We start from the raw sequence: 230,686 nt of genomic DNA, 5'->3' as shown, positions 1-230,686 counted from the left end.
CTTCACCACCACTCTCTGGAGAAATAAAGCCGAAACCTTTAGTTTCGTTGAACCATTTTACTGAACCAGTTGATTTATTAGACATAGATACCTCTATATAAGATAATTTTAATATTAAATTCTTAGCTAATAAGCGCTATTATATGATTTAGAGATATATATTTTGTCGCAGGAACGTAAACGAGGGAATCGATAAAGAACTGAGAGAAATTTGATCTTAAAATAATTAAATAGCTCTTTTCTTAAGAGCTGATGTGCAGTATACCGATAAAATTACTAAAGGCTAGCTTTTTATTTTTATTTTCACCTTAAACTTTAACAGTAGCTCTCTCCCATCGAACGTGTTATGCAAAAGAAAACTCTAACTAGGCATTACTTTCTGGTACTAGTTACTAAAGAGCTATCACACGTTGTAATCTACAAAACCACAACAAAAATCAAAGGCAACCAGCTGATTAAGTTGAATTTATATTTCTCATCGAGTTTTATAAAGGCAAGCATTTATAAAAATGTTGCATCTACTCAAATGAGGAAAAAACGGGGAAATACCTATCTATTTACTTCAATGAGTGTATAGTGAAGTTAGCTCCAAAACGTGAGCTATTGATGAAACATACAGTTCGAGTATCTTCTTAGTTTTCTTTCGAGTCATATCGTTATACAACTCCCTTAGCAGCTTATTCTTTATCTTCCATTAAATAGCCCCAGTTTGGTTTTTAACTATAAAAATAGCTTCATAGATTGCAGCCCTATTTAAAAAGGTCCAACTTAAAATTTTGAACTAAACATGAAGTAAAAGTTCTTTTAGTTGTGATTTCTGACCATTTAGATACGTTATCCTTTGGAGCTATTCTTTATCATTGTTAATGAGCAATTATAGTCGTATGTTGAAACAGGCTTACTTCAGCCACTTTAGGCTATCTTTCATGTAAAAAATATAGCCTGTATATTCAATGTACTTTTGATGAATATGTTCAAACAGGAACAAGAATGAGAAAAAAACGAGATAAATCTCCAAGAAAATACAAAAAAAGCGGCTACGAGGTTAAGTTTGAGCAGATGGTTAAAGAATACCATGATGCCAAAGAGACGCTAGAATCAATGAAACAAGGTTCTGAGGAGTATAATAAGCAGAAAAATCTCTGCGAATCTCTATTTGCTAGTGCTGAACGCTTCTTTAAAAAAAATCAGTGATACTATAAAGAATTAGGCCTAATTCTTTAGTGATAGTGGTGTGCAGTGTCAACCGCTTCGCATCGCTATCATTCTCCCCATAGGTTCGTTTCGTTTTCCGGTACCTTGCAGTTGTCAAAAATTTAATGCGACCTTCATCCAGAAATAGCTTGGGTATTGATTAGTAAAATTAAGCCCCTCAAACTGAGAGGCACTCTACTTGACAAGAATACAGCAACGCTATTTATCACACTCTAGCCTAAATCCCATTTGTTCACGCTGAATCAGCATTCCACAAATCATTGATTCCATTAAAAGTAACAGTGAGCGAACCTTGCCTTCCGTGCATTGTTTTTTGTCTTCTCTTGTTGCCCTTCTCGCAATCTCACTTTTGTTAAGTCCATAGACATAGTGAAGAACAAAAAATGTCATTGGCCTTGGGTTTTCCTGATCCATCATACAAGCAACCAACTTATCAATGACTAGAGCATCATCATCACATAGCTTATATCTTAAGTCTGGAGCCACAGGCAGGACATTCGATAACCCACACATCTGTGTATACCAATGACAACCAGTATTATTGTGTGACCAGTTTCCCCACCCTCTTAACAGTACTCGTGTACGTTCTAAATCTTGATCTTTCATATTGATACCATTACTTCAATTGCATGTTGGTGTGAACTAAGCTGACTCGTAGAAATACTCAAAGTTAGTACTCATCACGTCAGCTTTGGCCTTGTAGACTTTCTCAATGTCGTATAAGTCATACACTGTCCAGTTCTGCGGAGAGTGATAACTTTCTAACGTTTCTAAGCGAGATAGTCCGATACGTTCGATAAGTCCCCGTCGGTACTCTTTCACATTCCCCGATTTGTTCCCGTTGCATTCGTAGCACTGGCCATGGGCATTGTCTTCATTGAATCTAAGTTCAGGGGCTGCGCCTACAGAACGAAAGTGGCCGCAACACAGAGGCAAGTAGCGTCCACAGCTAGCACACGGTTTGCCGCTATCGCGTAACACGATAAAACGGTTAAATTGTTCTTGAGCTTTTTGAACTCGATACCCGTATTTCTTAATTTTCATTTGTCAGCCACAGCCCCATAAATCCAGTAAAAAGAGCCGTTAGGTAGATGAGAAACAAAATATCAAAATGGAAGCCACGCCCAGCGAAGAGAAAGCAGAATTGCAAGAATGCTGACGATACCACTGCTATCGCACTAACCACCGTAAATAAGGCAAATAACAGACGTATCATGCGAACTCCATAAAGCGATATACGGCGTTTTGCATCTCTTGCTCGTCGTTAAATACTTGAAAAAGTGATTGGTTCCATATGACGTTAAAACAACCTTTGTACATTTTTTCGAATTGTTCTTGGTCTGCGTTCTCAAAAGCGATAGACCAAGGCCGCTTTACTGTTCCTCCATTGGGGAGCATTTCTAAATCAAAATAACCAGCTTCGATCATCACTTGGTATCGGTAGTTCTCAATACACTTGTAAGCCTCTGGGTCGCAGTGACTTTCTCGCTGTTTTTTTATTTTCGATAAGACGATGTTGGCAATCTCAATACCATGCGTTTCATACATGTCTTCTCGTCCAGCCAACTGACAGAATTGCTTCGCAGTTTCATGTGCTATGTAATACTCTGGTTCACTGATTAGGCTTACGTCGGGAGACCAATACTCGAATCCTAGGTGTATCAACGCAAAAAATTTACGGTGGTGCTCCAAAACACGGGCTTTCGCTTTAGACTTAGGCTTAATAGCCACAACGCGTCCACGCATCGTAGCAGCCTTTTCGCGCATTTCAGGTGTTGCGTACTGAATATAACCACCAGTACCAATTGCACCGATGATCTCTGTCGTTTCTTTTTTCGCCTTCACAGTTGAACAATTACGCACGTTTCAACTCCTTAAAGTGAATTCTTGGTTTCGCCAACTTTTGAGCCTTTTTGGCTTTCTCTATCATCAAGTCGACACGAAATTGAGTGTTCTCAGAGTCATCATCGTTAGCCGCGATCATCTGCTCATAATCTTTGAGAGTAATGCCATAATCATTCGCTATGTCGTTTAACATCTGATTCGCTAACTCACGCGCTTTGCGCCACTCTCCACAATTGTGAAAGTGCTTGTAGATATCCTCATATTGTTCACTAGCAACTTTTTGATTTGCCATATTCAGGCGTTGCAACTTACCCTCGATAAACGGCAGATCAGATGGAATGCCCCACTTTTTAGAACCGGCATACCAAAACTTCGGTAGGTAGTAGATCATCTCTCCCCCTGCAATCGCTCTCGGATTTGTCGTTGTTGCTGGATGAATCTCTTTAGCTTTTCAATATCCGCTTGGAAACTGACAATAGCTTTCTCACCACCAGGAATGTTCCATTGCTGATGCTGCATAATGTTCTGCTGCAAACCTGCTACTTTAGATTCAGCTAGATGTATTTCGTTCTCAATTTGGGCTGTACAGTCAAGCTGGACTGGTGACTCTAGGTTTTTATTGCATCGTCCCTTGTTCTGCTCTTTGGCTAACCAAGAATTGATAAATCTAGGGATTCCACTTTTGGTCTTGCGTCTGGTGGGATTAGATTTCAACCAACCAAGCATGTTTCGAAATTCCTGATAAACATCTACAGACGGATACAGCTTTCTGAACTCGAATATGTCCTCCATGTACACGGAATAAATCTCACCACGACGATTCGTTGGAAATTCAAATTCAGATTCAGGTTTTCTGGTTTCAAGCAATTCATCATTGCTTGGAATAAGATCTTTTAAAGGATCAATGGTTGGTTCTATGACTGGTTCTGTTACCCAATTTTGGGTACCTTTCAAATCCGTTTTTGGGTACCTTTCAAGTCCAATTTTGGGTACCTTCGGAAGGTGTCCATTTTCGGGTACCTTCTCTTCAGGGCTCGTGGTTCTTGATGATTTAGGGACTTGATGCTTCACATCGTCTTCTATGCCTAACAATTCCCATACAACAACCTGATTCGTTGACCCCTTTCTTTTCCCAGAATCTCGAATGATCCCAAGCTCTTGCATTGCCTTTAAGTTCGAACGAATTGTTTTGATGTTTAAGCGAGTATCGAGCTCTATACGCTCCGCACTCGGATATGCTCTGTGATACTCATCAGCTCGATCGGCAAGAGATAGAAGAATTAACTTCATCGTGGCCTTGATATCTTGTCGCCACGCCCAATCTGTAGCTCGTCTACTCATATTCTTGACTTCCAGCGCAACGCTGCGCTTTTCTTATACGTCTAGAGGTAAAACCAACAACCCTCTCACCAATCGTTAAGCGTTTGACTTTTATGGCGATCAAACTCGCGCTGCTTTTCCAGCAATATATTCGTAAGCCCCTGATAACAATCAACGGTCTTTCCTGCCACGACTAACTCTTTAACCGTAAACTCTCCATCTCTGATGACGACTTGAACTGGAGCAGTGATTGTTACGATTTCAGAAACGGGAATTAATGATTTATCAATTACGCCTTTTTTCATTTGTCCATCCCATAAACTCGAATTGCAGCTAACTTGCTCGCGATAACTCGTGCAGCTGCTTCAATAGCAGCTGATTTAATAGCTTTCGCTTCTTTGTTGTCGATCATTTGGTCATCTGCGAGTGCTCGGCAAATCTCGACATTCGCTTCACCAAGTGCAGCCATCTCTTTGATCTGGATTTCGCTAAGCTCTTCCGCGTCAAGTTCGAGTTCCGCCATAGGAACAAACAAACCACCGCGTTGGCCTGCGCGATATTGAGCCAGAAAGTAGGTACCAGCGTGGATTTCCATTGCTTCTAGATCTTCATCATCGAAAAAACGGCAACCGTTTCGTTCATAGAGCTTGTTGTTGAAGGTGGTTTCAGACATACCAATTGCGCCAGCTAAAGCACCTCGACCTCCCTTGGTCTTCTTGATGATTTCTTTGACCACTTCTTTTTTCGAGTCAAATTTCACTAACATAATTAGATTTTCCTTGTAGTTATGCGGCTCTATTGATTGCTGTACTATTGAGCTGCTCTTTAGTAAGAGAGATAAGCAACTCGGTGGAAAATTTTGACTCTGATAGAGCCTCAATCTTTTCCGCGTAATCAGATTCACCAGTAATTACCGTCCTAGGCAAACAGTTCTTAGCTTTCCACTTAGATACTGCTTTTGGCGTTACAGAGCATGCTTTCGCAATATTGCTACCACCAAGTTCGTCAATGATTTTTTCAATTGATAATTGTTTCATTAATCACCCTCTAAATATGTACTTTTGGTACATCATAACTATGAACTGATAGTGCCGTCAAATCAATATAAAATTGTACCTATGGTTCATGATGAAAAATTGCGTGAAGATTTCTCGGTTAGGCTTGCGCAGGCCTGCTCTGACGCTGGGATTGAAGAACATGGTCGAGGGGTAATTCTCGCCAAACGACTTGGTGTTACTCCAAAAGCAGTAAGTAAGTGGCTGAATTCAGAATCAATGCCAAGACAAGGAAAGATGAAAGAGCTGGCCAAGGTGCTAAATGTTAGTGCATCTTGGCTTCAATATGGTGAACCAGATAATGGTGTAGAAAACGTCACCCATCTAGATATACAACCATCGCACAAGGGTGATTTTCCTGTGTTAGGAAAAGTATCAGCCGGTAAATTTAAAGAAGCAGTTCAACACTTTGACCTCGAATACCTCTCAACAACAGTAAAATGTCATCCAGACTCATACTGGTTAATTGTTGATGGCCACTCAATGACAGCACCACAAGGTTCAGGAGTATCCTTCCTAGAAGGCATGCTGATATTGGTTGACCCAGAACGCGAATATTGCAACGGTAACTTTGTAGTGGCTTACTGTGAAAACAAACATATGGCTACATTCAAGAAAATAAGCATCGAGCCTGAAGGCACATTCTTAGTGCCTTTAAACCCAGACCCTACTTACAAGCGCATCAATATTGCAGAAGAATTTTGTGAGATTGCTGGTGTAGTTGTTGATGCTAGGTGGAAGCTGTTTTAGTCACAGAAACCAACTATGCTTGAAGAGTTCAGTGAGAGTTAGACATCGATAAAAGACACACCATGCAGACGCATTAAGTTAACTTGATACTCAACCAATGAAGATACCGCCTTTATGGCGGTTTTTTGTACCTAAAATTCATTATTTTTCAATATTTAACAAATACCCTCACATTAAAATGTACTTTTGGTACTTTACAATAAGTGAACTTATGGTACATTTCATTCATCTACACGGAAAATTGCTCTTTAACAAATTAAGCCATGAACGACTAACCATGTTTGCGATAGCTGCATGTTAGGTCACTCCGAGCATCCAGTGACGGAGGACAGAAATTCACTGAAATAAAGCTTGTGTACCTCTACGGATACCGGGTGCAGCTTCTTATCGATGATGGAACCGCATTTGCTGGAAAGGCTTAACTGTGTGAACGACACGATAAGTATACAAGTCCCGCTCGTCTCAGCGGATCGGTAGAGACAAATTTGGCTTTCTTATGAGAGCCATTTTGAAATGCTCTTAACGGTCGGTCGATTTTGATAGTGACAACCGACTGAGCCTTGATAAATCGCGTTAGGGGCATTTCAAAATTGCGGTATCGGACCGGTCTTTAAGATCTGTGTATTAATTTTTATCCGGTACCGCAATTTACCTTAGTACACACACGTCCCAACAAGCATAAGACTTTCTTTAGAGGTATTAAAGAGCGCACCCATTGCAACCTCTCTCCCACCTAGCCAGCTCTGGCTTATGCGTGCTCTGTTTAATGTCTCTACTGAGGAATTGACTGTGGACAGACCTTCCCAAGAATCCGTTGAGCAGTTCTGGCTCTCGGTAAAAAAACTACCGCACGATCGAAAAATTATGACCGATTACTGCCGGAAGCATGGTTTCCGTAGTCCTGACTCGGTTGAAGAAAATTTTGAAACTGCATCTTCCCTCAAAATTCAAGGCAGCTTAGCTGTATAAGGACACCTTAAAATGGCTGATAAGTATTTCAAATTAACCTGTAACAAAAAGGTATCGCACAAAGCGGTAAAAGAATCTGGCGATTTAGAACCTGTAATTCACTACATTAAAGCCGCAACCCAAGAACTAGCCAAATCGGAAGCTGTTTGCAAGGTTGAAGCAACTCACCCACTATGCACCGAAAATGAAAATTCCGAATACAGTGATTTCTTCAAAGGCGTTAAGGCCGAAAAAATATCAGAAGAAGATTACAACTCAGCAATTATAGAATTAGAAGCCAAGGGGTTTGACGAAGACGAGTTCATTCACTCAGATGAACAACAAATAAATGTTCCGGATACCCCGTACCCTACCCTAGGCCAAGATGGATACTACGACACAAAAGCTCCTCAAGTTGAAGATTCCTCTTTCATTTACAGTAGCGAAACCGACAGTATGAAAGCTGCTAAGGTCTTCATTCTGAGAGTTGGCCATAGCCAATATGCTTATGGATTCCGATTTAAGTTTGGTGACTTCGATAAGCACGAAAAAATGAACTTAGACCGAACCGAAGAAAAACGTGACGACGCGATTGACAAAGCGGTGGAACGCCTTGAAAAATTCCTAGATTACCAAGATGAGTTTGGCCCAGAAGACCAAAAAACCTTTGTCTCCGCAACGATGAAACATGATTTTTATCATGCATTTCAAGAACCCAGTGAACTGTTTATAACAGCACTATCACAGCACCCAGACGCAAAGAACGCATTAGAAGCCCACAGCGATTATTTAGAAGTTGTTGAAGGTCATTTTGCGGATATCTGGCCTTTAGATAAATCCCCAAATCAAGCAATTGAGCATGTGAACTCAATGGTAACGATTGGTGTTCTATACGATTTAGAAGCTTTCACCGAGAGCTTGAAACCTTACCTTCCTGCCGTACTAACCGAGAAAACGAAAGAGTCGACGAAACATATTGAAGATGTTATCGACAAGCCAGCAGCCAATGAATCCATCATTGAACCTAAATGCTGGAAAGCCGCTCTCCCTGTAACCGATGAATTACACGTCGTTATTGCAATCCGAGATTGTGGTGACGAGGGATGGCAATATGCTGTCGAAGGCAATCAGAAAGCAGAACGCGCATTCGGTGACGCTAACGACTTTGGCTGTGAGTTTGCTACCACCCGAAAAGAAGCGATCAAGATGGCTGGTCAGGCAATTATTGACGCTCTGTACAAGTACGATAGCTCATTGAGTCTAGCTAAGATTTTTATGAAATCTCCATACATTCAGGAGTTCGAAGAAAATTGCATTGAGGTGATGGGTGGCGAAGACTTACCGCCTAACGAATGTTCACCAATAGAAAATGCAGTACGTGGACGCCTAGCTCTTCGCCCTACAGCAAGAATGACAGAGGGCGAAGTAAAACTCGCTATGGATGCACTACAACCTCACATCACAGCTCAAACCGACATCGAAAAACTAGTGGAGACAATTAACGGATTGGAAAGATGTGGGGTTTTATTTAATGAAAGTGAGGCTGAGTATCTAGTGGCCAGATGTACGGTTACTAAAAATAACATTCAACACAAACCAGCACATAATTTAGAAAATGAGTATGAATGCTTTATTGCTGAAATATTTTCTCGCATTAGTGATGGTAGTCCATATCTAACAACAGAGCAGTATGAAGAGGCAGGAGAGAAGCTTGCTACTGTAGTAGATGAACTCATTAATTGGCACAACGGAGAACGGGAACATAACGGAAAATACTTAACGTTCGTTAAAGACAAAACACTAGAAAACATACGCAACATTGATTTTGATGATGCAAACGAGGTATCAAAATCATTTCTAAACATCCGAACTCTTCGCGCTGTCTTTCGAGAAAATATCGAACTTATTGAAAGTATGGAGCCAGCATCCAACACTCTGATATCAGAAGTAGAGTATCCATCTCTCTTGCTCGCCATAGCTGAACGCTTGGCACATGAAAGTCACGCAGTAACACCTGAACGTGCCTATACCCACTTATTAAAAATCATTACCAAAGACACCGACATTAACGCTTTAGCTGATTACATCAAACAGCTTAAAAATCCAGTGATCATTTGGCATTCAACTGAGTCGGTTAACCTAGTAATGAAGTTTACCAGCCAACCCAAAGCCGTTGGTAATAATGAGCTTTCAAGTGGCAATAATGAACAAAAAGAAGCCCAAAAGTTACTAGAACAAGGCAAAAAAGAACCAACCGATGGTAATGGAAAGCCTAAGGTTACCAAAAACGCACCTTTACCCGAATCTGCTAATGATGAGCATCTTGCAGATTCTGATAGCAACATTAGTGGCACTGACGTTCCTCAAAATATTGTAGAGCAAGAGCCAGCTAACGATCCTGAAATTCCAGATGTCGATTTAGACGAAAGTAATTCAAATATGGGTATTTGGAATCAATCATTTAAAACCGATTTGAATTTCACCAAGCAAGACCCATCGACAGGTCGATTATCCATCAATGCTCAATACCGCCAAATGAAAGCAACCGAAATATTTGGTCCTCGTGGTAAAGGCTGGGGTGTCGATGTTAAGCGGGAGTGGACTGAGGACGGTTTGCCAATTTTCGCTAACGGTACGTATACCGGAGTGAATGAGTCTGTCCACAACATGGAAGTCGAGCTTTGGTACATCCACCCCAACAGTGGCGATCGATGCACATTAACAGCTTTTGGTGAGACTGAGCGTTTCTATTGGTCACACAATTACAGTCGCATGATCAAAAACGGAGAGTGCCGTAAAAAATCACTTACCGACGCGACAGGTAAAGCGCTTTCAATGTTAGGCATTTGTGGTGACGTATACATGGGTGAATACGACGATGAAAACATCATCAACCGTTCGCAAATGACGAAGACAACCGACAATGCGCTTAAACAGCTTGAGTTTGATGCGAAAGCAACACAACAGGCGCTAGATAAGGCTAAGTCATACACTGACAAGTTCTCTACTGCTCCTTCTCTGGCAGAAATCAAGCGACTTCAAAAGCTAGCTGAAACAGCTCTGGATGCAATCCCTACCCACGACAAGGCAAGCAAAGCCAAGAAAGACAAAGCGCTATCTCGAATCGCGGAGCAAGCAGAATCGGCAATAAAAGACTTCAACGCTGACATTAAAGATAAGGATCAGGCAAATGGCTGATAAGACAGAAAGCATGAACAATATTAACCAGCAGATCTTTGACCTGTTGGAGCTGGCCAAACAAGAAGAATGGGACGAGCAGACCATTGCGGATAACTTGGCAGGTATCGAGTGTTCTATTGATGACAAGCTCATGGCCTACCGCCGATACATGGATAAGTTAGAAACAGCAGCGAAGCTGGCAGATGCGGAGAAAAAAGTATATGCCGAGCAAGCAAAACCATACGGTGACCGCGCCAAGTCTTTAAAAGACGAACGCAGTCGAATGACCTACCCGCTTCTGAATTTATTCCAAATGTTAAATATCGAAAAAATGAAAGGTGCATACGGTACTTTTTACATCAAAAACAATCCAGCCAAACTTCGATATGAGGAAGCCCACCTTCCTGAGAAATATCTAATACGCGAAGTTCGTTTTGTCCCTGATGAGGACGCAATAAGAAAAGCGCTAGATGATGGTGAAGAGCTAGATTTTGCTTGGTATGAATCTCAGCCTCAGCAAGTCGTACTGAGAAAGTAAAAATGAGCATATTCACCCTACAAATTGAGCCTCACTTAGCTGAGGCATTTTTTCACTACTTAAAACAACGGGGCTATTCAATCTACCCACCAGTGAGCCCTTCTTCACCACAAGTAGCGAGGCGTGGTTCGAGCCGACACACGATATCTACTAAGCCTACGGGTACACTCGTTGTCTCTATAGGGCTGCATCTTGAAGCAATGAAATTTCTCACTACTATAAAATAAGAAACCTATTGCATTGCATTGCATGAGCTAAATATAAACAACCAGTCTCATCGAGACGCTATTACCGTCGCTCGTCAATCTGCAAAAAACAGAGGTAATGCTATGAGTAACTCATACAAAGAAGAACTACATGTACGTTTGATAAATGTCGTGAACACTAAATGCAACATTTTAGGGTGTGATAACTGTGACCTAAAATGGGATGGTGGTTGTAGCGCTACAGACTTGGAAGCAAAAATCATCGAAATTGAGATCAAAGAAATGAACTCTGACACAAGTTCAAATGATTAGGTAATCGGAGACTTCTAAAATGCGTGAAATGACCATTCCCCAATACAAACGCAATTATTATCCTGCTCTTTGCAGCCAAACTATTCGAAATTGGATCAGACAAGGAATCCTTCAGGCTCGTAAAACACCTACCGGCCGCTGGCTCATTTGCATACCTGACACAGCGAATGACTCAGAGTTAACTACTACACCCAAAGCAGCACAGCTTCTAAAGTTGATGAACGGAGGCAGTTAACCTATGAATGCTCGCAAGCGAACGACTGGTCGTGAGCGCCTTCCCAAACACTTGTATGTAGAAAAACGAAAAGGCCAAACAAGGTATCGCTTTACTCTTATCGATGGTACCAAAATGCTAATGCCGGCTGAGTTTTCTTTAGATGATATTATTGCAGCAGCTAACGCATACAATGACGAGCATAGACCAGCACAACACTTCCAAATTTCTCCTAGATCTAGAAAAGACAAATTCAACCGCCCGATGAATGAGTGGCTTGAGCATGTAATGGTTAGAATTAAAAACGAAGAAGAACTGTCAGCAGAAATCCTTAGACAAGTATCGAGTGATATAGCTCGACTTAATGAGTTTTTAGGAGACAAGTTTTCCAAGTCAATTAACTTAGAAACCATGAACGACTTTCTAAATACATACTATGGTGATAAATCCAAAGAGGTTTATAACAAGAAACTTTCTCGATTAAAGAAGATCTTTAGCTATCTAGCAGATGAATCCGCAATTGGTGAAAACTTCATGTTGAACAAAAAACCGAAACGGCTAAATGGTTCGGATAATAAGAAAGAACGCTTGGATTTAGATATAGAGGCATTCAAAGCAATTGAAAAAGAGGCCCCTCTATTTTTAAAAGTAGCGATGGGGTTATCGATTCAATCGACTCACGCAGTAGCTGAACTACATAGAATAAAATACCGTATACCAAAGCCAAAACCGGATACATGTGGAATTGTCTGGTTTGATACTCCAAAACCAGAGAACGGAGAAATTGTATTTGGTACCTTGTACATACATCGAGCAAAGGTTAAGAATGCTAAAACGTCTTATGTTGCTATTCCGGTGACAAGCGCTATCAAAGAAGTTGTAGAGCTATCTAAAACAGATAAGCTACATTGCCCTTACGTAGTGCATCGTAGACCTGCAAGAAACAATAATATCGCTAAGCAGTGTGACCACCGTTACCAAGTGACCAGTCGCATGATCAGCGAAACATTTTCCAAAGTACGCGACGAACTCGGTTTGTACTCTAACGTAGAAAAAGCTAAGCGCCCTACTTTCCATGAAATCCGAAGGCTATCGGCAAAACTCATCGATGAAATGGGTGTAAACCCTCGCCAACGCATGGCACATGCCAGTGATAGAACCACTCAGATTTACACTGATAGTCACGACGTAGAATGGCATGAAGTACCAGCCATAAGCGTCGCAATATAGCCCATTTCAAGCGCTGTACAAACTACTGTATTTTACCACCTTTTTACCACCCTTTTACCACCCCCTCGAACTTTACTCAGTACTAACGCAGAGTAATAACAAGGGGACAAAAAAGGAAAAAAGAAGGAATTCCACTTGAATATCAATAAGTTATAGACACAAAAAAGCCCACCAAAAGGTGGGCTTTTTCTAAAATTTGGTGGGTCCGGGCGAACTCGAATCGCCGACCCCTACCATGTCAAGGTAGTACTCTAACCAACTGAGCTACGGACCCAAATTTTGTGTTCCTAACCATTCAATTCAGAATGGTGCGTCCGAGTGGACTCGAACCACCGACCCCCGCCATGTCAAGGCGATACTCTAACCAGCTGAGCTACGGACGCATTTCTCTGGAACGACGAGGATATTAGCTATAAGCGAACGACGGTGCAAGCACAAATTTGCCAACTTTGAACCGTTTGGCGAAAATGTAAACTCAACACGCGTTTTCAGATGATTTTATCGACAAGAACTGGGCCTGTAGGGTTTAAAAGTGTGATCTATATAACTTTTATCATCTCACTTAATTGTCGTAAGGCACTTCACTGAGCATCCAAATCTGTAAGGTTTGCGATACCTTAGGGCAAGTACCAAACAAAATCTGATATTTAGGTTTAAATGGTTCGCCGATATAGGTTGTACGGATCAACTCTCCTGTTTTAACATCCACTTGAGTGCTCACCCTGCCTTTGAAGTTTTGAAATATGACAAACTGCTCACTGTGGTAAACCATTTGCTCTCGGTAAAACAAGAAATGATCTTGGGGTGTCTCTGTCAATTCACACTCTAGTGGTTTCAAATTAGGTATCGCACTAACATTAGATGCGATGAACAATGCTGACAAAATCCATCCGTATCGCATATGGCTGCCCTATTCTGCACTCTTTTTCAAAGTATAGGTCTTGCCTTGAGGACAGATACAAAAAAGGCTTTGATCATCTCTAATCAAAGCCCCTTATTTCTGCAGGTTAATTGTCGTGTTTAGTCGTCCGCCTCAAACACAACGTTATAATTTTCGGTGTATGTACAATTCGGCTGACGGCTACAAGTAAAGAAACGTCTCCCTTTGAACTCACCTTGGCTTGCGGTTTTAATGATCATCGGACTGCCGCATTTTTTGCAAAAGCGCACTTCTTTATCGGGCTCAATCAAATCAATGTGTGCCGCAAGCAAACGACGTAATCGCCCAACTTGATAACTGTGCTTTATCGAAGCGCCGATTAAAGGCAGGTTGGCCGTCTTACAAACATGAATCAATAACTTTTGTCTTTCTATCTTACCCTTGTTTAGCTCCTGCCCATTATCCAATTCAACGATAACGCGCGGCTCTAGTGTCCTTGGGTCACAAATAACGTAATCAAAATAGCTTCGAGATATACGATTGTTCGCGACAAAAAACTGCTTCTTATTTTTGATTTCTTTTGGCGTAACCAAACTGGACATGTTTACTTTCGCGAATACTACGGCATGCTCCCCGACCGCCGCTCTTAACGCATTATAGAACGCACCCTCTTGACCTCTGAGCAGAGGGCCTTTCGAGCGATAAGGATAATCACGCGTGTCATCGTGCTTAATCACGTACTTTTGAATAACAAAGAAGAATAAAACCAGAAGAACAACAATGATAAAAATGTTGGTCATAAATAAAGTGCATCCAAAACAACTCGTTGCTCAAAGCGTAAATGGAAATGTTATGCAGAGCAACAAAACCTCGCAATTTTGAGGCGCCACGACGATAGCGAGAAACAGAAAATTTTGCTCACCAATAAAAACGAGCCAATCACACACTTGGATTGGCTCGTTTAAATTTTGTTAATACATTATGTATGCTAAGAATCAACTATTAGCGTCTGGCTGATTCTCTGGCATCGCATCAATAAAAGCTGGCAGTTGATTGCATGACTGCACAACAGCGTTAATGGTTGGATAAAGAGAGGTATCTACACCAAAGCGTTGTGCGTTATAAAATTGTGGTACCAGACAAATATCGACAATAGATGGCGAGCTTGTCAGGCTAAACTTGCAATCACCATTTAGTTTACGATGCTTCTGAAGTTTCTCTTCTAATGCTGTAAAACCTTTGTGGATCCAGTGATGAATCCAAGCGACTTTGCGCTCTGGCTCGCAAGCTAACTCCCCCTCTAAATACTGTAGAACTCTTAAGTTATTCAGGGGATGAATCTCCATTGCAATATCCTGAGCCAAAGCTAGCGCTTGGTATCGAAGCGGCGTTTGCTCGGGGATCACAGTGACATCCGGGTAGTGTTCTTCTAAGTATTGAATGATCGCCAGTGACTGGGTTAACTGAACCTCCCCATCCACCAGCAAAGGAACCAGTTCAGAAGCGTTTAACTCATGGTACTCGTCACTGTGTTGTTCGCCACCATTGCGCACCAAGTGTACCGATTTTGAATCATACGATAACTCTTTAAGATTCAAGCAAATACGCACACGATACGCCGCCGATGATCGCCAGTATCCGTATAAAATCATGCTATCGCTCATATCGTCTCCCAACCAGCACTATTAGTGCTTGAGATATTGGCTAACTTGTTGGTCAATCGAACCGAATATGTTGTTGCCATCCGCATCGAACATTTCCAATCTGATTGAATCTCCAAACGACATAAAGTTAGTCGACGGCTTACCATCACGAATGGTTTCAATCATGCGAACTTCCGCGATACATGAATAACCAACACCACCCTCCTCAATCGAAGTGCCATGTTCGGTGCCTTGCTTATTAGATACCGTGCCAGAACCTATAATTGCCCCAGCAGATAGCGGGCGCGTTTTAGTCGCATGAACAATTAAGTCTGCGAAATCAAACGTCATATCGATACCCGCATTTGGGCGACCAAACGGCTTGTGGTTGTAGGTCGAGAGCAATGGTAAATGCACTTTGTTTTCGTACCACGCATCGCCTAGTTCGTCTGGTGTTACTGCCACAGGAGAAAACGCAGAAGAAGGTTTAGATTGGAAAAAACCAAACCCTTTAGCTAATTCTGCGGGAATTAGCCCACGCAGTGAGACATCATTCACCAGCATGATCAAACGAATCGACTCCTGAGCCTCTGCAACACTCGCGCCCATTGGTACGTCACCTGTTACCACAGCCACTTCACCTTCGAAATCAATACCCCATTCATCACTCGCAAACTCGATGTTGTCACAAGGACCAATAAAGGCATCAGAGCCTCCTTGGTACATCAACGGATCCGTCCAAAAACTCTCTGGCATTTCAGCGCCGCGAGCTTTTCGAACCAACTCAACGTGGTTTACGTAAGCACTGCCATCAGCCCACTGATAAGCGCGAGGAAGCGGCGACTCGCAGTAGTGCGCTTCAAACTCTTCATACCCTGCAACCGTGCCATTGTTCAGTGCAACGTATAGCTCTTCCAGTTGCGGTGCTAGCGTATCCCAGTTATCAAGTGCCACCTGCATCGTCGGTGCTAAGTTCATGGGGTGGAAAATTTCTGTCGCTGGTACGCAGCGCGTTAAGTCTTTGCTCACGACCATCAACAAACCGTCACGAGTGCCATTTTTCTTGGTTGCTAATTTCATCCTTGCCTCTTACTTCTCTTGCCAGCTATAGACGTATTCTTTGTTTTCTACTTTTTCCAGCTCATCCGAAAACTGAAGTGCGTGACGCGTATCAATCATGACCGCAACTTCGTCGGTGAAAGTCTTCTTATGCTCTCGCCCTGCTTTGAATGCTTTCGGGTGAGGACCATGCGTAAATCCTGCTGGATGGAATGTCACCATGCCTGCTTCAATGTTGTCACGGCTGAAAAAATCACCTGCATGGTAGAACAAGACTTCGTCATAATCGTCATTGTTGTGGTAGAACGGTACTTTGAGCGCTCCAGGATCACTTTCAATTGGACGAGGAACGAAGGTACACACCACAAATCCTGCTCCTACAAATGTAGTATGTGCAGAAGGCGGTAAATGGTAACGATGTGACATAAGTGGACGAATATCACGCCAGTTCACTTTTACTACCGCCAAATCACCATGCCACCCAATCGCATCCAGCGGGTTGAATGGGTAAGTGATAACACTGACTTTATCGTAGCGTTTCACCTGAACCTGTGTTTGATTCTCAGAATATTGAGCACGGAACTGATCGTTGATCGACGGCGTTTCTAAAACCGCCGGATCAAACACCGCGTGGTTTCCAACCATGCCTTTTTCGGGCAATGTATAAGCCGCATCGGTGTTTTCAATCATCAGAATGAACATCGGCTCGCTTGGTTCTAAACGCCAGCTCGTTGAGCGCGGGATCATGACATAATCCCCTTCGCTCACTTTCAAATGACCATAATCACAGTAGAGATCTGCCGTACCTTGGTGGATGAATAGCAGTTCGTCGCCATCTGCATTTCTCACCAAGAAGTCCATTTTTTCATCCATACGCCAAACACGAACTTTACAATTCGCGTTGTGTAATAGATGCGGAACTGCCCAAGGGGTAATATGGCTGGCTTTTTCGACTAGATTAAAATCAAACGCTCGTGGACGTAGCTCGCCCTCCCACTCAGACCACCCCGTTGGGGCATGTTGATGATGAAAATGTGTTGCGGGGCCGAAGAAGCCACTTCGACCTGCCTCACGTTCATAAATTGCCTCTTCCGGGAAGTCAGCATGTGCTTGTTTAGAGCACACTCCCTCCCGATGAGGGAATGTGATCCATTTATGCATCGCTCAATACTCCTCGGCGAATTTGGTCTTCTTCTATCGATTCAAACAACGCTTTGAAGTTACCCTCGCCAAAGCCTTCATTGCCTTTACGTTGGATGATTTCGAAGAACACAGGGCCGATAACGGTTTGAGTAAAGATTTGTAGCAAGATGCCATCTTTCGTTGGCGCACCATCAATAAGAATCTGCAAATCACGAAGCTTGCTTACATCTTCGCCGTGGCCTTCAACACGCTGATCGACTTTCTCGTAATAAGTATCTGGTGTTGGCATAAAGTCCATGCCTCGCTCACGCAAGGTTTTGACCGTTTCGTAGATGTCGTCAGTGGTCAATGCGATGTGTTGAATACCTTCGCCATTGTATTCACGGATAAACTCTTCAATCTGTGATTTATCATCTGACGACTCATTGATAGGAATTCGGATTTTGCCGCAAGGTGCGGTCATCGCACGGCTGACAAGACCAGTCAGCTTACCTTCGATATCGAAATAACGAATTTCGCGGAAGTTACCAATGCGCTCATAGAAACCTGACCAGACATCCATGTTGCCTTGCTTAACGTTGTGCGTTAAGTGGTCGATTTCGTAAAGACCAACATTCGCTTTTGATAAACGCTCATCAGCATCATCATAAAAACGAAAATCGACATCATAAATGCTCTGCTTTCCATAACGATCGACAAAATAAAGCAAGCTTTCACCGATGCCATAAATAGCAGGAATGCTAAGCTCCATCGGCCCAATTTCCGTTTTATATTCTTTACCGCCATTCTCTAACGCATGCGCCAGAGCAACGGTGGCGTCTTTCACACGAAATGCCATGCCACAAACCGACGGACCGTGAACTTTGGCGAATCCCTCAGCTTGGCTATGCGGCTGCGCATTCACAATAAAGCTAATGTCACCTTGTCGATATAACCACGCTTCTTTTGAGCGATGCTTTGCAATCTCCGCAAAACCTAACGATATAAACAGATCTTTAAGCTGTTGAATGCCTTTGTTGTCAGCAGCGGTATATTCAACAAACTCAAATCCGTCTGTTCCTAGTGGGTTATATGCATCAACCATGACTTTCTCCTTGTCTCAGTAGCTTTTGTTTGGACTTATTTTTCTAACTTGGCGCAGGTCTTGAGAAATTGGAATACGTGGGGAGAAATCTTTATCTTGGCGATTTTTACGCATAATTGTAAAATATATGTTACACACAGAGAGCACGTCGAACCCACTTTCGTAAACATCAAACAAACTGCTTATTTTCAATATATTAGATTGATATTTTCGGCTTTACGCCACCACATAAAATGTAAACAAGTTGTTACTTTGGCATTTTATCTTGGCAACGTAGCTCAAAAAGCAAAAGGGGATGGAAAGTCTATTGCACCCTATCTCTATCCGATTTATTCATTTGATCCTGCAAAACATCAAAAGTAATATTTCGTGACGCTTCATACAGTTCGAAAGGCTCATCGGTCAGAATCGTGTCATGGATACCCCTTTATTGATTCACCTCAGTTTTATTCAAAAGTAACTGTGCCATAAGTGGTGCTCTGTTCCCTATCGAGCCGAGCCACAAGGCTTCACGCTCGATCAGAAAAAGAGACATCTAATGACACACATCAATCAAGAACGCTTAGTTGAACACTTTTGCCAACTAGTACGTATCGACAGCGAATCAAAAAACGAAAAACAAATTGCAGAAACACTGGCAGAACAGCTAGGCGAGCTAGGCTTTACCGTACGCAAACTTCCAGTACCTGAGCACATTTCTAACGGTTTTAACGTGTACGCCCGTTTAGACGGCAAAAAAGACGGCTCTATTCTAATGAGCTGTCATATGGATACGGTCACTCCAGGTATTGGCATTGAGCCACTCATCGAAGACGGCGTTATCCGTTCAAAAGGCAATACGATTCTTGGTGGCGATGATAAATCTGGTATTGCTGCCATCATGGAAGCCGTTCGTTGTATTCAAGCGGAAAACCGTGAGCACAAAACGTTAGAACTTGCTTTCACCGTGTATGAAGAAGGCGGTTTATTCGGTTCACAATACTTCGATATGTCACACGTCACTTCAACGGAAGCAATCGTGTTAGATACGGGTGGCCCTATTGGCACCATTGTGACCGCAGCCCCAGGCCAGCAAAAGATCATGGCAAAAATCAAAGGTCGACCAGCACACGCAGGGCTTGCGCCAGAAGAAGGCATCAGTGCGATCATGGTGGCGGCAGATGCCATCAACCAAATGAAGCTGCTTCGAATCGACGAAGAAACGACAGCCAACATCGGTATGGTTAACGGCGGTCAGGCCACAAACATTGTTATGCCCGAATTAAAAATCGTGGCAGAAGCACGCTCCCTGAATGGCGATAAACTAGATGCTCAGGTCAATCATATGATCTCAACATTAGAGTCTGTCTGTAAAAAACACGGTGCAGAAGTCGAAATTGAATCTAGCCGAGCCTACGACGCTTTTGTTATTGAAGAAAACCACCCACACGTAAACGCTATAAAAGCAGCGTTTTCAGAGTTGGGCATTGACGCCTTCACAAAAGGCACTGGCGGCGGTAGCGATGCCAACAACTTTAACAAGAAAGGTCTCACAACGGTCAACCTTTCAACTGGCATGGCAAAAGTACACACGACAGAAGAGTTTATCGCGGTAAGTGATATGGTCAAAATCACTGAGTTCGTGAAACATTTCCTAGTCAGTTAACGTCGTGCCTTTTGAAGAGCAGACTGACTATCTTCCCCTTCTAGCCTGTGCTTGAAGGGGATTTTAATTTGTATCGAAGCAAAATTACTTCCCGTCATGCCGACTTGATATCAGATCTTCAAAGAAATTCCCCTAGCTCACTTTTTGAGACCAGACAGCTCAACACCCGACACCCTGTTACAGTAATGTTAAAACTCGATTGTGTAGACAATTTATACAATATACATTTTTGGCATCTTTCAGGATGAAAAGAGTGAGACAAGGATGAAATTACCTAAGTTGCTTTTATTAACGTCGATGATGAGTCCAATACTGGCAACATCAAGCTATGCCGCGCCGTATCCCGCAGGTGTGACCCTCGATGAGACACAAGAAATTACGCTAAACAATGGGGCTGAAGTTACTTCTATTGACCCAGCCAAGCAAGCCGCAGAGCCCGCTTTTAATCTTGGTCGAGACCTGTTTGAAGGTCTGGTCATTCAAGATAAGCAAGGTAAAACCATTCCTGGTGTTGCTGAGTCTTGGTCAGTCAATGACAACAATACGGTTTATACCTTCCACTTACGTGATGCAAAATGGTCAAATGGCGAAACGGTCACTGCACAAGATTTTGTCTACAGCTGGCAACGCTTACTGAATCCAAGCACTGCTTCACCGTACGCTTGGTTTGCGGCCATTCCAAATATCGAAAACTCGCAAGCCATTATGAAAGGCGACGCCGCACCCGAGTCTTTGGGCGTGAAGGCGCTGGATGAAAAAACGTTCCAGGTAACACTCGAAGAGCCTATTCCCTTCTTTACGAAACTATTAAGTCATCCAGTGCTTGCCCCCGTTCATAAAGCGACCATTGAAAAACATGGCAACCGTTGGACCCAGCCAGAACATATCGTTACAAATGGTGCGTTTACTGTCTCTGAATGGAAAGTTAACGAAAAACTGGTGATGGTTAAAAATCCACATTATTGGGACGCAAGCAATGTAGTGCTGGAAAAAGTCACCTGGCTACCAATTGGTGATGCAAACGTAGTGCTAAACCGCTACCTAGCTGGTGAGATAGACCAAGCGGTTTCCATTCCTGCCGCTCAGAAGAAAAAGTTAATTCAACAACGCCCGCAAGAAGTGGCAAGCACCAGTGCGTCTCTTGGCTCCACATTCTATTACCTCAACACTCAACAAGGGCCAACAAAAGACGTGCGAGTTCGTAAAGCCCTCTCATATGCCATTGACCGTCAACTGTTAACGAGTGCTATTTTGAGAAACGGTGGGGTTCCAATGTATACCCTTGTGCCACCTCAAACAGATGGTTTTAAATCTCACACTCCTGAGTTCGCAACTTGGAACCGCCATAAACGTATCGAAAAAGCGCGGCAATTACTGTCAGAAGCTGGATACGATAAAAGCAATCCGCTTAAGTTAACGTTTACCGTACCAACTTTCTCGATGGACGTAAAAATGGCAACCACCATGGCAGGCATGTGGAAAAGCCGATTGGGTGCGCAAGTCACGATAAAACAGCTAGAACCGAAAGTGTTCTACGCACTTAAAGAGCCGACCGACGTTACTCGCGGCGGCTGGACGGCCGACTACAATGAAGCCTCTACATGGTTGGATATCTTCGTTTCTAGTGGCGAGTACAACGATTCTCGATATAACAACCCGCAATACGACGAGTTAATGGCTCGCTCAAAGACCATGAGCAACCCATCAGAACTGTATCTACAAGCAGAAAGCATGCTGATTGAAGACATGGCCCTTATTCCTATTTATCGTCCGGGTAACGATCAATACCTCATCAAGCCTTACGTGGGCGGCTACGAACTGACAAACCCTGAGTCGTCGTACTACCGCAAGAATGTCTATGTAAAAGCCCACTAAAAGCATGTTTTCGGTCTGAGTCGGCAAGTTCAATGTTTACTTGCCGTTCCTCATATCTCTCGGTGGAGAAGGCAACCTGAGCTCAGACCATTTTTTATTCATAACCGTTCGAAGTGATTTCGGATGACCAAAGGATGATGGATCATGATTTGGTACATTGTTAAGCGATTAGCTATCGCTATCCCCACGCTTCTATTCATCGCACTCGTATCATTTTGGCTGATGCACATTGCACCAGGGGGGCCATTTGATATGGAACGGCCTATGCCAGAGGTGGTACGTGCGAATATCGAAGCAAAATTCCATTTGGACCAGCCCTTCCTTACTCAGTTTTGGATTTACATTGGTAATTTCATACAAGGAGATCTCGGTCCGAGCTTCGTTTATCAAGACTTCAGTGTTACACAGCTCGTCGCACAATCATGGCCAGTTTCAGCAGTATTAGGCGTACTCTCCTTTTGTATTTCCGTTCCACTTGGCATGTTGCTTGGCACCATTGCGGCATTGAACCGAAATAGCCGCCTAGATTACGGCCTGATGACACTTTCGATGACTGGAGTTGTGGTTCCGGCTTTCGTGCTTGCTCCAGTTTTAGTCATGATCTTCGCTATTCAGCTCGGCTGGTTCCCTGCTGGTGGTTGGGAAGGAGGAAAGCTGGCTTTTCTTGTTCTTCCCGTGCTCAGCCTAGCGATTGGCTCCATTGCGAGTATTGCACGCGTCATGCGTGGCGCAATGATTGAAACGCTCAACCAACCATACATTCGAACGGCAAAAGCCAAAGGTTTGTCCACAACCTACATTTTATTCCATCACGCTTTGCGACCATCCCTGATTCCCGTCGTTGCGATGCTCGGCCCTGCGTTTGTGTCTGTCGTGACAGGCTCGGTAATTATCGACATTTTCTTTGGTACAGGTGGCATGGGACAACACTTTGTGTCTGGTGCTCTCAACCGCGACTACGGCCTAGTAATGGGCATTACTCTGATTGTCGCTTCACTCACTATCTTCTTTAACCTTGTGGTCGACTTGCTATATACGATTATCGACCCTCGTATACGCGTTTAGGAGTCCGGCATGTTAACGATCAAAAAACTGGATACACAAGCTCTTCAAGATCAAGTCGTCGACAATATTGAAGCCGTCGAAGGTCGCAGTCTTTGGCAGGATGCATGGACTCGATTTCGTAAAAACAGAGCCGCGATGACATCAGTGTATGTTTTGGCGTTCATTACCTTATGCATCACTTTCGGCCCCTCTCTTGCCGCTTTTGGCCATGATGAAATTGACTGGGAAGTACTCATCGATCCATACGAGCTAGGGAAACCTTCACTGAGCAGTGGCCATTACTTTGGTACCGATGATCTCGGGCAAGATGTTTTCGCTCGCACGATGCAAGGTGGCAGGCTCTCTATTTTGGTAGGTTTTGTTGGCGCCTTAGTCGCCGTTGTTATTGGTACGATTTGGGGAAGTATTTCCGGCTATCTTGGCGGCGTTGTCGATAGCGTAATGATGCGCATTATTGAGGTGCTCGATTCGGTGCCATTTATGTTTATGGTTATCCTGTTTGTTACCCTTTTTGGCAACAACATCTACCTGATTTTTATCGTGATCGGAATGGTATCTTGGCTGGGCATTGCCCGTGTTGTACGTGGTGTCACCTTCGGTCTAAAAAAGAGAGAGTTCATCGAAGCCGCACACTCTATTGGGGTTTCTAAATTGACAATTGTCCGACGCCATGTTCTGCCTAATGTGCTTGGAATCGTGATGGTTTATTCCTCCTTAATGGTACCAGGATTCATTATGTTCGAATCGTTTTTGAGCTTCTTAGGGCTTGGTGTTCAACCACCAGACACGAGCTGGGGAATCCTAATTTCCGAAGGCGCAAAAACGATTGACGTTGCATTATGGATGCTGCTTTTTCCATCTCTGTTTTTAGTTGCCACCCTCTTTTGTTTTAACTTCATCGGCGATGGCTTACGTGATGCTCTTGACCCGAAAGACCGATAAGGACAAACCCATGCTATCTATTGAAAACATGAACGTGCGCTTCGATACGCCAGATGGGCAAGTGCAAGCGGTCAGTAATCTCTCCTACTCGATTAAAGCGGGCGAAACTCTTGGGATTGTTGGGGAATCAGGTTCGGGAAAAAGCCAATCTGTTTTCTCATTAATGGGGTTAACCGCGGACAACGGCGCCGTGTCTGGAAGCGCAATGTTCCACGGTGATGATTTACTCGCGATGTCGAAAAAGCAGCTCAACCGCATCCGTGCAGAGAAAATCGGAATGATCTTTCAAGATCCGATGACGTCACTTAATCCATTCATGAAAATTGGCAAGCAGCTTTGTGAAGTTCTCATGATTCATAAAGGAATGAGCCGAAAACAAGCAAAAATGGAATCGATTCACATGTTGGATGCGGTGCGTATTCCCTCTCCCGAAACTCGGATGAATCAATACCCTCACGAATTATCTGGCGGAATGCGTCAGCGAATCATGATAGCGATGGCGTTGTTGTGTAAGCCCGAGTTGTTAATTGCAGACGAACCAACCACCGCATTAGATGTAACCGTTCAAGCTCAAATTTTGACGCTATTACGAGACTTACAACAAGAGTTCAACACCGCAATTTTACTGATCACTCACGATATGGGCGTCGTCGCCGAGATGTGTGATCGCGTATTGGTCATGTATGGTGGTCAAAAAATGGAGCAATCAGATACCGAGACATTGTTCGCTCAACCTGCGCACCCCTACACTCAAGGCCTGCTAAAGGCTATTCCTTCTATCACTGAAGATATGCCACGTTTACCAACCATCCCAGGTAACCCACCAAGTGCGTTGATTAACCATCAAGGGTGTCCGTTTAGAGAGCGGTGCGAGCATCGAGAGACGCGTTGCCAATACGAAACCCCACGGTTTTCTCCATTAAACACGAGCCAGTCCATTGCCTGTCACGTTAACGCACCCAGTGTTATCACTCCTATTCAAATAAAAGCTTAAGGAGGCGTTATGAATAAAAAAGAAGTCCTCATGTCTGCTCGTGATTTAAACGTCCACTTTCCTGTGTCGCGTCACCTTATTCCAAGTCGACGTAAAATCGTGAAAGCGGTCAATGGTATCGACTTAGATGTTTACCGAGGTGAGACACTTGGCATTGTGGGGGAATCAGGCTGCGGAAAATCAACACTTGCACGCGCCTTACTTCGCTTAATTGAACCTACACATGGCGAGTTGACTTGGAAAGGTCAAGACATGCTCGGGTTTAGTAAGAAAGAGCTTTCCTCTCGACGTAGAGAATTTCAGATGGTGTTTCAAGACCCATCCGCTTGTTTGAATCCGAGGTTAACCATCTCAGAATGCATCGCCGAACCACTGCTCACCCATGAGCCGCAACTTAAACGGGCTGAGGTAGAAAAGCGTGTCATCGCTATGATGGATAAAGTGGGTCTCTTGGCGAGCCAGCGAAACCGCTATCCACATGAATTTTCCGGAGGTCAATGCCAGCGTGTGGGCATTGCTAGAGCGTTAATTCTCAATCCAGATTTGGTCGTGTGTGATGAACCCGTTAGTGCACTAGATGTCTCCATACAAGCTCAGGTCATCAATCTTCTAGATGATCTTAAACAAGAAATGGGGTTAACACTGGTGATGATTGCGCATGACTTAAGCGTGGTGCGCCATATCAGCGACCGCGTTATGGTGATGTATCTTGGTAAACCTATGGAAGTAGGACGTTACGATCAAGTATTTGATGATGCACAACACCCCTACACCAAAGCACTGTTATCTGCTGTCCCGATAGCTAATCCGCAATTAGCACGTGACCGTGAAATACAACTATTGCCCGGCGACCTTCCTTCTCCACTTAATCCACCGAGCGGTTGCGTTTTTCGTACTCGATGCCCAGAAGCAACAGAAGTATGCGGGCAACAGAACCCAATAAAAACAGGCTCGGAGCAGCATCATATCTATTGCTCAAATATGACTTTAGGAACCATTTAATGAACAATACTAACTCAGTAAACCAACGCCTTACGTTATTGCGTGAGGCAATGTCCTTTCACAACGTGTCTGCATATATCGTGACCAACAATGACCCACATAACAGTGAATACTCAGCGGATCATTGGTTAGCGCGAAGCTGGATTTCAGGTTTTACCGGTTCTGCAGGCGATGTCGTCATTACCCAACAAGGTGGTGGCCTGTGGACTGATGGTCGTTACTATATTCAAGCTGAAGAACAGTTACACGGCACAGGACTTGAACTGTTTAAAGCCAAACAACCAGAAACACCGACAATTGCCAAATGGCTGGCTACCACGCTACCAGAAAACAGTATTGTCGCGGTTGACGGGCGCGCCATCAGTTACGCTTTTTATCAAGGCCTCAAACAAGCCTTTGAAGCGAAAAACATTAAGATCATTCTCGACCTGGATTTACTCACACCAATTTGGCTTGAAAGACCACCTCGCCCAAGTGCACCCGTATTCGAGCACCCCACCGCTTTTGCTGGCGTTGACACTGAAAATAAGTTAGCGAGAATCCGTTCTTGGTTAACCGAGAACCAAGTAGATAGCTTATTAGTGTCAACGCTAGATGATGTCATGTGGACAATGAATATTCGAGGTGGTGATACGAATTACTGCCCAGTTTCTGAAGCCTATCTAGTCGTAGAGCAATCACTTGCGACACTGTTTATTGATAAAGCCAAACTGCCTCAAGACGTTGAAAGAGCGCTGACCGAGCAGAGTGTACACATTCGCCATTACAACTACGTAAGTCAGTATTTGAATCAGCAATGTGAGGGATTATCGCTCGCTTTTAACCCGACCCACACAGACAGCTTATTGGTGAGTTCGATTGAAGGGAATGTGAATCTAAAGCCAATGGCTTGCCCTGTAACGGCAATGAAGGCCATAAAAAATGCGACCGAGCTAACTAGCCTAGAACAGGCATTAACAGATGATGGTGTGGCAATCGTAAGGTTTATGAACTGGCTCGAAGAGCAAGTTCCAAGCGGACTCGTTACAGAATTGTCTGCTGAGGCACAACTGAATCACTATCGCCGTCAAACCCGACATTATGTGAGTGACAGTTTCCGCACTATCGCAGGCTTCGCAGCTCACGGGGCAAAAATGCATTATGCCGCCGATGAAGAAAGCAATGCGGCAGTCAATGAAAGCAACTTCTTTCTCGTCGATTCTGGTGGCCAATACCTTGGCGGGACAACAGACATCACCCGTACTTTCCACTTCGGGTCACCGACCATTAAGCAGCGCAAAGATTATACCTTGGTGCTCAAAGCGGTCATCCGACTGACTCAGACTCGATTCATGAAAGGCTCTACGGGTGCCAATCTTGATATCATGGCGCGTGGCGTCTTATGGCAACATGGTATTGATTACAAGTGCGGCACTGGACACGGCGTAGGCATTTGCTTGAATGTTCACGAAGGCCCACAAAATTTCTCGCAAAGCCACCATGAGGTTGAGCTAAAACCGGGTATGGTCATTACTAATGAACCAGGCGTTTATCGCGAAGGTGAGTACGGGGTAAGAATAGAGAACATTCTTAAAGTTGTAGAAGTAGAACAAAATGAGTTCGGCACGTTCTACGGTTTTGATACCATCACTCTTGCTCCAATTGCGACCAACGCCCTTGATTTATCAATGCTAGATCAAGCAGAGCTAGACTGGCTCAATCATTACCATTCACGAGTCTATCAAGCGCTTAGCCCTTTTCTTGATTCGCAAGATAAAAACTGGCTTCAACGCACAACCCAACTTATTGAGAAATAGGATATCAGCAAGTTTTATAACGTTTTCATTTTCATCTCAAACTCCTTGTTTGCCAGCCTTCGGGCTGTTTTTTTTATAGAGATAACGGCGTGAAAAACAAAAACGCCCCGCAATGTTAGCGAGGCGATCAATTAAATTAAAATGATGCAGTTAAAATGCCCTACTGACGACACTTCTGAGCATCAAAATCAACGACGATGGCGGCATTCTCAAAGTCACCAGAGACTTTAACGTAGCCCCAGTAGTTACTCTGATTTGACAACGGAATACACTCTCCATTACCAATATTATCTGACCACCCGTGAAGATTAGTATCATCCGGCCAACCAGAGTTACTGTATTCAAGCTTTAGGTTGCCCGTACCATTCCCCGTCGTTATCGCCAGATTTGAGCTCTCATTCACCGCTGGCACGCTTAGCCAAATGGTTTGTTGATTTGCCAAGCAAACGGGCTCTCCTGTTGTTAGGCGCCCACCGCTTACTTTACTTTGCACCGCGCAGTCTTGTGGCAATGTGTCATTACCGCCCAACGTTGAGATAACAACACTATGAGTGGCGGTTGCCGTCAAGCCTTCACTGTCTGTCACACTTAGACTGACCGAATACTCCCCTTCACTCCCATATTGGTGCGTCGGCTTGGTTTGTGTACTTGTCGAGCCATCACCGAAGTCCCATAAGACGCTGACGATCTTCCCGTTTGGGTCTGTACTGTTTTCACTGCTAAATGTAATGCTTTCACCGACTTTCCCCTTGTTGTTTGCGGTTATGACTGCATTAGGTGCACCATTTGAGACAAGGGCTTGCTGCCACTGCTCAAACTCACTTTGATATAAATTCGCCCATTGGGTGATCGTGGCCTTGTAATTGCTCCAATTCCCTTGGCGTGTTTCCACCAGCATTTGGTTTACGTCATCTTTATGATTTTCAAACATAAAACGTACAGCTAAGTACCCCCAACGATAAATTCGATCGACATCAAACCCATCATAAGTAGTCTCGAAAATCTCACTTAAGGTATATGTCGAACCGTCTAGAATCGTCTCAAGTGCTGCTTGGTTGTCATTTTCTTGAGCGACATACTCTGCAATGCCTTCACTCCACCACACTATTTTTTCAGTTGGATGACTAAACCCTCCATAGAGATCAAATCGACCATCTAAGTAATGCACGTATTCGTGCTCTAGGTTCCAGACAAAGTGATCCGCGTTCGCATAAGAGGCTTCATAAGCAATAAAGTTGGGAATATTCCCCGGCTGGGAAGGGTCGCCCTCCAAGTACATACCGCCATTGTCAGTACTAATATCGAAAATTGGCCCTGCGTACTTACCATAATCAGTGCTTGAATCGAAGATATTGACTTGGAGCTGAGTGTTGTGGTCATCTTTTACTGGCTGTTCACCCGTTTCTAAAGACTGATGAAAGTAACCCTCTTCGTAACCCATTTTAGAACATGCGGCCGCGTGTTGCTCTTGCATCATATTCTGGGACAATATTCGAATTGTCGGACTACAGGTATAAGTTTGCGATAGCACCAAGCCTTTTAGCTCAGTTTCGAAATTACAAATTCCGAACTCACTACAATCTGCGTAATATGAGGCGGTGTCCGCCGCCGCAAGCCAAACCGCGTCACCCCGACCATACATTTCATACTGTTCAAAGATTCGACTCAGCTGACTCTTCACAATAGAACTCGCGTTACCCGTATATTTGGTCAGACGCCCGAGCTCTCGCCCCGCATTCGCGGCCATAAACTCATCTTCAGCACCGATTGATGACGCCCTCAGAGCAAAATCGCCTAAAGCTTTGGCAAGGTCTGTTTGGTTACCAACTACTTGCACAAATTGCTCGTTCCACTGCCCACCAAACAAAATAGTGAAAACACCATTAACCGCATTGCGCATATACCAGTGCTGGGCGTATTGATCATTCCAACGTGTAAGCCACTGAGTCACTTGCGGTAAGTACGCGTGCTGCAAGCCCGCACTATCCATAGTGATGATGACTTCACTAAGCACTTTGCCGTGACGGTCGCTGTTCTCGTAGAAATTTGCGTTGTTAACAAACGCATCCACTGATTCTTTCACCGCTGGTGTGACCCATTCAATAAATGAGATGTTGTCATTGTAAAACTCGGCGTAATAACCTGCGCGTAAGTATAAGAACAACGTTTCTAGTTCATCGCTCCCGCCACCTATATACCCCTTCGCCAATGTCGTAGTACGCTTCGCAATGTTGTACATATGATCGGAGCTAAATACCGACTCTTGAATCCGACTTTCAGCAGAGAATAGCTGGTTCACACACGTCGCGCCCTGACTTAAAATTTCGCCGATCAATTGGTTACTGCTTTCGGTAACCAATGCTTCCAAATCACAAGCAGTGCTCGACTCATCAAGGCTTTCAAGTGACTGTACTCGAGTTGCCTTGGAGGGCTGAATAGGGAGAGTTGCGGTTGGTTGGTATTCAACTCGATTGGATTCAACACCGTGTGTATGAGCCGAATGTGCATGTTGCTCTGTAACTTGAGAAACTGGCTCGCTTAACGCAAATACGCCAGTGCTGGTTAATGTTGTCGCAATCGCGACACTCAAAGTCTTCAGTTCCATCTAATTTCTTCTATATTGAGTTTTCCTTAGATGCATTACGTCTTTTGCATCGCCACTGCCCTTATTACTGCAAGAGCATCTCCATATAATCTACTCGCAAGACAAGAAGAAACATTTTGTTAACAACTAGATGTGGCGGTATCAGTTTTTGGTACTCGAGTTGCCGTTGCACGGGCTTGCCAGAAATCGATTTGCTTTAGTAATATTGATCAACTAGTTGTTTATCTTTCCATTCAAATATCTTTTATTGCTCCTCACAAAAGCTATAAAATGGTTTCTTTTCTTTTTGCTAAACAACTCCTATGACCGACGCTGATATTGAGCTACAACACCTTTGGTTAGAAGTCCAAGCCGAACGCTGGCAAAACCTGCCACGCTTTTTATTCAGTTACTACTGCTACAAGCACAACCTTATCAGTAAAACCAACAAAGTTTGCTGGGAGACGGCACGTGCAAACCTGCCCGCTTCAACGTCAATAAAAGAGCGAAAAAACGCGGTGGTTGAACCGTTAGTTTCTGAGGAAACCGTCGCTGGGTTATTGAAAGCCATCAGCAAAGATGGGGAAATGACATTCGACGTGATGGGAACCACACTTGATACGTTTTTGCATTATGTTGTGATTAGCAAGGAAGAAAAAGCGCGACTTAAATCAAACATGCCAGCTAGTTGGTATCAGCGATCAAACAAGTCGCCTTTGGCACGTTTCGAGCAAGCTGGCATTAAGCTACCAGAGTGATATGTCAGTCATCGCTGATGATAAACACAAAAGACAAGCGCCTACAATGAGGCGCAGTTGGTCAAAAATTGAGGTGCCCCTAAACAAAAGTGCATAGTGAGCAACAAAGAAAAAGTTTGGCTATTCTTGAATGCCTCGAATGCGTACATTACGCCTACGTAGAACTTCTAAAGTCACGAGCAAACACACCGACATAAAAATCAGCAACGTAGCGACCGCCAATATAGTCGGACTGATTTGCTCTCGAATTCCTGACCACATCTGCCTAGGAACGGTTTTTTGTTCTGCCCCAGTCAGGAATAACGCCACCACAACCTCGTCGAACGAAGTGCCAAAAGCAAACAAGCCGCCAGAAATCATCCCCGGACGAATCAGAGGAAAGGTAATGTGTCTGAAAGTATAAACAGGGTTTGCTCCTAAGCTAGCCGCCGCTTTTACCAAGCTATGGTCAAAGCCGCTTAACGTCGCAGTAACGGTAATGACGACAAAAGGCGTACCTAAAGCAGCGTGTGCCAAAATGACGCCTAGATAAGTTTGTGACAAGCCAAGGCGCGTGTAGAAAAAGTACATCGCAGCAGCAGAGATAATGACTGGTACGATCATGGGTGAGATCAACAGCGCCATAATCGTATTGCGAAAAGGCAAGTTACTACTTGCTAAACCCAACGCCGCCAGAGTTCCTAGCCCTGTTGCAACGAGTGTCGCCATAAAAGCAATAAACGTGCTGTTTTTCAGCGCCAACAGCCACTGATCACTAGTAAACATTTCTTGATACCAGCGAGTAGAATACGCTGCCGAGTCAAGGTTTAACATCCCCTCGGTAAAAGTAAAGTAAGGCGTTGCATTAAACGATAACGGGATGATGGTCAGAATTGGAGCGATTAAAAAGCACAGCACCAACCCACAAAAAACTAAGTAGCCTGCGTAAGCGACTCGCTCTACTTTTGATGCATAGTTTGGTAATGCCATGGTTATCCTCCTACCTTAAGGTTATTCATGCCAACCACACGGTTGAATATATAAAACAGAACCAGTACAACGAACAAAAGCAGTCCACCCAATGCGCCAGCCATCCCCCAGTTCAGTGATGTCTGCATATGATAGGCAATCATATTGGATATCATCTGTCCGCTTCTTCCACCAACCAAAGCGGGCGTAATGTAGAAGCCAATAGAAAGAATGAAAGTAAGCAAGGCCCCCGCACCTATCCCCGGTAACGTAAGCGGCATATAAACTTTGATGAACGCAATGAAAGGCGTCGCGCCTAGAGAACGAGCGGCACGGAAATAAGTTGGGCTAATTCCTTTCATTACGCTATACAGAGGCAGGATCATAAAAGGCAACAGAATGTGCACCATAGACACCACCGTTCCGAAGGTATTGTGAATCATCTGAATTCGCTCAGAAGTAAAACCCGACCAAATAAGGAGATCATTAATGACCCCTTGGTTTTGCAGCAGAACAATCCAAGACGTGGTTCTGACTAACAATGATGTCCAAAATGGCAGCAGCACAATAATTAAAAGTAAGTTCGCGCGCTTATCAGGTAAATTGGCAAGCAGGTAAGCAACGGGGTACGCCATCACCAAACAAATTAAGGTGATTGAAATAGACATCCAAAAAGTTTTAAAGAAAAGGTCGACGTATATTTGGCGTTTTTCTGGTTGGGGCTCAATGTCTCCAAACTCATTCACTTGCAAGTCTAGCACAGCAAGATAATGACTGAATGTTAATGCGCCACTAAGATTCTTAAACGCCGCCCAATATTTAGGATTAGCCCAACGCTTATCCAGCTTAGCCAACTGTGTCACCGAGATCGGCAGCGACGTCAACCGAGACAACTTTCTGCCGGTTTTCATGAGTAAACTGCGCATACCAGACTCTTCAATATTCATCCGGTTGGCTATTTTCGGTAGCTCTTTGCTTTGATAAAGCGCAAGTACCTCAACAGAGAATGCCTCAATGACTTCTTGATGAGGCTGACCTTGATAATCCCAACTTTCTAAAGCTTGAATAGTTTGTGGGAGTGACAGGGATATTTCTCGGTTATCCACGCTTCGATAAAGCATGTCGAGGATAGGAAAAGCAAACGTAAGCAGAATAAAACACACCAATGGCGTTGTGAGCATAATGGAGCGAAGCTTTTTTCGGCGCTCGGCCTTTTGCAACTGCGCTTTCAAATTGGTTTCTTGCTCATGAACTTGGCGTTCGATTTCCAATACAGAATCTAATGCGGTTAGCTCTCGACTCATGCTGCTACCTCGCTACTTTGAGTTTGTGTCCCATCAAGAGCATGGCAATCGTCACTTTGCCAACCAATACGACAAATTGAGCCAGGCGTTAACTGCAAGTGTTTACGATTATCGTTAGGTACTTTAACGATGAAGTGACCAACGCTCTCTACTTCGACGACCAGACGATAATGATCACCGTGATAAATCAATTCTCGTAGGACGCCCGAGACTTGGTTCTCACAAGACGCTTTCTCTGGTTGAATAACAATCTTTTCTGGTCGAATGGAAAGTGTTGTTCTCTGCCCTTGCTCAGAGACTCTGACAGGTTTCGCAGTAAATAACTCTTTCCCAACGAGCACTTGGCAATACTTTCCGTCCCACTCTTTGACTAAACCTGAGAGTTGGTTGTTTTCTCCGATAAACTGCGCAACAAACGTATTACTCGGAGATTCATAAAGCTCGGTTGGTGTCGCGAGTTGTTGCACTTCGCCGTGATTAAAAACCGCAATACGGTCGGACATAGTGAGAGCTTCGTCTTGATCGTGCGTCACATACAAAATGGTAATGCCAAGCTTTTCATGCAAATGTTTAATTTCCATCTGCATTTGCTCACGCAGCTGCTTATCTAACGCGCCTAGTGGTTCATCCATCAAAACGAGTTTAGGCTCAAACACTAATGCTCGCGCTAACGCAACACGCTGTTGTTGACCACCTGATAACTGCTTCGGGTATCGAGTCGCAACATGCTCAAGCTCGACCATTTCTAATACACTCTGAACTTTGCTTTGAATCGTGTCACTGTCGAGTTTTCGCACCTTTAAAGGAAACGCAAGATTCTCAGCAATGGTCATATGTGGAAACAACGCATAGTTTTGAAACACCATACCAATATCGCGCTTGTGCGGCGCGAGATGATTGACAGGAACGCCATCGATATAAATGTCTCCACCGGTCGCAGTTTCAAAGCCTGCTAGCATCATCAAGCAAGTGGTCTTGCCCGATCCTGACGGCCCCAACATAGTAACGAACTCTCCAGGAGCAATATCTAAGTTGAAGTCTTTCACCACCAAATTCGTGCCATCGTAGGTTTTCTTAACGTGTTGAAAGCTGACATAGTCCTTGTTTTCCGTGCTCATGACTTCCCTCTTCTCATTTTTTGAATATTACGAATGAGTAGAGCGTCAGTTAACGCTCTACTAAACAGCACAATTACAGATTGTATTTGGATAGGTCTAAGCGGGTTTCTAACGCATGTTCAACCATTTGAATGACTTGTTGACGCTCTTCACCTTGTAAGAGTTGGCGTGGCGCACGAACTTGTTCAGAGCCACGTCCGCAGACTTGCTCGGCCAATTTTATGCACTGAACCAGCGTAGGAATGGTGTCTAAACGCAATAGGGGTAAGAACCAACGGTAGATCTCTAACGCTTCAGCATAACGACCTTGGCTTGCCAGTTTATAAATCGCAACGGACTCTTCTGGGAATGCGTTGGTTAAACCAGAAATCCAGCCGGTCGCACCTAGCATCAATGATTCAAGAGCGATGTCATCAACACCACTGAACACGGTAAAGCGGTCATCAAATTTATTGTAAAGCTCGGTGATACGACGAGTATCAGTGGTCGACTCTTTGATAGCTACAATACTTTCAAACTCAGCCAGTTTCGCCATGATGTCGAGGTTTACATCGACACCATAAGCAACCGGGTTGTTGTAAATCATGATTGGCATTTCTGGCGTTGCTTCCGCTAGCGTGCGGTAATATTCGAACGTTTCGCTCTCAGACGTGCGGTAAACCATGGCAGGCATCACCATACAACCATCGATACCAATTTTGTACGCATCCTGCATGTAATCAACAGCTGCTGTGGTAATAGACTCTGCTGTACCAGCAATCAAAGGCACACGGCCATTTACGACTTCTTTTGCCGCTTGCAAGACCTGGCGTTTCTCCTCCGGGTACAACGCACAGTTCTCACCGACAGTACCCAAGCAGATAATGCCATTCACACCATCTTTAATTTGGTTATCTATAACAGTTTGCGTTGCGTCTAAGTCGATTGACTGATCTTGACGAAATTGCGTACTGACCGCCGGATAAACACCTTTCCAATCAATTTTCATGAACTACTTTCCTTATATGTATATTGTATGCAATTTAAATGAACGAGCAAAAATGCTCAGGCATGGCTATCTATGCCATTTTCTAACAACACCGCCTTTACAGCGGCCAAATCAGCCAAAGCACTGCCAACTGATTTGTATAAAGTAATGACCTCATCGTTTTGACGTCCTGAGATTTGTTGGGCGCAAAGCTGCGGTAATTCCCCTCTAATATCGTCTGACGTGAACACGCCCTCTTGAATTGGAATGAGAAGATCGCCCGCTTCGGCTAATACATTAATACGGCTATCAACATACACCTGTGCTCGTTGCACTGCTTCGGAGTCGCATTCACGCTTATCCAAGTCATGATTACCGACCAAATCAATATGGGTGCCCGGCTGCACGTCTGCGCCATTAAACAAAGGCTCTGCTGATGCAGTAATACAGCTGATGATGTCAACGTGTTTGATAACGTGGTCCACTTTTTCTACGACTGAAACGCGAAACCGACGCTCATCAGGAAGCGACTGATACTCTGAAGATGACACAATGGCATCTACCGTCGCCTCGGCTTTATCTGAGTTACGCCCCCAAATATAAACCTGCTTAAGTGGGCGAACCGCAGCGTATGCCCACGCAAAATAAGGCGCAAGATTGCCCGTTCCGCAGATCAACAGACGATCAGCATCGGGACGCGCCAAATAGTCCGCTGCCAACGCAGAAGCTGCGGCGGTGCGCCAAAACGTTAAAACTTTACCGTCCACGAGTGCGAGCGGCTCACCATCGTTTCGTCTAAAAACAAGCAGCTTAGATGCAAGCGTATCTTTGCCTTGCTCAGGGTTATGCGGGAAATACGTAAAGGCTTTCACCGCAATTAACTCCTGGTTCCAAGCTGGAAGTAGCGCAAACGCCTCGTATTCTCCCTCTTCTAAGGGCATGACTCGGCGTTGAGGTATTGTTGCTGGCCGCGAGTACATTTCACGCATCGTTTCAATAAGAGACTTCATTGTTAAACATTGCGCGACTTGCTGTGCTTCGATGACTTTCATCATTTCTCCGAAAACATAAATACAGTTGAGGAAAAGTACGGAACCTCGCTTATGGATGAAAACTCGGTCCCATACAAAAATTAACGCCTAGTTAAGCAGCCAGGTGTTGAACTCTTCATTGAGTTCATCAGCGTAGTCTGACCACCATTCATCGTTAATCAGGAAGGCGGTTTGGAAGTTTTGAGGTGCGGTAGGAAGGTTCGCTAAAATGTCTGGGTTCACCTCCGCCGAAGACGACTTACGCGTAGGCCCATAGGCAACGTACTTAGCTTGATCAGCTAATGGTTTTGTTCCTGAAGAAAAAGCAATGAAGTCCAATGCAAGCTTTGTGTTCTCACTCCCTTTAGGTATCGCCCATCCATTCATGTAACCCATTTGACGGTCCCATATAATCCGAAATGGTTGACCCTCATCTTTACGGGCATTGTGAATTCGGCCGTTAAACGCCGAGGCGATCACCACTTCTTTGTCAGCAAGCATTTGAGGTGGCTGGGCACCTGTTGTCCACCACAGCACTTCTGATTTGATCGTATCCAACTTAGCAAAAGCACGCTCACGCCCCGCTTCGGTTTCGAGCAGGCTGTAGACCTCTTTTGGCTTTACACCATCAGCCAATAGTGCCCACTCAAGATTACCCTGAGGCTGTTTTTGCAATGCACGTCGACCTGGAAAAGTTTTTAGGTCAAAGAGATCGGTCAACTTGCTAGGCAAAGCCTTACCTTTAAACGCGTCTTCGTTCACCGCTAATACAGTGGACACTACGATGGTATTGATTGCGCACTCGTGAATCGCACCATCAATAAAATCCTCTTGTGCTGGTGTTCCATCTGCGCCCGGAGGCAAAATACTTGGGTTCACTGGTTCTAGTAACCCTTCGGCGCAACCACGAACAATGTCTGGCTTGTCGAGAGAAACCAAATCCCAGCGCACGTTGTTCGCTTCCACCTGTGCTTTAATTTCGGCTAATCCGCCGCTGAAATCCTCGGATACGATCTCGACACCTGTTTTTTTAATGAAAGGCTTGTGATATGCCTCCACTTGGCTCTTGGTGAATGCACCACCCCAAGACACGACCGTCAATTTGTCTTCAGCATAAGCAGAGGTCCCCAACAGCATTCCTGAAATCAACAGCGCCAATGGTGCTTTGGTCATTCGTGACATGTTTTACTCCTTTTGGTTGTTTTTCTGGAGGCATCCGAGTACGGCTGTTGGACACCATTTTTGTTAAAATTAAGTTAACATTAGCATTTAATATATTTTATACAATATTTAATGTTAAGTTTTTTCAGGCGAATCGTTGTAATGAAAAAGGTGAAAGATCAATCGATGTCGGCTTTCCTTCGATAAGCTCTAAAAGGAGATCTGCCGTAATCGCCGCTTGAGTTAATCCAAGGTGTTGGTGGCCAAATGCCAGTAATACATTTCCATCCCAAATGCTATCAATAACCGGTAACGAGTCGACTGTTGAAGGCCGATTCCCCATCCACTTTTCTCCTTGCTTGAGTGGATGTAACCTCGATTCAAACATCTCATCACCTAACTGAAAAAGCATTTCTGAACGTTTCATATTGGGTGGTGACTCTACATCGGCATACTCAACAGTGCCTGCCAAGCGTAGCCCGCCAGACATCGGAGTCATGATGAATTTTCTATCGGCAGAGCTAATAGGAAATGGCAATACATCACGCTTGTCATCCACCATTAGGTGATAACCACGCTCGGCTTGAATAGGCACTTTGACTCCGGTTAGCTGCCGTATCAAAGGCTTAGAATGTACACCAGCGGCAACAATGATTCGGTCAAATGAATACGTTTGAGACTCAACCAGCACCTCGCCATTTTTCGCCAACGCAGATACACCTTTTTGTAAAACCATACCGCCAAGAACTTCAAAAGCTTCACTTAGCTCAACACAGAGCTGATAAGGGTCTAGCGTATGACCTGTATCGGGAAAAAAGACGCCGACAAAAACCTTATGGCTGAGATCAGGTATCCTCTCTCGAATCGCCTCTTGTGTCCAAACTTGATACGCCACACCGTTTTTAGCCAGTGAGTTAAGCGTACTTTGGTAGTCTTTAAACAGTTTCTCGTTTTCAAAAGTGAGCAATGAACCATTCATTTTTATTAGATGCGCTTTTCCGATTGAATCAAGCATGCCACGCCAACTTGCCACTGACCGCTCGTTAAGAGTTTTAATCGCGTTTTTTGCCTGCTCCGCGGCTGATGGCTTTGTTTGTAATAGAAAACGAATCATCCACCCGATAGTGCTTGGAATATCTTGCCAACGGATCGAAACCGGACTTTTGGGATCTAGCAGCATTTTAGGTAATTGTGAAAGCAGCGCTGGCGTTGCAAGAGGGAAGATTTGCTCAGTCGCGATATGGCCTGCATTTCCCTTAGAGCATCCATTCCCCACGCCATTGGGATCAAAAATCGTGACTTGATAACCTTGCTGCTGCAACTTCAATCCAATTGATAAGCCGATAATTCCCGCACCTATCACGGCGATCCTTTCCTTTTTGGTTTCATCCTTGACCAACATAAATATGCTCCGAGTCACACTTGAAAACGTAGATTGTATACAATATATTTTACATTACGTTAACATCGTTATTGTTTAATTCAACCATTTTTTCAGCAAGGAGCGAAAAATGAGACAAGGAACTTTTTTCTGTATTGATGCCCACACCTGCGGCAACCCAGTTAGGCTGGTCGCAGGCGGTGTGCCTCCACTCGAAGGCAATACCATGAGCGAAAAGCGCCAATACTTTCTTGAGCATTATGATTGGATTCGTCAGGCACTCATGTTTGAGCCTCGCGGACACTCAATGATGTCGGGGTCAGTTGTCTTGCCTCCTTGCAGCGATAACGCAGACGCTTCAATTCTGTTTATTGAAACCAGTGGCTGCTTACCAATGTGTGGCCACGGCACCATTGGAACCGTCACTACCGCTATCGAGAATCGCCTTATCACTCCCAAAAAAGAAGGCCGTTTGATACTTGATGTCCCAGCAGGACAAATCGAAGTGCACTACCAAACAAAAGGTGACAAGGTCACGTCAGTGAGGATATTTAACGTACCAGCTTACCTTGCCCACCAAGACGTAACCGTGGACATAGAGGGCTTAGGTGAGCTCACTGTCGATGTTGCTTATGGCGGAAACTATTACGTAATCGTCGATCCTCAAGAAAACTATGCCGGACTTGAACACTACTCTCCAGATGAAATTTTGATGCTTTCACCAAAAGTTCGCGAAGCGGTATCTCGAGCGGTTGAGTGCGTACATCCAGAAGATCCAACAGTGTGCGGTGTTTCTCACGTGCTATGGACCGGAGAGCCCACTCAAGAAAACGCTACCGCTCGAAATGCTGTGTTTTACGGCGACAAAGCGTTGGATCGCTCGCCATGTGGTACGGGAACAAGTGCGCGCATGGCGCAATGGCATGCAAGAGGCAAACTCAATCAAGGAGAAGACTTTGTTCACGAAAGTATCATCGGCAGCCTATTTCAAGGACGTATAGAAGGCATTACCGAAGTGAATGGCAAAGCGGCTATTTTGCCAAGTATTGAAGGATGGGCACAAGTATACGGTCACAACACAATATGGGTAGACGATGAAGACCCATATGCGTACGGATTTGAAGTGAAGTAATAAGGATAGTAAGGAAGAATGATGAACCCACAAGAACCAACCACTTTTTACGCAGTCAACGCCTTTACTGGTGAGCCTCTACCTATAGCGTTTCCGGTACATGGAGAGCAAGAAGTTAATCAAGCCTCCTCAGCCGCCCAAAGCGTAGCGCGTGAGTTTCGCCAACTAAGCAATGCAAAACGAGCGAGCTTACTTTGTTCTATCGCCTCTGAATTGGAAGTGAAGAGTGAAGAAATCGTTGCTCGTGCTCATTTAGAAACTGCCCTTCCCGAAGCACGTTTAAGCGGTGAAATAGGACGTACCGCGAGCCAATTAAGACTATTTGCCGAGGTTGTGAGATCGGGTAATCACCATCAAGCAATTTTCGATACGCCAAACCCAAACCGTCAACCACTGCCAAAACCAGATATTCGCCGTCAACAAATCGCAATTGGCCCTGTAGCCGTGTTTGGTGCGTCTAATTTTCCGCTCGCATTTTCTACGGCAGGTGGTGATACGGCTTCGGCACTTGCAGCTGGCTGTCCTGTGATTGTAAAAGGCCATACCGCCCACCCTGGCACCAGTCAACTTGTTGCAGAGTGTATTGAGGCTGCACTGGAGAAAGAGTGCTTACCGCAAGCCATCTTCACGCTATTGCAAGGCAACAAACGCGCACTTGGCCAAGCACTCGTTACCCATCCAAAAATTAAAGGGGTTGGGTTTACAGGCTCCGTCGGTGGTGGCCGTGCGCTGTTCAATCTAGCTCAGCAAAGACCAGAGCCAATCCCCTTCTATGGTGAACTAGGGGCGATTAACCCAACATTTATTCTCCCTTCAGCCATACGAGCAAACGCCTCATTGGCTGAAGAGTTTGTGGCTTCTATGACTTTGGGCTGTGGACAATTTTGTACAAAACCAGGCGTTGTATTTGTCTTGAATAGCCCAGAAACGCAAGCCTTTATCGAAATCGCTCAAGGGTTAATTCGACAACAATCAACGGCCACTTTGCTAACGCAAGGAATCCGAGAAACGTATGAATCCGAAGTGGATAAGCGAGCTTCCGAAACAGGCATTAACGTCACTCGTTCTGAACAAGCAGAAGCGACCAATGTCTCACCAGCACTGTTCGTGACGGACAGTAAAAACTGGCGTGAAAACCCGCAATGGGAGGAAGAAATATTTGGTCCTCAATCGTTAATCGTAATCTGTGAAGATTTCGATGACATGTTGAAACTGAGTGATTCACTGACTGGATCGCTCACCGCAACCCTTCACGCTACCGCTGAAGACGAAGAACAAGCCAAGCAACTGCTTCCAAGTTTGGAAGAAATCGCCGGACGCATTGTATTCAACGGTTGGCCAACTGGCGTCGAGGTTGGTTACGCTATGGTTCATGGTGGACCCTATCCGGCTTCAACCAATTCTGCCTCAACATCTGTCGGTGCGGAGGCTATTCATCGTTGGTTGCGTCCGGTCGCTTATCAAGCTTTACCAGAATCTTTATTGCCGGATTCATTAAAAGCGTCGAACCCACTGGGTATTCAACGCGCCATAGATGGCAGTGTGTCCCAATAAGCCCACCAAATGGCTCAAAAAGGCATCAACTGATGCCTTTTATTTCACTCTACTTCTCAAAACCTTCTTTCCTAGTTGGTTTGTGCCAGAAAAACAATAAACTACTAAAGTAAAATGGATTGGATACAATATTAATTTCACGGGAGACTTCAATGTCACAGAAACCTGTTTTTAAAACGCGCACTCAGCTCGTTGAGGAAGCAATTCGAACTCAGATCTTGAAGGGCGAGTTAAAAACTGGTCAACCTTTACGTCAAGATGCGTTAGCAAAAGAGTTTAATGTTAGCCGAATTCCTGTGCGTGAAGCGTTAGTTCAATTGGAAGCACAAGGACTCGTTAGCTTTGAACCTCACAAAGGTGCGACGGTCACTGAGCTATCTCCAGAGAAAATCAATGAGCTATTTGAACTGCGCGCTGTCGTGGAATGCCACATTTTAGAGCGCGCGATTCAAAATATGACAGACGCTGACCTTGAACGCGCGCGCGAAGTTCGTGAACGTTTCGAGTCAGTAGTGAACAGTGGCGACGAAGTAGAAGAATGGAGCAACTACAACTACGAGTTCCACAAAGCCCTATATGCGCCAGCCAACATGCCTGAAACTATGGACGTCATTTACAACCTGAACACAAAGTGTGACCGATACATACGCATGCAGCTATTGTTTACTACAGGCATTAAAAAGGCAGAAGAAGAGCACTTAAGCTTGTTTGAAATGTGCCAAAATCGCGATATCGAAGGCGCCAAGTACCTGCTGAAAAAACACATTCTAGAAGCGGGCACAGCGATTCGAAACCTGCTGCTTGAAAGGCAAAATATCAGCCAGTAAACGGAATAACGAATAAGGTGATGTTCAAGGATGAATGTTGGACCAAAGTTTTTACTCGCAGCGCTACGACAAAAGATTAAAGAAGAAGGGCTTTGCTACAATTCCTTGTCAGAGAAAAGTGGCATCCCTTTATCTAGTATTAAACGCCACCTACATAATCCAGCTTTAGGTTTGGATAAAGTACTTATTTATCTGAACTACCTGAATACCGATCTCGTCGAACTCGCAACCTTAGCCAACGAGCTTCAGCACCAAAACGAGCAAATGCTAACAGATGAAGAGAGCGACCTTTTCGTTGAGCATCCTTATTTACTTGATTTTATTTATATGCTGACTTCTCGTGATATTAAACCGCAAGAGATAGCCCAAACTTACGGACTTTCTGATACAAGCTTACGATTCTATTTGCGTATCGCGGAAATTCTAGGATATGTCGAAAACTTCGGAGACGGCTTGTTTTACCGTTCTGGTCGTCGATTTATTATGAAAGAAGGTACGGCATTAGACACCTTATTCAAAGAGCGCTTTCAACAAGATTCGCTTTCTCATGATATCAACCCAGGCGTATGTATAGGTCGCATTAGGCTCACCGAAGAGCAGAAAGTGCAAATAGAGGACGAGCTTTGTAATAAATTAGCGAAACTTAACGCAGTTAACACTTCCAACAATGAAGGTGAACTAACAAATATATTAATGCGTTGCACTCCTGGTTCTCAGATATTTTTCGCTGATGATTTACCTAACATTGACGGAAGCCTATTAAAGCACGTCGCTCAACTCACTAAATTAAGTTAAATCATCAGACAAATAAATCAAACAAACCCCTGATAACATCATATATCCCTACCAAACTATTGATTCAAAGCGTTTCCTGAATCTAATTCTGATTTAGCAAGCATCGCTTAGTCAACTAAGAACTTGTCTTAATTTCACACTTATTAATTGTCTTGTTAGATCTTTTGAAATAGACAGAAAACTTAAGTAATGACTAATTTAGCTTAAGGATAAAAGACAACTTTTTTACGTTATTTACCTCACACTATTTAACTATAAATTTGCAGACGAACAAATTAAATTAATACATTCACCTAGCTAATAAAAACAAAAGCAAAACACATAATTATAATTCTATTATTTATAAGGACATAGAAAAGTGAAATTTAAGTATTCTTTAGCAACGGCAGTCACTCTCGCATTATTACAAGGCTGTGGCGGTGGCGGCGGTGATAGCTCATCACCTACTCCGTCCACTAGCAGTGCAAACGGTCCAACATGGAAAGTTCATGATTTTAGCCAATCGTCGAAAACGTTTATCAACCAATGTGAAACGCCCCGCGTCGGACTGGACCCATATGACAACTATGCCGCCTATCCAGATAAATTGGGCTCTGCATTACACGAAAAACTCTTTTTAAGAGCTTTTACTAACGAAACGTATCTATGGTATGACGAGGTTCCTGATAATAATCCAGCAAACTACAAAACTGTTACTGATTACTTCAATACGCTGGTCACCTCTGCTACTACCGCGACGGGTAAACCAAAAGATCGCTTCCATTTTACCGTCCCTTATGAGGATGATATGAAATCATCGCAATCCGGTTTAGTTGCTGGATTTGGTTTTAACTGGGCATTCCTACGTGGCGTACAACCTCGAGACGTTCGTATTTCCTACACTGAAGAAGCCTCGCCAGCTGATAGAAGCGGCATTGCTCGTGGTGATAAGCTTCTGAAAATCAATAATATTGATGTGGTTAACACCGGTAGTCAGTCCGACATTGATTTTATCAACAAAACGCTCTTTAACCCTGACATCAATCAAGATTACACCTTCACATTTGAGAGTGTTGACGGTCTAGAGAAAACCGTGACGCTTACCGCCTCTGATGTCATGACCTCTCCAGTTAAAAATGCCAAAGTGATTACACAAAATGGTATGCGGATCGGCTATCTGCAATACAACTCCTTTGAACCAAGCGCTCAAGCCCCGCTTATTGAGGCGTTCAGTACGCTCTCAGCAGAGAATGTTGACGAGATCGTCGTTGATTTACGTTACAACGGCGGTGGCTTAGTCCTTCAGTCCTCGCAAGTAGGCTACATGCTAAGCGGTGCTGGTCAGAACCGAGTCTTCAGTGAGTTGATTCACAATGACAAAGTGATGCGTACCATTAAAGATGGGGATAACATCTATCGCTTTACAAATATAGCAATAGACTGGGCAGCACAGAAATATTCGGACCAAGTGCTTCCGACACTGAACAAAAAGCGCGTATATGTGCTGACTTCAGGAGGCACGGCTTCCTCTAGTGAACTGCTAATCAACGCTTTACGCGGCATTGATGTGGAGGTTATCCAAATAGGCTCAACAACCACAGGTAAACCGTATGGGTTCTCACCAGAACAAAACTGCGGCACTATGTACTACACTATTCAGTTCAAGTCGGCGAACGAGAAAAAATTTGGCGACTTCGCTGATGGTTTTATTCCTACTCCAAAGAGCCAAATCAATACCGAGCTAGGCTTAAACAATAGAGTGGAAGGTTGCTGGGTCAATGACGACCTAACAAAACCGTTAGGCGATCCGTCTGAAGGTATGCTTTCTGCGGCGCTAAACTACATGGAAACAGGAACCTGTCCGCCAGTATCCCCTTCAAGTTTCAACGCCATGCCGCGTAACATTTCATCTCCGGAGTTAAGCGATCTTCGCTCTCCGCTACGAACAGAGGCAATTCATGTTGAGATCAACTAACTTTTTACGAATGCTGATTCGGGTTGCGCTTTTCTTAGGCACTTCGATTTCTTTGATAGGATGCCAAGCTATGTCACAAGAACCCGTTGAAGCATTGAGTAAAAAGAACTCTCCGGAAACAGTCATAGAGATTCAAAACGCGATCGCAGAAATCCAAGGGACACCAGCACCTAGAATCGCAAATAACGTATTTGAATCCTCACCGCATTTGTTGATTGAAAAAGGACGAGTAAAAGGGAACAACAATCAACTGTTGGATGGCAGCTATACGGATCTTCCAGACCAATATACGTTGCAGATAAGAGGTGAAACCTGTGGCTTGTACTATGCCAAAACAGATACTTTTGTCTCTCTCAGTTCACTAGATTGTGAGCCCATCATTAAGTTTTAGATCTCCCAAAAGAGAAGCCCGCTGATATCAGCGGGCTTCCTACTTTATTGTTCAGTGTGAAACGGTCAACGTTACTTTAGTTCAATCCATGCTTTGCGCTGTTGCTTATCCATGTATGACCAAGCTACAAAGCGGCTCACTTTCTGTCCTTGGCTCATTTCAACCACACGAATGGCTTTCACACCCAATTTTTCAAGCTGCTTGCGCATCGGGCGAACGTTGTCTTTTTTGGATATAAGTGTTGTAAACCACAAGACCTGCGCGGCAAAAGCTTGGCTTTCATTCGCCATTTTTCGGATAAACGCCGCTTCTCCGCCTTCACACCACAATTCAGCGTTTTGACCGCCAAAATTCAACGCAGGTTTACTTGTCTTTACTTGTGCGGTTTGAGGTTTTAGCCCTTTCTTGCGCTGGTTTGCTTTTAGATTATCGATTTTACGCTGGCTGCCCATAGCGGCATCTTCCGCCGAACGGTGGAATGGCGGATTACATGTCGTCACATCATAACGATCATTCGGTTGAATGATACCTCGATAAATATTGGCATCATTGTATTGCTGTACCAGTGCAATTTTTCCCGTCAAAACACGATTGTGCTCTACGATCGTTTGAGCCGATTGGATGGATTTTGGATCGACATCGCTGCCCGTATAGTGCCAACTGTATTTTGTTACACCAACAATCGGATAAATACAGTTTGCTCCCACGCCAATGTCCAACGCTTTCACTTTTTGGTGCGCGTACTGACCTTTTACTTCACCATCAAGTAGTTCTGCCACTCGGTGAATGTAATCAGCGCGGCCCGGAATCGGTGGGCAAAGGTAGGTGTCGGGAATGTCCCAGAACTCGATACCATAATACGCAGCAAGCAATGCTTTATTGAGCATTTTAACAGCATTAGGATCAGAGAAGTTTATGGAGTCTTCCCCTTTCGGATTTTTGATAACGAATGGCTTTAACTGTGGTTCACTTTCCACGAGTTTTTTAAAATCGTAACGACCTCGATGAACATTACGCTCATGCAAACCATTCTTCGCTATTTTTATGAACTCGACTTCGCTCTTTCCTGCAGGCTGCGAGGATTTGCGCGCAACTTTGTCTTTAACACGCTTCGGCTTGGCTTTATTCGCGTCTTTATTCTGACCCGCCATTGAAGTCTTTGGCTTTGCTTGCTTCGCGTTGTGATTATTGTTCTTCATTCAAATTCGCTTTTAAATCGAGGTAAATCATAAACAAACGAGCATCAAATTCGAGTTGGTGATACTCAGGCTCCATATAGCAACATAGCTGATAGAACGCCTTGTCGTGGTTTTTCTCACGAGTATGCGCCAACTCATGTACCACCATCATTCTTAATAGTGGCTCGGGCGCATCCTTAAATACATTGGCAATGCGAATCTCGTTTTTCGACTTCAGCTTACCGCCATGGTTTCTACTGATTACACTGTGCAAACCAAGCGCGTTGTTTACCGCGTGAATTTTCTTATCGTAGACAACTTTACTGATTGGCGCGGCTTTCTTCATGTAGCGGTTTTTGATTGCCATGGCGTACTCATAGAGCGCCCTTTCGCTTTTGATTTGGTGCCTATCGGGATAACGCTTTTCGAACCAAGGAACAAACTTGCCACTCGCTATCAATGAGCTCACCTGCTCTACGATGTTTTGTGGGTAGCCCTGAATGTATCGAAGTGACGGATGCATAGAGTTAACGTCTGTTATGACAAAATAAAGGCGCTCAATATACCTGAGATAAAAGACAGTTTCACCTTAGCTTTCGCCTTTCATTTATGGTGAAAGGCCGTTAAACTTCGCCTCCCAATGATAATGGAGAGAAATTCAATGAAACGTGTCGTTCTTTATGTCAAAGACAAATGCCCTCACTGCAAAGATGCTCAACGTTATCTGGATTCGAAAAATATTAACTATCGTTTGTGCAATGCTAAGATGCAACGCGGTCGCAAAGAACTTGATGCGCTTGGTGCTCGTTCAGTGCCAGTTTTAAAAATTGGTGATCGGGTAATGATTGGCTGGAACCCAAAGAACTTCGAGAAGATGTACAAAGGCGACTAGTGCTCGGACGATGAATCTGCGCTGCGTTTAAACGTAGCGCTTGATAAAGTCGATAAACGTTCGATCTGCTATTGATAAGTACCCCTGCTTGCGCCAAGCAAGTGCCAGATCCAGCGTCACTGGTGGTTCAAACGGTAAGCCAACAACGCCCGACTCATGTTGAGTCACCAATTCCAGTAACGCGGTAATCGCAAACTCTTGTTTTACAATACTCAAAATCAAAGGCAGTAAGTTGGTCTCGAATGATGACTTCATGGTAAACCCATGCTCCTCACTCACCTGATCCAAAAATTCGCGGTGAAAATAGCCATGCTGAAACATAACCAAATCGTGTTCAAAGAACTCATCAAAAGTAAGAGCGTGTCGCTGGGCTAACTCATGCTCAGGTGAAACAACTGCGACCATTTGGCTAGTAAACAAATGGTCAGTTTCTAGATCATCAGGCACATTATCACAACTGATCACACCAATATCGAGTTGACCATTGAGCAGCATACGACGAATCGATTGAGTCCCAGCTTCGACCAAGGTCAATTTTAACTCCGGGAACTGGCTTTTAAACGCCATCACAATTCGTGGAAAGAAATAACTGCCCATCATTGATGGCGTCCCGAGCCTTACTTCGCCTTTCGCTAAACCTTTCAGCTCATCAATCGCGAGCTGCGCGTCGTGCAACTGTTGAATCACCCGCTTAGCATGCACAAGTAACGTTTCGCCCTCTTTCGTTAAGCTGATTTTTTTATCATCACGGCGAAATAGGGTAACGCCCAAAGACTGCTCAAACTTTTTGATAGAAATGCTTAATGCGGGCTGGGCAATATGCAGGGCTTTCGCTGCATGGGTAATGTTTCCATGTTCAGCGACCGCCAGAAAATGTTTAAGTTGTTTCGATTCCATTAGATCAAAAATATATGGTGTCCATATTTTTAATATATTTTTTTAATTTACAACGAACTGATAGATTGATCACAGTCTCTCCATTTGCTCACATTAGGCAGGATTCATGGTCAGTTTTGGCACACCGGAATACAAACGCATTACACTCTCGCTAGCGCTTGGTTCCTTCTTGGTTTTTTCAAATTTATACCTACTACAGCCAATGCTGCCCACTTTTGCTCAAATTTTCACGATCTCAGAAACGCAAGTGAACTGGTTATTTGCGGCCTCAACACTCGCTCTCTCTTTTAGCCTCGTTCCAATGGCTGTGTTGTCAGAATCAGTGGGAAGAAAGCCAGTCATGATGGCTGGTCTGTTTTCGATTCCTACCCTTTCCGCTTTGATGCTATTTGGTGACTCATTTCTGTTTTTGGTGGTATGTCGAGCACTGATCGGTGTCGCGCTCGCAGCTTTTGCTGCAGTCGCCGTGGCTTACATGGCAGAAGAGCTCGACAAGCACGCTTTCTCGATGGCAATTGGAACGTACATTGCGGCTAACTCATTAGGCGGTATTGCAGGGCGTATTAGCGGCGGCTTATTGGCGGACAATTTCAGTGTTGATGTCGCCATTGAAGTTATGATGGTGTTCACTCTTCTTGGTGTCATTGGCGTTCACTATTTATTGCCAACACAGCGCAACTTCACCCCGTCATCAAGCAGCTTGCGCCATCAAAATCGTGCGCTTATTGGTCATTTTAAAAACCAACGCGTGTGGTTCGCAATGCTGATAGGAGGACTCAACTTTGCTTTGTTCGTCAACCTTTACTCCGTCATGGGTTTCCGTCTGGTGAGTGAACCTCACAATGTGCCCGTCGGGTTGGCCTCACTGATCTTTATTTGTTACTTGGGAGGGACTTTCTCCTCTCGTTGCGCAGGCCACTGGAGTAAACGTTATTCATCAATCCTCGGTATGTTCTTAGGCGCGATAGTGAGCATGGCGGGGATGTGGATTGCGGCGGTTGAAAGCTTGACTGCAATGCTATTTGGGTTGTTGCTGATAAGTTTTGGTGCCTTCTTTACTCATACCCTCGCCTACGGTTGGGTCGGTCAGAACGCCACTCGCGCCAAAGCCACCGCGACAGCGCTCTACTTAGTACACTACTACGTAGGCGGTAGCTTAGGAGGATTCTTACTTCTTTATTGTTGGCAACATGGTGGTTGGTCGAGTGTTCTTATGGGAGGAAGCGCAGTCTACCTAGCGATGTTTGCTGCAATTGCGTATTTGAAACACATTGCCGAAAGAAAGCATACTGACCAAACACCTGACGCTGCGAGTTTAAAGAGTAGCTAAGGTACGCTCATTTGCGTAATACCTCTCTGGTTACTTGGATAACCAACTCTGCTATGCTTGCGCTACTTTAATAAAAACCAGAAAGTCGTATGTCAACGCGTTCAACACAAAACACAGATATCGAAGCGATCACTCAACAGGTCGATCAATGGCTCAACGATGTAGTAATCGGGCTCAACCTTTGTCCGTTTGCTGCCAAGCCGCAACGTAATAAACAAATAAAAATCTTTGTTAGTGAAGCGACTCAAGAAGAAACGCTTCTTGAAGATATTTTATTGCAGCTGATTGAGCTGAGTAACACAGAACCCGAACAGCTTGAGACCACGTTGGTTGTGGTTCCCAACATGCTACAAGATTTCTGGGACTACAACTTTTGCATAGATTGGGTTGAAGGATTAATTAAGCAGCAAAACTGGGAAGGTATTTTCCAAGTAGCGACTTTCCATCCTGATTACTGTTTTGGCGGCGCTAGGCCTGAAGACGACGAAAACCTGACCAATCGTTCTCCTTACCCGATCTTCCATTTGATTCGCGAAGAGAGTATGGAAAAGGTACTAAAACACTATCCTGATCCTGAATCCATTCCCGATACGAACATCGCTCGTGTTTCCTCCCTTTCAGAGGAAGAACGTAAAAAGCTGTTCCCTTACCTATTTCGTTAAGCACCAACATTCCCAAAGGCAGATTTATCACCAGTTAGATGCAATGCCCTTGGGGTTCAAAGTACGGTTTGGTATCATTGCCGCTTCAATCGATTCAATGGAAATTAGAATGCAACTGTCAAAGCTAACCCAAGAGATTTTTGATCACTTATACCGTGATATCACCGAGTTCCGTAGTACGTTCGACTTACCAGTCGCAGACGCTGCAAGCCTTGATACGCAAGCAGACACACTACACACCTCTTTGGCGATCGAAGAGCTAACAGAGCTAGCAGAAGCAGATTGTAAAACTGAGCAAGCAGATGCCATCGTAGACAGCGTGTATGTATTAATGGGCCGTCTCGTTCATCTTGGCCACAGCAAAATAGAAGACAACCTGGCGATCAGCTACTTAATTGATCTTCTATTAAACGTTGCGGTAAACCGTGGTATCGAATTTATTCCTTGCTGGGATGAAGTACATTCAAGCAACATGAGCAAAGTATGCCGTAACGAGCAAGAGTACTCAGAAACAGAAGCATTCTACGCAGAACAAGGCATCAAGTTGATGGCGGTGCAGAAAGGTGAATACATCATCGCGAAATGCGCCGAAGATTTCGTATCGGAAGGTAAAACCATTCGTAAAGGCAAAGTACTCAAATCTGTTTACTACCGCCCAGCAGATCTAAAACCGCTAACTCAGTAAGCGTTGAGTTTGGCTTTCTCGATTAAAAAAACGACCTCAAGTAGGTCGTTTTTTTATTGTCCCTAAATACTAATCAAAGATTAAATAAGGTTGCTCATCTACGATGACCTTTTTGACTTGAGTATTGAACACTTCCCCGAGAGCTTCTTCCGTTAGCACAGTATCGGCACTTCCTGATGAGTGCAGCACACCGTTGTTAAGCAGCAATACTTTATCTGCGTGCTTTAATGTGCGATTGAGATCGTGATTAGCAACCAATACTCCAATTCCCTGCGCCGCCATAGCGTTAATCAATTGATAGAGCAGACCCTCTTGCGCAATATCTAACGGTGCTGCTGGCTCATCCAAAATTAAAAACTGCGAAAAAGGATTAATGGTACGCCACACCTGCAAACATACACCTGCTAATCGGACACGCTGCCACTCACCACCGGATAATGTTTGAATACTGCGATGAAGCTTATCTTGCAGTTGTACCAGCTCCACCACCATATTGACGGCATCACGCACTTTGATATCCGCAATCTCAGCACCACTTGGCAGAGATAAAGCGAGATACTGAAACACATCAACATTAAACGCTGGGCGCGATTGCTGACACAAATAACCTCGAACATGAGCTTGCTCTGACAACGGTAAAGTAAGCAAGTTTTTGTTGCCAACGTACACTTCACCACTCATACCGTCTCGGTGACTTAACGTACCAGAAATCGCAGCCAATAAAGTACTCTTACCGGAACCATTAGGCCCAACGATATGTACGATTTCGCCAGCTTTGCATTCAAAAGAAAGAGGCAATAATCGACTACCAACCGACATATGTTTAACGTGCATCATGACTCTTCACCAGCATCCAGATGAAAATAGGTGCGCCAATCGATGTTGTCATGACACCTAAAGGTAACTCTGCGGAGTCCAATAACAGTCTTGCGCCGATGTCAGCAAATACAAGCAACGCAGCACCAGATATTGCAGAAAGTGGCAATAAATAACGGTTTTCCGTACCAAAAGCCAAACGCAACAAGTGCGGCACCACCAAACCAACAAAACTGATGATGCCACCCAAAGCGACTGAACTACCCACCAAAACAGAAATGGCGAGGATCAATTTCCAACGCATTTGATGCACATCGACACCCAATTGGGTCGCATGAATCTCACCCAGCATCAATTTATCAAGCGACTTGCCTTTACAACATAACCAGGTAAGCACCGGTAACATCACCAAAGTAACGGTATGTTGATACCAACTTGCACCGCCAATACTGCCCATTAACCAATACATCAGTTGGCGTAAACTGAGATCATCACTAAAGTAAAATGCCCAGGTCACAATCGCGCTCGATAAAATACCCAATGCGACCCCAACCAAAAGCAATCGAGCCGTCGTCAGGTGCATTGCCCTTGCTATCGCCACCAAAACAAACGTGAATACCATCGAGCCTGCAATCGCTGCCAGCATAAAAACAATCGGGGTAGGAAGAACAGGTGACGCGAACATGATTAAGACCATTGCTAAGCTTGCGCCACCAGAGATACCAAGCACGCCAGGTTCAGCCAACACGTTCCCAAGCAACACTTGTAACGTCGCGCCAGATACCGCTAACGCAGCACCAATAATTGCCGCAGACACTAACCTCGGTAAACGCAAGTCCACCAATAACTTCTGTTCAAATGCAGATAAGGATTGAAAAGGAGAAAGGAAAATTTCTCCGACCATCAAGTGAATGGCAGAGAGTACAGCGAGCACGATCGACATAACCATCAGGTTACGTTGCCAGCGTCGTTCCTTGTTCAGGATAAGTTGTTGAAAATCCATAGCGGCCGATAAAAACAAACGAGGCTTAACCTTACAGTTAAGCCTCGGTAAATTGCAATTAACTTCTCAAAGCAATGTTGGATTAATCGTAAACCAACTCACCCTCTTCAAAACGGGTTTTCACTTCACAAACCATCAGAGCTGCACGTTGACCTATTGCGACGTGGCGGTTCGGGAAGACAATCGCTTCGTTTTCATTCTTCGCCATTAATGGTTTGTCGCCATCATGACCAAACACTTCGCCGTGAACAAATGAGGTGAAGTTTTCAACATTGTCGTCGAACATAAAGTCAAAGTCTTCGTTCAAACGAACGATTGTGCGACTTACGCGATACTTAATGCATGGTTTTGGTAAGTGTTCTGGCTTCGTTTCCGCAATCAAATTACGTAAAGACAAATCAAACGCGGTCAGTTTATCGAGGTCATTTTCACCGATACGAGCCACACGGCCAAGCTCCATTGTGAGAGCCTGCGCACCAAAGTTCTCGGCACTGTACCAGCTAAACGTGCTCGATGGTGAGTTTGACAGGAGCACTGCTTCAATGTGTGCACTGTCCAAGAAATCGATCAATGCTTTGCTGCGCACAGGATGACGAGTCTTAGGACTTACTGCAAACGTATAGTGCTTCGAGCCTCTAATCGCGCAGTGTAAATCAAGGTGCCAGCGTGTTGTCGGGTCGGTATCCTGATAAAAATCTCGAACAAGCAGCTTAAGCGTATCGGCGATAACAAGCTCTTTTGTCTGTTTGTGTTCTTTTTCGTCAAACAAACGGTTGAGGTTTTCTTCAAGGAATCGCGTGTGCGCCAGAGTGGACTCTGGGTGAGCGATAATGAACAGACAACGGGTATCGACCGTCTGGAACCCAGATTCTATGTCTTGAATAATGGAATCCACCAGCTCCATCGGTGCGGTTTCATCTCCGTGAACCCCACAAGAGATGATGATGTTCTTCGTATCCTGAGTATAATTCGCAGGGATTACTTCTAATACACCACGCTGATAGAGTTTAAGTTTTACACCGTTAGAAAGCACCTGCTCCGCTGGTGCGACATCAATATGAACATCTAACGTGTCAGTTAAAAACGATTGGCGAAAGAGAGACTTCGTCATGCGTTACTCCTTAATAGCACGGCGGATATGTTAATAAATTGTACAAAGGATTTTTGTTGCTGCGATCTCACTTATGAGTAGAAATCACTATTTCCCTCGAAAATCCGATGCCTTTTCGCGCCAGGCACTCAAATCAAGCATTGAGGCGTTTAATTTTCAAACAATTACAAAGTGTTAGGGCTGTGAACTTTACCACAGCCCTGATTAAGATCATTATGATTTGATCAAATTTTTGTAGCTATAAAGCAGATTATGCATCAACACTGCGAAAAACTTAGCCGCGCTGTGCGAGCAAACGCTCAAACTCATCGACTTTTTCACGCACTAGCTCAACACTCTGCTGCCAAAACGTTGGCTGGGTTAAATCCATCGACAGATGCTTTTCGACGACATCTTCCGCCATCATGCAGCCTGTATCGCGCAGCAAATTGATGTAATCGGTGTAAAACGCTTCGCCTTTGGTTTCTCGCTGTGCATAGATACCCTTGCTAAACAAGAAACCAAATAGGTATGGGTAGTTATAAAAGCTCACGCTATCAATAGAAAAGTGCAGCTTGCTTGCCCAGAAGTACGGATCCGGTTCGCTCATTACGTCGCCATACCATTCTTTCCAAGTTTCTGACATCAACTCACAGAATTCATCTGCGGTTAACTCTCCATCCTGGCGGCGTTCATAGAACGATTTTTCAAACTCGTAGCGAACCGGAATGTTGATCATTAAAGCTAGCGCAGATGACAACTCTTCCCACAACATCTCGAGCTTTTCATCAACGCTCTCCGCTTTCGAAATCAAATGATCACGAACGATGTTTTCTGCAAAGATAGAGGCGGTTTCTGCTAACGTCATTGGGTAGTAAGTTTGGCAAAGTGGCAAATCACGAATAACCCAGTTATGGAACGCATGGCCAAGTTCATGTGCCAGAGTCATAAGGTCTGAACGGCTGCCACTCCAAGTCATAAACACAAGTGGTGTTCGCGTTGCTGGCAGTTTGGTGCAGTATGCGCCAAGACGCTTGTTAGCATTTGGCGCGGCATCAATCCAACCATTTTGTACCATCAAACGGACAAACTCCGACATCTCAGGGTTTACTGTTTCAAATGCTTCACAAATAACATCAATCGCTTCATCAAAGTCGTAAACCTTCGCTTCACCGCTCAAAGCAGGCATAGCCGCCAGATGATTCCAAGGTTTCATCTCATCCAGACCATGTACTTGCGCCATCAATAAACCCGCTTTCTGACCAATAGCTCGACTGTCTTTGGCTACGGTCATCATCGCATTTAAAGTTTCAGCTTGGATTCGGCTACCATGCAAACTCGGCTCTAGGAAGTGAACTTCACGCTTCGTAGAACGCTTTTTGTTTTCAGTTAAGCGCCATCCTGCTAACGCATTCAAAATCGCAGCGAATGATTCTTGGTGCGTTTGCATTGCATCTTGTACGCCTCGCCACGCGGCTTCTTGACGCTCGAATTCAGAACCATAAAGAATGCTTGCCGCTTGAGAAAACCCAAGCTCTTCACTATTACCATCTGTGTACTCAAGCTTCACTTTCAATGAGCCAGTCAGGTTATCGTATAGGTTACCCCAAGCCGATTTGCCATCCACACTCATCGCAGCCAGTAACTGTTCTTCTGCGTTGCTAAGACGAGTATCCGCCAACTTTCTAGAATTCAAGATAGAAAAAGCTTGCCCACTGATATCAGGATTCTCATGGTCTAACACGCGCAAGATAAACTCTTCGTCGGCATGAGTTAATGTCAAATCAAAGGGACTGAACGCTTGGGAAAGCTCCGAAAAGATGCGGGTCATTTTACCAAGTAACGATTTCGCTTCGGCGTTTGTTGCATCAACAGAAGCATAACAACTCGCAAAATTTGCAACTGTACCCGCTAAACGACTCGCGGCTTCATTGGTTAAAATCGCATTTTGCATGATCTCTACGTTGCCACAATCTGCTGATTGTTTATTCAAAAGATCAATACATTGTTCCACAAGAGCAATATCGTCTTGAATTCGTGGGTCAGAAAGGTCGTTATAAACGATGGACAAATCCCAACTCGGCGTTGTCATTTCTATATTTCCTTTTTATGTAACTGAGTCAATTTTCGCTTCCTGCACCTAGCAGATGGGCTTCCACTGACATCTTCCGTGACTATGCCCGTAAGCAATATCGTTCTGGGCATTTTAATATTTATAAATTAACGAGTTAAAAGAGGTACGCCAATCGAACGCACCGAGGCGTAAATTTGCTCATCTATGGTAATTGTTACATGCGTGACAGAAGCGTTTCCTATCGACAACGTCGAATACCACTTTGGGTTACGCCAATCTAACTCCAATACATGAGCAAGAATCATACGAATGACGCCACCATGCGTGACGATAAGGAGATTGTCATTGATATCGTTGATGATTTGAGACCAAACGCGACATATGCGCTCAGAAAATGTGCTTAAGCTCTCAGCATTCGGCAACGTATGTTGTGCTGGCGATTGCCAAAAAGCATCTAGCTTTTTCCACTGCTCAGTGAGCAGATCAAAAGGCATACCATCAAAATCACCAAATGCCATCTCTTGTAAAGATTCATCCGTCATTACTGGTAATAATTGCTGTTCAGCAATGATGTTTGCCAGTTCTTGACAGCGTGAAAGTGGAGAAGAAATTATTCCACCCACACCTCGTCCACTCTCAGCCCAAGCCCGAGCAATACTCTCTTGATCAGCAGGCGTAACTTTTACATCTGTTTGGCCATGGAGTCCTGGTGGAGCGTCTACTTTTCCATGACGCACAAGATAGATATTGAGTGTTTTCATTTTGTTCCATCCTACTCTTTAAGAACCAACGGCAAACCAGCAGCAACCAAGGTAACGCGATGGCAAACACTGGCTAGTTTTTGATTCATCCGTCCTGCATTATCCACAAAATAACGACTAACCGCCCCCAAAGGTACAATGCCCATTCCAACCTCGTTAGAGACGAATATTAACGTCGCATCTGAGCCACGCACCACCTGTATAAGCTTTTCAATTTCTGCTTCTAGCTTCTCATTGGAACATTCATCACCTAACTCAAATATCCAATTGTTGAGCCACAAGGTTAAACAATCGACCAATACAACATCGGTGGTAGAGAAATTTGTCAGTAACTCAGATAAATGAAGGGGGCATTCATGCTCTTGCCACTCGCCCCCGCGTTGCTTTTGATGATGCGCTATTCGCTCTCGCATTTCTTGGTCAAATGGCAGCGCGGTTGCAACATAGTGTAATGATCGATGAGAAGCGATCGATAATTGCTTAGCTGTTTTTTCTGCCAAATGCGACTTCCCAGAGCGCGCGCCACCGAGTATCAATTGCTTCATGAGGAGTGATACAACCCAATCATAGTGAGATAAATAAGCAGTTCCGACAACTGTTGCGCTGCGCCAAGGCAATCCCCCGTAAAGCCGCCAATTCTCTTGGTTAACCAACGTTTGAACATCAAACGAAATACCACGAGAACAAGCGATATCAAGATCGCATCCGCGATACCAAGCACAAGCAATGTTACGCCACCAGTAAACAACAAAATGGAGACTTCTAGAGAAGACTGGCGACTTGCTAGCGGTTTACTTTTCGACGTATCACTGTCACTAACATAAGGCATGTCATAAATAAGCGTCGCAGCTAGTGCTCGGCTTACGGTGTAAGCGACGACAATGACCAACCAAAAGTGCGGCAAGTTAGCCAGTTCACTCCAAAAAACATACTTAGCCAATAACGCCATAATGAGAGTGGCGGCACCATAAGTGCCAATACGACTGTCTTTCATAATAGAGAGGCGTCGCTCTACGGTCATGCCACCGCCAATGCCATCCGCCATATCGGTCAAGCCGTCTTCGTGAAAAGCCCCAGTTAACAATAAGCTAAACACCATCGTTAATACTATGGCAACCGACTCTGGGAAAAAAATTGAGGTGAGCGAGAATACCAAAGCGCAAAGTGCTCCAAGCACGAGACCAACTAACGCGAAGTAACGGCCTGCCTGATTCATGCGTTCTTCACTGTAAGGCAACGCTTGGGGCACGGGTAAGCGGCTAAAAAAACTGGTAGCTAATAGAAATAACTCCCACTGGTATCTTAACGATGACGGCATGACTTTCTCAGAATTATCAGGGACTGACACTAAACTGTAACTCCTGCACTCTCGAAGCTCGCCATTTTGTTGTAAAACTGGGCAGCAGCTTTTAACAAGGGTAAGGCAAGAGCGGCTCCTGTTCCCTCCCCTAGCCGTAAACCAAGGTCGAGCAGAGGTTCTGCTTTAAGATGTTCCAATACAAATTTATGTCCATTTTCTTCAGAGCGATGGGCAAACAACATGTATTCACGCGTTTCTTCGTCTAACAACGTCGCAATATAAGCCGCTACCGATACGATAAAACCATCCACTAAAACTGGAGTTTTAAGCCGCTTGGCTTCTAAAAAAGCGCCCACCATTTGTACGATTTCAAAGCCCCCAACCTGTGCGAGAATCGATTTGGTATCAAGACCTCGACATCGGTTTACCCCCTGTGCTACCAGTTTATATTTGCGGCTCAACTGCTGTTGATTGATTCCGGTGCCAACGCCAACACAATAATCAATATCTAATGCGCTCAGCGCCGATAACAGTGCTGAGGCCGAACTGGTATTACCGATGCCCATCTCGCCGAACATCAAGAGGTTTGAACCATGCAAAATGGTATGCTCAGCAATCTTCGCACCATATTCTAAACCTAACGCCACTTGTTCTGGGGACATCGCTGATTGTTTAGAAAAATTAGCCGTACCGTTACCCAACCGTTGTTCAACCAAGTTGGGATGGGATTTAAATTCTGGAACCAGCACATCGATAGGAGCCAACATGCCGCAATCTATTACTTTGAGTTGAATGCCATTAATGTCGCAAAAACAGTTGATGGCTGCGCCGCCAGCGAGAAAGTTAGCCACCATTTGCTGAGTGACTTCGCTTGGCGCAATGCTCACGCCCTCCTCTGCAACGCCGTGATCTCCAGCAAATACCAGCATGCTTGGTTTGCAGATAGCGATGGAATCAACTGGCTGAGGTTTATCCTGGCTTTGAATAAGAGCTAACTGCAGTGCCACCTTTTCCAATAAGCCTAAAGAACCGACGGGTTTGGTTTTGTTATCTATGCGTGCTTGTATCTCCGCAGCAAAAGAGTCATCCATTTTTTACGTTCCTTTGATGTTGCCTGGGTGAGAGGTGTTCTGTTGTTCAAGAGGTCTTGTTCAGCGACAGTTTTTGCGCGCCCACTATTGTATACACTTGCATCCAATTGGGGCAGCGCTAATCAAGTTTATCTCAGGATAGTCTGCCGAGTTCGCAGAGCGTCTCACCTTTCTTGCACGAGATTATAAGTAACTCGTTGAAATCCGCTACAATAGCTTAGACTATGTTCCCATATAGGAGAAAAGATATGGATAACAACACCTGCGCAATCATCGCCGGTGCAACTGGCTTAGTAGGCTCAAAAGTCATTGCAAACCTCATAAATCAATCAGGTGTTGGAACATTATATTATCTTTCTCGCCGCCCACTCGATGGCGTCCTGGATGTGGACAATAAGCTTATTCCTCTCATTGATGCAGACCTTTCTATCCACCAATGGGATGAGAACCAACCAACACCAACCATCGGCTTTATCTGTTTAGGCACGACCCTTAAGCAAGCTGGTAGTAAGGATAATTTGCGTAGAGTAGATGTTGATCTGGTGTGTAAAGTCGCCCAACAGATGAAAACAATCGGAGTCAAACGCCTTGCGGTTGTTTCTAGCCTCGGTGCAAATAGTAAATCGCCATCCCATTACTTAGCTTGTAAAGGACAAATGGAACAACGAATCGAAGCTATGGATTTTGAGGAAATCGTATTTGTTCGCCCAGGCCCGCTTGTTGGTCAACGTCAAAACCCAAGAATGGACGAGAAGTTAGTACAAACTCTGTTTAAGGTAATTCGCCCACTTATGCTTGGCAAATTGTCCAACTTTTTACCTATTCGAGCAGAAGATGTCGCTAAAGCGATGATTTATCAACTTTTCAGTTATCAAGAAGACTCGGTGGTTTACTTACAAAGGAAAGAAATGCGTGACTTACTGCATCACTACGAATAACCATTTTGTACAATTAACGTGCTAATTCACACTCTCACGCGACTTAGATCTCGTTTTTATATTCATTTTAGATCTAGCTAATACCCGTTTGTCATTTTTAAAGTTATATCACGAGCGTTATCTTACGCTCCATAAATAAATCCGTATAAAACCCCGTATAAAAAACAACCGCCACTTAGGTTGGTTGATAAGGTCAAATTATGAATTTTGCAGTGATAGCCTCTCTAGCCGTCTTTGTTGGAATATTGTTCTTTCTATTTAATCAGCAACAAAAGAAACACACTCTTTCACGTCTCGTTTTGATCGGTCTTGTTACCGGTTCTCTTTTTGGTCTTGCTTTGCAACTCATTCACGGTGAAGGCAACAGCGCGATTGCTCAAACACTTGAATGGGTAGGCATTGTAGGCAGTGGCTACGTTGGTCTACTGAAAATGGTCATCATGCCACTAGTATTGGTATCGATGATCTCTGCAGTTGTTAAATTGGAGAAAGGTGGCTCTTTAGGTAAAATTTCTGGCCTGACCATCTCTGTTCTTCTAGTAACGACTGCAATTGCTGCACTTATCGGTATCTTGGTGACAACGACATTTGGCCTTTCAGCAGAAGGGTTAACTGAAGGTGCGCGTGAAACCGCTCGTATCGCCGTTTTAGAAAGCCGTGCCGGTACAGTAAGTGACCTAACTATTCCTCAAATGCTAGTTAGTTTCATTCCAACCAACCCATTTGCTGATCTAACAGGTGCTCGCTCGACATCGATTATCGCTGTAGTGATTTTCGGCGTGTTAACTGGTATCGCCGCTCGTAAAGTGATGATGGAAAAAGCAGAGTTGGAATCACCGATTCGTACTTTCGTAGAAGCTGCTCAATCTATCGTTATGCGATTAGTGAAGATGATCATGGCGCTAACGCCATACGGCATCGCAGCACTGATGGCAAAAGTGGTAGCGACATCAAGCGCAGGCGACATCCTAAACCTACTTGGCTTTATTGTGGCGTCTTATGTTGCTATCGCACTGATGTTTGTTGTTCATGGCGTATTAGTCTCTTTTGTCGGCGTTAGCCCTGCGGAATACTTTAAGAAAATCTGGCCTGTACTGACCTTCGCGTTTACATCTCGTAGCTCAGCAGCAACAATTCCACTAAACGTAGAAGCGCAAATCACGAAGCTTAACGTACCACCAGCGATTGCAAACCTATCAGCATCGTTTGGTGCCACTATCGGCCAAAACGGCTGTGCGGGTATCTATCCTGCAATGCTTGCAGTGATGGTAGCTCCAACAATGGGTATCAACCCACTTGATCTACACTTTATCCTGTCATTGATTGCGATTATCACCATCAGTTCATTTGGTATTGCAGGTGTTGGCGGCGGTGCAACGTTTGCAGCCTTGATTGTTCTTCCTGCAATGGGCTTACCTGTGACCATCGCGGCGCTACTTATCTCTATTGAACCATTGATTGACATGGCACGTACCGCACTAAACGTTTCAGGCTCAATGACTGCGGGTACAATTGCTAGCCGAGTGCTGAAGTCACCAGAAAGTGAAGCAACATTGGAAGAAACACGAGCATAGAACTCAAATTCCTTCCAAAGCGATAAACGTAAAATATCAAGCCGATGGTTCGCCATCGGCTTTTTTCATTTTCAAAAATTCAACTTGCATCTTTCGTTGCTAGTCAAGGCGTTGAATGGTCTAATACTGTCATCGGTTTTGTAAACGGTAAGCAGAATGCACCAAGATAACCAGCCCACTTTTTTCTTCTTTGATTATGAACCCAACGCTATAACCAACTAATTTTAAAAAACAAAAACAGAAAACCACCTTTATTCAGACGCAATTAGGACACATATAACTGGACTAAGTTCTAGTGGTATCAACATCCCTTTATCAAGAGTACACATTTGACAACCACGCAAGATCCGCATTCACTCAGAGTTGATTTATCCTATGGATACAAAAACGACTCGATTCAGGAATGAACAATAAGCTCAGTTGCCCAGAATAGATGGTTTACACTGTTACTAATGATTAAAATAAAGCCCCTTAAGGGGCTTTATTTAGTTCTGATAATTCGTTTGTTAGAAGGTGGCTCACAAACTTAGATCATCAGTTCATATCATCTTCATCTATATATATTGTGCGCGCTCCATCACAGCGTGGGCAGATCTCAAGCTCTTCTACCTGTTCGCCAAAGCAAGTATGACATTGCGCAAATGGCTTATCTTCTTCTGGATCGTATCCTGTACCACCGCAATTCCTACATTCTATAGTTACATCTCCACCGCGACCACAGCATAACGGGCAAACAACTTTTTCCATAAGCTCAGCTCTCATTTTTCAAAGTTAGATAAAATACAGTTAACTAAGATTACTCATAAAAGCTTGCGCGTTCTTTGAATTAGCTCCCATTCAAACGCCTTTCGGCAATGGGCCTCTTGCTTGAATAGCTTCAAGAAAAGCCAATCAATCAGCTTGATGGGCGAGCGCTTACCTTGTCGCACAAGGATATAACTCCAGCCGCTAATCGTGAGATCAGACTGACCAGTAAGCAAGTGCAGCACAAACATGTTCAGCGCCAACAGGACGCGCATAAATAGCGACCAAATTCGCCTCATTACAAAACTCCTATAAAAAAGAGCCTGGTTCTACAGGCTCTTAAAATAAAGACTTATCACGCTGAAATAGGCTTTCTCTGTGATTCATATTCATTAAAGCGAATCTCGATAATCTCTTCAGAGGTGAAGCCATGTTCAAGAAGCTCGGCATTGCTAAATTCCGTTGATTCTACTTCTTTGCCATTCAAGTCAATTTTCATATTACTCCGCCTTGTAAATGACTTTTAAGATAAACTTATCCCCACTGCCGGAAAGCACTGCTTCAAATGGCGACTTAAGCTGAATGCTGTTTGACGCACCGTTTAAAGTGACGCCTGCATCAGGGATAAAAAGAACGTCGTTCATTAGTCCTTTCAACTCAATGTCTGTTCCTGCTTGCTTACATCCCTCTTCAAGCAGAAGATTGGTAACGGGATTGGTCTTGTTGAAAACAATACGCTTATTCAGATAATCTTTAAGCGTCAAATTAACACTCGTTCCAGCCATAACAAACTCTGACTCAATCTCTCCAATTTCACATTGAAATTTTGCTCGGTCTAGCTTTGTAAGGCTTTTTATGTCCGAACCTTCCGGCAAGATGTACTCAGAAATCGAAACTGACTTCTTAGGGAACGTGACTTTCGAAAGTTGACTGGAGTTAGCCACAGTGATTGCGTGTAGAAAGTCTTGGGTAGCGACGACCTGATCAATATCAACTCGCGGGTATCCAACGATTTCTTCGCCCTCGGTTTCAACTCGAAAATAAGGTGGCTCTGAGCACACTAACTTTTTAATGCGAATAGTGTCACCGTAATTCATCGCATCAAAAACAAACACCCTGGTCTCAATCACATTAAAATCTATGATGTTCTTAACACCAACGTTCTTATTGGTTTTTAGACGCATCCAGTTGTCTAAGATACATTTGCCTCTAAACACAATGTTATGAGGAACGGATGTAGGACTTTGCTTCTGGAAGTTAATTTCAATGTTGTAGCCACCGCAATCATTGACTGTTAGATCATCAATTTCGATATCAATGCTTTCTGTTGCTAAGTCAGGCTCCAAATCGATGCCAGCCATTGGGTACGTGCCAGATATATGCTCAAAGTGAGCAATACCTTTAATCTTGATCCCCTTCCCTCGAATTACACTCATGCCTTGTCTACGTGAGTACGCACCATAAGGGTTTTCTATCGTGATATTGGATTTGTTAGTGATGATTAAGTAACTGTCACCCCAACACTTAACCACCCAAGGGTCTTTGATGTAGACGTTCTCTGCGTTGTAGTTAATTCGAATTCCATAACCCCACTCACCTGAGAATCCATCTACTGTATTGTTCGGGTTTGGTGTTGTAATGTGCTCATCTCTATCACCAATGATTCTTGGGTAATAGATCTTTGCGTTAGCCGAATCAATCCAAAGTACACAATAGCGATCAGAATCATTGGGCAATGCCTTTAGCTCAGCATTAGGCTCAAAGTAAAGTCGAGTGCTCTCCCTGGTTTCAATTCCTCTCAAGTCTCGATTTTCTAGAGAGCCTTTGTGCACCGCATTGACCATGTACCGCTTACCAGCACTCAATACAACATTATTGATTTCATCGATGGCGGTCTGGATCTCAATAGTATCGTCTCGAACACCGTCTCCCATGGCGCCCCATCCCTCCGGTCTTGCTTCCATCTTGACCGTCGGGTAGCCATTTCTTCCGCGTAAAATGTTTACATTGGGAGAGACGAACTCAAACGTTTTCAACGAACCATCTTGCTGACGGCATGTCATTGTCGCGGTGCCATAATCGTGGTTATCAACAAAGTTCGTAACCACACCCATCGGTTCATTCCAGGCATGCCAGTAGGTGGTTTCATCCAAAAACACACGGTCAGCGCCATCTGCAATTTGTCCCCAAATACCGGTGGTCAGATCGAGCTGTCTTTTTCCACCGCTTCCTGCTAACTGTCGCTTGCTAGTATGGCTTTTTGTCCATGGAACAGAAGCCACGCCATGCTCAATCCAAAACCCATTGGTAACATCATCTTCAAAGGTTGCCCCAGTTTCAAAAGGTAACTTAGAAGGGTCAGGAAGATGCTCGGAGTAAGAATTTGTACCTTTGGCACCAGTGTAATAACGCTGTAGTCGGTTAGTGACAGTTAAATTTGATTGCCAAGCAATCGCATTCTCTGAAATCGCAAAGCGTTTTTGAAACTCGTCGTCTTGCGTAACGAGCTGAGTATCAAATTTAAACTTCGACTCTCGACTTATTTTGGGGAAGCTGTCCCTTTTCCCTGCTGGAGTTGTCACTTCTTTGTCTTGATGTGCAATTTCATCAACGGTTTTGGCTGATGATTCAAGCGTGGAAGTGGCAGCCAGAGTGCGTTGTTCAATATTCTGGGTCATGAATAAACCTCATAAAAAAGCCCAGCGCGAGGGCTGGGCATTGAGTGCTTGAGTTTATGCGTAGGCATCCACGCGAGGGTCATCTTCGATAGCGGCGCAGCCGACCTCGAACTCCCCTTTTTGTTTGACTTGCTGCAGGATGCATTTCTTGTACATGGTGTCGGCTTGGCCAAACATGTATTCGCTTGGCTTTTTGCCCTTTTCACCCACGGCGATGATCTTTTCGGTTGGCTCATCGACCAGAATGACAATATCTGGCGCCTCAGTCGGCTCGACTCGGTACGGGCCATGCGTTCCTTTGTTGCCTCGGTTAAACAGCAAATAATGCTGCTTGCCTGGTTCCCATTCCAACAGTCCCGAAAGCTGCAGGTATTGATTGCCATCGGCGGCGTTTAGCGTTTCTATCACCTGACCTGATGCGCCCCAACTCACCGCATCGTGCGCCACCGGGATCACATCACCATAGTTCGACTCCCATCCATCCATATCCGTGATGAAGTCGATGTTAGTGCGTCGGTAGGCTTGAACAGCAGCATGGAATAGCCCTTCCCTTTTGGCCTGCTCTTCGTTGGTAACAAAGTTCAGCTTAAGTGGGTTCGGGTTGTAGCCGTTCTGCCCTGGCAAGGTACACAGCAAGGTTTCAGATTTTCGAGACTGAGGATTGAACCACTCGACTTCTACGCCGTCGTAGTCATCTTCCTTCACCATGTCGATGTCGACAGAAAAGCTGTCTGGCGTCATGTTCACGGGTGAGTATGGTTTGCATAGCGTTTCTCTTGGCTCATCGCGCCACATGCTGACCGTGCCAAGCTCGATGCGAGGGTAAGCGCGTCCCGTTTCGAGTAGCCTACGTAGCGCTTCCCAAAACGTGGTCGGTTGGTCAAATAAGCCATCACACTTATCACCTCGCGATTCCCATTTATCTCGGTAAGCCAGCAAGGTATCTAGGTCAATGGCATCGTCTTCTAGTCCTGCCCCGTACACATCATTGCGGCAAGCATCAATGACCGCATCCGCAATGGAGCGAGTTGGCTCTTCTACATACCTGCCGTCGTCTTGGCGAACAGGCAAGATGCGCGTCGAATCATTCCAGTATTGGCTATTGGCCTGCTGACTGAGCGAGTTAGTGGCTTTGATTTTCAGCGTGATGATGGACTCTTTTTCATTCGTATAGGTTTTCTGAATGACGGACTTCAGCCCCATCCACTGCACTTCATCAAACACTTTAGTCGCTTTGGTGACGGTGCTCATACGACGACAGCCCACTTCCCAACGCCCTGGTGCGAGTCCCATTTCCTCTTTCAACCAAACGGTGATGCGCTGCGGCGTGTTATCGCCTTTTGTCAGGGTTAACTTATGGGTTTGATAAGCCTGATTCGTGCCCTCTGGCCGCACACGCACTTGCCATTCACACGTTCGAGCGTTGATGTCACCATTCTTGTTCATGGTGCCAAGGCCGCGAGGGAAGATAAAATCCAGTCCCACATCAAGCGCGGTCGCATTGCTAGGAACGCAAAGAAAGTCACCGACCCATTCAGCTTCTCGATCCCGTTCTAACACCGAAATTTCTGCGCTAGGCGTATCTAAGGTAATAAAGCCATTCCAACCAGGTACTTCTTCCAATGTGATGGAGTCCACCAAAGCTAGAGTGCCGTTACTGTCTTTACACACGTAGGTACCATCATTGCCCACCGCCTCATAAATCCGAACATAGACGTTGGTCATAGGATGGAATCGCGTAACTTCAGTACCACCATCCGGTTTGACCCGAATGCGATTCCCTGCAAGCAAAGCGGTGACAATGTAGGTACCCGAGTTGATCCCTGCGCCCGTGATTATCATCCGATCATTCACCGCTAACGTTCCCCAACCTAATGGGTTTTCAATTTCGTCCGGAAGCTCTTCAGGGTCGATAACGTCACCATCATCGCCCATATCATGAAAGTGGATGTTGCCCTCAAAGTAGAGGCTTTCCTGAGTAGTGGAGGTGATAACCACATGCTGACCTGCATCCCACGGCCACTTATCGCGGCGCAATGTCGACGTGTAATCACCATTGCCTGTGTGGATGCTGTAGTTAGACCACAGCTCGACCACCTTGCCACGAAAACGCGCTTCGTTGCTGCTGGTCTCTGCGACCCAATCCGAGGTCACGCCATCGAGCTTTAAGCCGCCTTGACCATCGGATGAACCGACCTCTTTGGAAGTCCAGACGATGTGATGGAAATGATCCACCACTTCACCAGGCTTATATTCCCGGATTTCAATGTCGGAGTTGTCTGGTTTGATTTCCGTCTCACCAATAACGTGACGATGGTAAAGAAACTTGCCAATGCCCTGAGAAAAGGTCTGGTAGTAATACTGCTCGTTGTTTTCGTACTCCCACCAATCCGGTGCAATGATGTCAGGGTAATGCGGCATGCGCCCATAACGCACTGGAACGGGGTTACCAAGTTTTGGCTTATTGCCTTGGCCGTTGTAGTTGTACACCGAGCTGGCTTGCTTGGTGTTTTGGTTGCCGCTCATGTCTGGCATGTTCATGTACATGTAGACAGCAGATGCCGCTGACAGGGCTAACGCAGCATAGACAAGCCAATCCACACCAAAGCCGATTTTAGGGCGAATACTTACCACATCTCGCTCGCTGATGATCACATTGAAATCATCGAGCCGGTTAAAATTTAAAGTGGCGTTGAAGGTCTGGTTTGGGAAGTGTTTTTCTAGCCAATCCGACAAGCGAGTGCCAGCATCGACAGTATGAACCTTGCGTTTATCCTTTCGAATCGGATGTTGAAACTCGACAATGTGTGGCATGACGATAAAACTCCACGGTATCAAATCGGCGGCGGAACTGGTTTAACGGTTCAATCTTGACGGTGCAGCCAAGGGTATGGATGACATAACCTGGCATTTGCTCGGCGCTGAATACACCGCAATGCCATTTGCCTTTCCCAGAGGCGGCGACCATACACAGGTGCTCTGGCTTTTGAATCGGTTCGATTAACTGACCTTGATAGCCATCAATCAGCTCATGGGCGTAGTCTGGTGTGACAAACTGGTCCATATGCTTGGGCAGGTTTTCAAGGTGCAAGAAACGCTGCCATGCCTCACGCACAAGCAGGACGCAGCCGTCCACCGGAAAGTGCCCATCTGGCAGCGATTTAAAGTAAGCAATCATGGATGGTTTACTCATATGTACATCAACCCTGGGTGCGTAACGTTGTTGTAAATCGGGCGCATGAAGCGTCGGTTGGTCAAATCTTTCCATGAGTTCGTGAGAGTCACGGTCATGGCAGTGATTTTGGCCGAGGACATGGTGAGACGAATTCGCTTGTTGCGCGGCTTGCTCAAGTCGTCGGTGTCGTATTCGCGGTAAATGCTCACGACTGGAATCACGGGTTCGTGTCGCTTGGCGGTTTCAATCGCCTTAGAGAGCGTAAGGTCGGTATTGGGCGCGGCCACGGTCAGGGCTTCTTGTCCTTTGGTTGCCTTGTCGGGCAACTGAAAAGCAAACTGACCAGCTGTGAACCACACCCACTCGCCTGACTCAATTCCAGCATGTAGGTCAATTCCGTCCTTCACATAACGCAACACCCCTCCTGGTAAGGAGGGGTGTTGATATTCAATCGTTGCTATGATCACGTTTGCCTCACTATGGCATTTTGAATACGGCCTCTTCGGCAGCTAACGCGGCCTTTTCGATGCCAGATAAAGTATCTCGGGAAAGTACACGAGCGGTGTAGCGCTCCAGTTTTAAAGCGCGGAAGGTTTGCACTTTGGCTTTAAGTTCCCATATGGAACCAAAGTCTTTGCGACCACCTTTATAAACGAATGGGGTGTCCTCGCCTGGTGTGGCGGTAAACTGGCACTTATGTACTTCAAGGTCGTAGTCGCCCGTTCGAAGCGGCAAATAGAACCACTCCACGCCTGCTTCCAGTTCATTGAATACCCAGCTCTCGAACACCTCTTTTTGCTCTCCGGTGAACCGGAATGGTAAGACAAATTCAGCAGGGGCTATGCGAGAGCGACGACGCATGGTGGCCAAGCCCAAATCCATCTTTGAGCGTATGACCGTTTTGCCATGTTGATACTGATACCCTTTGGATTTTGGCAACGGCAATATGCCGTTACCAAAATACTTGCACGGGTAAAGGATCACATTCGGGTTCAATTGTGCCAACACTTCAGGTTTGACGGTTGCCATTATTTGAATCCTCCTGGCTGAACGCCAAGCGTTTTAGAGATATAGCTAAAGTATTTCCCACCACTTTGCGCATCCTTCATCATGATGTTGAGGACTTTGTTCTCGTCATCAATCTCAGCGTGAGTACCAGGCTCAGCTTCATGAATAATGATGGTCCAAGGTTGGGCGCTCGCTCCGCTCCCGTTCGCGGCCATGCGGTTTTGGTAGGCCATGGTCGGGTCGTTGGCAGCAAATGGTTGGCGGTACATTGCCATGGTGGCGCGGTACATTTGGTCAATGCGTCGCGCTGACTCATTGGTGTAGACTCGCTCACCTGCTTTTAACGTCCAGTTTGACTCACTGCGACCTGCGAACATTGGCACTTCTTCAATGCCGTTGTGCGCCATGCCTGCGGCAGCTTGCCCCATGATTAAGCCTGCGCTGGCAGCAGCCAAAGTACGAATGACCATTGCTTGACCGACACCTGCAATTGGACCCAAACCGATAGGCGGTGGAGCCAGTGCTGCGGTAGCGGCAACTTCACCTTGCATATAGACCTGAGCAGCAGCCATGGCTTTTTGCGCAGCGAATGCCGCCTTTTGAATGAACGAGCCTTGTTTGGCGGTTTGTTCAATCAATGATAGGCCTTGTGAAGCTAAGCCAAACTTCATCGAGAGGACGGATTGCTCAATGCGTTTTTCCGTATCGGCTCTCTGTTTGGACGCACGCTCTGCCGCTTTGGTTTTGGCATCTTCTTTTGCGATATAAGCGTCAATTTCTCGCTGAATCGCTTCATCTTGCTTACGCTCAAAATCTTCAAGCTCGGTGTCGTAGAACTCTTTCTCGCGCTCTTTGTACTCCGCTTTAATTGCAGCCAGTGAATCAAAACCACGCTGCTCAATTTCTTGCTCTGAGAGTTTGAGGTTTTCAATATCTTCAAGGCGCTGCTCATGCGAAAGCTTTAGTTTTTCGCGTTCATCAGCGTATTGAACATCGAGCGCAGCAAGGCGCTGTTGACCTGCCTGTTGTTGGCGTGCAATCTCTTTTGCACTGGTCGAATCGCCAGAACCGTCGTCATCATTGGCAGGCTTGACTGATGGCTGAGGCACGTCGTAGTTCATGCCAAAGCGCATTTTGTTATAGCGCTTTTGCTGGCGCTCTATCTCTGCGTCGATCTCCTCTATCTGCTTTGTTAACCGTCCAAAATCGGAATTGAGATTAAACAGCTCATTCTCACTACGACCAAGTGGATTAAAACGGAGTAAGCTGTCAGCATCGACACCTTCATACTCTTTAAAGGTATTATTTACCTCTCTCAACTCACCACTAAGTACCTTTCTCTCGGACTGCAACTCCTGTATTTTTTTACTTAGGCCATTTACTGTTCTTGGGTCGTCTGACCAACTATCAAACAGCGATCCCCAATAATCGGTGGCCACCACCATTTTGTCAGTGAACCAATCAATTTGATCACTGGCTCCGAGAACGGCGTTAGCAAATGACTTTTCTAGCTTGAGGCCAACGTCCTTGAGCTTTTGGTCCATTTCTTTGAACTTCTCAATGTCATACTCCGACATCGACACGTTCAAATCATCGAACTTATCCGTTAGTTCGTAGAGTTTTTGCCCTTGCTTATCGAGCAATGGCATCAAGGCCGAGGCATCGTTGGCAATGCTTTCCAGATAGAAAATCTGGCTTTTCATCGGCACGTTGGCAGCGTCCATCGCAGTCTTGACCGCAATCAGAGCTTCTGGACCGGAGAGTTGTTGGAGCTTCTCAATCGTGAGGCCGACTTTAGGCGCGATGTTCTCCATAAAGTCGGCAAACTCACCGCCTTCGTTCTCAGAGAAATCACCCAGCTTATCGTTCACATCCTTGAGGATGTCTGCCATGTTTTCGCCACTGATGTTGTATTGCTCAGAGGCGTAACCCAAGGCTTGAATTTGTTCAACAGAGGTTTGGGAAACGGTGGCCATGCGCTCTATTTGACGCGCATGTTCCGCTTGACGGGAAATGAGATAACCCGTTGCGCCAGCTACGGCACCAAGTCCGGCGGTCACCGCACCTGTAATTTCTAACACACCTTTGGCGGCAATTTTTGCGCCGTCTGCGGTGCTTTCTAATGATTTGCTGAGGCCTACGTTTTCATCATTTGCAGCTTTGGCTTCTTTGGTGTAGCCACGCAGCATCTTTTTGGCGTAATCCACGTCCTTCTGAAACTTGGCGGTTTCAGTATTGAAGCGGATATTAAAATCAGCTATCTGGGCACTCAATACGGAATCCTCCTGCTGATTCGCTCAATGCCATCAGCTCTTCATCAGTGTATTCGTGGGGTTCTTCGGGCTCGTCGGTCACGGGTAGGAAATCACGGTATGAAACAGGCTCGTCTAACTTCACTCCTGCTGCCATGGCCGTGATATTCCAGTTAGACGCACAACTAACAGCAAAGCGCCAGTTATCCATGTGATGTGAAAAGCCCTGCTCCGAGAAATACTCTCGCCATTCGATGACCGTTTGACAGCTAATGGAAGCCAGCATGGTTCGCCAACAGATATGACCAAACTCGCGAGCAAGGTCTTGGGCGAACCGCCTTTCAGCCCGAATTAAGCTTTTGGGTCGACAGGATCCGCATCGTCTTCCTGCTCACCGTCTTTTTCTGGCGTTTCTGGTTCAGCATCTTCTTCAATGGATGGGGCTTCATCAGGCAGTGACATACCAGAAAGCTTGGCCACTTCGTCATGAAGCTCTTTGATTTGCTCTTTAGACATGGCCGTCATTACGTACTGATGACGCTCATCAATATCATCGATATCGAAGTTCGTGCCATGAGCCACCAATCGAGCCTGCATGATGAAATTCAAGCGGTTCCACTGACGAGTGACCTTCTCCATTTTTTGCAGTTGCGCTTCTTTCTCTTCCTTGCTGGCATTTTCTGATAACGCTTCAACCGACTCGGGAAAGGTCTGCTCTGAGCAGAAGTCCATGAAGTCGTAACGATCCAAACCAGACAACTGAGTGAGGGTAACTTTATCGTCACCCACAGGAACCGTCTTTTGCTTTAGAAATGTAGCCATGGATTAAACGCCTCCTTCTGCAGGCTGCGCTTGTTCAGCCAATAGCATTTCCGCGAGTTTTGGTTTGCCAACGTTTTTGATTTTTAGTGTTCGAGTGATCTTTTCTTTAATCGTTACCGCTTTACCCCATGAGTTAAGGTAACCAGAATAAGCATCCACAGTGCCATTCGGGTACTTGGTTCGATATTCGGTAACAGTACCGTTCACTACATCATCAGAAAGTTGTTGTTGACCTGGTTCACCAGGTTTCCAAACTAACGTGATGGTCGTATCACCTGCTGACTTTTGACCCGGAGTGGTCTTTGCCCAGTCCGCATCAGGATCGTCTAGGTAGTTATCTTCTTCATCTTCAACCGTAACTTCACCTGGTTGAATTTCTTTGACGCCGCCTAATTTTTCCCATTTGGCGTCATCAAGGTAATCTGCAGTAGTAAGCAGTTCTTGGTCGTCTTTTTTGCGCCAAAACGAGGTTCCAGCACCTTTGATTGCTTGAGTTGGGTCCGACATGATTAAACCTCTTCGGTGTATTCAATAGTAAATGTTAAAACCGAGGAACCCCATGGGGCCCCCTCTTCGCGTACATAAGAAAAACCAGAACGATTACACAGACTGAGCAAACCATTAGCGGTGTAGTGACGATCAATTACGTCCCGAACTTTCTCACTAAAGGTATCGAGGTCGTCATCCAGTTGATTGGTGGCCAAGTCCATAATCTCTACAGCAAGTACCGAGCTCCACTCCTCTTCATCAAAATCCTGCCCAGTGGATTCACCATCAAGCAAGTAGACCGAAATGGCTGGAACTTCGAGGTATCCTGTCTCACCGTCATCACTGGCTGTAACTGGTTCACCTCGGCCAGAAAAATAAGCAGCGATAAGGGGTTGCCCTTCACTGTCAATTAGTGCTTTTTCCAAGTCAGAAATGATCTGCTTTCGAATTTGTTTGTTAATTTCCACGCCCTACCTCCCGACGAACGATTAACCGAACCTGCTGGCCCATTGCATACATCAACTCTTTAGGCATATCTTTATCAATCAAACGACTACAGTTAGTTTCAAAAGCCGACGTAATCTCTTTGTAAATAGGAATAGCGCACATCTTGATTGGGTAACGAGCGTCACTAGTACGCTGCATAATGTGCCATTTACCATTCTTCAGCTTCTGCAGAAAAGCATTGTCAAACTTATGCTTACCCACTTTTATGGACGTAAAACCAGAAACTTCGCGCTTGGTATAACGTCCATCTTTAGCACGGGTTGCACTTTGCACCTGGTAACGCCCTTTTTTACGCCGAATTTGTGTACGAGCTTCCCCTATGTGAATTGCTGGAATATCGGTACGCCTTACTCGAACATAAGCGACAGGCTGTTTTGGTGAGGCTTTTTTGGATACTCGGGCATAACGTCTGATGACTTTTTGCTGAACCTTGACCGCCTTAGAGGTGTCTTTTACTGAATGGCTAATAGCTCTCTTAGCGATTCGGTTTATTGCCATAGAAGCTGCACTTGGTACCGCTTTTTCGTCTAAAGCACTGAGGTTCTTTACTGCAGTTGCCAACTGGCGGTCTAGTTCATTCATTTCAGATCAAAGCTAATTAAGCCATCATGATACTCAGGTACATCAGCAACCATATGGCTGCGGCCTTTATAGGTAACTTTGTCACCTTTGCGAACCTTCACACCTGATGAACCAGAGATAGACAAACGGGTCACATTGGCAGCCATCATCCCAAATTGATCTTGTGATGTATTTGGAACCACTTTTGCAGACCGACCCGCAATGGTGGCTGACTCTCCGAATGCACCAAATAAAGCAGCATCCATTTCAGCCATAGATTGAGACCAATTACTCATCTTCGTCCTCTTCGACTTCAAGATCGTCTTCTGGAATCCAGACTGCTTTCTTTTGGCCAACCAGAGAACGGGCTTCAGACGGTGTAATGTCGAAGCCTTGCCCCACTTCTAGTGCCGTTTCAGGCTTCAATAATTGACCGCGACAGCGAAATGGTTGTGTAACTAAAATTGCTTTGACTGACATTTGTTTCTCCAAATAAAAAGCCACTCGATTGAGTGGCTTAGCTAGTAGTTTTTGGTTGATTAGGCTGCTGGTTTTTTACCTAGGCAGAAAGAAGCAGGATGGCGAACAGTTACATCAGCGTCTTGGAATGCAACAACACGCAAGCGCCCTTTCGCACTATGAGTGTATGGGTCAATAGTCAGGTCTAGGCCTCCCCACAAACCAATCAGCATTTCGGACCAGACGCCAAACCAATAATCACCGTTGTTGATCTGGTTAGAAATGTGCGTGCCGTAGCCGTTTACAGTGTTACCCCCTTCCCAAATAGGTGAGCCGTTGGTATTAGCAAACTTTTGAGTTGTCTTACAGTGACCACGGCCAGTAGCGTTCATCATGTAAAGCATGGAACCAACATCAGCATTGTCAGCAGTTATCTCTGTTTCCATGTTTACAATTTCTTGGAACGTCGGATTAACCGCAGTGAAATCTACACCGTTCACACCCGTGATGTTTGCAAGACCAAGCGGTTGATCACCACCAGTGCCGTACAAGGCAGCTTTATCAATAGTAAGAGCCAGAGCTTTAGCAATATCCGCACGAGCCAACATCTCAACATCTGGTGAAGACTGCATCAGCATCTTACGGGTCATTTCTACTAGCGCAGCACAAGTACGGTTTTGTAGGCCACGCTCACCAAAGGTGATTTCAGATAAGGTTGCATCTACATCTTCACCAAGCCAATAGCCCGTAGCGCCACCCTCTTGAGTCGGGATAGATAAATCACCGACTAGGCCTGTTAGCGTAGTTGCGTAGTTCATGACTGCTGATTTGTTATAGAGCATATCAATGAAGCTACCCGCCATATGGTCAGTAGCAATCAAATTGCTACCGGAACCACCAGCACTTACTGGCGCAGCTGCACGAAGAACATCGTTAGGTACAATAATACCTTGTGCTTCACGCTTCATTTTATCGGCTGCGGCTTCAGAGGCTTCAAGCTCAAATGCAGCTGCACGACGATACTTTTCATTCGTAGGTTGAGACAGGTAACGCAGAACGTTCAGAAATGAATACTGACGAATTTCATTGTCAGACAAGCCAATGTCTGGGCTGTCTGCAACCGTTGGTGTTGCGCTACGTGCTCCCGCTGGTTGACCGCCATTCTCAGACGCAGCATCAAGTAAGGCGCGTTGGTAATCGGCAGCTGTCTTCTTTTTGTCTCGAAGATAAGGGTTAGGATCAACACCACGACTTCCGTATTGCTCGAACAGGTCTAAAATATCACGCACACGGTTTTGTTCTGCTTCAATACCAGCTTGACGTTCTGTGTTGGACTCCTCAAGAACTTCAATAATCTCAACAATCACATCGTTCTCATCAACTTTTGCACGAACTAAGCGGCCACTGGCATCACGCAGGGTTTTAGTCTTCATATTGGATTCACTCCGGTTTTCAATTTCACGTTCATTTTCTGTTGCGCCAGTTGGGATGATGATCCCCATATCACGCAGGTGGTTTTGGTATTTGGTTGTATCTAAGCTGCGCCCAACACCAACGGAAGGGTCAGCGGGAACCGTGACAAAAGACAGCTCGAACGGCTCCCAATCTGTCACACGATAGGTGCGAACATCATCCGTATCACTTTCAAGAACCATCGCATGGACGATGTAACCAATAGAAACGTGCTTACGAATGCCATCTTTAACGTCCTGCCAAATTTCCTCAGCTCTTGGGCTAGTACCGAACCGAACAACCGCTCGGCCCTTATTCTTTTCGATTCGAGCTGATTCAATGACACCAACTAGATCGTCCCAGTCATGGTTAACCAAGGCAGAAGCGCCAGCATCAAAACGTGCCATGCGTACTGCACCAGATGAATGGTCGAGGACTTCATAGCCAAACCAACGCTCAACTGGATATTCGCTAGAGAAAGTCAGTTCAACCGTACGGTTTTCTTCATCCACTGACTCAACCGTGTAGTTTCGATACACAGGTTGACCTGTGACCTGACGAATCAGATCACTCGTCGTCAGTTTCGTCTTCTTCTTGCTCACTTTGATTTACTCCTGCAGGTTGCCCGGTGGCTTTTATTCCCAAAATCTGGGCTATCATTTCGTCTGGAATCCCTTCAGCTCTCATTGCCTTGATGTCCTCTGCATATCCCTTCCAGACATCTACAGGCTCACGACCAGATTCACGTATTGCTTCACCAGGGGACTTACGACCATTTTCTTGAGCTTCGGTAATGGCTTTCTCTTCTTTAAGAGGGTCAATCCATTCCCAACGGCGAGGTTGCCAATCTGCTTCTAGAAATTTGCTTAAGCGGCTAGCTGGGATAGGATTACCATTGGAGTTAATGACTTTTCCGGCAAGCAATGAATACTGAAGCCAACGTTCATAAACTCGATGGCAAACCGACTCTATGAACCATTCTTGTAACTCTTTCCACCCGTCACGTTCGTCAAGCTTGCCTTGGCGAATTGAACTAAGGTTGACACCTTCCAAGTCATTGGCGTACGTGTTGTAAGCCATACCTTGACCCGTAGCCATTCCTCGCAACATATGCTTTGAGAACGTTGCCGTCTCTGTTGAAGGAAAATCCGGCGAGTAATCAACAGGAGTAAAGCCTGGAGGCAAAGTCACAACCGTATTGGGTTCTAACTCAATCTCTGGCTCTTCAAACTCTTCGGATTCATCCGGTTCATAAACATCAGCGTCTGCTTGAAGTACCAGTGTTTTACTCGCACCCGCTCTGGCGTTTACAACAGAAGCTTCTTCAAACCCAGAAAGGTTACGCATTCGACTTAATGATGTGTGATTCCATGGAATACCACGGAATTGCTCAGGATGCTCTTGGTCATAAACGTGCAGCATGTCTTCAGCGGAAACACGTTCAAACTCTTTACCTCCATGGCGAAATGCTTCAGCCAAAACACCTGCTTTTGTTTCAACTAAGTAAGCCACCAGGCGTCCATAAGGGGTCATTTCTATGCCGTTTCGAATTACGTTTCCGTTTGCTAGTCGGCTTTCGTTGACCTGAATCGGTACTCTTAGAGGGTCTATGAGCTGAATAGCAAATCCCCAGGGACCAGCATGTGGGCCTTCAACGATTCGTATGAACGCTTCACCGCTCCCTACTACCGTATTGAGAATGACACGCTTGGCTCTGCGCCAATCAAGACGCCCATCAACGGTACAGTTTTCGCGTCGTCCCCACTTTTTAAAAGCTTTCTCAACGGCGGCATTTCCGTTGGTATCCAATGAACCATCATGCTCTTTGCCCCGAACTTGAAGAACAATACCTTTATGCCCGAGTACATTTTTACGAACTTCTCGGACAAACCCTCGGGCATAGTCATTGTTACTGATCTGTTCGCGTGAGCGAGCGACTAAAACCGCGAGTTTTTGATCAATCACCTTGCCAATGGGCACAGGTGAAGAATCCCAAGTACTATTGTTTCTGTCTGGATCAGCTGCCGAGAATAGGCTTCGAGAAACAGGACTCAATTTGACATATGGCGTCTTGCGACGTTTCTTTTTGGCCTCTGGCTTAGCGTTGCGATTAAAAGGATTCCACATCAGCGCATCCTCACTTTATGAACTGTCAGAAGACCTCGGCCAGACTTCTTACGCTTCTCCTGATTCACCCTATTGAGAAATCGCTGCTCTAACTGCAGCAGTTCACTCAACGGGGTCTTCTCCAGACTACGACCACCAAACGACAGCTTAAGCTGATCAGATGTAGCACGATTGGTTAACGTAGCCTGAATAGCTGCCAATGCTTTCTCTGCTTCGCTGCGAGGGTCATGTACATCCAATGCTGCCAAGTCTGGCAGTACAGTTAATCGGCTGGTAAGAGGCTGATATACATCGGTGCCATCAGTTACACGCAACACAACGCTGTATTCTTCTGCGGGCCAGTTCGCTGTCTCGCTTGCTGGTACTGAGAATCGGAACGCATCACCCTCCGGTGTGCCGACAATGTCAGCCTTACCGGATGCGGAACGGAGATAGATTGTGGCTACCCAAGAACTAGCGGGGTAATCTGGATAAGAGAGTGTGAAGTTGACCGACAGACCTGAAGTGATCTTTGTCGGTATTACCATGATTTAGCAAAATTTCCTTTTCGCCGTACTAAGCGGCGCTTGCGTTTTTTCAACTTAACAGGCTTACGCTCTTCCTCGTCTTCCTGCTCGTCTGCCTCATCGGCTACCGATTCAGGTTGAGTTTCTTCCTCATCATCAATCGGTTTTGGTTTCTTTCGGTCAAGTCGTAGCATTCTGGCCACCATATAGTTCATACCTTCACAGTCGAGAAAGTGGTTGTCTTTACTGACTCGATTCCACTCTCCTTTTTCATCATCAAACTCCTCAGCAACAATCTGCTTACAGTAATCTTCTGAGACATCGGAAGGCAGTAACCAATCACCAACGGTGCCGCGTTTCCAACGGACACGGTTATGTACCCACGCTTTCGCCAAGCTGGCATCAAAGTCCCATCGCTTGTCACCACGCTTTCTAACCTTGCCCTGCTTATCAACTTCAACGCGAGTGACACGAAAAGGTTTGGGGAGCTTCTGCCAACCCATTAACGCTCGTGCACGAGTTTTATGGCGACGAACCCAGGCATAAACCTCATCAGTTCTGTAGCCTGCATCGACACCGCACTGCCTGATTTTTAAGTTCCCCCATTCATGCTCCATCAAGTCATCTAGTTCACTCCATACCTCCGGCTTATCGGTATCCCCCCATAGCTCGCCAAACTCAATCAGGCGTGATGACATACCATCAACCCAACCGCGTACGATATAAACAAGACGGTTTTTCTGGACATCCACAGTACAAATTAGTGTGTGTACCCCATCAGGAACTTCACCTGATGAGAACGTCGAGCGTAGCTTGTAGACTTCTTCCCATTCAGGAGCATCACCAACAACAGCAAATATTTCTCCAAACCCTGTGTTATAAACCGAGAGTAATTGGTGTGGGTCACCGCTTCTCTGCGCTTGAAGGAGTTTTCTGGCTAGATAGCCATAACTCTTTTTACCGGAGAACGAGCAAAGACCACTCACCCAAATACTGAAGTGGTTGTTGTCTTCCAGTGGATGAAGCATGGAATGAAATGGGACGACGGTCGATTCATCACCCTGTGTAATCAATACAGAGCTGTCGTCGTACTTCTTAGCATATTGCCCAGGAGCAATAGCAACACCTTGAGCGTTCATTACTTTGCGGTGTTTGTCTTCAATCTGTCCCCCACAATGAGGGCAGATTAAACGGGCTTCACGCGATGCAGCTGCGGGAGAGCTTTCATTCTCTGTGCCTTTGCCTGGCCACCAAAGTAGATCACTTCGTGGTATGAAATACTCACCGCAATCTGGGTCAGGACATGGGACAGCCCATTCATGTCGAGTTCCTTGTTCCCACTCCAACCAAATCGGGCTAGACACTTTGCCTTTTGGTGCCACTGCCCAATGAGTCATCCCTGTTTCAGGGTGTTCATAGGTACTTGCCTTACCATGCGTTGGCGTACTAGTTAACCCAAGCTTTGAGTCGATATAAGCATCACCACGCGCTTCTGCAATTTCCGCTAATGAGCCCTCACCTGTTGCATTGGTATCAGGACGGTCTAACTCATCAACTAGCGTGATAACCGCAGAATCCGATGCCAATTCGGTTGCCGAACCAGCCCATGCAAAACGCAAAGACACGCCCCCAATACGCTTTTTATGTTTGGGACTTTTATCATCGTACTTTAACCACAGCGTTGAGCACTCTCGGAACATCTCCATTATTTTGGGCTCAACGACGTTATTAATATTCGACTCGGTCGGCCCCACATAGATGATCGGTGCAGGTTGGTCATCAAGGCGCCATCCAATCACGTTCTGCATCGTGGCCGACTTTCCCATCTGCGTTCCCATAACAAAGGTGATTTTTGAATAAGCAGGGTCGGCAAACGCGACGCAAACAGGAATCATGTATGGCGTTGAAGTCGTATCAAACGGACCAGGTATTGGCGAACCCGGAGGCATAATTCTATTCTCAGTTGCCCACTGCGCAGCATTCCTCAGCGGCTTCGCTCTGATCATCTCTGCTACGTTTTGCAAGATACTCAGCAACGAACGCACTGAGGTGGTCAGCGGTGGCAGTGCGTATACGTCGAGCTTCTCGGTCAATTGTGTTTTTGCATTTGGCGGGTTCATGTTCTGACGCTACCTCTAAAGCTGTTCGAGCCCCTATGCCATCCAGCTCACTACCAAATAAGTTTCCAACCATGTAAAGGAACTGAGCTAACTCTCCCAAATCCATCACTGTTTCTTCGGCCTTTTGAGCTTCAATTTCAGCTTTGCGGCGTTTGGCAGCAGTGAGTAATAAGTCTTCACCGTCTTTGGTGCCAACTTTTGGGCTACTGTGCTCTTTCTCGTACTGGCCAATTTGCTTTTTGATTTCGCGGTCGATAATCCACTGAATGGCTTTATCTGTTTCAATGATTAGAGGCTTACCTCGTCCACCACCGCCTTGGTGTGGCAAGCCCTCTTTGATGAGGTCGCCCACCCACTTCGGTGAGTAACCCATAATTCGAGCAAATTCATTTCGGTTTACTTCAGCCATAGCGACATTCTTCTAGCGTTACGCGTTATGGTTCACTCCCTTCTCGACCCACCCGATAGAAGGGAGTAAAAACCGGACATTAAAATGAGGCGGAATCGGCGAGTCTCAGCCCCGTGGGTTATTGAACCTCTGGGAAGGACCCGCAATCTTTCGCAGCCCTTGTGGGACAAGGCGTGAGTGGGATTTGACTTGAAATTAATTGAACAGCGTTTTTAAACCCAATTTTCACCGTGATTTTCAACCACTCAAAAAACGCTGAAATCAGGCGTTTTTGGGGTCAAAACCAGTAAAACTCCCTTCTACTCCTTTCTCGGTTTTTTGGTCATTTAGACGTCTAAACATCCAAATAAACACCTATCACCACAATTAACAGATTTTCTTAAGAGTTAAATCGGTCAGCGATGCGTGAAGCCTTATCGATTCTAAGCTCACACTAGATGATCATGTTTTAGGATCTTCCCGCGATCTTCCCATGGAAAAAAATAAAGCCCTGCAGATCTAACCAATTGTGATAAGTCTGCAACGCCTTAAGTTTCAAGGCTTCCGTTGTCGTGTGTATGTAAGCTTGGTCTAGGTCTGACATCTTGTGATTAAGAATGCGTTCACGTACAAACTTATCGACACCTAAGTCAGTCAGCCTAGTGCCAACTAACTTACGGCAATGGTGGCTAGTAAACTCACCCTCACTCCATTCCGCATAAGTACTGTTGGCCGTGTCCTTACAGATGGGTGCATCACCTTTCGCATTGGGAAATATAAACTTTTGTCCTTCCTTTTGGGTAAGGCGATACTGTTGAAGTAGGTTTCTAATCTGCCAGGTCATCGGTAACATCAATGCTTCACCGTTCTTGGCATTACAGGCGGGGATTCGCCAGATATTCTCATCCCAATCTATATGGCTCCATCGAGCTAAGCGGGTTTCACGAATACGTGTCCCGTGCGCTAACTGCATCAACACAAACACCTGCTTCTGCACTGAGTGTGTCTTTAACCTATCAAGCAATTGGCTCACATCGTCAGACTGAATTTTTCCCTCATTAGGCGTAATTTTCTTGCTGATGAAGTCCGTAAACACCATCGCAGCCACTGGGTTTGAAGCTATGTGTTCTTCACGATATGCCTGGTTGAACGCTGCTTTTAAAATGGCAAAGTAACCTTTAACTGTTCTAAGTTCATAGCGCTCACGCAGCGGCCAAACCAATAAATCCTTGATATGATGCTTCCGAATATGAGTAAGAGGCAACTCCCCAAGAGCTGGTAACAAGTGATTAAAGACCACCGACTTAACGGCACTTTTCCTCTCTGAAGAGATATCCTTGTTCGACTCAATATGCTGCACATACCAGCGCAAGCAATCACCAAAACAGGTCCAGTCTGTAACCACTTGGTCCGTATCCGTCGCCATCCTAGCAATCTTTTGGGGTAACAACTCAAACAGTGCCTTAGCGCTTAGACGAGGCCAAAGTCCAAGCCGCTCCCATTTTGGTTTGCCGTGTTTTCCGTTGTTCTTTCGTTTATCAATCAACCACCAAGTAGCACTCTCGCGAGACTTGTGAAAACGAAGCTCTAAAGCATATCTTTCATCCCTAAGCCTCGTGACAGTATCACTTTTCAAATAGCTTTTAATTTTCGTATCAGAGATACGCAACCGTACTGTAGTCATAGAGTTAAACCGCTAAATCTGTCTCTCCAGTGTCACGCCGCTTCTTCGCCTGTGGCTGACGTTTCCAGTAATGAAGGGGAGTTTCACCCCTCAGCTTGTGCCTTATTGACTTTCTTCGTGCGCTCTCATGTTAAGGATTAAGCAACGGGTCAGGTTACTTCATGGTCATAGCTAACACAGAGAAACAGCGAGGCACCAACGCATGTCCGTGAAGACATTGGGAATAGGGTCACCACCGTAAGCACTGTTACTAAATGGCCGAAGCCTGGCAATGCTCGACGACATTGCAAATCGTTAACGTCTTTGCTCTTGGTGGTGAAAATGGGTTTACTGCTCTTTACCTAGGTGCTTTTTCACAATATCAATCAAGCGATCGTCCGTGTCGGTCTTGGTGTTTTTGGCATGAGCATCAGCAATAGTGATAAGCAGCTCAGTCACCGATTCAGGGCTAAGTAGCTTTGCAGCCCAGTAACCAAGCAAGCTTTTAAAGAAGGTAAACAAGAAAACTTTCATAGTATTAGCTCCAATAAAAAAGCGGCCGTTATAGGCCGCTTCTAATTCAGTATGTCTTTCGGGAATTTATCGATGAAGTCGGAGACCTCTCCTGCTCCTTTATGTGTGTTGTAATACGTTTTCCAATATAGTGCCAAGGCAGGAATATCACCTGGACTAGGTAAAGACTTAGGAACACGCAAGTAATGCACTCGGCACATCGCCACCGCATAAGCTAAGTTAGTGATAAGTTCCTGTGCTGTACCTTCTTTTACGAGTTGGCTTACCTTTTCTTTCAACTCAGTACGATAAGCCAAATAGTTTTGCCAAATATCTTCATGAGTGGCAGGTTCCATCTGCACAATACCTAGAGCCGGACCATTGCCAATTTGCTTAAGGTATTTGGCTCGGCTCTCAACAAAGATAGTGCCGACCACCAATTGCTCTGCTGATACACTATACAAGCCAAGCTGCTTTAAAGTCGGCCTAACGACTAATTCGGTCAGTTGCTTTGCATCCATCTATTTTCTTCCCCTGTTTACGCCTATCGAAATGAACCCAGATATCAAAAATTAACCTCGCAATTACAACGACAAGACCACCAATGGAAATTAAATTGGCAATGGTGATATCGGGGCTACTGGTAGCCAACTCACTGGATTGTTGGGCCTTAGCCGCCACAGTTTCGCTGAATACGCTGACACCAGTACCGCCACAATAAGCGATTAGCCTACCTTTCCATTCATGGAGGTTTTCAAGAAATGTCTTAACCATGTGGAACTCTTAGAAACCAAAAAGCACCCGAAGGTGCTCCAATACAGTTTTGTTGAGATATAAAAAAACCCCGCCGAATGGGCGAGGTTTTGCATAATGGAAAGAGTGCGCCATTTAGGGGTGAATGTCAATAATCATCCTTTACGTTTTTTTCTCTCAAGAACTTCTACTGTTGGTTTATGATACAGCCCAACTACAAAGTGTCTGACATAAAACTCGGGGCCATTTCCTTCATTGAGCATATGTTTAGTTGAGAAGCGAAGCTTATCTTCCCTTTCATCCTCAATTTGAACATTTTCAGCTTGAAGACCTTTCTTCCACTGCCCCATGGCAAAAGAGGCTCCGGATGGAGAATTATCATAAAATATAATTCCACCTTGATTTGCATGCTCTCCACCGGATGCATAGCTATCTAAAAGCTGATCAAATAGACCTTTTCGACCATAGGCATACCCTCCCCACAACTTAGCTTCGCCCACCCAAGTAAAAAGTATTCCCTCAGGAGAGCGTACTTGTAGGTGTAAATCACAGTGTCCCCCTTTTTGAGGGTCATGGAGAGCAGATGGATACAAGTGTACTAATTGACTCAATAAATGATCTGTGAGCTCATCTTCACCTTTAGTTTGGTGATGCTGCTTACCAGATTCAGTTGTAGATATGATATTTTCAAGGTCAGTGTATATACGACTAACAAATTGCTTATAGGTTGTCGGCGAGTGACGCTCAATCAATGCCTTAATACTAGGGTTATTCGCTAATATGGTGCTCATATCGGCTTCTAGTACTTGCTCTATGATTTTATCATTCTGCATCATATTTTCGATGCCATCCCATCATTAGCAATCACATTGTAGCTATCTGACAGTTTGTTTCTGAAGATAGGAAAAACTCGAGACTGAAACTGGTCTATTTCGATTAACTCACCTTCAAAGTAGAACTTTCCCTCACTCAGAGCCTGCGCGTACTCACGTTTATCAATAACTTCAAGCAGCTCAGTATATGTGTCGTTATATAAGCGATATTCCACATCCAGAACTTCAAAAGGATGTACTGTAAGAACAAAGGCAGCTTCAATCAATGCGTTATCATTTCTTCGAGCTTCACCTAGCGCAACTCTCAAGCCACTTAGAGTTAGCTTATCCTGATTTCTTTCACGCTCTAGAAATTCAACGATCTTTCTAGACATTGTAAAAACTGGAGAGTCGGTATAACCCTCCAGTTCAATCAACCGTGTTTTAGCACTTTGCAAACTAGTAGTAGCCATGTCTATGAAGTTATAAATAATGTAATTAACGTATCAAACCGCAAATGGACGAACATTTTTTATAGCAAAGTCCAGATCTTTCAATCTAGAGCACTTTAATACAGAAAAGTCCGATAAAGGTTGCGCAGTATCTAGCATTGCAGCTTTACCCGCAAGATCTATCTCGACAACCGTTCGTTCATCCGCTAGACCAAAAGACCAACTCTTACCAACAGCAAACTTTGCATGAACATAGCCACCGCCCTCTCCAGCGCCATGGTACTTATCTTGTTTTAAACAAATCTGTCCACGTGATAACTTCAATCTAACTGGATTTCCATCTGAGGTAACGTGCCCCAAACGAACAATTCGGCCATCAGCTGCTCTGTATAGAGGGTCAATAGCATCAAAAACATTAAGTGGATTACCTAACACACCTATTGTTAGTTGCTCTATGTAATTCTTCGTTAAAAATAGTTGATCACGACTTTGATGTACAGAAAGCCCATTTCTATCTACCGAAAGAATCGCAGTTTCTCCAGCTTCATCCCAGTATAAAATATGAAACAGCTGTCTGTACTCTTTGGTTACATAGTAGAAATATACGTCGTCATTTTTTACCAGATCTTGACCCGTCTTGTTTAGATAAGGTGAACCATCCATTTCTAATTCATGTTCCGTTACCGTTGACAAAACGACATACTGATATTGTTGCCCATTAATATCTAACACCCCCTTTTCCATGGGATGTACTTGATTCTTCTTTATCTTAGCTAGAACACCTTGATCGGTAATTGGAAACGGGTAAGCTTTTTTCAGAACAACATTAGTGGAAAGCTTCAAATCACTGAAGAATTTTTTAAGGTTAGATTTCCTGACTGCGTCCTTTACGCTGTACAACTCTATATGACGGCTTCCAAGATGAACACAACTTTCGCCACACCCTTCAATAAAGCTCCCATGGGAAGCGTCAGATGCAGCTAATGTAATGATATCAGCAAACATCTCTTTCTTACCTTTAGGGAAGCTACGTTTAAACTGACTTTTCATAGCTCTTCTAGCTGGGTGAAAACCCAAGCGTTCAAAGATAAAGTTTAGCTGTGATTCAATTAATTTAGTCATGAAGTACCTTGATTACTTATACCACCTAGCATACGAGACGACTTTAAGTTACAACATACCAATTGCAATAGTAAGGAAATTAACTAATTAATTTGCAATCAATTTTACTTTTTTATGGTTCCATCACGTTTTACTTATATTAACCTCATCATCAAGAAGGCACTTAATAAAGAGCGCCTTAAAAATATGACAAAGTCACCCATAACAAGATGGTATTGGCGTTTGAGTGCCAAGCAAGAAAGTACAAACGAAACCGGCAGGTGAAAATTGGGACAAAGCGAAGTAGATAATTTTATTGATCGAGAAGAATTGGCCGCTGGCGCAGCCAAAGGAATGTTAAAGCCTATTGACAGACAAAAGACTCATATGTTTTATACTTTTTTGTTAATTATGTTTGAAAGCTCTGCCCCTTTGAAACACCACTTTTTTGATTGGCTATACAAACAAATTTCTTTAGTGGGATACTCATCCGGTGGATTACCAAATACAATATCTGCGAACGATTTCTTTGGCAAATATGCTGCAGAAGATGTCGTTAATAGCTCGGACTTCGTACTCGAAGAAATCACTGGATGAGTTGTTTTAAACTGCTCATACCTCCCTCTAACCTCGCCATAATCAATAGAAAATGCCGTTAGAACTCCCTCTTCATCACCTTTATTCCGGATAGTTAAAACGCATTCTTTATCCCTACACCATACGTCTACAAGCTCTAGCTCAAAGTTGTTTTTACTAAATTTGCTGTAGGAAAACTTCGCAAAATCTACAACACCAACCCCCAAAGCTCCTGAGGCAATAGTACTGAAAAGCCACATTTTTTTAGTTAATTTTACTTCTGACAACTTTTTTCCTCATTGATTCTTTACACTTATTATTCGGTTTGAGCCGCTAATCCACCTATAATGCAAACTTTACTTTTCAATTTCAATTTAAATTCAATAAGTTAACGTTCACAAAACAAACAAACCCACCAACTCTCATTTAATCATAAGTCAGTGACAGATCACCACCTAATCCACCCTCTCCTTCTCTATCCTCTCCATTAGCGCCAACATCGCAGCATTGCGCTTAGCGGCTAGCCAATCTGCTAGGCCATCGAGGACGGGATGGTACTGGCGTTTGAATACTGAGAACGTACAAACAAAACTACCAGAACACATTGCGGCGAAGCGGCTTTCTAAGTCCCACGCGACTCGGCCGTCGTTGCAATGCACGCATTTTCGGTAGTGGCGGTTTGGTGCTCGGTACTTACCGCTGCCGCCACAGCAAGAACAAATACGGCCTTGTGGTGTGATCGCCTCTTCCACAGCTGCGCGCACAATGGCTACGAATGCGGCTTCACTCTTTTGACCGCGCCAGTCATCGGTCAGCGTATACAGTTCCGCGAGCACCGCCTTTTCCAGTGCTCTTCTCGATTGCGCGTTATCCAGTAACTCCACAAACAACACCAGAAAACCGACCGGAGATTCCTTCCAGGTAATCCCCACCATGCCGAGCTGGTCTTCCAGAGAAAATAAGCCTTTTCCGCCCTTTTGCGGTTCGTAATTTATGCCTTTTAAATCGAACTTAGCCAATAACGTTTCTGGTCGCATTTATGCTACCTCCTTGCTGTTCCTCACCTGTTTGCGAAAACTCTCCCACGTAAAGCTCACCCACTCACAGCTCTCCAACAAACGCTCCATCACTCGGGCTCCAAGAACCTGAGTCAGGTCATCAGATTTCAGATTGGTCAGAATGCCGGTTGGCTTCTCGTTGGTATAGCGTGAGTCGATGATGGTGTTAATCATGATCGCCTCGTGGTCATTCATTCGCTGCACCCCAACCTCATCCAACACCAACAAATCGACCTGAGCTAAATACTTCAGAAACTGAGCTTCTGTAACGTTCGATTGGCGGTTGTACTTATCGCGAATTTTCATCATCAACTCAGCGACCGTAATCACCAACACTGTACGATTGCGCGTCATCAACGAGTTCGCCATTGCACAAGCCAGATGGTTTTTGCCCGTTCCTGTCGATCCAGAAAATACAAAGTTTTTCTCATCACCTTCCAAGAACTCAGAAACCCAACGGCGAGAAACACTAAATGCCTGACGTTGGCCTTGGTTCTCCGTCACGTAGTTGGCAAATCGACACTTCAAGTGCTTCTTGCCTACTCCACTGCGGCCAAGTAAATCCTGAACTTTGCTCTGCTGGTAGTTCTGATACACCGCATGGCTTTGCTTCTCGACTTCCTGCTGAGCAAGTTGAGCCATCTGCTCTGGCGTGTACGGCACAACGTTCGCAGGCATCGCTTGCTGTAATTTTTGGTAAAAGCTGCTCATTGGTCACCTCCGTCTTGGCGGTCTTTGAACCACTGAGGTGGTCCGTAATCATCAGGGTTGGTTTGGTCTGAAAACTGCTCCACCGGAATTAGCTTCGAGTTTGGCGAGGACGATTTAAGGCTAAACAACCCTTGCCACTCGTTGTCGATGGATTGCTCAATGATTTGGCGCTGCATGCTCACCACGTTCTGGGAGAGCTTGAGCAAGTCGAGCATTTTGGTGCGCTCGCCCCGCTCAGTTTTGAAAGGCTTTTTGATTCGCTTACGGAATGCCAGGTACTCAGCCCAAGCATCTTGATCGAGCAGGGCTGGAATTTGTTCTTCAGGAACCAAGCTACTCGTGATGGGAGACTTTTTGTTTACTTTTTCTGTAGTAGTCTCTGGTAATCTCTGTGTAGTCTCTGTTTTAGTTTGGCTGATTGGTACAGCACTGCTTGGCGCATTTGTACGTTCTAGTTTGGCGCATTCCGCCAAACCAGTTTGCTCCATTTGTGCAATCAAGTTTGGCTCATTAATGCGGTAGAAAACTCGGCAAGGAACACCTTGCTTTTTCTCTTCCAAAATACCTAACTGACGCAGCTTTTTACGTGCAGTATCAAGCTCTCTTCGAGTCATGCCCGTTTCGTCTTGCCACTCTTCCTGAGTTTTGTAAAACCACCCTGAAGCGTTCGTTCTTCGGCTCCAGTAAATGCTCTGGCTAAGCATTAATGCGCCTGTGATACCAATGCCCATCTTCACAAACGATCGATGAAAAGCGATGGGTCTATCCAAATACTCAATCACACCGCAGTCCCCGCTTTCATGGATTCAAAGATTTCCATCGCTTTAGTCCATGATACGACGAAACGACAAACACCGTTATTGGCCACCCAGATATAGCAGCCGTGATAGTTCTGTAAGCTAAGGCTCATTGCACAAAGTTCTCCTAGTTAGATGCGTGTTATGTGGTGGTCAGCCACTACGCTTTTGATTAGGCAGCTTTCTTCGCCATTAACGACTCAAGGTATTCCAGAAGTGGCGCGTGAGATGCCTTCGCCTCCTGCACTTCTCGATACGCATCGCGCAGCTGGTCAATGTTCGCGTTCTCCCCCAAAGAGATCACCGCACGGAATGCTTCAGATGTTTCTTTGTTGTGGTTATGCAAGAGCAAATCTCGGCTTAAGTTTGCATCACTCGCACCAATGCAAGTGACAGAGAACCCAAGCGGGTTAAGAAATTGGTTAAGCATGTCGCTTGCGCGTTTGGCAGGCATCGCCTTAAGCACCGCAGGTAACAAATCCATCATCGTGGCTTTGGCCTCTACGCTGGTGCGCTCGACATAGCGGAAAAAGTTCTGAGCATTGTTCTTGTCATCAGCGCCCGGTACTTTAAGTAGCTCTTTACGCTGCGCATCAACCTCGTGCTCAAGATCGAGTTTGTGATACAAGCTCGCGACACGGTGAGCAATACACTCTTTACTCAGTTCAGTGCGCCAACTTTCTATTGCGTTACGCATAACGCTTTTAAAACTGTTATTCATGGTTTTTCCTTACTGGTTGTTTGTACAGAATGCTGTGAATCAGCCTAAATTTTTAAGTTGCGTTATTCTTCTAACGGTCACTTTGAGAATAAATGCACTCCATAGACTTGGTCATAAACGCAAATGGTCGTTTATAGAGACCATCTGGTTAGGGTTTGGAAACACTTGCTCAAAAGTACAGTTGGCACCAAGCTCATTCAGTGAATTTACGATGTCCCAGCACTGATTGAAGCTTGGGCAACGGCGTCCTTTCTCGTAGTGGTAAATAGAGCCTGGTTCTATCCCTGACTTTTCTGATAAAGACTTTACTGAGATAGAAAACTGCTCCCGTATTTCTCGTATTCTTTGCATGTACACCTCTAAATCAAAAAACAACTACAATGTACATTATGTATATATTAAGATCAACACAATGTACATTATGTCAATTGCATCATTTTGTACGAAATGTACATTTATGGAATGAAGATGAATTGGACAGATCTGGTTAAAGCCAGAATTAAAGAACTTGGGATCACCCAAGAAAAACTAGCTGAGTTAGTTGAAGTAACTCCTGGCGGAATGGGTCATTGGTTGAACAAACGAAGAGAACCAACGTTAGAACAAATAGCTAAGATCCTCAAAGCTGTTCAGCTTGATAAGTTGGTATTGCATTCAGATGGTACACTTGAGTATCCAGATGATGCTTTGGGCAACACCTCTGTAATAGACATACAACCATCGTTTACACAGTCTTTTCCCGTGCTAAGTTCAGTTCAAGCAGGTAACTGGTCAGAGGCTGTCGAGCCTTATACTATCGAAGAGATTAGTGAATGGCACCAAACAACCGAACGTACAAGTGGTCGCTGTTTTTGGTTAAGAGTCAAAGGCGACTCCATGACGTCTCCAACAAGTATTAGCTTTCCAGAAGGAACTCTCGTTCTTGTCGATACAGAGAAAGAAATAGAGAATGGCTCTCTAGTTGTAGCAAAACTAGTTGATGTAAATGAAGCCACATTTAAAAAGCTAGTTATCGATGCAGGACAAAAGTTTTTGAAGCCGTTAAACAGCTCTTACCCACAACTGCCCATCAATGGTAATTGCAAAATCATAGGCGTGGTAGTAGACGCAAAGATGAAACTCTTCTAGATTCTTTCCTCAGTTTAGTTGATTACAAGATACCGCTTTGATAGCGGTATTTTTTTGTCTCTCACAAATAAATATACATTTTGTATTGACACAAATATGTACGAAATGTACATTTTAATCATTCAAGTAACTTACCGACCTGACCAATCGGTTTTCCGAGAACTTTGTGCAATGAGAGCTTAAAGATGAAAACAATGACGTTAGACCAAACCCATCGACTGCTGAACAACCTGCAACTACTCAATGTATGCAGCCATCAGTTTGAAGAAGTGACAGCAGAGCTAAGTAAGGATGATCCGCTCCGTATCGCTGCGACTTCCATCTTTGAAGGAGCCGAAGACTTTAAAGGGCTGGAGATTCACGTAAACGAAGAAGATTTTGAAAAGGCGCAAGAGCTATTCAGCCAGCTAGTTAGCCTGCAAGCCGCAGTGGAAGCGAGAACGCTACCCCACTAATTCACATTTGTGCAATGGCATCAAACTTAATTAGGAAATAAACAATGAAAGAACTACAAGAGATCGTCAGTAATAAAGTCAATGACATGGTCAGCAATGGCGTTATAGAGAAAGCTATCGAAGACGCTGTCGATAAGTGCATCACCAAAGTACTTGAAGACCAGTTCCGCTCCTACGGGGAGTTCAGTAAGCAAATGGAAAACATCATTCAAAGCAAACTACGAATTGACCCTGATAGTATTTCTATTCCTACATATGAAGATCAAATGGCCAAAGTGATGAACAACACGCTAAACAAGTTCATGACTAGCGAAGCAATGACCCGCTTTGAAAAAATGGCAGCAGATAAATTCGGTGCACTTCCAACAGAAATGCCTGTCACCGACTTCATTAATACAATCGTTGAAAATTGGCGTTCGGGCGATGACTTCGATAAAGAAGATATGAGCTACGAAGCAGATGTGCAAATTGAACCTAGTCGATACAGTAAAAATTCATTTCGACTAAAAATTGACTCAGGCAAGGTTTCATCAAGTTACTCTTCTTTTTCAAGAGTAGCTGAAGAGGTCGACCTATACGTTATGGATGGGAAAATTCGTTGCAACCACTCATTCAACCCATACAAAACCCGCGATGTTGAGTCATTTATCTACCGCTGCTTTGCTCAAGGTGTGGTTCTTACTGGCCTAGAAGATTTTGATGAGTCGGAATGTAACCTAATCATCAAAGAAGATGACTACTAAAAAGAGAAAACCCCTATCGGTGACCAAACCAACAGGGGCGTTCTTTGTGCAATGAGACTTAGATAACTAACTCTCGCAATCAGTATATCTCTGGCTGACCACCAATATCAAGAGTTTAGGCTGATTGCGGGTATTCACCCCAACCCAATTTAGGAATTTGTGTAATGAACTATTCAAACTTGAATCAATCACCGATGAGCTTCAGCTACTCTGTTCCTACTTTCGTAGTTGAATCTGCGAAAGAAGCAGACAAACCTGTTTATGACGCCGAGCGTTACCCTGAGTCTTCTAACAAGATCATGTGTCATCAAGAAGTATTGGATTTCTTCAATAAGAAGCGAACCACCATTATTGCATGGCGCAAGAACCGCAACTTCCCAGAGCCAATTAGCAAATCACCGCTGCGTTGGATTCGTGCAGCGGTGATGGAATGGGTAGAGCATGAAGGTGGGTTTAAGGCTAGGGTTTAGAGGCTTCACTACGTACAAAGAACTAAACCTAAGTGTTAAAAATTACTGTTACATGTTTGCTTATACGTTTTTTAACGTGGTAATGTAGCTAAGATATTGGTTAACAACGTATACATTGAGTTACCAGCTACACCATAGAATGTATTTAGAGCCAACGTTTTTAACTTACTTGCTTGTTCTGGCGTTGTAATTTCTCTACGAACTTTGAGTTCAATTGCATCTTTAACATCTTGAGTCATTTCGGAGTAGCCGTGCTCTTTAAGTAGAGAAACTAACTCTAAAGGCAATTGGTCATTTCTACTTAGTTGCAATTTTTGCAACTCCTGAGATGTCACTAAACTCTCACAAATGACTTTTTGGAGTTCTCCAACGCGATCCTCTAATGAAGTAATTCGTTGTTTGTACTCACCAGTTAATACTTCATAATTTGCTATAAGCCGTGCATTTTGCTTCAACTCGAGTTCTGCAAACTCAAGTTTCATTTTGAATTTTTCAACATCAAAATTCGAATGAAGAACATCGCTGGGCGACTTTTCCTTTATAACCACTAAGCCAAACTCGTATAATGATTTTTCTACTTTTTCAACTTCACCCGAAGCTGTTTCAACAATAAGTGTGATTTTAGTATCTTCTTGCCTAATACTGACCTTTGCTTCGATTCCGGAGTATTGTTGATGAAGGAACTCATTAAAATAAGACAGTATTGATAAGCCAGCACTAGCTTGGTGTGGTTCAAAAGCTATCGATTTCGATAATGTCACCATATCAAATAAGTCCTGAGCGATACTTTTGTCTATAGGCAGCTCTGGAAGACCAGTAATAATTACTGTCACTGTCATCGTATCAGTCATATCAGGCTCGAAAGAAGTGCCAATTACGACGGTAGCATCATATCCTAAAATGTCTTTTACAGCGTTACCTACTACCTCAAATTCGTCCAACCGCATGTCAAGCCCAGCAGTAATGTTGACTAAGCATCCCTTAGCTTCGGACAATGGATAACTACCCAATGCAGGGGAGTTTAACAAATTGGCGACAGCATCAGCTGAACGTTGATCACCTCGGTCAACGCCATAACCAACTGTAGCTAGCCCCATATCATTAAATATCGTTCGTATATCTTCAATGTCGACATTTATCATTCCAGGCTGGGTTAATAATCCTGAAAGCCCCTTTATAACTGCTTCAAAGTGATTGTTTGAATCTTGGAATATATCACTAGCTGTCTGCAACTCATTATTTTTTAAGTTTGAATCTAGAAACCTATCATTATCAATACAAATAAGTGAGTCGGTATATTCTGCCATCGACAAATATGCTTGTTGAGAACGTTTCTTTTTGTAGCGGCCTTCAAATTCAAATGGAAATGAGCAAAGCCCTACACACAGTATGCTTCGCTGCTTTATAAGCTTGGTAATACATGGAGCGACAACACTACCCGTTTCACCTCCGAGTCCCGCAACTACAAAAACAATATCCCTTTCCTCTAGCTTCCCTATTATTTCTTGCTCGAGAAAAAACACCTGTTCTGATAAATGTAGCGAGTCACTATGGACAGATCCTTGAGTATATTGATTTAGGACCTCTGGTGATGAATGTACGTAAAGCTTGTCGACATTTATGGAGTCTTTTATTGATGCTGTGATTCTACACCCAACGGTGCCAACTCCAATCACGAGCACAGACACTCCCGTTTCCATGTCCATCATAGATTTAAACATAAATCTCCATATTCATTAACTCGTATGAGCATAAACGCCCGTGTAAGGTATTAGAAACACAATGTCTCTACAAACCAACTTAAACACTAAAATCAGCGCATGGTAAAAATGCCTGGCATTGCGAATCACTCTTGAACAGTTTGTTAAACTCGTGCTCAAAGAAATTGAAGGACTAAACAAGCTATAAACGCTGGCAGACCAGCTATAAAGAAAACTAAACCTGTCTGGTAGTTCAATCGATAGTGCTCGCGTTCATCTTTTTGAAAATCATGCCCTTCTACCATTTTGTAGACTTTGTCTGTTCTAGGGTCATCTAACCGAGTCGTCTTACTATGGATGCCACCTTCCCACATTAGCTTAGCCAAAACCCATATGACGATGACAACAAAGAAAAGAAAGTCAACCAACTGAGTCGTAGCAAAGAATGGAACAAACTGAGCTAGAGCGATAACAATAAGAGCCGCTGAGAGGTTAATTAGAACCACTTTTTTGAGTAAATCGAGCACAATCACCTCCTAGAGCATAAAGCCTTGTTAAGGTATGAGGCACGCAATACCGAAGGTACCGCATAGCACCTTAACCACTAAAACCAACGCATAGCAAAAATACCACGCGTGCCGAATCACTCTTGAACAATTTGTTATGAGACTTTTTTCGCAATAGATTCTTTCTGTGTTTTTGATACTGTCTACTTTTAAAAATCCAATCACTGCCTGCGAGAAATACCGCGCCAATGACAGTAACTAAATAAAGCCGGTACGAAATAAAAGGCGACAAGTTCAAGTAAAAATCGTTTTGAACAAATGCGGTACCAAATACAAATGGTACACAGAAAGCTAATCCATGAGTAAGACAGTGCCTGAGAAAGCCTGCCTTTTGCATCTTGAGCCACTGAACCTGTTTTTTCCGTTCCATCTATTCCGCTCTATTCTCCATTTTTTATGGTGGCTCATAACGCCGCGTTAAGGTGTGAGTAACGCAATACCGAAGCCAGTGTAGAATACCTTAAACACTAAACCTAACGCATGATAAAAATGCCAAGCGTTACAAATCACTCTTAAGCGCTTTGTTATAAGGAACTTCCACCGGACTAATTTTGAAGATTTTTTCTAAGTATAAATCTATCAAATCAAGTAATTGAGTCGCATTACTATTGCTCTCTTCTATCAGTGATTTTTCATTTTTCCCATCAATAATTGACTTATTAGCCCGAATGAAGGATTGCTTATAAATATTAACTTTATCTTCAAATGATATTAAGAATTCAGGGTCTATTTCATTAATAAAATGCTTATTACAACTCATATAGTCCGAAATACCATCTAAACAACGTTCAAAGTTATCGTAGTTTTCCTGAGCATTAGCGTCAGTCGAGCGGAAATAAAATACTCTTGTTAAAATCTTTAATTTAGACAGCTCATGGTATAAGTGTTTTTTTGTTTCGATTCTGAAATTAAGGCTTTCTTTGTACTCCTCAACTATATATGCAGCTTGAGCTTTAATTTTCTCAAGTTCTATGTCGTAAGGCTGAGTTGCTCCTTTCTTTGCACTTTCTATATGACCAACATCTTCTTTATCAGCTTTGTTACTCCCCTTTTTAGATGAGTAGCCTTTAAACCAGTCTTTACCAAACAGGACCCAAAAAAAATACAAGATTAACAGTATGTTGGTTGTTGTTGAACTATCTAATACTGTAAGCATTCGTAAATCCTCCTTATAACGCCGCATTAAGGTGTGAGCGGCGCTTGGCTAAACTTGAGCGAAGCGAAACTGCCAAGCATTGCGAATCACTCTTAAATGCTTTGTTATGTACGCGCTTCAATGTATTGGCTTAATATTTCAATTTGCTGGTCGTGTAAAGTTAGCAAAGGACTGATTAACATAGCATCTTTACCGCCTTTTTTAAGTGACAATAGAACTACTTTTGGATCACTATATAAATTAAGGAAAGGAAGACCGACGGCTTCGAAGTAGAGCTTCAATCTACGTGCAGAACCTACAGCATCGTCATACGAAGCCACAGGAAAGCGTCGTTGAACAACACCCTCTATGTTTCCAAGCTCAGCCCCAACAATTATCAACTTCTTCCTTTTATCCAAAAATTCAACTGCAACATCAGCTGTTGCATCAAAATCTGACACATGATTAATACAACTGATATGCAAATACCAATTGCAATTACCAGACTTTAACTTAAAAGTGCGCTGTGATTTAACGTACTTCCACTCAGGAAGAAGAGAACACAGCTCAGTCAGAAATACTTCCTGTAGTTCAGAAACCTTCATATTCCCTCAAGTACATAACACTTATTAGGCGGCTTGAAGCCGCCTTTTCTTCCGTTATCATGCCGCCTTTCATTAGACGCTTCAAACCACAATAGGTGAGTTAGTGATCTATGATACTAATTGGTAAGCAACAGCACTTAATTTAAAGCAACTTTTTCGTGTTCCAGCTCTTTTTGCACTTGAACAAACAGTGCATCGGCAAACTTCTCGTATGCTTCTTTTTGATCGGATAGCCAGTCATGCTTGTTGTAGATCGCCATTACGCCAACCAGCTCGTGCCCGAGCATTTTCTCGGTCACATGGGGCATAGTGCCGAGTTCTGAACAAGTGGTAGAAATGCTGCGGCGGAAATCGTGGGTTCGCCAGTGAGGTAGGTTCAGGTTATCGCGTAACCTTCTTATGTAGCGGTTTGCTGCGGATATGCAGATCGGCTTATGGATGGATGCGCCAGGGAAAAGGTATTCATCATAGATGTTCATCAACCTTTCTAGCATCGGCTTGATGTGTTTTGGGATGGGTCTGCGAATGGTGTTACCCATTTTGCTAAGTTCTGGTGGTACCGTCCAAATGTCGTTGACCATATCGAAGTGTTCGCGCTTGGCCAAGCGAAGCTCTGATAGTCGGTTACCCCATAACATTGTTATTAAGTGCAAGTTCTTGGTCGATGTACCTGCTTTGCTACGTTCAATCGCGATCCAAACTTTGGCAAGTTCAGGAAGTGATAGAACTCGGTCACCGGCACTTGGTGACTCACCAACATCTTGCTGTCTGATTTTTTCAAAGTGCGTACCATCAATAAGGAACTTGGATTTACAGAAGTTAAGACAAGCGCGCATTTTAGAGAATGCAGAGTTAGCCGTCTTCGGATTCTTCTTGGCAATGTCATCGAACCAACGCATCCATTCACGCGCGGTGATCTTTTCTACATCGACATCAGGAAAGGCATTGTAAAAGTAGTTGTTTGCCACCGAGCGGTAAAGCACCTGCGTCCCCTCTTTCTGAGTCGAGACTTTGTGCTCAAACCAGTAGTCGAGACAGTCCTTCAGGGTAACAAAATCCGTCTCACCAGTAAGGGCTATCTCTGGGTTTCTTCCCTCTTCTTTAAGTTCAAGCATCCTTTTATGGATTTGCCTTGCATTCTTGAGGGTGGTTATCGGATACTTGCCTATACGAATGCGTTTGTTTTTACCATTAAACCTGCAACGGTATTGGAACGTGATGTTTGCTTTGGGTGATATCTTCGCTATTAGTCCTTCGCCGTCATTCAGTTCTGCCGGGCCGCTATATTCGCTTAGTTTTGCAATAGCTTTTAGCTGCTTGTCTGTAATGCTCAAGTTGTCTACCTTAAATTAGGACGCAGCACTTACAAATTTTGGACACATATTTAGACGCAAGTGCAAATGTAAAACGCGTAAAAACAATTAAAACCTAACGAAAAGATAGCACATAGAACACTGCTAATCGACTGATATACAAGGCTAGTTTTGAAGAACAACGAACAGAAAAAGACATCCATGAATAATACCGAACAGCCTACATTCTTCTTCTTTGATTATGAGACATGGGGAACCAACCCCGCGAAAGATCGCCCAAGCCAGTTCGCTGGTGTTCGTACAGATGAAAACTTTAATATCATCGGCGAGCCTTTAGTCATGTACTGCCAGCCACCTGCTGATTATCTTCCGTCTCCTGAAGCTGCACTTATTACTGGTATTACTCCGCAAAAAACGGTTCAAGAAGGCCTTTCTGAGCCAGAGTTTATCGCTAAGATTCACGCTGAACTCGCGAAACCCAATACTACCAGTTTAGGCTACAACAGCATTCGCTTTGATGACGAAGTGACCCGTTATACTTGTTATCGCAACTTTATCGATCCATACGCATGGAGTTGGCAAAACGGTAACTCACGTTGGGATTTACTCGATGTACTACGCGCGTGCCATGCCCTTCGCCCAGAAGGCGTAGAATGGCCAGAAAACGAAGATGGCTTCACTAGCTTTAAATTAGAACACTTGTCTGTGGCTAACGGCATAGAACATAGTAACGCGCACGATGCCATGGCAGATGTGGTTGCGACTATCGAAATGGCAAAGAAAGTAAAAGCAGCGCAACCAAAATTGTTTGATTACTTTTTTTCTATGCGCCAAAAGCGCAAGCTCAATGATTTAGTCGACATCGTCAACATGACACCGTTGATGCACGTTTCAGGCATGCTAGGGCGCGAATGCCAGTACACTAGCTGGATTGTGCCTGTTGCTTGGCATCCAACCAATAATAACGCCGTTATCACCATCGATTTAGCGAAAGACCCTCAACCTATTCTTGAGCTATCCGCAGAAGAGCTGCACGAAAGACTCTACACGAAGCGCGAAGATCTTGGTGAATTGCTACCAGTGCCAGTTAAACTAGTTCATTTGAACAAATGCCCTATTCTCGCCCCTGCAAAAACGTTAACGGCTGAAAATGCAGAGTCTATTGGCATTGATCGCCAACAATGTCTCGCCAATCTCGCTTTGTTGCGCCAACATCCTGAAATTAGAGAAAAGCTGATTAGCCTCTTTTCAGTCGAGCGCAAATTCGATAAAAGTGATGACGTCGATACACAACTTTACGACGGGTTCTTTTCTCCAGCCGATCGCGCAGCTATGGATATCATTCGCGAAACCGATCCGAATAATCTTGCTGCATTAGACATTGAATTTGATGACAAGCGCATTAAACCTCTATTGTTCCGCTATCGTGCGCGTAACTTCCCAGGCACATTAGACGAGCAAGAACAAAGACGCTGGGCACTACACTGTCGAGAAGTGTTTGAAAGCCAAATTGAAGAGTACATGCTGAATTTAGAAAACTTAGTTCACGAACATGAAAGTGACGAAAAGAAGATTGCGATATTAAAATCCGTGTACCGTTATGTAGAGAGCTTAGCTTCCTAACTCCTCCTAATACAAGCGCACCTTATGGTGTGCTTGTTGTTTATATACTGTCAAAATGATTAAAGAACGATTCTTACAACTGATCCAACTGCTCATTTCAATCTTCCTCATCATGGGAGCACTTGGCATCGGAATTACCATTCAAAAGTTCACTGGCGTTTCCGTTCCAGGAAGTGTCATCGGTATGCTCGTACTGTTTTTCTCCATGACTCTTGGGCTTGTAAAAGTCGACTGGGTCAAACCGGGCGCCACGCTATTTATCCGCTATATGATCTTATTGTTCGTTCCTATTAGCGTGGGATTAATGCAACATTTCGATATGCTACTCGCTAATGCCCTCCCTATCATTGCTAGCGCAGTTGGAGGCTCACTCATTGTACTAGTCAGCCTCGCTTGGCTGCTGGACTACTTGTTAAAGGAGAAGCACTGATATGTGGTTAGTTGTTACCATTGCGGTTTTTCTTGTCGCGCGCCAAATTGCAATCAAAGTGAATAATCCTCTAGCAAATCCTTTGCTGATCAGTATTGCAGTGCTCATTCCTTTGCTTACTTACTTAAATGTACCGTTTGAAACGTATTATGCGGATAACGAAGGGATCAGTTTTTTACTTCAACCAGCCGTAGTTGCTCTGGCTTATCCACTATATGAACAACTACCACAAATTAAAGCAAACTGGCGAATCATCACTTTTGCTTGCACAGTAGGCAGTGTGATGTCGATGATGACAACCACCTTGATCGCAGTCGCTTTCAAAGCGGATATCAGTTTAATCGCGAGTCTAGTGGGTAAGTCCGTCACTACACCAATAGCGATGGAAATATCGAGTCACCTCGGTGGTGAAGCCGCCGTTGCAGCGATCTTGGTTCTGATTGTCGGTTTATTGGGCGCAATTTTGGCATACCCAATTTACAATTTGATTGGAATTAAACACCCGATTGCACGTGGTCTGACAATGGGTACAGTCTCTCATGCCTTAGGCACCGCTACTTGTGCAGAGAAACAGCCCATAGATGCCGCGTTCTCATCACTCGCATTGGTTTTATGTGGGATCATAACTTCTATTTTGGCTCCAAGCTTTTTTGCTTTGGCTGTCTGGCTATATCAATAGTTAAGCGCTCTCGGTCTGCCCTCCTTCCGGCAGGCCGTAGCCTTTCCGCTTCTTCCTTACCCTTTTCAAAACCCTATCTTATCTATCAACCTCACCCAGTAATATCGTGAAGGGACTTGATCGAGATATACATTCATAGCATTAGCATTCTAGGTGCTACCACTCGCTCTAGATTACGTAGGTATAAAGTAGCATAGCGGTAAAAGTCGCGTTAGTAACATACTCCTGCTCCTTGGTCATATGAATATATACTGATATGGTTAATTGTGAGACGGAGATAACGCTTCACACCTGTGCAATCGAATACATGTGTGAGCTCACTCTAATTATGTAACAGAATTATCAATTGCATTATTTATCGTGATCTAACGCACGGAACATTTCTATCTTTCACATAGAATAACTGTCCATGCAATAACAAGGATTCAACATGAAAAGTCGCATTGAACAGGCGCTAGCAGGCGCTCCAGAAGCACTTTCCAAACAACTTGCTCCTATCATCCAAGCTGATGATTTTGATGCTACGCTTTCAGTTCAACAATTTGAGCAGTTGCTTTCAGCTACCGGTCTATCAGACAAAGAGCTTCGTGTTGCGCTACTTCCTTTTGCCGCAGCGTACTCCTATGCTCCCCTTTCTGACTTTTATGTCGGCGCTATCGTTCGTGGTCTTTCAGGTCGCCTTTACTTCGGTGCCAACATGGAATTCTTTGGTGTACAGTTGGGTCAAACGGTTCACGCAGAGCAGTCTGCGATTAGCCATGCTTGGATGAAAGGCGAACGTGGTGTTAAGGATATCACTATCAACTTCAGCCCATGTGGTCACTGCCGCCAGTTCATGAATGAGTTATCTACCGCAAACGAGCTTAAAATCCAGCTCCCAGAACGCGAAGAAAAGTCACTTCATGAATACCTGCCTGAAGCCTTTGGACCAAACGATCTCGGTATCGAGTCCGGCTTAATGGCAGAAGTTAAACACCAGTTCTCATGTGATGATGAAGACGCACTCATCCAAAGTGCAGTTGAAGCGATGAACATGAGCCACTCACCATACACCAACAACTTGAGTGGTTTAGCATTAGAGATGACTAGCGGCCGTGTATTCCAAGGCGCTTATGCAGAAAATGCAGCGTTCAATCCTAGCTTGCCGCCGTTACAAGTTGCGCTAATCCAAGTTTTACTTGCGGGTGAAACCTTTGACAGCATCAAAGCCGCTGCATTGGTAGAGAACTCAGAAGGTAAGATCAGTCATTTAGCCGATACGCAATCAACGTTGGAAGCGTTGAATCCAGATATTCCGCTTAGTTTTGTCAACGTATAAACGACAAATTCAACAAAAAGCTCTACAACATGTAGAGCTTTTTTATTACCTAAAAACCAAAAGCAAACGTTTGCTTTGTCATGAAACTTCAGTATGATCTCCTGCAATTTCTGTCTCATCACTCTATTTTGTAAGGGAACACTATGTTTGGCACTGCAACTAGCGCAAATGCTACCCGTGTATTACTTTTAGGCTCTGGCGAACTCGGTAAAGAAGTCGCCATTGAATGCCAGAGACTTGGTTTAGAAGTGATTGCTTGTGATCGCTATGCCAATGCTCCAGCGATGCAAGTCGCTCACCGTAGTTATGTTATCGACATGTTAGATGGAAACGCCTTAGAAGAAGTTATTACGAAGGAACAACCTACTTACGTCGTACCAGAAATTGAAGCCATCGCAACCGGCAAACTGGTAGAGCTTGAAGAGAAAGGACTGAATGTTGTTCCAACCGCTAAGGCAACCAGGCTAACAATGAATCGTGAAGGTATCCGACGTTTGGCAGCAGAAGAACTGGAATTGACGACTTCACCTTATCGTTTTGCAGATAACTTTGAAGACTTCAAAGCCGCGGTTGAGCATGTGGGTCTTCCGTGCGTGGTGAAGCCTGTGATGAGCTCTTCAGGTAAAGGGCAAAGTGTTATCAAGACCGAAGACGACGTTACAAAAGCATGGGATTACGCTCAGGAAGGCGGACGTACGGGTGCAGGTCGCGTTATCGTGGAAGGTTTTATCGACTTCGATTACGAAATCACTTTATTGACCATCAGAGCCGTTGACGGTGTGCATTTCTGTGCTCCAATTGGTCATCGTCAGGAAGATGGCGACTACCGCGAATCATGGCAACCGCAAGCTATGTCAGAAAACGCAGTAAAAGCAGCTGAATACACGGCTGAGAAAGTGGTAAACGCGCTCGGTGGCTACGGCATCTTTGGTGTAGAGCTGTTTGTCAAAGGCGATAAAGTCATTTTCAATGAGGTCTCTCCTCGCCCTCACGATACGGGTATGGTTACAATGATTTCGCAGGAAATGTCTGAGTTTGCTCTCCACGTGCGCGCGTTTACCGGAATGCCAATTAATAATATTGTGCAATATGGCCCATCTGCGTCTGCTGTTATTCTTGGACAAGGGACTTCCACAAACATTCGCTTTGAAAACCTAAGCAAAGCTTTAGCTCAACCTCAAACACAAGTTCGTCTATTCGGTAAGCCAGAAATCGATGGTCGCCGCCGTTTAGGTGTTGTCCTTACGCGACGAAAAACCACCGAAGAAGCCGTTCAAGATGCTGTTGAAAGTGCTTCAAAAGTGAATATCATTTATTAAATACGAACCACTCATACAAAAATAGCGCAGCTCAAATTGCTGCGCTATTTCGTGTTCCAAACCGAAGAGAGCCTATTCACTCTCGATTAAGTACACTTCTTCAGAGAAGCGACTTAAGCCTTTTTTCGCAATTTTAGGATGATTCTCGTCAGCTTCATCTACGTTCAAACAAGTAACTTTGTAACCTGAAAATAACTGCTCAATCTCTTCGACCGGCACGCTAAATGGAGGCCCCGCCATCTCTTCTTGAGGATAGTTGAGTGTAACAAGCAAAATACGACCGCCTGGGTTCAAAAGTTGCTTGAGACGCTCTACATACTCCTCTCGCATATCTTGCGGTAAAGCAACCAACGCGGCGCGATCATAAATGATATCGGCTTGAGATACTGGTGCAGTGAAAAAGTCCCCAGTATAAATAGAGAGCTCATCAAATTGATAAAGCTCGTGCATGCCATTAAGAGGCGTTACCGTTGGCGTGTAAAAATGTTCAGCAAAAAAGGCACGCACAGCAATATGGCTTAGCTCAACGCCTTCAACCGAATCATGCTTCATCGCTAGCCAAATCAAGTCTTCTGACTTTCCACATAAAGGAACTAACACTTTATCTTCACGCTTTGGATTAGTGTGTTTCCAATATACTGGTAATAGCGGGTTTACATCTTCCAAGTGAAATCCGATTTGATTGCTGGCCCATTTGTTATGCCAAAATTCTTGGTCTCTCATTTTACTTTCTACTTGTCGGCTGTTTTCATTTTGAGAGGTAAGACTAACGTTTTTTTTCAATTTGTCTATGCCGTTCATCTTTGGTTAATACTGCGGTGATAGGATGTAATCGGTCTCATAGGAGACGCGCCTTTATCTGATAATCAGAATAAAGAAAAGAGAAATGGTGATCTAACGCATGATTCTACTTCAAGATAAAACTGAAACCTTGGAATCTTTCGTAATGGCCCCATTTATAAGTTAGTACCTGATTTGCCGAACTTAGCGACCTTTATGTTCCCTATTTTCTAAGTACAAGCAAGTTAAGGAGAGTGAATGAGCTTATTTCTTCGTACTACAGCATTGATGCTTTTGGTACTTAGCCGTGCACCGGCATTTGCCGCACTTCCAATTACCCCTGCGCCTAATGACGAACAAAATCGTTCAACCAGCCAAAACGAAGTTTGTGCGAAACTTTTTAAACACAGCCTTAGCGGTTTATATGGCATTCAGTCAATCGACACCACACCAACTCAGCCATATTCTGACTTCGACATTCTTTACAGCAAAGCTCACCAAGCGCAATTTGAACTTGAAACTATCTGTAAAAGTACCGCACTTCTTAATGACGCTCAGCCATACTTCGCAGGCGTGAAATCCAAACAACGAGCAGAAGAAAAGATAGCTTTAGAGTTAGATGGGAAAGTTGAACGTATTACTGACCTAGCACGTGCAACGATTGTAGCTGAAGACGTCGCGAGTTTAGTCTCCATTTATGAAACGTTAGAGCGTGAAACAACGATTGTGAAAGTAAAAAATCGATTCAAAAAACCTGGCCCTTCAGGATATAGAGACTTGAACTTGCTCGTTCGTTTACCAAAAACAAACCTAGTAGCCGAAGTTCAACTGCACTTGAAAGCAATCGCAGATGTAAAAAGCGGTCCCGAACACGACCTATACGAAAAAATCCAGAAACTAGAACGTCAAGCGATGTTGGAAAACCGTGAGCTAAGCGAAATAGAGCTTGCCTCTATTCGCAACATGCGTACACAGTCTAAGAACTTGTACCAACAAGCATGGCAACCATACTTAACAACGCATCTAGAAGCGGCGTAACCGATATCATTAAGCGTCTCTCATAAACAGAAAAACCACCGCATTGCGGTGGTTTTCATTTGTATGCACACGAATTTTACGCAAAAAAAGACCACGCCTTAGCGTGATCCATTTATTCGGCTTACTGTACTTTCTTCAGGTTTTCTACACGAGCTTTTAACTTCTGACCCGGGCGAAAAGTCACTACACGTCGAGCAGTAATTGGAATATCTTCACCAGTTTTCGGGTTACGACCAGGTCGTTCATTCTTGTCACGAAGATCAAAGTTACCAAAACCTGACAGTTTTACCTGTTCGCCACTTTCCAGTGCCTTACGAATCTCTTCAAAGAACACTTCCACCGTTTCCTTGGCGTCCCGCTTACTAAATCCTAATTTATCAAACAGGTTTTCTGCCAGTTCGGCTTTTGTGAGCGCCATAAAACTTTCCTCAAAGCTATGTTAAACAATGCTACGTTAGTGTAGCGCCAGAGCAGTTTTACCCTACCAATTCAACAACATATCGGGGTTACATCAGGAAGTGTATGACAAGCTTATGATTTTCGCCAACTTTTTTCTTGGCGAACAAAAGGAATAGCACTACGTAAATTATTGTTAAACGCCAGAAATTTGATGTTTTTGTTTTTGTTTCATCTTTATCAGGAAAAACATCCAGATTATAAAACTAAAAGTAGCTTAAATATCAACATTAAACACTATTTAATAAAAATATCAGATATTGGTTATTTAACAGACACTTGACATAGAACTTGTCGTAAATTCAGTGATTTGTATGTAACTCGATACGTAACAATTAGATTAAAAGGTATGACCACCTGTACTTTGCAACTGTGCTTAGAAAGCTTGATTAAACCCACGCTTCTCGCTGTTTAACGATGACGCCATATATAAAGATTGATAATGTGGAAGTTCGTGTATTTCCTCATTAGCTTCTTACACTGCTTCTAGGCGACCATGATTAATCAAATCATAAATATTCTTTTCCCTGTTTTTGCTCTTGTCGGAGTTGGCTATTTGGTCGGTCGTTACATCAAGCCTGACTTTCGCCCAATAAACCGCATTAATATTGAGGTATTTACGCCAGCACTGGTATTTTCGTCACTCGTTAGCATGCCGCTCGATTCAAATCAGGGGCCGCTTCTTTTGGCGGCAATTGTCGCGGTTTTAATTCCCGCACTACTCATGATCCCGGTATGTCGATGGACGTCACTCTCGTTTAAAACCTGGGCGCCACCACATATGTTTCGCAATAGCGGAAATCTAGCTATTCCTTTGTTTACCTATACGTTTGGAGAAATTGCGCTGTCGTCAGCAGTGCTTTTATTTGTCGTGTCAGCATGCTTGCATATCAGCTTAGGCGTAATGCTGCTTAGTCATGGCAACCCTTTTAAGCAAATAGTCAAGATGCCAATCTTTTTAGCAGCGTCGTTGGCTCTGTTTCTCAACGTGTCAAATGTGGGTGCATGGGCGCCTTTATACGAAGCCACGGCTCTACTTGGGCAAGCGGCCGTACCCGTGATGCTTTTATCTCTGGGGGCACAAATGTGTCATTTAAGGTTGGACGGTTTAAAGATTGGTGTGTTGTGTACCGTGCAGTCACTGGCAACTGGTGCTGTCGCTTTTGCACTTATTTATTGGTTAATTCCCCTTCCAACGATGCAATTGCAAATGATGGTGCTCTTCACAATGCTGCCGCCAGCCGTCATGAATTACCTATTTGCGGAAAGGCTGAATATAGAACCCATGAAAGTGGCGTCAATGGTACTATTTGGCAACTTTTTCAGCATTCTTACGCTACCTCTTCTGCTTAGCTATACCCTCTCACTCGCTGCCTAACCGCCAACAAGCTATCGTTAGCGTGTATTAGCTGAAAAACAATACGTTCCTAATCTCGGGTAAGGGCCATCCCTAGTTTGGTCTAGTATTTTAAAGTAATGAGGGATGGTGCGAGCAGTAAGGAACTTGAACAACGATAAGGTAATCCTAAAAATAAAAAACCCTGCCAAACTGGCAGGGTTTTCATTTCTTAAGAAGATACGTTACGCGAGATTAGTCACGCAGAGACGCACCAAACTTCTCAGAAACGTGAGCAACGATAGCGTCAACCGCACCAGCGATATCTGCATCTTCAAGCGTACGCTCAAGTGACTGTAGAGTCAGAGCGATTGCTAGGCTCTTCTTACCTTCTTCAACGCCTTTACCTACGTAAACGTCGAACAGTTTTGCATCTTTAAGGAACTCGCCACCTTGCTCTAGACAAGCGTTAACAATGTCACCAGATGCAACAGCTTCATCCACTACTACCGCGATATCACGACGGTTTGAAGGGAATTTAGAAAGTGCTACCGCTTCTGGGATCACTTTGCTGTTAATTGCAGACCATTCGATTTCGAATACGATAGTACGACCATTTAGACCGAACTTACGCTCAAGCTCAGGGTGAACGGTACCGATCACGCCCACTTCTTTGCCATCTACGATGATTGCCGCAGATTGACCTGGGTGAAGTGCTGGGTTAGCTTTTTTGCTTTCAGGTGACAGTGCAGCGAAAGAGTACGCTTTTTCGTTCGCAGATAGCTCTAGAATCGCTTCTAGATCGCCTTTAAGGTCGAAGAAATCAACCGTGTTAGTTTCGATATCCCAATGTTCTTCACCGCGAGTACCAGCGATAACACCCGCTAGCATAGGCTCTTGGCGCATGCCGTTTTCTGCAGATTCACATGGGATGAAACGTAGGCCGTATTCGAATAGACGAACGCGTGGCTGTTGACGCTTCTGGTTGTGAACAACCGTGTTCAGCAGACCTTGGATAAGACCAAGACGCATTGCTGACATGTCTGCAGAAATTGGGTTTGGAAGTACTAGAGGCTCAACACCAGGTACAACTAGCTTTTGCTGCTCAGGCTCAACGAAGCTGTATGTGATTGCTTCGTGGTAACCACGGTCAACAAGAAGATCACGAACGCGTTTCAGTGGAAGATCCGCTTCAACGTGGTTGTGCATCTTAAGTGCTGCTGCTGGGTTTTGGTTAGGAATGTTGTCGTAACCGTAGATACGGCCAACTTCTTCAATCAGATCTTGCTCGATAGCGATATCGAAACGCCATGTTGGCGCTACTGCCACCCAACCTTCTTCTGAAGCTTCAACAGTCAAACCTAGGCGCTCTAGGATTTCTACTACATCAGCATCAGCGATGTGGTGACCTAGTAGGTTGTCTAGTTTCGTGCGACGTAGTGCAACTTTGTTTGGCTTAGGTAGGTCTGCTTCAGATTCTACAGCTACAACAGGTGCTACTTCACCACCACAAATTTCAACAAGAAGCTGTGTTGCACGCTCCATTGCGCTCACTTGTAGTGCGTAATCCACACCACGCTCGAAACGCATTGAAGAATCAGTGTGAAGACCGTAGCTACGTGCGCGGCCACGGATGTGGTCAGGTGCAAAGAATGCACACTCTAGTAGAACGTCTTTAGTCTCAGTTGTTACACCAGACTCTTCACCACCAAAGATACCTGCGATTGCAAGTGCTTTGTTATGGTCAGCAACTACTAGTGTATCTGCGTTTAGTTCTGCTTCGTTGCCGTCAAGAAGCGTTAGCTTCTCACCTTGCTCAGCCATACGAACTACGATGCCACCTTCGATCTTCGCTAGATCGAATGCGTGCATTGGTTGGCCTTGCTCTAGAAGAACGTAGTTAGTGATGTCTACTACAGGGTCGATAGAGCGAATACCACAACGACGCAGTTTCTCTTGCATCCATAGTGGTGTTTCAGCTTGAACGTTTACGTTCTTAATAACACGACCTAGGTAACGAGGACACGCAGCAGGCGCTTTCACTTCGATAGACACTTTATCGTCGATTGAAGGGGCAACTGCTTCTACTGATGGCTCTGTCACGTCAGCACGGTTTAGTACGCCAACTTCACGAGCTAGACCACGAATGCTGAAACAGTCAGCGCGGTTTGCCGTTAGGTCTACGTCTACTGTTACGTCGTCTAGACCTAGGAATTCACGGAAATCGGTACCGACTACTGCGTCTTCTGCTAGTTCCATGATGCCTTCTGACTCAACGTCGATACCTAGTTCGGTGAATGAACAAAGCATGCCGTGAGAAGGCTGGCCGCGTAGTTTCGCTTTTTTGATTTTGAAATCGCCTGGAAGAACAGCACCAACTGTTGCTACTGCTACTTTCAGACCTTGGCGACAGTTAGGTGCGCCACAAACAATGTCTAGAAGCTCTTCTTCACCCACGTCAACTTTAGTTACGCGCAGTTTGTCTGCATCTGGGTGTTGACCACATTCAACAACGTGACCGACTTTAACGCCAGTAAAAGAACCAGCAACAGGAAGAACGTCGTCTACCTCTAGGCCGGCCATTGTAATTTGGTGAGTTAGCTCGTCAGTAGTAACCGCAGGGTTTACCCACTCACGAAGCCATGATTCGCTGAATTTCATGTTGATGAACCCTCTGGATTACTTGAACTGTTTTAGGAAACGAAGATCGTTCTCGAAGAACGCACGTAGGTCGTTCACGCCGTAACGAAGCATTGTTAGACGCTCAACACCCATACCGAATGCGAAACCAGAGTATTTTTCAGGATCGATACCTACGCTACGTAGCACGTTCGGGTGAACCATACCGCAGCCTAGTACTTCTAACCATTTACCGTTTTTGCCTTTCACGTCTACTTCAGCTGAAGGCTCAGTGAATGGGAAGTAAGATGGACGGAAACGTACTTCTACTTCTTCTTCGAAGAAGTTACATAGGAAATCGTGCAGGATGCCTTTCAGCTGAGCAAAGTTTACGTTCTCATCAACCAGCATGCCTTCCACTTGGTGGAACATTGGCGTGTGCGTTTGGTCGTAGTCGTTACGGTATACACGGCCTGGTGCGATGAAACGGAATGGTGGTTTACCATTTTCCATCGTACGGATCTGTACGCCTGACGTATGAGTACGAAGCATCAAGTCTGGGTTGAAGAAGAAAGTATCGTGGTCAGTACGCGCTGGGTGATCAGCTGCGATGTTTAGCGCATCGAAGTTGTGGAATGCATCTTCGATCTCTGGGCCTGCCTCGGTGTTAAAACCAAGTTCGCCAAAGAACTTCTCAATACGCTCTACAGTACGAGTTACTGGGTGTAAACCACCGTTTTCAATACGACGACCTGGTAGTGTTACGTCGATTGTTTCTGCTGCTAGTTTCGCTTCAAGCTCAGCACGTTGTAGTGCATCTTTACGAGCTGCGATAGCTTGCTGAACTACGCCTTTCGCTTTGTTGATCTCTTGACCAGCTTCACGGCGTTCTTCTGGTGGTAGTTTGCCTAGGCTTTGAAGTTGAGCAGTTAGCTCACCTTTTTTACCCAGATACTGAACACGCACTTCATCAAGTGCGACTAGCGATTCGGCAGCTTCAATTGCAGTGCTCGCGCTAGCAATGATCTCTTCTAGATGTTGCATCGTTTCCTCATCTACCTGTAGGTAGTGTCCATAAGGGAGTGATTGGTTTTTTGATAGCTGTACATAGTAGCCAAACCGGGCACCAATGCCAAATTGAATTACGAAAAGAAGAGGTTATTGAATAAAAAGAGCACAAAAACGTCAAAAATGTCATCTTTAGTTAATCTGCCGTTTAGTTGTGCCCTTTTGTTTTAGAAATAGTATTGAATAGATAGCTCGATAAAATCGTCATCTCTAGCGAAGTAGAGCAAATCATTTGGTGTTTCATTTTTAAACAACCAAGCATCAATTTGCCACTTAACGTGATTCGATATTCGGCTCGATGCTTCTAACTTAGCATTGTAAACATTAGCGTTATCTAAATCCTTCGTGATTCCCGTCAATACTTCCGTTCCGTCCTCATCATTGAGCGCCCAACGAATACCTGCAAACACATCATTTTGACCGATAGTTTGTGCGTTGTTCCCACGACTGTCATAGAGGTACTCACCAATGACCCCCACATCCCAAACCGTGTCAAATGCACCGACGAAGGTATACTCAAAACCCGTCACAAGACCGACATGATTATCAGCGCTATCTCGATAAATACTTTCCAGTTTCCATAACCAATCGCCAACAATTCCTTGCACATCCAGACCGACATGACTCATCAGAGCGTAGTAAGGCTTTAATTCTCCGTACTCAAAACGAAAGTAAGGATCCCGGTTTGTTCCATATAAATAGCTTAGGCCTAAGTCCCAATCGCCAAGCATTTTCGAATATCGAAAAGCCACATCTACGTGCTTCTCTTCTCTGCTTGATTCATAGATAGCATCATCAGAGACAACGGGTTCGATTCGCAAGCGGCCATCTGTACCCGCAAACGTTCGTTCCCTAAAGTAAGGTAACAACATTGCGTGGACGGTGCCCCAGTCTTTGAAAGAGGTAAAATGTAACATCGGCTGACCGAGTTTATCTTCACCATCGACGGCTTCAATGGCATCTGTTTGGTTTACTGCATCAACTAAATGGGCTGATTCAGTCACTCCCCAAAAGACCTTACTAATCCCAACTCGAAGCTCATAATCATCCCAATAAGTCAGATAAAGTGCCTCTCGTATGTCACCATGACTTCGCTCATCGTCTAGACCATCCAGACGATAGAAAGGTGTGAAAGTAAAGTTTGCATCACCATTTTGCATCTCCCAGTAAAATTCTGGCTGCAAAACCAATGACGTTTGCGCTTTGCTCTGACCCTGAGAGCCCGTTTTAAAAAACTGACGATGCTCAATATTGACTTGTCCTGCAAGCTCGACGGCAGTCAGAGGCATCGAGTAAAAAAAGGCTGCTGCACTAAGCAACAACCCAGCATTTAATCGCTTCATTTTTCCTCCACTATCTCACTCGCTTCAACACATTCTTATGAAAGTCATTGTCTTGTAATCCAGTGTTAAAACGCATTTCGCTAGTCGTTAGCTCAGTACTTTTTCCTGTTTGATGGTTTGTCATCGCCATAGTGTGCGCTCGCCAATATTGGTTGAGATATTGCTTGTAATCGGAAAAAGAAAGCGTTTTTAACAAAGAGCCTTTGCGGTCGTAAAACTCAACTTTAAGTGGACGATAATGCGCTTTATCTAACCATACCGTTTGCTTGGTATAACCTGAGTTCTTATCGGTCGGAATTTGCTCTACGACGAAAACATCTTGCCCGTTTATGCTGTCATCTTTTAGGTAGTTGAAACGGTATTTTTCAATCTCAAAGGAACTGAGATCCTCATACGCGAATTCACTGCCCATAAAAGGACCTGATTTGTTACGCGAGGAAATACGTTTCACACGTTTCAGTGCAGGAAGGTAAAGCCATTGGTCATCGGCACCCACCGTATGAGAATGGTTAAGAAACGCCGTGCCTTTTACATCTCTCGGTTCATCAAATATCGTGAGCCCTTTGTCACCATCGCCATCAACTTCGAGTGATTGTAAGCGCATTAAACGTGTGCTGCTTTCTCCTTGCGCGTTTCGCAGAATCATTTGCATCGTAGCAACAGAATCCCCCCACCCTTCATCACGGGCTTTGCGCTCTTGGGCAATTTCTAGTCCTTTGGCTTCATCCGACAACACCGCATGACTCATAATAAGCGAGACAGAAAGTACTGATACTTTTAAGGCATTTTTTACTAAATTCATGTTCGATCCTTTAATTCGTTATGACTGAGTAACAGTCTTGGTTTGAGAGTCAGTTGATTTAAGCTTATTTCGGCGCTCCACCTCGTCGTAAACGCCTTTGTCAAACAACATCAGTAGAGTCGGTAGGAAGATGAAATCCACAACAAGGGCAATAAAGATGACAATGGCACTCAGCTGTCCCATATCGGCATTTAAACGGAAGCTCGACATCGCCAGAACAGAGAAACCAGCAACAAGCACGACCGTCGTAATCCAGAGTGCGCGCCCCACGGTACGAAAGGCGTAGCGAACCGCTTGCTCCGCACTGTGGCCATCTTTACGAGCGTGTTGATATTTAGAAAGAAAGTGAACGGCGTCATCGACAACAACACCAAGCGTTAATGTCACAACGACAGACAATCCCAAGTTAATCTCGCCAGAAACCAGCGCCCAAATACCAAAACCAATAAGCGCAGGAGCAATATTCGGGACAAGACTAATTAAGCCAAGCTTGAACGAACGCAAGGCAAAGATCAGTAATGCAGAGATTAAGACAAGAGTAATGGGCAAGGTTGACAGCATGCTGGCCATATTCGTTTCACCAATATGCGCAAACATCAGTGAAGGACTAGACGCAACAACATCATATTGAGGCGCGTTTTCGTTAAACCATTGGTAAATGCGATTTTCCAAATCAACAAGCTCGACGCTGCCCAAGTTCTCCACGGTGAGAACCATCTTGATCGACGACTTATCTACATTGATTTGGTTGTTCAAATCTAAACCATACGGTAGTGACATTTCATAAAGCAGCAGATATTGAGCCGCTAATTCTCTGTCTTGAGGGAGCGAGTAATAAGCCTGATCATCTCCATGCATGTTCTTGTTTAGGCGCTTATAAACATCGCTCAAGGTCGCAACATGGTCCGTTTCTGGCTGCAACCTTAGCCAGTCAGTAAATTTACCCACGGAATTGAGAAAATTAGGATCGGCAATGCCCTGCGATTCGTTGGTTTTTATCGCGATACTGATGTTCGCCATGCCACTGATTCGCTCTTCCATAAAATCAGCCGCTCGGCGAAATTCATTGCTATGGCCAAAGTACTCGACGGATTCATCATTGACTTTGTTCAGCGGAATCAAGCTCGCACTCGCGACAATAACAAGCACCGACAACGGCAATAACGCATGTCGCTTTGACACCACGAAATCTCCTAAATGATCCATAAAGTGCTTTCTTTCATCAGAAGTATCCGACTTCACCGTAACCGGAAGGATATTAAGCAAGGCGGGAAGTAACGTGATGGAAAGGAAACAAGCAACCATGACGCCAAGGGCTGATAGGTTGCCGAAATCTCGCAGGATTGGAGAATCCGACATATTCATCATTAAAAAGCCGATCGCGGTGGTAATGGAGGTAATCAAGATAGGCATGAAATTGAGCGCAATACTTCGCTCAATAGAGTGGGCTTTACTAAAGCCGTTTTGCATAGACTGACGCATTGTCGCGATGATGTGTACACAGTCTGCGACGGCAAGCGTCATCACCAAGGTAGGCACATTAACGGTCGCCGTGCTTAAGAACATACCAGCCCATCCTGACAAGCCCATTGTAACCATAACCGAGCCGATAATAACGATGAGTGTCGCGATGACGCTAAGCAATGAGCGCAACATGATGGTCAGAAACACCAATATCACTAGTAACATAGTAGGCACTAATGTTGCGCTATCATCTTGGGCTGCGGTCATAAACGCGTAGTTCATTGCAATAATACCAGCCTTATGGAATTCCGTGTCTGGGTACACTTGCTGATAACGCTCAATCATTCCGTTTATGTAAGCAACCACCTCTTGTACTTCAGCAGTTTTATCTATTTCAGGGAGTTGGACCGTAATGTTTACGACCGTGACATCTCCTTTTTCAGAAATCAGTGAACTTTTCAAAACCGGCTCACTCAACGCAATACTTTTGACTTTCTCTACTCGTTGAGGTGTCAATTCATATTCGCTATACAGTAAATCTTCGACAAGAAGATCATCTTCAAACGCTTCGGTATGCTGGTAGTTGGCGAGGGAATCAACGCGGGTCGAGTATGGAACTTGCCACGCCTCGTCAGTGATCTGCTGAATAAGAGATAATGTGCTAGGAGTAAAAACAGTGCCGCTCTTTGGCGCTATAACCAAAGCAAGACTGTCAGATTTTGCAAAGGTGGTTTGAATTTCATCAAACGCAAGTAACTGCTCATTTGTTCCATCAAAGAAGATGTCGTAATCTCCTCTAAAGTAAAGATTTTTTCCTCCAATGGTTGCTATGACAATCAATAAAACGGTAGCAAGCATCACCAATACACTGTAATTCGTTGGTAGCTTACCCCACCCTGAACGGGCGTATTGTTGAACGTTGTGATGTGGCATCACACTCTCCTTTTGTGACGTTTCGTCAAATTTAAAAACTAAAAAAACAGCAAATGCTGTAAATAACCAGACAAACTCGACATGCAAACTTTAGATCGAATGAATTTGGCTACATAAGTTAGTTTTTAGTAACTTCCTATGCTTCTCGTGATCATTGGCTGAACGCCAACCTTCGAGATTTAATGACGATTCGTCACAATAGTGCGATAAAAAAGCCAACCATAACGTCAGATTGGCCTTTCCAGTTTATTAGCGATTCACTGACTCTAAATAAGCAAGCTCTTCACTAAATAACTCCTGCTCCACTCGACGCCAGGTTTTACGGTAGTCCCATTCTGTAGATAAAGGCGACCAACCTAAACCATCAAGTAACATATTCGCGTTGTGCAGTACTGAGAATGGGTCTTGAATTCGCTGAATACATCGACTGTTCGATGCATTTTGCGCCAAAGCGTTTGAACCGAAGGCAATAGACCAGTTGGCGAATACAATAGCATCTGAACCAATTGCGGGAGAAAACTTAAGATCACCACATTCTACCGCATTGTTCACTAGCGCATCAGCACCATCTATTACTTGTTCTTCCAAGTTATTCAGTTCATTCACACGTTTAGGCGAAGCCTTCTCTAGAACCCAAGGCGTCTTTGCAACAATCGCACAGGTTGATAGTACTGGCTCCATACGAGCGTAAATACGATAACCTACATGCATCGCAATGATTTTTTCTCTGGTATTGCCATTAAATTTGGCGGTACGTTCGAAAAATATTGCTTCGCTTTTCAGCGAATGAATACAAAGCGCAAGAATCACATCTTCTTTGCTGCAAAAATGATTGTAGATCGTCCCTTTAGAATAAGGGCTTGACGCTGTAAGCTTGTCCATCGTTAAGTTGGCAAAGCCTTGCTCTTGAACTAAAGACTTAGCCAATTGAATAAGCTCTATCTCACGATCAGCAATCGCCTGTTGCTTTTTTGTTAGCCCTGAAGACACACGACATCCGTCTTGCTTGCTATATTTTTTACAGCGAAAGTTAAACATAATCCTTTGATCCGTATACCAACACACTCCCAATAATTGTAACACGATTCTTTAATACAGGAACGCAACTAAAGTTGACGAACCGTCATAAATGACACTTCGTCATAATAGATCAAAAAACAAACATTTCAAGTATGAATTTATAATTAGAAGATAAATAGCTACCAATTATGCATACCCAAGTAGCTACAGGATGCTTGGTTCAACGAGAATGGTTTCTTTGTAGAGGAAGCGAGAGAGGCTTTGGGAGGAACAACGAAGGAAATCAGCATGTTAAAAATAACGAAAGTAGATGCTGAACAGGTATTATTCGAAATAAGCCCAAAACACTTTAAGTCTGAATTAAGAGCAAACACCGCTGAATGCCCTACTTACAAAGTATTTGCTGTCTTAGGCTTTTTCTTTTGCAACTCCCTTTCAGAAACTCTCTTCAAAAAAGGCTCAAAATCTATATAGATAGGCTTGGCTTATCACCTGCAGCTGCGATGGCATAACGAATATCATCAATAAATCGCCCCTCTGTCTCAATAATGCCGTCAGAGAATGTGACTGGCTGATGTGGCCCAGCAAGTAGAACAATATTAGTAAAATCAGAGACATTAAAGTTCTCTGCTACAACATTTTTGGAATGAAAATCGATGACGGTCTTTGCGACTTGATCTTCCAGTAACAAAAGCTGTTCTTCGGTAATTTTCATACGCGCCAAAGCAACGCGAACACACTTATCGTGGGTAGTCGTCTGCTCTTTTATGATTTCTGTATATTTGTCGTTGAGCTTGGAGTTCTCTGCATAGCTATAATATAAAGGCCCGTGCAGCGTTATATTTTTATCTTCATCAACGTAAACGAGATCCAACAACTCTAATGCTTTTAAGTAATCAGACATGCTCTGCTCAGACAAGTCATACTTTTTCTTTAAAATAGAATAACCGTCTTTACCTCGAAGCATTCTCAATTCACGATAAAAGTCGTAAAGGTGAGGGAATTGAAAGAATACCTCATCCTGCGTACGACTAAAGTAATCCTCGTCTTCACCTTGCAATTGATTTGCGAGCTTTTGTAGTTCATCTAACGTGCAATCAACCGCTCTACAATATTCCAGCAACTTATCTAAAGCGAGATTCGTGCTTGTAAGATGTCTCTTAAAGGTAGATAGTGGCATACCCATTTTCTCAGATAGCTCTCGATATGTTAGCCCTTTTGTTTTAATCGCTTGGCGTAATGCGGCTAGCAAGTATTCGGGAGTCAGATCTCTCATCTACAATTCCTTTTGGCAATGTTACAGCTGTATAGTATTTGTAACAATTTAGAACCGCTTGGCAAGGTATAAGTTCATATTTTTATAAGAAAAACATGAATTAATATACTGAAAGTAGAATTCACACAACAAATGAAAAATTCAATATGAATTCAATTTCATTATAGATATAAAATAATATGCAAAATAAAAGTAAAGCAATCACTCTAAATTATCGTGATTAATTTTAATAGTAACGTAAAGTTGAGAATATAAATCTATTCGCTCTGCAAAAATCTAGAATAATTAACCTAAAAGGAACAGAACGGTAAATGCATAATAATTCACCGCTCTCTATTAGCATTTTTGCAATGCTATTCAAGTAGACTAGTCCGCTAGTTTCACTGCAGTACCAAATGCCAAAATTTCCGAAGAACCATCTACGATTGAGCTTGTGGTAAATCGAATCCCTACAATTGCATCGGCACCTTTAGATTCAGCGTCCGCCACCATGCGCTGTATAGCAATATCACGCGCGTCGGTCATCATTTCCGTGTAACCACGAATTTCGCCGCCAACAATGCTCTTGATACCCGCCATGAGGTCACGGCCAATATGCTTTGATTGAACAACATTACCAGTTACAACCCCTCTGATTTCAGAGATCTGCTGGCCAGGAATGCTTTCGGTCGTTGTGTAGATCATTTTTAATCCCTTATAAACGTAAAAATTTATACCCAAGCTACCTTATAACTAACATAAGATACTAACCAATAAATTGAGAAGACTGATAAACAATACTCTAAATAGCCAAGCTAAAAGTCATTTGGGTATAAATTTTAGCAATAAAAAAGGAGAGCTAATGCTCTCCTTCTCTTAATCCTAAACTGCTAATTAAAGAGCAGCTTTCGCTTTTTCAACTAGAACTGCAAATGCAGCTTTGTCGAATACTGCGATGTCCGCAAGGATCTTACGGTCGATCTCGATAGATGCTTTCTTAAGACCGTTGATGAAACGGCTGTAAGATAGACCATTTTGACGAGATGCCGCATTGATACGTGCAATCCATAGTTGACGGAATTGACGTTTCTTAGCGCGACGGTCACGGTAAGCGTATTGACCAGCTTTAGTAACTGCTTGGAAAGCTACGCGGTAAACGCGTGAACGCGCACCGTAGTAACCTTTAGCTTGTTTTAGAACTTTCTTATGACGTGCACGAGCTTGTACACCACGTTTTACGCGAGGCATTATGCTTCTCCTAAACTAAACGATTGATAACTAAAAAGAATTAAGCGTATGGCAACATACGGATTACTGCAGCCACTTCACATTTTGGAAGGATTGCATTTGGACGTAGTTGACGCTTGTTCTTAGTAGTACGCTTAGTCAGGATGTGACGTTTTGTAGCGTGCTTGTACTTAATACCACCAGCAGTTTTCTTAAAACGCTTAGCAGCACCTTTGTTGGTTTTCATCTTAGGCATGATGAATAACTCCGCATTGAGTAGGTTTAATAAACAACGTAATTAGGGCGAACAAAACCCAACCGTTATGCCTTTATCGAAAGGAAAGCGGCTAGGTTTTAATTACTTGATGAGCCGTTAATTACTTCTTTTTAGGGGCTAGCACCATGATCATCTGGCGACCTTCAATCTTCTTAGGGAAAGATTCAACTACAGCAATTTCTGCAGTATCTTCCTTAAGACGATTTAGAACGTCAACACCAATGTCTTGGTGTGCCATCTCTCGGCCACGGAAGCGAATTGTTACTTTCACTTTGTTGCCTTCTTCAAGGAAACGCGTCAGGTTGCGTAGTTTTACCTGATAGTCTCCAATATCAGTTCCAGGACGGAATTTTACTTCCTTGATCTGGACCTGCTTTTGCTTCTTCTTCTGCTCTTTAGCAGTTTTGCTCTTCTCGAAGAGGAACTTACCATAGTCCATCACACGACAAACAGGTGGCTCGGCGTTAGGACTGATCTCAACGAGATCCATACCAGCTTCTTCAGCAGCTGCAATGGCTTCTTGAATCGATACAACACCAACTGATTCACCGTCAGCGCCTGTTAGTCGAACTTCACGAATACCACGAATTTCACCGTTGATACGGTGCGGGTTTTGTTTTACCGGCTGTTGGCCACGTCTTCCGCCTTTAATAGCTTATTCCTCCAGATTGAGCTTACGGCTAGAGATCTCGTCTTGGATGTATGCAATAAAATCATCCACTTTAAATTTACCAAGATCTTTACCTTTACGAGTACGCACTGCAATTTCGCCAGCTTCCATTTCTTGGTCACCAACAACAAGCATATACGGTACACGCTTCAAAGTATGTTCGCGGATTTTAAAGCCAATCTTCTCATTTCTCAAGTCCGCTTTAGCTCTAATTCCACTTTTTTGTAGTTTTTGTACTATTTCTTGAACATAACCTGACTGTTTATCAGTAATGTTCATAAGAACTGCTTGTTCTGGCGCCAACCAAGTTGGGAAGAAACCAGCATATTCTTCGATAAGGATACCGATGAAGCGCTCTAGTGAACCTAGAATCGCACGGTGAATCATTACCGGTACAAGACGTTCATTGTTTTCACCTACATAAGTTGCACCTAAGCGACCTGGTAGGTTGAAGTCTAGCTGGACAGTACCACACTGCCACGCACGGTCTAGACAATCGTATAGTGTGAATTCAATCTTAGGACCGTAGAACGCACCCTCGCCTTCTTGAATTTCGTATGGGATATCCATCGATTCAAGAGACTGCTTCAATGCTTCTTCAGATTGATCCCAGATTTCATCTGAACCTACACGTTTCTCTGGACGAGTAGACAGTTTCACTACGATGTTGTCGAAACCAAATGTTTGGTACGTATCGTACACCATCTTGATACAGTTTGTTACTTCTTCTTGAATTTGGCTCTCAGTACAGAAAATGTGAGCGTCATCCTGAGTAAAGCCACGTACACGCATAATACCGTGTAGTGCACCAGATGGTTCGTTACGGTGACATGAGCCAAACTCAGCCATACGTAGCGGTAGGTCGCGGTACGATTTTAGACCTTGGTTGAAGATCTGTACGTGACCTGGACAGTTCATTGGCTTAATCGCGTATTCACGGTTCTCAGAAGAAGTTGTGAACATTGCATCAGCGTATTTGTCCCAGTGCCCAGAGCGTTCCCAAAGAACACGGTCCATCATAAGTGGACCTTTCACTTCTTGGTAACCGTACTCATCTAGCTTAGCGCGGATGAAGACTTCTAGATCACGGAAGATAGACCAACCATTGTGATGCCAGAACACCATACCCGGTGCTTCTTGCTGCATGTGGAATAGGTCTAGTTGCTTACCAATCTTACGGTGATCACGCTTCGCCGCTTCTTCTAGGCGAGTTAGGTGCGCTTTCAGTGCTTTCTTGTCGTGGAAAGCCGTACCGTAGATACGTTGAAGCATTTTGTTGTCGCTGTTACCACGCCAGTAAGCACCTGCAACATTCAGCAAAGTGAAGTGTTGACAGAAGCTCATATTAGGAACGTGAGGACCACGACACATGTCGATGTATTCTTCATGGTGGTAAAGGCCTGGACGATCATCACGAGATACGTTTTCGTCTAGGATTTCAACTTTGTATGGTTCGCCACGTGATTCAAACGTATCACGCGCTTCCTGCCAGCTTACTTTTTTCTTAACCACTTCGTACTTGGTTTTCGCTAGCTCTTTCATACGCTTTTCAATCTTTTCAAGATCTTCTTGCGTTAGAGATTCGTCTAAGTCGATATCGTAGTAGAAGCCATTGTCGATGGTTGGACCGATCGCCATTTTAGCTTGAGGGTAAAGCTGCTTAAGAGCGTGACCAAGAAGGTGAGCACAAGAGTGACGAACGATTTCTAGACCGTCTACTTCATCTTTAACTGTGATGATTTCAAGGCTTGCGTCTTCTTCAATTAGATCACACGCATCAACGCGGTTACCGTTTACACGACCAGCGATAGTTGCTTTTGCAAGACCAGGACCGATCGATTGCGCAACTTCCATAGTAGAAACTGGGTTGTCAAATTGACGCTGACTGCCGTCAGGAAGAGTAATAATAGGCATGCTATGTCCTTTACAGTGGTGTTGCACACCAAGCAACACATGTTATTCAAATTAGAAGCTATTTGTTGAAAATAGTTGAGAGTCAATAAAGGCCTCTCGGTAACACGAATACCGGACCGTTATCGAAAATGGGATTGTACCTAGCTCACATTTAGAATGCAAAGCGCGATTTTGTTTTGTCATAAGAACTTAACCGCAGACCCGTCACGACAATCTGATCATGCTTTTTTAAGAGACCGCATAGCTGATGAATGGAATTGCCCCTCAATGAACTTACACAACAAATTACAATATCCCCTATTACGTGTGAACCGATACAAAGCCTAACACGCTGGGCGAGAGCTCAACGTGCGATTTAGGTATATAGTTGTTTTATAGAGTAGTTTGTATGTAGGTATTCATCATGGTCTATTTCAAATCGCGCTTTATGGTGCTTCTAAGCACCTCGATATGTTCTTTGCAAGCCTTCGCATCAAATGACTTATATGGCCCGCTGCGTTCTTACGCACAATCCCCAATGCAAGTGGTTAGTCACACCAACATACTGCGTTCAGGACATAGTCTGCCCTATGGTTTTGTCGAAGCCTATGGTTCAGGAACCGTGGCAAGTGTTTGGGCTCATACTGATGAATACGCACTGGATTATTACCACAATCAAATCGAATTAGGCAGCAAATGGCAAGTCAGCAACCGTTGGCAGTTGGAGCTCAACTATCGATGGGTCTTTGCCGCTGACAACCATTTAGATGGACTGACGAAAAGCTTCCATAAACTTTTCGGTATCGGACAAAATGGGCGGGATAAAGTAGACAGAGATCGTTTTTACATTTCAATGCCGCAATATGATGTGCTTGAAGATGATTTCGAAGGACAAACACTGGCCAATAACCTATCTACTTACTTACAGTATCAAGTGTTCCAAAATGAACATCACGGCCTATCGATTGGCGGCAGTTTGTATTTTAACGATGTGGCTCACGGCACTTTTCAAGGTAGCAGTTTCGAGCAAGGCTTCCAATTAAACTACAGCTACTTAAGTGATGCTCATGCATTTTATTCGATGATTGGCATGACTTTTCGCTCGGATGACCGTGCCTTGCTCGATCTGCCCTATCGACATAATACGATTGCCATTGCGGGTGGGTACCGTTATGCCTTAGAAGATAACCATCACCTGATGTTGGAATATCATTGGTATCAAGGGTCAACAGAAGGACCCACAGAGTTTGCTGATGCCTCTAATGAACTGGTATTGGGCTATCGATATCTAATGGAAAATTCAGCGCTTGAGTTTTTAGCCGTAGAGAACGCAAGAAACATGGATAACAGTACCGATATCGCTTTCACAATAGGATATCGGTACATATTTTCATCAAGGTGATGAGAGCTATAGATTTAGCGTTGGTGCAACTGCGGCTGCGACTTGAGCATCGGTTGCATTGATCTGCAACGTAAACGAGCGATATTGGTCACCAGCCAAGCTGAGCGAACGGTCAATCTCTGCCAAACAATGCATGACCTGCCCTTCCAGAATAAAAGAGAGCTCAATTTCTTTTGATGAGATAAAGCCGCTGTTACGGAACTCTAGCTCTTGATAAATACCAGAGCGAGAGGCAAACGAGCCACCGCGCAAAAAGCCTTTTTCAACATCGGCTTTAACCATAGTGAAGCCAGCTTGCTCGATCGCTTGAATAACCCGAGATGCTACTGGTAGTGGTTTCACTTCAATATAGTCACGGTCACGCGGATCAATTGCAAAATCAATATCTAACGTCGTCTCGACCCAAACATGACATTGATTCTTAAGTGCGCTAACCGCAGTAATTGGTGTTTCGTCATGCAGTTTTAGCTCAAACGGAACCTGCTTTTCTTCATTAGGTTGAATCACAAAAGGGTCAACTGCTTTCAATTGATCGATAGTGAAGGTTTGATAACTTACGCTATCATCCACTTCGACTTTCATTTCCGTGTTCAATTTAATCGTAATAGCATCAATTTGTTGTTCGACGTCTCCGCCTTTGACATGAACATGCCCTTTCAGCGTCGCTCCTTGAAACACGCTCATTTCGTCCAAAATGGTATCTACTTTTGCAGAGCCGATCCCCAGTGATGCTTTCAATTTTTTAAACATACTTTTCCTTTTTTAACGACTTTTCTTCTAATAATCGTTTGTTTACACAATTGTTTTCTGCTGTGCAAGCAATAGACCACAAGAAAATGTTTGAATTCAATCATCAATCCAAATAATGCTCAACAGCAAGAGTCATTCAGCTCTGCAATAGGATTGTTCGGTCACTAAGCGGTACATTCGTCGAGAAATGTTTGCAATTTGTACCTAAATTAAGCAGTATTTGTATAGTCAAATAAAGGGAAATCATTATGTCTGCACCACTCTACATTCAAATTAAACAATTTATCCTGGATAAAATTGATGCTGGAGAGTGGGTAGTTGGTCATCGCATCGCCACCGAGATTGAGCTTACCGAGCAATTTGGTGTCAGTAGAATGACAGTGAACAAAGCAATTCGGGATTTAGTAAATGAGGGCCGATTACAACGTCGCCCACGCTTAGGCACGTTCGTGTGTGATCCTGGTGAAAAGTCAGAATCTCCCCTGCTAGACATTCGAAACATTGCCGAAGAAGTCAGCGATAGAGGGCGAAAGTATGGCAGTAAAGTGCTCAAACAGATTGCCATAAAAGCAGATGACAACATTGCGATAAAACTCGGCGTTATGCTAGGCACGACAGTGTTTTACAGTGAAATTATTCACTATGAAGACCAAACGCCGATTCAATTGGAGCTCCGCTGGGTGAATAGCCAATATGCCCCGAGTTATTTAAATCAAGACTTCACACAAATCACTCCAAATCAATACCTGTCAGATAATTGCCCACTCAGCGCGATAGAACATACTGTAGAGGCAATTGTGCCTGAAAGCCGTATTAAGCAAGACTTAAAAATGCAAGCCAATGAGCCTTGCCTTCTCTTGAATCGCAGAACGTGGAGCCAAGATAAGTTAGTCAGTACCGCCCTACTTTATCACCCTGGTAACAAATATAAGCTGAGCTCAAAAGTGCTCATTTAAGGGCAAGATTGGTTCTCTAGATCTACGTTTTGATCACATTTTAGCAACATCAATCTTGTCAGTGTTCTTATTTTGCTCTATTTATTTGTATATACATTTAATGATACAAATAAACACAGGGACACAAACATGGATTTGCTGATTGAAAACGCACGTCTGGTCACCATGCAGTCGGGAGAGCGCGGTTATCTGCCAACGTCTCCTGCTCGTATTGGCATTCAATCTGGAAAAATCGTTGCGATCAGCACCTGTGCAATTGGTGAAGACGAACCGCAAACCGAGTCTCTGCTGTCTGCCCAACATTACGCTCAGAGTATCGACCTTCAAGGCAAGTTAGTTCTGCCAGGTTTGATCGACTGCCACACTCATCTTATTTACGCGGGCAATCGTGCCAACGAATTTGAAATGCGCTTAAGCGGCGTGCCATATCAAGAAATTTCCAAACAAGGCGGTGGGATACTTTCAACGGTGCATGCGACGCGTTCAGCAACCGAAGCGCAGTTAGTTGAGTTAGCGTTGCCACGTTTAGACGGGCTACTCGCGAGCGGCGTCACTTCTGTCGAAGTGAAATCAGGCTACGGATTGACACTGAATGATGAAGTAAAAATGCTCCGTGCAGCCAAAATGCTTGAACAAGAGCGCAAAGTTAAAATCACGACTACACTTCTCGCCGCTCACGCCATTCCGCCAGAGTTCCAAGGTCGTGCAGATGATTATATTGAGCACATTTGTCAGGACATAATCCCTGTTGTCGCAAAGGAAGAATTAGCTACGAGTGTCGATGTTTTTTGTGAATCGATTGGTTTCAATCTTGAACAAACAGAAAAAGTGTTTGTAGCTGCAAAACGCCACGGCTTAAAGGTTAAAGGGCATACTGAGCAACTTTCTAATCTCGGTGGTACAGCCCTCACTGCGCAATACAACGGTCTGTCAGCGGATCACATCGAGTTTTTAGATGAGCAAGGTGTTAAAGCACTTGCTCGATCAAACACCGTCGCCACTCTATTGCCTGGCGCTTTTTATTTTCTAAGAGAAACTCAGTTACCACCGATTGAGTTGTTGAGAGAGCATAACGTGCCGATGGCAATTGCTACGGACGTCAACCCAGGTACATCACCATTTTCTGATCTCACACTCATGCTGAATATGGCGTGCACGCTATTTCGCCTTACACCGCAAGAAGCACTGCGTGGTGTAACGCAACATGCAGCCAAAGCTCTGGGTTATCAAAACTCACGTGGCGAAATCAAAGTAGGGTTTGATGCGGACTTCTCTATATGGGATGTCGAAAGCCCTGCGGATTTAAGCTATCAAGTCGGAGCAAAACGTCTGGTAGGTCGTATAGTAAATGGTGAATACATTTCACACGGAGGCCAATAATATGTCTCAATTCGACCTACATTCTCCCCTATTTCATTGGCAAGGCCGTCATGATGCCGAGGACGGCAAGCTTGGTCAGCGAATTCATCACGTTGTTCAACGCCAAAAAGCAGATGAGTTGAGTGCCGTTGCGCATGGCGTCTCATTACTCGGTTTTGCTACCGACGCTGGCGTTGCGAGAAACAAAGGACGCATTGGCGCGAAAAAAGCGCCAGACTTAATCCGACGAGCACTCGCTAATTTAGCATGGCACCAAGACGCACCACTATATGACTTAGGTACTGTGGTGTGTGAAGACGACTTACTGGAAGAGAGCCAAGCTCTATGTGCAGCAACCATTTCAAGCGCACTGCCCCATACGCCAGTCATCGTGCTAGGTGGTGGGCATGAGATTGCGTGGGCCTCGTTTTCCGGCTTAGCGGAATATTTTAAAGCGCACCATCCAGAGAAGAAGCCTAAAATCGGCATTATTAATTTCGATGCTCATTTCGATTTGCGCGCATTTGAGAGCAACCTCACCGACATAAGACCAAGCTCTGGCACCCCCTTCAACCAAATTCATCATTTTTGCCAACGCAACGATTGGGACTTTCATTACGCTTGTATTGGTGTAAGCCGCAGTAGCAACACTAAAGCGCTATTTGAAAAAGCAGATGCGTTAAATGTTTGGTATGTAGAGGACAATCAGCTCTGCTACCTAAACCACAGTTATCACTTAACTCAGCTTCAGCATTTTATTGACGACTGTGACTACCTCTATTTGACCATTGATCTGGATGTATTTCCTGCCGCAACCGCACCTGGAGTCAGCGCACCAGCAGCTCGGGGAGTGAGTTACGACACTATTGCACCCTTTTTAGATCGAATTCTTCATTACAAAAATAAGTTAATGCTGGCTGATATCGCCGAATACAACCCAAATTATGACGTCGATAGTCAAACAGCACGATTAGCTGCCCGTTTGTGTTGGGATATCGCCAACGCAATGGCGGAAAAACAGCACAAACCATAATGCATCCCAGATGCCACTGATTATTACGACCAAGCAAGTACTTGGTCATCACGAGAAACTAAAGGAGTCTGAAATGACACAGCGCCAGGGACAAGATCCACGACTTGATACAAGCAGAACAATTCGTGCACCTCACGGAGATAAACTGCGCGCAAAATCTTGGCTAACCGAAGCCCCTCTTCGTATGCTGATGAACAACCTTGATCCTGATGTTGCAGAACATCCACATTCACTGGTTGTATATGGCGGCATTGGCCGAGCAGCGCGAAACTGGGAATGTTACGACAAGATTGTTGAAGTACTTGAAAGACTCGAAGATGACCAAACGCTTTTAGTTCAATCAGGCAAGCCTGTTGGTGTTTTCCCTACTCATAAAAATGCTCCACGCGTGCTTATCGCAAACTCAAACCTTGTTCCGCATTGGGCAAACTGGGAACACTTCAACGAGCTCGATAAACAAGGCTTGATGATGTACGGCCAAATGACCGCTGGCAGCTGGATATACATTGGCTCGCAAGGTATCGTACAAGGCACATACGAAACGTTCGTATCTGTTGCAAAAAAACACTTTGACGGTGAAGCAAAGGGCCGTTGGATTCTAACAGGTGGTCTCGGTGGCATGGGTGGTGCTCAACCTCTCGCTGGTACAATGGCGGGCTTCTCCATGATTGCAGTAGAGTGTGATGAGTCACGTATCGATTACCGCCTACGTACAGGCTATGTCGATAAGAAAGCGACTTCTTTAGATGAAGCGCTAGCTATCATTAAAGAGTCAGACACACCAGTATCGGTTGGTCTACTAGGTAATGCAGCAGACGTTTTCTCTGAGCTGGTAGAACGTAATATCACGCCTGATGTAGTAACAGACCAAACGTCTGCACACGACCCGCTCAATGGCTATTTACCACAAGGCTGGAGCATGTCTCACGCAGCAGAAATGCGTTTGCAAGATGAAGCAATGGTCGTAAAAGCAGCGAAAAAATCCATGGCTGTGCAAGTTCAAGCGATGTTAGAGCTGCAAAATCGCGGCGCCGCAACACTCGACTACGGTAACAACATCCGCCAGATGGCCTTGGAAGAAGGCGTAGAAAACGCATTTGATTTCCCTGGCTTCGTTCCAGCCTACATTCGTCCTCTATTCTGTGAAGGTATCGGTCCTTTCCGTTGGGCTGCTCTCTCTGGCGATCCTGAGGACATTTATAAAACCGACCAAAAAGTAAAAGAGCTAATTCCAGATAATCCGCACTTACATAACTGGCTAGATATGGCTCGCGAACGCATCCAGTTCCAAGGTTTACCTGCGCGTATTTGCTGGGTTGGTCTTAAAGATCGTGAGCGTCTTGGTCAAGCATTCAACGAAATGGTGAAAAATGGCGAACTTAAAGCGCCCGTTGTCATTGGTCGAGATCACTTAGACTCTGGCTCTGTAGCAAGCCCGAACCGTGAAACCGAAGGTATGATGGACGGTTCTGACGCCGTATCAGACTGGCCATTATTAAACGCGCTACTCAACACGGCGGGCGGCGCAACTTGGGTTTCACTGCACCACGGCGGTGGCGTAGGTATGGGCTTCTCGCAACACTCAGGTATGGTTATCTGCTGTGACGGCAGTGAAGATGCCTCACAACGTATTGCCCGCGTGCTGCATAACGACCCAGCAACAGGCGTGATGCGTCATGCTGATGCGGGATACGATATCGCTAAACAATGTGCAGCAGAGCAAGGGCTAGATTTGCCAATGCTCAACGAAGAACTGAAGAAGCTCAAGTAAGGATGAAAGAGATGTTAAATTTAGCGCTAAAGCCAGGTCATATTAGCTTAAACGAACTACGCCAAGTGAGCCGTTCACCAGTCAACCTTACTTTGGATCCTGAAGCCATTCCGGCCATTGAAGAAAGCACACAGGTCGTAGACCGAGTCATCGCGGAAGATCGAACGGTTTACGGAATTAACACTGGTTTTGGGCTATTGGCTAACACACGAATAGCACCAGAAGATTTAGAAACACTGCAACGCAGTATCGTTCTCTCTCATGCGGCAGGTATCGGTGAGTTTATGTCAGATGAAACGGTTCGTCTGATGATGGTATTAAAAATCAATAGTCTGTCTCGTGGCTTTTCTGGGATTCGCCTAAAAGTCATTAATATGCTGACCGACCTAGTCAACGCACAAGTTTACCCTTGCGTACCTAAAAAGGGCTCTGTTGGCGCATCAGGTGACTTAGCTCCTCTAGCCCATATGAGCACAGTATTACTGGGAGAAGGACAAGCTCGCCACAACGGTAATATCATTTCCGGGCAAGAAGCTTTAAAAATCGCAGGTCTAGAGCCTATCACTCTGGCGCCAAAAGAAGGCTTAGCGCTACTAAATGGGACTCAGGCATCCACAGCGTTCGCATTGGAAGGCCTGTTTATCGCGGAAGACCTTTTCGCGTCAGCAACCGTTTGTGGTGCAATGTCTGTTGAAGCCGCTCTCGGCAGCCGACGTCCATTCGATCCGCGCATTCACCGTGTACGTGGTCATCGCAGCCAAATGGACGCAGCACTCGCATACCGTCATTTGTTAGACACATCGAGTGAAATAGGTGATTCGCACACTAACTGTGAAAAAGTACAAGACCCGTATTCTTTGCGCTGTCAGCCTCAAGTGATGGGTGCGTGTTTACAGCAAATCCGCAATGCGGCGGAAGTACTACAAGTAGAAGCGAATTCCGTATCAGATAACCCGTTGGTGTTTGCTGAAGATGGTGACATCATCTCTGGCGGTAACTTCCACGCGGAGCCTGTTGCAATGGCAGCCGACAACCTAGCACTTGCGATTGCCGAGATCGGCAGCTTGTCTGAACGTCGTATGGCATTACTTATCGATAGCGCGCTATCAAAACTGCCACCGTTCTTAGTCGACAATGGTGGTGTGAACTCTGGTTTCATGATTGCTCAGGTTACCTCCGCTGCGTTAGCAAGTGAAAACAAAACACTCGCTCACCCAGCGTCAGTAGACAGCTTGCCAACATCTGCAAACCAAGAAGATCACGTCTCAATGGCAACATTCGCGGCTCGCAGATTGAAAGAAATGGGCGAAAACACTCGCGGTATTCTGGCTGTCGAATACCTCTCAGCAGCACAAGGCCTAGACTTTAGAGCGCCAAACAAGTCCTCTGAGCGTATTGAGATTGCGAAACAAATGTTGCGTGAAAAAGTATCGTTCTACGATAAAGATCGCTACTTTGCTCCAGACATTGAACAGGCAAATACTCTGCTTAAGCTGGCTATTCACAACACGCTCATGCCAGAGAGCTTGTTACCAAGTGTTCAATAACCAAGCATAACTGGATTTCATCGAATAAACAGATAATGACTTGAAGGCTCTACGTTCTGCGTGGAGCCTTTTTATATACGATTAAACATATTGATGGCACTATTTATGAACGCCTGTCTACTTTGATGGCTATACTTTACAAGATAGGCGAGCGAAAAGGTCGTTGTTTATTGTTTTCACAAATAAAAGCGTTGCTAAAGTATGCGTTTTTAACGGTTTATCCGCCGAAATAGTGTCTTATTGTTAGGATACGGTGAAGTTTTCACTGGATGGACCATTGCTACGCAGATATTCGCATATAATCCCACACAGTTTTGGTTACTACGTAAAAATTATGTTTCTAACACCTTATTTTTCAAACACTAATCACCAGTTTCAGTTCACTCGCGAACAAGCAAGCCACTTTGCAAAACGTGTCGCAGGTGACTACAACCCAATTCATGATGAAGACAACAAACGCTTTTGTGTCCCTGGGGATTTACTTTTCGCTGTGCTTCTCAGTAAAGAAGGCGTTAGCCAAAAGATGCGTTTTAACTTCTCTGGCATGGTAAACGATGGTGTAGCACTTCATATTGAAAATAAGTGTGACAAAGAAAGCGCTGTTGTTGACGAGGCAGGTAAAGAATACTTACACATGTCCCGTGAAGGTGAAACTAACCACGATCCGGCATTTATTGAGCATGTAGTGACAAATTACGTGCAATTTTCTGGTATGAACTTCCCTCACATCATGGTTCCTCTTATGGAAGAGAAGCAAATGATGATCAACTGCCAGCGTCCATTAGTTATTTATGAAAGCATGGAAGTCGAATTTTCACGCTTAGACCTTACGCATCCAGAGGTGGATTTCACTGGCGCAACATTCGACGTAGAAGGAAAACGAGGTGTAGTCACCTTAAACTTTGCGTTTAAAGAAGACGGTGAAGTCGTTGGTAAAGGTATTAAGCGCATGGTTGCAAGTGGCTTGAAGCCATATGACCAAGAAGCGGTTGATGACCTTGTACGCCGCTTTAATGAACGTAAGGATGCATTCCTAGCAAAGTTCGTTAAGGCAGCCTAGTAGACTGCCCTATCAGAAGCGCACAAAAAACGTGTTTACTAAAAGAAAGCCCAACGTCGACCGTTGGGCTTTCTTTTTATGTCTCATCCAAACAAAACTAAACGCAATGCTTAGAGCCAACGACGAACATGGTTTTTATAATCCACATACTCTTCACCAAACAATCGCTCTAAAACGCGTTCCTCAGGCTTGATTTGAAACCGATTCATATAACTGACAAATATCACGCCACAAAGCACCACACTCAAGTGCTGCCACCACAAACCAGTTGCTATGATTAGAAGCAATAATGCCATGTACATAGGGTTGCGTGAAAAGGCAAACACACCAGTTCTTACAACAGAAGATGCCGCTTCAGGTTTTACTGGGTTCACTGTGGTTTTTACTTTGCGAAATTCATACACGCCAGCAATGCCCATGTAGCCAGACAACAAAGTTAATACACCTACTACAAATTCAACAAAGGGTACTCGAATGTTCATGCTCGGCGTCAAAACTTTAAGTCCGTACATCAAAAGTATGACTAGCAAAAACACCACACCAGGTGGGACTTTGAGTTCAAGTTTTCTCAAGATTCATATCCTTTGAAAGGGTCTAAATACGGTTTCTAAAAAGCCCAGTAAAACTGGGCTTGATCTAGTCCGATTACAACAAAGTTAACAATGCCTGAACGGGATGCTTGGGCTTCGTTCCTTCAAAGCGTTTCACTTGGCTGCGGCAAGAATAGCCTGTAATCAAACATCTCTCGTTATCCAACTTATCTAAGCTTGGCTTCCAGCTTAAATTGTAAATATCTTTCGACATCGACAACTTATCAACCTCATGACCAAACGTACCCGCCATACCACAACAACCAACAGGTACCGTATTCAAAACTGCACCAAAGTGAGCAAAAATAGCGCCCCACTCTTTTTCCGCATTTGGCATTTTGGTTTTCTCAGTACAGTGCGCAAACAGATACCAAGGTTCCTGCGCCTTATGCTCTCCGCTTTCAAACGCTTCTAGTCTTGGGTAAAGCCATTCGTGGGCTGTTAGTACATCGAAATTACCTCGCTTACTGCCAAGCACTTCAGCGTATTCATCTCGATAACACAGCACCAAAGCAGGATCGACGCCAACTAATGGAATATCCAGATCCGCTACCATCGCCAAGAACTTCGCTGTGTCGGCTGCTGTGTCCTTAAACTGACGTAAAAACCCTTTAATGTGTTGTGCTTTACCATTCGGCTTAAACGGCAGAAGCACCGGATTCATACCCAGCTTTTTCAATAACTTAACGAAGTCTTCAACGACATCAGCGTCGTAGTAACTAGTGAATGGGTCTTGAACAATTAAAACATGCTTGCTCTTTTCAGACGAAGACAAACCACTGAGCGCTTGCAGATCATAAGGCGTTGTCAGCGACTCTACTCGTTGTTTCAAGGTGGGTACTGATAACAACGGCGCATCGACATACCCGACCGTAGATGCCGTTAAACTTTTCACCCACGACTGCTTCAAAACACCATTTACGACACCTGGCGCTTTTGCCATCATCGGCAGCATAGTCTCAATGTTCGCAACCAGATAGTCTTTTGCAGGACGTTGATAACGAGAGTGATAGATGTTTAAAAAGCGTGAGCGAAAACTCGGAACATCGACTTTAATCGGACACTGGCTCGCACATGCTTTACACGCCAAACAACCATTCATCGCTTCATACACTTCGTGGGAGAAATCGTATTCGTGACGACGATTGATAGAATGACGTACACGGTCAATCATGGTTTTGATTGATGTTCTGTTTTCTAGCGTTTGCTTTTCTAAGTCAAGGATATCAATGCCTTGTTCAGTGAGCTGACGCAACCACTCGCGAACCAAACCCGCACGACCTTTCGGTGAATGACGACGATCGGCTGTTACTTTCATCGATGGACACATTGGCGAGCTAGTATCGTAGTTAAAACACAAACCGTTACCGTTACATTCCATCGCTTGTTTAAAGCTGTCACGTACTTGAACGTCAATCTGACGGTCATAGTAACCACGTTTGGTATCGGTAACTTTGACAAGCTCTGCATCACTATCCAGCGGTGTACAGATTTTGCCCGGGTTCATTTTGTTGTGTGGATCGAATGCCGCTTTCACACGTCTCAGTTCAGTAAACAACTCGTCGCCGAAAAACTCAGGGCCATATTCTGAACGGAAACCTTTGCCGTGTTCACCCCACATCAAACCACCGTATTTCGCCACCAGCTTGACCACTTCATCAGACACTTCGTGCATCAATGCTTCTTGGTGCGGGTCACACAAATCCAACGCAGGACGTACGTGAAGCACCCCAGCATCGACGTGACCAAACATGCCGTAATTCAGAGACTTGCTGTCTAACAGCTCTCGAAACTCTACAATAAAGTCCGCCAGGTTTTCTGGTGGCACACAGGTATCTTCAGCGAATGCGACCGGTTTAGCACGACCTTTTGCTGCGCCTAACAAACCCACCGCTTTTTTACGCATGTTGTAAATACGCCCAATGCTCGCTACATCATTACAAACTTGGTAGCCGATAATGCCCGCTTCTTCTGTTTCCAACATGGTATCGAGCTTGGCGGTCAACGCTGCAACCTGAGCAGCAACTTCCTCTTCGTCCTGACCTGCGTATTCCACCATATTGATGCCAAGCATCTCTTTATTTGGAACATCGGTAAGTAAATCGCTCACGGTGTGCCAAACGATATCTTGCTTCGCGAGATTAAGCACTTTTGAGTCAACGGTTTCTACAGACAGCGCTTTCGCCTCTACCATAAACGGTGCATTACGCAGTGCAGAATCAAAGCTGTTGTATTTAACGTTAACCAAAGTACGTGCTTTCGGAATTGGCGTCAGGTTAAGCTTTGCTTCGGTAATAAATGCCAATGAACCTTCCGCGCCGCACAGTACTCGTGTGATATCGAAACGGTCGTCGTCTTCATTCAAGGCATTTTTTAAATCGTAGCCCGTTAAAAATCGGTTAAGAGGAGGAAACTTATCTACGATCTGCTGGCGTTTTTCACGACATACGGATTCCGTTACTCGTAGCGCCTTGGCAGCAAACTCGCCTTCTTTTGGGTAGCCGTTGGACAGATCTGATTCTAAAACTGAGCCATCAGCAAACACCGCTTGTAGCGACAAAACATGATCGGATGTTTTCCCGTATTTCAGAGAACCTTGACCAGAAGCATCGGTGTTGACCATGCCGCCAATCGTTGCACGGTTACTGGTAGATAAGTCTGGAGAGAAGAAGTAGCCATAAGGGCGAACTGCGTCATTTAACTGGTCTTTCACTACACCAGTTTGTACACGAACCCAGCCTTCTTTCTCATTAATCTCAAGCACTTTGTTCATGTGGCGAGACATATCCACCACAATACCTTTGGTTAGCGACTGACCATTGGTCCCCGTGCCGCCACCACGAGGTGAAAAGGTAATTCGTTCGTACTTTTCTTTATTGCTCAGTTTCCCGAGGAGAGAAACATCTTCTGTCGTTTTGGGATGAACGACAGACTGAGGAAGTTGCTGGTAAACACTGTTGTCAGTGGCAACCGCTAGTCGACTTGAATATTGGCTTTCGATATCACCAGTGAATCCGGCGTGCTCAAGCTCTTTCAGAAAACTAAGAACAAGAGGATCGACATCAGTTTGCGAGTGTAATCTTGGTAACATTTGCTTCCTGCCCCTACGACGCTGATCCGATCAGCTGCGGGTTGTGTAATCATTTGCTCACTTCTCATACAAATTGGCGCTAAGCGAAAAAACACCACAAAAGAGTTAGTGAAGTAATATTCTTTGAATTTCGTCACTTTACAACATTTAAAAAGACGAGCAAATCAGAATCTCGATACAATAATTAAACTTATGCTTTATTTTTTCACGCTTGATGCCTTACATTGGGGAACGAATCGCGTTTCTAGATGAGTTTTCAGAATGAAAAAAAATAAAATTGTGACCACTGAAGATATCCTTCTCAAACTTTGCCAGTCTGTTTCTGGCGTACTTACTTCGGCGACATCTTCTCAAGTAAATTATTCAGCAATGGTGCAAAAAATCCACAAGACTAGCCTCAAACCAGATTTTGGCTGTTTTGTTCTGTTTGATGGCGGATTTACCGGGCTAGTTGTGATTAATTTTACGGCAAAAGCCGCACTGGAGATCTACACCAACTACATGCGTAATATGGGCATGCCAGAAGAAGAACTGGCAATATCTCATACTTCTGACGAGGTAGGCGATGTTCTGGGTGAACTCATGAATCAACTGGTCGGAGACTTCACTAATAAAATTCGTAAAGACCTGCAAACGAACATCACACAAAACCAACCAAAAATGCTGGCGCTGAATAAGCAAGTTATCTTACAAGTTGATACCAACCTTGACCGCCCTCAAGCGCGCAGAGTGACGTTCTCCACCGAAAACAACAATATTTTCTATCTCGAGCTAGCAATGGATAAAACTGAGTTCATCCAACTGGAAGAGTTTGAAGTTGCTGAAGACGAAAACCCAGACGACATTTTAGAGGCAACACGTAAACAGTTGGCTGAGAAAGAATCTAAATCGTCGGGATCAAACGATGATGCCGATGACTTGCTCAACCAGCTCGGGTTGTAATTCTAACGAATCTTAATGAAGAATGGCTTCTTAGACACAAGTACGGCTTCATACTGATTACGACGAACTAAAACGCCAGCCTCGCTTAATGCGAGGCTTCTTTTTATGTGCAGAAATTATCTTCAGTCCCACCTTGTATTTCGTTTTTATGTCAAAAAAGGTAATATATCTGACTTCATAAATTTTCTGCTTTCGTTACTGGTTGTCGATGGATAAACAAAAAGCTCTGAAAAAAATCGCCAAGTGCTTAGAACTGGGCAATTCCGCTAATGTTAATGAGGCTGCCAATGCTATCAAAATGGCACATCGCCTCATGCTTAAATATGGTCTCGATAAAGACGATATTGAGTTCATCAGAATGGGAAAAACACAATCTTCTCATCTGCTACCAGCGAACATCAGTTCTACCATATTGCGAGTGATTCGCGGCATTAACACAAAATTCGGTGTCGAAGCAGTATTGTTGAATCACAAAGGGCTCAAACGTGTCGAATTTATCGGTGAAGCAGATCGCGCTATTTTTGCTGCATTTGCTTTCGATATTGTTTATCGCGAGATGAACGAAAGTACCGGACAATTCCGAAACAGCTTTGCTGGCACCGGCACCTCTTCTCAGGAAGTGACTCGCCGTGTGAACTCATTTGTATCTGGCTGGGTGGAAGGCGCGATTGAAAAATTGCCAATTATTTCTCCAGATGAAGAGTCGGCCAATAAAATTAATGACTATATTGATAAAGAATTCCAAAACATTGACCGCGAAACGTTCAAGAAGCAATTGAAAGAAGCGATGAAAAACCTAACTGAAGACTACGAAGTGGGCTTAAAGAAAGGTAGAAAGGTTTCAGTTAACCGTGGAGTGGGCGGCGAACAAGCACGCAAAATGTTGGGCGATTCATCGAAATAGCCAGAATAGTAAAGGATTCACATAAGCACCCATGACTTCGATGTCTATAGGGCTTACTTTGAGAGCTTTGGCAGTATTGATAGGAATTTTCTTACAAAAACTCTTATCAATCTTACTTTCTCATAACAAATATTAATGCTTGTTTATTCATAATTCGCATCCCATTATGAGGCATGGTTTCGCCTCAGTTTTATACGGAGATTTTCCCTTGAAAAAGATGCCTATTGCACTAGCTCTAGTGCTAGCTCTTACTGGCTGTCAAGCCACTCAACGCCAAAATGCAACAACGGGTGAATACGAAACTAACTCCACCACGCAAGGCGCGCTTATTGGTGCGATCGCTGGCGCAGCAATCGGCCTAGCAACGGGTGATGATGCTAAAGAACGTCGTCAGCATGCACTCATTGGTGCAGCCGCAGGCGGAGCGACTGGCGCTGGCGTTGGTTACTACTTTGACCAACAAGAAGCGGAATTACGTCGCGCTTTGCTAAACTCTGGCGTACAAGTTCAGCGTGTTGGTGAAAATCAGCTTTTACTGCGTATGGAAAACGGTATCGGCTTCTCTTCAAGCTCTTACCAGCTTGATGCTAGTATCCATAACACTCTACGCGGTGTTGCTCGCATCCTAGTTGAGTACCCAGATACCAGTCTCGTTATTGACGGTTACACGGATAGCACAGGTAGTGAGTCATACAACCAAACGTTGTCAGAGCGCCGTGCAGAGTCCGTACGTCAATTCCTAGTATCTCAAAACGTTGCACCTGGTCGTGCAATTGCACGCGGCTACGGCGAACGTAACCCAATTTGCTCAAACCAAACTTCTGAAGGTCGTGCGTGCAACCGTCGTGTTGAAATCCAGATCTTGCCACTGAAGTAATTTGGTTGCACCATAACGGTAATAATAAAAAATTACCGGAGCAGGCCTAACCATTATCGTTAGGCCTGACATATTAATGTCTGTCAAAACGTCTGCCCTACTCTGCTTATTTAGCCTCAGCTTTTCTGGCTACTCACTTGCCTCTCAAGCTCCAAATGACCCCATCGAACAATACGAGTACGCACAACAACTATTGGCATCAAACGAAGCTGAAGCCTCACCAGAAACGCGCTACTGGCTAGAGCAATCCGCCAACCAAGGTTACCTCCCTGCACAAAAACAGCTCGCGAACGACTTTGCTAAAGGGATAAATGGCGAAAAAAATGAAACACAAGCGTTATATTGGCTAACCTCTATCGCACTCAATGACCCAACCGATCGTGGCTTTCTTCTCGCCGATTTTATTCAGCGCAATCCAGATAAGGTCACAACTTCTCAATTGACTGAAGCCTTGTATCAAATGGCTTCTCAGCATAATCCAGCAGCAGAACAAGCTTATAATCAACTGTTAGAGCAGCGCTTCAACCAACTGCGAGCTAAACAAGTCTCGCAAATAAAGTCGCTCGATAAAAAGGCTGAGCAAGCACAGGAAGAGAAAAGCACAGTTGCAAACCCCAAAGTAGAACACTCGCAGTTTTTATGGCTGATCTGGCTAGCGGCGATACTCATCATCAGCGGCTTAAGTTTTCTCGTAATCAAGAAACTTAAGCAGAATAGAAAAGCGCTTGAAGCCAAAGAGGAAAGCCAAAATCAACGAATGGCGAAAAAAATAAAAGAGCTAGAGTTTACGAACAAGCAACTGAAACGCCAGCTAGAGAAAGTATTCAAAGAGTTTAAGAAATCCAAAACCCAGGCAGAGAACCATAAGCTAAGCGTCGCGTGTGCTATGTTTGGCTACACACCACAACACATCCCTGATTTACAAGCAATCAAGCTACGCTATAGACAGCTATCAAAGCTTTATCATCCTGACACAAGAGGCAGTGAAGAAGAAATGAAGCGACTCAATCATGCCTTTAAGCTCGTCTCACAAAATGTTACAAAACAGTAAAAATAGGTCAGGATACTTTGGCTAGCATGCTTTTAGACCTATATAATCAAGCGCCGCAATCGATCTCCCTCTCAAACAAATTAACAGACATTTAACTTAAGTCGCGCTTTTATGCCATAATGCCCGGCGCAAAATAACACCTAACGACTCAAATTAATCTAGGTGGGGAGAAAATCAATGTTCACTGAAGAAGGCACCTGTGATTGGTGTAAAAAACCTAGCCTTGTAACTCGTCACGATTATTTAGATGGCAAGCACCACTACTCATGTAAAGCTTGCTACGATATGGCGAAAATCGACGTGCGCCTATTTAACCAAGGCGAATTACAAATGCGCGAACGCTTGCAACGAGCGAGCTAAGCAAGACGGAATCAACGGAACTGATTTTCAAAGGCGCCTTTTAAGGCGCTTTTTTGATCGGCCAAGCCCTATTTCCAATCTCTATCTCGTATTCCCTCCTATCTTACATAGCACGTCGCATCGGTTATCAGCCCTCTCCCACTGTATACAAACCATTGTCCGTGAAAAACACCTGTATATACAGTAGTAAACCCCTGTATGTCTCTCGTCCAGTTTTCTACTCACCTCACATTTTTAAATTGATGTTAGACATATCAAAAATGAAAAACAACCACATAAATTCAATTACTTAGAATCAAATCCTTTTATTTCCTTCTCAAAAAACCGCAAATAACTTTTGAGAAACTGGTTGATCAGGTCACCAAAACAAACTACTGTATACACATACAGCATGTATAAAGGAACAGTAAGATGCAGTTACAAAGTCAATCTCATACATACTCTCGTTACAACGTATTGGCACAAGCAACTAAGCCCATGGCCGTTTCGGATCAGCTTCTATCTAAGCTGGCTGTTTTATCGCAGCAGAAACAATGGATTTTGTTTACAGCAGACTGCCCTCGTCCAGACTTTGAACAACTCACTGCTTCTAATATTTGCTGTAAAAACGTTATTCAAATGAAGCCCTCTCAACAGCTTTCAGAAGTCGAGATCGTGATCAAAGCCATCCGATCAGGCAATGCCAGTGCTGTTGTTGCATCAAATAAAATTGCACTTATGAATCAATCTATGTTGCGCGACATGGCGCAGCGCTATCAGTGTGAAGTCTTTTTCGTCGAAGGCAGAGTTAATAAGTACCACTAATAAGTTCGACGTTATCCATCCTGCATCTCGCCTCCTTTTTAAGGGGGCATTTTTTTGTATTAAAGAAAACAAGCAAACGTTTGCTTTTTCTCTGGCGAGTTAAAATAGTTCTGGTATGATGCCCACATTCGATTTATTCAGCGCCCACATTTTGCTGAATATCTTCTCTTTCTGACGTTTGATTAAGATGATAGGAATGTCGCAATGAGCCTTGCTAATCAAGTACTTGCCGTCAATGACGACCTGCCAATTCGCACCCATAAACCCGTTCATAGTGGAAAAGTTCGTTCAGTTTACTGGTTAACTGAAGAAGACAGCGCCCGACTGATCAAAGAAAAAGGATACGATGTCGCTCCAGATGCGCCTTTGGCTATCATGGTGATTAGCGACCGAATCTCTGCATTCGATTGTATTTGGCATGCTGAAGGTGGTCTTAATGGTGTCCCGGGTAAAGGGGCTGCGCTTAATGCGATTTCTAATCACTGGTTCAAACTGTTCAAAGAAAATGGCTTAGCAGATAGCCATATTCTAGACATTCCTCACCCTTTTGTTTGGATTGTACAAAAAGCCAAACCGGTAAAAATCGAAGCCATCTGCCGCAAATACATCACGGGTTCGATGTGGCGCGCTTACGCAAATGGCGAGCGCGAGTTTTGTGGAATCCAACTTCCTGAAGGGTTAGGAAAAGACAAAGCACTGCCAGAGTTGCTAATGACCCCATCCACAAAAGGCATTCTAAAAGGCATTCCCGGTGTGCCAGAAGCGGATGACGTAAATATTACTCGTCAAAACATCGTAGACAACTACGAAGCATTTAACTTCTCAAGCGCTGACGATATCGCACTCTACGAAAAATTGCTGAAAGAAGGCTTTAACGTTATCAGCCAAGCGTTAGAAGAAATCGACCAAATCTTTGTCGATACCAAATTCGAATTTGGTTATGTTCATGATGCTGCTGGCAATGAAAAGCTGATTTACATGGATGAAGTGGGTACACCAGACTCGTCTCGTATATGGGATGCTAAAGAGTACCAAGCAGGTCACATCGTAGAGAACTCAAAAGAAGGTTTCCGCCAGTTCCTACTTAACCACTTCCCTGACCCAGATATCTTGCTAAACAAAGAACGTATGCCAGAGCGTGAAGCACTCGCTCGTGATAATGCTTTACCCGTCGAATCTTTGATGGCGATTTCGAGCACCTACATTGGTATTGCCGAGAAGATTACAGGCAAGCCGATTCATTTGAGTGAGAATCCGAAAGCGGAAATCATCGAAGTTCTGAGCAAAGAATACGGATTGATTGACTAGCACTGTCGCTAGATTGCTAAATGCTTTCCAATAAAAAGTCCGCACTAGCTTGCGGACTTTTTTCGTATTAGGCTCAGTTTAGCCGATATTTAACGTAGTGCCATCTGTTGTAGAGGCTGACTTGGTCGTCACCTGATATGTTTTGTCTTTAATCGTTGATACGAAATACCAGGTCGACTCTGCCTTGTCGGGCGTAAAAGTAACGCGCATAAAGCCACGCTGTTTGATGTCTGCCCACTGTAATTCTGACACTAAGTGCGGCAGCGTGTATTCCATTTGAGCGATCGCAACAGGGTCTAACGCGAGGTAGGCCTCTAACCCAGGGGAACTCACAGAGCTAGTCGCAAACTCTACCCCGATAGGATGCTTAGATACGTCTTTAAGCTCACTTGCCCATGCGTTGTGCGTATCTCCTGCCAAACAGACAAAGTTACCACTGCTGGCTTTGGCCAGTTGATAAACGTTCTCTCGCTCAACGTAGTAACCATCCCATGCATCTAGGTTATATGGCAAAGCAATGGTATCTAAACTTGGGTCAGAGAGATAACCCGTAATCGCAGAGTTTACTGCTAATAACGCCTCTGTTTTTTGTTCTTCAGTGGCAGTAAACAATTGAAACATCGCGGTCATAACCGAACTTGGCAACTCCATACGAGACATTAACACTTGTTGCCCTAGCACATTCCAAGTTGCGTCGTGCGTACTGAACGCATCCATCAGCCAAGCGAGTTGGTCAGCGCCTAACAGCTCTCGGTCTTGACTGCGCGACTGAGCAACTAAACCGCCAATAGCTTCCATCGTTGGTGAGCTGAGCGAGAAATAATCCAACGGTTTATCACGCCCCACAAGTCGCGTGTCGAGCATCATCAAATTGACTAAACTTCCAAACGAAAACTGACGGTAAATCAGCATGTTTGAGAAAGTGTTTTCACGAACGGGCAACCATTCTGTCCAAGCGGCAGCCGCAGCTGCACGACGATCATTAAAGCTGCCTTCCTCTTCTTGATGGTTTTCCGCACCATTTTTCCAACTATCATTTGCAAGCTCATGGTCATCCCAGACTGCAATCATTGGTAGGCTCGCATGTAACGCTTGCAGATCAGCATCTTGGCGATATTGCACATACCGTTTTCGGTAATCATCTAAGGTAATGCATTCAGTGCCTTTGCTTGGCTCTCGCCCTAGTGCCTCAGCATCTTCACTAGCGTAGCCACCAGCCCCATACTCATAAATGTAATCACCGAGATGAAGTACCACATCAAACGGTTCTTGCTCATGTTGATTTAAGATCTCTCGATACACATGGAAATAACCAGCAGGATAGTTTGCGCAAGAAACAACGGCCATGGATGCCTTTTCTACACCACCCTCTGGTAATGTTTGAGTTTGCCCGACTTCGCTAGTGACATCTCCAACCATGAATCGATAGTAGTAGCGAGAATTTGCGTTGAGATTTTGAACATCGACTTTTACCGTGAAATCTCGGCTCGTGTCTGTGGCAAAAGTGCCACTTTGCACGATATCAGTAAAATTTTCGTTAGATGAAACTTGCCAGCTTACATCTGCGTAGCTCGCTGAGGTTGTAACACGAGTCCAAATGATTACTTGTGTTTGAGTAGGATCTCCACTCGCCACTCCGTGCTCAAAGGTAACCGCAACAGATTCACTAGCATCGCTACCACAGCCCACCAGCCCGGTAACAATCGCCGTTGAAGAGGCAGCTTTCATAAAGTCTCGACGAGACAAAGACATATTGACTTCCTTTCTTATTGTGTTTGTTTTTATGCCCAAATGACGTGGTGACTCAATCATCCTTGTGTGCCAATAAGGGACGTTAATTCGAACTTACAGTACCAACCACTTAGTCGATAATTTGTCCTAAAAACACAAAGTTAGAAGCTAGTTATGACAATTGCATTTCCAAACGTTACATTTTTGTTAATTTAAGTGCAAATACTCTATATTCATCACACTTCCTAAGACCTGTGACAAAAACCTCAAAATAAAAAAGCGACCTACTTTGAGGTCGCTTTTCATTGCACTATTGTTAAGTAGTACATCGATGAAGTGGAAATACTCAGCCTAAAACTTGATGTTAAGAACATCTTGTTCTGACGTGTCCACCTTCAACTGACTGCGAGATTCTATGTACTCGATTTGCTGAACATCGAGCGAATATGGCATAACGACTCGCAATTCATTGATCCCTTCATGTTTAGCTAGCTGGGTTAAGCGGACCAAATTGGATTCATCACTTTTACGAGAAGACATCGATTTTAATGCGGCATCCCACAACCGATCTTCAGGCTTGCGCAATTCCGCAATGTTCTGTTTCCACATCAAACCGAAAATAGGCGCGATGGTGGCAAATGCCTCTAAAAAGGTCCATTTTTTACTACCTGTCGCTCCTAAAAAGCTAGTGTAGTCGAATTCAATGCACGTCTTTCCTTGTTGATCCATTCTATGCCCCCGACACTCGAAAATGAGATATACCAAATATCGTTCAACTGTTTTGATATAGCAATGGGATATAAAACATTCGTCTTTTATGCCCTAATTTACATACAAAAGGAAATATTAAAACCAGCTTTGTAACAACTGATGTACAGCTTCGCCATATATAAGCATTCAATTGATTAATATTTCAATTAAGAAACTAAAAACAACACGCAAGTAACGCTATCAATATGAAATCATTATAGATTCACCAAGAAAATATCAATTCTTGTCACAACGTCATCCGCCGACCTACTTCACATCAATCACTCGACTGGCCTTTTTATACTGTATCTTCCAACCCGCCCAACGTGGCAGCTCCCAACGCTTCGGGTCTCCCTTTCGGTTTCCCTCTCGATAAACGACCTGTACCAGCTTGCGAGACGCGTAATACTCGACATCTAGTTGGAGTTCTGGCAGCGAAAGTTCTAAAGGGTACTGCTCCGCGAAATCGTCGTATTCCCATTCTGGAACACCGTTAAATGTTAAGTCTTCTGGTTCAAACAACGCCATATCATCGATGTTTTCAACGCCTAATGTTTCCAACTGATCCTTTAACCAGCTAGAAAATGTCAAGGAGGCCAAGTCGTTAACCTCTTCTCCTTCGACATTAAGGCCCAATGCGTTGTAGAGTTTCCAGTGTTGGATTTGCTGTTTTCTTTGAGAAGCAAAACCTGGTAACAGTGTCTCGTCTTCTATCATTTCGACAATAGACTGAACAGCAACATCACCTTTTAACGCTTGATGTTCAGTACAGATTGTTCGCCCGGCGTAGACCAAGTGCATTGTTGCTCTTGGCGTCTCTTCTTCATAATTAGTCTCACCTTGTTGCCACTCCCCAAATTCAAGTTCGCGTAATAATGTCAGCGGGATAGGCATCATAACCGATGCGAGGTTCAGTGTTTGCTTAACGCCTCGTCCTGGCACGCTATGGCTATCTAGCACGATTGCCGCTTCTTCTTTGTCAGGAAAGCGGCTGTTACGCCCAACCAGCATCTCGACTACGCCATTTCCTAGAGCATCCCTTCGACGAGCTCGTCGGACAAACACAAGCTCAGGGTGCAATGAGGCGATGGAGAAAAAGAGCGCTTCACGTTTATATCGAGAGGCAACGTCAAGTTCCGGTAATTCAAATACTTCTCGCATTTGTTTCGCTAAACCTTGTGCCTCTTCGAGTGCGCTGGCATCAATGACAATGCCCGGAAGTCGCTCCCCCCGAACCAAACGGATCAACAAAGAGACATCACATCCGTATGGCTCCTCTTGAGATAGAAGCTCAGCAACTTCACCACTTTGTCGCTGATAGAGCTGCGCAGGCACAGATAAGGCGGCAGCCAAATCAATCATTGCTTCCTTCTCTGGCTTCGCTTGAATTCTGGTAACGAGATCGGCAAACAGTGCATCAATGGGTAGTGGATATACTTTTCTACCATGCTGCGTGACATTGCCATCCTCATCAATCGCTTCCATAGATAACAACGTCGAATGAGATGCCTCTAGCGACTTTGGAGGAATTGAGTCGAGAAAATCGAGTGTTGAAAGACGGTACCCACAACAAGCCGCTGCCAGCATGGGCTCGACGAGCTCTTCTCTGTGTAATTCTGGAGGTGTCACCAACTCTAAAGGCGCGTGCTCACCATATAGACGAATACAAGCCCCTTCGGTAACGCGACCTGCTCGCCCCATTCGCTGCGCGGCACTGGCCTTAGAAATGTTGGTTAATGTCAGTGCTGTACGTCCATTTCGTTGTACAGTTCTGCGCTCTAAACCACTATCGATTACCACACGGATATTAGGAATGGTCAGAGAGGTTTCCGCGACGTTGGTTGCCAATACGACTTTCCGTTGCTTTTGTACCGTCAGCGCACGATGTCGTTCTTCATCACTGACCGAGGCATGAAGTTTAACCACCATGACATCACTGCTACTTTGTAGCATCTGCGCGCATTGGGCGATCTCTTTACGTCCTGGGAGAAAAACAAGAATATCGCCGTCTTCATCTTCCAGTGCTTCTTTTACCGCTCCGACAACTTCCTGTTCACATCCCTTTTTGTTCGGTAAATAGCGGCTGTCTGTGGAACGATGTGTCACCGTGACTGGAAAGCAACGTCCCTCCGAACTCAGGCGCTTAGCATTCAGGTAACGAGCAAGCTTTTCGCCTTCTAAGGTAGCGGAAGTGACGATCAATCGATGTTGATTTTCTTGCTTCAAAATGGCGGTTAATAGATCAATATCCCAGCGTCGCTCGTGAAATTCGTCCACTATCACGACATCAAAGTCTGCTAGCTTGTTTTCCGAAAACCAACGCAGTGCAACCCCCGGAGTCACAAATACAACTTCGGTTTTTTCATCAAAGTAGGCATGAAGCTTGATCGCGTAACCGACTTTGCGACCTATTGGCCCTCCAGATTGCTCCGCAAGAAATTCAGCCAGCGAGGTACAAGCAATTCGACGTGGTTCAATAACCAGAACGCGTCCGTGTTTTGCCGCCCACATGGGCAAGCGGGTAGATTTACCCGACCCGGTTTCGGCTTCCACCACAAGATGGTTAAGGCTTACATGATGGTCAAACTCGGCTTGCAGGCTGTCGATAGGTAGTTGAAACATAGAAATTGGATTTGATTTGATGATGCAAAACATTATACCCAAGTAAAAAAATCCTGCTTTAGGTATCTCTAAACAACCAATATTGCCGATATTTTCGTCGGTATCTGAATTTTTTTGCGACATTACATTGATGTGCATCAACGCATGTTTACAACTAAATAGTGAACCCGTTAAAATTTGGTGCGCATCCTTCAACCCTACATAAGGCACCCAATGAACAACGATAAACGCCCACTATATATTCCATATGCGGGTCCGGCTCTTTTAGCAACCCCTCTTTTGAACAAAGGCAGTGCATTCTCTGCTGAAGAACGTAGTTCATTCAACTTAGAAGGTCTGCTTCCAGAGTCGACCGAAACTATCCAAGAGCAGGTGGAACGTGCCTACCAGCAATACAAAAGTTTCGAAAGCGATATGGATAAGCACATTTATCTGCGTAACATCCAAGACACCAACGAAACATTGTATTACCGCCTAGTGCAAAATCACATTTCTGAGATGATGCCTATCATCTACACGCCGACTGTTGGCGCAGCATGTGAAAACTTCTCTAACATTTACCGTCGTGGTCGCGGTCTGTTCATTTCATACCCGAACCGTGACCGTATTGACGACTTGCTGAACAACGCAGCAAACCACAACGTTAAAGTGATTGTTGTGACAGATGGCGAACGTATCCTTGGCTTGGGTGACCAAGGTATCGGCGGCATGGGTATTCCAATCGGTAAACTGTCACTATATACCGCGTGTGGTGGTATCAGCCCTGCTTACACGCTACCAATCGTTCTTGATGTGGGTACCAATAACCCGCAACGCTTAGCTGATCCGATGTACATGGGTTGGCGTCATCCTCGTATTACGGGTGCAGAATACGATGCATTTGTAGAAGAGTTTATCCAAGCGGTACAGCGCCGTTGGCCTGATGCTTTGATCCAGTTCGAAGACTTTGCTCAGAAAAATGCGATGCCTCTTCTAGAGCGTTACAAAGACCGCGTGTGTTGCTTCAATGATGATATTCAGGGTACTGCAGCTGTTACTGTTGGTTCCCTACTTGCAGCTTGTAAAGCAGCAGGAACTCAGCTTTCTAAACAACGTATTACCTTCCTAGGCGCAGGGTCTGCTGGTTGTGGTATCGCAGAAGCGATCATCGCACAAATGGTATCGGAAGGAATTTCTGACGAGCAAGCTCGCTCACAAGTTTACATGGTTGACCGTTGGGGTCTGTTACAAGAAGGCATGCCTAACCTTCTTGATTTCCAACAACGCTTGGTGCAAAAGCATACCAATACGAAAGAGTGGGAAAATGAAGGAAATGGCTTCTCACTACTCGATGTTATGCGTAACGCCAAGCCAACGGTATTAATTGGTGTTTCTGGTGCGCCTGGCCTATTTAGCCAAGAAGTCATCGAAGAAATGCATAAACACTGTAAGCGTCCGATTGTCTTCCCACTGTCGAACCCAACAAGCCGCGTGGAAGCGACACCGAACGACATCATTCGTTGGACAAATGGTGAAGCACTGGTTGCAACAGGTAGCCCATTTGAGCCAGTGGTTCATGAAGGTCGCACTTACCCTATTGCACAATGTAACAACAGCTACATCTTCCCAGGCATTGGCCTTGGTGTACTTGCTGTCAATGCAAAACGTGTCACTGACGAGATGCTAATGGAATCAAGTCGCGCGCTAGCAACATGTTCTCCTCTAGCAATCAACGGTCGTGGTGCACTACTTCCACCACTGGAAGAAATCCACTTAGTATCGAAAAAAATCGCATTTGCCGTTGGTAAAAAGGCAATTGAACAAGGTGTCGCATTAGAAATTACTGATGAAGCATTGAACGTGGCAATTGAACAGTCGTTCTGGCAACCTGTTTACCGCCGCTACAAACGCACTGCGTTCTAAGCTTGAGACAATTCGTTTAATAATTAGCCCCTACCATGTAGGGGCTTTTATTTTTTTATCATCCTAACCAGATTTTGGCATAAATGGGCTTCTCTCTTTTTGTTTCTATCAGATATGATGAGAACTACATTTTTAGTTAAGGATATAAAACGTTTTGTTGTTTTCTCGCATAAGATCAAAGTGGAAGCTGAAATTTTCCTGGAAGCGATTTGCTTTGATTTTGTCGATCTCTGCACTTAGTCTGCTTGTTTCTGTTATTGCCATCGACCGATGGGTGGTTTTACAAGCCAAAGAGAGCATTTTCACTGAATACGAGCAAATCCCTCAACATGAGGTTGCCGTAGTTCTTGGTACCAGTAAGTACATCGGAAAGATCCTCAACACTTACTACACTCATCGCATTAATGCGGCGATTGAGCTTTACAACCAAGGCAAAGTAAAACAGTTTTTATTGAGTGGTGATAACGCCCACCGTTCATACAACGAACCGTGGACAATGAAACGCGACTTACTTAAAGCAGGCGTGCCTGAAGAAGTGATTCACCTTGATTATGCTGGCTTTCGTACCTTAGATTCGATTGTACGAGCGAAAAAAATTTTTGCTTCGGAGCGATTTCTGATTGTGACTCAGCGCTTTCACTGTGAACGCGCACTGTTCATCGCTGATGCTTACAGCATTGATGCGCAATGTCTCGCGGTAGCAGGGCCGACGGCCAACAAGCAAAAAACATCGATGCGTGTTCGAGAACTGCTAGCCCGTGTGAAAGCGTTTTTAGACCTGTACATTATCAATACGCAGCCTAAGTTTCTTGGCCCTCAAGAACCTATCGTCGCAGTAAAAGAGCCAAATAAAGCAGCTAACGAGCCTCTTCAAGTCCCCGTCGAATAGAGGAATAACGTGGCTCACAAGCCTAGTAACATTTCTATAAAACAAATGGGTAGTTTTCTACCCATTTCCAATTCTCAACATCACACTTTCTAATTTGCTCTACGATTCAGGCAAAACTCTTTTTCGCATTCAAAGTAACATTTCATCAATAAATAACTACAAGTCAGTTACTTTGCCATAAAAAAACCGACAAAAGGCAATGCAAAAGGAGCACTACCCATGACCGCACTCGCTGTGACATTGAAGAATTGGTTCTTCACTCGCAACAGCATGATTTTGAACGCGAATATCCTATTGTTCATTATCTTGTTTAATACCTTACCCTTTGAACCACAAGTAGTAACCGGCCTGAGCATCTTAGTTTTTGTTGCTATTCTGTGGCTAACCGAAGCGATTCACGTCAGCATTACCGCGCTGCTCATACCACTACTTGCGGTATTTTTGGGTGTGTTCAACACTCAAACCGCACTGAATAACTTTTCCAACTCCATCATTTTTCTATTTTTGGGTGGTTTTGCACTAGCTGCGGCTCTACATAAACAAAAGTTAGATCAAGCTATTGCAGATAAAGTACTATTGCTGGCAAGAGGAAAAATGTCTGTCGCTGTATTCATGCTATTTGGTGTGAGTGCTGGCCTGTCAATGTGGATTTCAAACACCGCCACCGCCGCGATGATGTTACCGCTTGTGCTGGGTGTGATGACAAAGCTAGACGCCAAGAAAAACCACAACACCTTTTTGTTTGTTCTACTCGGTATAGCTTACAGTGCTTCAATTGGTGGTATTGCAACACTGGTTGGTAGCCCACCAAACGCAATTGCAGCCGCTGAAGTTGGCCTAAGCTTCACTGAATGGATGAAGTTTGGTGTACCTATTTCCCTAGTATTAATGCCAATCGCTATCCTCGTATTGTACACGATGACTAAGCCTGACCTTAGCCACAAGTTTGACCTTGACCATCAACCAGTCGAATGGACAAACGGCAAAATGATTACGTTGGCGATTTTCTTACTGACCGTGACGTTGTGGATATTCAGTAAGCCTATTAACGCTATGCTGGGTGGCTTCGCGAAGTTCGATACTCTTGTAGCTATTGGCGCCATCCTTCTACTTGGTGCTTCTCGCGCCGTCGAGTGGAAAGATATCGAGAAAACAACCGACTGGGGTGTGTTAATCCTATTTGGTGGTGGTATCTGTTTGAGTAACGTCCTAAAAACAACCGGAACAAGCGTATTTTTGGCTCATAGCTTGTCAGGCTTCCTTGAGCAAGCTGGTATTCTCTTAACGATTCTTGCAGTGGTTGCTTTTGTTGTCTTCTTAACTGAGTTTGCGAGTAACACCGCCAGTGCTGCACTACTTGTCCCTGTATTTGCGACCATTGCAGAAGCCTTAGGCATGTCTCCGGTTATTCTTTCTGCACTGATTGCCGTCGCTGCATCTTGTGCATTTATGTTACCAGTTGCAACACCTCCAAACGCGATTGTGTTCGGTACGGGTCATATCAAGCAAAAAGAAATGATGCGAATTGGTTTCGTATTAAACATTGCCTGTATTGCTGCACTAACGCTTTTCGCTTGGTTGTTCTGGTAAAAATAGCAAGTTCGATTAGCACTACACTGCTGCTCACGGTAATCGTATCGATAACCCAAACTCCCCCCCAAGTGGTGTTCAGCAGTTTCCCTCTTGGTGGCCAGTTGGCCACCTTTTTTCTTTCCTTTAAGTGAACGGCTATCAGGCTTGCTTCTTTTCGCAAGCAAGTAAACCATAATGAGCTTCCACTCGGTTGCGACCATTGCGCTTCGCCTGATACAACACTTCGTCAGCTCTCGCCATGGTTTCTGAGACGCGTTCATTCTGCATTTGGGCAACGCCAATACTGCAAGTTAATGATTCACCGTGCACCCACAAATGATCCTCCACATTTTTGCGAATCATTTCTGCCTTCTCTAACGCTTGTTCAATATTGGTATCAGGGCAAAATACGACAAACTCTTCGCCGCCCCAACGAACGAGTCGATCGTCTGAGTAAATAGAAGTCGCTACCACCATGACAAATTCGCGCAATATGTCATCCCCCATTTGGTGCCCAAATTTGTCGTTCACCTTTTTAAACTTATCCAAGTCCAAATAGAGAATACTGAAGGTGTTATGCCCCCAGCGAACCTGACGAGATTGTTGTTCCAGCCAGTGTTGCACAGCATATCGGTTCATCGTGCCCGTCAAAGCATCTCGATGCGCTAACTCTGCAAACTCATAGTTTTGAGCTCGCAAAGTATCATTCACCTTTTCCAAATGACGGTGACGCTTTTGCGCTTTTTCATAAGCCACTCTATTTTTTCGTAACTCATGCAGTGAAAAAGCCAGTCCAAGCGCCATCCAAGAGAGTAATAATGCATACAACAATGTTTCTTGCGCAAGGTAAGCGCCTTCAAACTCAATTTTATCAATCACAATTCTATGTTTACCAAGTGCCGCACCAGACCCAGTTGCAATATCAATACGTGTGATGTTTGAAAATTCAGGTGCAGAGTGCTCAATCGCGACTCCGTTATCTGCTAACCACCAGGTCATCACCTGAAGATTTTTAATCGGAATTTCGACAATATCGATCGAACCCGACGGAGAAAACTGCATGCCATTATATTTAATGGTGTACTCGTCGTCCGGCTTGGAATACTCAGAATTATAATTGCGAAGATACAAACGTAGGTCGTGGCTAGGGTTAGCCCCTATTCCTGCCTCTTCATATCGCACCTTCAATCGAATCGTATGGTAGTTGGAAAGGTCAATACCCTGTGTTGGCGTTGCTGAATCGGTATAAACCGAGATTCCGCAGTAAGGCCAAGCATACGAGCTCTGCTTTAGTTCACAGCTAAGAACTAGGCTTTGCCGATCGTATGTGATATCAGCCTCACTCACACCTCCTTCACTGGCATCTTTAGTTGCATAGATATTGAAATGCTCAGGTGTAATGGTCAGCTTTCGCGTATCGCCAAGCACACTATAAAGGGCAACCAAACTGATAGTGCAAATAGAAAGAGCAAAGATAAAGTTATGGATCCACTTCATGGGCAAGTGACCTGCTGAGATTATATGCAATACGTGAGGTTCAATAATTTCAAAAAATGAAATCAAGGTGATTTATCAAGAAATAAAATCACTTTCTCATTCAATTCTTAGTTTCGACACATAGTAACGGATTTTGAACCGTTATCACGTTTTAAAATTTCTAAAAAGTGCAGCTCAACTTCTATTTGCGAAGCATTTCACAGCCATAATTTTTAGAAAATAAAACACGATGCATAATAATTTAGTGCAAGACATTTACTTTAAAGCTCCTGTCAACCCTGCATCTCTTCTCCACTTCAGTATATACTGTGCAAAAACACAATAATGAGTAATGTCATGTCATTAATTGCAACTGGCACGCTAAACAAAATGCGTGCTTCTCTGGACGGTGCCGTCAACTACCGTCTTCCTGTCGGTGAGGAAGAAATCGACTTAACTCCGTTTCTGGGTAAAACGCTCACACTGACTCACACTGGCAATATTTTTTGTTGCTCATGTGGAAAGAAAACGAAAAAGAGTTATTCGCAAGGCCACTGTTTTGTATGCATGAAAAAGCTAGCAAGCTGCGACATGTGTATCATGAAGCCAGAGACCTGCCACTACGATCAAGGGACTTGTCGCGAACCACAATGGGGTGAAGAGAATTGCATGGTGGATCACTTTGTCTACCTGTCCAACACATCCAGCTTAAAAGTTGGTATTACTCGTCATACTCAAATCCCGACTCGTTGGATTGACCAAGGCGCGACTCAGGGCTTGCCAATTTTTAAAGTAAAAACTCGCCATATCTCCGGTTTAATTGAAGTTGAACTGGCGAAACATATCGCAGACAAGACCAATTGGCGCACACTGCTTAAAGGTGACGGTGAACCTATGGCATTGCAGGACCGTTTTGCTGAGCTATTGCCTTTAGTCGAAGAGAAAATTGCCGAGATAAAACAGCAATTCGGCGAAGATGCCATTGAAGTATTAAACGAAAGCATTACCGACCTTAGCTACCCGGTACAACAGCACCCAACGAAGATCACTTCGCATAACTTCGATAAAAACCCGGTTGTTACTGGCACTTTGCAAGGCATTAAAGGTCAATACCTCATCTTTGATACTGGCGTTATTAATGTAAGAAAATTCACTTCCTATGAAGTTGAAGTTAGTGAGTAATCGCTTGTAAAACGCGTTGATTCAAATAAAAACGAAAAAAGCTCGAGTTTGACTCGAGCTTTTGTTTTTCTATTAGGAAGAAATCGTTAGTTATGCGTCAAGGATGCTTTCTAGCACATCGAATAACATATCGACTTCTTCTATTGTATTGTAATGCATACAACCAATTCGCACTACACCACCCGATTCTTCTAAACCAAGTTGACGAACTAAGCCCAACGCATAAAAGTGACCATTCCATACACAAATGTTATGTTCACCCAGTGTTTTCGCGATGAACTCTGGAGAATATCGGTCAAACGTTAGCGCAAAAGTTGGCGTGCGGAGTTGGCTATCTTCCTTTGCGATACCGAATAGATTGACACCATCTAATGCATTCAAACGCTGTAAGAAACGCTCACTCAAGCGCTGCTCATGTTGTTCATACAGTTGGTAGCTTTGCTCCAACCGTTGGCGAAGAGGTAAACCGACTTCACCAAATTGAGCCAGATACTCAACCGCAGAAACGACACCAGCAAGACCTTCAAAACTTTGCGTTCCTGTTTCAAATCGACCAGGGCCTATATTAGTGGCAGGCTCGACTTTGTAAGGGCGAATACTGTGGAGCCACTGATCGGCTATGTAAGCAATACCAACGTGCGGTCCGAAAAACTTGTAAGCTGAGCAAGCTAAAAAGTCACAACCTAACGCTTGAACATCAACCAAATGATGAGGCGCATAATGGACGGCATCCACATAAACTTGTGCCCCAACATTGTGCGCCATGCTGACTACTTGCTGTACATCCACAATAGAACCCGTCGTGTTCGATGCATAAGTCACAGCGACAAGGCGCGTTTTATCAGAAAGAAGGCGGCTTAAATGCTCCATATCCAGCGTACAATCTTCTTCGTTGATACGAACTTGATGAACCGTAACGCCTTTATCTTCTGCCGCTTGCTGCCAGCTGGATACATTTGAATAGTGATCCAAAGCGGAAACAATGATCTCATCTCCTGCTTGCCAATCTCGACTAATCGCGCGACTAAGCTGAAAGGTTAGTGAGGTCATATTGGCACCGAAGACAATATTGCCAGATGAAGGGGCATTAAGTAGCGCCTGAGCCGACTCACGCGCATTTTGCATTACGTCAACGGTCACTTGGCTAGAAAAATAATGCCCGCCTAAGTTAGCGTTGAAACGACCTAAATACCCAACCATGCTGTCTAGTACTGGTTGAGGCACTTGTGAGCCACCTGGACCATCAAAAAACGTCACGGGCTTGTCGTTGTGGTATTGAGCCAACGCCGGAAATTGCTCTCTGATCTGATTAAGATTGAAGTTCATTACGCTTATCCGTAGCAGTGAGTACAAATACATCCATATGGCCCGCTTCGTCATCAATAACAGAGCGGATTGGGCACGCGTTATGCCACAGCTTGCTATCAGCCAAGATTGCGACCTCTCCGGTTTCTAGCACTTTACGGAAAAATGGGGCTTGGTTATGGCTGCTGTACAGCATGATGTCGCCACCGATGATGTTATGGCGTCCCACACCAACCATTGCAATGTGATCAAAACCGTCTTGGTGCACACCTTCAGGTGCTACTTGGGTTTCTTCTTCCAGTGCCCTGATACGGATTTGGTGAATTTCTATTTCTTGACCGTTTGGCAGATGATTCGCATTGACAAACAATTCACACATTTCTCGAAATCCATCGCTGGTAAGAATATCCTTCTCAATTGGCTCGAATTGTCTTACAACATCACCTTGAAATCGGTTGATATCAGAGGATTGAACAAAGCTATTTTTATTTAAGTCGATGACTTTGCCGTTATCAAAACCAACCACAGAATAACGTCGTAGTCGATACTGACCATCTGCATGTTCGGTACGAGGCAGTTCTTCAAACGATGGGGAAAGCTGCTCAATTGCTGCCATGCTGAGCTGTGTTAAATGTAGAGTATTCTCACGTGAATGTAACATCATTTGCTCCTTTAATGAGGCACATTAATTAACATTTAATTTACACACTAGGTTACGCAAATATTCTGCAATTACCAGCTTTTAACGTTGATAGCTTCAACAAAACGACGAAAACAACATAACAAACCAAACCAAACCACAAAAACAGAGCCATGTTTCAGTTTTACGCTTTGACAATATTTGAAACTAGACTTCTCCACTACGAATAGAATTTTATGCTAGAAGTCAACGTTCTCAATCAATATTTAGTGGGTTCTAATCTATAACCAATTATTCGATCACAATCGTTGTTTATGCTTTTAAAGCACTAAGAATTTCCATACAATCGAGGGAAATGTTACGCCCTTTTTGGAGCCATAATGAGCGACGTAAAACACTGTAAATTATTAATTCTTGGTTCTGGTCCTGCAGGATACACAGCTGCCGTCTACGCAGCGCGTGCAAACTTAAACCCTGTGCTTGTGACGGGAATGCAACAAGGTGGTCAGCTAACCACCACAACTGAAGTTGAAAACTGGCCAGGCGATGCTGAGGGACTGACAGGTCCAGCATTGATGGATCGCATGAAAGAACACGCCGAGCGTTTCGAAACTGAAATCGTATTTGATCACATCAATGAAGTAGAGCTATCACAACGCCCATTTCGTTTAAAAGGCGACTCAGGTGAGTACACTTGTGATGCCTTAATCATATCTACCGGCGCATCAGCAAAATACCTTGGCCTTGAGTCTGAAGAAGCATTTAAAGGTCGCGGCGTTTCTGCTTGTGCAACCTGTGACGGTTTCTTCTACCGTAATCAGAAAGTTGCAGTTGTGGGCGGTGGTAACACGGCTGTTGAAGAAGCGCTATACCTATCTAACATTGCGTCAGAAGTTCACCTGATCCACCGCCGCGATTCATTCCGCGCAGAGAAGATCCTTGTGAAACGTCTGATGGATAAAGTTGAAAGCGGTAATATCGTTCTTCATACCGATCGCACTCTCGATGAAGTACTGGGAGACGATATGGGCGTAACGGGCGTCCGCATTAAAGACGTGAACAGCGGTGCGACAGAAGATATCGATGTAATGGGTGCATTCATCGCAATTGGCCACCAGCCAAACACACAAATCTTTGAAGGCCAAGTAGACATGAAAGATGGCTACATCATCGTTCAATCAGGTCTTGAAGGCAACGCAACACAAACTAGTATCGAAGGTGTATTTGCAGCTGGCGACGTAATGGACCACAACTACCGTCAAGCGATCACCTCTGCAGGTACAGGTTGTATGGCTGCATTAGATGCTGAACGTTTCTTAGACTCACTTGGTGACAAATAACTTTTCACATTTGTGTCATATCCTTAAAGCCCAGCGGTATTCCCGCTGGGTTTTCTTTTGTATACTACCGCCTCATTAAAACAATTATCATTAAGCCTTCACGATGGATAAGAAAAAGCAAAGCAGCTTGAATAAGTGGCTGAAGCAACAAAGTAAGTTAGCCAAGCGCTGGCTTATGATTGCGATAGGCCTAGGCGTACTTTCAAGCGTGTTTTTATTGGCTCAAGCAGCCCTGCTCGCCTCCATTCTGCACCAGTTAATCATTGACCAAGTCGACAAAGCCGACCTCATTTGGCATTTTGTTGGGCTCGGTGGCACGGTTATCGGTCGAGCTGCTTGTACCTGGGGTCGAGAGCTTGCCGGTTACCGTTGCGGGGAGCAAATTCGAGTTTATATTCGCCAACTCATTTTAGATAAAGTTCATAAACTTGGGCCAGCTTACATCAAAGGCAAACCTGCTGGCAGTTGGGCAACGCTCATCTTAGAGCAGGTAGAAGATATGCAAGATTTCTTCTCACGCTACTTGCCTCAAATGTCATTATCGGTACTAGTGCCTTTCATCATTTTGGTTGTCGTATTCCCAGTAAACTGGGCAGCAGGCTTGATCTTCCTGGTCACTGCACCACTGGTGCCTATTTTCATGGCACTGGTTGGGATGAAAGCCGCAGAAGCAAACCGTAAAAACTTTAAAGCGATGCAGCGTTTGTCGGGTCACTTTTATGACCGCTTGCAAGCAATGACAACCATTCGCTTATTCGATAGAACAAAATCTGAAACTGAGACGCTAAAGGGTGCTTCAGAAGTCTTTCGTACTCGTACCATGGACGTTCTGAAAATCGCGTTTCTGTCTTCTGCGGTGTTAGAGTTTTTCACTTCCATTTCTATCGCAATTACCGCTGTCTACTTTGGCTTTAGTTATATCGGGGAGCTGGACTTCGGCTACTACGGCACAGGTGTTACGCTCTTTGCTGGTTTGTTCATTCTGATTCTTGCTCCAGAGTTTTATCAGCCATTACGTGATTTGGGCACGTTCTATCATGCGAAACAGCAAGCGGTTGGCGCAGCAGAAAGCATTGTCGAGTTTCTGGATTTAGAAGTCGATCAAATCAAAGATGGTACCCAAGCGTTAGATAAAAACAGCCCTATCCATATTGAAGCGGACCAGTTAACCATTTTTAGTCCGGAAGGTAAGCAGCTCGCAGGTCCCCTATCCTTCTCTCTTGAAGCCAACAAAAGTACCGCTTTGGTTGGACCAAGTGGTGCAGGTAAAACAAGTTTGGTAAACACCATCCTCGGTTTCATGCCTTATCAAGGTAGCTTGAAGATTAATGGTTGTGAATTGTCGCAACTGGATCTAGCCACATGGCGAGAGGCAGTAAGCTGGATTGGTCAAAACCCGATGCTATTACACGGTAGCATTCGAGATAACATCACACTAGGTAAGCACAATATTCAGGATGCAGACGTACATTCTGTGTTGAATGACTCTCACGCTGCTGAATTTGTTGAAATGCATGGGTTGGATTATCCGATATCTGATCGTTCTGGTGGTTTATCTGTCGGCCAAGCGCAGCGTTTAGCACTGGCTCGCGCCATGCTACAAAATGGTCGTTTTTGGTTATTAGATGAACCAACCGCAAGCTTAGATGCTCGCAGTGAAAAACTCGTGATGGAAGGCATTAACAAGTATGCGCATGCCACAACGAATTTGATGATTACTCACCAACTTGCGCCTTTACAAAACGTATCGCAAATTCTTGTTATGCAGGACGGCCAGATTGTTCAACGTGGTGATTACGCCACACTGTCGACAGAAGATGGCTTATTTAAAGACATGTTGGAAGCGAACCTCGCACAACGTGAAACAGACAAGGGGAACTTAGATGCGTGATTTACTCCCTTATCTAAAACTCTATAAAAAACACTGGTTTGGTCTTTCGCTAGGTATGCTACTGGCATTTCTGACCTTAGCGGCGTCTATTGGCTTATTAACGCTATCAGGTTGGTTTATTTCAGCCGCAGCGGTGGCAGGCTTGACGGTTGCTCGTGAGACCTTTAACTACATGTTACCAGGTGCCGGGGTACGCGGCGCTGCAATGGCTCGAACCGCAGGTCGATGGGGAGAACGTGTCGTTAGCCACAATGCAACGTTCAAGCTGCTTACCGATCTACGTATCTTCTTCTTTAAGAAACTTGCACCACTGATTCCGGGTCGTGTTTCTACGATGCGTGATGCCGATCTGCTCAACCGCTTAGTAGCGGACGTAGATGCGATGGATCACGTATACCTTCGACTTATCAGCCCTGTCGTGATTGGTATTTTTGGCATATTGAGTTTAACGGCTGTCCTGGCGTTCTTTGATTGGCATCTCGCCCTACTGCTTGGCTCGATTCTTACCGTCATGTTGTTTGTATGGCCAGTGCTGTTCTATAAACTGGGTAAAAATAATGGCGAGAATCTCACTCATCATAAAGCGCAATTGCGAGTGGCGACACTGGACTGGCTTCAAGGCTACAGTGAACTGAGTATCTTTGGAGCAGAAGAACGTTATCGTAATCTCATTCTAGAGAAGCAGAAGCAGTTGCTGTCTAACCAATTTGTGAACGCGAATTTAACGGGCATGGCTTCAGGCCTGCTTATGCTGGTGAACGGCATTACACTGGTTGTGATGCTTTGGTTTGCTGCAGACGGCGTAGGTGGTCGTGCTCCTGATCCTTGGATTGCGCTGTTTGCGTTTGCAACCATGGCGAGCTTTGAGATTCTGATGCCTATCGCGGGCGCATTCCAGTATCTCGGTCAAACGTTGACCTCTGCTCGTCGTTTAAATGAAGTAATTTTGGCTGAACCTGACGTTGTCTTCCCTGAGCAGTCGAAACATAAAGACACAACGTTAGACATTGAATTCGACAACATAGATTTTACTTACCCTGACGGTCAGCAAAAGGTGCTGAAAGACTTGTCACTCTCACTACCGTTGGGCACTAAAACTGCAATTGTAGGTCAAACAGGTTCAGGTAAATCAACACTGATTCAGCTTCTTTGCCGCTACTGGGATGTTAACCAAGGTGAAGTTCGAATCGGTGGTACAAAACTGCAAGATTGGAGCGAGTCGGACCTGCGAGCAGCAATGACTGTGGTCAGTCAACGCGTAGATGTACTAAACGGGACACTACGTGACAACTTACTCATGGCCGCTCCGGATGCAAGTGATGAGCAACTGTCTACTATTTTACAAAAAGTCGAGCTTGGCGGACTTCTTGAAGAGCCGGGGTTAGACGCTTGGTTAGGCGACGGCGGTCGTCAGTTATCTGGCGGTGAGAAACGTCGAATCGGCATTGCTCGAGCATTGCTACGTGATGCCCCAATCCTACTCTTAGATGAACCGACTGAAGGCCTCGATAAGCGTACGGAACAAAAAGTGATGGCGCTTTTCAATGAACACTTTGCTAATAAGACAGTAGTATTCATTACACACCGACTGATAGAGCTAGAAAGTATGGATAGCATCTGTTTGATGGAACAAGGTGAGATCATCGAGCAAGGCGACCATCCAACGCTACTCGCTCAAAAAGGTCGTTACTACCAGCTATTACAATCTCTATAATTCGATTTTCAGTGACTAAAAGGGCTCATCAAATGATGAGCCCTTTTGTTATTCCTGTATTATTAGTTACCTAATTAAGCACGTATACAGTGCTGATTTACCGACCAGATTTTTTGAGATAAGCCGCCATTTCATCTTCCGGAACCATGCCCCCACCTGTTGCCCAAACAAGATGTGTTGCGTTTTTGAGTTTTTCTTCGTCAAATTTCATTCGAGACTGGTAAGCATGGTTATTCGAGACGTGCACTGCACCAATCATACCGGCTAATGCAGAAGGCTCTAGATTAATACCTTCCAGTTCACTTAACTCACCCAAGTGGTGATACATACGAGCGTCATCAATGGTGTAAAAACCATCAAGTAGCCTTTCCATCGCTCTTCCGACAAATCCCGAGGCACGCCCGACTGCCAAACCATCAGCTGCGGTGATGTTATCGATACCCAAATCTTGTACCGAAATATCGTCATGCAAGCCTGTATGTACGCCCAACAGCATGCACGGTGAGTGCGTTGGCTCTGCGAAAATACAGTGGACATGCTCGCCAAATGCTACCTTCAAGCCAAATGCCACGCCACCAGGCCCGCCGCCAACACCACAAGGAAGATAAACAAACAATGGATGATGCTCATCAACCACGATTCCCAAGTCATCAAATTGCTGCTTAAGACGCTCACCCGCAACAGAGTAACCTAGAAACAGCGTCCGTGAGTTTTCATCATCGATAAAGAAACAGTTGGGATCTTTTTCTGCCTCTTTACGACCTTGCTCGACAGCAATACCATAATCTTCTTGGTGCTCTACGACATTAACACCATGCGACCGGAGCTTATTTTTCTTCCATTCCCGCGCATCCGCAGACATGTGGACTGAAACTGAAAAACCCAGCTTCGCACTCATGATGCCGATGGACATACCAAGATTGCCGGTTGAGCCAACCGCAATACTGTACTGCTTAAAAAACTGCCGAAACTCATTGCTGAACAATTTGCTGTAATCATCGCTTTCACAGAGCAAGCCGGCATCAAACGCCAACTTTTCTGCATGAGTGAGCACTTCATAAATACCACCTCTCGCTTTGATCGAACCAGAAATTGGCAAATGACTGTCTTTTTTGAGCATTAAATGGCCCAATATTGGCGTGTCGTATTGCTGCTCCAAACGCACTTTCATATTGGGAATATCCACCACTGCGGACTCAATAACGCCACGCGACGTTTCCGTTTCGGGAAACGCTTTCATCAAATAAGGCGCAAATCGTGTTAGCCGTTCACTCGCCGCTTGAATATCTTTTTCATCTAACCCGACATGAGGTAAGCCTTCCTCCAAGGAAGTGATATGGGGGTTGAACCAACAAACCTCTTCAAGATCAATAAGTGCTGCCAAGAGTGGGAACTGCTTAGTCAGCGCTTCAATATTTGCCTTGGTCATTTTACCTTCCTGGAATGATGTGAGTTGAGATAAACAAAAGCGCCGCAATAGCGACGCTTTGGAGAACAACTATCAGTTTGAGCTTACGCGTAGTTTTTCTCAAACTCTTGCATGAAGTCTACTAACGCTTGAACGCCTTCTAGCGGCATTGCGTTATAAATGGATGCTCGCATACCACCAACTGCTCGATGACCTTTTAGCGCTTTCAGCCCTTTAGAGTCTGCTAGCTCAAGGAAGGTTGCATCCAGTTCAGGCTTAGCAAGTTGAAATGGCACGTTCATCAAAGAACGGTTTGCTGAGTGCACGCCATTACGGTAGAAATCAGACTGATCGATGTAATCATACAGTAGCGCGGCTTTAGCGCGGTTCACTTGCTCAATTGCTTTTACTCCACCCTGTGCCTTCAGCCATTTGAAAACAAGACCAGACAGGTACCATGCAAAGGTTGGTGGTGTGTTGAACATTGATTCTTTTTCTGCCAAAACAGTGTAATCCAAAATACTTGGTAGTACCTGCTTCGCCATACCTAATAAATCATCGCGCACGATAGCAATAGCAATGCCGGAAGGACCAATATTTTTCTGAGCGCCCGCGTAAATCACACCGTATTTAGACACATCGATTTCACGAGAAAGAATTGTCGAAGACATGTCAGCAACAATCGGTTTGTCGGTGATAGGAAGATCGTTAATCTCAATACCATCAATGGTCTCATTTGGACAGAAGTGAACGTAAGCCGCTTCTGGAGCAATTTTCCATTCACTTGCAGGTAGAACCGCGACTTTCCCGTTGATTTCTGTTTTTGCATCAAACACGTCTGGTTCGCAGTATTTTTTCGCTTCAGCTACCGCGCTTTCAGCCCAATAACCACCATCGATGTAAGTTGCCGTATCGGCATCACCAAGTAAGTTTAGAGGAACAGCAGCAAACTGAGCACGAGCACCACCTTGGCAGAACAGCACTTTATAGTTGTCCGGAATATTCAGAAGATCACGTAAATCCTGCTCGGCTTCTTCTGCAACTTTGATGAACTCTTTGCTTCGGTGGCTGATTTCCATGACCGAAGTGCCAAGACCTTGCCAATCGATTAGTTCCTGTTGTGCTTGCTGCATAACTGCTTTAGGCAGACCTGCTGGCCCTGCACTGAAGTTAAATACGTTGTCCGTATTTTGTTCCATGATGCTCATTGCTCCTGCTATGTAAATATTACGAAATTAATATCACGTTTTCGCAGTGATAAAAACAAGAAAAGAGGTCTTACGACCTCTTTTTAAAGACTAAGCGTTGAATTGGAACAAATTCGCAACAACACGAATTACTGTTGTTGCATCAAAGCAGGCATAAGTAGAGCCACCAATGGGAACTCATGCCCATTTTCGAACTTCAATTTGCCTTCACCAATTTCTGCTTTTAATTGATAACCGCCCTCTACTTTTTCGATCAACTCCATAATAAGGAGCTCATCAATCCCTTCTTGAATAAATGGGTAATGCGTTACTAATTCATCAGAGAAGTAAGTGCTAAGTTCACCAGTAGTGGCCGTCACCAACTTCATTGGATCTTGAGAAATATGCTCAGTACCTTCAGGGATGGATAGTTGCCACTCATTGTGGAACTTGCCGTCACCGAACGCGAGTGAAAGCTCGTTCACGGATAAATCAAAACCTTTGCTAAACAGCGTATCGACATGCGGCAATAAGCTCGCAATTTCCTGCTCATCTAACATAGGAGAGCTTTGATAGATAGACATAATTTGATCAAAAGACTGGCTATCCACATCTGCAATTGAGAAATCCAACTTAAAGTTATCGACATCCGTCCCATCAGTTAAACGTAATTTCTTAGCATCTAGGTTTAATTGACTGTTCAGCTTATCACCAGACTCACTCATCGTAGTGTTACCACGGTAGCTCGCATTTTCAATCAAAAAGATAGGCGTTAAGTTCGCATCAACCACATCTAGCTTCTCTAGAGAGAAAGACTGCTCGCCTAACCAGTAGCCTTTTGCTTGCTTTCCTTTACCTTGCCCTGTCAATGCATTCAGATGAAGCTCTTCACCGTTTTCAAAATCCACTTGAACAGAAGGAACAGAAACTTGGTAATTGAGATCACCCAATACCGTCACATCACCTGTTACTTTTGCAGGGCTTGTAGAAACAGAAACACCTTGCGCTTCGTTACGATAATGCCAACTATCTAGGTCGAGGATAAATACTGTATTGCCATTTAGTTGAGTCTGGCTATGCATCGTGAGAGGCAAAAAGTCATTGTCCACCAATTTTGAATCTGCTGTTAGGCTTGTTAGACCGTGGCTAACATCACTGGTTACGTCAAACGTCGTTGGCATACCATCACGCTCTAACTGCGTTTTAAGCTCAGGATCAACAACTGAATAACGAGTCAGCACGACTGAAGACAAATAGCCACGCTGATACTCGACCACTTCGCCTTTAATCATTTCATCATTCATATTGGTAATACCATCTTCAATGATGGACTGACCAATTTGTCCGACAGCCAATGGCCAACACAGCGCTAATGAGATAGCACCACCAATGGCGCCGATTTTTTTAAGATTTTGCATAACGTCACTTATTAGATATTTTCGGTCAGTCTACCCCAAACCACCTGCGGAGAAAACATTGAGACAAATCAGACTATTGATGCTTATTCTAGTCCATTAATCAGGAATCATACTTGGCTCCCACTCATCATGTCCTTTTATTGTTAAAGTTTGCGTGGCGAAGTTTTAACCGGAGCTAAAACATCTGTGAATCGTTATGCTGTGTTGTGTCTCGACAACAACCCAATCAGTGCTGAACAGTTTCGATTGGAGCTGTCTGCCTTCTCAAGTAAGTTTGATATTTTTTCTGTCGAATCGATAGAAGAGGCTCAAAGCGCTTTAGAGTATCTAGAAGAAAGAGAACAGACTGTTGCTTTAGTTATAGCGAGCCATCACGCTCATTTTAACGGCGTGGATTTTCTTATTGGTTTAGACCGGATGCCACATACCGAGCAAGCAAGAAAAATTCTTATTAGCTGCTCGTCTGATATAGAGGCAATTCTCACTGCCGTTAATGAGGGCAGGCTCGACCACTGCCTCACTAAACCTTTGCCAGATTACGTCTTATTTAACACAGTGCAAAAAGAGCTGACCCAATTTATATTGCGAAACGGTAAAGAAGACCTGCTAAGTTACAGTCAGATATTGGATCATCACAGCTTGTTGCGAGCGCACATCAATAACCAGATGAGCCATTATCAAGCCGGATTCTTACACGACTACCACTCGATGTCTGATGCCGAGTTAGCCGAGCAAGTGATCTCCGCTCTCCAACAATTTTTCAAAGATAATGACGAAACAAGAGCGTGCCGTACATACTCACCTGAACACTTATTAACCGTGGAAGGCGAGCCAAATTGCTTTTTGTGGTTTATCACCGAAGGTGAAGTGGCTCTGTACAAGCGCGATGAGCAAGGCATGCAGCGAGAGGTTGTACGCCATAACAAAGGGAATATTGTCGGAGGCATGTCGTTTGTTACTGGGGAATGTTCTTTCTCGACAGCTCTAACACTAACCAAAACAGAAGTTATCAAACTCGATCGCAACGTATTCAATAAAGTGATGCAAAGCGACTCAAACTTACTGCCTCTTTTTACAAACTTGCTTTTACGCCACTTCAACCGCCGATTGCAAAGAAGCATCAACACCAAACTGCAACTTCAAAAAACGCTCGAATCTTTAGAATCAGCCCACCAGCAGCTCATTGAAAGAGAAAAAATGGCGATGCTTGGTCAATTGGTTGCGGGAGTAGCCCACGAACTAAACAATCCAGTAGCCGCGATATTGAGGGGCGTAGAGAATTTAACGCATACGCTAGAACGATTACTTAACGATGCGCCAAGTTCCGATATACAAACCAAAGGCATTGAATTACTGAGCAAAGCGCAAACCTCAAAACCCGCTTCAACCGCCGAGCTCAGATCACGCGTAAAAGCGCTTAGCCATACTCTTCCAGACCGAGCATTGGCAAAAAAAGTGGTGAACCTTGGATTAGAGTCCGATCAAGAGCTACTTACCCAACTAACGAGAAAGCAGCAAGCGTCTTATCATGCCCTCAATACACTTGAGCAATACCACAAAGCAGGTTCTACACTTCGCTCAATTAATGTCTGTGCAGCACGAATTGCTGATATGGTAAAAAGCCTGAAAGGATATGCTCGGTCAGATGATGAAACCTTGCACTATGCCGATATTCATGAGGGCATTGAAGACACCTTGGTGATCTTCGAAAACAAACTAAAAATGCATCAGGTTTCCACTGATTATGCGGATTTACCTCCTATCCTTTGTCAACCAATCGCACTCCAACAGGTATGGACGAATTTGGTCTCTAACGCCATTGATGCATTTCCGGAAAAAGGCGTTTTAAAAATACAAACACGTCTTGCAGAAAAAGATCATACACATTACGCCGTTATCTCGTTTGAAGATAATGGGTGTGGCATTCCTGAATCGCAAAGAGATGCCATTTTCGAGCTGAACTTCACCACAAAAAAAGAAGGCAACTTTGGTTTAGGCATTGGGCTGTCCATCTGCCAGCAAATCGTGACAGCACATAAGGGATGGATTGACGTCGAATCAGAGCTCGACAAGTTCACAAGAATGACAGTCTGGTTACCAGTCATCGAAAAAGGAGATGAAACATGACCAAGTATTTAATTTTATGTGTCGATGACGAACGAGAAGTCTTGGATAGCGTGCTCCAAGATCTTGCTCCCTTCGAGGAGAACTTTGTCGTCGAAGGAGCGGAATCGGTGACTGAAGCTCGGCAAGTGATTGAGGAGATGGCGGAAGAAGAAGTTCAGCTTGCGCTCATTTTATGTGACCACATTATGCCGGAACAAACTGGGATCAGCTTCTTAATCGAACTCAGTCAAAATGGTGACACAAAAGCAGCGCGCAAAGTTTTACTCACAGGACAAGCTGGTTTGGAAGACACCGTAGAAGCCGTAAATAACGCGAGTCTCGATTATTACATTGCCAAACCTTGGAAAGGTGAAGCATTGAGAAAAGCAATCGTGTCTCAGCTTACCGCGTTTGTGATTGAGAATGATGATAACCTGCTATCCTGGACTCAAATCCTTGATTCTGAGGCAATCCTCAACGCCATGGCAGATAGAAGAGCAAGCTTTGGCGAGTAATAAAGTGTTTAGTTCTAACTTGAACTCAACGATGCTCATTGCACCACCTAACCTCGCATAGTCGAATGAGGTTAGAAAAACATCGTTACTTGTCCGAGTAAAATTCTCGGACACTACGTATATGGCGTAGTTTTTGCTTAAACCAAGGAACTATTAAGTTAATTGACAAAACATCGACACATTTTTGTTGGTCGTCGACCTTCCTTTTTATTATGATGTCGGACAAATCAGATTACGGTTCAAGTGGTTGCTTGAATCCATGGAAATAATGAACAAGGTTTATCGTTAGTTATGCGTAAAACACTATTAGCCGCTGCCTTACTAGTGGCATCAAGCCATGCCCTAGCTGCAAACGATCGCAATGCGCCAGCAACTATGAGCAACTTTAGCTACGACTATTTCGAAGCACGTATTGGCGCAAGTCCTGTGACATTTGGTGCTGGATTCAGCAAATCAATTCACCCGAACGCGCATGTTATTGCTCGTATTGACTCTGAGTTTGAAAGTGATTTTGACTCAGCTGCAGGCTTTGGCTTCCATTCTCCGCTAAACAACTGGGCAGATCTTACTGGTGAAATGCTAATGCGCGTTGTACAACCTTCGAATGAGAGCAGCACAGATGTTGGTATGGAGCTTAACTTAGGTGTTCGCCAATGGTTAGGCCCTCAATTAGAAGTAGGCGGCAAAGTCGGCTACGTTTCTATCGATAACGATGACGATTGGACTGGATCTGCCTACGCTCGATTCCACTCAACAGAGCTTTTCTCTTTGGGTGCTGAAGCACGTATCAACGATTTTTACGGTGATCAGGTAATGTTCACTACGCGTTTTAAGTTTTAAGATTTGTGCTGTAAGAAAAGAGCAAATTAAAAAAACAAAAACCGAGGTCTCTGCCTCGGTTTTTTTGTCTAATTTAATGACTAACTCAATGAAGTGGTAAAAAACTTCAACGTCCTTTTTCCGCTTTTCACACTTGCCTTTACGACCCGCTAACTCCATCGAAACGAGTCAATCATTGTGCGATCAGCTTCGCTTAGTCACACAGTGCCAATAACTGTTTTTTACGCGGCTCTTGGATCAGTTTCCAATGTATGCCATCAGTTGCACCAGCAAATTTCCACAGTAGCTTTACATCAACATCATTACCGTAAGCCGTTTTAACTTTGTTGAAGACTTTTACAGGTCCAAGTTCTAAAAAGGTTTCTACGTCATCAACACCGGCTTTCTTGACCATACGTTCAAGGGTTAGTTGCATGTTGGGTAAGTCTCTTAAGCGTCTACTGGCAGAGGACTTTTGATATTTCCGTTCCTTAATTGAGTATTCAATTGATTTCTGTACCAGTTCATCAAGCCCTACATATCCGGATTCGAATAAATCGGTTACATCATAATAATTTACGGTTGCCGTCGTCTGTTTTTTGACGTGCTTATACTTCTCACAGCTCAGTTGAGTAAACACTTCATCTAGTCCATTACCACCACGTAAGTAGCAGCAATCATTGCTGACAAGCGCAAACATAGCATCATCGGTGAATAAACCAATACCACCGAACATAGAACGTTTTTGGTACTCACTGAAGGTGCGTACATATTTAAAAAAAGCTTGGTCTGTCATGTCCATTGACCTCTTTAATCTGAATAAATTACCCCGATTAGCGATGTCACCAGATAAACAGCAGCTTATAGCGAATTATAAATGTCGATTTGTTGGCGATATTTTTGTGAGTTGTGCTCACCAACTTGCTTAATCATACTTAACGTTGAAAAATAAGTTAGGACATAGGTCACATATAAAAAAGTATAAATTCTGCATACGTGATTAGTTTCACACTTATTGTTCGTGTGGTGATATTTTTTTGACGCATAGCATGCCTAAAACGCGCCATCATTATGATCTCGCTGGCAATTACGGGCACATAATACGCATTTAATTGATAAAGAATACGCTGTAAGGGTACACTGTACGAAAGATCTCAAGTACAGCGTCACAATGGAACATTTATCATTTTTTTGGCTGCCAAATAATAAAGATAAGCTTATAAACGCACTGGAATCCGAGTTTGCTCAGCTGGTAGAACAGTCCATCGCCACGGGTAAGATTTCGTTACCTCCTATTCCTGATGTCGTGCTTAAAATTCAGCAGTTATGTGTCGAAGAACACACCACGATTGCCGATGTTGCTAACTGTTTATTGGAAGATCCCGGATTAGCAGCAGTCGTTTTACGAGTCGCTAACTCTGTGATTTTTAATCGCAGAAATATCACCTGCAACGACTTAACTACAGCGGTATCTCGTCTCGGAATACTTCGTGTACGTGATATTGTTACCGCACAAGCGATTGAGCAACTTAAACACTCAGTTAATCTCACTAAAGAATGCAATGCCATCTTGGTGAAGAGTGCGGCGATATCGCGTGAGCTCGGTGCCGTCATGGTGATGTTGGTTCAATCGTTTCGTAGCCACGAGCCAGGCACTTATGGCCATCTAGAGCAAGAAAAGGCGTTATTGGTCGGTCTATTAGCCGATATTGGGTTATTTTGCCTAATTAATGAGTACCACTTGTACTTAGATAGGGGTAATTACTTAGACCCAGATATTGCATTGCAAATCTTCCAAACACGTTGTTCTGCCACAAGTAAACTAGTGCTTGAGCGTTGGGGATTTGACAACGACTTCAGAGAAGTATCCTCAAACGAAAAATACGAATTAACGCGACCAGAAGTGAGTTATCTCGACATCGCTAGAATTGCGCATCATTTATTGATGTTCCGCAATCACGATGAACGCATTGACGAACATGAAGTTGAATTCAACTTAACTGGTGCAGAAGTCTTGTATGAACTTAGTAACATGAGTGATACTGACTTCAATGATCAAATCCGAGCTGTACTCAATGCTAGCGGTTTGTAATTTATCGCTTTCTGATAATACCTTATCCGTGATAAAACGATTCGCTCAAGGCTGAGCTGTGTGTGGTGAAATGTCTTTAATTTCAACCGATAGATAATTTGATTTATGCGTGTTGATGTTATCTCAAAAAGGAATCATTGAGCTTTATGTTTTCAGGGATGCTATTTATTTTCGCTCCGCTTGTGGTGGGGTATCTAATTCCTATATCTCGATCTTCGTTATTGGAGAAGATCAATCAGTCAACGTCCTACCTTATTTACGTCATTTTGTCGTTGATGGGTCTTAGTTTGGCGGCGCTCGATAATTTAAGCAGCAACTTACAAAGTATTCTCCTCTATGCGAGTACGTTTTTTTTGTGTCTAAGTGCCTGCAACCTGTTGGCTCTGCCTATTATTGATAAAATTATTCCACTCCAGACCAATCAGAATCAAAAGAAGCTACCGTTATCTTCGATGGCTTTAGAGTCAGTTAAGCTTATCGTGGTCGTTGGCGGAGGGTTAGTGGTTGGCCTGCTGTTACCCATTGATTTGAGTTGGGTAGATACAGCAAGCGAATGGATACTCTTTCTACTTCTATTTTTTATTGGTATTCAGCTGCGCAATAGTGGACTTACTCTGCGTCAAATCCTATTAAATAAACAAGGAATGGCCATTGCGGCTGTTGTCATCGCAACATGTATGCTTGGTGGCCTTCTTGCAGCGGTGCTTTTGGATCTTCCTCTTTATCAAGCACTCGCAATGGCTTCAGGTTTTGGCTGGTATTCACTCGCAGGTATTTTAATGGGTGACGCTTTTGGTCCGGTATTTGGTGGCGCGTCGTTCTTGATTGAATTGATGAGAGAGCTAGTCGCACTGGTTGCCATTCCTCTCTTTATTCGTAGCTATCCGTGCACCGCAATTGGTTACGCCGGTGCAACAGCAATGGACTTCACCCTACCCGTTATTCAAACCACCGGTGGTGTGCGTTGTGTTCCTGTTGCTATCGTAAGCGGCTTTATTTTGAGTTTATTGGTACCAGTTATGATGCTTTTCTTTGTATCACTTGCTAGCTAGATCTCAGGTTTTCGCTTTAACATCCATTACAATACGGCAAAAATTTAAATACCCAGTTAACGTCAAAGTGGTCAATATTTTTTGGCAAGCCCCCTCTTTCTTTTCGTCATTCAGCCCAACGATTTGTCACGACCAAATAGAAAGAAGGGAGAAACATCAACTGATGTGCATTGCGTTAATAAAGGGATAACAACCAGAAGGAAGAAGAATGAAACGCTTTGTCGTTGCAGCGCTCCTCGCTACAAGCTCAACTTTTACGCTTGCCGCAGATCAACAATGTCTTGCTAGCAAATACGATGGCTACGTCGATGCCTCACTACAGTGGTATCAAGATCTTGTTGATTTGACGGTTACCCAATATCCAGATCTGAAAGAAGTTAGTCAATGGTTCTTGGATGGACGTAAACATCACTTTGAATTAAACCGCGAAGCGGTTCACTACTTTCTAGAGAACGACCCTAGCCGCGTTGCGACGGAACAGCCAATCGAAGCATGGTTAAAACTAGAGCAACATGACGTTAAGCAGTTAGCGACCCGAAGCGATAAGTTAGGTGAAGTTGCAAAACAGACATTTAGCGACCGTCAATCAACTAACCACCCAAAAAACTACGAGCTTCGTTCAGCATTCGCTGATCTGCTTAGTCATCCCCAACAAATTGATACCGCACTTAATAAGTACAATCAGTCAATAGAAAAGATTGAAAAGCAGAAATGTGACTAAGATTGCTCGCATTAGTCGTTGATTAGCATTCGATAACATCAGAGTGTTTTAACGTACTCAATCTAGAATTTTTTAATGTGAATATCGTAACCTTCACCTAAAATTTTCATTTCTACAACTTGGGTTTCAACAATTAAAACGGGACTTTGCGCCCGTTTTAGTTTAGATTGTGCCGCTCGCATTACCAAAATAACTACAAAGATTCTTTGCTATGGTTAAGGAACAAAAAACCGCTGATGTTAGCTTTGAGAGCTTGCTAAAGATCTTCACTGTCCCAGAAGGTCCGGACTCAACGTTAACTAAAATTGACGAGAGCCTCTCGCGAAATCTAAATCAATTTCTTCGTGAACACATCGTGGCAGAAGAAAAGCCTTTACGCGAAATCGAAAAAGACTTTTCTTCTGCTCAGATTCCTGAGCAGCCAGAGTTCGTGTCAGATCATACAGAGCACTTACTCGACACTTTGGTGTCGCACTCAGTTCACACATCTTCACCAAGCTTCATTGGTCATATGACATCGGCACTGCCTTATTTCTTGATGCCACTGTCAAAGATCATGATCGCCTTAAACCAAAACCTGGTAAAAATAGAGACTTCCAAAGCCTTTACGCCACTTGAGCGTCAAGTTTTGGGTATGCTGCATCGCTTGATATATGGTCAGAATGATACGTTTTACAATCAGTGGATGCACAGTGCAAACCACTCATTAGGCGCATTTTGTTCCGGCGGCACCATTGCCAATATCACTGCGCTTTGGGTAGCACGTAACAAAGCGTTAAGAGCCAATGGCTCATTTAAAGGCGTTGAGAAGGAAGGCCTTTTTAAAGCCATGAAGCACTATGGCTATGATGGCTTAGCGGTGCTAGTGTCTGAGCGTGGTCACTACTCCCTTAAGAAAGCAGCCGATGTATTAGGGCTAGGCCAAGAGGGCTTGGTTGCGGTTAAAACCGATGCCAACAACCGTATTATTGTCAACGACCTGAAAGCGAAAATTGTTGAGCTCGAAAAACAAAATATCAAGCCTATTGCTGTTATTGGTGTGGCAGGCACAACAGAGACAGGTAATGTTGATCCATTGCCTGAAATCGCTGAAGTCTGCCAAGCTCACGGCTGTCACTTCCATGTAGATGCCGCATGGGGTGGCGCAACACTTATGTCTAACCATCACCGTCACCTTCTTAAAGGTGTGGAAATGGCAGACTCAGTAACTATTGATGCGCACAAGCAGCTCTACATCCCGATGGGCGCTGGTATGGTTCTGTTCAAAGACCCTGACGCAATGAAATCCATAGAACATCACGCTCAATATATATTGCGCAAAGGTTCAAAAGACCTAGGCAGCCATACATTAGAAGGTTCACGTTCGGGTATGGCGATGTTGGTCTACGCCGCAATGCACATCATAAGTCGCCCAGGTTATGAGCTTCTTATTGACCAAAGCATTGAAAAAGCTCGCTACTTTGCGGATTTAATCAAACAGCAAGATGATTTCGAATTAGTTTCTGAACCAGAGCTTTGTCTGCTCACATACCGTTATTTGCCGCCATTCATCCGTGAAGCATTAGCACAAGCAGAAGGCTCACAAAAAGAACAACTGAATGAGCTGATCAATGAGTTAACACAGTTTATTCAAAAGCGTCAGCGCGAAACGGGCAAATCGTTCGTTTCACGTACAAGACTGAACCCAGACCAATGGCAACGCATGAATACGATAGTGTTTAGAGTGGTTTTGGCAAATCCACTGACCACAAAAGAAATTTTGAGCTCAGTGCTTGATGAACAACGCGAAATCGCCAAGCAAGCACCAAATTTGATGAAAAGAATTCAGCAGCTGGTTGTTGATATTCAATCGTCTTAACGGCCAGATCAAGTTACATCAATTTGAAATTTTTTTTCGTTTTGATGTAACTCAAACATCATTATCGTGCGACTAGCGCAACAAAACTTCGTTTACACATCCAATTCTGTAGTTTTTACAACATTTTGTTTGAGGCCTGTCAAATTCTCACTAAATAGTACCCGTTATTGGTTTAGACTGATTGAAGATCAGGTTTATACTGATTCTATGGCGCTGGTTGTTTTCGTTAACGCCCCACTCTACTCCGGAATCTTCGTGTTTCCTTTCGTTAGCAGAGCCAGCGAGTTGTTCTCTATACCCTCGTGAACACTATGAATACATTAGAAAAAATTCAAAAAAACCTGGAGAATTTCAGTAAGTCAGAGCGCAAAGTTGCGGAAGTAATTATGGCGTCTCCACAAACTGCAATTCATTCAAGCATTGCAACGCTGGCTAAAATGGCTGACGTTAGTGAGCCCACTGTAAACCGCTTCTGTCGTCGTCTGGACACCAAGGGCTTTCCAGATTTTAAGCTTCACTTGGCACAGAGCCTAGCAAACGGCACCCCTTACGTTAACCGTAATGTGGAAGAAGACGATGGCCCAGACGCGTACACCCATAAGATTTTCGAATCGACGATGGCCTGTTTAGATGTCGCGAAAAATAGCCTAGATCCAATGCAAGTGAACCGTGCGGTCGATTTGCTAACGCAAGCGAAGCGCATTTCATTCTTTGGCCTTGGTGCATCATCTTCTGTTGCCCGAGACGCACAAAACAAGTTTATTCGCTTTAATATTCCAATTACTTGTTTTGAAGATATTGTTATGCAGCGCATGAGTTGTATCAACTGCAGTGATAATGATGTTGTGGTTCTTATTTCTCATACCGGTCGAACAAAGAGTCAGGTAGAAATAGCGAACCTTGCTCGTGAAAATGGCGCAACGGTTATTGCGATTACAGCGAAGGATTCTCCTCTAGAAACGGCAAGCTCGCTGGCCATCACGCTCGATATTCCAGAAGATACCGACGTTTACATGCCAATGGCAAGCCGGGTTGTACAAATGACAGTGATTGATGTGCTAGCAACTGGCTTCACTCTTCGCCGTGGTACAGGTTTCCGTGAGAACCTAAAACGCGTAAAAGATGCGTTGAAAGACAGTCGCTATGACAAACTAAGCCAGTACTAAGCACTAAAGCTTAGTCAATACTTTATCTAGGGGAGCTCAAGGCTCCCCTTTTGTTTTAATGCTGCTAAGGGAGCAATCACCCTAAGTCGTTGACACTCGATAAGTCCGTTCTTGATTCCAGTACTTCAACAGAACTGACATGTTGTGCACTCTCTGCTACACACTCTCCACTACAATCACAGACTTGCTGCAATATGTGTATCAAACGTTCCTGATTAAGAGGTAAAGGATTCCCTTTGATTGCCATTGATTTAAGCGCATCATTCGCCACTTGCTCAAAAGAGGTTTCGCATACTCCAAATTGAGCCAGTAGCGGTAACGCTAACTTATCTAGCACCATATTTACCCAAAGAATTCCATCGTGTTCGTTAGCATTTACTCGCTCAGTGACTAATTGGGCCAGCTTACGATAACGACTTATCACATCATTCCTACCCGCGAGTTTAGCAGCGTTAATGTTCTCCTGCATCACGTGCGGAGCTAGGCGAGCCGTAATAACGCTATGGGGGGCGTCTAACTTGCCTCCTAACGCCGATGCTAACCCATGAGCAGCACCTAATTTGGCATTAGTAATCGCCATACCACCAAGCAATGCAGCGAACGATAAATCAGAGCGCGCCTTATGATTATCTTGCTTACAAGCGGCAATCACTGAACGGCTTAAACGGCGTAGCCCCTCTTCGCAGACCATATCAGTAAGAGGGTTTGGCTCACCACACACATACGCTTCCATTAAATGAGTGAACGCATCCATTGCGCCACGTCCAGATGTGTATTGGTCGGTCCCGTAAGTAAGTGTCGGGTCTACAATGGCAACGTCTGCGAGCATATCAGGGCTTCGAAGACTCACTTTCACTTTATCTTGTCCAGATTTCAGCACAGCATTTCTGGTCACTTCTGAACCGGTGCTTGCTGTCGTAGGAATCGCAATAAAATGAAGAGGCTTTGCTTTTAAAGGGACGCTTCTTCCTACCACTTCTACGTAATCGTAAACATTGCCTTGATTGGGAATAATGGCAGCTAAGGCTTTGCCCATATCGATGACGCTGCCACCACCTATCGCAACCACCATATCAGGTTGGAATTTTCTACCGAGCACTGCGGTCTCTTCTACCATCGTGATGTATGGTTCACCAACGATAGCTACGTGCTGGTAACGCATATTTTGAGCTTTAAGATATTGGATAATGGGGGCGGCTCGTTGGGTATCCTGCCCAGTGACCAGCAAAACACTGTAGCCAAATTGGTTAATAACGGATAATGAAGATTGAAGTGCACCTTCACCAAATATAATCCTTGTTGCAGTCATAAACTGAAACATACACACCCTCCCAAAAGAATATACCCAAATAACCTCTCGCCCTCTGATTTAACACTTATGTTAGAGTTGAAGTTATTTGCGTATAGCCAAAATAGATTGCTATTTTTTTAAACAAAAAAAATTGACCAATTCCACCTTGCCATCATTAACCCTTTAGAATGTATGTTTTTTATGCGTCACTTCACATACTTCAGAGCCGTAAAATAAGAACACGCGTTTAGTTTTTATTCGATAGATTTCACCTATAGAACCAAGAGGTAATTGCCGCTTTATTTCCGTATCTGGATCGGGCATAGTTACTCCAACAAAAGAAAGCGCACTCAGCCGCTATGTTTTGTACGCTTTCAAAAAAGAATAGATTTAGGAGAAATAAGATTATGTTCGTTGTTATCTTTGGTCGCCCTGCATGTCCTTTCTGTGTTCGTGCAAAAGAGCACGCAGAAACGCTAAAAGCAAAACGTGATGACTTCAACTACCGTTACGTTGATATTCACGCTGAAGGTATTTCTAAAGCAGATCTTGAGAAAACAGTTGGTAAACCAGTTGAAACCGTTCCTCAGATCTTTATCGACCAAGAGCACATCGGTGGCTGCGACGAGTTCGAAGCATACGCGAAAGAGCACCTAGGTCTATTTGACGAGTAATAAAGACTGTTTTTAAAAAAGCCGCTTCATGCGGCTTTTTTATTATTTTTCAGCTGGTTATTACGTTAAGTCAACTAATGGTAAAACCTAAAAAAATTCACTTATCTTTTTGCTATATTTAGTTACAATTCACAGTTCTTAATCTTTTTTGGCACACACTCTACCGAGCCACACAGTGAACATAGACGTCGTATACCTTCTCGAGCAAAACCCTATCCTTCTAATCTTCGTCGTATTAGCCATTGGCCTTGCCATCGGAAAAATTCGATTTGGCAAATTACAATTAGGCAACTCTATTGGCGTTCTTATTACCTCTTTGGTAATGGGCCACCTTGGTTTCTCATTTAATGCAGAAGCTTTAACCATTGGCTTTATGCTGTTTATCTACTGCGTTGGCATTGAAGCTGGACCAAACTTTTTTGGTATATTCTTCAGAGATGGTAAGCATTATTTTATTTTAAGCATGACTGTTCTCGTGTCTGCGGTCAGCTTAACGTATGGCTTGAGTCACTATTTCGGCCTCGATTTTGGCTTATCCGCCGGTATGATGGCAGGCGCATTGACCGCAACGCCAGTACTGGTTGGTGCACAAGATGCTCTTAACTCTGGCCTTGCGACTATACCGCGGAATATGGAATTTTCTCTGGTATTAGAAAATCTATCCGTAGGCTACGCGATGGCTTATCTGGTCGGCTTAATTAGCATGATCATGTTTGCTAAATTGTTGCCAAAACTGCAAAAACAAAACCTTTCTGATTCCGCGCAGCAAATCGCACAAGAGCGTGGCCTTGGAAATTCAAGCCAGAGAAAAGTGTATTTACCCATTATTCGAGCTTACCGAGTGGGCCCAGAGCTAATTGACTGGACTGATGGTAAAAACTTGCGAGAACTGGGTATTTATCGTCAAACTGGCTGTTACATTGAACGAATCCGTCGCAATGGTATTCTCGCCCACCCAGATGGTGATGCTATCTTGCAAGAGGGAGATGAAATTGCACTGGTTGGCTTCCCTGACAGCCATGCTCGCTTAGACCCTAGCTTCCGTAATGGTAAAGAAGTATTCGACCGTAACTTGCTTGATTTGCGCATCGTTGAAGAAGAAATCGTCGTAAAAAGTGACGCTATCGCTGGTAAGCGTTTATCGGATTTGAATTTGTCTGAGTTTGGCTGTTTCTTAAACCGCGTAGTTCGCGCTCAGATTGAAATGCCTATGGACTTAGACATTGTGCTCGCTAAAGGTGACGTCCTTCAAGTGAGCGGCGAGAAAAGCCGAGTACATGGACTGGCGGAAAAAATCGGCTTCATCTCGATCCACAGTCAAATGGCCGATTTGCTCGCTTTTTGTAGCTTCTTTATTTTGGGTATTCTGTTTGGCCTCATCACAATGACGTTCGGTCAGGTGTCTTTCAGTTTGGGTAATGCGGTGGGTCTTCTGTTGTCCGGTATTACGCTTGGTTTCTTACGAGCAAATCACCCTACTTTCGGTTATGTCCCACAAGGGGCGCTGAATATGGTCAAAGATCTAGGGTTAATGTTCTTTATGGTGGGAATTGGTCTAAGTGCAGGTGGAAAGATGTTCGAGCACCTAACGCAAGTAGGACCAAAAGTCATTGGTTTGGCATTTATTGTCAGTGTTGTGCCTGTGGTTCTGGCTTACTTAGTTGGCGCACACGTACTCAAGATGAACCGTGCCCTGCTCTTCGGTGCCATTATTGGCGCCCGTACTTGCGCTCCAGCTATGGATGTCGTTAACGACTACGCTAAGTCCACCATCCCAGCCCTTGGTTATGCGGGTACCTATGCGATTGCAAATATTTTAATGACGCTAGCTGGTACGATTCTGATAATACTAAGTTAATACTCACTTTGACTGTGAAACACAAAAAGGCGCCCAATGAGCGCCTTTTGTTTATTGGTTATCTAGTCTGTGATTCGATTAGATTTGAATGAAGTCTGCTTCAACTGCTGGATTCACATCCGCTTCGTAATCTACGCCTTCAACGCCGAAACCAAATAGTTTCAAGAACTCTTCTTTGTACTCAACGTAGTCAGTCAGCTCTTTTAGATTCTCAGTCGTAATTTGAGGCCATAGCTCACGACAGTGCTGCTGAATGTCGTCACGAAGTTCCCAGTCATCCAGACGTAGGCGGTTCATCTCATCAACTTCTGCCGCGCTACCGTCTTCTTTGTATAGACGTTGGCTGAACATACGGTAGATTTGTTCCATACAGCCTTCGTGTACACCTTCTTCGCGCATTTTCTTGAATACCATTGCGATGTACAGTGGCATAACAGGAATTGCAGAACTCGCCTGAGTTACCACAGATTTAAGTACCGCAACATTGGCACTGCCGCCTGTTGCTGCTAACTTGTCGTTTAGCGCTTTCGCTGCACGGTCTAGGTCCATTTTTGCTTTACCTAGTGCACCATCCCAATAAATTGGCCAAGTTAGCTCAGTACCAATGTAGCTGTACGCGACGGTCTTACAACCTTCAGCAAGAACACCAGCATCAGACAACGCATTAATCCAAAGTTCCCAATCTTCACCGCCCATTACCGTGACAGTGTCTTTGATTTCTTCTTCTGTTGCAGGCTCAACGCTAGCTTCGATGATCACATCTTTGTTGGTATCAACAGCCGTTGATGTGTAAGTTTCACCGATAGGTTTAAGAGATGAACGAACTAATTCACCAGTTTCTGGCATTTTACGTACTGGAGATGCCAGTGAGTAAACCACCATATCGATTTGACCTAAGTCTTCTTTGATCAGCTCGATAGTTTTCTGTTTCGCTTCATTTGAGAAAGCGTCGCCGTTTAAGCTTTTTGCGTACAGACCTTCTTCACGCGCTAGCTTTTCAAAAGCAGCGGCATTGTAAAAACCTGCTGTACCTGGTTTCTTCTCAGTACCTTCTTTTTCGAAGAAAACACCGATAGTTGATGCACCGCCACCAAATGCCGCAGCGATACGAGAAGATAGACCGTAGCCACTTGATGCACCAACAACAAGAACACGCTTAGGTGCGTTTTTGATTGGACCTTGCGCTTTGGTGTACGCAATTTGTTCTTTTACGTTAGCTTCACAACCAACAGGGTGCGTTGTAGTACAGATAAATCCACGAATTCTAGGTTTGATGATCATATTCAACTTCCTTTAAAAAACCTTGTTAGGATAAAAGTTTCGTTGGGATTTCGCATCTAATTTCTGTAAAAATGCTCTTAAAAGGCAAGTGGTTGGAGCACTATCCCACCATCCACTCCCCAATAATACAAAAAAGCACCTCATTGAGGTGCTTTTCTTAACATTAGTTGTCTATTATGCCGCCGGATTCAACTGCGACTTTTTTGGGCTATGAGTTCGCACTTCAGAAAAGTCATGACTAAAGTGGTCAACTTGAATCGCCTTGTAGCGCAATTTATCTGCAGCCATGATTTGATCAATTTCTTGCTCAGTTAACACGCCTGCTTCAAATGCTTGCTGCAAACGGTCATGCAGCAAACCTTTACGAGCCACTTTACCATCCTTCGCAGCCTTCATAAGTTTACGCTCCAAAGGTTTAATGTCGTACATTGCAAGGAATGCATTCTCCATTAAGCCTACGCTGTCATCCTCTGATTTTCCGATGTAGCACAGATGCGTGAGGCGATCACGTTGCGCGCCTGGCGTCATCATCGCTTCAGCCAAATTCACACACAGCTCATCACTTGGCTTATTGAAATGATTACCAAGCGGGAACAATAGCCCCTTAAGCACACCGCCAACGTATTTCACAGGGAAGTTGGTGTAAGCCTCATTTAATGACTTAGAAGCGTTATACAAACAGTGTTGAACAGCGTAATGAACGAAGTCTAGATCGCCTTGTTGACGGCCTTCATCTTCATACTTTTTCAAGGCAGCAGATGCCATGTATAGATAGCTTAATCCATCACCCAAACGTGCGGAGATCATTTCTTTACGCTTCAAGTCTCCACCTAAGGTTAACATCGCAAGGTCTGCACTTACTGCAAGTGCACGACTGAGACGAGTAATGTCTTTGTAGTATTGCTGCGTTGGGCCACTCATGTGCGCGTTAACAAATCGAGAACCAGTTAGTGCTGCACCAAATGCACCGAATGTATTACCGAGCGCGTGCTTGATGTGTTTAAAGAGTAAGTTGTCAAATTCTTTCGCACCTTGTTCAGAATCTGGATTCGCCGCTGCTTCCATTTCTTTTAGAACATATGGGTGACATCGAGTCGCACCTTGACCAAAAATCATCAGGTTACGAGTCAGAATATTCGCGCCTTCAACGGTGATAGCAACCGGGATACCAAGGTAATGTTTAGCAAGATAGTTCATTGGGCCATCTTGAATCGCACGACCCGCATGGATATCAAACGAATCATTTAGAATGGTACGCGCGATTTCCGTCATGTGGTACTTGGCAATCGCGGTTACAATCCCAGGTTTTTCTTTCATATCGAGAGAAGTCGTCGTTAGCGTACGCGTCGCTTCTAGTAGGTAAGTAAGACCACCAATGCGCCCCATTGCTTCTGCAACACCTTCAAACTTACCGATCGACATTCCAAACTGTTTACGCACGTAAGCATAAGCACCTGTTGTACGTGTAGTAAGGTGACCAATCGCTGTGCCAAGCGCTGGAAGAGAGATACCACGACCAGCAGAAAGACACTCAACCAGCATACGCCAACCTTTACCTGCGTAATCAGCGCCACCGATCAACCAGTCCATAGGGATGAAGACATCTTCACCACGAGTTGGGCCATTCATGAACGCAGACCCCAGAGGATCATGGCGCTCGCCTATCTCGACACCTTCATGGTCAGCGGGAATCAACGCACATGTAATGCCAACCTCTTTCTTGTCACCAAGTAGCCCTTCAGGATCCTGCAGTTTAAACGCTAACCCGAGCACTGTCGCAACTGGCGCAAGCGTGATGTAGCGTTTATTCCAACTAACTCGCACGCCAAGCACTTCTTTGCCTTCATGGGTGCCGTAACAAACCACGCCTTGATCAGGTATGCCACCTGCATCAGAACCCGCTTCAGGGCCAGTTAGGGCGAAACAAGGGATGTCTGTACCATCAGCTAAACGAGGCAACCAGTAATCTTTTTGCTCTTGCGTACCATAGTGCGATAGCAGCTCACCAGGGCCAAGAGAGTTCGGTACCATTACCGATACCGCGGTACTGATACTTCGAGTCGCAATACGAGAAACAATGGTTGAGTTCGCCAAAGCGGAAAATTCACGACCACCATATGCTTTCGAGATGATCAAAGAGAAAAATCGCTCTTTACGTAGGTACTCCCATACTTCAGGCGGTAAATCCCTGTCTTCTTTGACAATCTTCTGGTCATCAAGCATTTCTAGCAGGGTCTCAAGCTCATTATCCATAAATGACTGCTCTTCTGCCGTCAGTGTAGGCGTTGGATAATGATGTAATGTTGTGAAGTTTGGCTTGCCTGAGAATAGTTCGGCATCCCACCATACACTGCCCGCTTCCATCGCCTCTTTCTCGGTGCTAGACAGAGGTGGCAATACTTTTTTGAACACTTTAAAAGCCGGGTCACTAATCCATTTTCTTCGTAGAGAGCTCATAGTTCAGATCCTTTTGTTCACGTAACCGCTCGGGGTATAATCTTATTATTGGTTTAACTTTCTTATTTGTCTTATGCCAACTGCTTTGCTGACATTCCTGCTGACAAATATGGAATCAGTAAATCGACGACAGATTTCACATCGACTTCCTTTTCAAACTTACTTTCTGCCAGCTCCGAAAGAGCTTGGCTTGAAGCCATCGTAAATACACAGGTTCCTAACGTGAAGTGCAGTCGCCAAAACAACTGTTCTTCACATAGTTCCGGGTTCGCCTTCATTATCGAGAAAGTGAAAAGGTTCAGTACCTCTTCGTATCTGGTGGTAATGAACCAGCGTAGATGACCTTGAACGTCTGTATAACCGCGGCCAATTAACAACATAAATAGCGCAGTACCATTTGGGCGTACATCATTTAATGTACGTAAAGGTAATCGCAATGACTCAAAGACATCGTCCATGTTGTAGCTATCGCGCGTGTTTAACTCAATTAATGAAGTCTTAATGCTCGGCATTAGTGCTTCTAAATACCTATCTAAAACCGCTCTAACCAGCGTTTTTTTATCGCCAAAGTGATAGTTTACCGATGCTAGGTTAACGTTAGCTTTACCTGTTATCGTTCTTAGCGAAGTATCATTAAAGCCATGTTCAGCAAAGAGTCCTTCTGCGACATCGAGTATTTTTTCTTTTGTTGATGTTCTCGGGGCCATTTTAATCACTCGTATTAAACAACTGTTTGAAAATATACTCCCGAAACTTCAGATTAACAAATGATTAACATCACACTTTAACCAATTGGTCTGACCAGACAATAAAAGGTGTGATCTAATCTTTTGAAATTCAATCGAATACTCCAGTGAAGCTTGTCAGAAGAAAACGATCAAATTTCTCAGTCCATCGCAATTGAAACGCTAACAATAGCCTTGGCGGCTCGGAGTGAGCGACGAGAGAATGAAATACATCTTCGGTTCTAGGGGAGATAAAATGAGAAACACAGAAGTTAGTAACTTCGCCAAGTTGGTAATCCATCTCGATTTTTCTATTACTTTCGGGTGTGTAAGAAGCTAGAAAGCATTAAGTAGAAATTTTTTGAAAAAAAAATGGAACTGTTTGGAAAAGGCTCGGTCTGAATATACGTAACAGTTAGGGCATTTGAAGTTTCACTGGCCGTCAAACTTGTTTCCATCTAATTGTTACGTTGCTGCTTTTTTCTTATTAACTCCTATGTTTGTATCCGCCCAGTCAAATTTTCGGCTGGGCTTTTTTTCGCCTGTAGATTTACCAAGCGCCTCTTTCGATGATTTGCCCCAACTCCATAAGCTAGACCTTAGTTGGTCACAAAAGTAACCAGCCTGAAGTGGTTGATGTGCCGATCTGCAGACATAAAAAAGCCTCCCGAATGGGAGGCTTTACTAAACAGTGTGTATCTTACGCTTGCGCTTTCTTAGGCAAAGAAAAGTGCAGTAACGCGTAGCCAAGTAACGCGGCTGTCGTCGAGCCCATTAAGATACCTAGTCGAGCATAGGTATCAAACTCAGGGCTTACATTTCCAAACGCTAAAGAGGAAATGAATATAGACATTGTAAAACCGATACCACACAACACAGATACCGCAAAGATATGCTTGAAGTTAATGCCTTCCGGTAGCTTAGCTACACCCATTTTCACAGCAGCCCAACTAAAGGTGAAGATACCTAGAGGCTTACCAACCAGTAGCCCCAAAGCAATACCTAATGGCAGCATTGAAGTTAGGCCTGACATCGATACGCCTTCTAGCGAAATCCCCGCATTTGCAAATGCGAATAGAGGTAAGATACCAAATGCCACGTATGGATGAAGTGCATGCTCCATGTGCTTAAGTGGGGAATGTTCGCCCTGTTTACCCTTAAGAGGAATAGCAAAGCCGATCACTACGCCTGCAAGTGTTGCGTGAACACCAGATTTAAGTACCGCAAACCATAAGATCGCGCCGACTATCATGTATGGCGTCAGTTTCGTTACTTCCTTCGCATTCAACATGAACAGGACACCAGTCATGATGAAGCCAACAAGCAGCGCCATGCTAGAAAGATCACCTGTGTAAAACAGTGCAATAATAACAACCACGCCTAAATCGTCGATGATAGCGAGAGCTAACAAAAACACTTTAAGGCTTACTGGTACGCGCTTACCTAGTAGCGCCATGATACCTAGAGCAAATGCAATATCCGTCGCAGCTGGAATGGCCCAGCCAGAAACCGCCTCTGGCTCGTTAGCATTAAACGCAACGTAAATAAGAGCAGGGGCTAACATACCACCAACCGCTGCAATCGCAGGGAAAATTGCGGTTTCTTTTGATTTTAGCGCTCCTTCAAGTAGCTCTCGCTTCACTTCAAGGCCAATAAGTAAGAAAAAAACAGCCATTAGGCCATCATTAATCCAGTGAGAAACTGACATACCGAATACATAAGTATGCAGTACAGATTGATAAGTTTCGCCCAGCGGTGAGTTAGCAATGGTCATCGCAATTGCCGCTGCAATTACAAGAAGAATACCACCTGCTGATTCCATTTTGAAAAAGTCACGAATGACATCGTTCATGGTTTCGTCCTTATATTTATTATCTTAATAAACGATTAACAAAGAGTGATAAGAGTGTATAGCTGTCGAAAACTTTAGAATAATCGCTTCTTCAGAGTATAAACTTCGGTTTTTTCGATGTTAAGTTTACTATACATCGTATTTTCCAACATGACACTCAATTTTGATCGGAGATCGTATTTGTACTTGTCGCACCAAATATTTATCAAGATGATGAGAAAATCAGCATAACACGGCTTGTACCATCATGATAACCCCGTACTTTTGAGAAAAAGCCAGGAAGCTTCGCGCACTAAAAAACCACCCGCAGGGGGTGGTTTTCTTCACAACTCAATAGCCTGTCAGCTGCATAAAGCCCCAAGCTTCATTGGAGCCGGAAGCTAAAGTAGGCCCTTCCCAGTAAGGTATTACAAAGGATAGCCACATATCTGACTTGATAATGCGGGTAGTCAAGTTAATTTGATGCTTCGGAATATTGATAATCCACTGCAAAGGTAACCTTCTTCCATTGGATAAACTGGTCACTTGCATTGGCTCAATACTGATATCATCGTCTGAGAGGTTGATGACTTTACCTGAGCGTGTCGACAACGTGCCAAACACGTGCGGTGTTTGCCCATGGTGACGATAACGGCTAACAGTTAATGCTCGACCATCATCTAAATTGAAAACAAACCAATCCCAGCCTTGTTGCCCCTCACCAATTAAGCCGCTGCCCCACTCTTTTTGCGCCCAAGCAGAACCCGTCACTGAGAATCGCTTACCATTTAAGCTTAAGCTGCCTTTTACTTTTAAAAATGGAGCACTGAAGCTGAAAGAAGCAACAGATTGCAACGCATGTTTAACTTGGAAGCCTTTGTCTCCATTCACCACAAAGGGGCCGCTTGTCATGGTATTGAGCTCAAGTCCAAACGTATCAGTATTCACATTCAAGTTGCCCGGGAAAGGCGTCGCACCGAGTGATCGCCAAGTCCAATTATCAATCCATAACCTGAAAGGACGATTGATCATACCAGCTTGGCCTATCCCACCTCTAGCTACCCGTTGCTCTTTCCATACATGCGAGCCATGACTGACGACAACATGTGAAATGTACAATTGAGGGTTCTGCCAACCGCTGGTTTCTCGCTCGTCCGTCGCAACCCTGAAATAGCTCCATTGAACATTGTAGATCTTGCCTTGCTCATCTTTTAGTTTCGCAAAGTAGTGCCACCATTCATGCTGATACTCGGGATGAAAGCGAAAGTCTGAGGGTAAAGAGACATGCTCATTAGGTAGTACAGGCTCGAAAATCGTTTGATTTTCACGCGTTAAGATAGAATCAAGTTCGCCTTCTCGTGTTGCTGTCGCCTCTAACCAAAAAGTTGAGTAAAAAGCAGCCCCAGTCAGAAAAGCGAACGTAACAACAATGAGCGTTGAAACCAACAAGCGTTTTTTAGAGCCCATTTTTTTCATTACAACGCGTCCCTTAATGACTTCATCGGTGTACTTTTGATCATTCTAATAACTGGCAATGCGCCAGCAACCATGATGGCAAGCATCGCCCAAGCAATGGTTTGAGCATACTCCCATGGAATCGTTTGAAGCTCTAGAGACCAGCCAAATGATTGCTTAATGATAATATCAACGATCAAATGTGCGAGCGCCAAGCCGAGCGGCACTGCAATAATCGCAGAAATGGCTCCGAAGACGAATAGCTGCAAACCACCTAATACGACAAGTTCTTTTCCGGACACACCCATGCACCTTAATAAGGAAAAATGCCGCTGCCGTGAAAGTTCTCCAGCCAACGTCGCAAAGAATAAACCAAACACGGCAATAATCAGCGTGATATTGCCCAAGGTTCCTGCTATCGCAAAGGTATGATCAAACACTCTCATTGCTTGGCTATAAATATTACCGTTATCAAACACACGATCTTGCGGGAGACGGAATACATTCTCTAAGCGATTTTTCAGCCCTTCTCCATTGACGTTATCTTTTAATACTACGCCAAGACCAACATTACCCGTACCTGCAAATGCATACAGCCAATTCCGGTGCGACATCATCACCTGGTTATATGGGTTTCCATAATCGTAGTAAACGCCTACGACTTGCCAATCACCACCAAGCGGTTCTTGCAAGTTAATGAAATCGCCAGGGCGGATATCCAGCTTCAAGGCCATCGACTCACTGACCATTAAGCTCTTGGTAGCGTGCAGTTGATACCAGTAATTTGGGACACCTAACTTGACGGTAAGTGAGTCTAACTCACCTTCAGAAGAGCCCGTACTCACAACTTGCAGAGCACCATGCTCGGTCGGCATATCTTTTTCCCAGCGCCACCAAACCGAGTTCACCTCTGGCTGATTCTGGAGCCATGCGCTCATCCTAGCGGCTGAATTGTTGGTCGGATAGATGTACACATCAGCCGCTAATCGCTGATTTAGCCACTTATCGGTTGTATCTCGAAAGCTTCCGACCATTGTTTCTACACCAATGTTTGCCGCCAGCGCTAACATAAACGCCATCGTAGCCACACCGCGGTAGCTCATGCTGGCTGCTGCATCAGCAAAAAACCAACGGACACGAACCCATCGCATGGTATAAGAAAAACTTTGGAACATATGCCACATAATAAATGGCATAAACAACGCCACACTAACCAACATCAGCGCAATAATAGCAAAGCCGGTTTCTTGTGTTTTCGGCGCCTGATATACCGCTATTGCAGCGACACAAAACGCACATGCCGCAAGCGCCTGCCAAGAGAACTCTCTTCCAGCAAATCGCATTAGCGACAGTCGAGAAGAAAGGCGGATTGGTTGTGACTTCAACAAACGGATTAATGGCCACAGACACGATATCAACGCACCCATCGCTGCCATGATTAGACTGTATAAGCTAGATTGCCATGACCATCCTATGGTTAAGCCTACGTTGGCATCATACAAATCACTCAGGCTCGAAGACACTGCTGGGATAAGTTCATTTGCTAAGATCAAGCCAAAAAAGTTACCACACGCCCACGCAATAAAGACGAGCAAAGACAACTCTAGTAATAAAGCTTGCGCTAACTGTGTTCCGTTAACACCAGTCTGTCTCAAAATACCTACCAAACGTTGTCGCTGGATGAAAGACAGAGACATCGCTTGATAAAAAATAAACAACCCGACCAAAAACGACAGCATTCCCATCGCGGTGAGATTCATATGGAATGCGTTAGTTAGCGACTCAAGCTCTGTACGCGTATTCCTAACGAGCGTCATTCCGTTTGGCAGCATGTTTTTCAGTGCTATTAGCTTTTCCTCTGGCATTTCACCACAAGAAATCGCAGACAAACCTGAGCTCCGCTTGAGCATACGCAACAACGATATATCAGTAACCAGCCGAGTACCCGAAAGCATCTTGTCCTTATCTACTTGAATAGGCCCAAGACGGCTTCCATCATTCATCTCAATGAAATCCCCATCCTTCCAACTCATGTAAGCGGCCAAATCTTGACTAACAAGAATAGGATAAGGAGGCTTCATTAGTGATAAAACAGGCATCTCACCTAGCGATTTTCCTTGTTGTAGTGGGATCATCGCGACAGGATCTATCCCCACCAACATCAGGCTCATATCGGTCTTGGCATCTAGATGAAGCACGTCAAACGGTGCACATTGGTTGAACCCAGCTCGACGTAACTGAATATAGAAACCTTGAGGAATTTTATTGGCAGAGTGCTTCGTTCGGATTCGGTATGGCAAAGGATTGGAGAAAAGTTTTTCCCCAGTTGCATAACTTTGTTTTGCATGCTGGTTGATAGAAGTAACACCAACAAGGAGGGACACGCCTAAAGTTAATCCCAGCCAGACAAGAATAATTTGTAGAGGGTAACGACGGTAATGACCGAGTAGTGCCTTAACTACGGGCCATAACATGTAGCTGCCCTCCTTGAAGTCGAATCTTTCCTTCCATATGGGCGGCCACTTTTTCACTGTGCGTCACTAACAGCAAAGTACACTCCAATTGGCGAGCGAGACTCGTTAATAAGCGCATTACTGCTTCTGCGTTTCGCTCGTCTAGGCTACCAGTTGGCTCATCAGCAAGCAGGATTTTGGGTTCCATATAAAGGGCGCGAGCAATCGCCGCACGTTGTTGCTGACCACCAGACGCCTCTTCCGGATAACGTCCTAGCAATGGCATTAAGTCCAAAGCAGAAAGAATTTGACGCCACAACTCTTTATCTTCCGGCAGACCTTTTAACTGACGACAAAAACGAATATTGTCGGCAATATTAAGTGTAGGAAGCAGGTTGAATTGTTGGAAGATATTACCAATATTGTTGCGGCGATAAAGGGTTCTTAAATGCTCCGGTGCTTCATGCATAGCAAAATTTGGAAACTGCACTTCACCAGAATCAGCAGTATCTAATCCGGCGATTAAATTCAGCAGAGTACTTTTACCCGAACCACTTTCTCCCATCAGAGCGACTTGGTCACCTTGCTGCAATGTTAATTCTGCCCCTTGTAATACAGGGTGAAACTCTCCCCCGTCTACATAGCCTTTACATAGGTCTGACAGTTTTAACATTGATTATGCCGCTCGGATGGTGTTTAAAAATTGGGATCAGAATCTACACTAAAATCCTGTTAGTAGAAAGTATTTTGAATGCTTGATCACACTATGGAAGTACAAATGCAACTCGATTCACTTTCTGTTGCTAATTTTGTTGACGTTTTGAGCAGATTTTTGCAGCCAAAATAAACTCTGTTCCTCCTTACTGGCCAATCAGGTTTTTCATCCATTTTCGGCTAACCATTCTTGGCAAGCAAATCGCCCACTTCACAACTTCTTCCGTCAAAAAGAGTAAGTAAACCCATTGTGGGTCCCAATTGAGATAAATCGCTGCAAATGCTGCGAGTGGAATCCCGATCACCCACTGCGCCAAGATGTCTTGATACAAACAAAACTTAACATCACCGCCCGCACGTAATACACCAACAATCGCCATCATCGGCACCGAGCGTAGCACGACACCCAACGCAAGAATCACCATAAACTGTTCAGCTAGCTCGCGAGTGTCTGTTGTCAGTGCACTAAACGCATTAAGGATCCATTGATTTGACACTACCAACAAGACGGCGACCACAAATGCGATAAGCACATTCAAAATGACCGTAGCCCATGCTTGATAATAAACGGGTTCAAAATTACGAGCGCCGAGCTGGTTCCCGACTAGAACTGCAGCCGCATTCGATAAGCCAATCATCATCGCCAATGCGATCGACTCAACAGGTGTCATTACGGAAAGTGCCGCCAAACCTTGTACGCCTGCTTGCCCCATGATGGCGTGATAAGCAAACAGCCCACCAGCCCACGCCAAGAAGTTAAATGTGGTTGGCAAAGAGAGGCTCAAGAAGCGCGTAATTTTATCTAAGACCAATCCTGCGCGTATATCATCCCAACCAAATGCGATTATGTGTTTTTTCAACCATAGATAACCAAACAGGCAACCTACTTCGATCGCGCCACTGATTACCGTTGCGATCGCTGCTCCCGTAATACCCAGAGCAGGAAAGCCTAATTGACCAAAAATTAAAACCCAGTTAAGAAACACATTAGATAAAATGCCTATACCACTAAAAAAAGTGCTTAAGCCTGGTTGGTGCATCGCCCTTAGGCCCACCGACATACTGGCCACACATGCAACAGCAAACATGCTAACCGACGAAATAATGAGATAGCTGGCCCCTAATTCAATCACTTCTTGTGAATCGGTAGTCAAACTCATGATGGGCTGTGGAAAAACAACAAACAAAGCAATAGCAATCGCAGCAAACATAATTGCGATCATCCATGTTAAAGCGGTACTGCGACGCACCCCAACTTTATCGCCAGCCCCCCAATATTGAGCGGTTAACAACGCACCGCCCGTTGTCACCCCAACTAACATAATGGTGGTGACGAAAGTCGCGCGCGCAGCAACTCCAACAGCGGCAATTTCAGCTTCACCAAGTTGACCAAGCATAAGAACATCGACGAGGCTTCGGCTAGAAAACATCATGCTTTGCAGTGTAATTGGTAACGCGATTGCAAATAAACGACGTAAGAATGCTTTATCTGCGTGTATTGAGAGTTGAGAAAGAAAAGTCACAAGCGCTCCAACGACAACTTATTGATAGAATGGGGAAAGTGTCTCATGATTATACTCTGTGGTGTTTATTCCACCAACGATAAAAGGACAGATAATGAAAAAGGTGTTGGTACTAGGCGCCTCGGGTTACATTGGCTCTCAACTTCTTCCGTTACTTTTAGATAAAGGTTACGCCGTCACAGCAGCGGCGCGACATATTGATTATTTAGAGTCAAGAACTCAGCCTCACCCTAATTTAACGTTAAGGTATCTCGACTTGGCTGACGCAGAGACCACGAAGGCTGTAGTGAGCGATTTTGATTTAGTATTTTTTCTCGTGCACGGGATGGCTCAAGGTGATGACTTTGTTGAGTACGAACTAAACCTTGCTTTGAACTTCAAATATGCGTTGGAACAAAGCTCCGTCGAGCATGTTATCTATTTGAGTGCCATTCAACCTCAAACCGGAAACTCTCGCCATTTAGCCGCTCGTAAAGCCACGGGAAAAATAATTCGACAGTCTGGTGTTCCAGTAACTGAATTGCGTGCTGGCGTTATCATCGGCCCCGGCTCTGCCGCTTTCGAAATCATGCGTGACTTTGTCTACAACTTACCTATTTTGATCGCGCCTAAATGGGTCGACTCAAAAGCGAACCCTATTGCCTTGCCCAATCTCAACCACTATTTATTGAAGTTAGCAGAAGCCCCCTCTCCAGAAGAAAGTCACATTTATGAAGTTGGTGGGCCAGATACACTTAGCTACCGCGAACAGTTCAAAGTCATTTGCCGAATCACGAACAAGCCGTATCGGTTGTGGTCGACCCCGCTACTTACTCCGAAAATGGCATCGTACTGGCTAGGTTTAGTTACCTCAGTGCCAACTAGTATCGGTAAAGCATTACTTGCGGGCTTAGAGCACGACTACATTGCAGACTCCAAAGCGATTGAAGAAAGATTTCCTCAAACGCTGATCAGCTACGAGCAAGCGGTAACTGATACCATTCAAGATGAAGGCACATTTGTACGCAGTAATGTCTGGGGGTTTGAACCCGCAGCGCTTCGTCGATGGCAACCAGGATATGGCTATTACCCAAAACAAGCTGGAGCGAGCATTAAAACTCAAGCCTCCGCTGCGGCATTATGGAAAGTGGCGCAAAAGATCGGGAGTCGCGAAAAAGGTTATTACTTTGCCAACATCTTGTGGCGTACACGTGAATGGCTCGATATCTTTTTTGGTGGCGGAAAACCGATTCGCGTTTCTCCTCCTGGACCAGATCTCAAAGTCGGTGATTTTATTGACTCTTGGAAAGTGATTCGCTGCGATAATAATCAGTTTCTTTCACTGTTTTTTGGTATGAAAGGCCCAGGCCTTGGGCGTTTAGAAATTACCATCAAAGATCTCGGTGACGAACGAGAGCTGGATATTACCGCCTGGTGGCACCCGCAAGGGTTTCTTGGGCTGCTTTATTGGTTTGCAATGATGCCAGCCCATCTCTTCATATTTAAAGGCATGGTCAAAGCCATCGCGAAAGAAGCAAACCGTTTAGAAAACAAAAAGCCCCAATAACAGGGGCTTCTAAACACTCAAAATGTCACTTTAGTCAGCTTTGAACGAGAGTGGAATTTCGGCTAACTGGTTGCCTTCGTTTGCTGGAAAAATAAGGTACTCGCCATGGTATTTCACCATCGATTTGTAGTCTGTTACCTTATGAACCATAAAGCCCGCTTGCGCTGCTTTCTCAACAAACTCAGCATGATTGCCACGCACAAACCAACTCATTGGCTTGACGAGCAACTCGCCATCAAAACAGCTTTCGCATTGGTCTGCACATAACGCTAAAGAGTTTTGACCTTCAGTGAAGATTTGTACTTTGCCGCACCCAATCAGTTGCTCAGACGTCGAGACTTCCCAGCCTGCTTGCTCCATCAAATCAAGAAAAGACTCAATATCTGAATCTTTGAACACTTTGGAGTCTTCACCTTCAGGGAAGAATTGCGCATAAAAAGCAGAAATACGTTTAAAGATAAACAACAAACCAGCATCGTTCCCCTTTGAGCGACCTGCTTTTTGCCAACGCGTTAAGTCATCGCCTACCGTACGTCCGAAACGTTGTGATTTTAGCGCCTTTGTTACCCAACGCACTAAATAATGGTTATTCGCAACAGGGGCATTGGCTAACTTACCTGAGCGATGCTCTTGATCTAACTCTTCAAGTGCTGAGTTAACCAAGTTTTGAATTTCTTTGGTGTAATTCGACATTACGCCTTTCTTCCTAAAGTCCAATAAAACAGTGCTGAAAGCACAGAACAAGCAAACATCACGATGATCATCGGCCAAGCAACATTCCCGGGCAGTGATGCCACCAGCGCACCAACCAATGAACCGATACCGAATCTTAATGTCCCCGCTAGAGACGACGCCGTACCCGCCATTGATGGGTAACCACTTAAAAGCAGCGCCATCGCGTTACTACCTATCGTCGACAATGTACCGATAAACAGCACAACAAAAGGCACAATGCCCCATAATCCGAAGTCCATTAACCAACTTACGAATAAACCAATCCCCGCCAAAAGTTGCACGAACAACCCAAAACGAAGCATGGCATGGGAACCAACTTTCTTCACCAAGCGACCATTAATACTGGTCATGATGATCATCGCCACAATGTTCAAACCAAATAGGTAACCAAAGTGGTCTGGTCGAACACCATATAAATCAATATAAACAAACGAACCCGCCGTCAAAAATGCAAACATTCCGGAAAATGAAAACGCACCTGAGAGCATCAAACCGATCGCTTCAGGATTGGAGCATAATCTGGCGTAGTTTCTCAGCGTCGTGCGGAAACGAAGAGGCTGACGATTTTCAGGCTGTAACGTTTCAGGGATTTTCCAAAGTACGAGAAAAATCACAACTACAGCGAAAATAGCTAATACCCAAAAAATGGAACGCCAACCAAACCAAATCGCGAGATGACCACCGATCATCGGTGCCACCAACGGCGCAATAGTAATGACCAGAGTAACGAAGGACATTGCGCGTGCAAAGTCTTCACGGTCAAACATGTCACGCACGACAGCTTGGATAATGACCGCCGCTGCCGCGCCAGCAAAACCTTGTGCCGTACGTACATAGGTCAGCGCATCAATGCCATTTGTTGTCGCACTCACAACAGCAGCCAAGCCGAAGAAAAGTACGCCTAAAATCAACACAGGTCTGCGACCAAAGCTATCGGCAAGCGGCCCGTGAATTAACTGGCCGATCGCAAAACCCGCGGTATAAGCCGTCAACGTAATCTGAACCGCGCCAGGCGCGACCCCCAAATCTTTCGCAATTGTCGGCATCGCAGGCAAATACATATCGATCGCCAAAGGCGTCAAAGCACCAATCGCTCCTAGTACCAGAAACAATAGAAAACTGATTTGGGATTGCGGAGCACTTTGAGCTTTTTCTGTCATTCTTTTACCTCTTGTTGGAGCCCTACCGTCAATACTTGCAGAACAAAGTGAAAATAACGGAAGTTCTCATATCGCTGAATGTAGAAGCCAAAAACCTGTTCTATCCAACGTTCGAGAATCATAAGGGCAAATATGTACCAAGGTGTGACCTTGACGAACTCGACATAGAAAAGCATGTGAAAGCGAAATGTGTTTATGGGAAACAAACACAATGCAGTAAAAATGATGGCGTTGACACCATCATTCCATTCACCGTAGCCGAAGGCTTTGCAATAAGAGTATGCATGCATCAGCTAAATGCAAAGGCATATCACTGAGATGAGTAAGCACACCGGAATTGTCTAGGCACTAATTTTGGTAGGAAAATTTATTTTGAGCCAATTCCTACCAAAAGACTAGTTCCTATTAGGAACTAAAGAATTTCCCATGCTGACAATTAATTCCAAATAGAATCAATTTCTTCTTGCGTGAGGTAGCGATAATCACCTGGTTCTAGTGCCTCATCAAGTTCGATAGAACCAATACGCTCACGATGTAAGTACTCAACTTTATTTCCTAACGCCGCGAACATACGTTTCACTTGGTGATACTTACCTTCCACGATAGTTAACAATACTTCATTCTCGGCCTCGTTCACGATTTCCAAACGAGCGGGCAATGTTGCTTCTGATTCATTGCGCAAAATGATGCCTTGTTCGAGCTTTTCCGCGTAATCTGGCTGAATAGCATCGACGAGCCAAACACGGTACGTTTTCTCACACTTATGCTTAGGTGAGGTAATACGGTGAGACCACTTACCATCATCCGTAATCAACACTAAACCAGTTGTGTCGACATCTAATCGGCCCGCAAAGTGAAGGTTTTCAATTTTAGGCTCATCAAGCAATGCGAATGCAGTTTGGTTGTAGCCATCTTCATGTGAACAAACAAAGTCAGCAGGCTTATACAACATAATGTAACGAGGACCAGGAGCACCAATAACACGGTCTTCCCACATCACTTCCGCACCTTTAGGTACTTTAAATGCACCACTTTTTTGAACCTCACCGTCAACGGTGATGTCTCCACTTTTGATGATCTTTGTTGCCTGTTTGCGTGTTGCACCCAGAGCGTCACACAAATATTTATCTAAACGCATGAATACCTCATTGAATTATACCCAAGTGATCTCTAAATCTTGGTTTAAAGGTCACTTGGGTATAAAAGTCAGGTATTATAGCGTTCCTCGTTCGAATAGTTGAGCAATTTCACATATTTTCATGTACACACTTCGTCCTTATCAAGCCGACTCGGTTAAAGCCGTTATTCATTACTTTCGTAAACACTCGACACCAGCAGTGATCGTGCTGCCAACCGGTGCAGGAAAAAGCTTGGTGATCGCAGAACTTGCTCGCCTTGCGAAAGGACGAGTGTTAGTCCTCGCCCACGTAAAAGAACTGGTCGAGCAAAACCACGCGAAGTATGAAGGTTATGGTTTAAAAGGTTCTATCTTCTCAGCAGGATTGGGACGAAAAGAAACTGACCAGCAAGTCGTGTTTGCTTCGGTTCAATCGGTCGTACGTAACTTAGATTCGTTCAAAAACCAGTTTTCTCTGCTCGTTATTGATGAGTGCCATCGTGTGCCAGATGACAAAAACAGCAGCTACCAAAAAGTTATTACTCACTTACGAGAACTGAACCCTGGCATTAAGGTGCTGGGACTAACTGCAACGCCCTATCGTTTAGGAATGGGCTGGATTTATCAGTATCACACCCGAGGTCAAGTGCGAACCGAAGAGCCTCGATTCTTCCGCGATTGTATTTTCGAACTGCCGATCCGTTACTTGCTCGACGAAAACTTCCTCACTCCAGCCCGCATGATGGATGCCCCCGTTTTGTCTTACGACTTCTCTCAGCTGAAGCCCGCTAACACCGGACGCTACAAAGAAGCAGAAATGGACATGGTGATCGATAAAGCCAAACGTGCGACTCCACAAATTGTTGAGCAAATCATGCAATATGCGAAAGAGCGTCAAGGTGTCATGATCTTCGCTGCAACTGTTCGACACGCACAGGAGATACACAGTTTATTGCCAGAAGGCGAAACTGAAATCGTCATTGGTGATACACCTACGCCGGAGCGCGATGCGATCATCCAAGCGTTCAAGAATCGTCAAATAAAATACTTAGTCAATGTTTCGGTACTGACAACCGGGTTTGATGCGCCGCATGTCGATTTAATCGCGATTTTGCGACCAACAGAGTCAGTCAGTCTGTACCAACAGATAGTAGGACGAGGATTACGCTTATCAGACGGAAAATCAGAATGTTTAGTGCTTGATTACGCAGGCAACAGCTACGATTTATACCAACCTGAAGTCGGTGATCCTAAACCAGACTCTGACAGTGAAATTATCACGATTCCTTGCCCGGCTTGCGGATTCAATAACAACTTCTGGGGTAAGTTGGATAGTAACGGTTTCTTGGTTGAACATTTTGGCAGACGTTGCCAAGGTTACTTTGAAGATGAAGACACAGGCGAACGTGAACACTGTGGCTACCGTTTTCGTGCCAAATACTGCGGTGAATGTGGTGCGGACAACGATATCGCTGCACGAATTTGTCATGAGTGTGATGCGACGCTCGTAGACCCAGATAAAAAGCTAAAAGAAGCCCTTAATCTCAAAGATGCATTAATCTTTGAATGCACAGAAATGGACCTATCTGTATTTAAGTCCAGTGATGGTAAATCTCAGCTAAAGGTGACGTATTCTGGTGAACCATACCAAGGCGAAGGCAATGCGTTAGTTCATGAGTTTTGGACATTGAGTACCAAAAAACAAAAACAAACGTTTAAAGATCAGTTCGTACGCCCCCACTTAGCAGACAAGCATCGTCCTTTTGAAGAGGCTTCACCGACACGCGTTGTCGCTAATCAACATCGTTTCCGTTTGCCTCAGTTTGTTATTGCTAGAAAATCTGGTCGCTTTTGGAAGCTGCGAGATAAAATTTTTGAAGATGAGTTGAAATAACATCCACAACACATGGCAAAACTTAATTAGCTGATTCACTCTCTGTTCATCTATATCCGATATACTGCGGCTAACGCTCCAGAAAAGGTTTGACTATGTATAAAGCAACGACTTCTCTACATTCTGCATTACTTTTCGGCCTTATTGCGACATTCATGTGTGCACCAAGTTTTGCCAAGCATGACAACGAGTACACATCACAAAATGGCCACGCCATCGTGCAAGATGTCGAAAAGCCAGGAACACGCATCGAATTCGATGAAGATCAAGATGAGGTCTACCGCGCGGTTCAACAAGGATATATACGACCATTTTCGGAACTTTACGCCGCAGTAGAAAACGACTTATACGGCCGCATCATCAAGGTCGAGCTTGAAGAAGATGATGATGCTTGGGTGTATGAATTGAAAATTCTGTACAACAATAGCGTCCTGAAAGTTGAGTACGACGCCGCCACGCTGGAAATGCTTGAGATCAAAGGTCGCAGCTTTAACAAAGCGTTAAAGCCGCAAAACAACTAAACTTGTCTAATGCGTAATCCAGACACGATGCGTAACTTACTTCGATAAAAATCCAAACATAATAAGAATCATCAATATGAAAATACTTGTTGTTGAAGATGATCCTCGTTTAGGCGAGCAAATCATCGAAACATTAGAAAGTACCGGCTGGGTACCAGAATTGTCCCAAGATGGCATAGACGCTCTGTATCGCGCGACTTCGGAAGAATGGGACGCCATTGTTCTCGACCTCGGCTTGCCAAAACTGGATGGTCTTACCGTCCTAAAAGGCATCCGAGATGAAAACATTAATACTCCTGTCGTGATTTTAAGCGCTCGCGACACCCTAACGCAGCGAGTTGAAGGCTTAAACGCAGGTGCAGACGATTACCTAACTAAACCATTTGAAATGGTTGAGCTTATCGCTCGTATTCGTGCACAGCTTCGAAGAGCCTCTGGTAATGCCTCTCCTGTGATGCAAATTGGCGACTTGAGCTTGGATACACGCACTTCTAAAGTCATGTGGCAAGGGCAAGCGGTAAGCTTGACGGCGCTAGAGTATAAAGTGGTCGCTTACTTTATGCATAACCCGGAAAAAGTGATTTCTCGAACCGAACTCGTCGAGCACATTTACAAACAAGACTTTGATCGTGACTCCAACACAATCGAAGTTTTTATCGGCCGAATTCGCAAAAAAATCGCACCAAAGATCATCAAAACTGTCCGAGGGTTGGGATACCAATTAAATGCCGAATAGAAACAGGCTACCGTTGAACGCAATAAAACGACTGAGTATCAAAAGTCGCCTCGTTTTAGCGGCGATCGTTTGGTTAACGGCAATGATCCTCGCCGCTGGTGTGACGATACCGACGCAGGTCTACAACTATATGGTTGATGACACTCGCTCACAGCTCAGCATTTTTATGGATGAAGTCGCAGCACAGTTAGAAGTCGATAACACCGGGCATCTTTCACTCGCAGCTCAGCTATCAGACCCTCGATTTAACCGACCTTACAGTGGTTTGTATTGGAGTGCCTCTACAGAGGCAAGCCTCGAACGTTCTCGTTCGTTGTGGGACAAAAAAATCGAATACAAAGGTTTGGATAAAGATGCGTATGGAGCAAGAGGCGAAAAACTAATTACGCTAGAAAAAGCACTGTATCTTCCTGATTACGATGGTCCTATTCACATTATTATTGGTATTGACGAAGAGCCCATTAAAAATACCCTTCAAACGTTAATCGGCCAACTTTGGCTTATTTTGGGTTTATTATTCGCGGGCGTACTTACCGTCATTTTACTGCAAATTGCTTGGTCATTGAGTCCGCTTACAAAGCTACAAAAAGAATTAGCCGAGCTGAAGTCTGGTAATAAAAAGAGTCTAGAAGAAACCTACCCAAAAGAGATTTCTCCTCTAATCTTCGACCTCAACGCTCTGCTGTTCCATTACCAAGAATTACTAGAGAGAGCTCGCAATCATGCAGGTAACCTATCTCATGCACTTAAAACGCCACTTTCTGTTCTAAAAAATGAAGTTCAGACGTTAGAACCTGAGGCACAATCCCGTCTCAGAGCTCCAATCAATCAAATACAAGACCATATCGATTACCATTTGGGTCGTGCCCGTATGGCCGGATCGATGAACATATTATCAGTGAAGTCGAACCCAGCAGATCGTGTGGATGCTATCTCAATGGCGTTTGATAAAGTGTATGCGAGCCGAAGCATTACCTTAATTAATGAACTTGATTCAGAGCTGAATGTAGCAGTAGAGCAGACCGATCTCGATGAAATGCTAGGTAACTTGCTAGAAAATGGCTATAAGTGGGCCAACAGCATGATTCGTGTGCACTCCTCTCAGGATAAGGAAAATATACACATCATTATTGAAGATGATGGGCCAGGCATCCCTAAAGAGAAACTGAGTCAAGTAATCAAGAGAGGAGTTAGATTGGATGAAACAACCCCTGGCTCAGGTCTTGGTCTAAACATAGTCAGTGAAATGGCACACAGTTACCGAGGTCAGTTAACATTGGATACAAGCGCTTTAGGTGGATTAAAAGCATCTTTAGTCTTACATCTCAGCCGAACATAAAGCATATAACACATAAACTTTGTTTTTCGGACCATGATCAGTAAACCGATGAAAATGAAGTCGATGTGAACAAAATCCAAGCAAAGCGTTAAAAGGGATAGCCTTCCACCCCGCTAAATCATACCTTTTTGTTGATTTGGATACGATTTGGGTTGCCCATTTATAATTGGAATGATAGTATCCGCGCTCGCTTGAACAGTTCCTGTTTCAAGCTTTACCACGAACAACAAGGTCGCATTGTTGATTGTGAACATTTGATTTTTACTAATTTGAGAGTAAATACTATGAAATTCGAAGCAGTAGTACGTACTGAACTAGGTAAAGGTGCGAGCCGCCGCCTACGTCACGCTGGCAAATTCCCTGCAGTTGTATACGGCGGTGAAGAAGCAGCAGTAGCTATCGTTCTTAACCACGACGACATCGTAAACCAAATGGACAAGCCTGAATTCTACGAAGGCATCGTTCTAGTTATCGATGGCAAAGAAGTTAAAGTTAAGCCACAAGACGTTCAACGTCACGCGTTCAAGCCAAAAGTTGAACACATGGACTTCATCCGCATCTAATTCCCTACCAAGGAATTAATCGGATTAAATCCAAACCTTTTGCATAAAAGATAATCGGACTTACCAACCGAGACATCTAAAAAATTTCAAAACCCCGGAGTCTTACCACCTCCGGGGTTTTACTATATTTAGCATATAGCATTTGATTTATGAGCGGGCAATATACTTCACTAAAGTGAGATCGGTCAGCGTCATACTCTCAATCACTTCCGACTCTTCCTCTCCAGTACGCACAAAACCACACTTCTTGTAAAAGTTAAGCCCCTGTTGATTAGTATCCAGTGCTTTCAAACTGATCTGCATAACTGACGTAGAGAGCAAACGTGTCTCTAACTCATCTAACAGTGCACTTCCTGCTCCTTGCCCATAATGTAGCGGCGTAACGTAGCAACATGTCACTAATGCCGTTTTATCTTCGCTGGTGTGGTTAGGTAACTCGTAACTTAAAAAGCCAACAATTTCTCCTTGCCTCTCAACTACGATCAATTGGGCCAGTTGCTCCGTCATCACTCGTGCCCACATCCTTTCTCGACGCTCAATCGTAAACTGCTCTATGTAGCTCTTTGGCATTAATCCTTTATACGCCACCTGCCAAGAATCAACGTGTATCTTGGCGATTTGGGCTGCTTCCTTTTTGAGTGCGTCCCTTACTGTGTATCTCATAAGCATCCTTTATTAGCGTTCACCACTTACAAATTCTTTTAACCCTACCCTTTAAACCAAAGCTCAAAGATAACAGCTACAGTCGCAACGCTTTACATTAATCCATTTCATTTTCATTAATTAAATGATAGTTCACATCATAATATTCGAAGAAGAACGATCCATTATTTACTTTTCATTTTGACTCATTAGGTTGAATCTATTTGTTTAAACACTCGAGTGTCAAATGCGGAATAAGCACGATAAGGTATCGGATGAGGATAAATAAACGATGCCTAAAGCATAAGGTTTCTAAACGATCGCAATTATAGTAAAGAGATAAATACAATTTTTGATAGAGTTAGGCAGAATAAAGCCATAATCAAATGAGTTTCAATTCTGTGCTGTTCATTATGCATACAAACCGAGCCCCTCATCATTAGAGCGAAAATTTATAACGATTTGTGTCATACCTATTAGGGAAAACATAAACTTGGCAAAATTATCACCAAAATCAGCGTAATACTTCGCAAAAATGCGCATTGATTCACACAAACAACACACATTCAATTAACTACCTCACAAAAAATAGAGCTAGCTATATAAAATAAATACTAAATACCAATTCTGTTTATTTATAGACGTAGTTTGCAGGCTTATTAATTCATTTCTCCGATAGAAGTATAAATAAGAGATAGATCACTAAAGTTTCACATTAATTCCGTATATTTCACGCCGTAACAATAACAAAATCACAAAGAAAGGATCCCTTATGAAGTTTTCCAAATCTCTTTTGGTAGTGGCAGTGGGCGCTGCGCTAGCAGGATGCGGCTCAGACAGCGACAATTCTCCAGTAACCTGCGAGACTGCAGATTCTTGTACTAAGTTCACCGTTCTCCACACTAACGATAACCATGGTCGCTTTTGGCATAACAGCGACGGCGAATACGGCATGGCTGCGCGTCACACTTTAATCGAATCTATCCGCGCAGAAGTCGAAGCAAAAGGCGGTGAAACCATTCTGCTATCTGGCGGTGATATTAATACCGGCGTACCAGAATCAGACATGCAAGATGCGGTTCCAGACTTCGTAGGGATGAACCTACTTGGTTACGATGCAATGGCTGTCGGTAACCACGAATTTGATAACTCACTAGATATTCTCGATATGCAAGCCGAGCTAGCTGACTTCCCTATGCTGGCTGCGAATATCTATAAAAAAGATACAAACGAGCGTTACTTCGACCCTTACAAAGTATTTACTATCAACGGCCTTAAGATCGCTGTTATTGGTCTAACAACGCAAGACACTGCGAAGCTAGTCAATCCAGACAACGTATCAAACATCCACTTCGAAGACCCTCAAGTAGAAATCAAAAAGGTACTGAATGAAATCGAAGAGAACGAAAAGGTAGACCTAGTATTTGCAACGACGCACATGGGTCACTACGAAGATGGCAAAAACGGTAGTGAAGCACCAGGTGACGTTAAACTCGCTCGCTCTCTTGAAGAAGGACAGCTAAACGCTATCATCGGTGGTCACTCGCAAAACCCTGTATGTATGGAACCAGGTACCAATGAGTATGCTGATTTCAAACCTGGGGATGATTGTGCCCCAGACCAACAAAAAGGTACTTGGATTATGCAAGCGCATGAGTGGGGTAAATATGTGGGTCGTGCAGACTTCGAATACTACGACGGCAAGCTTCACTTAGCAAACTACGCACTGATTCCTGTAAACCTTCTAGACGAAAACGATGAAGTTATCGGTGAACGAATTCAACAAGATGCAACAGTAAAAGCGTTACTACTGCCATACCAACAACAAGGTCAAGAGTTATTAGATGAGAAGATTTCTAATACGACGGGTAAGTTAGAAGGTGATCGTAACGTAGTTCGCTCTCAACAAACTAACCTAGGTCACCTACTCGGCGAGGCATACCGTACTTACAAAACGGTAAATGCTGACTTTGGTGTGATGAACTCTGGCGGCGTGCGTGATTCAATCCAAGATGGTGATATCACTTACCGTGACGTACTAACGGTTCAGCCATTTGGTAACTTCGTGACTAAAGCAACTATGACAGGTAAAGAAGTTAAAGAATACCTAGACGTGGTTGCGACGAAATCTGCAGGGTCTGGTGCTTACGCTCAACTAGATAACATCACTTTAGATGTAAATTGTGATGCTGGCTCAGTAACCATTACCGATATTAACAATAAAGGCTTCGATCTAGACGCAACGTACACATTCTCTGTAATCAGCTTCAGTGCTGCTGGTGGCGATAACTATCCAATTATCGATGTTCAATCTACACAGCTAACCGATGCATACGTTTTGCGCGAGTTCTTCGTAAACAACCCACAAATCTCTGCGGATAACTACAACAAGAACTTAGAGAACATCAAGTACTTCAGTAATGGCCAACCAGTAAAAGGTTGTCCTGCAACTGGTAGCTAATACTCAACACCTTACCCCTGGCGCTAAGAGCTTTTACAAGCAATTTCGTCAGGGCTTTCCTTAAAACCGAAGCTTTGTGCTTCGGTTTTTTATTTTCGATAAATTACTGAAAACTCTCCACCTTCACAATATGTTCAAAAATTGTTCATTTGTGTTATTGACGCCCCTGTGTTGGGCTTCTATGTTTGATAAGGTCTTTTAAATATGCAGGTTCATCGGCTAAATTTCGCGAAACATTTTTAATCGCATAGTCAATGATTCTGAGAAAGATGTGAATGGCGTTACAAACACTGCTCTCAAACAATTTGTCTTTGGACTTCAAACGATGGTGATGTGCCTCCACGCGCACACTAATGAGCAGCGATCTGGACGTCAATGTGTTCAAACTGCTGCCATCGAGTTCTGGAGGTCAAAAATGAAACGAGCCAGCAATAGCTACAGACTCCAAATGATCAAAGAAGTAGTTACCCGTAGAGAGCGTGAAGCTTGTACGGATCCTATGGCGAGATATATTCATCAACTGATGGATGAACGCCCAACAAGTAAATTAGATGTTGAATTCAATCATCGATTTTCAGGAAATCACTTCGACGAACAAGCGGGAGGCTGGGTTAGCGACCGTTGGTCGATGAAATAACGCCAATTACCGCTCTATAGGGAAAATGGATAGGAGATTCCCGGTTCTTAAAGGACACCTTGCCGGACCGGGAATATGTAAAAGCCTAATCAGAACCGAAAGCGTAAACCCATTGATTGAACAAGAGTTCTAGAATAAGTCTTGTTGAGGCGATGACTCATCTTGAAGCTGTTCTGGCTTCGTCTTCCCCGCCAACATCTTTCTTCTGTACCTTTGACGACACAACTTAATAACGTGCAACTGCTGAGCGGGGGTTAAGTTAAGCCAATTAAACCTTTCCTCTCTCTTTCTCATACACCCCTTGCAATACCCTTTTTCATCGGAGGTACATACTCCAACACAAGGGCTTGGGACAGTAAAAAACTCCAGTTGCTCCATACTAAAACCGCTCTTTCCATATTAGGGCGTATTGGCCTAGTTTAAATAATGAGAAGATTAGTCAGCAACAAAATCTGCTATATACTTCGTTATGTCAAAAACATACGAAACCATAACCTTATGCTGACAAAAACAGTGTTTTATTACTTATACTTACCGCGTTTATAAAAACGGAGTCTATAAAATGAAGCTTAGCCTAAAAACGTTAGTTACAGCAATCTCTCTCCCTGTTCTTATGACTGCTTGTGCTAGCAACGGTGATGATGTGAAAGAAATAACGGCTCAAGATTTGCAGCACCACAACTGGGAACTTGTTCAAGTTGATGGCAAAAATATCGTTCTAGACGAACACCAAAAAGCTGCTCGCCTAGAAATCGGTGAAAATCTAACCGCAAACGGCAACGCAGGTTGTAACAACTTCTTCGGTCAAGCCGAGCTGAAAAACAACCAACTACGCATCGAAAAAATGGGCATGACCATGAAGATGTGTATGGAAGATCAAATGAAGATCGAAAACGCAATGACACAAACACTATCTAACTGGAGCGATATCACGCTAACTAAAGATGGTCTTGTTCTGAAAAGTGCCGATCACGAATTGACGTTTACACTACGTGACTGGGTAAACTAATCCCAACTAAGTAAACCAAATAGTATTTTGAAAGCAGCCAGACGGCTGCTTTTTTATATCGATGAATCGTTAGTCATGCATGCTAAAGTCATTTAAATGGCCAACTTTCTTTCTCTTTTCGCCCTCAATTCCATGCTTTAGACATCAATTTTGCTCTGTAAAACAGCCTATTCATATCTCTGGGGACAATAATTTTCAATTACTTGAAAGAATATCCTCAAACAAACGGTCCGCTCCTAAAATGACACCAAATTTGTCCTTTCTTCGTTTTGCTTCACATTGAGAGTAATTCTTTGAATCAATGAGTGATTCCGTTTGGGATTGGCATTGATAATAGAGAGAGATGAATTACTATCCTTGTAACAGAGCGGAACGACTTGCGAAAACATCAATAGAAACGAAAGCAAGCACCAAAAGACATAACACGGAATAGATATGAAAAAGCTACTCAGCAGCATTGGCATTTTAGCCACGACTTTTGCGACACCTTCTTTTGCCGATTCATCAGTGAATAGCGAATGGCAAAAAATCGAACAGCAAGCCGACGGGCAATCCGTCTACTTTCATGCTTGGGGCGGGAGCCAAGAAATTAATCGCTACATACAGTGGGCGAGTAGAGAGCTAAAATCACGTTATAACGTGACGCTAAACCACGTTAAAGTAACTGATATTTCTGAGACCACTACTCGACTTATCGCAGAAAAAGCAGCAGGCAAAAACAGCGGTGGTAGTGTTGATATGGTTTGGATCAATGGCGAAAACTTCAAATCAATGAAGGATAACCAATTGCTATTTGGTCCTTTTGTCGAAGGTTTGCCAAGCTGGCAATATGTGGATAAATCTCTACCAATTGATGTGGACTTCTCCGAGCCAACAGAAGGTCTAGAAGCACCTTGGGGAGTAGGACAATTAGTGTTTATCCATGACGAGCAAACCCTCCATAACCCTCCAAAATCATTCGCAGAAATGCTGAGCTATGCAAAAGCGTTCCCGAATCGCCTGACTTACCCTCGACCACCAGAGTTTCATGGCACAAGCTTTATCAAAGCATTACTCATTGAACTGTCTAACAACGCCCCTGAGCTGCAACAACCAGTTACCGATAACACGTTTGAGCAAGTCACTCAACCGCTGTGGTCTTATCTAGATGAGTTCCATAAAGTCGCTTGGCGCGGTGGTAAGCAGTTTCCAGGTGGTACAGCAGAAACCCTTCAGCTACTAGATGATGGTCAGACTGACCTGGCGATTACCTTTAACCCGAACGCGGTTTTCTCTGCGCAGTCGAGCGGTAATCTTGCAGAGAGCACCAAAGCGTACGCAATGGACGCAGGAGCACTCTCAAATATCCACTTTTTAGCGATTCCTTGGAACGCAAATGCCAGTGCTGGTGCACAAGTTGCGATAAACTTTTTATTGAGCCCTGAAGCACAGTCTCGCAAAGGTAACCTAAACATCTGGGGCGACCCTTCGGTACTAAGCAACCAATACCTAACTGGTTCGGCCAAAAACACTCAACAATTCAAATCTATCGCTGAGCCACATCCAAGTTGGCAAGCGGCGTTAGAAAAAGAATGGTTGAAACGCTACGGGAATTAGTAAGAATCCATGTTAAGAGCGCTGTATTTAGTCATTATCGCAGTTTATATTTTGCCTACCATTCCGGGACTACTTGGAGTGGTTGTCTCTGCGCTCGGTTATGTGCCTCCTATCGGCTTGCACCACTTTTCTTTAGATGGCTTTAACGCTGTTTTTGATTGGGAGGGTGTTTGGACATCCATCGGGCTTACTTTCTACTCTGCCATTTTCAGTAGCTACTTGGCTTGCTTGATCACATTTGCGATTTTGCAAGCCTCTTGGGGTAGCAAGTTTTGGCGAAAAATTGAAGTAAGCCTCTCGCCACTTCTTGCCATGCCGCACGTAGCGTTTGCGATTGGCTTTGCGTTCTTGTTTGCCCCAACTGGTATGGGCGTTAGGGTTCTCAACCAACTGTTTGGTTACGACCCGAATGCACAAACGGTGAATGACTTAGCATTGCTGATTAAAGATCCGCACGCACTCGGTTTGATCATCATGCTTGCGATTAAAGAAGTGCCGTTTTTATTGTTGATGAGTATTCCAATTCTTCAGCAATTGAAAGTCGATAAGATTGAAAAAGTCAGTCATTCGATGGGCTACAGTTCGGCGCAAGCGTGGTGGAAATGCGTGTTCCCACAGTGGATAGCAAAACTGCGCTTTCCAATGCTGGCGGTATTGGCTTACAGTTTGTCCGTTGTCGATGTCGCCCTGATTATTGGCCCCACCAACCCGCCGACGTTTGCGGTTTTGGTATGGCAATGGTTTAACGATCCAGATTTATCGCTCCTACCAAGAGCGGCCGCTGGCGCAGTAATACTGTTTGCGATCGCAAGCCTTTTGATTGGATTTGCACGCTTAATGGAATGGTGTATTACCAAAGGCTTCAAACGCTGGCAGTACTCTGGTCGAAAAGGGTTTCGTTTACCCGGTAAAACCCTATTTTCACTGGTCGCGCTACTTGCACTTCTAATGATTCCACTCATGGTGCTGTGGAGCTTTGCCCAACGTTGGCGCTTTCCAGATTTGCTCCCAAGCCGTTACAGCCTGCGTTTTTGGGAATACGAATGGCACAGTATTCTAGGGACTCTAGAACAAAGTATGTCAATCGCCCTAATCAGCGCGACTGTCGCGCTAGTTCTTGCTTTAATAGCACATGAGTATCGTCTCCGTTATCGCTGGCAGGTGCCCGGTTACATCATCGCCATCCCAATGCTGATTCCTCAGCTATCCGTGCTATTCGGTATGCAAGTAGTGACGCTGTACTTAAACAGTAATGCGTATTTCTTTTGGGTATGTTGGGCGCATGTATTCTTTGCGTTCCCATTTATTTACCTCTCGCTAGACGGTCCGTGGCGCAGCTTCGATAACGGCTTAACTCGCGTCGCACTCAGCTTGGGTAAATCACCGATGCAAGCTTGGTTAAAAGTGAAACTGCCAATCCTCCTGCCTGCAATTGCATTCGCGTGGGCTGTCGGTATTAGTGTCAGCCTGGCGCAATACCTACCAACATTGGTGCTAGGGGCTGGGCGCATTAGCACCATCACAACCGAAGCCGTTGCACTATCCAGTGGTTTTGACCGACGTGTCACCGCTATTTACGCCATTTGGCAAGCTCTGCTGCCATTCTTGTTCTTTTCTTTTGCGATACTGCTTAGCCACTTGCACAGGAAGTATCGCCGCTTGTCTATAAAAGGTTTACTACTGAATGAGTCTTTGTCTCGAAAACCTCGCCATCCGTAAAACCAATGGCGACGCGCTTTTTTCAGCGTTCAACATGACCGTAGAAAAAGGTGAAATCGTTACCCTGATGGGGCCTAGCGGTTGTGGTAAATCCACTTTGTTGGATGCCATTGCCGGGCACCTATCCGCCGAGTTCAACTACTCTGGATCCATTACGCTTGATAACGAAAAGTTGGATGCCCTCCCTGCCCATAAGCGTCAGGTCGGTATTCTATTCCAAGAAGATTTGCTCTTCCCTCATTTAACGGTGTGGGAGAACCTTGCCTTCGCGCTACCAAACTCAATCAAAGGTGAAGAGCGTAAAGCTCACGCTATGCAAGCACTGAAGAACATTTCATTGACCAAACTAGCAGAGTCCTTTCCTGACCAAATTTCGGGAGGGCAACGCGCCCGTATTTCATTGACTCGTATGCTGCTAGCAAAGCCGAAAGTTGCGCTACTTGATGAGCCCTATAGCAAGTTGGATAAAGACCTGCGTGTACAATTTCGCAATTGGGTGGTCGAACAATTGCAGCAAGCGAACATTCCTACTTTGATGGTAACGCACGATGAAGATGATATCCCTGATGGCAGCCGCTGCCTAAACTGGCCGTGGGAGAAAAATCATGCTTGATAGCCTGAGTATAAAGCTCATCCGCAAACCGCTGGCACTCAGTGCGACATATATCGATAAATGTGGCATCACCGCAAATCAGACGACAGTATTTGGTTTTGTGCTTGGCTGTTTTGCCCTGCCTGCTTTGATCGCCGAACAGTACTTGTTGGCGTTGCTGTTTATTTTGCTGAACAGAATCTGTGATGGGTTAGACGGTGCACTGGCAAGGATTCAAGGCATTACCGATGCGGGTGGCTTTCTTGATATCAGCTTAGATTTTTTGTTCTATTCGTTGATTCCTTTTGGCTTTGTGCTTGCCAACCCAGAGCACAATGCCGTTGCAGGCGCATTTTTGATTTTTTCCTTCATCGGCACTGGTAGTAGCTTTTTGGCTTTTGCCATCATGGCAGGAAAACAAGGCATCGATAATCCGGTATATAAAAACAAATCGCTTTACTACATGAGCGGCTTAACCGAAGGTACAGAAACCATTGGCTGCTTGGTTTTATTTTGTTTGCTACCGCAACACTTTGCCGTCATCGCGTATATCTTTGGCGCGGCATGCTGGTTTACTACTTTTACACGTATTTATTCAGGGTTTCATACGCTTAACGATCATTAATACTGCTTAGACAATCGCGTTTCCTTAAGGGACAGGCCGCTAAGCCACTGTTTTATAAAGCACCAAAACGCAGGTTAAATTGGGGTATATACTCTCTGAATGAAGAAACCATTCGGAGGCTATATGAAAAAACAGATCAATTTAGGCATGTTGCTCACCATTACTTGTGCGCTCGTGCTTGGCGGCTGTAGCTCACCTAACCCGTACGGAGATGCATACGGCTCATCCGACACTCGCAAAGTTCAGCAGGTTTACTACGGCACAGTAGAAAAAGTAGAACCCGTAACCATTGATGCCTCTACCCAATCCAATGCCATTGGCACCATCGCTGGTGCTGCCGTGGGCGGGATCTTAGGCTCAAAAGTTGGGGGCGGTTCTGGTTCGGATATCGCTGCCATTGGTGGTGGTCTATTGGGTGGCTATGCAGGCAGCAAAGCGGCTGAAGCAACCGCGAAAAGAAATGGCGTGAATCTGACCATTCGTTTAGAGGACGGAAAGATTATCTCTATTGTTCAAGAAGCAAATCCAAACATGATTTTCCAACCAGGCCAAGCGGTCCAAATCAATGTTTCTGGTAATGACGCTAGAGTCGTTCCTCGTTAATTCGGACGAACCAAACCTTTGGCCTGCTTTAATTCAAACACCTAACCCGCGCAAGCTTACATCACTGGCTTGTTAACTTGCGCATTTCTTTTCGTATCAAACTTGATCGTCGTCAATGGAACATCAATCTCCCACACCTTTCGATGTTCAAATGACATCAAGTTGCTAGCATGAGCCCATTCCAGATAACTTTGGGCTTGTTATGACTCCGACTGTTGACCACGTACTCCTTAATATCGCGCTAAACCTCAGCTCAAATCGCTCTCACGAGCAGCAATATCAAAATCTCATTGATGGGGTCGCGCAAGTATTCCCATGTGATGCGAGCTGCCTGTTTATCTTCGATGAGGATGGGTTTCTAACTCCTGTCGCGGTAAAAGGCTTATCCAGCTCGGTCTTAGGTCGTCGCTATTTCCCCAAGGCGCACCCTCGCTTAGATGCCATTATTCATAGCCGTGAACCGGTGCGTTTCGATGCCGATTGTTCACTGCCGGATCCTTTCGACGGCACACTATTAACTGAAGACCAATGCATTGATGTTCACGATTGCATGGGCTTTAGCTTGTATGTCGAAGGCCAACTTGTTGGCGCACTAACGATGGATGCACTAACGGTGGGCGCGTTTGATGGCATCGATCCTGTCGCTATCGAAACCTTTGCGGCTTTGACCGCTGCGACATTGCGTAACATTGCTCAGTTAAAAGCGCTCAAAGCGCAAAACCAGAAGCAAAAAAGCGTCACTCAAACCCTTATCCAGCAAGCCCGTTCTCAACATGGCGAAATGGTGGGTTTGAGTCCGCAGATCAACCAGTTACGAAACAACATTGCGACTGTTGCTCAATCAGATTACGCGGTACTTATCTTAGGAGAAACCGGAACTGGTAAAGAACTGGTCGCGCACTCGGTACACGCGCAATCTCATCGTAGCGATAAGCCGATGATTTACGTCAACTGTGCGGCCCTGCCTGAAGGTCTGGCTGAGAGTGAACTGTTTGGCCATGTCAAAGGCGCATTTACAGGTGCTAATAGCCACCGTGCCGGTAAGTTTGAACTGGCAGACGGTGGAACGATTTTCCTTGATGAAGTGGGCGAACTGCCTTTGATTTTGCAAGCAAAATTGCTGCGCGTAATTCAGCAAGGCGAGCTGCAACGTGTAGGTAGCGATCAGCATTTGATGGTCAATGTGCGCATCATCGCCGCGACCAATCGACAATTAGAAAAAGAGGTCGAATCTGGCACGTTTCGAGCTGACCTTTTCCACCGTTTGAACGTGTTCCCAATCCAAGTCCCCCCACTGCGTGCCCGTGACGGGGATATTCCCGTTTTAGCAGGATATTTGTTGGAAAAAGTACGCCAACAATTCAATGCACCCAATCTGCACGTTCATCCTAAAGTGTTGACTCAATTGGAATCTTCACCTTGGTACGGAAACGTGCGCGAGCTCGAACATACTTTAACGCGCGCGGCTTTGCACGCCATTCAACAAGGCGCAAGCACGATCATGCTTAACCATTTCGACACCTCATTGGCTCTCGGTGATGTAAAAAACACATCGCATTATTTACCCAAAGAAAGCCAACCAATGCGAGAACTGATAGAAAGCTATCAACGTGATTTAATTGAACATGCTTTAAGCCAAACTGGTGGCGTTTGGGCAAAAGCAGCGGAGTTTTTGCAAATGGATCGCGGGAACTTATATCGAATGGGTAAAAAGCTCGGGATCAATAAATAACCAACCACAAGAAGCTGATGTAATTAAGACATCATTTACGTTGTCTTAATTACATCACTCGCCCTATCAAAAACAAATAAAATCATTAAAAATCAACAGGATAATAATTGGCACGCATTCTGCTCTCTAGTGGTCAACATCACGACTATTAAAACAATCACTGGAGAACCCAATATGTTCTGTATTCAATGTGAACAGACAATTCAAACCCCTGCTGTTAAAGGTTGTTCTTTTGCACAAGGTATGTGTGGTAAAACTTCTGAAGTATCTGACCTTCAAGACGTGTTGGTTTACACACTGCAAGGGGTTTCTTTTTGGGCATCAAAAGCACTTGAATTCAACATCATTAACGATGAAATCAACCAATGGGCACCAAAGGCATTTTTCTCTACATTGACGAACGTAAACTTTGACCCTGAACGTGTCCTAGAGCTAACTTCTCAAGCGGCAACGTACAAAGCATTGCTAAAAGAGCAAGTAATGTCTGCTGCAACACTCGCCGATACCGAAGTTGCTGACATCCCTGTTGTTGCTCACTTTGAGCTACCAAATAGCGCAGAAGCAATCTTAGCTTTTGCTCCTCAAGTCGCGGTTAACCGTGGTAAGGACCAAGTACATGAAGATGTTATTGGCCTACGCTTACTTTGCCTATACGGCCTTAAGGGTGCCGCAGCATACATGGAGCACGCACGTGTTCTTGAGCAAACCAACAACGATATCTATGCCGAATACCATGAAATCATGGCGTGGTTGGGTACAGACCCTGAAGATCTTGGTGAACTACTTGATTGCTCAATGCGCATCGGCCTGATGAACTACAAAGTGATGGAAATGCTCGACCAAGGTGAAACAATGACCTTCGGCCATCCAGAACCAACCACGGTGAACGTCAAGCCAGTAAAAGGCAAATGTATTCTTGTTTCTGGCCATGATTTGCATGACCTAGAAAAAATCCTGCAACAGACTGAAGGCAAAGGCATTAACGTTTACACCAACGGTGAAATGCTACCTGCACACGGCTACCCTGAGCTGAAGAAATACCCTCATCTTGTCGGCAACTACGGCAGCGCATGGCAAAACCAGCAGAAAGAATTCGCAAACTTCCCTGGCGCAATCGTAATGACGTCAAACTGCTTGTTGAATCCAAATGTGGGTCAATACGCAGACCGTTTATTCACGCGTAGTATTGTTGGCTGGCCTGGTGTTGCTCACATCGAAGGCGATGATTTTAGCCAAGTGATTGAATGTGCTCTAGCGCAAGATGGTTTCCAACACAATGAAATCGAACACCACATCACGGTTGGTTTTGGTCGAAATGCACTGATGAACGCCGCCCCTGCGGTTATCGACCAAGTGAAGCAAGGCAACATCAAGCACTTCTTCCTAGTCGGCGGTTGTGATGGTGATAAAGCGGAACGTAGCTACTACACCGATTTTACGGCTGAAGCACCAGAAGACACGCTAATCCTGACCTTGGCGTGTGGTAAGTTCCGCTTCAATAAGAATACGTTCGGAGATATCAACGGCATCCCTCGCCTATTGGATGTGGGCCAATGTAACGATGCTTACTCTGCAATCCAGCTTGCACTTGCACTGGCGAAAGAGTTTGACTGTGATATCAATGAACTACCACTCACGCTTGTGCTTTCTTGGTTCGAGCAAAAAGCGATCGTTATCTTGCTAACGCTATTTGCATTGGGCGTGAAAGGCATTTACACAGGCCCTACTGCACCGGCATTCCTAACGCCAAACCTAATCGCCATCATCCAAGAGAAGTTCGATATGCGCAGTATTGGCAATGTTCAGGATGATCTAAAAGCCATCCTAGCAGCTTAATAAACTTGCTTGTTACGCGCCTCCTTACGCGGAGGCGCTATCTATTTCGAACCAAAAATAGCCACAACCAAAGAGATTGTTATGTTTTTTGAATGGCAAGGTAACCAACCCGTCACACTCCGTTGCATCGACAAATACTTCGAAACACACGACACCGTCAGCATAAAATTGGCCGAACTAACCGAATCACTTCTGTTTCAGTTTAAGCCTGGCCAGTTTATTAACTTGGGCGTCGAAATTGATGGAAAAATGGAGTTTCGTGCCTATTCAATCAGCTCGATCAATGAAGACGATCACCTTCAACTCACCATCAAACGAGTATCTGGCGGTAAAGTATCGAACTACATCGTTGATTCGCTGCTGCTCGGTGATACTGTTCAAGCATTACCACCAGCAGGCGAATTTAACTGCATCGACCATCCACCCGTGTTACGTGATGGCGAAACAAAAGCCTTGCTTATCAGTGCAGGTTGCGGCGTCACGCCCGTATTTTCGATGGCAAAACACTGGCTGAGTAATCAAGATGAAAACGACAACGATGTGGACATCGCATTTCTTCATATTGCACGCAGCCCAGAAGAGACGATTTACTACGATCAGCTAGAAACGTTAGACGCTGTGTATCCCAACTTCAATTTAAAGTTGTTGCTGAAAAACCGCGAAGGAACATCGCATCCACAAGGTCGTTTGAATGCCGACTGGCTTAAAGAGCTTGTTCCTGATTTCAAACAGCGCACCGTTTACCTGTGTGGTCCAAGCCAGTTTATGCAAGATGTTCACGGCTATTTGAATGACCTTGGTTTTGACATGACGAACTTCTACCAAGAGAGTTTTACGCCAGCGACTGGCGCAGAATCATCGGTCTCCGATGAGACGGTTAACGTTTCTGTTCCTGATTTTGCTCAAAGCATCGATGCTCAAAAAGGTCAGGTACTGGCCGATGTGCTCGAAAGCGCAGGTTTACCATTAATCGTCGCTTGTCGAAGCGGGATTTGTGGCTCGTGCAAATGCAAGGTTCGTAAAGGCAACGTCTCTTCCACCAGCCTAGAAACATTGACGCAAGAAGAAATTGAACAAGGCTATGTGCTCGCCTGCTCATCAACCATCGAAGCGGATCTTGAAGTGCAGATCGGTTAATGCTGCTGGTATCGATCTTTTATTGTTTCCCGTCATTCCGACGAGCCTAGGCGAGGTCAGGAATCTAATATCAGCGTGTTAGGAATAACTCACTCTGATAATAGACTCTGAATCACACTCGCGTCTCGCTATTCAGATTGACGGGGTATCGCGGAGATGCCAGCCTTACTCAAACGGCTGGTATTATAGATAGGTACAACTTTCGTTTCGTCGTCATTGCTTCTCGCTAAACAGCAACACTTTCAATGCTGCTTCGCTGTCTACGTCCATAAACTCTGGTGGGTTATCCAGACGCTCACGGAATGTCAACTCTGGCGCTTCTTCTTTCATGCTTTCAATCAAGAAGTCGCTTGTCACAGATGGCGAGTTCACACATGCCATCACTTGACCACCGTCTGCCAACAAATCCGGCAACCGACGTAAAATCTTTTTGTAATCTTTAGTCAGCGCAAAGCTGCCTTTCTGGAATGAAGGCGGATCGATGATAATCAAGTCATACTGACCAGATTTCTTAATCTTACCCCACGATTTAAAGATATCGTGCCCCATAAAGCTTACCTGGTTGATGTTATGACCATTTAGCTTGTGGTTCTCACGACCTTTAGACAGCGACGCTTTTGCCATGTCGACGTTAACCACTTTATCTGCGCCACCCGCAATGGCAGCGACAGAAAAGCCACACGTGTAAGCAAACAAGTTAAGCACGTTTTTATGCTTCGCATTTTCCCGTACCCAATCACGACCGTAGCGCATGTCCAAAAACAGACCGAAGTTTTGATTGCGGCCAATATCCAATTGGTATTTCAAACCGCTTTCTTCAACGACAGGGCGAGCGTCTAATTCACCGACAAGCACTTCTGAAGGCGCACCATCGGCATAACGGTGCTGAAGAACCATAGTGCGACCTTGCTTGTCTGCCCACAGTGGTGATTGTGCCAACGCATTGAGGCCGTTTTTCAGCTCAGCGAGAAACGCGTCGTCGACTTCTTTAAACAAGTTGATAATCACCTGACCTTGTAACCAATCACAGGTGATTTGCTCTAGGCCCTCAAAACGACGGCCACGACCATGAAACAGTCGACGAATTTCGTTAGGAGCTTGCGCGAGCTCGGTTTCTAGATGCTGAAAGAACAGCGGAAGTTGTGATGCTTGCATCGAGTTCTCTTATTAGTTTTCTTTGTGACGGTTATTTGATCGTAGGCCAGTTCAGTTCCCAAGGGGAAAGCCAAGTATCCAAACCCTGAGAGACTATTTCACTGAGCCATTTGTTACCCAGCACTTGGTATTCTCGTGGGTCGCAAACAAAGCGATATTGCTCATCTCGGTATTGGAAGCAAAGTGAAAATGCATGCAGATAACCGCGATCAGCCTCATTGCCTGCATTGTAAATCGGGTCGCCAACAATACCTGAGCCAACCGATTTTAATGCCACGCGGATTTGATGCGTTTTACCAGTGTGTGGCTTACATAAAAATAGGCGCTCTCCGGGCTCTGCCGCAAGAGAGAAAAACTGGGTGACGGCTGGGTTATTTTTGCTGTTGACCAGCTTCCATGATGAACGGCGCGAACGCTCCATATCACCAACGACCAAACCTTGTTTCTTTTTCGGCTTTTTAGAGCCAATCGCCAGATAGAACTTTTCCACTTGGCGGTCAGCAAAAGCTTGCGATAACGCACTAGCCGCTTTGGCGTTGCGTCCGAGGAGCAGAATACCCGATGTCATTTTATCCAAGCGATGGATAAGATAAAGCTGCTCATCACCACTCTGCTTAGCCACTTCTTGCAGCAGCATTGTGTCGCCATCGTCTTTATGAACAGAGACGTTGGGATGCTTATTGATGATCAGAAAATCGGGATGGGTATGTAGAATATCGAACATAAAAAAACTGGCTCCACGTTTGGAGCCAGCAGTATACATAAGTTATCGGACAAAGCTATCGAGGCTTGCCCTAAGGCCTGAGCTAGAGCTTTCTAGAGAAAATACCAGCAAGACCAATGATTGCGATACCCAGCAGCATGATTTCACCTTTACCACTATCAAAGCCAGACTTAATCCCCATGAAGGCAACAATAGCAATCGCAACAGGAATCAGGTATTTAACTAGGTTGTACCACAATCCAAATAGCGGGAAGGATACTTCGCCGTCATTAGTGATCTCTTTTTCTAGCTCAGCACGGCTTAGGCGCCATCCAGCAAAGATACAAACCAACATACCACCAACCGCTAGGAAGATTTTGTCCGTTAGCAAGTCGAAGATATCAAAGGCACCGGTACCAAACAGCGTTGGTCCCATTCCACCTAACGATAGTGACGCAAAAATACATAATGCCGCCATAACTGCGCTTGCAGACAGAACTGCGTTAGAGCGCTTCATGCCTTTCTCGTCGATTAGGTAAGACACGACAACTTCCAATAGTGATACTGAAGAAGTTAATGCCGCCACCGTCAAACCGATGAAAAATAGCAACGCGAATAGCAACCCAATCACTCCGCCCATTTCAGCAAATAGCTGAGGAACGACAACGAATACAAGACCAGGGCCTGCTGCAGGCTCCATGCCAAAGGCAAACATTGCTGGGAACATAGCAACACCAGCAAGAATCGCGACACCAGTATCCATCGCTGTAACCATACCGGTTGTTTGAACTAGATTCTCTTTCTTCTTCAGGTAAGAACCGTACGTCATCATACAACCCATACCTAAGCTAAGTGAGAAGAACGCCTGTCCTAGTGCAGCAAGAACCACGTTGCTGTCGACTTTAGAAAAGTCCGGCATGAATAAGAACTCAAGGCCAGCCATTGCACCTGGCAGCATTAAGCCCTTAACAGAAACAACGATTAGGATTAAGAACAGAAGCGGCATCAGAACCTTACCGGCTTTCTCAATACCACCCGAAATCCCTTTCATCACGATCATGACGTTAAGGAACAGGTAAACACCCATCCACATTAAAGGTTGAATCGGATCTGAGATGAAACCGCCAAAACTGTCGCCAATTGCTTCTGGCGCGCTGAGTAGACCACCACCCACTTTAAAGATGTAGGCCAATGCCCAACCACCAACCACAGGGTAGAAGCCCATGATCAAAAGACCACTGAAAACTCCCATAACGCCAGTGAACGTCCAGCGTCGGTCAGTTGTTTTGAATGCACCTACGGCAGAAAGACCTGTCTTACGACCAATAGCGAACTCTGTCAGCATCACGCTAAAGCCGATAAAAATTACAAAGATAAGATAGATAGCAACGAATGCACCGCCGCCACTCTCACCTGCTGTGTAAGGGAATTTCCATATATTGCCTAAACCGACAGCGGAACCCGCTGCTGCCATTACGAAGCCTAGTTTAGACCCCCACGTATCACGTGGTGCTGCTGTATTAGTTGTAGCCACGCTTTTTCTCCAAAATTAGTTTGTTGTGTATGCATAGAGATAGGCGTCTAAAAAGTTTATGTAAAAATTATTGTACACTTATAAAATAAGCGTTCGACGCACTATATCTAGAAAGTAAAGCAGCTCCCCTTTAAAATTGGAACCCCAAAAAAGTACATTTATCGCACAAGTGTCGAGTTACGCAGGTTAAATGCTGCTTTTTTGTTCAAAAGTTAAAGAATGACCTTATTTTTCACATTAAAATAACAGAATCAGCTGTTATGAAATTCGTTCCTCATATAAGGTCAATCCCACGTCTAAATGGGAAATCTATTCCCCCAACCCACTTTTATGCTTAATATCCTAGAAGGGCATATTACTCTGAGCGTATATGGACAAGTTTTATCACTTTCTTACTTTAGCTGGCATCGGGCTATATTGGTTACTGGTCGCAGGTGTGACCATTCGTGTCGTTTTAAAGCGCCGTGCAGTGAGCGTGTCTTTAGCTTGGCTAATGATCATTTATATCCTTCCCGTTCTGGGTGTCGCATGTTATTTCCTCTTCGGTGAACTGAACTTAGGCAGAAAGCGAGCCGAACGTGCGAAAGAGATGTTTACACCATTCGAGAAGTGGTTCAGTCAGCTTAACGACTGTAACGCGCACAACCCAGAAACGATGGGAAGGCACATCTACCGAATTGATGAACTTTGTAACAACCGCCTTGGTCTTCCCGCATTGAGCGGTAATACATTGTCGCTGCAACAGTCACCTAATGAGATTTTGCATTCCATTATTGAAGACATCGAAAACGCGCAGAGCAGTATTCGAATGGTATTCTACATTTGGCATCCGGGTGGTTTGGCTGACTCTGTCGCTTCTGCGCTTATTCAAGCGGCTAAACGCGGCGTAGATGTCAAGCTATTGCTCGATTCAGCAGGTAGTCCACGTTTTTTCAGAAGTCCTTGGTATCGAATGATGCAGGATGCTGGAATTGAAGTTATTCAAGCGCTAGAAGTGAAGATGTGGCGTATTTTCTTACGTCGTCTTGATCTTCGCCAACATCGCAAGATCATCGTAATTGATGATGAAATTGCTTATACCGGTTCAATGAACCTGGTTGACCCGGCTTACTTCAAGCAAAACAGTGGCGTCGGGCATTGGGTGGACATCATGGTTCGCATTACGGGACCAACGGTAAACGTATTGAGTGCCATCCACTGTTGGGATTGGGAAGTCGAAACTGGCGAACGTCATTTACCAAGACTACCTGAATGCAAGATCGATGAGAGTGAATTCCAACACCCTATTCAGGTTGTGCCTTCTGGCCCAGGTATGCCGGAATATCTGATCTATCAAGTATTAACATTGGCAATAAACCAAGCCAATCGCTCGGTACGAATCACAACACCATATTTCGTGCCCAATGCTGATTTACTCGAAACGTTAAAGATGACAGCACAACGAGGCATTGACGTTGAACTCATTATTCCACATAAAAATGACTCTATGATGGTGCAATGGGCGTCACGCGCTTTTTATAGTGAGCTCTTGAGTGCAGGGGTCAAGATTTATGAGTTTTATGGTGGTTTGCTGCATACAAAATCTGTCGTAATTGACGACCAATTTTGTTTAGTTGGCACCGTAAACATGGATATGCGCAGCTTGTGGCTGAACTTCGAAGTGACCCTCGCCGTTGATGACGAAGAGTTCACCAAGCAAATGTCTTGGTTACAAGATAGCTATATTAAGCAATCTCACACTGTTGTATTGGAAGAATGGGAGAAAAGGAGCCTATTTTCTCGGTTCTTAGAGCGAGTGTTCTATCTCTTCAATCCACTCCTCTAATACCTCAAATACACAGGCTAAAAAACCTCCAGCGCTACATGCATCCTGCTGGAGGTTTGTTCTTTTAGCTCCCTATCTACACGATACCTCTCGACATCATTACCTGTTCATCTTGGCTGTTATTGGCTGATAGTTGACTTTTCCCTTGCATAACCTACGTCGTCCATGTTTTAAATATTCAAAACCGCAATATTTAAGACAGGGAACTTTTATGTCAGAGGGAAAAAAAACCAAACTCATTACCGCTGGCCGCGATAAAAAGTGGACAAATGGTGTTGTAAACCCACCCGTTCAACGCGCTTCAACTGTGGTATTCAATACCGTTGCAGAAAAGAACCAAGCCACCATTAATCGTGCAAACAAAACGTTGTTTTATGGTCGCCGAGGCACCAACACGCACTTTGCTTTCCAAGACGCAATGGTTGAGATTGAAGGTGGAGCTGGTTGCGCGCTTTACCCTTGTGGAACGGCAGCAATTTCAAACGCCATCCTCTCTTTCGTTGAAACTGGCGATCACATTCTAATGGTGGACACTTGTTACGAACCAACTCGTGACTTTTGTAACATCATCATGAAGAAAATGGGCATCGAAACCACCTATTATGACCCAATGATCGGTGAAGGTATCCGAGACTTGATTCAGCCGAATACCAAAGTCCTTTTCTTAGAGTCTCCTGGTTCAATAACCATGGAAGTCCAAGATGTACCTACATTAGCGCACATTGCCCATGAGCAAGATATCATCGTGATGCTAGACAACACATGGGGAGCTGGCGTGAACTTCTCTCCTTTCGAGCATGGCGTAGACATTTCCATTCAAGCGGCGACTAAGTATATCGTTGGACATTCAGATGTCATGCTAGGTACTGCTGTGGCTTCTGAAAAGTATTGGGATCAGCTTCGTGAACAAAGCTACCTGATGGGTCAGTGCGTTTCTCCTGACGACGCATACCTAGGTCTTCGAGGTATTCGCACGTTGGATGTTCGCCTAAGACAGCACGCAGAAAGCAGTTTAAAAGTCGCTCAGTGGCTCGCTTCTCGCCCAGAAGTTGATCATGTCCGCCATCCAGCTTTAGAAACAAGCCCTGGCCATGAGTTTTTCAAACGAGACTTCACAGGTGGAAACGGCTTGTTTTCATTTGTTCTCAAAACGTCTTATCCAAAAGCGACGACGGCTCTGCTTGATGGTATGAAATACTTCAGTATGGGTTACTCTTGGGGCGGTTATGAAAGCCTCATTCTAGCTAACGAACCTAAGAGCTTTAACAGCCTGAGAACCGTAGCTCACCCACACTTTGAAGGTACTTTGGTTCGTATTCATATTGGCTTAGAAGACGTAAATGACTTGATCGCTGATTTAGAGGCTGGTTTTGCGCGTTATAATGCCTTAATGCTTGAAAAAGAAGCCTCCCTATAACAATGATTGAATCGCCCTGCCTTGCGGGGCATTTTTATAACCCTCTGACTTAATTAGAATTAACTAACATTCGCCCGAACCATTAATTAATGTTAATCATTTGTGTTGTTTTTCAATTGAGCAGTCACAGAATGAAATAATGTGCCATAAATAGGCTTTTCAAATTTAGAGTTTCTCTCCTACTTTTTATCATTCATAAGAGGTCATACCACAAGGAGATAGTTTTGAAACTCAAATTTATAGCGCTAATGCTTTTTACCTTAGTTACCGTCCCAATAACCTCCGTATACGCTGCAACAGGTTATACCCAAACCAAGTATCCGATTGTCTTGGTTCACGGTTTGTTTGGTTTTGATACCCTGGCAGGCGTTGATTACTTTTTCGGAATACCACATTCCTTAACAAAAGATGGTGCTAAAGTTTATGTTGCACAGGTATCCGCGACCAATAGCAGCGAAGTTCGAGGGGAGCAACTGCTTGCTCAAGTAGAAACCTTACTTGCAGCTACAGGCGCAGAGAAAGTCAATCTCATTGGTCACAGTCATGGTGGTCCAACAACGCGCTATGTTGCCTCTGTCCGTCCTGACCTAGTCGCATCAGTTACGAGTATAGGAGGCGTTAATAAAGGGTCTAAAGTAGCCGATTTAGTTCGTGGCACCGTATCTGAGGGTTCGGGGAGTGAGCAGCTCGCGGTAAAACTGGCGCAAGGTTTAACCACTCTTATTAATCTTCTATCAGGTGGTTCTGATCTCGACCAAGACCCTTTAGCCTCATTAGCAGCCTTGACCACGGAAGGATCATTGGCGTTTAACCAGCACTACCCAGAGGGAGTCCCTACCAGTGAATGTGGTAATGGCGACTTGCTAGCTTCAAATGGCGTTTATTACTACTCATGGACCGGATCATCCACTTTTACAAACGTTTTCGATCCGACTGACGCTGCCATGATGGTACTTGGCTTAGCCTTTGATGGGCCGAATGATGGCTTAGTTGGTGCGTGCAGCACACATTTAGGCAAAGTCATACGTGATGATTATCAAATGAACCATTTGGATGAAATTAACGGTCTACTCGGTATTCATCATCTTTTTGAAACCGATCCAGTCACGCTTTATCGCCAACATGCAAATCGTCTCAAACTTCAAGGTTTATAAGAGGTCATCACAATGAAGAAAGTCGCTCTCACCACTTTTATCCTGCTCTCGATATTTGGCGTGGGAGCGCTTTCTCTGTTGCAAAGCGACAAACAACAAGAGATAACCTCTAACCATTCGCCATCTCAGCAAGATATAGCCGCCGATGTCTCTTCCCCAAAAGATTTCTTCGAATATTCTCTTAGCCGGCTGGGCGAAGAAGATCTCGATACGATCAAAGCGGAAGTCAATGATGACACTTTAGCAAAGCAAACTCTGAATATTGATGCCAAACTTTTTCAAACCTACCTTTCCTACAAGCAAGCACTCTCTGCATTAGAGCCTTTTGAGCACAATCACCTAACGCTTGAACAGTTAACCATGCTGAATGAAGCAATACTGAACTTACAGCTTCAATACTTTAGCGAGGCGCAGATAACCCAATTGTTTGACGAAGAAAACCGACTTCGCCAACTTGCTTTAGAAAAGCTGACGATTAAAACACAGGCATCGGATATCGAGAGTCAAGAACACCTTCTCAATCAAGCGTTATCAGAACAACCGGATTACATACGAGAAAGTGAACGCAATAACGCATTAGCAAAGCAGCTCGAGCAAGCTTCTCAGCTTGATTCACAAGACAAGTACATCGCCCGTGTTGCTCTGGTAGGAGATGCCGGAGCGCAGAGGCTGCAAAAACTTGATGAGCAAAGAGAATCATTTGAGACTCAACTCGCCACTTACTTAAAGCAGCGTCAAAATATTCTGAATAGAGATTTTCTAGGGCAAGACGAAAAACAGTCAGAAATCATTGCTTTAAGAAAACAAAGCTTCGATGCCACTCAATGGCGTCGAATCGAAGCTTTGGAACGTATTCATGATAGCCAGAACTAACAACATTAGCTTAATCGCCAAACGTTACTTATTCTGCTTTTTAGGACATCCAACGATATGGTCATCCACCATGCCGACGGCTTGCATGAAAGCATAACAGATGGTTTCACCGACAAACTTGAAGCCTTTCTTTTTTAGGAATTTACTCATGGCTTTGGATTGCTCTGTCGAAACTGGCACGTCACTCATATGTTGCCATTGATTAATGATTGGTTCGCCGTCCACGAACTGCCACAACGCGTCTGATAAACTTCCGTATTCAGCAATTAACGCTTTGGCCGCTTTGGCATTACTGAAAACCGAGTTAATCTTTCCGCGATGCCTTACAACATCGAAGTTTTCCACGATGTATTCAGCGCGTTCTTCATTTCTTTGTTCCAACGCATCTAGATCGTAATTCTCGAACGCTTCTCTGTAACCTTCGCGCTTTTTAAGGATGGTGATCCAACTAAGACCAGCTTGCGCACCTTCCAAAGTAATAAATTCAAACAGGACTTGGTCGTCATATACTGGCACGCCCCATTCGGAATCATGATATTCGCGCTCTAATGGGTGATTCATCGCCCACGCACACGTTTTTTGTTCTGTCATTATTCTTCCTTAAAAAGCGCCTCTAACTGATGAGCTAGAGGCGCGATATTTTTTATCGTTATATCAGTAGCACTAAGCCTGTTTCGGTACTGCCACTTTATGGAACAAACGATACAACACTGGCACGACAATCAGTGTCAGGACTGTCGCAAAACCCAAACCAAACATAATCGTAACCGCCATTGGTTTGAAGAAAATATCTGGCAACAGTGGGATCATACCAAGGATCGTCGTGATAGCAGCCATACAAACGGGACGGACGCGACTTACCGCAGCATCAACGACCGCGTCATAAGCCTCTTTACCGGACTTCATTTCAATTTCAATTTGGTCCAGTAATACGATGCCATTTTTGAGCACCATTCCCGATAAGCTTAAGAAGCCGAGCAATGCCATAAAACCAAACGGCGTGTTGAGTGCCAACAAACCAGTGGTGACGCCAATTAACGCCAGCGGTACGGTAAGCCAAACAATGAGTGGCTCTTTGATAGAGTTAAATAGGAATACAGTGATCAAGAACATGAACAAGTACCCCATTGGCATAGTAGTAAACAGTGACTCTTGAGCATCACCTGAAGATTCGTATTCACCACCCCACTCTAAGGAATAACCTGGTGGTAATTGAATCGCTTCGATTTGGGGCTGTAAGCGTTTTTGCAATGTCGATGCGGTTTCTTCACCTAGAATATCAGGGTCTGCCATCACAGTGAGCATACGCTTACGGTTCTTACGTACGATGATAGGATCCTCCCAACGCATGTCGTAACCCATTGTGACTTGTTGAAGTGGGATAAACTCACTCTGTGCTGGACTCCATATTTTCATGCCTTCAATGTTACGAATATCAATACGTTCATCTTCAGGTAAACGAGCCACGATAGGCATGAGCGTCGTGCCGTCTCGGTAAAGGCCTATCGTCATTCCAGAGAATGACATGGACAAGAAGTCATCGACATCTGATTTGGTAATGCCATAGCGACGTGCCTGACTCTCGTTAAACTGAGGTTCAAGAACTTGGGTTCGTTCACGCCAATCATGCCTGATATTTGTTGCCTGAGGGTCGGCGTACATGATGTCCTTGACCTGAGCGGCTATCGTACGAAGGACGGTTGGATCTGAGCCAATAATGCGAGCTTCAATTTTTGCACCACCACCAGGGCCTAACTCAATCTGTTTGAGCTTGTAATTGATTTCTGGGTAGTTGGCTTTTAAATACTCTCGAAACTTCGCCATTAATGGTTTTAACGCTTCGTAATTTTCCATACGAGTGGTTATCTCACCATAAGCCGCATAACTTTTCTCTGGCGCGTACGTTAACATGAAGCGCTGTAAGCCTTTACCCGCGGTCGTCGTGATATGGTCAACATGCTCTTGCTTAGCTAACCAACTTTCTAACTCTTTAAGCGTTGTGTTAGTTGCTCGAATATCAGTTCCTTCTGGCATCCATACATCTAACTGAAAAATCGGCGTTGTCGAAGATGGGAAAAACGCTTGCTTCACAAAGGTGAACCCGTAAACACTTGCCGCTAATCCCGCAATCAGCACCACAACGGTAAACCAAGCACGACGCATACAAAACTGAAGAAACTTTTTATAAATAACGAAAATAACCCCGTTATATGGATCATTTTCTTCCCCTTCACCTTGTTTAATCTTCTGGCCTTTAAAGAAGATGTCAGCAAAGAATGGTGTCAACGAGATAGCGGTAAACCAGCTCAACATTAAAGAGATCAGCAGAACCGTAAATAAAGTGCCACAGTATTCGCCCGTCGAGTCTTCAGACAGTCCAATTGGCGCAAATGCAGTTACCGCAATCACTGTTGCCCCAAGTAATGGCCACTTTGTTTGCGTAACAATGTCGGTCGCTGCTTGGAGTCGAGTTCGCCCTTTTTGAGTACCAATCAAAATCCCCTCAACCACGACGATTGCATTGTCCACCAGCATACCCAACGCGATAACCAAGGCACCTAATGAAATCCGCTGTAAATCTATCGCGAGATACTTCATGAAAATGAACGTACCCAACACCGTCAGCAGTAAAATTAAACCGATAAGCAGACCTGAACGTAGCCCCATAAAGAACAGAAGTACGATAATGACGATACCGACAGCTTGAGCCAAGCTGACAACAAAACCGCTAACCGATTTATCCACCTCTTTAGGCTGACTGTAAATTTCCGAGATTTCGATACCGACAGGTTGTTGATACTTTAGCTCGGCAAGGCGATGATCAAAAGCTTTTCCGACTTCAACCACATTGACGCCTTCAGCAAAAGAAACACCCACGTTCAGTGCAAGGCTGCCGTTAAAATTAATAACATTACTCGGTACTTCTACATACCCGCGTTTTATTTCCGCCACATCTTTCAAGAAAATGAGCCCCTGGGCGCCCGACTCAGTAATTAACAAATCACCCAGCTCCTCCACACTCTGGAACTCGCCAGTCGGCTGAATTCTGATGTACTCGTCACCAATTCTGATCGCTCCTGCGTCAGAAACCACGTTTTGCGTCGAAAGAAGATTAAACACGGTATCCGGAGCAAGACCTATACTGCTCAGCTTTTTCATCGATACTTCGATGAAAACTTGTTCTTGTTGTTGCCCGGATACCGAAACTTTACTCACGCCATCAACCAGTTCGAGCTCTCGGCGTAAGTAATCGACGTAATCCAGTAGCTCTTTATAGCTATAACCGTCGCCAGTCACCGCTAACAAAATCCCGTAAACATCACCAAAATCATCGATCACTTGAGGTTCATTCACACCTGGAGGCAACGTCCCTTTAAGGTCGTTCACTTTACGGCGCAACTCATCCCAAATTTGTGGTAGATCATCAGGGCCATAATTGTTCTTCATCGTGACCGTGATTTGAGATAATCCCCGGCTAGAAATCGAATTTACTTCATCAACATAAGTAAGCTGCTGAATCGCTTTTTCGATTGGGTACGTCACTTCTTCTTCGACTTGTTGCGGTGTCGCACCAGGGTAAGAGGTCACTACCATCGCATCTTTAATAGTAAAAGCAGGGTCCTCAAGACGCCCTAAACCAAAGAATGCGGCGATACCACCAATCAAAAATATCAGTGCGACCATCCAACTGATGACGCGATTTCGGATGAAGTACGCAGCAATACCGGTCACATCATCATCACTTTGAGGCACTGATTTATTAAGATCGCTCATAGACCGACCTCCTGCGTAGCCATTTCCTGTATCACTTCCACTTTCATGCCATCCCTTAATCGAGAAACACCGGCAATCACGACTTTGTCTTTGAGCATGAGACCATCAAGGATTTGAATGGACGTTTTAGATGCCTTACCTGCTCGCACCTGTTTGCGCGATACCGTATTGTCGTCATTCAGTACCCAAACAAATTTGTTTTCGCGCCCCAGCTCGTCACCATCCGCATTAAAAATGGCTTCGATAGGAACATTAATTCCTAGGTTGAGATCAAGCCCAACATTCTCGTCTTTAGAAGTTACCTCAACAGCCATACCATCTAGGATGTACTCTTCTTCCGGCATAGGAAGCGACAGTGTGACAGTAAACGTACCTGTTGTTGGATCGGGCTCAGTCGTAAATTCTTTTACCGTCGCGTTATATTCGTTACCACTGGGCACGCGCACTAATGCTTTGATCGCGGTAAGCCTTTCTTCCGTTGGCGGTTGGTTCACATAGAGGCGGTCAGGAAGCTGAATCAACACTTCGACTCGCTCCAAGCTGTGAATATTAACGATATGCTGTCCGACTTGAACATTTTCGAATTGGTCGATATTAACTCGCGAAATAATCCCATCCACGGGCGCTTTTAAGGCAGTAAATGATAGACGAAGTTTGGCTAACTGAAGCTCAGCTAAGGCGATTTGTCGTTGTGCTGCAATTTCATCAAACTGAGACTTAGCTAATAGGCCTTTATCAACCAAAGGGCGTGAGCGGCGATACTGACTGTCGACAACAGAAAAACGCGCACTCGCATTATCTACATCCAACTCATAGTCAGTGGGATCTAGCGTTGCAATAACATCACCCTTCGTGACTTTGTCGCCCTCTTTTACCATGATGCGGCTGACTTCTCCTGCGACTCTGAAGCTCAAATGAGAGCGATCCGCTGCATTCGCAACCGCAGGGAAGTACAAGTTGTCGTCCACCTTGTTTCCCGCTAATGACGTAACCCTAACTCGTGGCGTTTCGAGCTCTTTTTCTGGCGCCTTATCCCCACAGCCGACGAGAAAAAGCGTTGAAAGTATAGTCGCTAGAGAGATGATTCCTTTCATATTACAGCCCTCTTTCCTTAATCCACGCTCTTACCTTAATTCCGGGTTCAATTACACTGACACCCGAGATAATGATTTGGTCGCCATCGCTAAGCCCGGCTAACACTTGATTTTTGTCATTCATCTCAATTGCGGCTTTGGACACAATGCCTTGCTCATCGACACGCCAAACGTATGTTTTGCCGTTCTCTTCTAGCAACGCGGAGTTAGGAATCTTTGTCGCTCCTGCACTTTTGGACAGGAGGTAAGCATTGCCAGACATTCCCGGCAAAAGGCCTATTTCTGCTGGTCGCTCCATGACCATCGTGACTTTGTAACTGCCCGTTTTAGGATCGGCCTCTGTATCGATTTCCTGAAAGGTTAAGTCAAAGGCTTGCTCGGGGAACGCATCAAATATCATTCTGGCAGAGACATCGCTCCCCTGCGTGTAACGATTTAGAAGATAGTCTGGGATTTGGAATATCACTTTGAGGAGTTGGTTGGACTGAATATTCATCACCCCTTCTTTCGCGGCAACATATTCATGGTTTTCTGCTGGAATGTACGAAATGGTGCCATCATATGGCGCGACAAGTTTGGTATACCTTAAGTTTGCCTTTGCTTGATTCCATTGAGCTTTTGCCGAGTTGTGATTCGCTTTTGCCTCATCAAAATCTTGCTCAGATACTACTTGGTCTTTACGTAGCTTTTGGTATCGCTTGTATTGCACATCTGCGAGCAAAAAATTTGCCCGAGCTTGCTGTTCGAGCAGAGAATATTCATCTGGTTTTAATGACGCCAAAACATCACCTTTACTAACGACTTGACCTTCATTCACTTCTATCGTTTGAAGAAGCCCAGGAACTCGAAATGTCAGTACTGCTCTATCGCCAGCTTCCGTCGTGGCAGGAAAATGTCGCTCAAACTGGGCATTGCCAACAGATACTGTAAATAGCTTAGCAGGGCGTGATTCAGGTTCAGGAACAGGAGGAAGTTCTTTACCGCACCCCGACAAGACAGCCGAGATGGCAATAGGAATGAGCAATTTTCTCATTACATTCATCCATAAAAATTGGGGGATTATTTTTAAAGTAGATGAATTTTGAACGAACTTCCAGAGCAGAAAAGATTAATAGTGCTTTAAAATTAGTAATTTGTGATAAAAAAGCAGGCTTTATGCCTGCTTCAGTTAAATCTTCTTTGGATACAAAATGCCTAGAGCTTACTGAATTCTCTGTTCACCCTATATGTATCAGACGTAACATAAGCTTCCATGTTACGAATTTTGCCATCAAGACGGTCAAAATC

At 44.4% G+C, this 230,686-nt stretch carries 214 protein-coding genes and 2 tRNA genes (2 of these 216 cut by a window edge); 91 read left to right on the top strand and 125 right to left on the bottom strand.

The features are described from left to right. Positions 1–85, bottom strand: the 5' end (the start) of a protein-coding gene (locus tag MTF70_RS11755; RefSeq protein ID WP_054866077.1) for a cold-shock protein. The gene continues 128 nt to the left of window position 1, outside the view; the window shows 85 of its 213 coding nt (coding positions 1–85); its start codon is at positions 83–85; its stop codon lies beyond the left edge, outside the window. A 905-nt stretch (positions 86–990) separates the two neighbouring features. On the opposite strand from MTF70_RS11755, the gene MTF70_RS11750 reads away from it, so the two are divergent. Beyond that, positions 991–1,194 carry a hypothetical protein gene (locus MTF70_RS11750; RefSeq protein ID WP_054729450.1) on the top strand — a complete coding sequence of 68 codons (204 nt, stop codon included), beginning with the start codon at positions 991–993 and terminating at the stop codon, positions 1,192–1,194. Between the two features lie 219 nt (positions 1,195–1,413). On the opposite strand, the gene MTF70_RS11745 is transcribed toward MTF70_RS11750, so the two are convergent. The 9 genes from MTF70_RS11745 to MTF70_RS11705 all read right to left on the bottom strand — a co-directional run bounded on the left by MTF70_RS11745 (position 1,414) and on the right by MTF70_RS11705 (position 5,417). Further along, positions 1,414–1,821 carry an antiterminator Q family protein gene (locus tag MTF70_RS11745; RefSeq protein WP_054866076.1) on the bottom strand — a complete coding sequence of 136 codons (408 nt, stop codon included), beginning with the start codon at positions 1,819–1,821 and terminating at the stop codon, positions 1,414–1,416. A 36-nt stretch (positions 1,822–1,857) separates the two neighbouring features. Beyond that, on the bottom strand, positions 1,858–2,259 hold the full coding sequence (locus MTF70_RS11740; protein ID WP_052499855.1) for a recombination protein NinG: 402 nt from the start codon (positions 2,257–2,259) through the stop codon (positions 1,858–1,860). Next, complete coding sequence (locus MTF70_RS11735; RefSeq protein ID WP_120416616.1) at positions 2,249–2,431, bottom strand: hypothetical protein; 183 nt, start codon at positions 2,429–2,431, stop codon at positions 2,249–2,251. The genes MTF70_RS11740 and MTF70_RS11735 overlap by 11 nt, the downstream gene beginning before the upstream one ends. Next, complete coding sequence (locus MTF70_RS11730) at positions 2,428–3,078, bottom strand: DUF1367 family protein (protein ID WP_149191848.1); 651 nt, start codon at positions 3,076–3,078, stop codon at positions 2,428–2,430. Before MTF70_RS11730 ends, MTF70_RS11735 begins: the two co-directional genes overlap by 4 nt. Then, positions 3,071–3,451, bottom strand: coding sequence for a hypothetical protein (locus MTF70_RS11725; protein ID WP_005495410.1), 381 nt, complete (start codon positions 3,449–3,451; stop codon positions 3,071–3,073). The genes MTF70_RS11730 and MTF70_RS11725 overlap by 8 nt, the downstream gene beginning before the upstream one ends. Further along, entirely contained in the window at positions 3,448–4,401 is a 954-nt protein-coding gene (locus MTF70_RS11720; RefSeq protein ID WP_170893841.1) for a helix-turn-helix domain-containing protein, read from the bottom strand. The genes MTF70_RS11725 and MTF70_RS11720 overlap by 4 nt, the downstream gene beginning before the upstream one ends. A 65-nt stretch (positions 4,402–4,466) precedes the next feature. Further along, the gene (locus tag MTF70_RS11715; RefSeq protein WP_005495414.1) at positions 4,467–4,685 is read right to left on the bottom strand and encodes a hypothetical protein; all 219 of its coding nucleotides are present in this window, start codon (positions 4,683–4,685) and stop codon (positions 4,467–4,469) included. Then, on the bottom strand, positions 4,682–5,146 hold the full coding sequence (locus tag MTF70_RS11710; RefSeq protein ID WP_025526421.1) for a YmfL family putative regulatory protein: 465 nt from the start codon (positions 5,144–5,146) through the stop codon (positions 4,682–4,684). The genes MTF70_RS11715 and MTF70_RS11710 overlap by 4 nt, the downstream gene beginning before the upstream one ends. Positions 5,147–5,165: 19 nt before the next feature. Further along, the gene (locus MTF70_RS11705) at positions 5,166–5,417 is read right to left on the bottom strand and encodes a hypothetical protein (protein WP_021453632.1); all 252 of its coding nucleotides are present in this window, start codon (positions 5,415–5,417) and stop codon (positions 5,166–5,168) included. A 51-nt stretch (positions 5,418–5,468) separates the two neighbouring features. On the opposite strand from MTF70_RS11705, the gene MTF70_RS11700 reads away from it, so the two are divergent. From MTF70_RS11700 to MTF70_RS11675, 6 genes are all read left to right on the top strand, one after another. Further along, positions 5,469–6,185, top strand: a complete 717-nt coding sequence (locus MTF70_RS11700) for a S24 family peptidase (protein WP_049874960.1) — start codon at positions 5,469–5,471, stop codon at positions 6,183–6,185. A gap of 789 nt (positions 6,186–6,974) precedes the next feature. After that, entirely contained in the window at positions 6,975–7,154 is a 180-nt protein-coding gene (locus MTF70_RS11695; protein ID WP_127463331.1) for a hypothetical protein, read from the top strand. A gap of 12 nt (positions 7,155–7,166) precedes the next feature. Next, positions 7,167–10,331 (top strand): hypothetical protein, encoded by a 3,165-nt coding sequence (locus MTF70_RS11690; RefSeq protein WP_170893842.1) that lies wholly within the window; start codon positions 7,167–7,169, stop codon positions 10,329–10,331. Then, a complete protein-coding gene (locus MTF70_RS11685) occupies positions 10,324–10,851 on the top strand; it encodes a siphovirus Gp157 family protein (protein ID WP_054866068.1) in 528 nt (175 codons plus the stop codon). The genes MTF70_RS11690 and MTF70_RS11685 overlap by 8 nt, the downstream gene beginning before the upstream one ends. 329 nt (positions 10,852–11,180) lie before the next feature. Beyond that, positions 11,181–11,369 (top strand): hypothetical protein, encoded by a 189-nt coding sequence (locus tag MTF70_RS11680; protein ID WP_054729558.1) that lies wholly within the window; start codon positions 11,181–11,183, stop codon positions 11,367–11,369. Positions 11,370–11,607: 238 nt separating this feature from the next. Beyond that, entirely contained in the window at positions 11,608–12,813 is a 1,206-nt protein-coding gene (locus tag MTF70_RS11675) for a tyrosine-type recombinase/integrase (protein WP_170893843.1), read from the top strand. 197 nt (positions 12,814–13,010) lie between these two features. Here the strand turns inward: MTF70_RS11675 and MTF70_RS11670 are convergent. From MTF70_RS11670 to hppD, 8 genes are all read right to left on the bottom strand, one after another. Then, positions 13,011–13,087: transfer RNA gene (locus tag MTF70_RS11670), tRNA-Val, on the bottom strand. A 32-nt stretch (positions 13,088–13,119) separates the two neighbouring features. After that, positions 13,120–13,196: transfer RNA gene (locus MTF70_RS11665), tRNA-Val, on the bottom strand. Positions 13,197–13,375: 179 nt separating this feature from the next. Further along, the gene (locus MTF70_RS11660) at positions 13,376–13,714 is read right to left on the bottom strand and encodes a hypothetical protein (RefSeq protein ID WP_005377830.1); all 339 of its coding nucleotides are present in this window, start codon (positions 13,712–13,714) and stop codon (positions 13,376–13,378) included. A 119-nt stretch (positions 13,715–13,833) separates the two neighbouring features. Continuing rightward, positions 13,834–14,493: a DUF2726 domain-containing protein gene (locus tag MTF70_RS11655; RefSeq protein ID WP_005377831.1), complete on the bottom strand. Its 660-nt coding sequence runs from the start codon at positions 14,491–14,493 to the stop codon at positions 13,834–13,836. A gap of 195 nt (positions 14,494–14,688) precedes the next feature. Next, the gene (maiA, locus tag MTF70_RS11650; RefSeq protein WP_005377832.1) at positions 14,689–15,357 is read right to left on the bottom strand and encodes a maleylacetoacetate isomerase; all 669 of its coding nucleotides are present in this window, start codon (positions 15,355–15,357) and stop codon (positions 14,689–14,691) included. A 21-nt stretch (positions 15,358–15,378) separates the two neighbouring features. After that, entirely contained in the window at positions 15,379–16,416 is a 1,038-nt protein-coding gene (locus tag MTF70_RS11645; protein WP_054574089.1) for a fumarylacetoacetate hydrolase family protein, read from the bottom strand. A gap of 9 nt (positions 16,417–16,425) precedes the next feature. Beyond that, a complete protein-coding gene (locus tag MTF70_RS11640) occupies positions 16,426–17,556 on the bottom strand; it encodes a homogentisate 1,2-dioxygenase (protein ID WP_186584309.1) in 1,131 nt (376 codons plus the stop codon). Then, a complete protein-coding gene (hppD, locus tag MTF70_RS11635; RefSeq protein WP_005377835.1) occupies positions 17,549–18,622 on the bottom strand; it encodes a 4-hydroxyphenylpyruvate dioxygenase in 1,074 nt (357 codons plus the stop codon). The genes MTF70_RS11640 and hppD overlap by 8 nt, the downstream gene beginning before the upstream one ends. 538 nt (positions 18,623–19,160) lie before the next feature. Between hppD and MTF70_RS11630 the strand changes: the two genes are divergently transcribed. The 7 genes from MTF70_RS11630 (at position 19,161) to MTF70_RS11600 (ending at position 27,941) form a co-directional block, all read left to right on the top strand. After that, a complete protein-coding gene (locus tag MTF70_RS11630) occupies positions 19,161–20,267 on the top strand; it encodes a M20/M25/M40 family metallo-hydrolase (protein ID WP_025766746.1) in 1,107 nt (368 codons plus the stop codon). A gap of 264 nt (positions 20,268–20,531) precedes the next feature. After that, positions 20,532–22,142, top strand: coding sequence for a peptide ABC transporter substrate-binding protein (locus tag MTF70_RS11625; RefSeq protein ID WP_025766747.1), 1,611 nt, complete (start codon positions 20,532–20,534; stop codon positions 22,140–22,142). 144 nt (positions 22,143–22,286) lie between these two features. Next, positions 22,287–23,207: an oligopeptide ABC transporter permease OppB gene (gene oppB / locus MTF70_RS11620; RefSeq protein ID WP_005377838.1), complete on the top strand. Its 921-nt coding sequence runs from the start codon at positions 22,287–22,289 to the stop codon at positions 23,205–23,207. A gap of 9 nt (positions 23,208–23,216) precedes the next feature. Further along, complete coding sequence (locus tag MTF70_RS11615) at positions 23,217–24,149, top strand: ABC transporter permease subunit (protein ID WP_005377839.1); 933 nt, start codon at positions 23,217–23,219, stop codon at positions 24,147–24,149. Between the two features lie 10 nt (positions 24,150–24,159). Next, complete coding sequence (locus MTF70_RS11610) at positions 24,160–25,143, top strand: oligopeptide/dipeptide ABC transporter ATP-binding protein (protein WP_186584312.1); 984 nt, start codon at positions 24,160–24,162, stop codon at positions 25,141–25,143. Between the two features lie 9 nt (positions 25,144–25,152). After that, positions 25,153–26,145 (top strand): oligopeptide/dipeptide ABC transporter ATP-binding protein, encoded by a 993-nt coding sequence (locus tag MTF70_RS11605; RefSeq protein WP_158173840.1) that lies wholly within the window; start codon positions 25,153–25,155, stop codon positions 26,143–26,145. After that, positions 26,145–27,941 carry an aminopeptidase P family protein gene (locus MTF70_RS11600; protein ID WP_054866066.1) on the top strand — a complete coding sequence of 599 codons (1,797 nt, stop codon included), beginning with the start codon at positions 26,145–26,147 and terminating at the stop codon, positions 27,939–27,941. Before MTF70_RS11605 ends, MTF70_RS11600 begins: the two co-directional genes overlap by 1 nt. A gap of 160 nt (positions 27,942–28,101) precedes the next feature. Here the strand turns inward: MTF70_RS11600 and MTF70_RS11595 are convergent, their stop codons facing one another. Next, positions 28,102–30,546 carry a collagenase gene (locus tag MTF70_RS11595; RefSeq protein ID WP_205460922.1) on the bottom strand — a complete coding sequence of 815 codons (2,445 nt, stop codon included), beginning with the start codon at positions 30,544–30,546 and terminating at the stop codon, positions 28,102–28,104. A 302-nt stretch (positions 30,547–30,848) separates the two neighbouring features. Here MTF70_RS11595 and MTF70_RS11590 point away from each other — a divergent pair, with 302 nt between their 5' ends. Beyond that, a complete protein-coding gene (locus MTF70_RS11590) occupies positions 30,849–31,283 on the top strand; it encodes a hypothetical protein (RefSeq protein WP_017633960.1) in 435 nt (144 codons plus the stop codon). A gap of 120 nt (positions 31,284–31,403) precedes the next feature. Here MTF70_RS11590 and MTF70_RS11585 read toward each other — a convergent pair whose 3' ends face one another. From MTF70_RS11585 to MTF70_RS11555, 7 genes are all read right to left on the bottom strand, one after another. Continuing rightward, on the bottom strand, positions 31,404–32,252 hold the full coding sequence (locus tag MTF70_RS11585) for an ABC transporter permease (RefSeq protein WP_017633959.1): 849 nt from the start codon (positions 32,250–32,252) through the stop codon (positions 31,404–31,406). Positions 32,253–32,254: 2 nt separating this feature from the next. Beyond that, positions 32,255–33,535 carry an ABC transporter permease gene (locus tag MTF70_RS11580; protein ID WP_170890588.1) on the bottom strand — a complete coding sequence of 427 codons (1,281 nt, stop codon included), beginning with the start codon at positions 33,533–33,535 and terminating at the stop codon, positions 32,255–32,257. Then, on the bottom strand, positions 33,532–34,653 hold the full coding sequence (locus MTF70_RS11575; protein WP_054866064.1) for an ABC transporter ATP-binding protein: 1,122 nt from the start codon (positions 34,651–34,653) through the stop codon (positions 33,532–33,534). The genes MTF70_RS11580 and MTF70_RS11575 overlap by 4 nt, the downstream gene beginning before the upstream one ends. A 73-nt stretch (positions 34,654–34,726) precedes the next feature. Continuing rightward, a complete protein-coding gene (locus MTF70_RS11570; protein WP_005377851.1) occupies positions 34,727–35,641 on the bottom strand; it encodes a dihydrodipicolinate synthase family protein in 915 nt (304 codons plus the stop codon). A gap of 56 nt (positions 35,642–35,697) precedes the next feature. Beyond that, positions 35,698–36,672, bottom strand: a complete 975-nt coding sequence (locus tag MTF70_RS11565) for an ornithine cyclodeaminase family protein (protein WP_170890649.1) — start codon at positions 36,670–36,672, stop codon at positions 35,698–35,700. Between the two features lie 87 nt (positions 36,673–36,759). Next, entirely contained in the window at positions 36,760–37,833 is a 1,074-nt protein-coding gene (locus tag MTF70_RS11560; protein ID WP_170890587.1) for an ABC transporter substrate-binding protein, read from the bottom strand. A gap of 124 nt (positions 37,834–37,957) precedes the next feature. After that, positions 37,958–39,214, bottom strand: a complete 1,257-nt coding sequence (locus tag MTF70_RS11555) for an FAD-dependent oxidoreductase (RefSeq protein WP_170890586.1) — start codon at positions 39,212–39,214, stop codon at positions 37,958–37,960. A 109-nt stretch (positions 39,215–39,323) separates the two neighbouring features. Here MTF70_RS11555 and MTF70_RS11550 point away from each other — a divergent pair, with 109 nt between their 5' ends. The 6 genes from MTF70_RS11550 to MTF70_RS11525 all read left to right on the top strand — a co-directional run bounded on the left by MTF70_RS11550 (position 39,324) and on the right by MTF70_RS11525 (position 45,846). Beyond that, complete coding sequence (locus MTF70_RS11550) at positions 39,324–40,325, top strand: 4-hydroxyproline epimerase (protein ID WP_170890585.1); 1,002 nt, start codon at positions 39,324–39,326, stop codon at positions 40,323–40,325. A 21-nt stretch (positions 40,326–40,346) separates the two neighbouring features. Continuing rightward, entirely contained in the window at positions 40,347–41,879 is a 1,533-nt protein-coding gene (locus MTF70_RS11545; RefSeq protein WP_205460921.1) for an aldehyde dehydrogenase (NADP(+)), read from the top strand. A 152-nt stretch (positions 41,880–42,031) separates the two neighbouring features. Then, positions 42,032–42,706, top strand: coding sequence for a GntR family transcriptional regulator (locus MTF70_RS11540; RefSeq protein ID WP_005377862.1), 675 nt, complete (start codon positions 42,032–42,034; stop codon positions 42,704–42,706). Between the two features lie 30 nt (positions 42,707–42,736). Continuing rightward, on the top strand, positions 42,737–43,501 hold the full coding sequence (locus MTF70_RS11535; protein ID WP_054866062.1) for a hypothetical protein: 765 nt from the start codon (positions 42,737–42,739) through the stop codon (positions 43,499–43,501). A gap of 358 nt (positions 43,502–43,859) precedes the next feature. Beyond that, positions 43,860–45,455, top strand: coding sequence for a S41 family peptidase (locus tag MTF70_RS11530; protein ID WP_205460920.1), 1,596 nt, complete (start codon positions 43,860–43,862; stop codon positions 45,453–45,455). Positions 45,456–45,525: 70 nt separating this feature from the next. Beyond that, a complete protein-coding gene (locus tag MTF70_RS11525; RefSeq protein WP_005397755.1) occupies positions 45,526–45,846 on the top strand; it encodes a hypothetical protein in 321 nt (106 codons plus the stop codon). 71 nt (positions 45,847–45,917) lie between these two features. Here MTF70_RS11525 and rlmF read toward each other — a convergent pair whose 3' ends face one another. Next, positions 45,918–47,045 carry a 23S rRNA (adenine(1618)-N(6))-methyltransferase RlmF gene (rlmF, locus tag MTF70_RS11520; protein WP_205460919.1) on the bottom strand — a complete coding sequence of 376 codons (1,128 nt, stop codon included), beginning with the start codon at positions 47,043–47,045 and terminating at the stop codon, positions 45,918–45,920. Beyond that, complete coding sequence (locus MTF70_RS11515; RefSeq protein ID WP_205460918.1) at positions 47,032–47,547, bottom strand: M48 family metallopeptidase; 516 nt, start codon at positions 47,545–47,547, stop codon at positions 47,032–47,034. Before MTF70_RS11515 ends, rlmF begins: the two co-directional genes overlap by 14 nt. Before the next feature lie 138 nt (positions 47,548–47,685). Here MTF70_RS11515 and MTF70_RS11510 point away from each other — a divergent pair, with 138 nt between their 5' ends. Then, entirely contained in the window at positions 47,686–47,916 is a 231-nt protein-coding gene (locus MTF70_RS11510; protein WP_005377871.1) for a glutaredoxin family protein, read from the top strand. 27 nt (positions 47,917–47,943) lie between these two features. On the opposite strand, the gene MTF70_RS11505 is transcribed toward MTF70_RS11510, so the two are convergent. After that, on the bottom strand, positions 47,944–48,813 hold the full coding sequence (locus tag MTF70_RS11505) for a LysR family transcriptional regulator (RefSeq protein WP_109168432.1): 870 nt from the start codon (positions 48,811–48,813) through the stop codon (positions 47,944–47,946). A gap of 106 nt (positions 48,814–48,919) precedes the next feature. On the opposite strand from MTF70_RS11505, the gene MTF70_RS11500 reads away from it, so the two are divergent. The 3 genes from MTF70_RS11500 (at position 48,920) to MTF70_RS11490 (ending at position 51,490) form a co-directional block, all read left to right on the top strand. Then, a complete protein-coding gene (locus MTF70_RS11500; RefSeq protein WP_047100700.1) occupies positions 48,920–50,143 on the top strand; it encodes an MFS transporter in 1,224 nt (407 codons plus the stop codon). Between the two features lie 89 nt (positions 50,144–50,232). Further along, positions 50,233–50,805: a DUF1415 domain-containing protein gene (locus MTF70_RS11495; protein ID WP_115385896.1), complete on the top strand. Its 573-nt coding sequence runs from the start codon at positions 50,233–50,235 to the stop codon at positions 50,803–50,805. A 109-nt stretch (positions 50,806–50,914) separates the two neighbouring features. After that, on the top strand, positions 50,915–51,490 hold the full coding sequence (locus tag MTF70_RS11490) for a nucleoside triphosphate pyrophosphohydrolase family protein (protein ID WP_025766767.1): 576 nt from the start codon (positions 50,915–50,917) through the stop codon (positions 51,488–51,490). 69 nt (positions 51,491–51,559) lie between these two features. On the opposite strand, the gene btuD is transcribed toward MTF70_RS11490, so the two are convergent. From btuD to cobT, 8 genes are all read right to left on the bottom strand, one after another. Continuing rightward, entirely contained in the window at positions 51,560–52,327 is a 768-nt protein-coding gene (gene btuD / locus MTF70_RS11485) for a vitamin B12 ABC transporter ATP-binding protein BtuD (RefSeq protein WP_017820884.1), read from the bottom strand. After that, entirely contained in the window at positions 52,314–53,309 is a 996-nt protein-coding gene (gene btuC / locus MTF70_RS11480; protein ID WP_053306934.1) for a vitamin B12 ABC transporter permease BtuC, read from the bottom strand. The genes btuD and btuC overlap by 14 nt, the downstream gene beginning before the upstream one ends. Positions 53,310–53,391: 82 nt before the next feature. Then, positions 53,392–54,420 (bottom strand): succinylglutamate desuccinylase, encoded by a 1,029-nt coding sequence (locus MTF70_RS11475; RefSeq protein ID WP_005377878.1) that lies wholly within the window; start codon positions 54,418–54,420, stop codon positions 53,392–53,394. Positions 54,421–54,694: 274 nt separating this feature from the next. After that, entirely contained in the window at positions 54,695–56,491 is a 1,797-nt protein-coding gene (locus MTF70_RS11470) for a M3 family oligoendopeptidase (RefSeq protein ID WP_130546029.1), read from the bottom strand. 128 nt (positions 56,492–56,619) lie between these two features. Then, a complete protein-coding gene (gene cobC / locus MTF70_RS11465; protein WP_115385893.1) occupies positions 56,620–57,234 on the bottom strand; it encodes an alpha-ribazole phosphatase in 615 nt (204 codons plus the stop codon). An 11-nt stretch (positions 57,235–57,245) separates the two neighbouring features. Beyond that, positions 57,246–57,779 carry a bifunctional adenosylcobinamide kinase/adenosylcobinamide-phosphate guanylyltransferase gene (gene cobU / locus MTF70_RS11460; protein ID WP_137281904.1) on the bottom strand — a complete coding sequence of 178 codons (534 nt, stop codon included), beginning with the start codon at positions 57,777–57,779 and terminating at the stop codon, positions 57,246–57,248. Then, on the bottom strand, positions 57,776–58,552 hold the full coding sequence (locus tag MTF70_RS11455; RefSeq protein ID WP_176311286.1) for an adenosylcobinamide-GDP ribazoletransferase: 777 nt from the start codon (positions 58,550–58,552) through the stop codon (positions 57,776–57,778). Before MTF70_RS11455 ends, cobU begins: the two co-directional genes overlap by 4 nt. Before the next feature lie 29 nt (positions 58,553–58,581). Next, positions 58,582–59,625: a nicotinate-nucleotide--dimethylbenzimidazole phosphoribosyltransferase gene (gene cobT, locus MTF70_RS11450; RefSeq protein WP_205460917.1), complete on the bottom strand. Its 1,044-nt coding sequence runs from the start codon at positions 59,623–59,625 to the stop codon at positions 58,582–58,584. A gap of 248 nt (positions 59,626–59,873) precedes the next feature. On the opposite strand from cobT, the gene MTF70_RS11445 reads away from it, so the two are divergent. Beyond that, positions 59,874–60,563 carry an NAD(P)H-binding protein gene (locus MTF70_RS11445; RefSeq protein ID WP_053350419.1) on the top strand — a complete coding sequence of 230 codons (690 nt, stop codon included), beginning with the start codon at positions 59,874–59,876 and terminating at the stop codon, positions 60,561–60,563. A 200-nt stretch (positions 60,564–60,763) separates the two neighbouring features. Then, positions 60,764–62,137 carry an L-cystine transporter gene (locus tag MTF70_RS11440; protein WP_005377885.1) on the top strand — a complete coding sequence of 458 codons (1,374 nt, stop codon included), beginning with the start codon at positions 60,764–60,766 and terminating at the stop codon, positions 62,135–62,137. An 800-nt stretch (positions 62,138–62,937) separates the two neighbouring features. Here the strand turns inward: MTF70_RS11440 and MTF70_RS11435 are convergent. From MTF70_RS11435 to MTF70_RS11275, 34 genes are all read right to left on the bottom strand, one after another. Continuing rightward, the gene (locus tag MTF70_RS11435) at positions 62,938–63,180 is read right to left on the bottom strand and encodes a hypothetical protein (protein WP_248394026.1); all 243 of its coding nucleotides are present in this window, start codon (positions 63,178–63,180) and stop codon (positions 62,938–62,940) included. Positions 63,181–63,236: 56 nt separating this feature from the next. Continuing rightward, on the bottom strand, positions 63,237–63,380 hold the full coding sequence (locus MTF70_RS11430; protein ID WP_248394024.1) for a hypothetical protein: 144 nt from the start codon (positions 63,378–63,380) through the stop codon (positions 63,237–63,239). Position 63,381: 1 nt separating this feature from the next. Next, positions 63,382–65,559, bottom strand: coding sequence for a hypothetical protein (locus tag MTF70_RS11425; RefSeq protein WP_248394022.1), 2,178 nt, complete (start codon positions 65,557–65,559; stop codon positions 63,382–63,384). A gap of 54 nt (positions 65,560–65,613) precedes the next feature. Continuing rightward, positions 65,614–68,373, bottom strand: a complete 2,760-nt coding sequence (locus MTF70_RS11420; RefSeq protein ID WP_248394020.1) for a host specificity factor TipJ family phage tail protein — start codon at positions 68,371–68,373, stop codon at positions 65,614–65,616. After that, positions 68,330–68,752 carry a hypothetical protein gene (locus tag MTF70_RS11415; protein ID WP_229636717.1) on the bottom strand — a complete coding sequence of 141 codons (423 nt, stop codon included), beginning with the start codon at positions 68,750–68,752 and terminating at the stop codon, positions 68,330–68,332. Before MTF70_RS11415 ends, MTF70_RS11420 begins: the two co-directional genes overlap by 44 nt. After that, positions 68,749–69,201, bottom strand: a complete 453-nt coding sequence (locus tag MTF70_RS11410) for a DUF1833 family protein (RefSeq protein WP_229652147.1) — start codon at positions 69,199–69,201, stop codon at positions 68,749–68,751. The genes MTF70_RS11415 and MTF70_RS11410 overlap by 4 nt, the downstream gene beginning before the upstream one ends. Before the next feature lie 10 nt (positions 69,202–69,211). Next, positions 69,212–69,763, bottom strand: coding sequence for a hypothetical protein (locus tag MTF70_RS11405; protein ID WP_025500492.1), 552 nt, complete (start codon positions 69,761–69,763; stop codon positions 69,212–69,214). Further along, on the bottom strand, positions 69,763–72,015 hold the full coding sequence (locus tag MTF70_RS11400) for a hypothetical protein (RefSeq protein WP_248394018.1): 2,253 nt from the start codon (positions 72,013–72,015) through the stop codon (positions 69,763–69,765). The genes MTF70_RS11405 and MTF70_RS11400 overlap by 1 nt, the downstream gene beginning before the upstream one ends. Next, positions 71,996–72,280: a phage tail protein gene (locus MTF70_RS11395; RefSeq protein WP_025500496.1), complete on the bottom strand. Its 285-nt coding sequence runs from the start codon at positions 72,278–72,280 to the stop codon at positions 71,996–71,998. Before MTF70_RS11395 ends, MTF70_RS11400 begins: the two co-directional genes overlap by 20 nt. A 65-nt stretch (positions 72,281–72,345) precedes the next feature. Further along, a complete protein-coding gene (locus tag MTF70_RS11390; RefSeq protein ID WP_248394009.1) occupies positions 72,346–72,816 on the bottom strand; it encodes a phage minor tail protein G in 471 nt (156 codons plus the stop codon). A gap of 3 nt (positions 72,817–72,819) precedes the next feature. Next, on the bottom strand, positions 72,820–73,323 hold the full coding sequence (locus tag MTF70_RS11385; protein ID WP_029822208.1) for a phage tail tube protein: 504 nt from the start codon (positions 73,321–73,323) through the stop codon (positions 72,820–72,822). A gap of 2 nt (positions 73,324–73,325) precedes the next feature. Then, complete coding sequence (gene gpU, locus MTF70_RS11380) at positions 73,326–73,772, bottom strand: phage tail terminator protein (protein ID WP_025632822.1); 447 nt, start codon at positions 73,770–73,772, stop codon at positions 73,326–73,328. Beyond that, positions 73,762–74,394, bottom strand: a complete 633-nt coding sequence (locus tag MTF70_RS11375; RefSeq protein ID WP_025632824.1) for a phage tail protein — start codon at positions 74,392–74,394, stop codon at positions 73,762–73,764. The genes gpU and MTF70_RS11375 overlap by 11 nt, the downstream gene beginning before the upstream one ends. Then, the gene (locus tag MTF70_RS11370) at positions 74,391–74,669 is read right to left on the bottom strand and encodes a sugar transporter (protein ID WP_176310922.1); all 279 of its coding nucleotides are present in this window, start codon (positions 74,667–74,669) and stop codon (positions 74,391–74,393) included. Before MTF70_RS11370 ends, MTF70_RS11375 begins: the two co-directional genes overlap by 4 nt. Continuing rightward, the gene (locus MTF70_RS11365) at positions 74,662–74,853 is read right to left on the bottom strand and encodes a hypothetical protein (protein ID WP_206946611.1); all 192 of its coding nucleotides are present in this window, start codon (positions 74,851–74,853) and stop codon (positions 74,662–74,664) included. Before MTF70_RS11365 ends, MTF70_RS11370 begins: the two co-directional genes overlap by 8 nt. Positions 74,854–74,912: 59 nt before the next feature. Next, positions 74,913–76,886 (bottom strand): phage major capsid protein, encoded by a 1,974-nt coding sequence (locus MTF70_RS11360; RefSeq protein ID WP_248394007.1) that lies wholly within the window; start codon positions 76,884–76,886, stop codon positions 74,913–74,915. Next, on the bottom strand, positions 76,852–78,411 hold the full coding sequence (locus tag MTF70_RS11355; RefSeq protein WP_248394005.1) for a phage portal protein: 1,560 nt from the start codon (positions 78,409–78,411) through the stop codon (positions 76,852–76,854). Before MTF70_RS11355 ends, MTF70_RS11360 begins: the two co-directional genes overlap by 35 nt. After that, on the bottom strand, positions 78,411–78,938 hold the full coding sequence (locus MTF70_RS11350; RefSeq protein ID WP_248394003.1) for a hypothetical protein: 528 nt from the start codon (positions 78,936–78,938) through the stop codon (positions 78,411–78,413). Before MTF70_RS11350 ends, MTF70_RS11355 begins: the two co-directional genes overlap by 1 nt. Continuing rightward, on the bottom strand, positions 78,932–80,866 hold the full coding sequence (locus MTF70_RS11345) for a terminase gpA endonuclease subunit (protein ID WP_238966310.1): 1,935 nt from the start codon (positions 80,864–80,866) through the stop codon (positions 78,932–78,934). The genes MTF70_RS11350 and MTF70_RS11345 overlap by 7 nt, the downstream gene beginning before the upstream one ends. A gap of 10 nt (positions 80,867–80,876) precedes the next feature. Further along, positions 80,877–81,446 (bottom strand): terminase small subunit, encoded by a 570-nt coding sequence (locus MTF70_RS11340; RefSeq protein ID WP_025632836.1) that lies wholly within the window; start codon positions 81,444–81,446, stop codon positions 80,877–80,879. A gap of 448 nt (positions 81,447–81,894) precedes the next feature. Beyond that, positions 81,895–82,851 (bottom strand): tyrosine-type recombinase/integrase, encoded by a 957-nt coding sequence (locus MTF70_RS11335; protein ID WP_238966309.1) that lies wholly within the window; start codon positions 82,849–82,851, stop codon positions 81,895–81,897. 585 nt (positions 82,852–83,436) lie between these two features. After that, on the bottom strand, positions 83,437–83,622 hold the full coding sequence (locus tag MTF70_RS11330; RefSeq protein ID WP_025766795.1) for a hypothetical protein: 186 nt from the start codon (positions 83,620–83,622) through the stop codon (positions 83,437–83,439). A gap of 41 nt (positions 83,623–83,663) precedes the next feature. Next, positions 83,664–84,122, bottom strand: a complete 459-nt coding sequence (locus MTF70_RS11325; protein ID WP_238966308.1) for a hypothetical protein — start codon at positions 84,120–84,122, stop codon at positions 83,664–83,666. After that, on the bottom strand, positions 84,088–84,375 hold the full coding sequence (locus tag MTF70_RS11320) for a hypothetical protein (protein ID WP_053807284.1): 288 nt from the start codon (positions 84,373–84,375) through the stop codon (positions 84,088–84,090). The genes MTF70_RS11325 and MTF70_RS11320 overlap by 35 nt, the downstream gene beginning before the upstream one ends. Positions 84,376–84,509: 134 nt before the next feature. Then, positions 84,510–85,190 carry a hypothetical protein gene (locus tag MTF70_RS11315; RefSeq protein WP_140050692.1) on the bottom strand — a complete coding sequence of 227 codons (681 nt, stop codon included), beginning with the start codon at positions 85,188–85,190 and terminating at the stop codon, positions 84,510–84,512. After that, positions 85,187–85,561 (bottom strand): hypothetical protein, encoded by a 375-nt coding sequence (locus tag MTF70_RS11310; protein ID WP_238966307.1) that lies wholly within the window; start codon positions 85,559–85,561, stop codon positions 85,187–85,189. The genes MTF70_RS11315 and MTF70_RS11310 overlap by 4 nt, the downstream gene beginning before the upstream one ends. Before the next feature lie 111 nt (positions 85,562–85,672). Then, a complete protein-coding gene (locus MTF70_RS11305; protein WP_238966306.1) occupies positions 85,673–86,740 on the bottom strand; it encodes a hypothetical protein in 1,068 nt (355 codons plus the stop codon). Between the two features lie 371 nt (positions 86,741–87,111). Beyond that, positions 87,112–87,582 (bottom strand): hypothetical protein, encoded by a 471-nt coding sequence (locus MTF70_RS11300; RefSeq protein ID WP_248394001.1) that lies wholly within the window; start codon positions 87,580–87,582, stop codon positions 87,112–87,114. Between the two features lie 168 nt (positions 87,583–87,750). After that, the gene (locus MTF70_RS11295; protein ID WP_248393999.1) at positions 87,751–88,332 is read right to left on the bottom strand and encodes a hypothetical protein; all 582 of its coding nucleotides are present in this window, start codon (positions 88,330–88,332) and stop codon (positions 87,751–87,753) included. Continuing rightward, a complete protein-coding gene (locus MTF70_RS11290; protein WP_248393997.1) occupies positions 88,333–89,064 on the bottom strand; it encodes an ATP-binding protein in 732 nt (243 codons plus the stop codon). Further along, positions 89,061–89,846: a hypothetical protein gene (locus MTF70_RS11285; protein ID WP_248393995.1), complete on the bottom strand. Its 786-nt coding sequence runs from the start codon at positions 89,844–89,846 to the stop codon at positions 89,061–89,063. The genes MTF70_RS11290 and MTF70_RS11285 overlap by 4 nt, the downstream gene beginning before the upstream one ends. Continuing rightward, on the bottom strand, positions 89,843–89,974 hold the full coding sequence (locus MTF70_RS24355; RefSeq protein ID WP_282450772.1) for a hypothetical protein: 132 nt from the start codon (positions 89,972–89,974) through the stop codon (positions 89,843–89,845). The genes MTF70_RS11285 and MTF70_RS24355 overlap by 4 nt, the downstream gene beginning before the upstream one ends. A 59-nt stretch (positions 89,975–90,033) precedes the next feature. Further along, on the bottom strand, positions 90,034–90,582 hold the full coding sequence (locus MTF70_RS11280; RefSeq protein ID WP_025632637.1) for a toxin YdaT family protein: 549 nt from the start codon (positions 90,580–90,582) through the stop codon (positions 90,034–90,036). Between the two features lie 111 nt (positions 90,583–90,693). Beyond that, positions 90,694–90,933, bottom strand: a complete 240-nt coding sequence (locus MTF70_RS11275; RefSeq protein ID WP_074191183.1) for a helix-turn-helix transcriptional regulator — start codon at positions 90,931–90,933, stop codon at positions 90,694–90,696. A gap of 117 nt (positions 90,934–91,050) precedes the next feature. Here MTF70_RS11275 and MTF70_RS11270 point away from each other — a divergent pair, with 117 nt between their 5' ends. The 4 genes from MTF70_RS11270 (at position 91,051) to MTF70_RS11255 (ending at position 93,378) form a co-directional block, all read left to right on the top strand. Then, on the top strand, positions 91,051–91,710 hold the full coding sequence (locus MTF70_RS11270) for a S24 family peptidase (protein ID WP_308414589.1): 660 nt from the start codon (positions 91,051–91,053) through the stop codon (positions 91,708–91,710). A gap of 185 nt (positions 91,711–91,895) precedes the next feature. Beyond that, positions 91,896–92,165: a hypothetical protein gene (locus MTF70_RS11265; RefSeq protein WP_248393993.1), complete on the top strand. Its 270-nt coding sequence runs from the start codon at positions 91,896–91,898 to the stop codon at positions 92,163–92,165. A gap of 44 nt (positions 92,166–92,209) precedes the next feature. Further along, a complete protein-coding gene (locus tag MTF70_RS11260) occupies positions 92,210–92,908 on the top strand; it encodes a hypothetical protein (protein WP_248393991.1) in 699 nt (232 codons plus the stop codon). Between the two features lie 164 nt (positions 92,909–93,072). After that, positions 93,073–93,378 carry a hypothetical protein gene (locus tag MTF70_RS11255; protein WP_248393989.1) on the top strand — a complete coding sequence of 102 codons (306 nt, stop codon included), beginning with the start codon at positions 93,073–93,075 and terminating at the stop codon, positions 93,376–93,378. 71 nt (positions 93,379–93,449) lie between these two features. On the opposite strand, the gene MTF70_RS11250 is transcribed toward MTF70_RS11255, so the two are convergent. The 5 genes from MTF70_RS11250 to MTF70_RS11215 all read right to left on the bottom strand — a co-directional run bounded on the left by MTF70_RS11250 (position 93,450) and on the right by MTF70_RS11215 (position 98,718). Further along, complete coding sequence (locus tag MTF70_RS11250) at positions 93,450–95,099, bottom strand: cell division protein FtsZ (RefSeq protein WP_248393987.1); 1,650 nt, start codon at positions 95,097–95,099, stop codon at positions 93,450–93,452. Between the two features lie 155 nt (positions 95,100–95,254). Beyond that, complete coding sequence (locus tag MTF70_RS11240; protein ID WP_025502458.1) at positions 95,255–95,605, bottom strand: hypothetical protein; 351 nt, start codon at positions 95,603–95,605, stop codon at positions 95,255–95,257. A 538-nt stretch (positions 95,606–96,143) separates the two neighbouring features. Further along, positions 96,144–96,800 (bottom strand): hypothetical protein, encoded by a 657-nt coding sequence (locus tag MTF70_RS11225; RefSeq protein WP_248393976.1) that lies wholly within the window; start codon positions 96,798–96,800, stop codon positions 96,144–96,146. 104 nt (positions 96,801–96,904) lie between these two features. Continuing rightward, the gene (locus MTF70_RS11220; RefSeq protein ID WP_074191177.1) at positions 96,905–97,384 is read right to left on the bottom strand and encodes a hypothetical protein; all 480 of its coding nucleotides are present in this window, start codon (positions 97,382–97,384) and stop codon (positions 96,905–96,907) included. A gap of 137 nt (positions 97,385–97,521) precedes the next feature. After that, positions 97,522–98,718, bottom strand: a complete 1,197-nt coding sequence (locus MTF70_RS11215) for a site-specific integrase (RefSeq protein WP_074191176.1) — start codon at positions 98,716–98,718, stop codon at positions 97,522–97,524. A gap of 180 nt (positions 98,719–98,898) precedes the next feature. Here MTF70_RS11215 and sbcB point away from each other — a divergent pair, with 180 nt between their 5' ends. From sbcB to purT, 5 genes are all read left to right on the top strand, one after another. Then, entirely contained in the window at positions 98,899–100,320 is a 1,422-nt protein-coding gene (gene sbcB, locus MTF70_RS11210) for an exodeoxyribonuclease I (protein ID WP_064368108.1), read from the top strand. Positions 100,321–100,375: 55 nt separating this feature from the next. Next, on the top strand, positions 100,376–100,750 hold the full coding sequence (locus tag MTF70_RS11205) for a CidA/LrgA family protein (RefSeq protein WP_005397786.1): 375 nt from the start codon (positions 100,376–100,378) through the stop codon (positions 100,748–100,750). 1 nt (position 100,751) lies between these two features. After that, on the top strand, positions 100,752–101,429 hold the full coding sequence (locus MTF70_RS11200; RefSeq protein ID WP_005377888.1) for an LrgB family protein: 678 nt from the start codon (positions 100,752–100,754) through the stop codon (positions 101,427–101,429). Between the two features lie 430 nt (positions 101,430–101,859). Next, positions 101,860–102,747 carry a cytidine deaminase gene (gene cdd, locus MTF70_RS11195; protein ID WP_005377892.1) on the top strand — a complete coding sequence of 296 codons (888 nt, stop codon included), beginning with the start codon at positions 101,860–101,862 and terminating at the stop codon, positions 102,745–102,747. Positions 102,748–102,890: 143 nt separating this feature from the next. Continuing rightward, a complete protein-coding gene (gene purT, locus MTF70_RS11190) occupies positions 102,891–104,066 on the top strand; it encodes a formate-dependent phosphoribosylglycinamide formyltransferase (RefSeq protein ID WP_054866055.1) in 1,176 nt (391 codons plus the stop codon). A 72-nt stretch (positions 104,067–104,138) separates the two neighbouring features. Here purT and MTF70_RS11185 read toward each other — a convergent pair whose 3' ends face one another. Then, positions 104,139–104,789, bottom strand: coding sequence for a thiopurine S-methyltransferase (locus MTF70_RS11185; RefSeq protein ID WP_021707633.1), 651 nt, complete (start codon positions 104,787–104,789; stop codon positions 104,139–104,141). 315 nt (positions 104,790–105,104) lie between these two features. On the opposite strand from MTF70_RS11185, the gene MTF70_RS11180 reads away from it, so the two are divergent. After that, positions 105,105–105,884 (top strand): phosphoribosylglycinamide formyltransferase, encoded by a 780-nt coding sequence (locus MTF70_RS11180; RefSeq protein WP_205460916.1) that lies wholly within the window; start codon positions 105,105–105,107, stop codon positions 105,882–105,884. 121 nt (positions 105,885–106,005) lie between these two features. On the opposite strand, the gene ihfA is transcribed toward MTF70_RS11180, so the two are convergent. After that, positions 106,006–106,302, bottom strand: coding sequence for an integration host factor subunit alpha (gene ihfA / locus MTF70_RS11175; RefSeq protein WP_005377899.1), 297 nt, complete (start codon positions 106,300–106,302; stop codon positions 106,006–106,008). 534 nt (positions 106,303–106,836) lie between these two features. On the opposite strand from ihfA, the gene MTF70_RS11170 reads away from it, so the two are divergent. Next, positions 106,837–107,718 (top strand): AEC family transporter, encoded by an 882-nt coding sequence (locus MTF70_RS11170; RefSeq protein WP_005377901.1) that lies wholly within the window; start codon positions 106,837–106,839, stop codon positions 107,716–107,718. 213 nt (positions 107,719–107,931) lie between these two features. Here MTF70_RS11170 and pheT read toward each other — a convergent pair whose 3' ends face one another. The 6 genes from pheT to MTF70_RS11140 all read right to left on the bottom strand — a co-directional run bounded on the left by pheT (position 107,932) and on the right by MTF70_RS11140 (position 116,943). Continuing rightward, a complete protein-coding gene (pheT, locus tag MTF70_RS11165; RefSeq protein WP_104979037.1) occupies positions 107,932–110,337 on the bottom strand; it encodes a phenylalanine--tRNA ligase subunit beta in 2,406 nt (801 codons plus the stop codon). An 18-nt stretch (positions 110,338–110,355) separates the two neighbouring features. Next, positions 110,356–111,339: a phenylalanine--tRNA ligase subunit alpha gene (pheS, locus tag MTF70_RS11160; protein ID WP_005385470.1), complete on the bottom strand. Its 984-nt coding sequence runs from the start codon at positions 111,337–111,339 to the stop codon at positions 110,356–110,358. A gap of 191 nt (positions 111,340–111,530) precedes the next feature. Continuing rightward, positions 111,531–112,652 carry a hypothetical protein gene (locus MTF70_RS11155; RefSeq protein WP_226975283.1) on the bottom strand — a complete coding sequence of 374 codons (1,122 nt, stop codon included), beginning with the start codon at positions 112,650–112,652 and terminating at the stop codon, positions 111,531–111,533. 64 nt (positions 112,653–112,716) lie between these two features. Further along, positions 112,717–113,508 carry an outer membrane lipoprotein-sorting protein gene (locus tag MTF70_RS11150; protein WP_205460914.1) on the bottom strand — a complete coding sequence of 264 codons (792 nt, stop codon included), beginning with the start codon at positions 113,506–113,508 and terminating at the stop codon, positions 112,717–112,719. 18 nt (positions 113,509–113,526) lie between these two features. Further along, entirely contained in the window at positions 113,527–115,905 is a 2,379-nt protein-coding gene (locus MTF70_RS11145) for an MMPL family transporter (protein ID WP_205460913.1), read from the bottom strand. Positions 115,906–116,154: 249 nt separating this feature from the next. Beyond that, complete coding sequence (locus MTF70_RS11140) at positions 116,155–116,943, bottom strand: TetR/AcrR family transcriptional regulator (RefSeq protein WP_005377913.1); 789 nt, start codon at positions 116,941–116,943, stop codon at positions 116,155–116,157. A 270-nt stretch (positions 116,944–117,213) separates the two neighbouring features. Here MTF70_RS11140 and MTF70_RS11135 point away from each other — a divergent pair, with 270 nt between their 5' ends. After that, on the top strand, positions 117,214–117,399 hold the full coding sequence (locus tag MTF70_RS11135) for a hypothetical protein (protein ID WP_054866053.1): 186 nt from the start codon (positions 117,214–117,216) through the stop codon (positions 117,397–117,399). Here the strand turns inward: MTF70_RS11135 and MTF70_RS11130 are convergent. The 6 genes from MTF70_RS11130 to thrS all read right to left on the bottom strand — a co-directional run bounded on the left by MTF70_RS11130 (position 117,392) and on the right by thrS (position 122,268). After that, complete coding sequence (locus tag MTF70_RS11130) at positions 117,392–118,201, bottom strand: helix-turn-helix domain-containing protein (protein WP_005385480.1); 810 nt, start codon at positions 118,199–118,201, stop codon at positions 117,392–117,394. The two genes, MTF70_RS11135 and MTF70_RS11130, sit on opposite strands and share 8 nt — an antisense overlap. A 366-nt stretch (positions 118,202–118,567) precedes the next feature. Further along, positions 118,568–118,885, bottom strand: a complete 318-nt coding sequence (locus MTF70_RS11125; RefSeq protein WP_033905144.1) for a heavy metal-binding domain-containing protein — start codon at positions 118,883–118,885, stop codon at positions 118,568–118,570. Between the two features lie 189 nt (positions 118,886–119,074). Then, positions 119,075–119,428 (bottom strand): 50S ribosomal protein L20, encoded by a 354-nt coding sequence (gene rplT, locus MTF70_RS11120; RefSeq protein ID WP_004727974.1) that lies wholly within the window; start codon positions 119,426–119,428, stop codon positions 119,075–119,077. Positions 119,429–119,468: 40 nt separating this feature from the next. After that, a complete protein-coding gene (gene rpmI / locus MTF70_RS11115; RefSeq protein ID WP_005377932.1) occupies positions 119,469–119,663 on the bottom strand; it encodes a 50S ribosomal protein L35 in 195 nt (64 codons plus the stop codon). 121 nt (positions 119,664–119,784) lie between these two features. Next, a complete protein-coding gene (infC, locus tag MTF70_RS11110) occupies positions 119,785–120,336 on the bottom strand; it encodes a translation initiation factor IF-3 (protein ID WP_080276913.1) in 552 nt (183 codons plus the stop codon). A 3-nt stretch (positions 120,337–120,339) separates the two neighbouring features. Further along, positions 120,340–122,268: a threonine--tRNA ligase gene (gene thrS, locus MTF70_RS11105; RefSeq protein ID WP_005395892.1), complete on the bottom strand. Its 1,929-nt coding sequence runs from the start codon at positions 122,266–122,268 to the stop codon at positions 120,340–120,342. 403 nt (positions 122,269–122,671) lie between these two features. Here thrS and MTF70_RS11100 point away from each other — a divergent pair, with 403 nt between their 5' ends. Then, complete coding sequence (locus MTF70_RS11100) at positions 122,672–123,649, top strand: DUF3187 family protein (protein ID WP_053303168.1); 978 nt, start codon at positions 122,672–122,674, stop codon at positions 123,647–123,649. Positions 123,650–123,655: 6 nt separating this feature from the next. Here MTF70_RS11100 and MTF70_RS11095 read toward each other — a convergent pair whose 3' ends face one another. Continuing rightward, positions 123,656–124,399: a sporulation protein gene (locus tag MTF70_RS11095; protein ID WP_205460912.1), complete on the bottom strand. Its 744-nt coding sequence runs from the start codon at positions 124,397–124,399 to the stop codon at positions 123,656–123,658. Positions 124,400–124,647: 248 nt separating this feature from the next. On the opposite strand from MTF70_RS11095, the gene hutC reads away from it, so the two are divergent. The 6 genes from hutC to MTF70_RS11065 all read left to right on the top strand — a co-directional run bounded on the left by hutC (position 124,648) and on the right by MTF70_RS11065 (position 132,125). Further along, on the top strand, positions 124,648–125,355 hold the full coding sequence (gene hutC, locus MTF70_RS11090) for a histidine utilization repressor (protein ID WP_042521962.1): 708 nt from the start codon (positions 124,648–124,650) through the stop codon (positions 125,353–125,355). Positions 125,356–125,484: 129 nt separating this feature from the next. After that, positions 125,485–126,735: an imidazolonepropionase gene (gene hutI, locus MTF70_RS11085; protein WP_205460911.1), complete on the top strand. Its 1,251-nt coding sequence runs from the start codon at positions 125,485–125,487 to the stop codon at positions 126,733–126,735. A gap of 1 nt (position 126,736) precedes the next feature. After that, positions 126,737–127,747, top strand: coding sequence for a formimidoylglutamase (gene hutG, locus MTF70_RS11080; protein WP_053350426.1), 1,011 nt, complete (start codon positions 126,737–126,739; stop codon positions 127,745–127,747). 73 nt (positions 127,748–127,820) lie between these two features. Beyond that, positions 127,821–129,518 (top strand): urocanate hydratase, encoded by a 1,698-nt coding sequence (gene hutU, locus MTF70_RS11075; protein WP_054578031.1) that lies wholly within the window; start codon positions 127,821–127,823, stop codon positions 129,516–129,518. A gap of 11 nt (positions 129,519–129,529) precedes the next feature. Further along, positions 129,530–131,065, top strand: a complete 1,536-nt coding sequence (gene hutH / locus MTF70_RS11070) for a histidine ammonia-lyase (protein WP_054866110.1) — start codon at positions 129,530–129,532, stop codon at positions 131,063–131,065. Positions 131,066–131,399: 334 nt separating this feature from the next. Continuing rightward, positions 131,400–132,125, top strand: coding sequence for a DUF3581 domain-containing protein (locus MTF70_RS11065; RefSeq protein WP_017821813.1), 726 nt, complete (start codon positions 131,400–131,402; stop codon positions 132,123–132,125). A gap of 110 nt (positions 132,126–132,235) precedes the next feature. Here the strand turns inward: MTF70_RS11065 and MTF70_RS11060 are convergent, their stop codons facing one another. Both MTF70_RS11060 and MTF70_RS11055 read right to left on the bottom strand, forming a co-directional pair. Further along, positions 132,236–132,697 (bottom strand): isoprenylcysteine carboxylmethyltransferase family protein, encoded by a 462-nt coding sequence (locus MTF70_RS11060; RefSeq protein ID WP_054866049.1) that lies wholly within the window; start codon positions 132,695–132,697, stop codon positions 132,236–132,238. Between the two features lie 73 nt (positions 132,698–132,770). Further along, a complete protein-coding gene (locus MTF70_RS11055; RefSeq protein WP_138939963.1) occupies positions 132,771–135,806 on the bottom strand; it encodes an FAD-binding and (Fe-S)-binding domain-containing protein in 3,036 nt (1,011 codons plus the stop codon). Between the two features lie 261 nt (positions 135,807–136,067). On the opposite strand from MTF70_RS11055, the gene MTF70_RS11050 reads away from it, so the two are divergent. The 7 genes from MTF70_RS11050 (at position 136,068) to MTF70_RS11020 (ending at position 142,052) form a co-directional block, all read left to right on the top strand. Further along, positions 136,068–136,748, top strand: coding sequence for a DUF3334 family protein (locus tag MTF70_RS11050; RefSeq protein ID WP_005388843.1), 681 nt, complete (start codon positions 136,068–136,070; stop codon positions 136,746–136,748). Between the two features lie 208 nt (positions 136,749–136,956). Beyond that, a complete protein-coding gene (locus tag MTF70_RS11045; RefSeq protein WP_005377954.1) occupies positions 136,957–137,652 on the top strand; it encodes a DUF2786 domain-containing protein in 696 nt (231 codons plus the stop codon). Between the two features lie 217 nt (positions 137,653–137,869). Beyond that, positions 137,870–138,529 (top strand): OmpA family protein, encoded by a 660-nt coding sequence (locus MTF70_RS11040; protein ID WP_005377956.1) that lies wholly within the window; start codon positions 137,870–137,872, stop codon positions 138,527–138,529. 76 nt (positions 138,530–138,605) lie between these two features. Beyond that, positions 138,606–139,580 (top strand): molecular chaperone DnaJ, encoded by a 975-nt coding sequence (locus MTF70_RS11035; protein ID WP_017634859.1) that lies wholly within the window; start codon positions 138,606–138,608, stop codon positions 139,578–139,580. A 177-nt stretch (positions 139,581–139,757) separates the two neighbouring features. Then, entirely contained in the window at positions 139,758–139,940 is a 183-nt protein-coding gene (locus MTF70_RS11030) for a hypothetical protein (protein ID WP_005377960.1), read from the top strand. Between the two features lie 411 nt (positions 139,941–140,351). Continuing rightward, positions 140,352–140,744 carry a SulA-like leucine-rich domain-containing protein gene (locus MTF70_RS11025; protein ID WP_005377962.1) on the top strand — a complete coding sequence of 131 codons (393 nt, stop codon included), beginning with the start codon at positions 140,352–140,354 and terminating at the stop codon, positions 140,742–140,744. A gap of 204 nt (positions 140,745–140,948) precedes the next feature. Beyond that, complete coding sequence (locus tag MTF70_RS11020) at positions 140,949–142,052, top strand: phosphoribosylaminoimidazolesuccinocarboxamide synthase (protein WP_085569567.1); 1,104 nt, start codon at positions 140,949–140,951, stop codon at positions 142,050–142,052. A 78-nt stretch (positions 142,053–142,130) separates the two neighbouring features. On the opposite strand, the gene MTF70_RS11015 is transcribed toward MTF70_RS11020, so the two are convergent. The 3 genes from MTF70_RS11015 to MTF70_RS11005 all read right to left on the bottom strand — a co-directional run bounded on the left by MTF70_RS11015 (position 142,131) and on the right by MTF70_RS11005 (position 147,155). Further along, positions 142,131–143,804, bottom strand: a complete 1,674-nt coding sequence (locus tag MTF70_RS11015; RefSeq protein ID WP_205460910.1) for an alkaline phosphatase D family protein — start codon at positions 143,802–143,804, stop codon at positions 142,131–142,133. Between the two features lie 330 nt (positions 143,805–144,134). Continuing rightward, the gene (locus MTF70_RS11010; protein WP_005388859.1) at positions 144,135–144,512 is read right to left on the bottom strand and encodes a hypothetical protein; all 378 of its coding nucleotides are present in this window, start codon (positions 144,510–144,512) and stop codon (positions 144,135–144,137) included. Positions 144,513–144,800: 288 nt separating this feature from the next. Next, a complete protein-coding gene (locus MTF70_RS11005; protein ID WP_025766837.1) occupies positions 144,801–147,155 on the bottom strand; it encodes a helicase-related protein in 2,355 nt (784 codons plus the stop codon). Positions 147,156–147,368: 213 nt separating this feature from the next. Here MTF70_RS11005 and MTF70_RS11000 point away from each other — a divergent pair, with 213 nt between their 5' ends. The 3 genes from MTF70_RS11000 (at position 147,369) to MTF70_RS10990 (ending at position 151,536) form a co-directional block, all read left to right on the top strand. Continuing rightward, entirely contained in the window at positions 147,369–149,057 is a 1,689-nt protein-coding gene (locus MTF70_RS11000; protein ID WP_005377977.1) for an NAD-dependent malic enzyme, read from the top strand. 154 nt (positions 149,058–149,211) lie between these two features. Beyond that, complete coding sequence (locus MTF70_RS10995; RefSeq protein WP_005388862.1) at positions 149,212–149,946, top strand: ElyC/SanA/YdcF family protein; 735 nt, start codon at positions 149,212–149,214, stop codon at positions 149,944–149,946. Between the two features lie 219 nt (positions 149,947–150,165). Next, a complete protein-coding gene (locus tag MTF70_RS10990) occupies positions 150,166–151,536 on the top strand; it encodes a DASS family sodium-coupled anion symporter (protein ID WP_054866044.1) in 1,371 nt (456 codons plus the stop codon). Positions 151,537–151,677: 141 nt separating this feature from the next. Here MTF70_RS10990 and MTF70_RS10985 read toward each other — a convergent pair whose 3' ends face one another. Beyond that, positions 151,678–153,015: a GGDEF domain-containing protein gene (locus MTF70_RS10985; protein ID WP_205390821.1), complete on the bottom strand. Its 1,338-nt coding sequence runs from the start codon at positions 153,013–153,015 to the stop codon at positions 151,678–151,680. Positions 153,016–153,351: 336 nt separating this feature from the next. On the opposite strand from MTF70_RS10985, the gene MTF70_RS10980 reads away from it, so the two are divergent. Then, complete coding sequence (locus MTF70_RS10980) at positions 153,352–154,176, top strand: DUF2797 domain-containing protein (protein WP_005377984.1); 825 nt, start codon at positions 153,352–153,354, stop codon at positions 154,174–154,176. Positions 154,177–154,266: 90 nt separating this feature from the next. Here MTF70_RS10980 and MTF70_RS10975 read toward each other — a convergent pair whose 3' ends face one another. Continuing rightward, the gene (locus MTF70_RS10975) at positions 154,267–155,502 is read right to left on the bottom strand and encodes a cysteine desulfurase-like protein (protein WP_005377986.1); all 1,236 of its coding nucleotides are present in this window, start codon (positions 155,500–155,502) and stop codon (positions 154,267–154,269) included. Next, the gene (locus tag MTF70_RS10970) at positions 155,486–156,142 is read right to left on the bottom strand and encodes a 2OG-Fe dioxygenase family protein (protein ID WP_005377989.1); all 657 of its coding nucleotides are present in this window, start codon (positions 156,140–156,142) and stop codon (positions 155,486–155,488) included. The genes MTF70_RS10975 and MTF70_RS10970 overlap by 17 nt, the downstream gene beginning before the upstream one ends. Positions 156,143–156,501: 359 nt before the next feature. On the opposite strand from MTF70_RS10970, the gene trxB reads away from it, so the two are divergent. The 3 genes from trxB to cydC all read left to right on the top strand — a co-directional run bounded on the left by trxB (position 156,502) and on the right by cydC (position 161,066). Next, complete coding sequence (trxB, locus tag MTF70_RS10965) at positions 156,502–157,461, top strand: thioredoxin-disulfide reductase (RefSeq protein WP_005377991.1); 960 nt, start codon at positions 156,502–156,504, stop codon at positions 157,459–157,461. 103 nt (positions 157,462–157,564) lie between these two features. Continuing rightward, positions 157,565–159,352 (top strand): cysteine/glutathione ABC transporter permease/ATP-binding protein CydD, encoded by a 1,788-nt coding sequence (gene cydD, locus MTF70_RS10960; RefSeq protein WP_005377993.1) that lies wholly within the window; start codon positions 157,565–157,567, stop codon positions 159,350–159,352. Then, positions 159,345–161,066 carry a cysteine/glutathione ABC transporter ATP-binding protein/permease CydC gene (gene cydC / locus MTF70_RS10955; protein ID WP_085569571.1) on the top strand — a complete coding sequence of 574 codons (1,722 nt, stop codon included), beginning with the start codon at positions 159,345–159,347 and terminating at the stop codon, positions 161,064–161,066. The genes cydD and cydC overlap by 8 nt, the downstream gene beginning before the upstream one ends. A 97-nt stretch (positions 161,067–161,163) precedes the next feature. Here cydC and MTF70_RS10950 read toward each other — a convergent pair whose 3' ends face one another. From MTF70_RS10950 to MTF70_RS10940, 3 genes are all read right to left on the bottom strand, one after another. Next, a complete protein-coding gene (locus tag MTF70_RS10950; protein WP_053349523.1) occupies positions 161,164–162,495 on the bottom strand; it encodes a D-serine ammonia-lyase in 1,332 nt (443 codons plus the stop codon). Between the two features lie 83 nt (positions 162,496–162,578). Then, positions 162,579–163,673 carry a 3-phosphoserine/phosphohydroxythreonine transaminase gene (gene serC, locus MTF70_RS10945; RefSeq protein WP_005378000.1) on the bottom strand — a complete coding sequence of 365 codons (1,095 nt, stop codon included), beginning with the start codon at positions 163,671–163,673 and terminating at the stop codon, positions 162,579–162,581. Between the two features lie 137 nt (positions 163,674–163,810). Then, complete coding sequence (locus tag MTF70_RS10940) at positions 163,811–165,079, bottom strand: DUF945 family protein (RefSeq protein ID WP_193837439.1); 1,269 nt, start codon at positions 165,077–165,079, stop codon at positions 163,811–163,813. 186 nt (positions 165,080–165,265) lie between these two features. On the opposite strand from MTF70_RS10940, the gene MTF70_RS10935 reads away from it, so the two are divergent. The 3 genes from MTF70_RS10935 (at position 165,266) to MTF70_RS10925 (ending at position 168,540) form a co-directional block, all read left to right on the top strand. Further along, complete coding sequence (locus tag MTF70_RS10935) at positions 165,266–167,206, top strand: ATP-binding protein (protein ID WP_205460909.1); 1,941 nt, start codon at positions 165,266–165,268, stop codon at positions 167,204–167,206. Beyond that, complete coding sequence (locus MTF70_RS10930) at positions 167,203–167,700, top strand: response regulator (protein ID WP_017820839.1); 498 nt, start codon at positions 167,203–167,205, stop codon at positions 167,698–167,700. Before MTF70_RS10935 ends, MTF70_RS10930 begins: the two co-directional genes overlap by 4 nt. Before the next feature lie 291 nt (positions 167,701–167,991). Further along, entirely contained in the window at positions 167,992–168,540 is a 549-nt protein-coding gene (locus MTF70_RS10925) for a hypothetical protein (RefSeq protein WP_005378006.1), read from the top strand. Positions 168,541–168,733: 193 nt separating this feature from the next. Here MTF70_RS10925 and MTF70_RS10920 read toward each other — a convergent pair whose 3' ends face one another. After that, the gene (locus MTF70_RS10920; RefSeq protein ID WP_053303184.1) at positions 168,734–169,321 is read right to left on the bottom strand and encodes a TfoX/Sxy family DNA transformation protein; all 588 of its coding nucleotides are present in this window, start codon (positions 169,319–169,321) and stop codon (positions 168,734–168,736) included. Between the two features lie 369 nt (positions 169,322–169,690). On the opposite strand from MTF70_RS10920, the gene MTF70_RS10915 reads away from it, so the two are divergent. From MTF70_RS10915 to MTF70_RS10895, 5 genes are all read left to right on the top strand, one after another. Continuing rightward, on the top strand, positions 169,691–170,611 hold the full coding sequence (locus MTF70_RS10915; RefSeq protein WP_005378009.1) for an HDOD domain-containing protein: 921 nt from the start codon (positions 169,691–169,693) through the stop codon (positions 170,609–170,611). Between the two features lie 146 nt (positions 170,612–170,757). After that, positions 170,758–171,663 (top strand): lysine exporter LysO family protein, encoded by a 906-nt coding sequence (locus MTF70_RS10910; RefSeq protein ID WP_053303185.1) that lies wholly within the window; start codon positions 170,758–170,760, stop codon positions 171,661–171,663. 208 nt (positions 171,664–171,871) lie between these two features. Next, a complete protein-coding gene (locus tag MTF70_RS10905; protein WP_017634875.1) occupies positions 171,872–172,384 on the top strand; it encodes a hypothetical protein in 513 nt (170 codons plus the stop codon). 211 nt (positions 172,385–172,595) lie between these two features. After that, entirely contained in the window at positions 172,596–174,242 is a 1,647-nt protein-coding gene (gene panP / locus MTF70_RS10900) for a pyridoxal-dependent aspartate 1-decarboxylase PanP (protein ID WP_005378019.1), read from the top strand. Between the two features lie 311 nt (positions 174,243–174,553). After that, positions 174,554–175,408, top strand: a complete 855-nt coding sequence (locus MTF70_RS10895) for a MurR/RpiR family transcriptional regulator (protein ID WP_248393974.1) — start codon at positions 174,554–174,556, stop codon at positions 175,406–175,408. Between the two features lie 76 nt (positions 175,409–175,484). Here the strand turns inward: MTF70_RS10895 and MTF70_RS10890 are convergent, their stop codons facing one another. After that, positions 175,485–176,729 (bottom strand): iron-containing alcohol dehydrogenase, encoded by a 1,245-nt coding sequence (locus MTF70_RS10890; RefSeq protein ID WP_205460908.1) that lies wholly within the window; start codon positions 176,727–176,729, stop codon positions 175,485–175,487. A 377-nt stretch (positions 176,730–177,106) separates the two neighbouring features. On the opposite strand from MTF70_RS10890, the gene MTF70_RS10885 reads away from it, so the two are divergent. Both MTF70_RS10885 and MTF70_RS10880 read left to right on the top strand, forming a co-directional pair. Then, a complete protein-coding gene (locus tag MTF70_RS10885) occupies positions 177,107–177,373 on the top strand; it encodes a GrxA family glutaredoxin (RefSeq protein ID WP_005378026.1) in 267 nt (88 codons plus the stop codon). A 175-nt stretch (positions 177,374–177,548) separates the two neighbouring features. Continuing rightward, the gene (locus MTF70_RS10880; RefSeq protein WP_005378028.1) at positions 177,549–179,231 is read left to right on the top strand and encodes an aspartate:alanine antiporter; all 1,683 of its coding nucleotides are present in this window, start codon (positions 177,549–177,551) and stop codon (positions 179,229–179,231) included. Positions 179,232–179,309: 78 nt separating this feature from the next. Here the strand turns inward: MTF70_RS10880 and fabV are convergent, their stop codons facing one another. From fabV to MTF70_RS10840, 8 genes are all read right to left on the bottom strand, one after another. Continuing rightward, positions 179,310–180,512: an enoyl-ACP reductase FabV gene (fabV, locus tag MTF70_RS10875; protein WP_005388648.1), complete on the bottom strand. Its 1,203-nt coding sequence runs from the start codon at positions 180,510–180,512 to the stop codon at positions 179,310–179,312. 174 nt (positions 180,513–180,686) lie between these two features. Continuing rightward, on the bottom strand, positions 180,687–182,969 hold the full coding sequence (locus MTF70_RS10870) for an acyl-CoA dehydrogenase (protein ID WP_205460907.1): 2,283 nt from the start codon (positions 182,967–182,969) through the stop codon (positions 180,687–180,689). Positions 182,970–183,040: 71 nt separating this feature from the next. After that, positions 183,041–183,676 carry a TetR/AcrR family transcriptional regulator gene (locus tag MTF70_RS10865; RefSeq protein ID WP_005378033.1) on the bottom strand — a complete coding sequence of 212 codons (636 nt, stop codon included), beginning with the start codon at positions 183,674–183,676 and terminating at the stop codon, positions 183,041–183,043. A 718-nt stretch (positions 183,677–184,394) separates the two neighbouring features. Continuing rightward, entirely contained in the window at positions 184,395–185,546 is a 1,152-nt protein-coding gene (gene nhaA / locus MTF70_RS10860; RefSeq protein ID WP_248393972.1) for a Na+/H+ antiporter NhaA, read from the bottom strand. A 330-nt stretch (positions 185,547–185,876) separates the two neighbouring features. Next, positions 185,877–187,001, bottom strand: coding sequence for a lipocalin-like domain-containing protein (locus MTF70_RS10855; protein ID WP_205460906.1), 1,125 nt, complete (start codon positions 186,999–187,001; stop codon positions 185,877–185,879). Then, positions 187,001–189,454 (bottom strand): ABC transporter permease, encoded by a 2,454-nt coding sequence (locus MTF70_RS10850; RefSeq protein WP_213896038.1) that lies wholly within the window; start codon positions 189,452–189,454, stop codon positions 187,001–187,003. Before MTF70_RS10850 ends, MTF70_RS10855 begins: the two co-directional genes overlap by 1 nt. Then, entirely contained in the window at positions 189,435–190,106 is a 672-nt protein-coding gene (locus tag MTF70_RS10845; protein ID WP_005378040.1) for an ABC transporter ATP-binding protein, read from the bottom strand. The genes MTF70_RS10850 and MTF70_RS10845 overlap by 20 nt, the downstream gene beginning before the upstream one ends. A gap of 187 nt (positions 190,107–190,293) precedes the next feature. Beyond that, positions 190,294–191,670, bottom strand: coding sequence for an MATE family efflux transporter (locus tag MTF70_RS10840; RefSeq protein ID WP_132936581.1), 1,377 nt, complete (start codon positions 191,668–191,670; stop codon positions 190,294–190,296). Positions 191,671–191,764: 94 nt separating this feature from the next. Here MTF70_RS10840 and MTF70_RS10835 point away from each other — a divergent pair, with 94 nt between their 5' ends. Further along, complete coding sequence (locus tag MTF70_RS10835; RefSeq protein WP_132936580.1) at positions 191,765–193,216, top strand: DUF2867 domain-containing protein; 1,452 nt, start codon at positions 191,765–191,767, stop codon at positions 193,214–193,216. Positions 193,217–193,246: 30 nt separating this feature from the next. Here MTF70_RS10835 and MTF70_RS10830 read toward each other — a convergent pair whose 3' ends face one another. From MTF70_RS10830 to rsuA, 3 genes are all read right to left on the bottom strand, one after another. Further along, positions 193,247–193,909, bottom strand: a complete 663-nt coding sequence (locus MTF70_RS10830; RefSeq protein WP_005378053.1) for a DUF2913 family protein — start codon at positions 193,907–193,909, stop codon at positions 193,247–193,249. Further along, entirely contained in the window at positions 193,909–195,111 is a 1,203-nt protein-coding gene (locus tag MTF70_RS10825) for a Bcr/CflA family multidrug efflux MFS transporter (RefSeq protein ID WP_017820848.1), read from the bottom strand. The genes MTF70_RS10830 and MTF70_RS10825 overlap by 1 nt, the downstream gene beginning before the upstream one ends. Before the next feature lie 436 nt (positions 195,112–195,547). Then, positions 195,548–196,249: a 16S rRNA pseudouridine(516) synthase RsuA gene (rsuA, locus tag MTF70_RS10820; protein ID WP_005388670.1), complete on the bottom strand. Its 702-nt coding sequence runs from the start codon at positions 196,247–196,249 to the stop codon at positions 195,548–195,550. Between the two features lie 121 nt (positions 196,250–196,370). Here rsuA and MTF70_RS10815 point away from each other — a divergent pair, with 121 nt between their 5' ends. From MTF70_RS10815 to rplY, 5 genes are all read left to right on the top strand, one after another. Next, positions 196,371–198,122: a DEAD/DEAH box helicase gene (locus MTF70_RS10815; RefSeq protein WP_054729964.1), complete on the top strand. Its 1,752-nt coding sequence runs from the start codon at positions 196,371–196,373 to the stop codon at positions 198,120–198,122. A gap of 95 nt (positions 198,123–198,217) precedes the next feature. Next, on the top strand, positions 198,218–198,643 hold the full coding sequence (locus tag MTF70_RS10810; RefSeq protein WP_017634885.1) for a PepSY domain-containing protein: 426 nt from the start codon (positions 198,218–198,220) through the stop codon (positions 198,641–198,643). 76 nt (positions 198,644–198,719) lie between these two features. After that, complete coding sequence (locus MTF70_RS10805; RefSeq protein ID WP_005378073.1) at positions 198,720–199,379, top strand: response regulator transcription factor; 660 nt, start codon at positions 198,720–198,722, stop codon at positions 199,377–199,379. After that, entirely contained in the window at positions 199,369–200,718 is a 1,350-nt protein-coding gene (locus tag MTF70_RS10800; RefSeq protein WP_005378071.1) for an ATP-binding protein, read from the top strand. Before MTF70_RS10805 ends, MTF70_RS10800 begins: the two co-directional genes overlap by 11 nt. 284 nt (positions 200,719–201,002) lie before the next feature. Next, a complete protein-coding gene (gene rplY / locus MTF70_RS10795) occupies positions 201,003–201,281 on the top strand; it encodes a 50S ribosomal protein L25 (RefSeq protein WP_005378066.1) in 279 nt (92 codons plus the stop codon). Positions 201,282–201,428: 147 nt separating this feature from the next. On the opposite strand, the gene MTF70_RS10790 is transcribed toward rplY, so the two are convergent. Next, positions 201,429–201,944, bottom strand: a complete 516-nt coding sequence (locus MTF70_RS10790) for a GNAT family N-acetyltransferase (protein WP_017634886.1) — start codon at positions 201,942–201,944, stop codon at positions 201,429–201,431. Between the two features lie 751 nt (positions 201,945–202,695). Here MTF70_RS10790 and ushA point away from each other — a divergent pair. Both ushA and MTF70_RS10780 read left to right on the top strand, forming a co-directional pair. Then, positions 202,696–204,384, top strand: a complete 1,689-nt coding sequence (gene ushA, locus MTF70_RS10785; RefSeq protein WP_213986660.1) for a bifunctional UDP-sugar hydrolase/5'-nucleotidase UshA — start codon at positions 202,696–202,698, stop codon at positions 204,382–204,384. A gap of 415 nt (positions 204,385–204,799) precedes the next feature. After that, positions 204,800–205,021 carry a hypothetical protein gene (locus MTF70_RS10780; RefSeq protein ID WP_005386686.1) on the top strand — a complete coding sequence of 74 codons (222 nt, stop codon included), beginning with the start codon at positions 204,800–204,802 and terminating at the stop codon, positions 205,019–205,021. A gap of 129 nt (positions 205,022–205,150) precedes the next feature. Here the strand turns inward: MTF70_RS10780 and MTF70_RS10775 are convergent, their stop codons facing one another. After that, entirely contained in the window at positions 205,151–205,399 is a 249-nt protein-coding gene (locus MTF70_RS10775) for a DUF1289 domain-containing protein (RefSeq protein ID WP_005378062.1), read from the bottom strand. Between the two features lie 184 nt (positions 205,400–205,583). Between MTF70_RS10775 and MTF70_RS10770 the strand changes: the two genes are divergently transcribed. The 9 genes from MTF70_RS10770 (at position 205,584) to MTF70_RS10730 (ending at position 215,870) form a co-directional block, all read left to right on the top strand. Continuing rightward, positions 205,584–206,030 carry an META domain-containing protein gene (locus MTF70_RS10770; RefSeq protein WP_005378077.1) on the top strand — a complete coding sequence of 149 codons (447 nt, stop codon included), beginning with the start codon at positions 205,584–205,586 and terminating at the stop codon, positions 206,028–206,030. A gap of 435 nt (positions 206,031–206,465) precedes the next feature. Beyond that, positions 206,466–207,626, top strand: a complete 1,161-nt coding sequence (locus tag MTF70_RS10765; RefSeq protein WP_158173801.1) for an ABC transporter substrate-binding protein — start codon at positions 206,466–206,468, stop codon at positions 207,624–207,626. Positions 207,627–207,635: 9 nt separating this feature from the next. Continuing rightward, on the top strand, positions 207,636–209,345 hold the full coding sequence (locus tag MTF70_RS10760; RefSeq protein ID WP_213986661.1) for a thiamine ABC transporter permease: 1,710 nt from the start codon (positions 207,636–207,638) through the stop codon (positions 209,343–209,345). Continuing rightward, positions 209,311–209,958, top strand: coding sequence for an ATP-binding cassette domain-containing protein (locus tag MTF70_RS10755; RefSeq protein ID WP_138939979.1), 648 nt, complete (start codon positions 209,311–209,313; stop codon positions 209,956–209,958). The genes MTF70_RS10760 and MTF70_RS10755 overlap by 35 nt, the downstream gene beginning before the upstream one ends. Beyond that, a complete protein-coding gene (locus MTF70_RS10750; protein ID WP_005386693.1) occupies positions 209,951–210,562 on the top strand; it encodes a CDP-alcohol phosphatidyltransferase family protein in 612 nt (203 codons plus the stop codon). The genes MTF70_RS10755 and MTF70_RS10750 overlap by 8 nt, the downstream gene beginning before the upstream one ends. A gap of 123 nt (positions 210,563–210,685) precedes the next feature. Continuing rightward, on the top strand, positions 210,686–211,165 hold the full coding sequence (locus tag MTF70_RS10745; protein WP_005386695.1) for a glycine zipper 2TM domain-containing protein: 480 nt from the start codon (positions 210,686–210,688) through the stop codon (positions 211,163–211,165). Positions 211,166–211,367: 202 nt separating this feature from the next. Continuing rightward, the gene (gene norR / locus MTF70_RS10740) at positions 211,368–212,897 is read left to right on the top strand and encodes a nitric oxide reductase transcriptional regulator NorR (protein WP_136976068.1); all 1,530 of its coding nucleotides are present in this window, start codon (positions 211,368–211,370) and stop codon (positions 212,895–212,897) included. A 174-nt stretch (positions 212,898–213,071) separates the two neighbouring features. Continuing rightward, positions 213,072–214,733: a hydroxylamine reductase gene (gene hcp / locus MTF70_RS10735; protein WP_005378097.1), complete on the top strand. Its 1,662-nt coding sequence runs from the start codon at positions 213,072–213,074 to the stop codon at positions 214,731–214,733. A gap of 81 nt (positions 214,734–214,814) precedes the next feature. Next, a complete protein-coding gene (locus MTF70_RS10730; RefSeq protein ID WP_213986662.1) occupies positions 214,815–215,870 on the top strand; it encodes a hybrid-cluster NAD(P)-dependent oxidoreductase in 1,056 nt (351 codons plus the stop codon). A gap of 213 nt (positions 215,871–216,083) precedes the next feature. On the opposite strand, the gene MTF70_RS10725 is transcribed toward MTF70_RS10730, so the two are convergent. From MTF70_RS10725 to MTF70_RS10715, 3 genes are all read right to left on the bottom strand, one after another. Then, on the bottom strand, positions 216,084–217,025 hold the full coding sequence (locus tag MTF70_RS10725; protein WP_064368054.1) for a class I SAM-dependent methyltransferase: 942 nt from the start codon (positions 217,023–217,025) through the stop codon (positions 216,084–216,086). A 31-nt stretch (positions 217,026–217,056) separates the two neighbouring features. Continuing rightward, positions 217,057–217,749 carry a TIGR01621 family pseudouridine synthase gene (locus MTF70_RS10720; RefSeq protein WP_025766861.1) on the bottom strand — a complete coding sequence of 231 codons (693 nt, stop codon included), beginning with the start codon at positions 217,747–217,749 and terminating at the stop codon, positions 217,057–217,059. An 82-nt stretch (positions 217,750–217,831) separates the two neighbouring features. Beyond that, complete coding sequence (locus MTF70_RS10715) at positions 217,832–219,202, bottom strand: sodium-dependent transporter (protein ID WP_043884644.1); 1,371 nt, start codon at positions 219,200–219,202, stop codon at positions 217,832–217,834. 430 nt (positions 219,203–219,632) lie between these two features. Here MTF70_RS10715 and cls point away from each other — a divergent pair, with 430 nt between their 5' ends. The 4 genes from cls to MTF70_RS10695 all read left to right on the top strand — a co-directional run bounded on the left by cls (position 219,633) and on the right by MTF70_RS10695 (position 224,531). After that, positions 219,633–221,087: a cardiolipin synthase gene (gene cls / locus MTF70_RS10710; RefSeq protein ID WP_005378105.1), complete on the top strand. Its 1,455-nt coding sequence runs from the start codon at positions 219,633–219,635 to the stop codon at positions 221,085–221,087. 211 nt (positions 221,088–221,298) lie between these two features. Then, positions 221,299–222,504, top strand: coding sequence for a cystathionine beta-lyase (locus MTF70_RS10705; protein ID WP_248393970.1), 1,206 nt, complete (start codon positions 221,299–221,301; stop codon positions 222,502–222,504). Positions 222,505–222,728: 224 nt separating this feature from the next. Further along, positions 222,729–223,658 carry a triacylglycerol lipase gene (locus tag MTF70_RS10700; RefSeq protein ID WP_086013868.1) on the top strand — a complete coding sequence of 310 codons (930 nt, stop codon included), beginning with the start codon at positions 222,729–222,731 and terminating at the stop codon, positions 223,656–223,658. Positions 223,659–223,670: 12 nt separating this feature from the next. Continuing rightward, positions 223,671–224,531 carry a lipase secretion chaperone gene (locus MTF70_RS10695; protein ID WP_017820864.1) on the top strand — a complete coding sequence of 287 codons (861 nt, stop codon included), beginning with the start codon at positions 223,671–223,673 and terminating at the stop codon, positions 224,529–224,531. 24 nt (positions 224,532–224,555) lie between these two features. On the opposite strand, the gene MTF70_RS10690 is transcribed toward MTF70_RS10695, so the two are convergent. The 5 genes from MTF70_RS10690 to pspC form a co-directional block, all read right to left on the bottom strand. Then, positions 224,556–225,122 (bottom strand): DNA-3-methyladenine glycosylase I, encoded by a 567-nt coding sequence (locus tag MTF70_RS10690; protein WP_017634671.1) that lies wholly within the window; start codon positions 225,120–225,122, stop codon positions 224,556–224,558. Positions 225,123–225,194: 72 nt separating this feature from the next. Then, a complete protein-coding gene (gene vmeI, locus MTF70_RS10685; protein WP_017634672.1) occupies positions 225,195–228,305 on the bottom strand; it encodes an efflux RND transporter permease subunit VmeI in 3,111 nt (1,036 codons plus the stop codon). Next, the gene (locus tag MTF70_RS10680; protein WP_025766865.1) at positions 228,302–229,399 is read right to left on the bottom strand and encodes an efflux RND transporter periplasmic adaptor subunit; all 1,098 of its coding nucleotides are present in this window, start codon (positions 229,397–229,399) and stop codon (positions 228,302–228,304) included. The genes vmeI and MTF70_RS10680 overlap by 4 nt, the downstream gene beginning before the upstream one ends. A gap of 1 nt (position 229,400) precedes the next feature. Beyond that, entirely contained in the window at positions 229,401–230,432 is a 1,032-nt protein-coding gene (locus MTF70_RS10675; RefSeq protein ID WP_025766866.1) for an efflux RND transporter periplasmic adaptor subunit, read from the bottom strand. Positions 230,433–230,593: 161 nt separating this feature from the next. After that, positions 230,594–230,686 carry the final stretch of an envelope stress response membrane protein PspC gene (gene pspC, locus MTF70_RS10670; protein WP_025766867.1) on the bottom strand. 297 nt of this gene lie beyond the right edge of the window, so only the last 93 of its 390 coding nucleotides appear in the window; its start codon lies beyond the right edge, outside the window; its stop codon occupies positions 230,594–230,596.

The sequence above is a fragment of the Vibrio sp. 2CM40D genome (assembly GCF_023161825.1).
Taxonomy (GTDB): Bacteria; Pseudomonadota; Gammaproteobacteria; order Enterobacterales; family Vibrionaceae; genus Vibrio; species Vibrio alginolyticus.
Note: the sequence above shows the minus strand (reverse complement) of the source record. Positions and strands in the feature narration are given on the sequence as shown.

Excerpts from the sequence above, each read along its gene's own strand:
- MTF70_RS11550 (WP_170890585.1), top strand. The coding sequence starts at position 39,324 with ATGAGACAAGGAACTTTTTTCTGTATTGATGCCCACACCTGCGGCAAC.
- cobT (WP_205460917.1), bottom strand. The coding sequence starts at position 59,625 with ATGGATGACTCTTTTGCTGCGGAGATACAAGCACGCATAGATAACAAA.
- MTF70_RS11455 (WP_176311286.1), bottom strand. The coding sequence starts at position 58,552 with ATGCCGTCATCGTTAAGATACCAGTGGGAGTTATTTCTATTAGCTACC.
- MTF70_RS11045 (WP_005377954.1), top strand. The coding sequence starts at position 136,957 with ATGGATAAACAAAAAGCTCTGAAAAAAATCGCCAAGTGCTTAGAACTG.
- MTF70_RS11735 (WP_120416616.1), bottom strand. The coding sequence starts at position 2,431 with ATGATACGTCTGTTATTTGCCTTATTTACGGTGGTTAGTGCGATAGCA.
- MTF70_RS10815 (WP_054729964.1), top strand. The coding sequence starts at position 196,371 with ATGTACACACTTCGTCCTTATCAAGCCGACTCGGTTAAAGCCGTTATT.
- MTF70_RS11655 (WP_005377831.1), bottom strand. The coding sequence starts at position 14,493 with ATGACCAACATTTTTATCATTGTTGTTCTTCTGGTTTTATTCTTCTTT.
- MTF70_RS11560 (WP_170890587.1), bottom strand. The coding sequence starts at position 37,833 with ATGTCACGAATGACCAAAGCACCATTGGCGCTGTTGATTTCAGGAATG.
- MTF70_RS11440 (WP_005377885.1), top strand. The coding sequence starts at position 60,764 with ATGAATTTTGCAGTGATAGCCTCTCTAGCCGTCTTTGTTGGAATATTG.
- MTF70_RS11205 (WP_005397786.1), top strand. The coding sequence starts at position 100,376 with ATGATTAAAGAACGATTCTTACAACTGATCCAACTGCTCATTTCAATC.
- MTF70_RS11525 (WP_005397755.1), top strand. The coding sequence starts at position 45,526 with ATGTCACAAGAACCCGTTGAAGCATTGAGTAAAAAGAACTCTCCGGAA.
- MTF70_RS11680 (WP_054729558.1), top strand. The coding sequence starts at position 11,181 with ATGAGTAACTCATACAAAGAAGAACTACATGTACGTTTGATAAATGTC.
- sbcB (WP_064368108.1), top strand. The coding sequence starts at position 98,899 with ATGAATAATACCGAACAGCCTACATTCTTCTTCTTTGATTATGAGACA.
- MTF70_RS11220 (WP_074191177.1), bottom strand. The coding sequence starts at position 97,384 with ATGAAGGTTTCTGAACTACAGGAAGTATTTCTGACTGAGCTGTGTTCT.
- MTF70_RS11515 (WP_205460918.1), bottom strand. The coding sequence starts at position 47,547 with ATGCATCCGTCACTTCGATACATTCAGGGCTACCCACAAAACATCGTA.
- MTF70_RS11350 (WP_248394003.1), bottom strand. The coding sequence starts at position 78,938 with ATGGTAATACCGACAAAGATCACTTCAGGTCTGTCGGTCAACTTCACA.
- MTF70_RS10855 (WP_205460906.1), bottom strand. The coding sequence starts at position 187,001 with ATGAAAAAAATGGGCTCTAAAAAACGCTTGTTGGTTTCAACGCTCATT.
- MTF70_RS11725 (WP_005495410.1), bottom strand. The coding sequence starts at position 3,451 with ATGATCTACTACCTACCGAAGTTTTGGTATGCCGGTTCTAAAAAGTGG.
- vmeI (WP_017634672.1), bottom strand. The coding sequence starts at position 228,305 with ATGAGCGATCTTAATAAATCAGTGCCTCAAAGTGATGATGATGTGACC.
- MTF70_RS11180 (WP_205460916.1), top strand. The coding sequence starts at position 105,105 with ATGAGCTTATTTCTTCGTACTACAGCATTGATGCTTTTGGTACTTAGC.
- MTF70_RS11025 (WP_005377962.1), top strand. The coding sequence starts at position 140,352 with ATGCAGTTACAAAGTCAATCTCATACATACTCTCGTTACAACGTATTG.
- MTF70_RS11715 (WP_005495414.1), bottom strand. The coding sequence starts at position 4,685 with ATGAAAAAAGGCGTAATTGATAAATCATTAATTCCCGTTTCTGAAATC.
- MTF70_RS11020 (WP_085569567.1), top strand. The coding sequence starts at position 140,949 with ATGAGCCTTGCTAATCAAGTACTTGCCGTCAATGACGACCTGCCAATT.
- MTF70_RS11340 (WP_025632836.1), bottom strand. The coding sequence starts at position 81,446 with ATGGCTGAAGTAAACCGAAATGAATTTGCTCGAATTATGGGTTACTCA.
- btuC (WP_053306934.1), bottom strand. The coding sequence starts at position 53,309 with ATGGATTTTCAACAACTTATCCTGAACAAGGAACGACGCTGGCAACGT.
- MTF70_RS11435 (WP_248394026.1), bottom strand. The coding sequence starts at position 63,180 with ATGAGGCGAATTTGGTCGCTATTTATGCGCGTCCTGTTGGCGCTGAAC.
- MTF70_RS11600 (WP_054866066.1), top strand. The coding sequence starts at position 26,145 with ATGAACAATACTAACTCAGTAAACCAACGCCTTACGTTATTGCGTGAG.
- MTF70_RS10905 (WP_017634875.1), top strand. The coding sequence starts at position 171,872 with ATGAAACGCTTTGTCGTTGCAGCGCTCCTCGCTACAAGCTCAACTTTT.
- oppB (WP_005377838.1), top strand. The coding sequence starts at position 22,287 with ATGATTTGGTACATTGTTAAGCGATTAGCTATCGCTATCCCCACGCTT.
- MTF70_RS10970 (WP_005377989.1), bottom strand. The coding sequence starts at position 156,142 with ATGTTACATTCACGTGAGAATACTCTACATTTAACACAGCTCAGCATG.
- MTF70_RS10915 (WP_005378009.1), top strand. The coding sequence starts at position 169,691 with ATGGAACATTTATCATTTTTTTGGCTGCCAAATAATAAAGATAAGCTT.
- MTF70_RS11135 (WP_054866053.1), top strand. The coding sequence starts at position 117,214 with ATGTTAAAAATAACGAAAGTAGATGCTGAACAGGTATTATTCGAAATA.
- MTF70_RS11675 (WP_170893843.1), top strand. The coding sequence starts at position 11,608 with ATGAATGCTCGCAAGCGAACGACTGGTCGTGAGCGCCTTCCCAAACAC.
- MTF70_RS11150 (WP_205460914.1), bottom strand. The coding sequence starts at position 113,508 with ATGAATTTAGTAAAAAATGCCTTAAAAGTATCAGTACTTTCTGTCTCG.
- hutG (WP_053350426.1), top strand. The coding sequence starts at position 126,737 with ATGTCTCAATTCGACCTACATTCTCCCCTATTTCATTGGCAAGGCCGT.
- MTF70_RS10725 (WP_064368054.1), bottom strand. The coding sequence starts at position 217,025 with ATGCAAGCATCACAACTTCCGCTGTTCTTTCAGCATCTAGAAACCGAG.
- MTF70_RS11470 (WP_130546029.1), bottom strand. The coding sequence starts at position 56,491 with ATGACAACGCCGAGTTGGGATTTGTCCATCGTTTATAACGACCTTTCT.
- MTF70_RS10885 (WP_005378026.1), top strand. The coding sequence starts at position 177,107 with ATGTTCGTTGTTATCTTTGGTCGCCCTGCATGTCCTTTCTGTGTTCGT.
- MTF70_RS11250 (WP_248393987.1), bottom strand. The coding sequence starts at position 95,099 with ATGTTTAAATCTATGATGGACATGGAAACGGGAGTGTCTGTGCTCGTG.
- MTF70_RS11490 (WP_025766767.1), top strand. The coding sequence starts at position 50,915 with ATGCAACTGTCAAAGCTAACCCAAGAGATTTTTGATCACTTATACCGT.
- MTF70_RS10950 (WP_053349523.1), bottom strand. The coding sequence starts at position 162,495 with ATGACCAAGGCAAATATTGAAGCGCTGACTAAGCAGTTCCCACTCTTG.
- serC (WP_005378000.1), bottom strand. The coding sequence starts at position 163,673 with ATGGAACAAAATACGGACAACGTATTTAACTTCAGTGCAGGGCCAGCA.
- MTF70_RS11370 (WP_176310922.1), bottom strand. The coding sequence starts at position 74,669 with ATGAGTAATTGGTCTCAATCTATGGCTGAAATGGATGCTGCTTTATTT.
- MTF70_RS10790 (WP_017634886.1), bottom strand. The coding sequence starts at position 201,944 with ATGAGATACACAGTAAGGGACGCACTCAAAAAGGAAGCAGCCCAAATC.
- MTF70_RS10775 (WP_005378062.1), bottom strand. The coding sequence starts at position 205,399 with ATGGAGCAACTGGAGTTTTTTACTGTCCCAAGCCCTTGTGTTGGAGTA.
- MTF70_RS10805 (WP_005378073.1), top strand. The coding sequence starts at position 198,720 with ATGAAAATACTTGTTGTTGAAGATGATCCTCGTTTAGGCGAGCAAATC.
- cdd (WP_005377892.1), top strand. The coding sequence starts at position 101,860 with ATGAAAAGTCGCATTGAACAGGCGCTAGCAGGCGCTCCAGAAGCACTT.
- rpmI (WP_005377932.1), bottom strand. The coding sequence starts at position 119,663 with ATGCCTAAGATGAAAACCAACAAAGGTGCTGCTAAGCGTTTTAAGAAA.
- MTF70_RS11310 (WP_238966307.1), bottom strand. The coding sequence starts at position 85,561 with ATGTCTAGAAAGATCGTTGAATTTCTAGAGCGTGAAAGAAATCAGGAT.
- MTF70_RS11295 (WP_248393999.1), bottom strand. The coding sequence starts at position 88,332 with ATGCGACCAGAAACGTTATTGGCTAAGTTCGATTTAAAAGGCATAAAT.
- MTF70_RS11495 (WP_115385896.1), top strand. The coding sequence starts at position 50,233 with ATGTCAACGCGTTCAACACAAAACACAGATATCGAAGCGATCACTCAA.
- hppD (WP_005377835.1), bottom strand. The coding sequence starts at position 18,622 with ATGGTTGATGCATATAACCCACTAGGAACAGACGGATTTGAGTTTGTT.
- MTF70_RS11720 (WP_170893841.1), bottom strand. The coding sequence starts at position 4,401 with ATGAGTAGACGAGCTACAGATTGGGCGTGGCGACAAGATATCAAGGCC.
- MTF70_RS11320 (WP_053807284.1), bottom strand. The coding sequence starts at position 84,375 with ATGGTTAAGACATTTCTTGAAAACCTCCATGAATGGAAAGGTAGGCTA.
- MTF70_RS11585 (WP_017633959.1), bottom strand. The coding sequence starts at position 32,252 with ATGGCATTACCAAACTATGCATCAAAAGTAGAGCGAGTCGCTTACGCA.
- MTF70_RS10975 (WP_005377986.1), bottom strand. The coding sequence starts at position 155,502 with ATGAACTTCAATCTTAATCAGATCAGAGAGCAATTTCCGGCGTTGGCT.
- MTF70_RS10810 (WP_017634885.1), top strand. The coding sequence starts at position 198,218 with ATGTATAAAGCAACGACTTCTCTACATTCTGCATTACTTTTCGGCCTT.
- MTF70_RS11500 (WP_047100700.1), top strand. The coding sequence starts at position 48,920 with ATGGTCAGTTTTGGCACACCGGAATACAAACGCATTACACTCTCGCTA.
- MTF70_RS11445 (WP_053350419.1), top strand. The coding sequence starts at position 59,874 with ATGGATAACAACACCTGCGCAATCATCGCCGGTGCAACTGGCTTAGTA.
- MTF70_RS11260 (WP_248393991.1), top strand. The coding sequence starts at position 92,210 with ATGAAAGAACTACAAGAGATCGTCAGTAATAAAGTCAATGACATGGTC.
- MTF70_RS11185 (WP_021707633.1), bottom strand. The coding sequence starts at position 104,789 with ATGAGAGACCAAGAATTTTGGCATAACAAATGGGCCAGCAATCAAATC.
- MTF70_RS11705 (WP_021453632.1), bottom strand. The coding sequence starts at position 5,417 with ATGAAACAATTATCAATTGAAAAAATCATTGACGAACTTGGTGGTAGC.
- MTF70_RS11540 (WP_005377862.1), top strand. The coding sequence starts at position 42,032 with ATGTCACAGAAACCTGTTTTTAAAACGCGCACTCAGCTCGTTGAGGAA.
- MTF70_RS11590 (WP_017633960.1), top strand. The coding sequence starts at position 30,849 with ATGACCGACGCTGATATTGAGCTACAACACCTTTGGTTAGAAGTCCAA.
- rsuA (WP_005388670.1), bottom strand. The coding sequence starts at position 196,249 with ATGCGTTTAGATAAATATTTGTGTGACGCTCTGGGTGCAACACGCAAA.
- btuD (WP_017820884.1), bottom strand. The coding sequence starts at position 52,327 with ATGATGCACGTTAAACATATGTCGGTTGGTAGTCGATTATTGCCTCTT.
- MTF70_RS11640 (WP_186584309.1), bottom strand. The coding sequence starts at position 17,556 with ATGCATAAATGGATCACATTCCCTCATCGGGAGGGAGTGTGCTCTAAA.
- MTF70_RS11280 (WP_025632637.1), bottom strand. The coding sequence starts at position 90,582 with ATGAATAACAGTTTTAAAAGCGTTATGCGTAACGCAATAGAAAGTTGG.
- cobC (WP_115385893.1), bottom strand. The coding sequence starts at position 57,234 with ATGAAAACACTCAATATCTATCTTGTGCGTCATGGAAAAGTAGACGCT.
- rplY (WP_005378066.1), top strand. The coding sequence starts at position 201,003 with ATGAAATTCGAAGCAGTAGTACGTACTGAACTAGGTAAAGGTGCGAGC.
- MTF70_RS11265 (WP_248393993.1), top strand. The coding sequence starts at position 91,896 with ATGAAAACAATGACGTTAGACCAAACCCATCGACTGCTGAACAACCTG.
- MTF70_RS11405 (WP_025500492.1), bottom strand. The coding sequence starts at position 69,763 with ATGGCAACCGTCAAACCTGAAGTGTTGGCACAATTGAACCCGAATGTG.
- MTF70_RS11145 (WP_205460913.1), bottom strand. The coding sequence starts at position 115,905 with ATGCCACATCACAACGTTCAACAATACGCCCGTTCAGGGTGGGGTAAG.
- pheS (WP_005385470.1), bottom strand. The coding sequence starts at position 111,339 with ATGCAACATCTAGAAGAGATCATTGCTAGCGCGAGCACTGCAATTGAA.
- MTF70_RS11570 (WP_005377851.1), bottom strand. The coding sequence starts at position 35,641 with ATGAAAATTGATTGGAAAGGTGTTTATCCGGCGGTCAGTACGCAATTT.
- MTF70_RS10895 (WP_248393974.1), top strand. The coding sequence starts at position 174,554 with ATGAATACATTAGAAAAAATTCAAAAAAACCTGGAGAATTTCAGTAAG.
- thrS (WP_005395892.1), bottom strand. The coding sequence starts at position 122,268 with ATGCCTATTATTACTCTTCCTGACGGCAGTCAGCGTCAATTTGACAAC.
- MTF70_RS10715 (WP_043884644.1), bottom strand. The coding sequence starts at position 219,202 with ATGGCAGCAGCGGGTTCCGCTGTCGGTTTAGGCAATATATGGAAATTC.
- MTF70_RS11595 (WP_205460922.1), bottom strand. The coding sequence starts at position 30,546 with ATGGAACTGAAGACTTTGAGTGTCGCGATTGCGACAACATTAACCAGC.
- MTF70_RS11035 (WP_017634859.1), top strand. The coding sequence starts at position 138,606 with ATGTCTGTCAAAACGTCTGCCCTACTCTGCTTATTTAGCCTCAGCTTT.
- MTF70_RS11690 (WP_170893842.1), top strand. The coding sequence starts at position 7,167 with ATGGCTGATAAGTATTTCAAATTAACCTGTAACAAAAAGGTATCGCAC.
- MTF70_RS10845 (WP_005378040.1), bottom strand. The coding sequence starts at position 190,106 with ATGTTAAAACTGTCAGACCTATGTAAAGGCTATGTAGACGGGGGAGAG.
- hutI (WP_205460911.1), top strand. The coding sequence starts at position 125,485 with ATGGATTTGCTGATTGAAAACGCACGTCTGGTCACCATGCAGTCGGGA.
- MTF70_RS11740 (WP_052499855.1), bottom strand. The coding sequence starts at position 2,259 with ATGAAAATTAAGAAATACGGGTATCGAGTTCAAAAAGCTCAAGAACAA.
- MTF70_RS11375 (WP_025632824.1), bottom strand. The coding sequence starts at position 74,394 with ATGAATGAACTAGACCGCCAGTTGGCAACTGCAGTAAAGAACCTCAGT.
- purT (WP_054866055.1), top strand. The coding sequence starts at position 102,891 with ATGTTTGGCACTGCAACTAGCGCAAATGCTACCCGTGTATTACTTTTA.
- MTF70_RS11005 (WP_025766837.1), bottom strand. The coding sequence starts at position 147,155 with ATGTTTCAACTACCTATCGACAGCCTGCAAGCCGAGTTTGACCATCAT.
- MTF70_RS10680 (WP_025766865.1), bottom strand. The coding sequence starts at position 229,399 with ATGAAAGGAATCATCTCTCTAGCGACTATACTTTCAACGCTTTTTCTC.
- MTF70_RS11555 (WP_170890586.1), bottom strand. The coding sequence starts at position 39,214 with ATGTTGGTCAAGGATGAAACCAAAAAGGAAAGGATCGCCGTGATAGGT.
- MTF70_RS10925 (WP_005378006.1), top strand. The coding sequence starts at position 167,992 with ATGCGTAAAACACTATTAGCCGCTGCCTTACTAGTGGCATCAAGCCAT.
- MTF70_RS11095 (WP_205460912.1), bottom strand. The coding sequence starts at position 124,399 with ATGTTTAAAAAATTGAAAGCATCACTGGGGATCGGCTCTGCAAAAGTA.
- MTF70_RS11625 (WP_025766747.1), top strand. The coding sequence starts at position 20,532 with ATGAAATTACCTAAGTTGCTTTTATTAACGTCGATGATGAGTCCAATA.
- MTF70_RS11615 (WP_005377839.1), top strand. The coding sequence starts at position 23,217 with ATGTTAACGATCAAAAAACTGGATACACAAGCTCTTCAAGATCAAGTC.
- hcp (WP_005378097.1), top strand. The coding sequence starts at position 213,072 with ATGTTCTGTATTCAATGTGAACAGACAATTCAAACCCCTGCTGTTAAA.
- MTF70_RS11390 (WP_248394009.1), bottom strand. The coding sequence starts at position 72,816 with ATGGCTACATTTCTAAAGCAAAAGACGGTTCCTGTGGGTGACGATAAA.
- MTF70_RS11130 (WP_005385480.1), bottom strand. The coding sequence starts at position 118,201 with ATGAGAGATCTGACTCCCGAATACTTGCTAGCCGCATTACGCCAAGCG.
- MTF70_RS10940 (WP_193837439.1), bottom strand. The coding sequence starts at position 165,079 with ATGCAAAATCTTAAAAAAATCGGCGCCATTGGTGGTGCTATCTCATTA.
- MTF70_RS10920 (WP_053303184.1), bottom strand. The coding sequence starts at position 169,321 with ATGGACATGACAGACCAAGCTTTTTTTAAATATGTACGCACCTTCAGT.
- MTF70_RS11710 (WP_025526421.1), bottom strand. The coding sequence starts at position 5,146 with ATGTTAGTGAAATTTGACTCGAAAAAAGAAGTGGTCAAAGAAATCATC.
- MTF70_RS11425 (WP_248394022.1), bottom strand. The coding sequence starts at position 65,559 with ATGACCCAGAATATTGAACAACGCACTCTGGCTGCCACTTCCACGCTT.
- MTF70_RS10830 (WP_005378053.1), bottom strand. The coding sequence starts at position 193,909 with ATGTCGAATTACACCAAAGAAATTCAAAACTTGGTTAACTCAGCACTT.
- MTF70_RS11325 (WP_238966308.1), bottom strand. The coding sequence starts at position 84,122 with ATGGATGCAAAGCAACTGACCGAATTAGTCGTTAGGCCGACTTTAAAG.
- MTF70_RS10750 (WP_005386693.1), top strand. The coding sequence starts at position 209,951 with ATGCTTGATAGCCTGAGTATAAAGCTCATCCGCAAACCGCTGGCACTC.
- MTF70_RS11270 (WP_308414589.1), top strand. The coding sequence starts at position 91,051 with ATGAATTGGACAGATCTGGTTAAAGCCAGAATTAAAGAACTTGGGATC.
- MTF70_RS11305 (WP_238966306.1), bottom strand. The coding sequence starts at position 86,740 with ATGACTAAATTAATTGAATCACAGCTAAACTTTATCTTTGAACGCTTG.
- MTF70_RS10890 (WP_205460908.1), bottom strand. The coding sequence starts at position 176,729 with ATGTTTCAGTTTATGACTGCAACAAGGATTATATTTGGTGAAGGTGCA.
- MTF70_RS11125 (WP_033905144.1), bottom strand. The coding sequence starts at position 118,885 with ATGATCTACACAACGACCGAAAGCATTCCTGGCCAGCAGATCTCTGAA.
- MTF70_RS11510 (WP_005377871.1), top strand. The coding sequence starts at position 47,686 with ATGAAACGTGTCGTTCTTTATGTCAAAGACAAATGCCCTCACTGCAAA.
- MTF70_RS11545 (WP_205460921.1), top strand. The coding sequence starts at position 40,347 with ATGAACCCACAAGAACCAACCACTTTTTACGCAGTCAACGCCTTTACT.
- MTF70_RS11645 (WP_054574089.1), bottom strand. The coding sequence starts at position 16,416 with ATGAAATTAGCAACCAAGAAAAATGGCACTCGTGACGGTTTGTTGATG.
- cydC (WP_085569571.1), top strand. The coding sequence starts at position 159,345 with ATGCGTGATTTACTCCCTTATCTAAAACTCTATAAAAAACACTGGTTT.
- MTF70_RS11000 (WP_005377977.1), top strand. The coding sequence starts at position 147,369 with ATGAACAACGATAAACGCCCACTATATATTCCATATGCGGGTCCGGCT.
- MTF70_RS10720 (WP_025766861.1), bottom strand. The coding sequence starts at position 217,749 with ATGTTCGATATTCTACATACCCATCCCGATTTTCTGATCATCAATAAG.
- MTF70_RS11415 (WP_229636717.1), bottom strand. The coding sequence starts at position 68,752 with ATGAGTAAACCATCCATGATTGCTTACTTTAAATCGCTGCCAGATGGG.
- MTF70_RS11580 (WP_170890588.1), bottom strand. The coding sequence starts at position 33,535 with ATGAGTCGAGAGCTAACCGCATTAGATTCTGTATTGGAAATCGAACGC.
- MTF70_RS11330 (WP_025766795.1), bottom strand. The coding sequence starts at position 83,622 with ATGAAAGTTTTCTTGTTTACCTTCTTTAAAAGCTTGCTTGGTTACTGG.
- MTF70_RS10930 (WP_017820839.1), top strand. The coding sequence starts at position 167,203 with ATGACCAAGTATTTAATTTTATGTGTCGATGACGAACGAGAAGTCTTG.
- MTF70_RS10985 (WP_205390821.1), bottom strand. The coding sequence starts at position 153,015 with ATGAAGTGGATCCATAACTTTATCTTTGCTCTTTCTATTTGCACTATC.
- panP (WP_005378019.1), top strand. The coding sequence starts at position 172,596 with ATGGTTAAGGAACAAAAAACCGCTGATGTTAGCTTTGAGAGCTTGCTA.
- MTF70_RS11155 (WP_226975283.1), bottom strand. The coding sequence starts at position 112,652 with ATGCCTCTGACTGCCGTCGAGCTTGCAGGACAAGTCAATATTGAGCAT.
- MTF70_RS11170 (WP_005377901.1), top strand. The coding sequence starts at position 106,837 with ATGATTAATCAAATCATAAATATTCTTTTCCCTGTTTTTGCTCTTGTC.
- hutC (WP_042521962.1), top strand. The coding sequence starts at position 124,648 with ATGTCTGCACCACTCTACATTCAAATTAAACAATTTATCCTGGATAAA.
- MTF70_RS11200 (WP_005377888.1), top strand. The coding sequence starts at position 100,752 with ATGTGGTTAGTTGTTACCATTGCGGTTTTTCTTGTCGCGCGCCAAATT.
- MTF70_RS11475 (WP_005377878.1), bottom strand. The coding sequence starts at position 54,420 with ATGACGAAGTCTCTCTTTCGCCAATCGTTTTTAACTGACACGTTAGAT.
- nhaA (WP_248393972.1), bottom strand. The coding sequence starts at position 185,546 with ATGAACGATGTCATTCGTGACTTTTTCAAAATGGAATCAGCAGGTGGT.
- MTF70_RS11660 (WP_005377830.1), bottom strand. The coding sequence starts at position 13,714 with ATGCGATACGGATGGATTTTGTCAGCATTGTTCATCGCATCTAATGTT.
- MTF70_RS10760 (WP_213986661.1), top strand. The coding sequence starts at position 207,636 with ATGTTAAGAGCGCTGTATTTAGTCATTATCGCAGTTTATATTTTGCCT.
- MTF70_RS11535 (WP_054866062.1), top strand. The coding sequence starts at position 42,737 with ATGAATGTTGGACCAAAGTTTTTACTCGCAGCGCTACGACAAAAGATT.
- MTF70_RS10800 (WP_005378071.1), top strand. The coding sequence starts at position 199,369 with ATGCCGAATAGAAACAGGCTACCGTTGAACGCAATAAAACGACTGAGT.
- MTF70_RS11315 (WP_140050692.1), bottom strand. The coding sequence starts at position 85,190 with ATGATGCAGAATGATAAAATCATAGAGCAAGTACTAGAAGCCGATATG.
- ihfA (WP_005377899.1), bottom strand. The coding sequence starts at position 106,302 with ATGGCGCTCACAAAAGCCGAACTGGCAGAAAACCTGTTTGATAAATTA.
- MTF70_RS11745 (WP_054866076.1), bottom strand. The coding sequence starts at position 1,821 with ATGAAAGATCAAGATTTAGAACGTACACGAGTACTGTTAAGAGGGTGG.
- MTF70_RS11420 (WP_248394020.1), bottom strand. The coding sequence starts at position 68,373 with ATGCCACACATTGTCGAGTTTCAACATCCGATTCGAAAGGATAAACGC.
- MTF70_RS11050 (WP_005388843.1), top strand. The coding sequence starts at position 136,068 with ATGAAAAAAAATAAAATTGTGACCACTGAAGATATCCTTCTCAAACTT.
- norR (WP_136976068.1), top strand. The coding sequence starts at position 211,368 with ATGACTCCGACTGTTGACCACGTACTCCTTAATATCGCGCTAAACCTC.
- ushA (WP_213986660.1), top strand. The coding sequence starts at position 202,696 with ATGAAGTTTTCCAAATCTCTTTTGGTAGTGGCAGTGGGCGCTGCGCTA.
- fabV (WP_005388648.1), bottom strand. The coding sequence starts at position 180,512 with ATGATCATCAAACCTAGAATTCGTGGATTTATCTGTACTACAACGCAC.
- MTF70_RS24355 (WP_282450772.1), bottom strand. The coding sequence starts at position 89,974 with ATGAGCCTTAGCTTACAGAACTATCACGGCTGCTATATCTGGGTGGCC.
- MTF70_RS10690 (WP_017634671.1), bottom strand. The coding sequence starts at position 225,122 with ATGACAGAACAAAAAACGTGTGCGTGGGCGATGAATCACCCATTAGAG.
- MTF70_RS10910 (WP_053303185.1), top strand. The coding sequence starts at position 170,758 with ATGTTTTCAGGGATGCTATTTATTTTCGCTCCGCTTGTGGTGGGGTAT.
- MTF70_RS11685 (WP_054866068.1), top strand. The coding sequence starts at position 10,324 with ATGGCTGATAAGACAGAAAGCATGAACAATATTAACCAGCAGATCTTT.
- MTF70_RS10825 (WP_017820848.1), bottom strand. The coding sequence starts at position 195,111 with ATGACAGAAAAAGCTCAAAGTGCTCCGCAATCCCAAATCAGTTTTCTA.
- trxB (WP_005377991.1), top strand. The coding sequence starts at position 156,502 with ATGAGCGACGTAAAACACTGTAAATTATTAATTCTTGGTTCTGGTCCT.
- MTF70_RS10770 (WP_005378077.1), top strand. The coding sequence starts at position 205,584 with ATGAAGCTTAGCCTAAAAACGTTAGTTACAGCAATCTCTCTCCCTGTT.
- MTF70_RS11385 (WP_029822208.1), bottom strand. The coding sequence starts at position 73,323 with ATGTCGGACCCAACTCAAGCAATCAAAGGTGCTGGAACCTCGTTTTGG.
- MTF70_RS10675 (WP_025766866.1), bottom strand. The coding sequence starts at position 230,432 with ATGAGAAAATTGCTCATTCCTATTGCCATCTCGGCTGTCTTGTCGGGG.
- MTF70_RS10695 (WP_017820864.1), top strand. The coding sequence starts at position 223,671 with ATGAAGAAAGTCGCTCTCACCACTTTTATCCTGCTCTCGATATTTGGC.
- rlmF (WP_205460919.1), bottom strand. The coding sequence starts at position 47,045 with ATGAAGAACAATAATCACAACGCGAAGCAAGCAAAGCCAAAGACTTCA.
- MTF70_RS10990 (WP_054866044.1), top strand. The coding sequence starts at position 150,166 with ATGACCGCACTCGCTGTGACATTGAAGAATTGGTTCTTCACTCGCAAC.
- MTF70_RS11355 (WP_248394005.1), bottom strand. The coding sequence starts at position 78,411 with ATGTGGAATCCTTTTAATCGCAACGCTAAGCCAGAGGCCAAAAAGAAA.
- MTF70_RS10865 (WP_005378033.1), bottom strand. The coding sequence starts at position 183,676 with ATGGCCCCGAGAACATCAACAAAAGAAAAAATACTCGATGTCGCAGAA.
- MTF70_RS10745 (WP_005386695.1), top strand. The coding sequence starts at position 210,686 with ATGAAAAAACAGATCAATTTAGGCATGTTGCTCACCATTACTTGTGCG.
- MTF70_RS10870 (WP_205460907.1), bottom strand. The coding sequence starts at position 182,969 with ATGAGCTCTCTACGAAGAAAATGGATTAGTGACCCGGCTTTTAAAGTG.
- maiA (WP_005377832.1), bottom strand. The coding sequence starts at position 15,357 with ATGAGCGATAGCATGATTTTATACGGATACTGGCGATCATCGGCGGCG.
- MTF70_RS10730 (WP_213986662.1), top strand. The coding sequence starts at position 214,815 with ATGTTTTTTGAATGGCAAGGTAACCAACCCGTCACACTCCGTTGCATC.
- MTF70_RS11290 (WP_248393997.1), bottom strand. The coding sequence starts at position 89,064 with ATGAGCAGCTTTTACCAAAAATTACAGCAAGCGATGCCTGCGAACGTT.
- MTF70_RS10835 (WP_132936580.1), top strand. The coding sequence starts at position 191,765 with ATGAAAAAGGTGTTGGTACTAGGCGCCTCGGGTTACATTGGCTCTCAA.
- MTF70_RS11335 (WP_238966309.1), bottom strand. The coding sequence starts at position 82,851 with ATGGCGACGGATACGGACCAAGTGGTTACAGACTGGACCTGTTTTGGT.
- MTF70_RS10850 (WP_213896038.1), bottom strand. The coding sequence starts at position 189,454 with ATGTTATGGCCCGTAGTTAAGGCACTACTCGGTCATTACCGTCGTTAC.
- rplT (WP_004727974.1), bottom strand. The coding sequence starts at position 119,428 with ATGCCTCGCGTAAAACGTGGTGTACAAGCTCGTGCACGTCATAAGAAA.
- MTF70_RS11040 (WP_005377956.1), top strand. The coding sequence starts at position 137,870 with ATGCCTATTGCACTAGCTCTAGTGCTAGCTCTTACTGGCTGTCAAGCC.
- hutU (WP_054578031.1), top strand. The coding sequence starts at position 127,821 with ATGACACAGCGCCAGGGACAAGATCCACGACTTGATACAAGCAGAACA.
- MTF70_RS11610 (WP_186584312.1), top strand. The coding sequence starts at position 24,160 with ATGCTATCTATTGAAAACATGAACGTGCGCTTCGATACGCCAGATGGG.
- MTF70_RS11225 (WP_248393976.1), bottom strand. The coding sequence starts at position 96,800 with ATGCTTACAGTATTAGATAGTTCAACAACAACCAACATACTGTTAATC.
- MTF70_RS11630 (WP_025766746.1), top strand. The coding sequence starts at position 19,161 with ATGACACACATCAATCAAGAACGCTTAGTTGAACACTTTTGCCAACTA.
- MTF70_RS11345 (WP_238966310.1), bottom strand. The coding sequence starts at position 80,866 with ATGCCTCCGGGTTCGCCAATACCTGGTCCGTTTGATACGACTTCAACG.
- MTF70_RS10755 (WP_138939979.1), top strand. The coding sequence starts at position 209,311 with ATGAGTCTTTGTCTCGAAAACCTCGCCATCCGTAAAACCAATGGCGAC.
- MTF70_RS11750 (WP_054729450.1), top strand. The coding sequence starts at position 991 with ATGAGAAAAAAACGAGATAAATCTCCAAGAAAATACAAAAAAAGCGGC.
- pheT (WP_104979037.1), bottom strand. The coding sequence starts at position 110,337 with ATGAAATTCAGCGAATCATGGCTTCGTGAGTGGGTAAACCCTGCGGTT.
- MTF70_RS11275 (WP_074191183.1), bottom strand. The coding sequence starts at position 90,933 with ATGCAAAGAATACGAGAAATACGGGAGCAGTTTTCTATCTCAGTAAAG.
- MTF70_RS11010 (WP_005388859.1), bottom strand. The coding sequence starts at position 144,512 with ATGGATCAACAAGGAAAGACGTGCATTGAATTCGACTACACTAGCTTT.
- MTF70_RS11605 (WP_158173840.1), top strand. The coding sequence starts at position 25,153 with ATGAATAAAAAAGAAGTCCTCATGTCTGCTCGTGATTTAAACGTCCAC.
- cydD (WP_005377993.1), top strand. The coding sequence starts at position 157,565 with ATGGATAAGAAAAAGCAAAGCAGCTTGAATAAGTGGCTGAAGCAACAA.
- MTF70_RS10705 (WP_248393970.1), top strand. The coding sequence starts at position 221,299 with ATGTCAGAGGGAAAAAAAACCAAACTCATTACCGCTGGCCGCGATAAA.
- MTF70_RS11505 (WP_109168432.1), bottom strand. The coding sequence starts at position 48,813 with ATGGAATCGAAACAACTTAAACATTTTCTGGCGGTCGCTGAACATGGA.
- cls (WP_005378105.1), top strand. The coding sequence starts at position 219,633 with ATGGACAAGTTTTATCACTTTCTTACTTTAGCTGGCATCGGGCTATAT.
- MTF70_RS11065 (WP_017821813.1), top strand. The coding sequence starts at position 131,400 with ATGTTTCTAACACCTTATTTTTCAAACACTAATCACCAGTTTCAGTTC.
- MTF70_RS10765 (WP_158173801.1), top strand. The coding sequence starts at position 206,466 with ATGAAAAAGCTACTCAGCAGCATTGGCATTTTAGCCACGACTTTTGCG.
- cobU (WP_137281904.1), bottom strand. The coding sequence starts at position 57,779 with ATGAAGCAATTGATACTCGGTGGCGCGCGCTCTGGGAAGTCGCATTTG.
- MTF70_RS11030 (WP_005377960.1), top strand. The coding sequence starts at position 139,758 with ATGTTCACTGAAGAAGGCACCTGTGATTGGTGTAAAAAACCTAGCCTT.
- hutH (WP_054866110.1), top strand. The coding sequence starts at position 129,530 with ATGTTAAATTTAGCGCTAAAGCCAGGTCATATTAGCTTAAACGAACTA.
- MTF70_RS11055 (WP_138939963.1), bottom strand. The coding sequence starts at position 135,806 with ATGTTACCAAGATTACACTCGCAAACTGATGTCGATCCTCTTGTTCTT.
- MTF70_RS11255 (WP_248393989.1), top strand. The coding sequence starts at position 93,073 with ATGAACTATTCAAACTTGAATCAATCACCGATGAGCTTCAGCTACTCT.
- MTF70_RS11395 (WP_025500496.1), bottom strand. The coding sequence starts at position 72,280 with ATGCTGGCTTCCATTAGCTGTCAAACGGTCATCGAATGGCGAGAGTAT.
- MTF70_RS11015 (WP_205460910.1), bottom strand. The coding sequence starts at position 143,804 with ATGTCTTTGTCTCGTCGAGACTTTATGAAAGCTGCCTCTTCAACGGCG.
- MTF70_RS11575 (WP_054866064.1), bottom strand. The coding sequence starts at position 34,653 with ATGAGCACGGAAAACAAGGACTATGTCAGCTTTCAACACGTTAAGAAA.
- MTF70_RS10980 (WP_005377984.1), top strand. The coding sequence starts at position 153,352 with ATGTCATTAATTGCAACTGGCACGCTAAACAAAATGCGTGCTTCTCTG.
- MTF70_RS11140 (WP_005377913.1), bottom strand. The coding sequence starts at position 116,943 with ATGTTTAACTTTCGCTGTAAAAAATATAGCAAGCAAGACGGATGTCGT.
- MTF70_RS11365 (WP_206946611.1), bottom strand. The coding sequence starts at position 74,853 with ATGTCAGTCAAAGCAATTTTAGTTACACAACCATTTCGCTGTCGCGGT.
- MTF70_RS11430 (WP_248394024.1), bottom strand. The coding sequence starts at position 63,380 with ATGAAAATTGACTTGAATGGCAAAGAAGTAGAATCAACGGAATTTAGC.
- MTF70_RS10780 (WP_005386686.1), top strand. The coding sequence starts at position 204,800 with ATGAAACGAGCCAGCAATAGCTACAGACTCCAAATGATCAAAGAAGTA.
- MTF70_RS11100 (WP_053303168.1), top strand. The coding sequence starts at position 122,672 with ATGGTCTATTTCAAATCGCGCTTTATGGTGCTTCTAAGCACCTCGATA.
- MTF70_RS11565 (WP_170890649.1), bottom strand. The coding sequence starts at position 36,672 with ATGAAAGTCATCGAAGCACAGCAAGTCGCGCAATGTTTAACAATGAAG.